Raw genomic sequence first — 225105 nt, 5'->3', positions numbered from 1 at the left:
TTCAGGCCCGTCTGCAGCGGCTGGTGCACCGACTTGCGCTGGACGACGGTGGGCGCCTGCAGCTCGAGCGCGCGGCGCTCGTCGCTGGCGATCTCGCCGAGGCCGTCGATGGGGGTGCCGAGCGGGTCGACAACGCGGCCGAGGAAGCTGTCGCCGACGGGGACCGAGAGGACCTCGCCCGTGCGCTTGACCTCCTGGCCCTCCTCGATGGCGCTGAAGTCACCGAGGATGACGACGCCGATCTCGTGGACGTCGAGGTTCAGGGCGAGGCCCAGCGTGCCGTCCTCGAACTCGAGCAGCTCGTTGGTCATCGCCGAGGGCAGCCCCTCGACGTGCGCGATACCGTCACCCGCGTCCGTGACGCGGCCGACCTCCTCGCGCGCGGCGACGCCGGGCTCGTAGGACCGCACGTAGCTGTCCAGCGCGTCCCGGATCTCGTCCGGACGGATCGAGAGCTCCGTCATGTCTGATCTTCTCCTCGGTCACCGGCCCCTCGTGGGGCCGAAGTTCGGTGTGGGTGGTGCGGATGCAGTTGTGGGTGGTCGCGGGCGACCGGTCAGCCCCCGGCGATGTGCCGTCGGGCCTCGTCGAGGCGGCGGAGCACGGTGCCGTCGACGACCTCGTCGGCGACCTGCACCCGGATGCCGCCCATGACCGTGGGGTCCTGGACGACCTGGAGCGTGACGGCCTTGCCGTAGTGCGCCTCGAGGGCGCTGCGCAGGCGGGCCTGCTGCTGCTCGTCGAGCGGAGCGGCGACCGTGACGAGCGCCGTCAGCTCGTCCCGACGACGCGACGCGAGGGCGAGGTACGCCTCCATGACGCGGTCGAGCCGGCGACCGCGGGGCACGCGGACCGCCTGCTCGGCGAGCCGGACCGTCTCGGGGGCGGTCTTGCCGTCGAGCAGCGAGCGGACGAGGCCCGCCTTGCCGTCGGTGTCGGTGTTGCGGCTCGAGAGCGTGTCGCGCAGGGCGGGGTCGCCCGCGACGATCCGCTCGAAGCGGAACAGCTCGTCCTCGACGCGGTCGATGCGGCCGGTGCCCTCGGCGTTGGCGAGCAGCGCCTGGACGGCGAGGCTCTCGAGGGTGTCGCCGAGGTCGCGCTCGGCGGCCCAGCGCTGGCCGACGACGACCGCGACGAGGTCGAGCGCCGCGTCGCCGACCTTGCCGCCGAAGAGCGAGCGGGCCAGACCGGCCTTCGCGTCGTTCTCCCGCGACGGGTCGGCGAGCGCGCGCCGCAGCGAGGCGGTGCCCTCGACGACGCCGGTCACCGCGAACAGGTCCTCGGCGAGGGTGGTGCCGTCCGGGCTCGCGGCCAGGGCGGCCTCGAAGGCCTCCTGGGACGCGCGGGCGGCACCGCGGGACGATCCACGCATCAGACGTCCTGCCCGGCCGGGGTGACCTTCTCGGGCGTGATGTCGCCGGCCTCGAGCTCGCTGAGGAAGCGGTCGACGATGCCCTTCTGGCGCACCTCGTCCTCGAGGGACTCGCCGACGATCTTGCTCGCGAGAGCGGTCGACAGGGCGCCGACCTCCTGCCGGAGCTGGACGACGGCCTGCTGCCGCTCGGCCTCGACCTGACGCTTGGCCGACTCGGTGATGCGGGCGGCCTCGGCTTGGGCCTGGGCCCGCATCTCCGCGACGATCTGAGCGCCCTGCTCGCGAGCGGACTCGCGCAGCTCGTTGGACTCGGCGCGAGCCTCGGCGAGCTGGGCCGTGTACTTCTCGAGGGCCTCGCGGGCCTCGGCCTGGGCCTGCTCGGCCTGCTGCATGCCACCTTCGATGGCGGCGGCCCGCTCCTCGTAGAGCTCCTCGAGGCGCGGCACGACCTTCGTCTTGTACAGCCAGTAGAGGATGCCGAAGGCGATGAGGCCGATGACCATCTCGGCCGGGTGCGGCAGCAGCGGGAAACCGGACGGGAAGCCGGTGGTCTCGCCTGCGGCGGCCAGGGAAGCGATGTACACGTCGCGTCCTATCTGTCGATGCTCGGACTAGGGCAGGAGACGGTCTGCGTCAGCCCTGGAAGACGAAGGCGAAGACGAGACCGAGGATCGCGAGGGCCTCGGTGATCGCCATGCCGGTGAAGGCGATGGTCTGGAGCATGCCGCGAGCCTCGGGCTGGCGCGCGACGCCGTTGATGTAGGCGGCGAAGATCAGACCGACACCGATGCCGGGGCCGATCGCGGCGAGGCCGTAGCCGAGGTACGCGATGTCACCCGTGACCTCGGCGGCAACGATGCTGTTCATGCTGACTGTTCCTTTCGGTGGCGCCGGGCCGGTCCCGGCGTCGGGGTGTTCTGGGTCGTGCTACCGGACGGTGCCGGGGGTCAGTGGTGCTCGCTCACGGCGTCGCTGATGTACAGGGCCGCGAGGAGCGTGAAGATGAAGGCCTGGAGGAACTCGATGAGGAGCTCGAAAAAGGTCATCGCGATCGAGAACGCGAACGCCAGGACTCCGGAGAACTGGAGGAAGATGTTGCCCCCGTGGAGCAGCAGGTACTCGCCGCCGAGGATGAAGACGAGCAGCATGAGGTGCCCGGCGAGCATGTTGCCGAAGAGTCGCAGCGCGAGCGTCAGCGGCCGGATGATGAAGTACGTGAGGAACTCGAGCACGAAGAGGATCGGCTTGAGCCAGCCCGGCAGGCCCGGCGGGATGAGGGACTTGAAGTACGGCAGGACGCCGTGCTTCCGGCGGATCGCGACGGTGTGGTACGTGATGTACACGATGAGCGTGAGGACGATCGGGATGCCGACCCGGCTCATCGTCGGGAACTGGATGAACGGCACGATCCCGAACAGGTTGTTCACGAGGATCAGCGTGAACAGGGTGAGCAGCAGCGGGACGAACTGGAGGAAGTCCTTGCTCCCGATGATGTCGCGGCCGATCGTGTTGCGCACGAAGTTGTACGAGCCCTCGACGAGGAACTGGTTCTTGCTCGGCACGACCGTGAGCTTGCGGGTGGCGCCGACGTAGAACCACGCGAGGAGCGCGACCGAGATGAGGAGGACGATCGCGGGACGGGTGATGGTCCAGGGACCCTCGCCGTCGAGCGGGATGATCGGCCACCAGAAGCTCGAGACACCGGGGGTGACGAAGCCTTCCTCACCGCCTGCGGCGGTCGCGACGGTGGCAGGCAGCCAGCTAGCGGAGACCACGCTCGGGCTCACACCTTCTCCTCGGGGATGTCACGGGCGCCGACGACGGGCGCTCGGGTGGACGCGACGTACGCTACCCGACCCTCACGGGTGGGTGCGACGCCGGGACCAGCGGCCGGGACCGGGCTCACCGCGGATCCGCGGAGTTGTCGGCCGGCTGGTCGTAGATGGGCAGCCGGGCCGCTCGCAGCGCCCGGAAGGCGAAGGCCTGCCAGGCGAGGGTGACGCTCAGGGCCGTGACGCCCAGGGCCAAGCCGTCGACCCAGGAGGCCCCGCGGAAGATGTAGATGAACAGCAACAGGACGATGACCTGGCCGAGGTAGACCGTCATCGCGACCGCGAAGAAGGCGTGCGGGCTGGCGCTGCGGACGAGCCGGCTCAGCAGGAACATGCCGGAGGCGAAGAAGAGGACGGCGACCACCACACCGAGCAGCCCGCCGGCCACCGCGTCACTCCCCCGCACCAGTGCCAGGACTGCGACCGCCAGGAGGCCTGCGCCGCTGGCCGGGACCAGGGCCCCGCGCAGCATGACCGCGAACGGCGCACCGGGTGCGGTGGCGGGGGGCGTGCTGGGGTCGGTCATCGACGATCGGCCTCTTCGGGGGGTCGTGGCGGAGGAGCTCCGGACGGCTTGTGAAAGTTATCACAAGCCCTCGGGGGCGGCAACGTCGCAGGTCAGACCCTGCGGGCCAGCACCACCCAGATGGTGCGGGCGATGATCTCGAGGTCGAGGATGGGCGACCAGTTGACGAGGTACTGCAGGTCGTAGCCCAGCTTGTACTCGGCGTCGGTGTGGTACCGGCCGTGGATCTGGGCGAGCCCGGTGAGCCCCGGTGGCACCTCGTGCCGGCGGGTGTAGCCCGCGATCTCCTTCTCGAAGCCCGCGGTGAGCTCCGGACGCTCCGGGCGCGGCCCCACGACGGACATCCGCCCGGTGAGGATGTGCAGGAGCTGGGGCATCTCGTCGGCCCGGGTCGCGCGCACCCACCGGCAGGCCGGGATGACCCGGGGGTCCCCCGACCCCGACAGCTGGGCGCCTCCGACGGCCTCGGCGTCGACGCGCATCGTGCGGAACTTGATCATCTCGAACGTCGTGCCGCCGGCCCCGACGCGGGTCTGCCGGTAGAGCAGCGGTCGTCCGGCGACGATGAGCTGGTGCAGCGCCACCCCGGCCAGCAGCTGGATCCAGATCGGGGCGGTGAGCACCACGAGCGAGAGGTCGAGGAGGCGCTTGAAGTGCCGTTGCGACGGCGCCATGGTCTGGGGCATGAGGAGGACGAACGGCAGGCCCGCCACCTCGCGGAGCCGGGACAGCCCGAACAGCGTCTCGCGGCCCCCGACCCGGAGCAGGACGGTCACGTCCTGCCGGTCGAGCCGGCCGATGGTGCGCGGGTACCAGAGGTCGAGCCACGCGGCGGAGAGCAGGAGGACGTCGGTGGCGTCGGTGCGTTCGACGACGTCGACGACGGCATGCGGGTCGTCGACCTCGGCGACGACCCGCAGGTCGGAGCCGTTGACCGCGACGTGCTGGCGGGCGAGCTCGATGTCCTGGGCGGTCCCGGCGAGCACCACCCGCGGTGGCCCCTCCCGCCGGGTCCGCAGCGCGTGCACGATCGCGCGGTTGATCGCGACCGCGATCCCCGCAAGGACGATGACGGCGATGAGGTTGGGGATGGGGAACGGCAGGGCACGCCCGATGAGCGAGCCACGCTGGCGGAGCAGCCCGCTGAGGGCGAGGTTGAGGAGGGCGACGAAGCTGCCCGCGGCGAGCGAGAGCCGGGCCGCCCGCGGCAGCACCGCCGAGCCCCCGAGCCGGGGCTCACGCTCGTACAGCCCACCGAAGTAGTAGGCGAACAGGAAGATGAGCGAGGAGACCCCGAAGGAGACGAGGTAGGCCACGAGCGGGTAGGTGGGCCACGGCGGCGCTCCGTAGCGCCACACCATCGTGAGCACCGAGAGCCCGAAGACGGCGATGCCGTCGAGGAGCATGACGAGCCGGAAGCCCCGCCGGTTGAGCCGGGTGAGCAGTCGCGGCTCCGGCTCGGGCGGGGGTGTCGGGTCGGTCACGGGTGGCAGGCTCCGGCGCGGCCTCAGGCGGGCCGCGGGTAGGCGGGGAAGGCGCCGACGAGCTCGGTCACCTGGGCCCGCACCTCGCGCGAGACCTCGTGCTCGGGGTCGGCGTCACCGTCGACCACGGCCCGCGCGATGAGGCCCGCGACCGTGCGCATCTGGTCCTCGCCCATCCCCTGCGTCGTGACGCACGGCGTGCCCACCCGGATGCCCGAGGCGATGCCCGGCTTCTGCGGGTCGAAGGGGATCGCGTTCTTGTTCAGGGTGATCCCGGCGGCGTCGCAGCGCGCCTCGGCGTCGACCCCCGTGACGTGCACGCCCTGGAGGTCGTGCAGCGACAGGTGGGTGTCGGTGCCGCCGGTGGTCGGCCGGATGCCCGCCTCGCCGAGGGACTCCGCGAGGACCTTCGCGTTGGCGATCACCTGGCGGGTGTAGGCGGCGTACTCCGGCGTGGCGCACTCCTTGAAGTTGACCGCCTTCGCGGCGATCGAGTGCATCTGCGGCCCGCCCTGCATCATCGGGAAGACGGCCTTGTCGATGGCGGTGCGGAACTCCTCGCGGCACACGATGGCCCCGGAGCGCGGCCCGCGCAGCACCTTGTGCGTCGTGAACGACACGACGTCGGCGTGCGGCACCGGGCTGGGGATGGCCCCACCGGCGACGAGGCCGATGAAGTGGGCCGCGTCGACCCAGAAGACCGCTCCGACCTCGTCGGCGATGGCGCGGAACCGCGCGAAGTCGATGAGACGCGGGATGGCCGACCCGCCGGCGAGCAGGACCTTGGGCCGGTGCTCCTTGGCGAGCCGCTCGACCTCGTCGTAGTCGATGTCCTCGGTGTCCTTGTCGACGCCGTAGTGCACGGCGTCGAACCACTTGCCGGAGAACGAGACCTTCGAGCCGTGGGTGAGGTGGCCGCCGTGCGGCAGGCTCATCGCGAGCAGGGTCTCGCCCGGCTTGAGGAACGCGCCGTAGACGGCCTGGTTGGCGCTGGCGCCGGAGTGCGGCTGGACGTTGGCGTGGTCGGCACCGAAGAGGGCCTTGCACCGGTCGATGGCGAGGTTCTCGGCGATGTCGACCTCGGCGCAGCCGCCGTAGTAGCGACGGCCGGGGTAGCCCTCGGCGTACTTGTTCGACAGCGTCGAGCCGAGCGCGGTGAGGACCTCCGGGCTCGACAGGTTCTCGCTGGCGATGAGCTGGAGGCCGCCCCGCAGCCTCGCGAGCTCGCCGGTGAGCACCCCCGCGACCTCGGGGTCGAACGCCTGCAGGGCGTCGAAGTCGGACCCGTAGAACGTCTCAGTCATCGTCGGTGCTCTCCCGCGGTTCGCTCTCGGTGGGCGCGTCGGTCTCGGCGCCCGGTTCGCTCTCGTGGCCCGCCAACTCTAGGGCGTCGGCGCGGGAGCGCTCGACGACGGCCATCACCTGCTCCTCGGACAGCGCCCCGAGGCGCAGGATGACCGGCTCCTCGCGGGTGCAGTCGACGATCGTGGAGGCCAGGCCTCCGGTGACGGGCCCGCCGTCGAGGTAGTACTCGACCGTGGCCCCCAGCTGGCTGGCGGCCTCGACGACGGTGCGGCTGGCCGGATGGCCGGTGCGGTTGGCGCTGCTGACGGCCAGCGGGCCCACCTCGGTGAGGAGCGCGAGCGCGACCTCGTCATCGGGCATCCGGAGGGCGACGGTGCCGCCGGTGTCGCCGAGGTCCCACGCCAGGGAGGGCTGCGCCTGGAGGACCACGGTGAGCGGGCCGGGCCAGAACTCCCGGATGAGGGCGCGGGCGTACTCGGGCACGCTCGTCGCGAGCCCCTCGACCGTCCGCGGCTCGGGCACGAGCACCGGCGGCGGCATGTCCGAGCCGCGGCCCTTGGCGGCGAGCAGCTCGCGCACCGCCTCCGGGGAGAACGCGTCGGCGCCGATGCCGTAGAGGGTGTCGGTGGGCAGGACGACGAGGCGCCCGTGGCGCACGCCCTCGGCGGCCTTGGGGATCGCGTCGGCGCGGCCCTGCGGGGTCGTGCAGTCGAAGACCGGACTCATGGGCTCAGCCTAGGTGCACGGGATTCGTCGGCATCGGAGGCCGCGAGGGGCGGTCCGTGCCCCTAGGGTCATGACACCCCGGTGGGCGACCGATCGCCCGCCACGGACGGAAGTAGAGGTGACACCCATGCGTGGTTCCGGTCTGATCTGGACGATCGTCGGAGTGCTGCTCATCATCGCGCTGCTGATCTTCATCCTCGGCCGCGCCTGACGGGTCCGCCCGACGGGTCCGGTCGAGAAGTGGCCGGCCTCGTTGCGGCACCGCATCAGTCCGTGCGCGTGGTCCGGACCGCCGTCGTGGCACGCGGCCGGCCCGCGAGGTCCTCGTGGTCGCGCACGTCCGTCCACCCCCCGGCCGCCTCGAGCGCGGCCGGGAGAGTGCTCCCCTGGGTGTCGGCGTGCTCCATGACGAGCACTCCGCCCGGCCGCAGGAGCACCGCGGCACGCGCCGCCACCGCGAGGGGCACGGCCAGCCCGTCGGCCGAGCGGCCGTAGAGCGCCACCTCCGGGTCGTGGTCGCGCACCTCGGGGTCCACCGGCACCGCCCCGTCCGGGATGTACGGCGGGTTGCTCACGACGACGTCGACCTCGCCCGCGAGGTCCGCGAAGGCGGTCCGCGCGTCACCGAGCCGGATCTCGACGTCGAGCCCGAGCCGGTCCCGGTTCGCCACGGCCCAGCCGTGCGCGAGGTCCGACAGCTCCACCGCGTGGACGCGGGCGGCCGGGACCTCGTCCTTGACGGCGAGCGCGATCGCCCCCGACCCGGTGCACAGGTCGACGACGAGCGGGGCCTCCCCCGCCGCCACGGCCGCCTCGACGGCCAGCCCGGCGGCCACCTCGGTCTCCGGGCGCGGCACGAAGACCCCCGGCCCCACCGCGAGGGTGAGCCGGCGGAAGAACGCACGGCCGGTGAGGTGCTGCAGCGGAACGCGGGCGAGCCGCTCCCCGACGAGGGCGTCGTAGGTGTCGAGGAAGCGCGGGTCCACCGGGTCGCGCAGCACCATCCGGCGGCGCACGTCCGCCGCGTCCGACCCGAGCGCGAAGGCGGCGAGCTCCACGGCGTCGGCCTCGGGCGAGGCGATGCCCTCGTCCACGAACGCCGCACGCGCGTGCGTCACCGCCGCGTGGAGCGTCGCCCGCGGGCTGGTCATCGGTCCGCGATGGCCGCGAGCCGGGCCGCCTCGTCGGCGTCGACGGCCGACCGGATCACCGGGTCGAGGTCGCCGTCGAGGACCGCGTCGAGGTTGTGCGACTTGTAGCCGGTGCGGTGGTCGCTGATCCGGTTCTCGGGGAAGTTGTAGGTCCGGATCCGCTCGGAGCGGTCCACGGTGCGCACCTGCACGGCGCGGGCGTCGGCGTCGGCGGCGTGCCGCTCGTCCATCGCGATCTGGTGGAGCCGAGCCCGCAGCACCCGCAGCGCCGCCTCGCGGTTCTGCAGCTGGCTCTTCTCGTTCTGGCAGGAGACGACGAGGCCGCTCGGCAGGTGCGTGATCCGGACGGCCGAGTCGGTCGTGTTGACGCTCTGCCCGCCCGGCCCGCTGGACCGGAACACGTCGATCCGCAGGTCGTTGGGGTCGATGGTGACCTCGACCTCCTCGGCCTCGGGCATGACCCAGACCCCGGCGGCGGAGGTGTGGATGCGGCCCTGGCTCTCGGTGACGGGCACCCGCTGCACCCGGTGGACCCCGCCCTCGTACTTGAGCAGCGCCCAGGGCGCCTCGCCGGGCTGCGGGGTGCCGCGCGACTTCACCGCGACCTTGACGTCCTTGTAGCCCCCGAGGTCGGACTCGGTGGCGTCGAGCACCTCGGTGCGCCAGCCGCGACGCTCGGCGAAGCGCAGGTACATCCGCAGCAGGTCCCCGGCGAACAGGGCCGACTCCTCGCCGCCCTCCCCCGCCTTGACCTCGACGATGACGTCCCGGTCGTCGTCGGGGTCGCGGGGCACGAGCAGCCGCCGGAGCCGGGCCTCGGCGTCGGCCAGGGCGGCCTCGAGCGCGGGGACCTCGGCGGCGAAGCCCTCGTCCTCGCGCGCCAGCTCGCGGGCGGCCTGGAGGTCGTCCCGGGCCGCGACGTAGGCGTGGTGGGCGGCGACGGTGGGGCCGAGCGCCGCGTACCGCTGGTTGAGCCGGCGGAGCAGCCCGGGGTCGGTCGCGACGGCCGGGTCGCCCATCTCGCGCTCGAGCGCGGCGTGCTCGGCGACAAGAGCCTCGGCGGACTCGAGCATCACGACCTCCTCACCCTTCTCGACATGTCGGGGTCACCCGTAGACACGAGTGCGCCGGCCCGTCCCGAAGGACGGACCGGCGCATCGGTGAAGCTACTTGCCGGCCTTCTTGCCGTAGCGCGCCTCGAACCGGGCCACGCGGCCACCGGTGTCGAGGATCTTCTGCTTGCCCGTGTAGAACGGGTGGCAGTTGCTGCAGACATCGGCGTGGATGACGCCGTCGGCCGCGGTGCTGCGCGTGGTGAACGTGTTCCCGCAGGTGCAGGAGACGGTGGTCTCCACGTAGTTCGGGTGAATGTCCTTCTTCACGATTTCTCCTAGGAGGTCTCCGGGTCGGCAGGCCCAGCACTCTGCTGCAAGCCCGTGGCGCCCCGCCTGCGACCCTCGTGGGGAGGTCGCTCAGGAAACGCGTCTGTGCCGTGAACCGGTCCAGCGGTCAAGTGTGCCAGAGCAGGCACACGGTGACCTAAACGACGGCGAGGAGGCCGGCATTCCGCGGCGCGTCGTCCGCGGCGGGCTCGTGCTGCGGCGTGGGCCACCACAGTTGCACCGAGGTCCCGACGCCGTCGACGCGGGCGACGGTCAGGCGGCCGCCGCAGGACTCGAGCAGGTCTCGCGCGACGAGGGGGTCGACCGACGCACCGGCCCCCGGGCCGGTGTCGGTGACGTCGACCGCGACGCCGTCCGCCTCACGGTGGACGTCGACGGCGACGATGGCGCCCGCCTGGCACGTCGACACCGCCTGCCCGATGACGTCGAGCAGTGCGTCGTCCACGTCGTGCCAGCCGCCGGGGACCACGAGGGGCCCGGACTCCACGTCGACCGACAGCAGGACCCGGCGGGTGCGGGCGACGGCCTGGGCGGAGGCGGCGACCCGGAGCAGGACCGGGGCGAGGTCGACCGCGGTCAGGGAGGCGGTCGGAACGGCGTGGACGGACATGGCTGGTCCTCTCGGGGCTGATGCGGGTGCATCGGGTTCGGGCCCAACCTAGGGACGTGGCCGACCCTGCCGGACCGGGATCGACTCGCGGTGTGGCCGAACAGCCGAGCGGCGCATCACCCGGTTTCCGGGTGGCATCGGCCGTCGGGCGAGGGCGCACCTCGGGCGGGTCCGCGTCTGTAGCGTGCTGGGGATGAGGTACGGAGCCGTCATCCCGTTCGCGTCCGAGCCCGAGTTCGTCGAGCTGGCGCGCGTCGCCGAGCAGGCCGGCTGGGACATGGTCTTCACCTGGGAGGCCGTCTGGGGGAAGGACGCCTGGGCCACGCTGGCCGCGGCGGCGGTCGCCACCGAGCGCATCCGGCTCGGCACGCTGATCACCCCCGCGTCCCGGTACCGGCCCTGGGACCTCGCGTCGCGGGTCGGTTCGGTCGACCGGCTCTCCGGGGGGCGGGTGACGCTCGGGGTGGGGCTCGGGGCGCTGCACGACAACTGGCTCGCGTTCGAGCCCGACGAGAGCCGGGCGGTGCGGGCGGCCAAGCTCGACGAGGGGCTGGCGGTCTACGCCGGCCTCCTCGGTGACCAGCCGTTCGAGTTCCGCGGCGAGCACTGGGCGGCGCGGCCCGTCGAGATGCTGGTGCCGCCTCCTCCGGTGCAGCGTCCGCACCCGCCCGTCTGGTGCGTGGGCGCCCTCGTGCCGGGGCGCGAGCGGCAGCGCTCGCTCGAGCGGGCGGCCCGCTGGCAGGGAGTCCTCCCCACCGTCACCGGCTCCACCCTGGACGACCCAGGGGCTCGGCTCGACCCGCGGAGCCTGCGCGAGATCGTCGACCGCATCCGCACCCTGCGGGACGGGGCGGGGCTGACGATGGACGGCTACGACGTCGTCGTCGAGGGCGACAGCCACGGGAACTTCGGCCACATCCGGCCGCCCGTCGAGCCCTGGCGGGAGGCCGGTGCCACGTGGTGGGTCGAGTCGTGGTGGGACCTCCCCGACTCCGCGCAGGGCGCGGCCGAGACGCGCCGCCGCCTCGAGCTGGGGCCCCCGCGATGACGGGGGCACGGATCCGGCGCGCCACCCGCGCGGACGCCGACGCGCTCGTCGCCCTGCGGGCGCTGATGTTCGAGGCGATGGGGACCGACGCCGCCGCGCTCGCGGCGCCGACGTGGCGGCTCGCCGCCCGCGACTGGTTCTTGGACGCCGTCGACGTGGCGGCGGTGTGGGTCGTCGTCGCCGAGGTCGACGGCGAGGTCGTCGCCGCGGCGGTCGGGGAGGTCACGGCCCTCATCCCCGGGCCCGGCTGCCCCAACGGCTCGGTGGGGCTCATCTCCAACGTCGCGACCCTGCCCGAGCACCGGGGCCGGGGGTTCGCGGCCGCCTGCACCGACGAGCTGCTCGCGTGGTTCCGGGAGCGCACCGACGTCACCCGCGTCGACCTGTTCGCCACCCCGGCGGGGGCGCGCATCTACGGCCCGCGCGGGTTCGTGGCCAACGGCTTCCCGGCGATGCGCTGGAGCCTCCCCCGCTGAGGCACGGGTCGACCGACGAGAACATGCCGTGCCCCCGGGAGGGAGCACGGCATGTTCTCGTCGGTCGACAGGCGGGTGACGTCAGACGTCGTCGTCGTCGAGCTTGATCGAGCTCGTCTGCTGGATCTGGGTGAGGAACTCGAAGTTGTTCTTCGTCTTCTTGATCCGGTCCAGGAGCAGCTCGATGCCCTGCTGGGAGTCGAGCGCGGCCAGGACGCGGCGCAGCTTCCACATGATCTTCAGCTCGTCGGGCGCGAGGAGGATCTCCTCGCGACGCGTGCCCGAGTTGTTGACGTCGACCGCGGGGAAGATGCGGCGGTTGGCGAGCTGCCGGTCGAGCTTGAGCTCCATGTTGCCGGTGCCCTTGAACTCCTCGAAGATCACCTCGTCCATCCGCGAGCCGGTCTCGACCAGAGCCGTCGCGAGGATGGTCAGCGACCCGCCGTTCTCGATGTTGCGCGCAGCACCGAAGAACTTCTTCGGCGGGTAGAGCGCGGCCGAGTCGACACCACCGGAGAGGATGCGCCCGCTCGCCGGTGCGGCGAGGTTGTAGGCGCGCCCCAGCTTGGTGATCGAGTCGAGGAGCACGACGACGTCGTGGCCCATCTCGACGAGGCGCTTGGCGCGCTCGATCGCGAGCTCGGCGACCGTCGTGTGGTCGTCGGCCGGGCGGTCGAAGGTCGAGGAGATGACCTCGCCCTTGACGGCCCGCTGCATGTCGGTGACCTCCTCGGGACGCTCGTCGACGAGGACGACCATGAGGTGGCACTCGGGGTTGTTCGTCGTGATGGCGTTCGCGAGGGCCTGCATGACCATCGTCTTGCCGGCCTTGGCCGGGGCGACGATGAGCCCGCGCTGGCCCTTGCCGATGGGCGCGACGAGGTCGATGATCCGGGTCGTCACGATGCTCTGCTCGGTCTCGAGCCGCAGCCGGTCCTGCGGGTAGAGCGGGGTGAGCTTGCCGAACTCGGGACGCCGGCGGGCGTCGTCGGGCGTCATCGCGTTGACGGTGTCGAGCCGCGCCAGCGGGGTGTACTTCTGCCGGTTGTTGCGCGAGCCGACGGTCTGCTGCTGCGGCTCCTCGCCCTCCCGGGTGGCCTTGATGGCTCCGGTGACGGCGTCGCCCTTGCGCAGGCCGTACCGCTTGACCATCTGCATCGGGACGTAGATGTCGCTGCTGCCCGGCAGGTAGCCCGTCGTCCGGACGAAGGCGTAGCTGTCGAGGATGTCGAGGATGCCGGCCACCGGGACGAGCACGTCGTCCTCGGCGATCTGCAGCTCGCCGTCGGCCTGCTGGCCGCCGCCGCCCGGCTGGTCCTGACCGCGGCGCTTGTCGCGGTTGCGGCCCCGGTTGCGCCGGCGCCGACCCCGGCCGCTGCCGTCGTCGTCGTCGAACGAGCGGTTCTGGTTCCCCTGGTTCTGGTTCCCCTGGTTCTGGCCCCCGCTCTGCTGGTCGCCGCGCTCGCGACGGTCGCGGTTCTGCTGACCGTCCCGGTTCTGCTGGTCGCGGTTCTGCTGACCGTCACGGTTCTGCTGGTCGCGGCCCTGCTGGCCGTCCCGGTCCTGCTGGCCGTCGCGAGCGCGCTCGCCCCGGTCCTGCCGGTCGCGCTCGGCGCGCGGAGCCTCGGCCGGCGGGGCGTCGGCGGTGCGGCGCTCCTCGCGGGCCTCCTGCTCGCGAGCCGGTCGGGCCTGCGACGCGGGGCCGCTCTCGCCGTTCTGGCGGGCCCGGATGGCGGCGACGAGGTCGCCCTTGCGCATCTTGGCGGTGCCGCCGATGCCCATGCTCGAGGCCAGGCCCTGCAGCTCGGCCAGTCGCATCGCGGAGAGTGCTCCGGAGCGGCGCTGCCCGGCAGGTGCCGAGGCCTCGACGGTGGTGTCTGTCACGAAGGATCCTTCCCCTCGCTCGTGGACCGGCTCGATACGCCGGTCTGGTGGAAGAGTTCACGTCGGGCGCGCAGCCGCTACGGCCGCATGTCTCTGCCCATCAGGACGTGGTGAGCGTTCCGCGGCATGGAGCGGGTCGTGGTGACCCGGCATCGGCTGCGGACGCATCTCCACAGTACCACCGCATCGTCGCCGGACCCGCGTGGTCCGCCGAACAGCCCCGTCAGCGCGTCGCGAGGACGGTGACGCAGGCCCCGGTGTCGGGGATCCCCGGCGTGTGCACGCGCCACCCGGCGGGGGCGTGCCCCAGGACCTCCGGCACCCGGTCGCGGAGCGCGAGGACGAGCACGGACGGCCCGGCCCCGGAGATGGCCGCGGCGTGGCCGTCGGCCCGCAGGGCGTCGACGAGGGCCATCGACTCGGGGTAGGAGGGGCGGCGAGCCTCTTGGTGCAGCCAGTCGCGGGTCGCCTCGACGAGGTGCTCCGGCGCCGAGCCGACGGCATGCGCGAGCAGGGCCGCGCGCGCCGAGTTGGCGGCGGCGTCGGCGAGCCGCACCTGCTGCGGCAGCACCGACCGGGCCCGGGCCGTGGACAGCTGGGCCTCGGGGGCGAAGACGACCGGCTCGACCTGCGGGTGCACCGGCAGGCGCACCGTGGTCGTCGCGTCGTCCGGCGAGGTCCACGACAGGGTGACCCCGCCGTAGATGCTCGCCGACGCGTTGTCGGGGTGCCCCTCGAGCCGCGCCGCCAGGGAGTTGGCGGCGTCGAGGTCGACGACGCCGTCGGCCTCGCCCGCGGAGGCCCGCACGAGCGCCAGCGCGGCGACGATGCCGGTGACGATGGCCGTCGCGGACGACCCCATGCCCCGCCCGTGCGGCACGGCGTTGCGGCACCGCAGGCTCAGGCCCGGCGCGGGCTCCACCCCGGCCTCGGCCCAGGCGGTGCGCATCGCACGGTGGACGAGGTGGGACTCGTCGAGCGGGACCGCCCCGGCCCCTTCGCCCTCGACCTCGATGACGAGCCCGGGCCCGGCGGTGACCGTCGCGGTGCACTCGTCCCACACCCCGAGGGCGCAGCCCACGGAGTCGAAGCCCGGCCCGAGGTTGGCGCTGCTCGCCGGCACCCGCACCCGCACCGACGCCCCCGGGCGGAGCACCTCGCTCACCCGTCGAGCCCCAGGGCGGCCGCGACCGAGTACGCGTCGACCGGGACCCGCACCGGCTCGACGTCGGAGCCGTCGGCGGTGCGCAGCGCCCACTGGGGGTCCTTGAGCCCGTGCCCGGTGACGGTGCACACGATCGTCACGCCCTCGGGGACCCGGCCGGCGCGGTGCATCTTCAGCAGGCCGGCGATGCTCGCTGCCGAGCCGGGCTCGACGAACACGCCCTCGGTGGAGGACAGCAGCCGGTGCGCGGCGAGGATCTCGTCGTCGCTCACCATGTCGATGAGGCCGCCGGACTCGTCGCGCGCGGCCTCGGCCTGGCGCCACGACGCGGGGTTGCCGATCCGGATCGCGGTCGCGACGGTCTCGGGCTCGTCCACCGGGTGACCGAGGACGATCGGTGCCGCGCCCGCGGCCTGGAAGCCCCACATCTGCGGCCGGTGGTTGGCGACCGGCTCGAGGAGCTCGCCGCTCAGACCCGGTGTGGGAGAGGCGTACTCGGAGTACCCACGCCAGTAGGCGGTGATGTTGCCGGCGTTGCCGACGGGCAGGACGTGGATGTCGGGGGCGTCGCCGAGCGCGTCGACGACCTCGAACGCGGCCGTCTTCTGACCCTCGATGCGCGCCGGGTTGACGGAGTTGACGAGCTCGACCGGGTAGGACTCGGCGAGCTTGCGGGCCACGGTGAGGCAGTCGTCGAAGTTGCCCTCGACCTGGATGAGGGTGGCGCCGTGGGCGATTGCCTGGCTCAGCTTGCCCATCGCGATCTTGCCGTCGGGGACGAGCACGGCGCAGGTCATCCCGGCCTTGACGGCGTACGCCGCCGCGCTCGCGGAGGTGTTGCCCGTGCTGGCGCAGATGACGGCCTTGGCGCCGGAGAGCTTGGCCGCCGAGATGGCCGCGGTCATCCCGCGGTCCTTGAAGGAGGCCGTCGGGTTCAGACCCTCGTACTTGACGTAGACGTTGGCCCCGGTGAGCTCGGAGAGCCCCTCGCACGGGATGAGCGGCGTCCCGCCCTCCAGGAGGGTCACCACGGGCGCGCCGGCGAGGCTGGGCAGCCGCTCGGCGTACTCGCGCAGGACCCCGCGCCACTGGTGGGCCATCGTCAGGCTCCTTCCACGCGCATGACGGAGGCGACGTCGTCGACGGCGTCGAGCGCCGCGAGCGCGTCGACGGTCGCCGCCAGGGATGCGTCGCTGGCCCGGTGCGTGACGATGATGAGCTTCGCCCGGCCCTGCTCGCCGGGGGCCGCCTGCTGGCGGACGGTCTCGATGGACACGCCGTGCTCCGCGAAGGCCGCGGCGACCTGCGCGAGCACTCCAGGGCGGTCGGCCACGTCGAGGCTGATGTGGTACCTCGTGACCGCCCGGCCCATGTCGACGACGGGCAGGTCGGCGTAGGCGGACTCCCCCGGCCCGCGGCCGCCGGCCACCCGGTGGCGGGCGACGGCGACGACGTCGCCGAGGACGGCGGAGGCGGTGGGGTCGCCACCGGCGCCGCGGCCGTAGAACATCAGCTCGCCCGCGGCCTCGGCCTCGACGAAGACGGCGTTGAACGCCTCGCGGACGCTGGCGAGGGGGTGCGAGCGCGGGACCATCGCCGGGTGCACGCGCACGCTGACGGCGTCGGCGCCGTCGGCGGTGACCCGCTCGCAGATGGCGAGCAGCTTGACGACGCAGTCGTTCTCGCGGGCGGCGCGGATGTCGGCCGCCGTCACCTCGGTGATGCCCTCGCGGTGCACGTCCGCGGCCGAGACCCGGGTGTGGAAGGCCATGCTCGCGAGGATGGCGGCCTTCGCGGCGGCGTCGAACCCCTCGACGTCGGCGGTGGGGTCGGCCTCGGCGTACCCGAGCGCCTGGGCCTCCTCGACGGTCTCGGCGAACCCGGCGCCGGACACGTCCATCTTGTCGAGGACGAAGTTCGTCGTGCCGTTGACGATGCCCATGATCTTGCGGACGTGGTCGCCGGCGAGCGACTCCTGGACCGGGCGCAGGATGGGGATGGCGCCGGCGACGGCGGCCTCGTAGTAGACGTCGACACCGTACCGTGCGGCGGCCTCGAAGAGCGTCGGGCCGTCCTCGGCGAACAGGGCCTTGTTCGCCGAGACCACCGAGGCGCCGTGCTCCATGGCCCGCAGGATCAGCCCGCGGGCGGGGTCGATGCCGCCGATGACCTCGATGACGACGTCGGCCCGGGCCACGAGGTCCTCGGCGTCGGCGGTGAAGAGCGCGGGGTCCACGGGGACGTCCGGGTGGGGCCGCTGCGGGCGCCGGACCGCGATGCCGACGAGCTCGAGGGGGGCCCCGCACCGGGCCGCGAGGTCGTCCGCCTGCTCGGTGAGCATCCGGGCGACCGAGGACCCGACGACGCCGCAGCCGAGCAGGGCGACGCGCAGGGGGGCACCGGGTTCGTGCGCCATGGTGGGTGGGGTCTCCTCGGTCTCGGGGCTCACGCGTCCGCCACGTCGAGGGCGAGCAGGTCCTCGATCGTCTCACGGCGGACGACGACCCGGCTGCGGCCGCCACGCACCGCGACGACGGGCGGGCGGGGGGTGTGGTTGTACTGGCTCGACAGGCTGCGGCAGTAGGCGCCGGTGCCGGGGACGGCGATGAGGTCACCGGGGCCGACGTCGGCCGGCAGGTACTCGTCGAGGACGACGATGTCGCCGCTCTCGCAGTGCCGGCCGACGACCCGGGCCAGCACCGGGGGCGCCTCGGACCTGCGGTTGGCCAGCGTGCACGAGTAGTCGGCCTCGTAGAGCGCCGGGCGCGCGTTGTCGCTCATCCCGCCGTCGACGGCGACGTAGGTGCGGGCGTGGCCGCCGCCGAGCTCGACCCGCTTGACGGTGCCCACCTCGTAGAGGGTGAAGGTGCTCGGGCCGACGATGGCGCGCCCCGGCTCGACCGAGACGCGCGGCACCCGGGTGTTGTCGCCGTCGCCGAGGGCCTTGAACTCGCGCTCGACGATGCCGGCCAGCTCGGCCGCGAGCACGTCGGGCGGCAGGGGCGTGTGCTGCGAGGTGTACGCGACGCCGTAGCCGCCGCCGAGGTCGATCTCGGGCATCGCGACCCCGTGCTCGGCCTCGACCGCCGCGTGCAGCCCGACGAGCCGGTGCGCGGCCGCCTCGAAGCCGCTGGTGTCGAAGATCTGGCTGCCGATGTGGCTGTGCAGCCCGCACACCTCGACCGCGTCGGGGTGCTCGAGCAGGCGGGTGACGGCCGCCATCGCCTCGCCGCCCGCGAGGCTGAACCCGAACTTCTGGTCCTCGTGCCCGGTGGCGATGAACTCGTGGGTGTGCGCCTCGACCCCGACCGTGACCCGGACCATGACGCGCGCGCGCACCCCGAGCTCGCGGGACAGCGTGACGACCCGCTCGATCTCGTGGAAGGAGTCGACGACGATCCGCCCGACGCCGTACTCGAGGGCGTCGCGCAGCTCGGCGACGCTCTTGTTGTTGCCGTGGAAGGCGATCCGCTCGGGCGGGAACGCCACGCGGGTGGCCACCGCCAGCTCGCCCCCGGTGCACACGTCGAGGTGCAGCCCTTCGTCGCGGACCCACTGGGCGACGGCGGTGCACAGGAAGGCCTTGCCGGCGTAGTAGACGTCGGCGCCGCCGAAGCGCTCGAACGCTGCGGCGAAGCCGTCGCGGAAGGCCCGTGCCCGGATGCGGAAGTCGTCCTCGTCCATGACGTAGGCCGCGGTGCCGTGCCGCTCGGCGAGGGTGACGACGTCGACGCCGGCGACGGTCAGCCGCCCCTCGGCGTCCCGGGCCACCGACGAGGCCCACAGCTGCGGCAGCAGCTCCATGACGTCGCCGGGGTACGGGAGGTACAGCGGGGGGCCGCCGTAGCCCTCCGCGTGCAGGGCACCGGCCTCGTGCGCGCGCATCGGTCAGCCCCTCACATCCGGTCGGGGGCGCTGACGCCGAGGAGGTCGAGGCCGTTGGCGAGGACCCGGCCCGTCGCGTCGTTGAGCCACAGCCGGGTCCGGTGCAGGTCGGTGATCTCCTCGTCGGCGTTCTGCGGCCGGACGCGGCACGTGTCGTACCACTTGTGGAAGCGCGCGGCGAGCTCCTCGAGGTACCGGGCGACGCGGTGCGGCTCGCGCAGGTGCGCCGCCTGGGCCACGACCCGGGGGAAGTCGCCGAGCGCGGCGAGCAGGGTCGCCTCGGTGGGGTCGGTGAGCAAGGCGGCGTCGAAGCCGTCGGCGCGGTGCACGCCGTCGTCGGCGGCGAGCCGAGACACGTTGGCCGTCCGGGCGTGGGCGTACTGGACGTAGAAGACCGGGTTGTCGTTGGTCTGCTTGCGCAGCTCCTCGCCGTCGAGCGAGAGCGGGCTGTCGGCGGGGTACCGGGCGAGCGAGTAGCGGATGGCGTCGGTGCCGATCCAGCCGATGAGGTCGCGCAGCTCGATGATGTTGCCGGCCCGCTTCGACAGCTTCGCGCCGCCGAGGTTGACGAGCTGGCCGATGCGGACCTCGATGTTGTGCTCGGGGTCGTCGCCCGCGCAGGCGACGATGGCCTTGAGCCGGTTGATGTACCCGTGGTGGTCCGCCCCGAGCAGGTAGACCTTCTCGTCGAAGCCGCGGTCCTTCTTGCTGAGGTAGTACGCGGCGTCGGCGGCGAAGTACGTGGGCTCGCCGTCGGCGCGGATGAGCACCCGGTCCTTGTCGTCGCCGAAGTCGCTGGTGCGCAACCACACCGCGCCACCGTCGTCGTACACGTGGCCCTGCTCGCGGAGCCGCGCGACGGCCTGCTCCACGGCTCCCCCGTCGTGCAGCGCCTTCTCGGAGAACCAGACGTCGAAGTGGACCCCGAAGTCGGCGAGGGTGTCCTTGATGTCCTGGAGCTGGGCGGCGTAGCCGAGGTCGCGGGCGTGCGCGAGGGCCTCGGCGGGTGGGAGTGCGCACAGGTCCGGACGGGCCGCGAGGGCGGTGCGCGCGAGCTCCTCGACGTACTCCCCCGGGTACCCGCCCTCGGGGGTCGGCTCCCCCACGGCGGCCGCGAGGACCGACGCGGCGAACTTGTCCATCTGGGCGCCGGCGTCGTTGATGTAGTACTCGGTCGCGACCGTCGCTCCCGAGGCCTTGAGCAGCCGGGCCATCGCGTCACCGAGTGCCGCCCACCGGGTGTGCCCGAGGTGCAGCGGACCTGTGGGGTTGGCCGAGATGAACTCGACGTTGATGACGTGGCCCGCCTCGGAGTCGTTGCGGCCGTAGGCCTCTCCCGCCTCGACGATGCTGCGGGCGAGCTCGCCGGCGGAGGCGGCGTCGAGGGTGATGTTGAGGAAGCCCGGCCCGGCGACGTCGACGGCCTTGACCCCCTCGAGGGCCGCGACCCGGGCGGCGAGCACCTGGGCGAGCTCGCGGGGCGGCACGCCGGCGCCCTTGGCGAGCTGGAGGGCGATGTTCGTGGACCAGTCCCCGTGGTCGCGGTTCCGCGGACGCTCCACCCGCACCTCGTCGGGCACCGGGACGGCGAGGTCCCCGGAGTCGACGGCGGACTGGAGGGCACCGCGGATGGCGGCTGCGAGCTGTTCGGGGGTCACCCGCCCGAGTTTATCGGCGGCGCCGGTGGGGCCGACCGCCCGCCACCAGCCGTGAGACGGTCTCGATGACCTCGTCCGGGTCGAACGGCTTGGAGAGGAAGGCGTCGAACCCGGCGCCGGCGACCTCGGGCAGCTCGGTCTCTGAGGTCGCGGCGGTGAGGAGGACGACCGGGACGTCGTCGAGCCGCGGGTGGGACCGGATGGCGGCGATGGCCCACCAGCCGTCGTGCGGCGACATCTGCTGGTCGAGCAGGATCAGGGCGGGGATGGGGTTGACGGGGTCGATGAGGCGCGCCATCGCCTCGCGGCCGTCGGTCGCCTCCTCGACGGCGAAGCCGGCGAGCTCGAGGTTGATCCGCAGGAGTCGACGGATCGCCTCGGTGTCGTCGCAGACGAGGACCAGCGGCGCCGCTCCGGGGTCCTCCTGCCCGGATTGCATGAACCCCAGCCTAGGCTGCTAACCTCGCCGAGCGCCGAGAGTTCGCTGGAGGCGCTTTTGCCCGCCCCCGTAGCTCAGGGGATAGAGCACCGCCCTCCGGAGGCGGGAGCGCAGGTTCGAATCCTGCCGGGGGCACCAAGCCGCAGGTCTCTGACCTGCGGCTTTGCCTTTTCCCGTGCCGGCGCCCCGCCCCCTCAGGGCGAGAGCGGCCCGCCCAGCCCGGCCCACACGAGCCCCGCCAGCAGGCCCAGGACGACCGACGCCGCCGACGCGGACGCGGCCACCCCTGCCGACCAGCGTCGCGGGGCCGCGAGGTCGTCGTCCGGGTCGTCACGGCGCAAGGCCGGTGCCACCCATCGGAGGTAGTAGAAGAGCGACGCGAGGCTGTTGACGAGGACCGCGACCGTCAGCCACGGCATCCCCCCGTCCCAGGCCGCGGTCGCCGTCGTGAGCTTGCCGACGAACACCGCGGTCGGCGGGGTCCCCACCAGGCCGAGCAGCACGGCGACGAGGCCGACGGCCAGCCCGGGCCGCGCGCGCACGAGCCCGGCGTACCCGCCGAGGTCGCGGACCGACGGGAACGCCGTCGTCACCGCGAAGGCCGCGATGTTCGTCACCGCGTACGCCCCGAGGTAGAGCAGCATCGACGGCAGGGCGAGATCGCTGCGTCCGGCCACGGCGACGGGCACGAGCAGGTAGCCGACCTGGCTCACGGTGGACCAGCCGAGCAGCCGCCGCGGGTCGTCCTGCCCGTAGGCGGCCAGGTTGCCCAGCGTCATGCTCGCCACCGCGAGCACCCCGACGAGCAGCCCCCAGTCGAGGGGCCCGGGGAGCGCGACGACGAGCCGGTACAGCGCGACGACCGCCCCGACCTTCGGCACGGTCGTCACGAAGGCGGCGGTCAGCCCGGTCGACCCCTGCGCGGCGTCCGGGACCCAGAAGTGCGCCGGAACGCTGCCCGCCTTGAACGCGAGCCCGGCGAGCACGCCGACGAACCCCGCGCCGACGACCGCCACCGGAGCCTGCGCCAGGGCTCCCGCGAGCTCCGGGTAGGACGTGGTCCCGCCGACCCCGTACAGCAGGGTCACCCCGAGCATCATGAGGATCCCGAAGAGCGCGCCGACGAGGTAGGTCTTCAGCGCCGCCTCGGCCGACCGCGCGGTACGGCCCAGCCCGACGAGCGCGTAGAGCGGGATGCTCGCGAGGAAGAAGCCGACGAGGAGCACGAGCAGGTCGCGGGCGCCCGCGAGGACCAGCGCCCCCGTCGTGGCGAACAGGAGGAGGGCGTAGGTCTCGCTCTCGCGGTCATCGCCTGCGACCTCGTCGGCGGCGAGCGCCAGGACGAGGAGCGTGGCCACGGCGCCGACCACCCGCGCCGTCGTCGTCGCGACGTCGACCGCGAACGCCCCCTCGAAGGCCGTGCCCCCCGCGGAGGCCCCGGCGAGCGCCGCCACGACCGCCGCGACGAGCGCGGCCGCAGCGACGACGCGCAGCGTCCACTGCCGGCGCCGGGGGGTGAACGAGCCGCCGAGCAGGCACACGAGCCCGCCGACGAACAGGAGGATCTCCGGCAGCATCGCGAGCGGCCGCATCGCCATCGAGGAGCCCACGGCGGCTACCGGCCGAGGACGGCGACGACGGTGGTGGCCGCGGGCTCGATGACGTCCAGCAGCGGCCGGGGCACGAGCCCGATGGCGAGCGAGAGCGCGAGCAGGGGCGCGACGGCCCACAGCTCGTGCGCCCGCATGTCGGTGAAGCCGCCCGACCGGCCACGCGTCTCGCCGGTGAAGATCCGCTGGAGGGTCCACAACAGCACCCCCGCGATGACGAGGATCCCGAGCAGGGCGAGCGCGCTGGCCGGGACGGCCGCGATGCTGCCCGTGAAGATCTGGAACTCCGCGATGAACCCCGACAGGCCGGGCAGGCCGAGGGAGGCGAAGGCGGCGACGGCGAAGAGCACCGTCGTGCGAGGCGCGCGGGCGGCGAGCCCGCCGAACTCCGCGATCTCGTACGTTCCCGCGCGGTCGAGGAAGAGCCCCGCGAGCAGGAACAGCGCGGCCGTGACGAGGCCGTGGCTCACCATCTGGGTCACGGCTCCGGTGACGGCGACGCCCCGAGCCTGAGCGGTGTCGGCGGCGACCATCCCCGCGGCACCGACGGCGAGGACGACGTACCCCATGTGGTTGACCGAGGTGTAGGCGATCATCCGCTTGAGGTCGCGCTGCGCGAGCGCGACGAGGGCCCCCCAGAGGACCGAGACGATGCCGACGACGAGGACGACCCAGGCCCACGAGCGCCAGGCGTCCGGGAGCAGGGCCATCCCGAGGCGGACGAAGCCGTACGTGCCGAGCTTGAGGAGCACCCCGGCGAGCACGGCGGAGCCGACCGCGGGGGCGTCGGTGTGGGCCGGGGGCAGCCAGGTGTGGAACGGCACCGTGGGGGTCTTGACGGCGAGCCCGAGGAGGATCGCGCCGAGGACGACGACACCGGCCGTGCCCCTGCCCGCGAAGGGGTCCTGCCGGGCGAGCTCGAGCATGTCGAAGGTGTGCGGGTCGGCGGCGAGGTAGAGCCCGATGAACCCGGCGAGGAGCGCCAGCGAGCCGAGGAAGGTGTAGAGGAAGAAGGTCAGCGCCGAGCGGGCCCGGTCGCCGTGGCCCCAGCCCGCGATGATGACGTACATGCCGACGATCGAGAGGTCGAAGAAGACGAAGAACAGGATGAGGTCGGCGGCGGCGAACAGGCCGAGGCAGACCGCTTCGAGCGCGAGGAACAGGGCCGCCTGGGTCCGCGGCCGGTCGTCGTCGCGGAGCGAGTAGACCGCGCAGGCGAGGAAGACGACCGCCGTCATCGCGACGAGCGGCAGCGAGAGCCCGTCGAGCCCCACGTGGTAGCTGCTGTCGACCCCGGGGATCCACGGGACCTGCTCGTCGAAGGCGAGCGACCCCTCTGCGGGCGTCTCGTACACCCACCACAGCCCCGCGACGAGGGCCACCTCGACGGCCGAGGCCACCACCCACCACCAGCGGGCTGCGGTGGGGCCGACCCCCGGGACGAGCAGCAGGAGCCCGGCGGCAAGGGGGAAGAAGATGGTCAGCGAGAGCACGGTCACCTCACGACGACGAGGAGGACGACACCGACGGCGACGAGCGCGACGGCCTGGACGTAGTACTGGTGGAGCTGCCCGGTCTGCGGGCGGCGGGCGAGCGCACCGGCGCGCCGCACCCGGCGGGCGAGCGCGAGCACCGAGCCGTGCACCCAGCGGTCGTCGGCCCCGGCGGCGCCGCGGCCGAGCATCCCGGTGCCGCGGGCGGCCCGGGTGACGGCGCCCCCGAGGACCGCGTCGTCGGTGGCCGCGGCGCCTCCCGCCACGGCCACGACGCCGCGGGCGATGCCGCCGACACCGCGGGTGATGCGGCCGTCCACGCGGTCGAGGACCCCGGCCACGGCGATCGTGGGCCGGACGAGGACGGCCTGCGCCGCCGCCTCCAGGCCCAGCCAGGAGCGTGCCCAGGCGGGCTGCGGGAGCGGCCGGCGCCACACCGCCGCGGCGACGACGAGGACGAGGGCCGCGGAGCCGGCGAGCTCGAGCCCGCTGGGGTGCGCGACCTCTCCCCCGACGGTCCCGGCGAGGGCCCCCGCCACGGCCGGAACCGCGACGGCTCCGAGAGTCGTGGCCCCGACGGCGAGGACGACGACGGCCGCGGTGAGCGCACCGGGGACCACAGCCCGTGGGGTCTCCTCCTCGCCGCGGTGGGCACGGGCCCGCCGCCGGTCGGCGGTGTCCACCGGAGCCCAGAGCACACGCAGCACGGAGCCGGCGTAGGCCGCGGCCGCGGCCGCACCGAGGAGGCCGACGGCGTAGAGCGCGGGCGACTGCTGCAACGCCGCCGCGAGGACGAGGTCCTTGGTCGCCCACAGCGACAGCGGCGGGGCCCCGGCGAGCGCGAGCAGCGCGACGGTCGCGGCGACCCGCAGGACCGGCCAGCCCCCCACCGTGCCGCGCAGGCCGGCGAGCTGCTTGGTCCCGAGCGCGGCCAGCCAGGCTCCGGCGGCGAGGAAGAGCGCGGCCTTGGTGGCGGCGTGCGCGACGAGGTGCGCGGTACCGGCCGGGACCGAGCCGAGCCCGCCCGCCATGACGACGTACCCCAGCTGGGCGGACGTCGAGGCGGCGAGGAGCTGCTTGAGGTCCCGCTGGCCGACCGCGACCACCCCGAGGGCCACCGTCGTCAGCGCCCCCGCCCAGGCCGCCGCCGGGCCGGCCCAGGACGTCGCCTGCAGCAGCGGGGAGAGCCGGAGCAGGAGGTAGCCGCCCATCGCGACCATCGCCGCGGAGTGCAGCAGCGCGCTGACCGGGCTCGGGCCGTCCATCGCCCGGGACAGCCAGAAGGCGAGGACGAGCTGGGCCGCCTTGCCGAGGGCGGCGACGAGCACCCCCGCAGCGAGGACGTCCCGCCATCCCGGCGCGGCCGACGCGAGGGCGTCGAGGCCGAGCCCGGCACCGCCGGCCAGGGCCGCCGCCGCCGCGACGTAGAGCCCCAGGTCCGCGGCGCGGGTCGTGACGAAGGCGGTGAGCCCCGACCCCACGCGGCGGTCGTCCCGCCAGGCGAAGCCGATGAGGGCGTAGGAGGTCGCCCCCATCACCTCCCAGGCGAGCAGCAGGGCGGGCAGCGTCGTCGCCGTGACGGTGAGCAGCGCCGCCGAGACGAACACGAGCATGAAGCCGTGGAAGCGGGCGCGGGACTCCCCCACGTCGGCCGCGCCCGCGAGCAGCACGAGCGCCGCGACGACGGCCACCGTCGGGGCGACCACGGCGGCGAGGCCGTCGACACCCAGCCCGAGGTCCGCACCGGCGACGAACGGCACGGCCACCGACGGCCGCGCGAGGGCCACGACGACCGCGAGCACCGCGGCCAGCGCCGCCGTCCCGACGCCGAGCACCGGGGCGAGGCGCTCCGTGCGCCCGCGTGGCCCGAGCAGCAGCGCGGCCCCGACGACGGCGGGGGCCACGACGAGGGCCCAGAGGCTCGCCTGTGCGCCCGTCATCGGGCGAGGTCCGTCGCGGAGTCGGTCATGTCGCTGTTGCGGTGCCGGTGCACGAGGGTGGCGACGGCGAACCCCATCGCCATCTCGACCGTCATCGCGGCCAGGACGACGAGCAGCAGCACCTGCCCGGTGGGGTCGGGGGCGAGGAACCACCACATGGCACCCGCGGCGAGGATCACGGCGTTGACCATGACCTCCAGGCCCATCATCACCATGACGACGACCTGCTGCGAGATCGCGCCGTACAGGCCGACGGCGAAGAGCGCCGCCGCCACGAGGAGGACCGTCTCGAGCGTCATCGGCCGACCCCGCCGCGCTGGGGGTCGCGGGCCGGCCGCCGGCGCAGGTCGTCGCCGAACCTGTCGTAGCGGGTCCGGTGGGCGGCGAGGACGACACCACCGACGATCGTCGCGACCATGACCGGGCTGATGACCACCATGACGAGCATCTGGCGGCCCATCAGTGCCTCGCCGAGTGCCGCGGTGACGTCCGGCGCGGGGACCCCCCGGCGGACCGGCCAGTCGACGAGCAGCGCACCGGCCCCGAGGACGACGAAGGCGGCCCCCGAGACGGCGAGCGCGGCCCGCTTGCCGTGGACCATCGACATCGGCATCAGCGCCGGGTTCATGCCCATGTACATGACCATGTAGACGGCCATGACCGCCATCTCCATGAGCATCATGAGGACCGTGACCACCCCGACGTAGTTCTGCTGGAGCAGCACGAGCGCGAAACCGACGGCGACGAACGAGACCGCGAGCGCGTACGTGGCGCGCGCCATCGAGTCGACGACGAAGACGAGCACCGCCGAGGCGACCGCCAGCACCGCGAGGACCCAGAACCCGATGTCGACGAGCATCCGATCACCCCCTCCAGGCGACGACGACGGCCACGGCGAGGTCCTGCAGCAACACCGCGGGCAGGAGGACGACCCAGCCGACCTCCATGACGAGGTCCGGCCTCGCAGAGGGGAGCCGACGCCGCAGCCAGACGAGAGCGGCGAGCAGGACGGCGCTCTTGAGGACCACCCAGGCCCACCCCGGCAGCAGGGGCCCGGACCCGCCGCCGAGGAACATCGGGACGGCGAACGCGGCGCCTGCCGCGAGCAGCGCGTACCGGCCGGCCTGGACGAGGAGCCGGTCGACCCCGCTCAGCTCGGACAGGACCCCGCCCGCGACGTCGGACCCGGCCGGCGGCGTGAACGGCCCCCACACCGAGAAGGCCACGACCCCGAGGCAGTAGACCGCGAACGCGACCGGCATCCAGACCACGAACCACAGCGATCCCTGCGCGGCCGCGATCTCGCGCACGTCGAGGCTGGCGGCCCCGACCGCGGGAGCGACGAGCGCGAACATCAGCGGCAGCTCGTAGGCGAGCGCGAGGGCGAGGAACCGGTAGCCGCCGACGAGCGAGTGCACGGAGTTGGCGCCCCACCCCGTGAGCCAGACCAGAGCCCACACCGCGACGTCCATCGTGTTGAACCACACGACGCCGACGTCGAGGTCGGCGATCACCCACTCCCCCAGCGGGACGACGGCGACCATGAGCAGGGCCGCCACCCCGAGGCCCCCGCCGCCGATGCGCCACAGCAGCGTGTCGGCCGACAGGGGCGCCCGGCGACGCTGGCGGAGCAGACGGGCCACCTCGTCGACCGGCCGGGTGAGCGCCGGCCGCGACGACCTGCCCTCGGACCGGGCCCCGAGCACCCCGTCGAGGACGACGGCCGCCGTCGCCAGGGCGGCCAGGAGGGCGGCCGCCACGGCCACCGACCCGAGGAGCCCCGGGGTCACCGCCTCACCCATGGGCGCCCACCTCCGCCGGGGTCAGCGGCGTGCCGAGGGACGCGACGACGAGCCGCGCGACCGCGAGGTCGTACCCCGTCACGAGCGGGCCGAGCGCCTGCACCGGAACGCCGGCGGCGTCGTCGACGTCGGCCGGGTCGACGGGCGTCGCCGACCCCAGGCCGCCGTAGACGCGTGCGGTCGCGATGGTCCGGTCCACGAGTGCCAGCACCCGGTCGTGGCAGTCGCCGACCGCGCGCTCCGGCAGGCCGTGCCGCGCCGCGAGCGGGGCCGACACGACCCCGACCCCGCCGAGGGACCAGCGCAGTGTGCGCGACCGCGCCACTCGGTAGCGCAGGTCGAGCAGGGTGTCGCGGGCGTCGCCGCCGTGCCGCTCGAGCAGGGTGTCGCGGGCCGCGCGGGCGAGCGCCGCACCGCCGTCCCAGCCGGCGAGGGCGAGGACGGCCACGACGTCGTCGCAGTGCCGCGCGGCGAGGACGGCCGGGTCGGGGGCGGCAGGGAGGTCCTCGGCGCCCGCCCCCAGGAAGCGGGCGGCCCCCCCGGTCACGAGGTCACCGTGCAGCGTCACGTCGAGGACGAGACCCGCGGGCCAGTGCGGCAGGACCGGGCCGAGCCGCACCGGCAGCGCGTCCATCTCGAGCCCGTCGCGGTCGTCCTCGGTCCCCCCGGCGAGCGGGATCCCGTCGGGGGCCATCTCCATGTCCCCGTGGTCCATCCCCTCGTGGCTCCCATGGCCCATCCCCTCGTGGCCCCCATGGTCCATCCCCTCGTGGTCCATGCCGTGGTGCTCGGTCCCGTCGCCGCCCAGGTCGGGCTGCGCCCGACCGCCGGCGTCCTCGGCCTGCGCGGACGTGTCGAGCAGCGACGCGACAGCCGTGTCGAGCGCGGGCTCGGGGTCGGCACCGACCGCCAGGTCGACCCGGGCCCGGGGTCCGGGCATCGCGTCCCACAGCCCTGCCACCACCTCGACCAGCTCGGCGCCGGGCTCCCCGACGACGAGCAGGACGTCGGCGCTCGCGGGTGACTCCGCCAGGCGCCAGCCCCGTGCTCGCACCGCATGCTCGGCGTCCACCCGGTCGCGCCACGCCCCCGGGCACTCGACGACGAGCACCCGCGACGCCCGGACGGCCCGCCGCGCCAGCCATCGCCTCACACCCATCGCAGGGCTCCTTCGCGCCATGCCCACGCGACGGCCACCATGAGGGCCCCGAGGAAGACGAACATCTCGGTGACGGCGCTCGCCCCGAGGTCGGCGACGACGACGGCCCACGGGTACATGAACAGCATCTCGACGTCGAAGGCGAGGAAGAGGAGCGTCGCGAGGTACCACCGCACGTGGTACCGCGACAGGGCGTGGGTCTCGGGCACCCAGCCGGACTGGTACGGCACCGTCCGCACGACCGAGCGCCAGGGCACGAGGAGCCAGTGCGCGGCGTACAGCAGGGCGACGCCGGACACGGCGAACGCCCCCGTCACGAGGAGCCCGGTCACGAGCGCCTCCCCGGCGGCATGGGCAACCGGACCTCGAAGGTCGCGCCCTGACCCGGTCCGGCACTGTGGGCCGTCAGGGACCCCCCGTGCGAGTCGACGATCGCCCGGCTGATCGTCAGCCCGATGCCCGACCCGCGGTCCTTGCGGTCGCGCGCCGAGTCGCCCCGGTAGAACCGCTCGAAGACGTGCGGAAGCTGCTCGGCCGGGATCCCGTCACCGTCGTCCTGGACCTCGACGACGACCTCGTCGCCGTCCACCCGTGGGGCGAGTCGGACCGTCCCGCCGGCGGGGGTGTGCCGCAGCGCGTTGTCGAGGAGGTTCGCGAAGACCTGGCCGACCCGCTGTGCGTCCGCCCAGACCTCCGCGTCGCCCTCCTCCCCCACGTCGAGGACGAGACCGACCCCCCGTTCCGCGAACCGGGGACGGGCGGTGCCCACGGCCGTCTCGACGAGCCGCCCGACCGGCACCGCCCGCGGCTCCAGCGCCAGGCGGCCCTCCTCGGCGCGGCTCACGTCGTCGATGTCGGCCGCGAGGCGCGAGAGGCGCGCCACCTGCTGCCCCAGCACCGCGCTCGTCTCGGGTCCCCAGTGCGCGATGTCGTCGTCGAGCGCCTCGAGGTAGGCGGTGCACGTCGCGAGCGGGGTCCGCATCTCGTGCGCCAGGTCGGTGAGCAGTCGACGCCGCGTGTCCTCGGTGGCCTCGAGGCGGGTCGCCATGACGTTGAAGGAGTCGGCGAACTCGTCGAGCTCGGCGCCCGCGCCGGTGGGCGCGACGCGGCGGTCGTACCGGCCCAGGGCGATCGCTCGTGCGGCCGACGACAGCTCGGTGAGCGGCCGGCGCAGGCGACGGGCGAGGTACCACGTCACGAGGCTCGCGCTCGCGATGGCGATGGCGAGCGCGACGCCGAGGGACAGCAGGCTCGCGTCGAGGTAGGCCCGTTCGGCGTGCAGCACCTGGTCGTCGTTGAGCGTGCCGCGGGCCCGCAGCAGGTGGTCGTGGAACAGCCGCGGACCGACGAGGGCCGCGACGACGGCCGCGGTGACCACGCTGGCGAGCAGCACGCCGAGCTGGGCGACCATGAGCCGGGTCGCGAAGCCGTCGAGCCGACGAGCGGTGCGGGCGCTCATCCGGACCCCATCCGGTACCCCACGCCCCGCACCGTCTCGACGTAGCGGGGCGCCACGGGGTCGTCCCCGAGCTTGCGGCGCAGATGGGCGACGTGGACGTCGACGAGGTGCTCGTCGCCGACCCAGTCGCGGTCCCAGACCTCGTCGATGAGCTGCCTTCGCGCCCAGGCGAACCGTGGCCGAGCGGACAGGGCCGCGAGGAGGTCGAACTCGGTCCGGGTGAGGTCGACGTCCCGTCCCGCCACGCTGACGAGACGCGGACCGGGCTCGATGCGCAGGTCGCCGAACACCCGGGGTGGCAACTCCTCGGGGGCGGGCACGGCGCGCCCCGTCCGCGGTCGGCGGAGCATCACCTGCACCCGCGCGACGAGCTCGCGCGGGCTGAACGGCTTGGTCACGTAGTCGTCGGCTCCCACCGACAGCCCGATGAGGCGGTCGGTCTCCTCGGTCCTGGCGGTGAGCATCACGACGTAGCAGTCCGAGAAAGTCCGCACCTGACGGCACACCTCGACCCCGTCCATCCCGGGCAGACCGAGGTCGAGGACGATGACGTCGGGGGCGGCGTCGCGGGCGAGCCGGAGCGCCTCCGGTCCGGTCTCGGCGCGCAACGTCGCGTACCCGGCGCGCTCGAGGTAGGTGCACACCAGGCCCGCGAGCGCCGCCTCGTCGTCGACGACGAGGACCGTCGCCGGGACCGCTGGCTCGGAGGCTGACACCCGGGCAGTCTGGCCGATCGGCGGGCGGCCAGTCGAGGCGATCCGGCGCCCGGCGCGATCCTTCGTCGTTTCTTCATGGAACGACGACCGGTCCCTGACCTGCGTCGCCTTCGATGGAGATGTGGCCGGGGTCGGCCACCGATGCGGAGGAGATGGTCACGATGGGACCAGGCGGATGGATGGCAGCCGGGCACGGCTGGGGCATGCTGATCGCGGCACTCGCCCTGCTCGTCCTCTGGGGCGGTGTCATCGCGGCGGTCGTCGCCGCCTTCGGGACGCGGCCGCGGGCGACGCCCGGGCCGACCGCGCTGCAGGTGCTCGACGAGCGACTCGCCCGTGGCGACATCGGCGTCGAGGAGTACAGCGCGCGCCGCCGGCAGATCGTGGACGGGCACTGACGTGGCCGCCCGCCCGCCGGCTCCGGCGCGAGGCCCGCTGCCGACCCGGCGATCCCTGGTCCTCGGCGGCCTCGCGGTCGCTGCCACCGGGCTGACGGGGTGCTCGGCCGCCATCGGCCCCGACCGGGCGGCCGCGCTGCCCGTGCCCACGCCGCAGACCCCGTCACCCGGGGGCCGGGTCGTGACGGCCCGGCTCACCGCCCGGCCGGCCACCATCGACCTCGGCGGCCCGGTGGTCCGGACGTGGGCGTACGGCGACACCGTGCCGGGGCCCCTGCTGCGCGCCACCGCGGGGGATGTCATGCGGGTCGCCGTCGAGAACCGGCTCCCGGCCGAGACGACGGTGCACTGGCACGGCATCCGTCTCCAGAACGCGGCGGACGGCGTGCCGGGCGTCACCCAGGCACCGATCGCGGCGGGGTCCGCCTACGACTACGAGTTCCGCGTCCCGGACCCCGGCACGTACTTCTTCCACCCGCACGTCGGCGTCCAGCTCGACCGCGGCCTCTACGCCCCCCTCGTCGTCGACGACCCGGACGAGCCGGGCGCGTACGACGACGAGTGGGTCGTCGTCCTCGACGACTGGGTCGACGGGACCGGCCGCACCCCGGACGACGTGCTCGCCGGACTCGTCGCGGACGGCGGGGGCGACCGGGGCGACCACATGGGCATGGGGATGGGCGGGATGGACCACGGCATGGGCGGAGGGTCCGAGCGCGGGTCGGCCGGAGACGTCGACTACCCCCACTACCTCGTCAACGGGCGCGTGCCCGCCGCGCCCGAGACCTTCCGGGCCCGGCCGGGCGACCGGGTCCGGATCCGGATCGTCAACGCCGCCGCCGACACCCTGTTCACCGTCGCCCTCGGGGGCCACCGGATGACGGTCACGCACACCGACGGCTTCCCCGTCGAGCCGCTGGAGGTCGCCGCCCTCCCGATCGCGATGGGCGAACGCTACGACGTCGTCGTCACCCTCGGTGACGGGGTGTTCCCCCTCGCCGCTCGGCCGGACAGCAAGTCCGGCGAGGCGCTGGCCCTCGTGCGCACCGGTTCGGGGTCCGCTCCCTCCGCGGGCACGACCGTCCCTGAGCTGGACCGCGCCGAGGTGCTGACCACGCGCCTGGTCCCCACCGAGGCGGCACGGTTGCCGGAGGCCCGTCCCGAGCAGACGCGGCCGCTGACCCTCAACGGCTCGATGTCGCCGTTCCGCTGGGGGATCAACGGGGCGCCGTACGGGGAGAACGACTCCCTCCGTGTCGACGCCGGGGGGCGGGTGCGGCTCGAGGTCATGAACATGACGACAATGAGTCACCCCATCCACGTGCACGGCCACACCTTCGCCGTCGCGCGGACCGGACTGCGAAAGGACACCGTGCTCGTCCCGCCGATGGGCGGGCTCGCGCTCGACCTCGACACCGACAACCCCGGGCGCTGGATGACCCACTGCCACAACATCTACCACGCGGAAGCCGGCATGATGACGATCCTGGAGTACACCCCGTGACCCTGCCCCACACCACCCCTTCCCGATCCGTGCGACGCCTGCTCACCGCCCTCGTCGCGACGGGCAGCGCCCTCCTCCTCGCGGCGTGTGGCACGGACCCGACGGCCGCCTCCGCGGGCGCCGACGGGGGGCCGGACCGCCCGATGGGCCACATCCACGGGATCGCCGTCGACCCGGATGCGGGTCACGTCGTCGTCGCGGCGCACGGTGGCCTCTACGTCGTCGGCGACGACGGGCCCACCCCCGTCGGCCCGAGCATCGACCTCATGGGGTTCACGATCGGTGCCGACGGCGCCTACCTGGCGAGCGGTCACCCAGGGCCCGGGACCGACCTCGACCAGCCCGTCGGCCTCGTCCGCTCCACCGACGGTGGCCGGACCTGGGCCGCGGTGTCCCGCGGTGGGGAGTCCGACTTCCACGGGCTCACGGCCGCGGAGGGCCTGGTCGCCGGGTTCGACGGTGAGCTCAGGGTCAGTGCGGACGGCCGGGAGTGGGAGACCCGAGCGGTCCCCTCGGCTCCACACGTCCTCGCCGCAGCACCCTCGGGCGCGCGTCTGCTCGCCACGACGGCGGACGGGCTGCTCGCGACCGACGACCGCGGCGCCTCGTGGCGGACGGTGGACACCCCCGAGCTGCTCGTCGCCGTCGACTGGGCCGACGACGACACCGTCGTCGGCGTCGGCCTCACCGGCCGGATCGTCGTCAGCGAGGACGCCGGCGCCACGTGGGCGTCCGGCCCACGCGAGCTCGGCGAGCTCTCGGCCGTCCACGCGCACCGGGACGGGACCTCCCTCGTCGTGCTGGTCGTGGCCGACGAGGGTGTCCTGCGCACGACCGACCAGGGCGCCACCTCGACCAGGCTCTGGTGAGCCGGCCGGCGCCCGTCAGCGCTGGGAGGCGTCCGAGACCTCGCCGACGAGCTCCTCGATGACGTCCTCCAGGAAGACGACCCCGACGACGAGGCCGTCGTCGGCGACGACCCGCGCGAGGTGGGACCCGCTGTGCTGCATCGTCTGGAGCACCGACTCGACCTCGTCGGTGCGGCGGACGGTGGCCATCCGTCGGACCCGCTTGGCGGGGACCGGCTCGTGCCGCTCGTGGTCCGCGGCGTAGAACACGTCCTTGAGGTGGAGGTAGCCCGCGAGGTCGCCGGAGGCGTCACGGACGGGGTACCGCGAGAAGCCGTGCTTGGCGACGAGCCGCTCGATGTCGCTGGGCGTGGCCTCGGCCGTGACGGTGACGAGGGCGGACAGCCCGACGCCGACGTCGGCGGCGTTCTTGTCCGAGAACTCCAGGGCGGCGCCGAGCCGCTCGTAGTCGTCGTCCCCGACGAGGCCCTCGTGGCGGGACTCGTCGAGGATGTGGGCAACCTCCTCGGCGGTGAACGTCGCGGAGATCTCGTCCTTCGGCTCGACCCCGAAGAGCCGGATCGCCGCCTTGGAGACCCGGTCCATCGCGTGGATGACCGGGGCCACGACGCGCGAGACCGCGACGAGCGGCGGCACGAGGATCACGGCGGCTCGCTCGGGCTTGGCGATCGAGATGTTCTTGGGGATCATCTCGCCGTAGACGACGTGGAGGAACACCACGATCGTCAGGGCGATGGCGAGCGCGACGACGTCGGCGACGACCTCGGACAGCCCGAGGTCCACGATGACGGGCTCGAGCGCGTGGTGCAGGGCGGCCTCCGAGACCGCGCCGAGGAGCACCGAGCAGACGGTGATGCCGAGCTGGGCCGTGGCGAGCAGGATGCCGGTGCGCTGGAGCGCGTCGAGCGCCGTGCGGGCCCCCTTGCTCCCCGCCTCGGCCAGTGGCTCGAGCTGGCTACGGCGCGCCGACATCGCGGCGAACTCGGCCCCGACGAAGAACGCGTTCGCGGCGAGGAGGACGACGGTGACGAGGACGGTCGTCATGAGCCCGGCTCCTCGTCCGAGGACACCGAGTCCGAGGTGGACACCCCGTCAGGCAGCAGGCGCAGACGGTCGACCCGGTGGCCCTCCATGTGGACGACGCGGACCGTCCAGCCCTCGATGGGGACCTCGTCGCCGACGACCGGCACCCGCCCGAGGGCGGCCATGAGCCAGCCGCCGATGGTCTCGTAGGCCGGGCCGTCCGGGACGTCGGCGCCGATGCGGGCACGGACCTCGTCGGGACGCCACAGCCCGGGCACGGTCCAGGACCCGTCGGACAGCCGGCGTCCGGTGGTCTCACCGCGGTCGTGCTCGTCGTTCACCTCGCCGACGATCTCCTCGACGAGGTCCTCGAGCGTCACGACGCCGGAGGTGCCGCCGTACTCGTCGACGACGATGGCGAGCTGCATGCCGCTACTGCGGAGCCGGACGAGCAGCGGGTCGAGGCGCAGCGTCTCGGGGACGAAGACGGCGCGGGTCATCAGCGCCGACACGGGGACGTCGCCGCGCCGCTCGAAGGGGACGGCGATGGCCTTCTTCACGTGGACGATCCCGTCGACGTCGTCCCAGTCGGACCCGACGACCGGGAAGCGCGAGTGGCCGGTGTGCCGCGCCAGCGCCACGAGGTCGGCGGCGGTGTCGGTGCGCTCGATCGAGGTGGCGCGCGAGCGCGGGGTCATGACGTCGGCGGCGGTCTGGTCGGCGAACCCCAGGGACGCGGTGACGAGACGTGCGGTGCCCCGGTCGAGGGTCCCTGCCTCGGCGGAGGTCCGCACGAGCGAGGCGAGCTCGGCGGGGCTGCGGGCGGCCGACAGCTCCTCCTGCGGCTCGATGCCGAGGGCCCGCAGGGTGCGGTTGGCGACGCCGTTGAGCACCGCGATGAGCGGCTTGGCCGCGACGCCGAACCAGTACACCGGGATCGCCGACACCTTCGCGGTGGCGAGCGGCAGCGAGACCGCGAGGGTCTTGGGGATCATCTCGCCGACGATCATCGAGAAGAGGGTGGCGAGGAGGAACGCCAGGCCGGAGGCCACCGACGACGCGGCGCCGGTGGAGAGCCCGAGGGCGCTGATCGGCCCGGTGAGGAGCACCCCCACCGAGGGGGCGGCGATGAAGCCGAGGACGAGCGTGGTGAGCGTGATGCCCACCTGGCACGCGGACAGCTCGGTGGACAGCTGGCGGTGTGAGCGCAGCACCGAGCGGGCTCCGGGCTCGCCGGCGTCGACGGCGCGCTGCACCGCGGGGCGGTCCAGGGCCACGAGCGAGAACTCGGCGGCGACGAAGAAGGCAGTGCCGATGGTGAGGACCACCCCGGTCAGCAGCAGGATCCAGGGAGTCATCGGGCCAGGGGTCTAGGAGGGTGCATGACCGGACCAGCGTACGGCCACCCGTCCAGGTTCCGCCCGTCGCTCCGTCGCGAGGCGGACTCGGAGGTCCACCGGGGGGTTGACCCCGGCGCGGGGTGCGGCTGCGAGGATCGGTGCATGACCCCAGGGGCGAGCACATGACGACGACGGCGACCCCTGCGGGGCGCATCGAGATCCGCGGGCTGACCAAGCGCTTCGGCGGCTTCACCGCCGTCGACGACCTGAGCTTCACCGTCGACCCGGGCCGCATCACCGGCTTCCTCGGCCCCAACGGTGCGGGGAAGACGACGACGCTGCGCATGCTGCTCGGCCTCGTCCGGCCCACCGGCGGCACGGCGACGATCGGCGGGCAGGCGTACCACGACCTCCCCCGGCCGCTCCAGACCGTCGGGGCCGCCCTGGAGGCGACGAGCTTCCACCCCGGCCGCAGCGGCCGGGACCACCTGCGGGTGCTCGCCGACGCCGGGTCGGTGCCGCTGTCCAGGGTCGACGAGCTCCTCGAGCTCACCGGGATCCCGGCCGCCGCCCGCAAGCGCGCCGGCGCCTACAGCATGGGGATGCGCCAGCGCCTCGGCCTCGCCGCCGCGCTGCTCGGTGACCCGCAGGTCCTGGTGCTCGACGAGCCGGCCAACGGGCTGGACCCCGAGGGCATCCGTTGGCTCCGCGGCTTCCTGCGGCACCTGTCGACCGACCAGGGCAAGACTGTGCTCATCTCGAGCCACCTGCTCCAGGAGGTCGAGCAGACCGTCGACGACGTCGTCATCATCGCCAACGGCCGCCTCGTCAAGGCGGGGACGATGGCCGAGATCAAGGGCCGGCCGGGCGCGCTGGTGCGCACGACCGACGCCGACGCCCTCGCCGGCGCCCTCCGGGTCGCCGACGTCACGAGCACCGTCGGGGAGGACGGCGCCCTCGTCGCCGACACCACCGACCTGCGGCTCGTCGGCGACGTCGCGCTGCGGGCCGGCCTGCCCATCCATCGCCTCGAGCCCCGCCGGGCCGACCTCGAGGCGCTGTTCTTCGCGCTCACCGAGGGCACCAACCGCAACCTCGGCGACACCGAAGGAGAGACGCTGTGATCCCCGCCGTCCGGTCCGAGCTGCGCAAGTTCTTCACGACCCGCCTGTGGTGGGGCATGGCGATCGCCGTCGTCGTCTCGGCGGCCGCCTTCGCCGTCCTGTTCGGGTTCGTCGTCGACTCCGGCGGCGGTGCCGGCCCGGGAGGCGGCCAGCTGATCGGCGACGACACCCAGGTCGCCAACACCATCTACACCGCGGGCATCAGCGTCGGCTACCTGCTGCTGCTGACCATCGGGATCCTCACGGTGGGCGCCGAGTTCCGGCACCAGACCATCAGCGCCACCTTCCTCGCGACGCCCGTCCGGCTCCGGGCGATGCTCGCCAAGGTCGCTGCCCTCGTGCTCATCGGCGGCTTCTACGGGCTGCTGAGCCTCGTGGCCTCGGTCGGCGTGGGGACGGTCGTGCTGCGCGTCATCGACCGCCCGGCGTTCCCGTCCTCGGACGTCGTGCGCACCCTGGCGCTGAGCCTGCTCGTGCTCGCCTTGTGGGCGCTCATCGGGCTGGGCCTGGGCATCCTCATCCCGAACCAGGTCGCCGCGCTGTTCATCGGGGTGGCGGTGGCCTGGATCGTCGAGCCGCTGCTCGGGCTGCTGCTCGGCATCTGGGACTTCAGCCGCGAGAACATCGCGCCCTTCATGCCGACGGGGGCCACGAACGCGACGCTGAACTCGATCAGCCAGAGCGCCGAGGAGGTCCGGCTCGAGTGGTGGGGAGGCGCGCTCACGCTGGGCGCGTACGCCGTCCTGCTCACCGCCGTCGGCATCTGGCGCCTCTCCCGCAAGGACATCGCCTGAGCCGGCACGCATCGCTCGGCCCGGGGCGGCGCGCCCCGGACCCAGGAGTAATAGGCTGGCGGGTGACACCACGACCGCCCCCGAGACCAGCCGACGAAAGAGGCGCATAGCCCGTGGCCGAGCAGTCCCCGTCCAGCGACCCCCTGACAGCCTTCGGACCCAACGAGTGGCTCGTCGACGAGCTGTACGAGCAGTACCAGGAGGACAAGCACAACGTCGACAAGGCGTGGTGGGAGTTCTTCGAGGACTACGTGCCCGGCGAGAGCCACTTCGCGCCGACCCCGGAGGACACCCGCTCCGCGAACGGGTCCCCCGCCGCGCCGGCCGAGCAGCGACCCGCGAAGACGGCGGACGAGAAGCCGGCCGACGGCAAGAAGGCGGACGCCGAGAAGGCCGACGAGAAGCCGGCCGACGCCAAGAAGGCCGACGAGAAGCCGGCCGACGCCAAGAAGGCCGACGACGCCAAGGCCCCGGCGCCCACGCCGCGCGAGCCGCAGGCCCCGAAGCAGGCCGGCCCCCTCGAGGAGGCTCGCTTCCAGCCCATCCGCGGCGCCGGCGCGCGGGTCGTCGCCAACATGGAGACCTCCCTCCAGGTGCCCACCGCCACCTCGGTGCGCGGGGTGCCCGCGAAGCTCCTCGTGGACAACCGCATCGTCATCAACAACCACCTCACCCGCAGCCGGGGCGGCAAGGTCAGCTTCACCCACATCATCGGCTACGCGCTCGTCAAGGCGCTCGGGGTGATGCCGGAGATGAACAACGGCTTCGGGCACGACGAGAAGGGCAAGCCGGTGCTCGTCGCGCCGGCCCACGTCAACCTCGGGATCGCCATCGACCTCCCGAAGTCCGACGGCACCCGCCAGCTGCTCGTGCCGTCGATCAAGGCCGCCGAGACGATGGACTTCGCCCACTTCTGGACCGCCTACGAGGAGGTCGTGAAGAAGGCCCGGGCCGGGAAGCTCACCGTCGAGGACTTCCAGGGCACGACGATCTCGCTCACCAACCCCGGCACCATCGGCACCGTCCACTCGGTGCCCCGGCTCATGAGCGGGCAGGGCGCCATCATCGGCGTCGGCGCGATGGACTACCCCGCCGAGTGGCAGGGTGCGAGCAGCGAGACGCTCGACCGCAACGCCGTGAGCAAGACCCTCACCCTCACGAGCACCTACGACCACCGGATCATCCAGGGCGCGCAGTCCGGCGACTTCCTGCGGATCGTGCACGGGCTGCTGCTCGGCGACGACGGCTTCTACGACGAGATCTTCGAGAGCCTGCGCATTCCCTACGAGCCCATCCGCTGGGTGCAGGACGTCTCGGCCACGCACGACGAGGACATCAACAAGGTCGCGCGGGTCCAGGAGCTCATCCATGCCTACCGGGTGCGCGGCCACCTCATGGCCGACACCGACCCGCTGGAGTACAAGCAGCGGCGCCACCCCGACCTCGACATCACGAACCACGGGCTCACCCTGTGGGACCTGGACCGGTTCTTCGCCACCGGCGGCTTCGGCGGCGAGCCGTTCCTCAAGCTGCGCAAGATCCTCGGCATCCTGCGCGACTCGTACTGCCGCACCGTCGGCGTCGAGTACATGCACATCCAGGACCCCGAGCAGCGCCAGTGGATCCAGGACAAGGTCGAGGTCCCCTACAGCAAGACCACGCGCGAGGAGCAGCTGCGCATCGTGCGCCGGCTCAACGCGGCGGAGGCCTTCGAGACCTTCCTCCAGACCAAGTTCGTCGGCCAGAAGCGGTTCTCGCTCGAGGGCGGCGAGTCCGTCATCGCCCTCATGGACCGGATCCTCTCGCGGGCCGCGGAGGACGAGCTCGACGAGGTCTGCATCGGCATGCCGCACCGCGGCCGGCTCAACGTGCTCGCGAACATCGCCGGCAAGTCCTACGGCCAGATCTTCCGCGAGTTCGAGGGCAAGCAGGACCCCAAGTCGGTGCAGGGCTCCGGCGACGTCAAGTACCACCTCGGCACCGAGGGCGAGTTCACCGCGGAGTCCGGCGCGACGACCAAGGTCTACCTCGCCGCCAACCCCTCGCACCTCGAGGCGGTCAACCCCGTCCTCGAGGGCATCGTCCGGGCCAAGCAGGACCGTCTCAACCTCGCGGGTGAGGACTTCACCGTCCTGCCGGTGCTCCTGCACGGCGACGCGGCCTTCGCGGGCCAGGGAGTCGTGGCCGAGACCCTCAACCTGTCCCAGCTGCGCGGCTACCGCACCGGCGGCACCGTCCACGTCGTCATCAACAACCAGGTCGGCTTCACGACCTCGCCCAGCAGCTCGCGCAGCTCGACGTACTCCACCGACGTCGCCCGGATGATCCAGGCGCCGATCTTCCACGTCAACGGCGACGACCCCGAGGCCTGCGTCCGGGTCGCCGAGCTGGCGTACGAGTTCCGCAAGGAGTTCCACAAGGACGTCGTCATCGACCTCGTGTGCTACCGCCGCCGCGGGCACAATGAGGGCGACGACCCGTCGATGACGCAGCCGCTCATGTACAACCTCATCGAGGCCAAGCGCAGCGTCCGCAAGCTCTACACCGAGGCGCTCATCGGCCGCGGCGACATCACGGTCGAGGACGCCGAGGCCGCGCTGCGCGACTACCAGCAGCAGCTCGAGCGGGTCTTCGTCGAGACCAAGGAGGCGCTCAAGGAGGCCGACACCGCCAGCCAGGGTCTCGAGCCGCCGGCCGCCCAGTCCCCCGAGGCCGACGCGACGACGCACTCCTCGGACGAGACCGCGATCAGCACCGAGGTGCTCGAGCACATCGGCGACACCTTCACCTCCCCGCCGGCGGGCTTCACCGTGCACCCGAAGCTGCAGCAGATGCTCGAGAAGCGCGCGGCCAGCACCCGCGAGGGCGGCATCGACTGGGGCACCGCCGAGCTCATCGCGCTCGGCTCGCTCCTCATCGACGGCACCCCGGTGCGGCTGGCCGGCCAGGACAGCCGTCGCGGCACCTTCGTGCAGCGGCACGCGGTGCTCATCGACAAGGAGAACGCCTCCGAGTGGACCCCCCTGCTGTACCTCGGGCAGGGCCAGGCGAAGTTCTGGATCTACGACTCGCTGCTCTCGGAGTTCGCGGCGATGGGCTTCGAGTACGGCTACTCCGTCGAGCGCCCGGACGCCCTCGTCATCTGGGAGGCGCAGTTCGGCGACTTCTTCAACGGCGCCCAGACGATCATCGACGAGTTCATCTCCAGCGGCGAGCAGAAGTGGGGCCAGCGCTCGTCGGTGGTCCTCCTGCTCCCCCACGGCTACGAGGGGCAGGGGCCCGACCACTCCTCCGGCCGGATCGAGCGGTTCCTCACGATGTGCGCCGAGGGCAACATGACCGTCGCCTACCCCTCGACCCCCGCGTCGTACTTCCACCTGCTGCGCCGTCAGGCCTACGCCCGGCCGCGCCGTCCGCTCATCGTCTTCACCCCGAAGTCGATGCTCCGCCTCAAGGCCGCCGCGAGCTCCCCCGAGGACTTCACGACCGGCGGCTTCCGCCCGGTCATCCCCGACCACGAGGACGCGACCCAGGGCCGGGTCACCCGCGTGCTCCTCGCGGCCGGCAAGGTCGTCTACGACCTCCTCGCCGAGCGGGCCAAGCGCGAGGACACCTCCACGGCGATCCTGCGGCTCGAGCAGTACTACCCGGTCGCCGGCAAGGAGCTCGCCGACGCCCTCTCGCGGTACCCCCACGCCGAGGTCGTCGTCGTGCAGGACGAGCCGCAGAACATGGGCGCCTGGCCGTTCCTGGCGCTCAACCTGCCCGACGCCCTCGCCGCACACGACGAGACCCGCCCCATCCGGGTCGTGTCCCGCGCCAAGTCGGCCTCGCCGGCGGCAGGCTCCACCAAGCAGCACCAGGCGGAGCAGGCCGACCTCATCGCTCGCGCCTTCGACAGGTGACGCCGGCGCGCCGGTAGGCTCACCGGCGTGTACTTCACCGACCGCGGGATCGAAGAGCTCCAGACGCGGCGGGGGGACGAGGAGGTCACCCTCGACTGGCTCGCCGAGCAGCTGAGGACGTTCGTCGACCAGTTCCCCGAGTTCGAGGTACCCGTGGAGCGGCTCGCCACCTGGCTGGCCCGCCTGGACGACGAGGACGAGTGAGAGAGGCCATGGCCGACGAGCAGGCCGGCGACGGTGGGTCCGCCCCCATCGAGTTCCGCCCCAGTCCGGAGGCGGTCGTCGTCCCCGACGGCCCGCGCGACGTCGCGCTCGTGTTCCTCGGCGCCTCCCTCGTGGCGGGGGTCGGCGACCCCAAGGGCCAGGGGTGGGTCACCCGGGTCGTCGGTCGCACCCAGCACCCCGACCTCGAGCTGACCGCCTACAACCTCGGGGTGCGCGGCGACACCACGGCCGACCTGCTCGACCGCTGGACCACGGAGGTGCCGCGCCGGTGGGCCGGCCGCACCGAGCGGCGCATCGTCGTCTCGGTCGGCACCGACGACATCCTGACGGGGGTGTCGCTGGCGCGGCACCGCCTCAACCTCGCGAACCTCCTCGACGACGCCGCGAGCCAGGGGGTCGGCACCTTCGTCGTCAGCCCACCCCCGAGCGACGACGACGACGTCAACGGTCGTCTCGAGGTCCTCGTCGACGCCCAGGCCGACGTGTGCTCACGCCGCGGCATCCCGTTCGTCGACTGCTTCGGCCCGCTGCGCCAGCACGACCAGTGGCGCACCGACCTCGCGGCCTCGCGCGTCCAACACCACCCGGGTCAGGCGGGCTACGGGCTCATCGCCTGGCTCGTCCTGCACAACGGCTGGACCGACTGGCTACAGATCTCCTGACCCGCTCACGCGTGGCCTCGGGCCACGCCGCAGGACCTGCCGTCAGGACCGCACGACGAACTCACGGACCAGGGCCGCGAACCGGTCGGGGTCGTCGAGGTGCGGGAAGTGCCCCGCCCCGTGGAAGAGCTCGACCTGACACCCCTCGATCGACGTCGCCGCCGACGCGGCGTGCCATGCGGGGATCATCCGGTCCCGGGTGCCCCACACGACGAGGGTCGGCAGGGGGCTCGTCTCGGGAAGGTAGTCGTGGGCCGTGACGCTCTGGCCTCCCGGGTCGATGACCGCGCGCGTCGTCGCGAGGAAGGCCCGGCGCGTGTCGGCGTCCCCCAACGAGGTGAAGCCGCGCCAGACCTCGGACAGGTCCGAGCCGGGCCGCAGCCCGAGGCCGCCCAGCATCCGACCGGTCGAGGAGAGGCGGTCCCGGACCCAGCCGGAGGCGATGACGGGCAGCACCCACTCGGCGCCCGGGAGGGTCGCGGACCGCAGCAGCGGGCTCACCTCGCGGCCCAGCCCGCCGCTCGACACCAGGACCAGCCGGTCGACGCGCTCGGGGAACAGGTATGCGAAGACCATGGCGATGCCCCCACCGAGCGAGTGCCCCACGAGGGTCACCCGCTGCACGCCGAGCCGGTCGAGCAGGTCCCGCAGGGTGGCTGCGTGGGCGCCGAGCGAGTAGTCGCCGACCGGCTTGTCGGACCGGCCGTGACCGAACAGGTCCGGCACGAGGACGCGGTGGTCGTCGTCGAGCAGGTCCACCAGGTGGGCCCACTGGCGCTGGGACCCGAGGATCCCGTGGATGAAGAGCAGGGTCGGGCCGCTGCCGCTGTCGGTGAACGAGAAGCTGTGACCGTGCAGGGTCACCGTGTGCTCGGTGGACGTCGCGCTCACGAGCGCTCCTCGGGTGGCCGGACGGGGTTCCCCCATGTTACCGCCGGGTAACGCCGACCGGCTCCGTCCTGTGGCGGCCTCCACACCGTCTCAGACGGTGAAGACCACCTTGCCGGTCACCTGACCCTCGACCATCCGGGCGAAGCCCTCGCGCGCGTCGGCCAGCGGCATCGTGGAGTCCACGAGGGGCTCGATGCCGGCCCCGACGACGAAGCGGGCGAGGCTCTCGAGCTCGTCACGGCTGCCCATCGTCGAGCCGATGACCCGCAGCTGCTTGAAGTAGATCTTCGTCAGCTCCGCCTTGGCCGGGGCGTCCCCCGAGGTGGCGCCCGAGATGACGATGCTGCCGCCGGGGCGGAGGCTGTTGATGCTGTGCGACCAGGTGGCGGCGCCGACGGTCTCCATGACGGCGTCCACCCGCTCGGGCATCCGCTCGCCGGAGCCGAACGCCCGGTCCGCCCCCAGCGCCACGGCCTGCTCGCCCCGCGCCGGGTCACGGCTGGTCACCCACATCCTGATGCCGGCGGCCGACCCGAGCTGGACGAGTGCGGTCGCCACCCCGCCGGCCGCACCCTGGACCAGGACGGTCGAGCCGGGGCGCACGCCCGCGTTGCTGAAGAGCATCCGGTACGCGGTGAGCCAGGCGGTCGGCAGGCACGCCGCGTGCTCCCAGGACAGGCCCTCGGGCTTGCGGACGAGGTTCGCCGTCGGGACGGTGACGACCTCCGCGAGGGTGCCGTCGTGGACCTCCGAGAGCAGGCTGCGCCTGGGGTCCAGGGTCTCGTCGCCGCTCCACCCGGGAGACGCCACGACCGCGTGGACGATGACGTCGTCGCCGTCCGCGCTGACCCCGGCGCCGTCGCAGCCGAGGATCATCGGCAGCCGGTCGGCCGGCAGCCCCACCCCGCGCAGCGACCACACGTCGTGGTGGTTGAGCGCGGCGGTGCGCAGCCGCACGGTGGTCCAGCCGTCGGGAACCAGGGGGTCGGGGCGCTCGGCGACCTCCAGGCCGCTCAGCGGGTCGTCGGCGGACTGGGACCGGGCGAAGGCGGCGAGCATGCGCCCGACCCTACCCAGCGCCGCCCGGAAAGAGCAGGGGCGCAGCCCGGTGGAGTGCGTCACGCCAGTCGGGCAGCGGGGCGAGCCCGTGCTCGTGCCACATCGCGTGCGACAGGACGCTGTAGGCGGGCCGGGGCGCGGGCAGCGGGTAGTCCGCCGTCGCGATCGGCCGCACCCGGTCCGGGTCGAGCCCCAGCTCCTCGAGCACGGCCCGCGCCAGGCCGTACCAGGACGTCTCGCCGGCGTTCGTCGCGTGCCAGACGCCGTACGGGGCGCCCGCCTCGACGACCCTCAGGATGCCCGCGGCGAGGTCGACGGTCCAGGTCGGCTGCCCCACCTGGTCGGCGACGAAGCCGAAGGTCTCCCGGTCGGCGGCCAGCCGTGCGACGGTCGAGGGGATACCCGCCCCGTGCGCCCCGTAGAGCCACGCCGTGCGCACGACCCAGGTGCGCCGGCACTCGGCGCGCGCGGCCCACTCCCCCGCGGCCTTGGTGCGCCCGTAGGCCGAGGCGGGCGCGACCGGCGCGTCGGCCGGGTACGGCGTGGAGCCGTCGCCGGCGACGACGTAGTCGGTGGACACCTGGACGAGCGAGGCTCCGGCGCCGGCGGCTGCCCGTGCGAGGTTCGCGGCGCCGACGGCGTTGACGGCGAAGGCCCGCGCCTCGTCGGACTCCGCCGCGTCGACCGCGGTGTACGCCGCACAGTTGACGACGACGTCGTGCCCGGCCGCCCACCGCTCGCACGAGGCGGGGTCGAGGATGTCGAGGCCCGGCAGGTCCGCCCGCGTGACGGCGTGCCCGGCCGTCTCGAGGGTGGCGGCGAGGTCGGTGCCGAGCATCCCGGCCGCACCCGCGACGAGCCAGCGCGCCATCAGCGGGTGAGCACCTGCTGGGTGCGGGCGTACTTCGCCTCGGTGGCCTCCTTCACCGGACGCCACCACGCCTCGTGCGAGCGGTACCAGTCGATCGTCGCGGCGAGGCCGTCGCGGAAGGCGCCGTACCGCGGCGTCCAGCCCAGCTCCTGGCGCAGCCGGCCCGCGTCGATGGCGTACCGGCGGTCGTGCCCTGCCCGGTCGGTGACGTGGTCGTAGTCGTCGGGGTCGCGGCCCATGAGTTCGAGGACCATCCGCACGACCTCGCGGTTGTCGACCTCGCCGTCGGCGCCGATGAGGTAGGTGTGCCCGATCCGGCCCCGGTCCAGGATGGCCCACAGGGCGTCGTTGTGGTCGTCGACGTGGATCCAGTCGCGCACGTTGCGCCCGTCGCCGTACAGCTTCGCCCGCTGCCCCACGAGGACGTTGGTGATCTGCCGGGGGATGAACTTCTCGACGTGCTGGCGCGGCCCGTAGTTGTTCGAGCAGTTCGACAGGGTCGCCCGCAGCCCGAACGAGCGGACCCACGCCCGCACGAGGTGGTCCGAGCCCGCCTTGGTCGCCGAGTACGGCGAGGACGGCGCGTACGGGGTGTCCTCGGTGAACCGCGTCGGGTCGTCGAGGTCGAGGTCGCCGTAGACCTCGTCGGTGGAGATGTGGTGGTAGCGCACGTCGTGGCGGCGGGCCGCCTCGAGAAGGGTGAACGTCCCGACGAGGTTGGTCCGCACGAACGGCGAGGGGTCGGCGAGGGAGTTGTCGTTGTGCGACTCGGCGGCGAAGTGCACGACGACGTCCGCGTCGGCGACGAGCGGGTCGACGGCCGCGGCGTCGGCGACGTCGCCCTCGACGAAGCGGATGCGGTCCAGGACCCCCTCGAGCGAGGACGTCGACCCGGCGTACGTCAGGGCGTCCAGGACCGTGACCTCGGCCTCCGGACGCGTCCGGAGCGTCCGGTGCACGAAGTTGCTGCCGATGAATCCCGCCCCACCGGTCACTAGCACCTTCATGCGGGTCAGGCTACTTGCCCGCCGCGCCCCGCACCGACGGTTAGGCTCGCGAGCCATGAAGGGCATCGTCCTCGCCGGCGGATCGGGAACCCGGCTGCACCCCATCACCCTCGGGGTGTCCAAGCAGCTCATGCCGATCTACGACAAGCCGATGGTCTACTACCCGCTGTCGACGCTGATGATGGCCGGCATCCGCGAGATCCTCGTCATCACGACCCCCGAGGACGCCGACCAGTTCCGGCGCCTCCTCGGCGACGGGTCGCGCTGGGGCATCGAGCTCTCCTACGCCGTCCAGCCCCGGCCCGAGGGGCTCGCCCAGGCCTTCGTCATCGGGGCGGACTTCATCGGCGACGACAGCGTGGCGCTCGTCCTCGGCGACAACATCTTCTACGGCACCGGGCTCGGCACCGCGCTGCGCCGCCTCACCGACGTCCGCGGCGGCCACATCTTCGCCTACCACGTGGGCCACCCCTCGGCCTACGGCGTCGTCGAGTTCGCCGACGACGGCACGGTGCTCAGCATCGAGGAGAAGCCCGAGCGTCCCCGCTCGGACTTCGCCGTCCCCGGGCTCTACTTCTACGACAACGACGTCGTCGACATCGCCCGCTCGCTCACCCCGAGCGGCCGCGGCGAGCTCGAGATCACCGCGGTCAACGACGCCTACCTCCGGCGTGGCGACCTCGCGGTCACCGTCCTCCCCCGCGGCACGGCCTGGCTCGACACCGGCACCTTCGAGGGGCTCATGGACGCCAGCCAGTTCGTCCACGTCGTCGAGGCGCGGCAGGGGCAGAAGGTCGGCTGCGTCGAGGAGATCGCGTGGCGGGCCGGCTGGATCGACGACGACGCGCTGCGGGCCCTCGGCGCGGACCTCGCGAAGTCCGGCTACGGCGACTACCTCCTCTCCTGTCTCGCGCGGGGGCGGACCCGCTGATGGAGGTCCGCCCGCTCGCCATCCCCGGGGCCTTCGTCGTCACCCCGCGCCAGCACGCCGACGCCCGGGGGGTCTTCCTCGAGTCCTTCCGCGGCGACGTCCTGGCCGGCCACCTCGGGCATCGCCCCGACATCGTCCAGACCAACGTGTCGGTGTCCGCGCGCGGCACGGTGCGCGGCGTGCACCTCGCCGACGTGCCCCCCGGCCAGGCGAAGTACGTCACCGCCGTGGCCGGCAGCCTCCTCGACGTCGTCGTCGACCTGCGCACCGGGTCGCCGACGTTCGGGCGGTGGGAGGGCGTCCGGCTCGACACCACCGACCGCCGGGCGGTGTACCTCACCGAGGGGCTCGGGCACGCGCTGTGCGCCCTGGAGGACGGGGCCACGGCGCTCTACCTGTGCACGTCGACGTACGACCCCGCGGCGGAGCACGGCGTGCACCCCCTCGACCCGGACCTGGCCATCGAGTGGCCGGTGGACGAGCCGCTCCTGTCGGCCAAGGACGCGGCGGCCCCGAGCCTGGCGGAGGCGGTGGCGTCAGGTCGTCTCCCCACCTGGGACGCCTGCCGGGCCCACGCGCAGGCCCTGGCTCAGCGGGGGAACTGAGCCTCCCAGTAGGTGATCGTGCGCACGGCGTCGTCGAGCTGGCCGGCCATCCGGGCGAACGCGTCAGGGCCGCGCCCGTAGGGGTCCTCGACCTCCGTGACCTGCTGGGGCATGGCGCCGAGGGCCAGCAGCAGCTCGGGCAGGACGCGCCACCGGCCGCGCACCTCCTTGGCGCCGGAGTCGGCGAGCAGGTGCGGCCACGAGTACCGCTCGGCGACCGAGGTGAGGGCCTGGGCGAGGTCGACGATGCCGACGGTGCGGCGGTGCACCGACGGGCACTCCTCGAGGACGAGCTCGCGGTGGCGACCGCTCATGACGAGGACGAACGCCTGCTGGGCGACGACGGTGCCGACGACGAGGCGGGCGGGCGCCCCGGTGCGCGTGACGCCCAGGTCGTCGAGGATGCTCCGCGACCCGGGGTCCATGGGGCGGCCCACGAGCGCGTGGGTGCCGGCGCTCGTGACCTCGAAGGCCCCCGGACGAGCCCACTCGAGCCCGTCCTGGAGGAGCACGGCGGCGTACGGCGAGCGGCAGATGTTGCCGGTGCACACGGTGAGCAGGCGGACCGGCTCGGCCTCGGCGGAGGTGGGGGCGTCGCTCATGGTCCGGTCAGCCTAGGTCACCCTCCGGCCGGCCGGCCCGGACGCGCCCGGACCGGGGCCAGGCCGCGGACGGCCTCGGCCACCGCCTCGGCGACCCCGGGGTCGAACACCGACGGCACGATGCGCTCCGCGGTGGGGGCCTCGACGATGTCGGCGATGGCCCGGGCCGCGGCGAGCTTCATCGCCTCGGTGATCCGCGAGGCCCCGGCGTCGAGCGCGCCCCGGAAGATGCCCGGGAACGCGAGGACGTTGTTGATCTGGTTCGGGAAGTCCGAGCGCCCGGTCGCGACGACCGCCGCGTGCCGGTGGGCGAGGTCGGGGTGCACCTCGGGCGTCGGGTTGGCCAGGGCGAAGACGATCCCTCCGGGTGCCATCGAGGCGACCTCGGCCTCGGGCACCGTGCCTCCGGACACCCCGATGTAGCAGTCGGCTCCGGCGAGGGCCACCCCGAGCGGGCCGGTGAGCCCCCGCGGGTTCGTCGACACGGCGAGGCGCTGCTTGTGCTCCCCGAGGTCGGGCCGGGCCGGGTGGACGATGCCTCGCGAGTCGCACACGACGACGTCGCGGACACCGGCGCGCTGCAGGAGCCGGGTGACGGCGACCCCCGCGGCCCCGGCACCCGCGACGACGACCCGGAGGTCGGCGAGCTGGCGACCGAGCACCCGGACGGCGTTGTGCAGGCCCGCGAGGACGACGATGGCGGTCCCGTGCTGGTCGTCGTGGAAGACCGGGATGTCGAGCCGCTCCTTGAGCTGCTCCTCGATCTCGAAGCACCGCGGCGCCGAGATGTCCTCGAGGTTGATGCCGCCGTACGAGGGTGCGATGCGGGCGATGGCCTCGACGAGCTCCTCGACCGTCCCGGTCTCCATGACGACCGGCACGGCGTCGATCCCCGCGAAGTGCTTGAACAGCACCGCCTTGCCCTCCATCACGGGCATGGCCCCGAGCGGGCCGATGTCGCCGAGACCGAGCACCGCGGTCCCGTCGCTGATGACCGCGACCGTGTTGCCGCGGGCGGTGTAGCGGGCCGCGAGGGTCGGGTCCGCGGCGATCGCGAGCGAGACCTCCGCCACCCCCGGGGTGTAGAGCAGCGACAGGTCCTCACGTCCGCGCAGCGGCTGGGTGGCGTGTACACCCAGCTTGCCGCCCTCGTGGGCCCGGAAGACCGGGCTCTCCGGGTCGAAGGACGGCAGCACGGGGGACGCGGACACGGGAGTCTCCTCGGGGGGACGACGAGCGGCACCACGCTGCGCGCGCGATGCGGCGGAGGGGAGTCTGGGTGCGGCCCGAGGGAGGGTGCGTCTCGGTCGTCGCGGGGCGGGGGTGGCCGCCGGAGGCCCTCATTCTGGCACAGCGCCCTCGCGGGCCGCCGACCTCGTGGTGTGACGCACGTCGCGCCGATGGCAGGATCGCTGCCATGCCCGGACGCCGCGCCCTCGTGCTCGTCCGGGTCCGGGGCCGCTCGATGCTGCCGACCTATCGCGACGGTGACGTGCTCCTCGTCCTGCGGGGAGGCCGGCCACGCCCCGGCCGCGCCCACGTGGTCCGGCTGCCCCCGGGCACCGACGGCAGCCCCGGACCACTGGCGGTCAAGCGCATCACGGGCCCGGCGCCCGGCGCCCCCGAGCACTGGTGGATGGACTCGGACAACGCCGCGGAGGGCGTCACCTCCTTCGATGTGGGACCCCTCGCCGGCGGTCGGATCGAGGGGACGGTCATCGGATTGGTGTGGCGGCCGCTGGGGTAGGTTGAGGAACGACCGAAGGTCCCCCGACAGAGTAGGAGCGACACATGCTGTCCCCGTTCCGCATCACCGAGGTCTCTGCTCACTGCGACCTCCCGTGCGGCGTCTACGACCCCGCCCAGGCCCGCATCGAGGCCGAGTCCGTCAAGGCGATCATCGCCAAGGTCGCGGACAACGACGACCCCGACTTCCGGGTCCGCGCGATGATCATCAAGGAGCAGCGCTCCGAGCTCGTCAAGCACCACCTCTGGGTGCTCTGGACCGACTACTTCAAGCCGCCGCACTTCGAGAAGTACCCGCAGCTGCACACGCTCTTCAACGAGGCGACCAAGCTCGCGGGGGCCGCCGGCACCAAGGGCGAGCTCGACGCCGCGAAGGCCGACGAGCTGCTCGCCAAGATCGACGAGATCGCCGCGATCTTCGCCGAGACCAAGCAGGGCTGAGGCCCCACCGCACGACCGACGGCGGGCGTCCCCACGGGGGGCGCCCGCCGTCGTCGTCGGGTCAGCCGGAACCGAGATCGGGGACCGCGACGACGTAGACCTCACCGTCGCCGTCGAGCCGCACGGCGCCCTCACCGGCGGGCAGGAAGGCGGACTCGGCGTCGCCGAGGTCCAGGCTCCGCGACGCGGAGGTCAGCGTGATCCCGCCGCGCAGGCAGAAGACGATCCGCGGGCCGACGCCCGGAACATCGCGCCCGGGCGTGACCCGGTGGAGCAGGAAGCGGTCGGACGCGGAGTCGAACACCTCGACCCCCTCGGCGACGACCCGCCCGTGCCCCGCGACGCCGCCCGCCCGGGGGTCCACGATCCGCAGCAGCTCGGGGACGTTGACCTCCTTCGAGGTGAGGCCGGCCCGCACGACGTTGTCGGAGTTCGCGAGCACCTCGACGCCGAGCCCGCGCACGTAGGAGTGCAGCACCCCGGCCGCGACGTCGATGTACTCCCCCGGCGCGAGCACCCGGTGGTGCATGAGGAGGAGGACGACGAGCCCGATGTCGTCGGGGTGCATCTCGGCGACCTCGACGACCGTCGCGGCCGCGACCCCGATCTCGTCGGCACGACCCGAGAGCCGGACACACGCGGCCACGACCTCGCGGACGAAGCCCGCGACCTCGGCCTCGGGGGTGGCGAGCACCGCGCTCAGGACGGCGTGCGCGGGGTCGTCGGCGTCCTGCCCGGCGGCGACCGCCGCGCTGAACGCGGGCACCGCGAGCCGCCGCCCGATCTCGGCGACGACGGCCGGCTCCCGCATCCCGACGAAGACCTCGAAGGGGGCGATGGCGAGTAGCAGCTCGGGCTTGGCGGAGTCGTCGACGTACACCGCGTCGCCGGTCGTGGCCCGCACCTCGCGGGCCTGCTCGGCGCTGGGATGCACCTGGATCGAGATGGCCCGGCCGGGGGCGAGCACCTTGAGGAGGAACGGGAGCCGGTGACCGTGCCGGGCCACGCACTCCTGGCCGAGCTCGCGGGCGGGGTCCTGCGCGACGACCGCGGCGAGGTGCGGTGAGCCCTCGCGGTCGGTGCCGGAGGGGCCGCTCTCGTGCGCGCCCATCCACAGCTCGGACTCCGGCTCCGCGGTGGGGGCGGCGCGACCCTGCAGGCTCGCGATGGCGACGCGCGATCCCCACGCGTCGTGGAAGACGACTGGGGTGAGACGGTCCACGGGTCCCCTCGTGCTCGCGGCGGTCGGCTACGGCACTCTAGCGTGCGAGCAGCGGCTCCTCGGCGAGGCGGCCGACGGAGGAGTGCTCGACCACCCGCGACAGCGCGTCGACGACGTCGGGGTCGTACTCGTAGCCCAGGCCCAGGTGGATGCGCTCCAAGGCGGCGGTGACCCGAGCCGGGTCGGACGAGCCCTGGGTGAGGTCGTCGAAGGCGTTCGCGCACTTGATGATGCGGCTCCCGATCGGCACCGGCTCCCCGAGCTCACGGACGAGCCGGTAGGGCGTGGTCTGGGCCTCGACGTACGCGGCGACGACGTCGAGGGTCTCGGCGCGGCGGATGATCCGCGCCCCCTCAGCGGCGATGTCCCGCTGGTCCGCCGGCGCGGCGAGCACGGTCGCGCCGTCGGGGATCGGGTCCCGCAGCGAGATCTGGCCGAGGTCGTGCAGCAACGCGGCGTACTCGATGTCCCGCAGCTCCCGGTCCCCCAGACCCAGCACCCGGCCCACGCGGACCGCGAGCCCGGAGACCCGCTCGGCGTGCAGCCGCCGGGTGTACCCGCCTTCCTCGGTGAGGACGGACAGGGTGGCGATGAGCTGCCTGTTGGTGGCCCGGTTGCGGGCGAACTGCCCCACCGCGGCGTACGCCATGACCAGGGGCACCAGGGCTGCCGGGAGCGCGACCAGCCCGAGCACCGGGGCCATGAGCGCCACCATCGGCCCGGTGACGACGACCGCGAGCGTCAGCGGGGCCGCCTCGGTCAGCTCGTCGCGCACCGCCGCGGTCCACGGGCTGCGCTGCCGCTCGGCGCGGATGGCGGAGACGAGCACCAGCTCGACGACGATGGCGACGAGGGCGACGCCGACCAGCCCCACGGCGACGAGACCTCGCGCGTACCCCTCGAGCGCCTGGTCGTCCCACAGCGTCGCCCCCTCGGGCCCGACCTCACGGGCCAGGACGGCAGCGAGCCCGACCCCGAGCAGTCGGGCGGCCAGCTGCGGGACGCCGGGTGAGCGGTGCTGGGCCCGGTGCACTGCCGCCGCCAGCGCCAGCGCGACGGTGACGACGAGGGCCACGAGCCCGGGGTCGATGTCGAAGACGGCCTCCCCGTTGATGGTCCCGACGAACGCGACGGCCAGAGCGGAGGCCGAGGCCAAGGGCGCCGTCTCGCGGCCGCTCGGCATCCGCAGCCGGAAGAGGTCGCCGACGGCGATCACCCCGACGAAGACGACCAGGGCGGGTGCGTGTGTGGCGATCAGGGTCCCGAGGCGGCTGCCGGACCCGGCGAGGCCGAGGCCGAGGCCGACGAGTCCGAGGCCGAGCACCGTGGTTGCGACCGGCCTGCTGGGAAGCCGGAACACCGAGGTCACCGGCTGACCTCCTCGCCGATCCGCCGGGCCAGGGAGGCCTCGAGCGCCTGCAGGAGCTCGGCGTCGACGTGCGGGCGCCCCCGGAGGATCTCGATGGCCTCGTCCCGACGCAGGACGAGACCGTCGGGGGTGCCCACCTCGGTCAGCAGGTCGTAGGCGTCGGCGACCCCGACGATCCGGGCGGGCAGGGCGGGGTGGTCGTCGGCGTCGAGGGCGGTGTGGTGGCCCTCGATCGCCGGCAGCGCCCCCGCGAGGAAGCTGAGGCCGCGCAGCAGGTCCGCGCCGCGGGCGGGGTAGGTGCTGAACGAGTCGGCGGCGGGGTCGCCGCTGCGCACCAGCGCGGTAGGCAGGCTCGTCTGGCCGAGGTCGTGGAGCATGCCGGCCACCCGGGTGTCGCTGACCATCTGAGGGCGCAGGCCGAGGTGCTGGGCCATGTGGCCGCTGAGCTCGGCGACCCGGGTGCTGTGCCCGGTGAGGTGCGGGGCCTTGGCCTCGACCGCCGCGACGAGCACCTGCAGGGCCCGGCCCTGCCCGGTGAGCTCCTCGGCGTGCTGGCGGTAGGCCCACTGGGCGACGAGCAGCGGCCCGAGCACGAGGAGGACGGCGACGGGGCCGAGCTCGGCGGGACGCCAGAGGACGACGAGGAGGAAGGCGATGATCCCGTAGCCGATGTACGCGGCACCGGTGCTCCCCACGAGCGTGCGGACCTGGACCGACACGGGGACACCCTGCGCCACCCGCACCACGCCGGCGAGCAGCAGGACGTTGGCGAGGAACTGGACGATGTCGGCGAGCAGCAGCGGCAGCGCCAGCCGGAACACGATGTCGCTGGTGTCCTGCAGCTGGGCGGGGTCGGCCGTCCCCCCGGCGACGAGGAACGCGAGTCCGCCGAGCCCGCTGAAGATCGCGACCTCGGCGGCGTTGAAGACCCGGGCGCGCAGGGGGACGGACCGCCCCTCGAAGGCCCCCATGCCGAGACCGAGCAGCCCGGCGCCCGCCGGGCCGAGGATCGCCTGCCCGGCGAGCAGCACGATGCTGGAGAACGAGAGGACGACGCGTCGCTCGACGACGACGTCGCCGGCCAGCAGCTGCCCGACGGCCAGGACGGCGAAGACGGCGAACTCCCACGTCGGGAAGACGCCGTACCGGCCGATGAGGAAGGCGAGGAGGCCGACCGCCAGGGCGACGACGACTCCGATGTACCCGAGCACGGGCACATCGGGACGTACGGCTCGTCGCCCCGGGGCCGACCTCCTCGACCTCAGCCTGATGGGGCTCAGCCCTGCCAGGTGTAGCCGCCCTGCCAGGTGTAGCCGCCCTGCCAGGTGTAGCCGCCCTGCCAGGTGTACCCCGTGGACGGCTTGGCGGAGGCGGAGGACGGCGCGGCGATCCCCACGACGACGAGAGCGAGAACGGCGAGAGTGGTGCGGAAGATGCGCATGTGCGTTTCCTTTCAGAGGTGAGGCTCCATCACCTACGTGCTCCGGGGCGGTGAGGAGTTGGGCACAGCATCCCACGCAGGGGGATGTGCGACAATTACAGGGACCACATCTGTTTTGGTGTCGGTCGGTTCCAGCACCGTCGGAGAGGTTCCCATGAGCAAGCGCGCCCGCAAGCGCCGCTCGCGCAAGGGCAGCAAGGCCAACCACGGCCGCCGCCCCAACGCCTGAGCGGCCTCAGACGCACGAGGACCCGGTGTGCCGCGCACACCGGGTCCTGTCGTGTCCGGAGGTGCTCAGCCGTCGAGGTCGGTCCTCGTGACCGTCGTGATCCGCTGGACGATCCGCAGCCGGAGCGTCGCGGGTGCGGTCTCCTCGTGGCAGGACCGCTTGACGACCTGCTTGACCGCGGCGTCGAGGTCGTGCTCGGCGAGGCACGGCCGGCACTCCGCCAGGTGGGTCGCCACCCGCTTGACGTCGGCCGGGCTCATCTCGCCGTCGAGGTACTCGTAGATGTGGTGCAGGACCTCGGAGCAGTCGCTGTGGCCCTCGTGCTCGGTGTGACCCATCAGACCTCCTCCGCCCCGACGAGTCCCCGGTCCCGGGCGTACTCGGTGAGCATCGACCTCAGCTGTCGGCGCCCGCGGTGCAGCCGGGACATCACCGTCCCGATCGGGGTGCCCATAATCTCGGCGATCTCCTTGTAGGCGAAGCCCTCGACGTCGGCGAGGTAGACCGCCATCCTGAAGTCCTCGGGGAGCTCCTGCAGGGCCCGCGTCACCTCGGTGTCGGGCAGGTGCTCCAGCGCCTGCGCCTCGGCGGACTTCAGCCCGGCGGAGGTGTGCGACTCGGCACGTGCCAGCTGGTAGTCCTCGACGTCGGAGCTGTCCGACTGCTGGGGCTCCCGCTGCTTCTTGCGGTACGTGTTGATGTAGGTGTTCGTGAGGATCCGGTACATCCAGGCCCGCAGGTTGGTGCCGGGCTTGTACTGGTGGAAGGCCGCGTAGGCCTTGGCGTAGGTCTCCTGGAGCAGGTCCTCGGCGTCCGCGGGGTTGCGCGTCGTGCGCATGGCCGCCGCGTACAGCTGGTCCAGCAGCGGGAGCGCCTCGCGTTCGAAGCGAGCCTGACGCTCGGCGGTCGTCTCGGTGGCGACGTCGACCTCGGCCGGGGTCTCCTCGAGCGGGGTGTGGGAGGTACTCATCGCCTCCCACCCTAGCCCCGACCGCCGTGGGGCCGAGGTGTCGAGCACGAACACGGGCGGACCTTCCCTCGGAAGCTGCGATGACGAGGATGGAACGTCCGCGTCCCCCGGGTCATTCCGTGACCGAGCGCTCCCACCGGCGGCCGATCTCGGTCAGCACTGCAGCCGCGACGTCGTCGGCCCGGCGCTCCAGCGAGTGGGTGCCGTCGACCTCGCTGAGGCCGGCCCCCGGCGGCAGCACCCGGCGCACCTCCTCCGGGGTGCCGAACGGGTCGCTGCGGCCCTGGACGACATGCACGGGGATGCCGCGACGACCCGGTCGGGCCAGCTCGTCGGCCCGCGACCGCTCGGGCCGCCGGGGCGGGTGGAGCGGGAAGGACAGCGCGACGACGAGGTCCGCGCCGACCTCGCCCGCGCAGCGACAGGCGACCCGGGCCCCGGCGCTGCGCCCGGCGACGACGAGTGGACCGACGCGCGGCACCGTGGCGAGGACCGCGAGCCAGGCCGGGTCCAGCGCGGCCGGGCCCGGGCCGACGCGCCTGCCCGCCAGCCGCCAGGGCTGGTCGACCAGGACCACCCGCCAGCCGTGGCGGACCGCGGCGTCGCGCACGGCGGTCACGTCGTCGGTCCAGCGCAGCCCGCCCGCACCGTGGCCGACGACGAGCGTGCCCACCGGCGGGCCGGCCGGGTCCGACGTCGTCGCTCGGGCGGGCCCGGCCGGCGTCGGGACCAGCCGCTCGCTCACCCGGGGCCCCCGAGCACCTCGCCCGTCATCGGGTCGACCACCCCCACCAGCTCCTCCGGCGGGAGCGGCTCGAGGAGCTGCGGGCCGTTGGACCGGCTGCTGCTGACCGCCCGGGACACGGGATAGGCCGTGAACCGGCCGGGCTCGTGCGGGGCCAGCAGCGCGACGGCGTCGGCGGCCCCGGTGGCGGGGTCCAACCACTGCGCCCACTCCCCCGGCTCGAGCACCATCGGCTGCCGGTCGTGGATGCGGTCGAGGCCGGGCTCGGCCGGCCCGGTGACGATCGTGAACGACGTGAGCCACGCGTCGGGGTCGTCGCGGTCGGGGACGGCCGGGTCGCGCCAGAACTCGTAGAGCCCCGCCATCGCGACGCTGGCCCCGTCGGCGCGGGTCGTGAAGAACGGCTGCTTGCGGGGCTTGCCCTTGGCGTCGACGGCCGTGGGCGACGCCTGCCACTCGTACCACCCGCGCGCCGGCACGAGGCAGCGCCGGGCGGCGAGGGCGCGCGCGAAGGCCGGCTTGTCGGCCACCGACTCGACCCGGGCGTTGATCATCCGCGCCCCGACCCGGGTGTCCTTCGCCCAGCTCGGCACGAGACCCCAGGTGAGCAGCCGCAGCTGCCGGGTGGGGTCGACGGAGGTGTCGTCGCGGCGGGCCCGGGTCAGCACGACGGGCGCCTGCTTCGTCGGGGCCATGTTGTGGTCCGGCCGTCCCGGCGCGGGCTGCTGGGGGTTGACGAGCACACTGCGGGACGGCTCGGCGGTGCGGTCCTGGTCGACCTCGAACTCCAGGACCAGCTCGTCCGGGTTGGCCGTCGCGGCGTAGCGCCCACACATGGTGCTCAGGCTACGCAGCGACACCCGGAGCAACTACGGTAGGGAAGGAAGTCCCGACCAGGAGAACCGACCCGGAGGTAGCGGATGTCCGTCGTGCGCCGCGTGGCCCGACCCTTGCTCGCGTCGATGTTCGTCGTCGGCGGTGTCGACCGGCTCAAGCACCCGTCGGTCCGCGCCGACGCGGCCCGGCCCGTCGTCGAGAAGCTCGCTCCGCTCCTCCGGCTCCCCCAGGACACCGAGCTCCTCGTGCGCGCCAACGGCGTCGTCATGGTCGGGGCCGGCACGATGCTCGCGCTCGGCAGGTTCCCGCGTACCTCGGCCGCGGTGCTCGCCGCCACGCTCGTCCCCACCACCGTCGCCGAGCACCGGTTCTGGGCCGAGGACGACCCGCAGGTGCGCGCCGAGCAGCGTACCCAGCTCCTGAAGAACCTCGGGCTGCTCGGTGGGCTCCTCCTCGCGGCCGTCGACACCGAGGGCCGGCCCGGTCTCGCGTACCGGGCGCACCTCGCCGGCGAGAGCGTGCAGCGGGCGGCGCGCCAGACCCGCCGCGAGGCGCGGCACCTCGCGAAGACCGCCACCACCGAGGCGCGGCTCAAGGCCGCCCAGGCGCAGCATGCCTTCGGCTGACTGGGAGGCACCCGCCGTCACGGACCCGGTCGATGCCCGCGTCCTCCTGCCCGGCAGCAAGTCCCTGACCAACCGGTACCTCGTGCTCGCCGCACTGGCCTCGGAGTCGTCCCGCCTGCGGGCCCCGCTCCGCTCTCGGGACACCCACCTCATGGCCCAGGCGCTGCGGACGCTCGGCGCCCACGTGCAGGACGTCGACGACGGCGACTGGCTCGTGACGCCGGCGCCCATCCGCGGCGGCGGGTCGGTCGACTGCGGCCTCGCGGGCAACGTCATGCGCTTCGTCCCCCCCGTTGCGGGCCTCGCCCACGGGCCGGTCTCCTTCGACGGCGACGACGCCGCCCGGCACCGCCCGATGGCGCCGGTGCTGCACGCCCTGCGCACCATCGGGGTCCGGGTCGAGGACGACGGCCGCGGCGGGCTGCCGTTCACCGTGCACGGCACCGGCTCGGTGCGAGGCGGGGCGGTCACCATCGACGCCTCGGCGTCCTCGCAGTTCGTCTCCGGGCTCCTCCTGTCGGCAGCCCGCTTCGACGAGGGGATCACCGTCCGCCACGAGGGCCGGGCCCTGCCGAGCCTGCCGCACATCGAGATGACCGTCGAGACGCTGCGCGACGCCGGGGTCGTCGTCGACGACGCCGACCCGCACACCTGGCGGGTCGAACCGAGCGAGGTCAACGCGCTCGACGTCCAGGTCGAGCCGGACCTGTCCAACGCCGCCCAGTTCCTCGCCGCGGCGCTGGTCACCGGGGGCCGCGTGCACGTCCCGGGGTGGCCGCAGTACACGACCCAGGGCGGCGACTTCATCCGCGAGGTCGTCGACATGATGGGGGCCGAGGTCGTCCTCGACCGCTCCGGCCTCACCGTCACCGGCGGCGACGGCATCGGCGGGATCGACGTCGACCTCCACGACTCCAGCGAGCTGACCCCCGTCGTCGCCGCCCTCGCGGCCCTGGCCGACGGGCCGAGCGTCATCCGCGGCGTCGCGCACATCCGCGGCCACGAGACCGACCGGCTCGCCGCCCTCCACGCCGAGCTGGCCGGCCTCGGCTGCGGCGTCGACGAGACCGCGGACGGCCTGCGCATCACCCCGCGGCCGCTGCACGGCGGGGTCTGGCACACCTACGCCGACCACCGCATGGTCATGGCGGGCGCGGTCCTCGGGCTCGCCGTCCCCGGGGTCCTGGTCCAGGACGTCGGCACGGTCGCCAAGACGATGCCCGAGTTCACGACGCTGTGGGACCGCATGCTCCACGAGCGGGTCGCAGCGGACGCCTGATGGCGAGGTCCTCGCGGGACTACGACGAGTCCGACGTCCGGATCCGGCCAAACCGCCGCGGCTCCCGGCCGCGCACCAAGGAGCGCCCTGCCCACGCCGACGCCGTCCCCGGCCGCGTCCTGGCCGTCGACCGGGGCCGCTACACGACCCTGGTCGGCCAGGGCCCCGACGCGCACGTCGTGCTCGCGATGCGCGCCCGCGAGCTCGGCCGCAAGGGCATCGTCGTCGGTGACGAGGCGCACCTCGTCGGCGACACCTCCGGCGCCGACGGCAGCCTCGCCCGGATCGTGCGCATCTCACCGCGGGCGACGCTGCTGCGCCGGACCGCCGACGACACCGACCCGGTCGAGCGGGTCATCGTCGCCAACGCCGACCAGCTCGTCGTGGTCAGCGCGCTCGCCAACCCCGAGCCCCGCCCCCGGCTCATCGACCGGTGCCTCGTCGCCGCGTACGACGCCGGGATGGAGCCGGTCCTCGTGCTCACCAAGGCCGACCTCACCGACCCGACCCCGTTCCTCGATCAGTACGCGCCGCTGTCGGTGCGGCACGTCGTCACCTCCCGCGGCCCCGACGGCACCACCGGCCTCGACGAGCTGCGCGAGGTCCTCGCCGGCCGGGTGAGCGTCCTCGTCGGACACTCCGGGGTCGGCAAGTCGACCCTCGTCAACGCCCTCGTCCCGGACGCCGCGCGCACGACGGGCGTGGTCAACGTCGTCACCGGGCGGGGTCGGCACACCTCGACCTCGGCCGTGGCGCTGGCCCTGCCCGACGACGACGGCTGGGTCATCGACACCCCCGGAATCCGCTCGTTCGGGCTGGCCCACGTCGACCCGGCGCGCATCATCCAGCACTTCCCGGACCTCGAGCCGGGCACCGCCGGCTGCCCCCGAGGGTGCACCCACGACGAGGAGGAGTGCGCCCTCGACGCGTGGGTAGAGAGCGGCTCCGCGGGCCCGGCCGGCCGCTCCCGTCTCGACTCGCTCCGCCGGCTCCTGCGCACGCGAACGGCCGCCGGCGAGGACTGAGCCCCACCGGCGGCCGTGCGGCACGGTCGCCGCGTCAGCGCGGTCGGTCGGTCGGGTCCTCGACGACGCGGGTGGTGTCCTGCGGCTGCTCGGCGGTGGGGTCCATCGCCTCGGCGCGCGCCGGCGTCGAGCGGTCGTCGGGCACCGGCGTGTCCCCGGCCTCCGAGAGCTCCTCGACCTTCGTCGTGGCGAACCGGGCGTCGTGCTGGAGGTTGCTGACGTCCTTGGTCTCGACGATGGCGCGGGGCTCGGCGAAGTGGCAGGCCGACTGGTGCTCGCCCGCACCGTCGGGCCGCGGCTGGAGGTCGGGCTCGTCGGTGGTACAGACGTCCTGCGCCTTCCAGCACCGGGTGTGGAAGCGGCATCCGGACGGCGGGTTCGCCGGGGACGGCACGTCGCCCTCGAGGACGATCTGCTCCCGCTTGCCGCGCAGCGTCGGGTCGGGCACCGGCACCGCGGACAGCAGGGCCTGCGTGTACGGGTGCGTCGGCCGGGAGTAGATCTCGTCCTCCTCGCCGATCTCGGCGAGCCGGCCGAGGTACATGACCCCGACCCGGTCGGAGATGTGCCGGACGACCGACAGGTCGTGGGCGATGAAGACGTACGCCAGCCCCAGCTCGTCCTGGAGCTTCTCCATGAGGTTGATGACCTGCGCCTGCACCGACACGTCCAGAGCCGACACCGGCTCGTCGCAGATGAGCACCTTCGGGTTGAGCGCGATGCCGCGAGCGATGCCGATGCGCTGCCGCTGGCCACCGGAGAACTGGTGGGGGTAGCGGTTGATGTGCTCGGGGTTGAGCCCGACGAGGTCGAGCAGCTCCTGGACCCGCTGCCGCCGCCCGCCCTTGGGCACGACGTCGGAGTGGATCTCGAAGGGCTCCCCGACGATGTCGCCGACGGTCATCCGCGGGTTGAGCGAGGTGTAGGGGTCCTGGAAGACGATCTGGATGTTGCGGCGCAGCCGGCGGGTGTCGCGGGCCGAGGCCCCCGAGAAGTCCTGGCCCTCGAACGCCACGGAGCCCGACGTGGGCTCCTCGAGACGCATGAGGAGGCGGCCGAGGGTGGACTTGCCACACCCCGACTCCCCGACGATGCCGAGGGTCTCGCCCTTGTGCAGGTCGAAGGTCACCCCGTCGACGGCCTTGACGTGCCCGACGGTGCGGCGCAGCACACCCTTCTTGATCGGGTAGTGCTTGACCAGGTTCTGCGCGCTGAGGACGACCTCAGGCATCGATGACCTCCTCGGCGAAGTGGCAGGCGGACAGCCGGCCGGGGGCGACCTCGCGCAGCGGTGGCAGGTCCGTCCGGCAGACGTCCTGCGCCATCCGGCAGCGGGGGTTGAACGGACAGCCCGGCGGGATCCGCATGAGGTTGGGCGGCAGCCCACCGATGGCCGCGAGCGTCTGGCCCTTCTGGTCCAGGCGCGGGATCGACTCCAGCAGGCCGCGGGTGTACGGGTGCGCCGGGTTCGCGTAGAGGTCGGTGACCTCCGCCTTCTCGACGAGCCGGCCCGCGTACATGACCGCGATGCGGTCCGCGACGTCGGCGACGACACCCAGGTCGTGGGTGATGAGGATGAGCCCCATCTGGCGCTCCTCCTGCAGCTCCTCGAGCAGCGCCATGATCTGGGCCTGGACGGTGACGTCCAGGGCGGTCGTCGGCTCGTCCGCGATGAGCACCGCGGGGTCGAGGGCGATCGCGACCGCGATCATGATGCGCTGGCGCATGCCGCCGGAGAACTGGTGCGGATAGGCCTTGACCCGGTCCCGGGCGCCGGGGATCTGCACCCGTTCCATGAGCCGGACGGCCTGCTCCAGCGCGTCGGACTTGTTCATGCCCCGGTGGGTGCGGAACATCTCGGCGATCTGCCAGCCGACCGGGAAGACCGGGTTCAGCGCCGAGAGCGCGTCCTGGAAGATCATCGAGACCTCCGGGCCACGCGTCTTGCGACGCTGCTCGGGGTCCATGGTCAGCAGGTCCTGGCCGCAGTACCGGATGTGGCCCTGCGGGATGACCGCCGGCGGCATGTCGAGGATGCCCATGATGGCCTGGGCCGTCACGGACTTGCCCGACCCGGACTCCCCGAGGATCGCGAGCGACTCGCCCTGGTTGAGCTCGAACGAGACGCCGTTGATGGCCGTAGCGACCCCGTCGGCGGTGTGGAACTCGACGTAGAGGTCCTCCACCTCCAGCAGCCTGCCGTCCTCGGGGGTGTACGTGAACTCCCCCTGGGACCTGGTCTTCGTGCTCTGCGTCGTCATGGTCGTCACCGGTTCTTCGGGTCGAGGGCGTCACGCACGGCATCACCGAGCATGATGAACGCCAGGACGGCCAGGGACAGGAACAGGCTCGGGAAGAACAGCATGTGCGGCGTGGTCCGCAGGCCGACGATCGCCGAGCTGATGTCGATGCCCCAGGAGATCGCCGGAGCCTGGAGGCCGATCCCGAGGAAGGACAGGGTCGCCTCGGCCGCGATGTAGGCACCGAGGTTGATCGTCGCGACGACGATCATCGGGGCGAGCGCGTTCGGGAGGATGTGCGAGCCGATGACGCGCAGCGGGCTCGCGCCCAGCGCGCGGGCGGCCTGCACGTAGTCGTTCGGCTTCACCTGGATGACGCTGCTCCGCATGAGCCGGGCCAGGCTGGGCCAGCCGAGGACGACGAGCGCCACCACGACCTTGAGCACGACGAGCAGGTAGTTGTTGTTGAAGAACTCCGGCAGCGAGACGAGGAAGATGATCGCGCCGAGCAGCAGCGGGATCGCGAAGAAGACGTCCCCGATCCGCGAGAGCAGCGAGTCGACCCAGCCGCCCATGTAGCCGGCGATGATCCCGATCGTGCCGCCGACCAGCACCGTGCCGGTGGTCGTGAAGAGACCGACGAGGATGGACGCGCGAGCCCCGTAGATGCAGCGCGCGTAGATGTCGTAGCCCTGCAGGTCGCGGCCGAACCACGTGCCCTCACCGGGCTTGGAGCGCGACTCGGCCAGGACGGCGAAGTTGGGGTCGGTGCGGGTGAACAGGCTCGGGAACGCCGCCATGAGGACGAACACGAGGATCATCGCCGCCGACACCCAGAACAGCGGGTTGTGGCGCATGGCACGCCACGCGTCGGAGGCGAGTGAACGGACCTCACCCTCGTCGCTGGTGTCGTGCGGGTCGGAGGGCGCGGTGGTCTCCGCGACGGTTGCCTCAGTCATGGCTGATCCTCGGGTCGAGCAGGCCGTAGAGAAGGTCGACGATGAGGTTGACGACGAGGTAGACGAGCACGAGCACCGTCACCGCGCCGACGACCGACGCACCGTCACGCGAGCGGATGGAGCGGAAGATGTAGCCGCCCACGCCCGGGATGTTGAAGATGCTCTCGGTGACGATCGCGCCACCGAGCAGAGCACCGAAGTCGAAACCGATGAAGGTGATGACGGGGATGAGCGAGTTGCGCAGGGCGTGCAGGCCGATCGCGCGGCGCTTGGTCAGGCCCTTCGCGATCGCGGTGCGCACGTAGTCGGACCGGAGGTTCTCGACGAGGTTGGTCCTCGTGAGCCGGGCGACGTAGGCCACCGAGAGCGAGCCGAGGACGATCGCGGGCAGCAGCAGCTGGTAGACGGTGGCCTCACCGGAGGTGACGGTGACCGGGAAAAGGCCCCACTTCACCCCGAGGAAGTACTGCGCGAGACCGCCGATGACGAAGATCGGGATCGAGATGACGACGAGCGTCGAGACGAGGACCAGGTTGTCGAGGAACCCGCCCTTCCTGATCCCGGTGAGGACGCCGGCGATGATGCCGATGATCGTCTCGATGAGGATCGCCATCAACGCGAGCTTCGCCGTGACCGGGTAGCGCTCCTTGAGCTGCTCGGAGACCTTGATCCCGTTGTAGGTCTCGCCGAAGTCGCCCTGGGCGAGGTTGCCGATGTACTTGCCGTACTGGATCGGCAGCGGGTCGTTGAGGTTGTACTTCTCCTCGAACGCGGCCGCGTAGGCCGCGGGGCACGGGCGCTCGCCGCACTTGCCGGCCAGCGGGTCGCCCGGGAGGGCGAAGACCATCGCGAAGATGAGGAACGTCGCGCCGAGCAGGACCGGGATCATCTGGAGAACCCGTCTGAGGATGTAGGTGCCCACGTCACCTCCTGAGTTCTCTGGCCACCAGCGTCTACGGCGGCGGGGACGGATGTACCGGTGATGAACCTAAACCATGCGGGGCCGTGCGGTGCACCGGGGCGCGCCCGATGCGTCCTCCACGGCCCGGGCACGGCCGTCGGCCTGCCAGCGGATGGCTGACAGGCCGACGGCTCGTGCGTGGGCGGGGAACCTGTCGGTCCCCCTACCTCACTTGAGGGAGACCTGCGTGTAGTCGACCGTCCCGAAGGCGGTGATCTTCACACCGGTGACCTTGTCCGACCAACCCATGGTGGTCTTGCCGTAGTACATGGGGATCTGCGGCATGTCCGCCGCGAGGAGAGCCTCAGCCTGCTGGTACAGGGAGTTGGCCTCGGCCTCGTCGGTGGCCGCAGCGGCCTGGTCGAGCAGCTTGTCGAACTCCGGGTTCGAGTAGTTGCCGTCGTTCGAGGACGCGCCCGTCTTGAGGAGCGGAGCGAGGAAGTTCTCGATCGACGGGTAGTCCATCTGCCAGCCGGTACGGAACATGCCCTTCATCTTCTCGTCGCCGATCTGGGCGCGGAAGGTGGCGAAGTCGACGACACCGGTCGCGACGCAGTCGACACCGAGAGCCTGCTTGATGCTGTTGCAGGTGGCCTCGGTCCACTCCTTGTGGCCGCCGTCCGCGTTGTAGGACAGCGTGATCTTGTCACCCTTGAAGCCGCCGGCCTCGTCGAGCAGGGCCTTGGCCTTCTCGGGGTCGTAGACGCAGTTCTCGCCACACTGGTCGGCCTTGTAGCCGTCGACCACCGGGGAGACCCAGCCCGTCGCGGGGACGCGGGTGTTGTTGAAGATCTGCTGGTTGATCGTCTCGCGGTCGATCGCCATCGAGATCGCTGCGCGGACCTTGGGGTCGGCGTAGTTCGGGTCGACCTTGGTCGGCGCGAAGGTGATCGTCTGGATGACGCCGGTCTCCTTCTGGGCGTTGCGCTCAGGGAGGTCCGACTTGTACTTGTCGTCGATCAGGGCGCTGGCCGGGATCGAGGTGACGATGTCCAGGTTGTTGGCGAGGACGTCGTTGTACGCCGGGTCGACCTCCTGGTAGATCTTGAAGGTGATCTTGTCGACCTTGCCGGCCCAGTCGCCCGCGTAGTCGGCGTTCTTCGAGAGAACGATCGACTGCTCCTTGTTCCAGGCGTCCAGCTTGTAGGGGCCGGTGCCGATCGGCTTGTCGCCGAAGGCCTCGGGGTCGGCGAAGAAGGCGTCGGGCAGCGCCGCGAAGGCGGTGTAGCCGAGCCGGACCGGGAGGTTCGAGACCTTCTCGGTGGTCTTCACGGTGAAGGTGTAGTCGTCGACCACGGCCAGACCGGTGAGCGTCTCGGCCGAGGGCTTGCCGTCGCCCGCGCACGGGTCGTCGCCGTCACCGGTGCACTGGAGGTCGCCGAAGCCCTCGACGGGCTCGAAGAAGTAGCCGTTGTACATGCCGTTGGGGCCGTACGCGGCGTAGTTCCAGGCGTCGACGAAGTTCTTCGCCTTGAGCTCGGTCCCGTCGTGGAACTTGATGCCCTGCTTCACCTTGATGGTGAAGTTCTGGTTGTCCTCGGTCTCGATCGACTCCGCCTGGTCGTTCTCCGGCTTGGCCGTGTCGGCGTCGTAGTGGACGAGCTTCGAGAAGACCTGGTCGAGCACGTCGCCGCCACAGGTCTCACCCGTGTTCTGCGGAACGAGCGGGTTCTGCGGGTTGCAGCCGAAGACGGTGATCTCGCCGCCGGCCTGGCCCTCCGCGGGCGTGGTGTTGTCGTCGCTGCTGCCCCCGCCGCACCCGGCGGCGAGAAGAGCAACGGCAGACATGGCCGCGACGGCGACCGTGCGAGTGGTTCCTCGCATGGATGTCCTCCTACGTGAATGTGGTCATGCCATCCGTTGTCGGATGGCCATCTCCATGAGGTGCCCCCGATCGGGTGCAACCCGGCGCGACGCCACAGTGGGCGTGCTCGGTCCACCTAAGCCCACGCGACGGCTCCAGGGAAGTTCCTCGGCGCGCCGAGACCCGATTGTGACCGAAGCGCGACCGGATCGACGCCGGGGCCGCAAGATCTTCGGCCGCAGCCGGTACGGTGAGGCGCGTGCCCGGCTACGACGACGACCTCCGCTTGGCCCACGTCCTCGCCGACGCGGTCGAGCGGGTCACGATCGGGCGCTTCCGCGCCGAGGACCTGCGCGTCGAGACCAAGCCCGACCTCACCCTCGTCAGCGACGCCGACCGCGACGCCGAGGAGCTCGTCCGCTCCCAGCTCAAGCGCACCCGTCCCCGCGACGCGGTCATCGGCGAGGAGATGCCGAACACCGGCTCCGGCAGCCGCCAGTGGGTCATCGACCCCATCGACGGCACCCACAACTTCGTCCGCGGCGTCCCGGTCTGGGGCACCCTCATCGCACTCGTCGACGACGGGGCCCCGGTCATCGGGCTCGTCGCGGCACCGGCCCTCGGCCGGCGGTGGTGGGCGGCCCTGGGGTCCGGGGCCTGGGCCGGGCGCAGCCTCACGAGCGCCAAGCAGATCCACGTCTCGGGGGTCTCCCGGCTCGCCGACGCGTCGATGTCCATCTCCAGCATGACCTCGTGGGACGCGGTCGGCCGGCTCGACGCCGTCCTCGACCTCGCGCGGGCGTGCTGGCGCGAGCGCGCGTACGGCGACTTCTGGTCCTACATGCTCCTCGCCGAGGGCGCGCTCGACATCGCCGCCGAGCCCGAGCTGGCCCTGCACGACATGGCGGCCCTGGTCCCCATCGTCACCGAGGCGGGAGGCCGCTTCACCTCGCTCGACGGCCGCGACGGGCCGTTCGGCGGGAACGCGGTGGCCACCAACGGGCTCCTGCACGACGAGGTCCTGGCGCGCCTCGGCGGCTAGAAGAGCGCGTCCTGGTCCGCTGCGGTCGCCACGTGCTCGAGGCGAAGCAGCGTCGCCTTGCGGTCGAGGCCCCCCGCGTACCCGGTGAGGGTGCCGTCACTGCCCACGACCCGGTGGCACGGCAGGACGACCGGGATCGGGTTGGCCCCGTTGGCGGCCCCGACGGCGCGCGACGCCCCGGGCGGGAGTCCGAGCCGTGCGGCGATCGCGCCGTAGGTGGTCGTGGTGCCCCACGGGATGGTGGCGAGCTCGGCCCACACCCGCTGCCGGAAGGCGGTGCCGGCGGGTCGGAGCGGGAGGTCGAAGCCCCGGCGCCGGCCGGCGAAGTACTCGGCGAGCTGGGCCACGGCCGCACCCAGCACCGGGTCAGCGGACGGACCGGCCGTCCCGGGAGCGGTCGCGTCGAACCGGATGGCGACGACGGCGCCGGACTCCACGACGACCTCCAGGTCGCCGATCGGGGAGCCGACGACGGCGGCCTCGCGCGGCACGGCGCGCTCAGACGGCAACCGTCGTCACCGGCCCGGGCAGTCGGCGCTCCAGCTCGGGGACGACGGTGGCGGCGTCCCCGACGACGACGACGCTCCACTCCCCCGTCACCGTCCGCCGGTACGCGGCATCGAGGTCCTCCCTGGTGAGCGCGCGGACCCCGTCGAGGTTGCGGGTCGTGAAGTCGAGCGGCAGCCCTTCGAGCGCGAGTGCCGCGGTCTCGTCGGCCACCGCGTCGGCCGTCGCGTAGCGCCCCGGGGCGGTCTTGGCGACGTAGTCGACGCCGGTGCGCAGCTCCTCGGCGCTGAAGCCGTCGCGGGCACCGTCGAGGATGCCGAGGAGCAGCTCCACCGACTCGCCCGTGACCTCGGTGCGCACCGACCCGGACGTGAGGAACAGCCCGCCGGCCACCCGCGGCCGGAACGAGGACCGGATCCCGTAGGTGTAGCCCTTCTCCTCCCGAAGGACGGCGTCGATGCGGGCGTTCGGGGAGCCGCCCACGAGGAAGGACAGGACCGGGTGGGGCGCCCACCCGTGCGGGGTGTTCCGGTCGGGGCCGGGGCATCCGACGATGATCTCGGACTGCACGGACCCCGGCCGGTCGACGACGACGACCCGGACGCGGTCCGCCGCGGGGGTCGGGGCCGCGGCGGGAGCGGGCGCGACGTGCGTGGAGGCGCGCCAGGAGCCCAGCGACTCGGTGACGACCTCGAGGGCCGGGACCCCCGCGAGGTCACCGGCCAGGACGACGGTGGCACCGTGCGGCCCGATGGCTCGGGCGTGGTGGGCGACGATGTCGTCCCGGGTGAGCCCCGTGATCGAGGCGACGCTGCCCGCGGCGGGGCGCGACGCGCGGTCCGCCGGGTCCCACATCGTCCGCGCCAGCTCGCGGGCGGCCCGGTGGGCGGCGGAGGCGCGCTCCTGCTCGATCTCGGCGACCCGGGTGCGCAGGATCCGGCGCACCTCGGCCTCCGGGAACACCGGCTCGGCGAGCGCCTCGAGGACGAGGTGGGCGGCGGTGGCCAGGTGGGCCTGGGGCACGTCGAGGTCGACGAGCAGCCCACCGTCGGACACGCCCGCGCCGAGGGCCATGCCGTGCCGCTCCATGAGCTCGGCGAACTCCTCGGCGCCGTGCCGGGCGGTGCCCTCGTCGAGGAGGCGCGCCGTCATCGCGGACACGCCCTCCTTGCCGTCGGCCTCCCCCGCCAGCGGCGCCGGGACGACGATGCGCATCGACAGCACGTACTGGCCCGGCAGGTCGTGCAGCAGGACGCGCAGCCCGTTCGCCAGCAGGTGCTCCTCCGGTGCGGGGAACGCCCAGACGGGCGGCGGCGCGACCGCGGGACGGGTGGTCATGCGACGGCCTCGTCCCTGACCTGGTCGGCCGAGAGGTAGGCGACGACCGCGCGCGCGTCGGGGGTGAGCCAGCGGCGGGTCACATCGACGACCCGCTCGGCGGTCACCGCGCGCACCCGGTCGAGGTAGGTGTTGACGATGTCGGGGTCGTCGTGCAGGCAGGTGTACCTGCTGAGCAGGTCGGCCCGGTCCTCCTGGCTGGCCAGCGCCGAGAGCCAGGCGCGCTCGGACTGTGCGAGCGAGGCCTCGAGCTCGGCCGCGGTGGGGCCCTCCTCCGCGAGCCGGGTGAGCTCCTCGAGGAGCGCGGACTCGAGGAGGTCGGGGTCCGCCCCGGGCGCCACGTCGAGGACGACGAACCCGAGCGAGACCCCGTCGATGAAGCCCCAGGCGGTGGCGTGCGCGCCGACGGCGGTCTGCTCGCGGCGCACCAGGCGCCGGACGAGCCGCGAGCTCGACAGCCCGCCGAGGCAGTCCAGCGCCACGGTCGCGGCGACGAGCTCGTCGGACCCGTCGGGCGGCAGCCGGAAGCCGATGTGGAGCCGGTCGTTGGGGACGGGGTCGCGCCGCTCGACCCGCACCGGCGCCTCGAGCGGCGGCAGGGCGGGCACCGGTGGGCGCGGCGCCTGGGCCCGGGCGTCGAGGTCGCCGAAGTACCGCTCGACGAGGGCGAACCCGGCGTCGGGCTCGATGTCGCCGCACAGGGTGAGGACGGTGTTGTCGGGGGCGTAGTACCGGCGGTAGAAGGCGTGGACGTCCTCGAGGCTCGCGGCGTCGAGGTCCTCCATCGACCCGATGGTCGGGTGGTGGTACGGGTGGCCCGCGGGGAACACCGCGGCGTACAGGTCGGTCAGCGCGTTGCCGTACGGCTGGTTGTCGTACCGCTGGCGCTTCTCCTCCTTGACGACGTCGCGCTGGTTGTCGAGGTTCTCCTGGGTCACGGCGTCGAGGAGGTGGCCGTGCCGGTCGGCCTCGAGCCACAGGGCGAGCTCGAGGGCACCGGTGGGGACGGTGTCGAAGTAGTTGGTGCGGTCGAACCACGTGGTGGCGTTGAGCCGGCCGCCCTCGGCCATGAGCGCCTCGAAGTGCTCGCCGCTGCGGACCGCCCGCGACCCCTGGAACATGAGGTGCTCGAAGAGGTGCGCGAAGCCGGTGCGCCCGGCCTGCTCGTGGCGGGAGCCCACGCCCACCCAGATGTTCACCGTGACGTTCGGGACGGTGTGGTCGGGCGAGACGACGACCCGGAGCCCGTTGGGCAGCGTGCGTCGATGGATGGGGTAGTCCAGCGGCATGGGCGTCACCCTACGGTCCGGCGGCGAGCGATGTCCCGGGTCGGACAGGTCCGGCCAGGTCAGGATGCGTCGCGCCCGCCCGGGCGGACCTCGTCGCCGACCTGCCGGAGCGCGCGCCGCGCGAAGACCTGCTGCTCCGTGGCGACCCGCTCGGCCCGGCCGCGCCCGAGGAAGCTGACCACCCAGTGGAGCAGGGTGGTGACCCGGCTCTTGAACCCGATGATGTAGACGAGGTGCACGGCGAGCCACAGCACCCACGCGATGAAGCCGTGGAAGCGCAGGCGTCCGATGGAGGCGACCGCGCTGAACCGCGACACCGTGGCCATCGACCCCTTGTCGAAGTACTCGAACGGCCCCTGGGACGGCTTGCCGTCGAGGCGGTTCGTCACCTCCTTCGCCGCGAACCGGGCGCCCTGGATCGCGACCTGGGCGACCCCGGGCAGGTCGTCGAGGGCGATCATGTCGCCGACGACGAAGACCTCCGGACGGCCCGGCAGGGTGAGGTCGGGGTTGACCTTGACCCGTCCGGCGCGGTCGAGCTCGGCATCGGACTGGTCCGCGAGCTGCCGGCCGAGGGGGCTCGCCTGCACCCCGGCCGCCCACACCTTGGTGAGAGCCTCGATCCGGGTCGTCCCGCCGTTCCGGTCCTTGACCTCGATGCCGGAGCCGTCGACGCCGGTGACCATGGTGCCGGTGCGCACGTCGACGCCCATCTCGGTGAGGCGACGGCGGGCGGCGCCCCCGAGCCGCTCGCCGAAGGTGGGCAGCACCGTGTCGGCCGCGTCGACGAGGATCACGTGCGCCTGGGTGGGGTCGATCCTGCGGAAGTCGTGCTTGAGGGTCCGCCGGGCGAGCTCGGCGATCTGGCCGGCCATCTCGACCCCGGTCGGGCCGGCACCGACGACGACGAAGGTCAGGGCGCGCCGGGCGTCCTCCTCGGTCGTCGCGAGCTCGGCCAGCTCGAACGCGCCGAAGATCCGGCCCCGCAGCTCGAGCGCGTCGTCGATCGACTTCATGCCGGGCGCGTACTCGGCGAACTCGTCGTTCCCGAAGTACGACTGGCCCGCCCCGGCGGCGACGAGGAGGGTGTCGTACGGCGTCACGGTCTCGGTGCCGAGGACCTCGGAGGTGACGGTGCGGCGGTCGAGGTCGATGCGGGTCACGTCGCCGAGGATGACCCGGGCGTTCTTCTGCCGGGCGAGGACCTCGCGGGTGCTCGGGGCGACCTCCCCCTCGGAGAGGATCCCCGTCGCCACCTGGTAGAGCAGCGGCTGGAAGAGATGTTGGGCGGTCCGCGCGACGAGCGTGATCTCGACGTCGCCGCGGCGCTTGAGCGCCTGCGTGCCGAACAGCCCTCCGAAGCCGGATCCGATGACGACGATGCGGTGCTTGCGGCCGGTGTCGGTAGTCACGCGTGGTGCAACGAAGAGCGGCCGCTCGATAATCCGCGCCGGCGGGTCAGGGTGCCGCCGTGCTCCGCTCGATGACCTCCACGAGCTCGTCACGGCTCGGGCCGGTGGCGAGCGGAGGGCGCCATCCGGTCTCGTAGACGGCACGGGCCAGCGGCTCGGCCGGGCGGAGCGTGGCCGGGAGCCCGGTCATGGCGAAGTAGTCGCCGGCGTAGCGCCCGATCGACGGCTCCGCCTGCACCGCGTCGGCGATCAGGTTCGAGGTGAGCGGGCGGGTGAGATCGATGTCGTGTCCCTGCCAGCGCTTCACCATGCCGCCGTCGATGTCGACGTGATCGGCCACCCAGGGCTCGATGTTCGTCTCGCACCACGTGTCGAAGGGCTCCGCCACGGTGAGCGGGTCGGCACCTTCGTCAAGGAGCCGGAGCAGCGCCTCGATCTGCATGCAGGCCATCGCCACGCCTCGGCCGCGTGTCGGGGTCGTCGTGGCCACCGCGTCGCCGACGGTGACGAGCCCGGGGGTCGTGCTCTGGCTGCGGTAGACGTTGCGCAGCGCGCCGCCCACGAGGACCTCGGAGGTCGGGACGGCCCGTCCGGGGTCGGTCCACTCGGCCAGGACCGGGATGGCGGCGCAGGCGGCCTCGTACGCGGCGGGCACGCGCAGCATCGAGAGTGCGGCATCTGCCGTGGGCCGGACCAGGACCACGGAGAAATGCCCGCGCTCGTGGAGGAAGACGAGGCACTGGTAACCGTCGAACTCACCCAGAAAGCCGAGCGGGGTGTTCATGGGCCCCGGTTCCGCCCCCGGCGTGAGCCGGTAGGTCCGGTCGATGTACGCCAGCCCACAGTCGCCGTCGAGCCGCGTGGCGCCGCCGTCGCCGCCGCGGCGGGACACCACCCGGCTCGCCCGCCCGGACGCGTTGACCACGAGGTCGGCGGTCACCCGCGAGCCGTCCACGACGACCCCGCGGACCCGGCCGCCCTCGATGAGCAGGCCGTCGACGTGGCCCGTGCGCAGCTCGAGCCCGGGGTGCTCGCGGGCAGCCGTCCGGAGCGCGCGCTCGAGGGTCGATCTGCGGGAGAGCACCGCCTGGTCGACGGGCGTCGCGCCGAGCGCCAGCCACGCGTCATAGGCGGTCGGCCACTCCGCGTACAGGAGCTTGCCCACCTGAGGGCGGAAGTTGTGCGCGTGCAGGAACTGCATGACTCCCCGGCGTCGCCAGCCCGCGGACGTGGGGCCGGGGTCACGGTCGACGGCGATGACGTGATGACCGCGACCGGTGAGCGCCGCGCCGAGTGCGAGCCCGGCCGGACCGGAGCCGACGACGAGGACGGTCACGGTGGTCCTCCTGATACTGTAAGGAAACCTGTCGTATTATGGAAGGTTCCCTTACAGATGTCAAGCCGCGTCGCCCCCCGGTCGCACGAGACCCCGTTGATGGTGCTCATCCACCGCGCCAACCGCGAGCTGCAGTCCGACGTGGTGCGTCAGGCCCGGGACGCGGGTTACGACGGGGCGAAGCCGGCGCACAACGCGCTCTTCGCCACCCTCCCGCTCGCCGGCGCGCGGACGGCCGATCTCGCCGAACGAGCGGGCGTGACCCGGCAGTCGATGGGTGAGGTCGTCCGCGAGCTCGTCGACCAGGGAGTGCTGGAGATGAGGCCCGACCCACACGACCGCCGGGCCAAGCTGATCACCTACACCGAGGCAGGGCTCGCGCAGGTACGCACCGGCCGGGCGCACATTCTCGGCATCGACGAGCTCATGGTCGCCGAGCTGGGCGTCGACGGGTACGAGTGCCTGCGCCACGGACTCGACACCCTCGTGGAGGTCCTCCGGGCGCGGGACGCATGACCGCGACCCGCGACCCGCGAGCCAGGTAGCGACGAGGTCAGCCGCTCCACGCGGTCGTCTGGAAGTCGAGCGAGGCGACGCCACCGTTCCAGAAGGTGCCGTCGACGAACGCCCTGGTGTCGCGGTTCATCGTGGCGGTGGGCTTGGAGGTGAAGTCACGGCCGCTGTCGACGGTCTTCACCCCGTGCTTGACGCCGTCGCGGGTCTGGATGCCGAGCTTGACGCCGAAGGCCGAGTTGCCCTCCGAGAAGTGCACGTGCGCCCAGTTCCGCAGCTCGGAGTTGCACCAGCCCCAGTACTGGGTCAGCGTGCCGACGCGCCACGACGACGAGCCGACGCCGTACATGATGGCCTTGCGGTTCACCTCGTGGGGCGTGCCGCAGCCGGCGGGCGAGGTCGCCGCGTGTGCGGGTGCGGCCAGCACCGCGGAGCCGGTGAGTGCCAGCGCGGCGACGGCGGTGGCGCCGGCGAAGGTGCGGATGGTCGAACGCATGGTCGTGCGCATTGTGCTTCCCCCAGTTCTCGTGGTGCAGATGCACCGGTCCGTGCCGGTACCCCCCGGCGCGGCCACGGTAGCGCGGCCGGGTCGGCGCCGCATTCCGGGGGAACGACCGGCGCCGCCTCGGCCGCCCGCCACCGCGAGAAGGGCCCTGCCGGCAGCTGCCGGCAGGGCCCTTCTCGTTCAGTAGCGGGGGCAGGATTTGAACCTGCGACCTCCGGGTTATGAGCCCGGCGAGCTACCGAGCTGCTCCACCCCGCGTCGTGGTGAGTCACGGCCTGACGGCCGCGCTCGGTATGTCCTGAACCCTACGCGAGGACGGGCCCAGGACTCAAATCGGCTACCCCGAGCCCGCTGTCGCCGTCGGCGACGGCGCCGGCGACGGGGTGGCCGGCACCGGGGCCCCGAGCTGGGCCGCGAGCTGGTTGGCCCTCTCGATCGCCGCGGCGAGCTGCTGCTGGGCCTGGCCGTAGGCCGCGAAGTCGCTCTTGCTCAGGGCCGTCTGCCCCGCCGCGTAGGCGGCCTGGATCTCGGCGATCGTCTGCGCCAGCTGCTGCTCCAGCGTGCCGCTGGGGTCCGTGGGCTCGCCCGGCGGGGTCTCGCCACCGTCCCCTCCGCCGTCGTCCGCGCCCTCGCCGAACAGCCCGGTGATGGCCTGCTCCAGGGTGTCGCCCCACGCGACCCGGCTGCCGTAGACGGCGGCCGTCACCTTGTTCTGGGGGAAGGACCCGGAGCCGCCCGACGCCTGGACGTAGATCGGCTGGACGTAGAACGTGCGCCCCTGCAGTGGGAAGGTCAGCAGGTTGCCGAAGGTCAGCGTCTTGCCCTGACCGGAGTTGTTGGTGATGTACTGCGCCAGGCTCAGCTGCTCCGCCGGGTTCTGCGAGCGGATCGTCGCGTTCTGGATCTGGTTGCGGATCTGGCCGGGACCGGACGGCGCCTGGTTCGAGGAGTACTCGACGAGCCGGAGCCTGCCGAAGTTCTCCGCCGGCTTCCCGGCCGTCGACCCCGCCTCGGCGTCCACGGCGAGCAGCCCGCGCAGGATCTCGCGGCCGCCCTCGTTGTTGCTCGCGGGCACGAACGGTGAGGTGATGGAGAAGGACGCCTGGTCCTCCCCCGGGAGCGCGATCGACTGGAACACGACGGGGATGTCCTGGGTGGACAGCGACGGGTCGCGCGGGACGCGCCAGCGGTCGTTGCCGGTGTACAGGTCGTCGGCGGTCGTCACGTGGTACTCGTTGAGCAGGTCGCGCTGGACCTTGAGGAAGTCCTGCGGGTAGCGGATGTGCGACATCAGCTCACCGGAGATCTCCGAGATCGGTCGGACCGACCCGGGGAAGGCCTTGCTCCACGCTTCGAGCAGCGGGTCGCTCGTGTCCCAGCCGTAGAGGTTGACGCTGCCGTCGTACGCGTCGACGGTCGCCTTGACGGCGTTGCGGATGTAGTTGACCTCTCCGGTCCGCACCTGGACGACGTTGGAGCGCTGGGCCACCGAGTCCGACGTCGCGCTGGCGAGGTCCAGCAGTCGGCTGTTCGGGTAGGAGGCCGACGTGGTGAACCCGTCGACGATCCACTGGACCCTGCCGTCGACGACCGCCGGGTAGACGTTGCCGTCGAGCTGGAGCCACGGCGCGACCCGCTCGACGCGCTCCTTCGGGCTGCGGTGGTCCAGGATCCGCGACTCCGAGTTGACCGCGTCGGACAGGAGGAAGTTGGCCTCGCGGTACTTGAGCCCGTAGGCCACGCGCCGCAGGAAGGACCCGACCGCCACCCCGCCGCCGCCGCCGTAGGTGTTGTTGAGCGAGGCGCCCTCGGTGCTGCCGGGCCGGTCGAACTCACGGGCCTCGGCGCCGTCGGGGGCCCCGACGACGGAGTACTGCGGCGAGAGCTCGCCGAAGTAGACCCGGGGCTCGTACTCCCCCAGGAGGTTGCGGGTGCCGCCCTCGAAGAACACCGGGTCGCCCTCGGCGGTGCGCCGGTTGCCGTAGGCGGCGTAGAAGCCGTACCCGTGGGTGTAGACGGTGTGCTCGTTGATCCAGTTGCGCTGGCTGTCGGGCAGACCGTCGAGGTTCATCTCGCGCACGGCCACGACGGCGTCGTTGACCCGGCCGTCGATGGTGTAGCGGTCGACGTCCAGGGTGTCGGGGAAGGCGTAGAAGTCACGCTCGCCCTCGAGCTGGCGGAAGGTCGGGGCCACGACGTTGGGGTCGATGATGCGCACCCCGGGGATGCCCTCGGCGTCGGCGCGCAGCGAGTCCTCGCTCGGCTGCTCCTCGGGCACCGTGTTCTGGATCCGCTCGACGCGGTCGAGCCCGAACGCCGCGTTGGTGGCCTTCATGTTGCGCCCGATGTACTCGGCCTCCAGGGACCGCTCCGACGGGCGGACCCGCAGGGCCTGGATGAGCGCCGGGTAGGCGGTGCCGACGAGGATCGCGGTGACGACGAGGAGCGCTACGCCGGTGATGGGCAGACGCCAGCTGCGGCTCCAGATGGCGGCGAGGAAGAAGCCCGCGCACATGACGGCCGCGACCGCGAGGATCGCCTTCGTGGGCAGGACCGCGTTGGCGTCGGTGTAGGTGATGCCCGTGATCAGGCTGCCCTTCTCGGTCGACAGCGAGTAGCGGTCGAGCCAGTAGGAGCCCGCCCGGGTCAGGGCGATGAGCGCGCCGAGCACCCCGAGATGCACGTACGCCGCCCGGGTCGAGGGCCCGCGCCCCGGCAGCTGGAGCCCGCCGTACACGTAGTGCGTGAAGGCGCCGGCGAGGAAGGCCAGGACGAGCACGACGGTGATGAAGCTGACGAGGAACCGCAGCCACGGCAGGGTGAAGACGAAGAAGCCCACGTCCAGACCGAACTGCGGGTCCTCGACGCCGAAGCTGCCGCCGTTGATCCACAACAGGTAGGTGCTCCAGGAGCCCATCGCCCCCGACCCGGCGAGCAGCCCCAGGACGACCGGGATGGCGATGACCCCGAGACGGCGGAGCGGCTCGATGGCCTGCCGGTACTGCTCGAGGACCTGCTGGGCCGGGGTGACCGGCACGTAGATGGGGCGGGTGCGGTAGGCGATGACGAGGCTCGCGGCGACCGCGCCCCCGGTGAGCAGGCCCGCGACCAGGAAGATGACGACCTTGACGCTCAACTGGGTGAGGAACACCCCGCGGAACCCCACCGAGTCGTACCACCACACGTCGGTGACGAGGTCGGCGATGATCCCCGAGACGATCGCCAGACCACCGAGCACGAGCAGGGTCGGCAGCAGGGGGCCACGTCGGCGGCGCACGAGGGTCGGGGGCCGACCCCCACTGCGACCGTCGTCGCCCTCGGCGCCGGGGCCGTCGGCGCCGGGGCCGTCGCCACCGGGCCCCTGGGGTCCGTTGGGGCCGTCGAACCATTCCGAGCGACTCACAGCTCTCCTCGTCCCGATGATGCGGGGTCGTCATGCGGCAGGACCGTCAACCTACCTCGCACACCTGAACGCCTGAACGGGGGCGAAGGTTCGGTCGGGCACCATGGGGCCTGTGAGTGAGAACCCCACCCCGGTCACCGACCCTCTGACCCTGGCCGCCCTCGACACCGAACGGCACGTCGCCCGCGCCGGCTGGGACCAGCCGGTGCGGCTCTTCGCGCTCGTGCCGACGGCCGAGCTGCTCGTCCACGAGCCGCAGCTGGCCGGCGGGCTCGCGACGCACGACGCCGCCGCCGGCGCGCTGTCGGCGGTCGAGCAGGACGAGCTGCCGGAGGCCGACGGCGTCGAGGACCTCCTCGGCCGCATCGCCTGGCCGCCGGAGGTCGCGGGGTGCGCGCTGGCCGTCGAACGGATCGTGGTGCCGCCGGCGGCCGAGCGGGACCTGCCCGAGGACCCCGAAGCCGCGCTCGAGTCCATCGCGGCCCACCCCGACCGGGCCGACGTGCGGCTCGTCGTCGCCGTGACCCGCGACGGCGCCGCGCGCTGCCTGCTGCGTCAGCGGGCCCACGACAGCGACGACCGGGTCGCCCTCGGCGACGACATCGCGCCGGGGCTGGTCCACGCGCTGCGCGCCACGCTCGACTGACGTCGGGGCGGCGGGCTCAGTCGCACTGCGGCAGGTCCGCGGTGTCCCCGTCGGCGATGGCCTCGACCGAGGTGCGGGCGTCCTCGAAGGTCGTGACCTTGACCAGGGTCATCCCCTCGGGGACGTGACCGACGGCGTCGGCGCAGTCGTCGGCCGGGGACAGGAACCACTCGGCACCGGCCTCGCGCGCGCCGACGAGCTTCTGCCGGATGCCGCTGATCGGCCCGACGCTGCCGTCGTCCTCGATCGTGCCGGTGCCCGCGATCTGTTTGCCGCCGGTCAGGGCCCCCGGCGTCAGGACGTCGTAGATCGCGAGGCTGAACATGAGCCCCGCGGACGGCCCGCCGACGCGGCCGGTGTTGATCGTCACCTCGATGGGCAGGTCGTACTCGGTGCGCAGGAGCACCCCGATGACGGCCCGGCCCTCCGCGTCACCGGCGCGGACCGTGACGGTGCGCTCCTGCCCGTCCCGGCGGAGCCGCACCTGCACGTCCTCGCCCGGCTCGTGGGCGAGGACCGCCGCGCGGACCGCGGCGGGGTCGGCCGCCTCGGTGCCGTCGACGGCGAGGATGACGTCGCCCTTCTCGATGATCCCGTCGGCCGGGCCGTCGGCGGGGACCCCGGCGATGCCGACCGCCATCGGCACCTCGCGGCCGAGGGCCCGCAGCGCCGTCGCGGCGGCGATGACCTGGGACTCGTTCATCAGCTCGGCGTTCTCGGCCTCGACGTCGTCCTCGGAGACGTCGGGCGGGAAGTAGTACTCCTGCGGGGCGGCGTCGACGTCGTCGCGCAGCCACGCCTCGAGCAGGTCGTAGACCGTGACGCGCCGCCCCGGGCCGCCGTCGAACGCGACGGTGGTGAACTCGAGGGCGCCCTCGGTGGGGTATGTCCGGGCCCCGTCGACGCCGATGAGGGGCTTGCCGTCGACCTCGCCGAGGATGTTCGTCGCCGGACCCGGCGAGAGGATGACGTAGGGCAGCCCGACGAACGTCAGGCCGGCGGCGAGGATGACGAGGACGAAGGTCGCGGTGAGCGCCGCGGCGGCCGCCCGGCCGGCGCGGTGGGGGCGTCGGCGTCCGGCAGCCGGTTCGCCGGATTCGACGTCGCCGTCCAGGCGCAGGTCCCCCCGGGGTAGACCGCTCACGGCATCCCCACCCACTCGGCCGAGCCGTCACCGAGCTGCTGGTGCTTCCAGATGGGGGTCCGCGCCTTGAGGGTGTCGATGACCGCGCGGCACGCGTCGAACGCCTGGCCCCGGTGCGGCGCGGCCGCGGCGACGACGACGGCGATGTCGCCGACCGCGAGGGTCCCGGTGCGGTGGACGGCGGCCACCCGCACGGCGTCCGAGGACGCGAGGACCTCGTCGCAGACCTCCCGCATCGTCGCCTCGGCCGTCGGGTGCGCGGCATAGTCGAGACCCGTCACGACGTCGCCGTGGTCGTGGTCGCGGACCAGCCCGACGAACAGCGCGACCCCGCCGCAGGCCGGGTGCCGGACGGCGCTCAGCGCCTCGTCGACGGACAGCGGCTCGGCGCGGACGGCGACGAGGCCGACACCGGCGTCATCGGTGGACATGGAGCTCCTCGGGGGCGGCCGCCGGAACGATTCACGCGCGGCCGTGGTTGGGTACAGACGAAGCACATCATCGCACCCGACGCGCAGGAGACCGGCCGTGACCGACCACGCCGACGACGACGAGACCCCCGACCTGCCCCCCGAGCTCGAGCAGATGCTGCGCGGCCTCACCGGCGGCGGCGAGATCGACCCCCAGCTGGCGGCGATGGTCCGCGGCATGGGCCTGGACCAGGTCGACCCCCAGATGCTCCAGATGGTCATGGGCCAGGTGCAGGCGATGTTCGCCGCCCCGGCCGGCGACTCCGCCGTCGACACGACCCTCGGCACCGACATCGCCCGCAAGACGGTCGCCGCCGCGGGTGACGTCCTCGCGACCGACGCCGACCGGCGGGACGCCGGCGAGGCGGTCCACGTGGCCGGCCTGTGGCTCGACGAGGCCACCGACCTCGCCGCGTCCGCGCTGCGGGGCACCGCGTGGAGCCGCGCCGAATGGGTCGAGGCGACGATGCCGGTGTGGGCCGACCTCGTCGAGCCCGTCGCCGAGGGCGTCACCGACGCCGTGACCGCCTCGATGCAGCGCCAGCTGGGCGACCTGCCCGAGGGCGCCCTCCCGCCGGGGATGGAGGGCATGCTCGACCAGGCCGGGCCGATGCTGCGGCGCATGCACGGGTCGATGTTCTCGATGCAGCTCGGCCAGGGGGTCGGGACGCTGGCCGGCGAGGTGCTCACCGGGTGCGAGGTGTCGCTGCCGCTCGTCGCCCCGCCGGACGTCGCCCTCATGCCGCAGGCCGTCCGCGAGCTCGCCGAGGGCCTCGAGGTCGACGAGCCCCAGACCCGGCTCTACCTCGCCGTCCGCGAGGTCGCGCGGGTCCGGCTGTTCGAGGCCGTCCCGTGGCTGGCCCCGGGGCTGCTCGCGGCGGTGCGCGACTACGCGGCCGACATCACGATCGACACCGCCGCCATCGAGGAGGCCGTGCGCTCCATCGACCCCTCGGACGCGCAGGCTGTCCAGGAGGCACTGCAGGGGCGGATGTTCGCCCCCCAGCCCTCGGCCGCCCAGCAGTCCGCGCTCGGCCGGCTCGAGACCCTGCTCGCCCTCGTCGAGGGCTGGGTCGACGTCGTCACCGAGCAGGCGGTCGCCGACCACCTCCCCGCCGCGGCGGCCCTCGGTGAGGCCGTGCGCCGGCGCCGGGCCTCCGGCGGGCCGGCCGAGAAGGCGTTCGAGGCGCTCGTCGGGCTCGAGCTGCGGCCTCGCCGGCTCCGCGACGCGGCCAACCTGTTCCGTGCCCTCGCCGACTCCGGCGGCCCCGCGGCGCGCGACGCCGTGTGGCGCCACCCCGACCTGGCGCCGTCGGCCGCGGACCTCAACGACCCGCTCGGCTACGTGGAACGCTCGTCGGCGCCGGCGCGCGACGACCTCGACGCCGAGCTCGACGCCCTGCTGCGCGGCGACACCGAGACGTGACCGAGGTCCTCGACGTCGCGGGCTCCTTCAAGCACCTGCGGGGCGACGCGGCGCGGGTCCTGCGCGGGTGGCGGGCCCCCGACGCGGGCCAGGAGGCGCTGCGCAGCGCCTACCTCGACTTCCTCGTCGCGCACCCCGACGGCGTCGCGAAGGCCGGGCCGCCGGCCCACCTGACCGCCTCGTGCCTCGTCCTGGACGCCGACGCCGAGCGGGTCCTCCTGACCCATCACCGCCGGGCCCGCGCCTGGTTCCAGTTCGGGGGTCACCTCGAGGTGGGCGACGCGTCACTGTGGGCCGCCGCCCGCCGCGAGGCCCGCGAGGAGTCGGGCATCGCCTCGCTCGAGCCGCTCCCCCACCCGGTGCAGCTCGACCGGCACGTCCTCGTCGGGGACTTCGCGCACTGCCGTGAGCACCTCGACGTGCGGTTCGTCGCGGTCGCCGAGACCGGGGCGGAGCCGCAGGTCAGCGCGGAGTCGCTGGACGTGCGGTGGTGGCCGGTGGACGCGCTGCCGGCCGGGACCCGGGCCGAGCTGTCACCCCTGGTCGACCTCGCCCGGCGCGTCGTCGACATCGTCTGACGGCGGCAGCCCGGCGGCATGGGCGAGGCCGTCGAGGAAGCCGCGCGCCCGGTCGGTCTTGGGGTAGGAGCCGACGAGCCGCCAGAACGCCGGGCCGTGACCCGCGACGAGCAGGTGCGCCAGCTCGTGCAGGAGCACGTAGTCCAGGACGTGGTCGGGCACGTCCTGCAGGCGGTCCGACACCCGGATGGCCCCGGTCGACGGCGTGCACGAGGCCCAGCGCCGGTCCATCGTCGACACCCAGCGCACCGACCGGGGCCGGGCGTGGCCGCCGAGGTAGCGGGCCGACAGCCGGGCCGCGCGGGCCGCGAGCCGGTCGTCGCTGGGGGCGCGGCGCTCGTCGCCCCGGGCGAGGCGGGTGAGCATCCGGTCGACCCAGTGCGCCTCCTCGGCCGCGCTGAACGAGGCGGGGATGAGCACGACGGTGCGGCCGCCGTCGCGGTACGCGCTGACCGTCTGGCGGCGTCGCCGACTGCGGCGGACCTCGACGTCCGGAGTCGCCACAGGCCGGATCCTACGCGCCCCGAGGTGGCTGATGTGGGCCTTGTGGCCCACGGGGCCCCTGTGGCGCCACCGGGCCGCGAGGCCGTCCGCGCGGCGGGTCGTTCCGCGGCGACCCGCCGTTAGTGTGGGCAGGTCCACGCCGCACCAGCGGCAGATCACCCGGTGAGGGCGGGGCCAGCACCGGCGACAAGGAGTGTTCGATGGCTGATGAGACCTACAAGGGCGAGTTCTACTGCGTGAAGTGCAAGGAGAAGCGCGAGGCCGAGGGCAGGGTCGTCATCTCCGAGAACGGCCGCCGGATGGCCAAGGGCGAGTGCCCCGTGTGCGGGACGAACCTCAACCGCATCCTCGGCAAGGCCTGAACCACCCGAACCACGACGAGGCCCCGGACCCGCTGGTCCGGGGCCTCGTCGCTGCCGGGGGCTGTGGATGAGCGGCCCGCCGCGCCGACCGGGACGGCAGGATGGGGCGCGGTCGACGAGCCGCAGGGGGTCCGATGCGCACGGAGCACGACGTCGTCGTCGACGGCTGGGGACGGGTGGCGGACGAGACCGTGGCCCAGCTGCGTCGGATGCGGGTCACCGTCCGGTGCGGCGCCCACGCGGCGGATGCCGCAGAGCTCGAGATGGCCGGCGGCGGGGCGGCGCCCGCGCTCGTCGTCCTCGTCGCCGACCACGCCACCGACGCGCCCGCACCCTGGGTCCGTGCCCCCTCGATGGCCGCCCCCTGGCATGCACACCGCGTCCCCCAGCTGCCGCTCGTCGCGGGGTGCGGCCATCTCACCGTCGGCCCCCTGGTCGTCCCACGCCGGTCCGCGTGCCTGGCCTGCGTGACCCGTCCCGACGCCGGCGAGGCGGGCGGGACCGAGCCGGTGACGCCCGGAGCGGTGGTGCTCGCCGCCGCCGTCGTCACCGTCACCACCCTCGCCGTGCTCCGTGGCGACACCTCGCCGGCTGGCATCTCCACCGAGATCGGCGCCGGCGGCTTGGACGTGGCGCACCGCGTCTGGGGCTCTCGTCCCGGCTGCGGGTGCGCGTCAGCGAGAATGGTGGGGTGAGCGAGCGCGAGAAGGAGATCCCCGGGTCGTCCTTCGCGCGGGCGGCGCGGCTCGCCGGCCTCCCCCTCGGGCACGCCGGCCGGGCCGCCCTCGGCGTCGGCAAGCGCGTCGGCGGCCGTCCGGCCGAGGCGGTCGCCGCCGAGCTGCAGGCCCGCACCGCCGCGCAGATGTTCGCGGTCCTCGGCGAGCTCAAGGGTGGCGCGATGAAGTTCGGCCAGGCCCTGTCGGTGCTGGAGGCCGCGATGCCCGAGGACCTCGCGGGTCCCTACCGCGCGACCCTGACCAAGCTCCAGGAGTCCGGGCCGCCGATGAGTGCCGACCGGGTGCACCGGATCCTCGCCGAGGAGCTCGGCCCCCGCTGGGCCTCCACCAAGCTCGTCGAGTTCGACGACGTCCCCGCAGCCGCCGCCTCGATCGGTCAGGTGCACCGCGGGGTGTGGCGCGACGGCCGCGAGGTGGCCGTCAAGATCCAGTACCCCGGCGCCGGCAAGGCGCTGCTGTCCGACCTCAACCAGATCTCGCGGGTGGCCCGGGTCACGGCCTCCTGGGTCCCGGGCATCGACGTCAAGCCGATCATGGACGAGCTGCGGGCCCGGATGGCCGAGGAGCTCGACTACGCGCTCGAGGCCAAGAACCAGCGGCACTTCGCCCGGGCGTTCCGGGACGACGACAGCGTCTTCGTCCCGGACGTCCTCGTCGAGTCCCCGCAGGTGCTCGTGACCGAGTGGGTCGAGGGCACCCCCCTGGCGCGGGTCATCACCGACGGCACCCCCGAGGAGCGTGACGAGGCGGCCACCCTGTACCTCGAGTTCCAGCTGCGCGCCCCCAACCGCGCCCGGCTGCTCCACGCGGACCCGCACCCGGGCAACTTCCGGATCACCCCCGACGGGCGCCTGGGCGTGCTCGACTTCGGCGCCGTCAACCGGCTGCCCGAGGGCCTGCCGCCCGAGATGGGGGCCATCCTCACCGCCGCCCTCTCCGGCGACGGCGAAGGCCTCGTCGACGTGCTGCGCCACGAGGGCTTCATCAAGCGGGGCATCGACATCGACCCGCAGGGTCTCGTCGAGTACCTCGACCCGCTCGTCGAGCCGATCCTGCACGAGCAGTTCACCCCCACCCGGGAGTGGCTGCGGGGGGCAGCCGCCAAGATCCAGGACCCGCGCCGGCCGCAGTTCCTCGTGGGGCTCAAGCTCAACCTGCCTCCCGAGTACCTCCTCATCCATCGGGTCTGGCTCGGCGGCATCGGGGTGCTCAGCCAGATCGGCGGCACCGTGCCGCTGCGCGAGCTGGTCTGCGCCCACCTGCCGGGCGTCGACGAGTCGCGGCTCCCCCCGGACCCCAGCACCTCCTGAGCACCGACCCGCCCGGCTCGCCGGTCACCACCAGGTGGGGTCGAGCTTGCCCTCGATGCTGCGCAGGTGGCGGCGGCTGCAGTCCGGGCAGGTCCACACCTCGCGACCGCTCTCGGTGCCGCGGGACCAGGTGATCCGGGCCAGCGCCGCCTCGTCGGCGGGCGGGACAGCGCCGCACGTGGCGCACACCGGGGCGGGCTCGTCCTCCTGTGGCGCGCCCATCGTCAGGCCTTCGCCTTGGCCGCTGCTTTCGCCGCCTTCTTGGTGTTCCGGACCTTCTGCAGCGAGTCGGCGTCGACGACGTCGGCGACCGAGCGGTACGCCCCGGGCTCGGCGTACGCCCCGCAGGCCTCCGCCCAGCCCTCCGGCCGGACGCCGAGCTGCTTGCCGAGCAGCGCCGCGAAGATCCGGGCCTTCTGGTCGCCGAACCCGGGCAGCGCCTTGAGCCGCGCGACGAGCTCCTGCCCGGAGCCCGCCGTGCTCCACAGCGTGCTGGCGTCGCCGTCGTAGTCGTCGCGGACGACCACCGCGAGGGCCTGGATGCGGCCGGCCATCGACCGGCCGTAGCGGTGCACGGCCGGCGGGGTCGCACAGAGGTCGGCGAAGGCCTCGGGCTCGGCGGCCGCGACGGCGCCCGGCTCGAGGGTGCCGAACCGCTCGAGGATCTTCGCGGGCCCGGCGAAGGCCCGCTCCATCGGGAACTGCTGGTCGAGCAGCATGCCGACGAGCAGCGCGAACGGGTCCTCCGAGAGCACGGCGTCGGCGGCGGGGTCCTGGGCGATCGTCAGCGCGGCCATGGGGTCAGCGTATCCAGCGCGGCCGAGACGACGGCCCGCCAGAAGTCGCGGGCCCGCAGGACGGGGACCGCGGTGGGCCCCGACGCGGGCACCGCCCCCGACGCGGCGTCGGGGGCGGTGCGGTCGCGGGGTCCCCCACTCATCGGACGATGGTGTGGACGACCGCGCGCATCTGCTCGCGGTTCGCCTGCTCCTGCTGCCGGCGCTGCGTCTCGTGGACGCGACGCTGGTGCAGAGCGCGGCGGACCTGCTGCATCCGTCGGTGGTACATGTCGTTCTCCTTGTCGATCAGGTCTGGTCGGTCGTCGCCGCGGTCACGCGGCGACGTCGGACTTGCGGGGGCGGCCCCGGGGCCGCTTGCGCGCCACGGTGACGCCCTGGACGAACAGCTCGCCGCCCCAGACGCCCCACGGCTCACGCCGGTCGAGGGCCCCCGAGAGGCACGTCTGGCGGACCGGGCAGGTCCGGCAGAGGGCCTTGGCAAACTCGACGCCGTCCGGGGTGTCGGCGAACCACAGCTCGGCGTCGTTCTCACGGCACGGAATGGCCTCGCCGCGGGTCGCGGACCCGTGGTGCAGGTCGAGAAGCTCGGTCAGCTGCATCGGGGTGTCACCTCCTTGCTCGGCGCGCCGGGTGTGGCGCTCGTCGGTTCCGTCGCGCCCGGTGGGGCGCGGGGTATGGGGTGGGCGGTCGCGGTCGGTCCGCTCGCTCCTGGTTCTCATCGCTGTGGTCCTCGCGTGCTGGGTGCTGGTCTGTGGTCTGTGGTCTGTGCGGTGGGGCGCCTCGGACAACGAAAGAGGCCGCGGATCCCGGTGGGGATCCGCGGCCTCGAGGTGGGCGACCTGTGCGCTAGACAGGTGGCCCCTCGAGGCGGGGGTACACGGATCCCTGGGTCGGGGCGTCGATGCCGGCGACGACGACGCCGACCTGGTCGGCGCGGTCACGCGCGGTGGTGCCGAATGCGGACACACCACGCCCCTGGACCTGACCGAGATCGCCCGAGTGAGCGGTGTTGGCGCCGATCCAGACGGCGTCGCACGTCACGTGGGCAGCGGTCATCGCCGCGGCGGTCTTCGTGGTCGTCTCCATCAGGCCAACCCTCCTCACGGGTCTCGGTCGAACACATGCCCGGGCGGGCACGCGAGGTGCTGGGAAGCACTGTAGAACCGACGGCCGACGGGCGGCAACGGGTTTTTTGCGGGAGTTTCGGGAGAGCCCCGGCCCGCACCGTGGTTCCGTTGCGGCTCAGTCGGATTCAGCGTCAGAGAATTCTTTCACGATGGTGAGGACTGCGTCCCCGAAGCGCTCGAGCTTGGCCGGCCCGACCCCCGTGATCCGCGACAGCTCCCGGCTGTCGGCGGGGACCCGCTCGGCGATCGCCGTGAGCGTCGCGTCGGTGAAGACCACGAAGGCCGGGACGTCGGCCTCCTTGGCGGTCGCGAGCCGCCACTCCCGCAGTGCCTCGAACAGCTGCTCGTCCATCGACGGCGGGCACGCCGTGCAGCGCCCGATCGTCCGCTCCTTGGCCGTCGCCAGGGCGCCGCCGCACACCCGGCAGGTGGTCCGCACCGCGGGGCGCTCGGCCGCGACCTTGCGGCGCCGCTTGGGCAGGCTGCGGGCCGCCGCCCCCAGGACCGCCTCGGTGCCGTCGAGGAAGCGCGACGGCCGCCGGGTGCCCTTGGCGCCGGGGGTGCGGGCGCGCGCGTAGGACAACACGAGGCGGTCACGGGCCCGGGTGACCCCGACGTACAGCAGGCGGCGCTCCTCCTCGATCTCCTCGGGGGTCTCGGCCATCGAGATCGGGATGAGGCCGTCGGAGCAGCCGGTGAGGAAGACGGTGTCCCACTCCAGGCCCTTGGCCGCGTGCAGGGAGGCGAGCGTGACCCCCTGCACGGTGGGGGCGTGCTGCGCTGCGGAGCGCTCGTCGAGCTCGCGGACGAAGGCGGGCAGCCGGGCCTCGGGGTCGGTGGCGGCGAGGTCGTCGGAGAGTGCGGCGAGCGCCGCCAGCGACTCCCACCGCTCGCGGGCGGCACCCCCCGACGTCGGGGGCTCGCGGGTCCAGCCGGCACCGAGCAGCACGTCCCGGACGAGCTCGGGCAGCGGGACCTCGCCGTCGTCGGAGCGGGCGCCGCCGCGCAGCAGCAGTACGGCGTCGCGCACCTCCTTGCGGGAGAAGAAGCGCTCACCCCCGCGCACGAGGTAGGGGATGCCGCGCTCGGCCAGCGCGGTCTCGATGCCCTCGCTCTGCCCGTTGGTGCGGAAGAGCACGGCGATCTCGGAGGGCGCGTGGCCCTGCTCGACGAGACCCGCGATGCGGCTCGCGATCTGCTCGGCCTCGGCGGGGTCGTCGTCGGCGACGACGAGCTCGGGCGCCACGCCGTCGGGACGCTGCGCCCGCAGCTCGACCGAGCCCGAGCGGCGGCCCCCACCGGGCGAGCGGAGCACGAGGTTGGCCAGCCCGACGACCTGCGGGGTGGAGCGGTAGTTGCGGACGAGTTCGACGACGCGGGTGTCGGGGTACCGCGACCGGAAGCCGAGGAGGTGCTGGGGCGAGGCGCCGGTGAACGAGTAGATGGTCTGGGCGGGGTCACCGACGACACACACGTCGTTCCGGCCGCCGAGCCACTGGTCGAGCAGGGTCTGCTGGAGCCGGTTGACGTCCTGGTACTCGTCGACGACGAAGTGCCGGTACTGGCCGCGGACGGTGCGCGCGATCTGGTCGTGCTCGCCGAGGATGCCCGCGAGCAGGAGCAGGACGTCCTCGAAGTCGATGACGCCGCGGTCGGAGGTGACCTCCTGGTACGTCGCGATGACCCGGGCCATCGCGGTGTGGTCGAGCCCGGCGGGCGGCTCCCGCTTCTGGGTGCGGGCGGCCGCGGGGTAGGTGTCGGCGGTGAGCATCGAGACCTTCGACCACTCGATCTCGGCGGCGACGTCGCGGATGGCCGGGGAGTCCAGGCGGAGCCGGAGGCGCCCCCCGGCCTCCGCGACGGCACTGGCCTTGTGCGGCATGACCTCGGGGGCGGCACCGCCGATGGCCTGCGGCCAGAAGTAGTGCAGCTGCCGCAGGGCCGCGGCGTGGAACGTGCGGGCCTGCACGCCGCCGACGCCGAGGTCGCGCAGCCGGGTGCGCATCTCGCCGGCGGCCCGGGCGGTGAAGGTGACGGCGAGGACCCGCTGCGGCTGGTAGGTGCCCGACAGCACGCCGTAGGCGATGCGATGGGTGATGGCACGGGTCTTGCCGGTGCCGGCCCCCGCGAGCACGCACATCGGGCCGAGCGGGTGCGCCGCCACCTCGCGCTGCTCGGGGTCGAGGGCGTCGAGGACCGCGTCGGCGCCGGGGTGCACGGGGAGGCTGGTCATCGCCCACCGATCCTAGGTCGCGGGTCCGACGCCGGGTCGGGCGGGAAGGATCGGCGGCCTCGTCGTGTTCCACACGCCATGAATCTCTCGCTTCCTTCCGCCGGCACGGTGACGATGTACACGACCGCGTGGTGTGGCTTCTGCCGCCGCCTGAAGTCCCAGCTCGACCGTGCGGGCGTCGACTACACGGAGGTCGACATCGAGCGCCGCCCCGACGCCGCGGAGTACGTCATGTCCGTCAACGGGGGCGACCGCACGGTGCCCACCGTCGTGTTCCCGGACGGCTCCGCCGCCACCAACCCCTCGGCCCGCGAGGTCCGCAACCGCCTCGGCTGACCGCGGCTCCCCCGCCGCTCAGCGCAGCGACACGACCTCGGGGGCCTGCACCGGCCCGCCGTACCAGTGCTCGAGCAGCCGCCGGGCGATCGACAGCGGCCCCGGGATGTGCAGCGAGCCGTCGGCGATGGCCGCGACGAGCTCGTCACGGGAGAACCAGCGCGCCGCCGCGATCTCGTCGTCCTGCAGGCGCAGCTCCGTGGAGTGCGCCCGCGCGGTGAAGCCGACCATGAGCGAGCTCGGGAACGGCCACGGCTGGTCGCCGAGGTACGTGACGTCGTCGACCTCGATCCCGACCTCCTCGTAGACCTCGCGCGCCACGGCCGCGGCCAGCGTCTCGCCCGGCTCGACGAAGCCGGCGAGCACCGACATCCCCCCGCGGCGGAAGTCCCGGCCGGTCGCGAGCAGCAGCCGGTCGTCGTCGTCGACGACCGACATGATGACCGCGGGGTCGGTGCGCGGGTAGTGCTCGCTGCCGTCGACCGTGCACCGGCGCAGCCAGCCGGCGAGCACCGCCGTCGTGGGGCTGCCGCACCGCGAGCAGAAGCCGTGGGTCCGATGCCAGTTGGCGAGCGCGAGGGTCGTCGCGAACAGCGTCGCGTCGGTCGCCCCGAGGTGGGCACCGACCTGGCGCAGGGTGCGCAGGGCGGGGTCCGAGCCGGTCGGCGGGTCGTCGACGACACCGAGATGGGCGACCCCGCCGGCCTCCCCCAGGTAGACGACGAGCCGCAGCGCATCGCCCGGCTCGGGGGGCCCGAGCACGAGCCGGGAGCCGTCGTCACCCTCCCGCACGGCGACGGAGTCGCCGTGGAGCCGGAGCACCCGCGAGCCGGGGTCGGCGAGGAGGCGCGGGACGAGAGCGGCGTCAGACCGGAGCTCGGAGCGGCGCTCGAGCGCCGCGGTGCCGAGGGGGACCGGGGGAAGACTTCGCTCGGCACGGGCCACGGGTCCCAGCGTACGTGGCTCCGGCGGCATACCGTGGGGTCGTGGACCGCAGCCCCGCCTTCCTCGCGGCGCTCGCCAGTGCCGCCGTTCCCGGTCTCGACCCGGTGAGCGTCGAGGCCCTGCCGAGCGTCCCCGGCCAGTCCTTCGACGTCGCCTTCGTCCAGGACGTCGAGCACCGCCGGTGGGTCGTGCGGGCGCCCCGCACCGACGTCGCCGGCGCCGAGATGGACCGCGCCGTCGCCGTCCTCGGCCTGCTCGCCAGGCGGCTGCCCTTCGGGGTGCCGGCCCCCCGGGGTTTCGTGGCTCTCGAGGAGGGCGGCCGCGCCGCCGTCTACCCCTACCTGCCCGGGCACCCGCTCGACCTGGCCGAGCTGCCGCCCGGGCGCGGGCTCGCCGTCGAGCTCGGCAAGGCGCTGGCCGCCCTGCACAACACCGCTCCCGGGCTCTACGAGGAGGCCGGGCTCCCCGCGTACGACGCCGACGCCTACCGCACCCGCCGCCTCGTCGAGCTGGACCGGGCGGCGGCGACGGGTCGGGTCCCGACCACGCTGCTGACCCGCTGGGAGACGGCCCTCGAGGACGTCACGCTGTGGCGTTTCGCGGCGACCCCGGTGCACGGCAACCTCACAGGCGACCACGTCCTGGCCGTCTTCGCCGACGAGCGCGACTCCACGACGGGCTCCATCAAGGCGATGACGGGCTGGGAGGCCGCGAAGGTGGCCGACCCGGCGGACGACTTCGCCGCGCTCGTCGCCGAGGCGCCGGCCGCGGCGGTCGAGACCGTGCTCGAGGCGTACGCCCACCACCGGGTCGAACGGCCCGACGTCAACCTCCTCGTCCGGGCGCGGCTCGGGTCCGAGCTGGGGCTGCTGGCCCGGCTCATGGACGCCCTCGCCCGCAAGGACGTCGGGGCGGTCGAGGTGCTCGCCACCCAGCTGCGCCGGCTCGACGACGAGGTGCACGTGCCGGACGACGGCAGCGACGACTACCGCCACCTCTCGCTGGCCCCCGTGACGGTCCGCGACCGGCCGATGCCGCCCCCGCAGCTCGTCGTCGACGACGATGACGACGACGCGTTGCCGGAGGTCGACGTCAGCGCGGACGAGCCGCAGCGAGGACTCGGCTGATCTCATCGAGCCCCGGCAGCTCGGGGCGCACGGTCTCGCCGGTCGCGGCGTGGAAGAACGCAGCACCGACCCGCTCGGGGTCCACCCCGCGCAGCCGCGCCCACGCCAGCCGGTAGGCCGCGAGCTGGAGCACCCGGGCCCGCGCCTTCGCGCCGGTCGCCGGGGGGCCGGTCTTCCAGTCGACGACCGTCCACACCGGCTGCCCGTCGGCGCCGGTCTCCTCGAACACGGCGTCGACGCGCCCGCGCACGGCGATGCCGTCGACGACGGTCTCGATGCTCGTCTCGACCTCGGCGGGCTCGCGGTCGGCCCACTCGCTGGCGAGGAACGCGGCGCGCAGCCGCCCGAGGTCGGTGTCGGCGGCGTCGTCGTCGGCCGACCCGGGGAGGGCGTCGATGTCGACCATCGCGGCCCGCGCGTAGTGCTCCTCGACCCAGGCGTGGAAGGCCGTGCCACGCCGCGCGGCCAGGGCGGGCGGCTGCGGCATCGGGCGCCGGAGCCGGGCCGTGAACGACTCCGGGTCCTCGGCGAGCGCGACGAGCGAGGACGTCGAGAGGTGCGGCGGCAGCTCGACGACGACGTCGCGGCCACGGCGGCGGGACGCGCGTTCGGCGAGCAGGAGGCGGGCCTCGTCGTCCCAGCGCGTCCGGGCGGCCTCGGCGTCCTGCCCCGAGCGCAGCGCCCGGGCGGCCTCGGCGACGGCCTCGGCGGGGCCGACGAGCCGGGCGTGCCTTTCGGGACGGGTCGTGGCGGGCCACTCGTACGACACCGGCTCGGCGGTGCGCGGGTTCTGCGGCTTGGGCTCGTCGGGGGGTGGCATCGGGGCCCAGGGCCGCTCCAGGTGCGCCAGGCCCGCCTCGCGGACCTCCCGCAGGAAGCGGGAGGTGACCCGCGGGGTGCTCTGCCCGCCCCAGACGTGGGCGGACAGGAGCAGGTCGGTGCGCGCGCGCGTCGCGGCGACGTAGGCGAGCCGCCGCTCCTCGGTGACCGCGTGCTCGGCCCCGGCCAGGACGAACCGGTCGTACCCGGCGGCGAGGTCGTCCCAGTCCGCCGCCTCCCGCCACGGCAGCCGGGGCAGGCCGTCGACGTCGCCGCGCAGGTCGTAGGGCAGGGAGTCGAGCCCGACGAGCCAGCCCTTGTCCTTGGGGTCGCCGTGGGTCCACTCGCCGTCGACGGGCTTGGTGGGGCTGCACGTGTGGGTGGGGAAGGAGGCCTCGACGAGCCCGGGGACCGCGACGAGGTCCCACTCGAGGCCCTTGGCGGCGTGGACGGTCATCACCTGGACCGCGTCGGGCCGGGCCTCGACCCAGCCGAGGTCGAGGCCGCGCTCCTCGTCGACGGCGGCGTCGAGCCACGCGAGGAAGCCGCCGAGCGACGTGCGGTCGGCGCTGGCCGAGAACGACGCCGCGACGTCGCCGAAGGCGTCGAGGTGGGCCCGCGCGGCGCCGGGCGACCACTCGGGCCGGGCGAGCACCTCGACGTCGAGGCCGAGGACCGCCTCGGCCTCGGCTGCGAGCTCGGCCAGCCCCAGCCCGGTCATCGACCGGAGCCGCCGGACCGCCGCGGCGAGGCCCGTGAGCCGCTCGAGCGCGGCCGGCGAGATGCGCTGCCCCTGCTCGCCCACCCACCGCGGCGGCGGGAGGTCGTCGAGGGCCTCGACGATGCTGGCGCGCTCGCTGGCGTCGGGCGCGAGGTCGCGGCGCTGGTCGGGGTCGGCCGCCCGGGCGGCCCGCTGGCGGACCCGGGCCCACTCCCCCAGCCCGTCGAGGTCGGCCGCGCCGAGACGGCACGTGGGGCCGGTGAGCAGCCGCATCAGGTGGTCGCCGCGGGTGGGGTCCTGGACGACCCAGAGCATCGCGACGAGGTCGGCGACCTCCGGGGTGTGCAGCAGCCCGCCGAGCCCGACGACCTCGTAGGGCGTGCCGCGCGCCTCGAGCGCGTCGACGACCGGCTGGAACTGGGACCGCTTGCGGCACAGGACCGCCGCGGTGACTCCGCCCCGCCCGGCGCCGCGCTCGGCCAGCCAGCCGGCGACGTGGGCCGCCTCGTCCTCGACGGTGTGCAGCCGCGCGATGGCCACCCGCCCCGGCCCGGCCCCGGAGCGCGCGACGAGCGGCTCGACCGGGACGGTGGCCCGGGCCCGCAGGGGTGCGGCGACGTGGTTGGCGACGGCGAGCACGGCCTCGTCGTTGCGCCAGCTCGTCGACAGCTGCCGGACCGCGGCCGGCTCGTCGTCGGCGAAGTCGGTGCGGAACTGGGTGAGCGTGGTCGAGCTGGCGCCGCGCCACCCGTAGATCGACTGGTTGGGGTCGCCGACGGCCGTGACCGGCACCGGCTCGCCGGTGGCGACGAACAGGCTGCGGAGCAGCTGCAGCTGGGCCTCGGACGTGTCCTGGAACTCGTCGAGCAGGACGGCCCGGTAGCGCGCCCGCTCGGCCCGGCCCACGTCGGGGACGGCCCGGGCGATGCGGGCCGCGAGGGCCATCTGGTCGGCGAAGTCCATCGCGTCGCGGGCCCGCTTGAGCTCGGCGTAGCGGGCGACGAGCGGCAGCACCGCGCGCCGCTCCCGGAGCACGGCCAGCGCGTCCCGCACCGAGGCGGGGTACGCCGTGCGCCTGGACTCGCCCCGGGGCACGGCCTCGAGGGTCGCGATGACGTCGTCGAGGTGGGCGGCGACCTCGTCGACGTCACGCAGGTGCTCGGCCATCTCGCCCGCGAGGTCGACGAGCGCGGTCGTGACGGTCGACTCCGCCTTCTCGACGCCCGCGACCTCCCCGTCCCACGACGTGACCGCCTCGTGGGCGAACTGCCACGCCGCGGCCTCGCTGAGCAGGCGGCTCTCGGACTCGACCCCGAGCCGGACGCCGTGCTCGCGCACGATGCCGGCGGCGTAGGCGTGGTACGTCGACACCGTGGGCCCGTCGTCGAGGACGGGGGCGCCGTCCTCGGCGTCGGGGGTCCACAGGCCGGTCTCGCGCAGCGTCGTGAGGCGGGCGGCGAGGCGCTCGCCCAGCTCACCGGCGGCTTTGCGGGTGAAGGTGAGCCCGAGCACCTCGTCGGGCCGGACGAGCCCGTTGGCGACGAGCCAGACGACCCGGGCGGCCATCGTCTCGGTCTTGCCCGAGCCGGCCCCCGCGACGACGAGGAGCGGCCGCTGCAGCGGCGCCTCGATGACTGCGGCCTGCTCGGCGGTGGGGGCGTACGACTGGCCGAGGGCCTTCGCGAGGGCGACGGCGGACCACCGCAGGCCGGTGCTCGTGGCGGTCACAGCCGCCTCCCCTCCTCGCGGGCCGGGCACGACGACTGCAGCTGGCAGGAGCCGCACCAGTCGCCGGGGGTGGCCCGGAAGGTCGCGGCGCCCATCGCGTCGGCGGTGGCCGCGACGAGGTCGGCCGCCCACCCGGGCTCGGGGTCCTCGGCCAGCGGGGCCTGGGTCTGCAGCGTCGTCGCCTTGTTCGCGGCCCGGCCCAGCTGCAGCAGCGCCGCACCGCCGGAGACCTGCCCGATCTCGGCGAGCGCGCCGGTCTCGACGGCCAGCTGGTAGGCCCCGAGCTGCCCGTGCCGGCGGACGTCGTCGGCGCTCGGCTTGCTCGACCCGGTCTTGAGGTCGACGACCCGCACCCGCCCGTGCGGGTCGACCTCGATCCGGTCGACCCGGCCGGCGACGACGGCCCGGCCGAGCGCGGCCCGGATGGCGGCCTCCGAGCCGGCCCGGCGCCACCCCTGCGCGTCGGACTCCCGGACGTACGTGGCGAGCCGGGCCGTCATCTGCTGGGCCCGGGCGAGGTCGCGGCGCGACAGCCAGCCGGGACCCATCCCGAGCCGCCCCCAGCGCCGCTCCAGCTCGGCCGCGTAGGCGGCGGCGTCGGTGTCGCCGAGGTCGTGGGCGACCTCGTGGACGAGGGTGCCGATGTCGGCGGCGCCGATGGACGGGCCCTCACCCCCGGCGGCGCGCAGCGCCCACTGGAGCCCGCACTTGCCGAACCGGTCGAGGGCCGACGGCGAGACGGTGACCTCGGCGTCCGGGGCCCGGCGTGGCCGGTCGTCGGTGAGGCCGCGCAGCGCCCACCACTGGCCGGGGTCCGCGCCGGGGACGTCGGCGGCGGCGAGCCGGGCGAGGGCGGTGACGGCGCCGGCGCGGACCCGCGGGTCGGGGCCGACGAGCTCGCGGCGGAGCTCTGCGACGAGGCCGGGGAGGGTGAGCGGGCGCGGGACGTCGGTGAAGGGCCGGGCCTCGGTGCGCGGGTCGAGGACGTCGAGATACGGGGAGGGCTGCTCGTCCTCGCTGCGGACGGCCGTGACGACGAGCCGCCGGCGGGCCCGGGTGACGGCCACGTGGAAGAGCCGGGTCTCGTCGTGCCGGACCTGCGCGCGGGCCGACCGCACGTCGGTGGTGCGTCCCGCGACGACGTCGACGAGCTCGCTGGAGCGCAGCAGCGAGCCGCGCAGCCGCAGGTCGGGCCAGGACCCCTCCTGCACCCCGGCGACGACGACGAGGTCCCACTCGCGCCCCGCGGACGCCGCCGGCGTCAGCAGTGCGACGGACTCGCCGACCGGGGCGCGGGCGACGAGGCTGTCACCGGCGACGTCCTGGGAGAGCAGGTGGTCGAGGAACTCGCGGGGCGGCGCCGCGGGCAGCCGCTCGACGAAGCGCTCGGCGGCGTCGAACAGCCCGAGGACCGCGTCGAGGTCGCGGTCGGCCCGCCGACCTGCGGCCCCGCCGGCCAGGGCGGCGTCGTGCCACGGCTCGGCGAGCCCGCCGGCGCGCCACATCGCCCAGAGCACGGCCTCGACCCCGGCCCCGTCGTGCAGGGCGGTGACCGCGGCTCCGAGGACCCGGGCGACCCGCCGGGCGGGGGTGGCCTCGGGCCCGAGGTGGTCGAGGGCGGCCGGGGTGAGGATCGCCTCGACGAGCAGCGCGTCGCTGGGCCGGCCCCCGCCGGAGTCGAGCTCGAGCCGACGCAGGGCTCGCCGCAGCCGGCGGAGCACCACCGCGTCGGCGCCCCCGACGGGCGAGCTGAGCACGTCGACGACGACGTCGGGGTCGAGGGTGTCGGCGCCGGCGGCGACGTCGATCGCGCAGCGGAGCAGGGCGAGGAAGGGCCGCACCGCGGGCTCGTCGCGCACGGGCAGGTCGGCCGTGGCGGTGCTCACCGGGACGCCGGAGCCCTGGAGGACGCGCCGCAGGGTGGCCGTGCGCGCTCCCCCGCGCACGAGCACCGCCATCGACGACCACGGGACACCGTCGTGCAGGTGCGCGCGGCGGAGCATGCCGGCGACGAGCGCGGCCTCCTGGGCGGCGGTGCGCACGAGGTGGACGGCGACGCTGCCCCCGTCGGCGGACGGCCGCACGCGCCGGTGCGTCGCGACGCCGACGACGCCGATGTGCGCGGCGACCCGGTCGGCGGCCTCCTGGACGGTGCTCGGGCAACGGTGGCCCCGAGCCAGGGTGAGCGTGGGCGCGTCGGGCCAGGCCGAGAGGAACAGCCGCGGGTCGGCGCCGCGGAAGGTCTGGGTGGCGGCGTCGGGGTCGCCGAGCAGCACGAGCTCGACCGCACCGTCGCCGACGACGGTGCGCAGCAGCCGCAGCCCGGCCGGGGTGAGGTCCTGGGCGTCGTCGACGACGACGAGCCGCACCAGGCTGCGCAGCCGGTGGAGCGCGGCAGGGTCGTCCTCGAGGTGGTCGGCGGCGGCTCCGAGCACCCACGCTGGGTCGAACGCACCGGGCGCCGACAGGGCCGTCACCTCGTCGTACTCGCGGAGCACGGCGGCTGCGGCGACCCACTCGGGCCGGGCGTGCCGATGCCCGAGGCCGGCGAGGTCGTCGGGGTCGAGGCCGAGCTCGACGGCGCGCATGAGGATGTCGCGCAGCTCGCCGCGGAAGGTGCGGGTGGGCAGGGCGAGCTCGAGGGAGGCCGGCCACGGCGGGGCCGGCGAGTCGCCGACGGCGTGCCCGCGCAGCAGCTCGGCGAGCACGACGTCCTGCTCGGGGCCGGAGAGGAGACGTGGCGTGGGCTCCCCCGCGAGGGCCGCCGCCTCGCGCAGGATGCCGAACCCGAACGACTGGTGGGTGCGGGCGAGCGGGGTGGTGGTCGTGCCGCCGACCCGGGCCGTCAGCGCGTCGCGCAGCCGGGCGGCGGCGAGACGGGTGGGGGCCAGGAGGAGGCAGGCGTCGGCCCGCAGCCCCTCGGCCCGGACCCGTTCGGCGACGACCTCGACCGCGGTGCTCGACCGGCCGGTGCCCGGAGCACCGACGACGCGCAGCACCGGGCCGCGGTGGTCGACGACGGCCCGCTGCGAGGGGTCGAGGACCACCGGCCCTGCGACGGGGGCGGCCGGACGGGTGAGGACGAGCACGCCTGCGATTCCACCACGCCGCCCCGACATCCCCGACCGGTCGGCTCGCACACCGCTCTGACCGAGCCGGCCGCCCCGCAGCGCTCTGGTGATGGAAAAGCCCTGTTGGATGGTCGTATGACGAATCCTGACAAGGGCGTCTCGCAGGCCGGCGCGCACGCACCAATGCTGTTGGTGGTCTCAGGGCGCGCCGGGACCGGCAAGACCACCCTCGCCAAGGCACTCTGCCAACGCTGGAAGACGTGCTATCTCCGTGTCGACGCCGCGGAGGCGGCGCTGGGCCCCACGGGACTTCGGGCGGGGACCGAGGGCTATGCGGTGATTCACGAGCTCGCTGTCTCCAACCTTCTTCTCGGCCTCGACGTCGTCGTGGACGCCGTCAACCCGGTTCCGGCGGCACGGTCCGGGTGGCGTGAGGCGTCAGACCGCGCGGGGGCCCGACTCGTCCACGTCGAGACCTCACTCGCCGACGGTGCCGAGCATCGTCGACGGGTGGAGGGGCGTCGTGCTGACATCCCGGGACACGTGGCGCCCTCGTGGGATGACGTCATCGGCGACGGGTGGGTCCCGTGGGACGAGGCCCGGGACGGCGTGCGGGTTCTGGTCGACACGAGGAACGCCCTCGACGCCTTCGACGCCGTGCGGAACCTCCGCGACGTCAAGCCGCCGCCGCTGACGTCGTCCGGGACGGGCGGCTCACAGTAGTGACGGGGCCGCCACGGGGGCGGTCCCCGGCTGCGTGCCGGGCAGGGCGCGGTGGGCTGGTTCGGTGACGCGGGTGCGGCCGTCGCGGCCGTGCCACGTGAGGGTGCCGTCCTGGGACAGGGACGGTCGCCAGATGCCGAGCTGTTTCATCCGGTGATGTCGCCGGCACAACGCGACGAGGTTGGCCGGGGTGGTGGGTCCGGTGGGCCACGGCCTGACGTGGTCGAGGTCGCACCGTTCGGCGGGGCGGGCGCAGCCCCACATCCGGCAGGTCCCGTCACGGGCGGTGACGAACCGGGCGACCTTCGTGGGGACCGTGTAGGCGGTGCTGGTGTGGTCGATCTGGGTGCCGGTGGCGGCGTCGAGGACCGCGCGGGCGACGTCGACCGGCAGGGTCTGCAGGATCCCGGCGACGGTGCCGGCCTCGACCCAGCCGAGTCCGGCCAGCTGGGTCCCGGAGACCGCGACCCCGGGCGTGACCTGCGCCATCGGCGCCCCGAACGCCGACGGGTCGTCGTGCAGGTCGCGCTCGTACCAGGACAGCTCCGCCTGCGTCTCGGGCGGGAGGTCGCCGATGCGGACCCACTCGCCGGTGACGGCGTCGACGATGGTCTCGTCCGGGTCGCGCGGCACGACGTCCGTCACGGTCTGAGCGGGTGCCGGGTCGGCGACGCCGGTCACGACCGGGACCCCGAGGGTGACCTGCGCGGTCACGGTGACGTTGCGCAGGACGAGGTCGGTGAAGGCGTCGGCGCGGGACTCCGGCACCGACAGCGTCCCGTCGACCTGGCGGTACTGCCCGGCGAGGGACTCCACCGCCGACAGCATCGCCGCCGACGTCGCCGTCGGCAGGAGCGCGGACCACTCCGTCAACCCGTCGTCCCCGGCCCGAACCTCCACACACCGGCTGCGCGCGGCCTTCGCGTCGCGGGCGGCGACCTGGTCGGCCGCGACCCGTGCTGCGATGCGGCGCGCCTCCGACATGACCCGAGCCGGGTCGAGAGACGGGAGCCGGGGTGCGAGCTCGGCATCGACCCGGCCGCAGGCGTCGACGTCGAGGCCGGTCGTCGCGTCGAGGACCTTGTGCGCACTGCTCGCCGGCACGGCACCCTCCACGAGGAGGTCGAGGACGCGCGGGAAGCGTTCGGACAGGTCCGCCCCGAGCCGGACCTTGCGCCCGGCCAGGCCCTCGGTCACCCCGGCCTCCATCGCGACCATCGACGGGGACATCGGGTCGACGAACCCGAGTGGATGCACCCGCTCCACCGGGCCCGGCCCGCCCAGCCGGACCTCGACCCGCGCACCCAGAGCGGCCGCGACCGCCTGTGCCCCCTCGGCCGCATTGACCAGTCCCTGCAGCTCACCCGCGACCTCGAACGCCTCGTCGGCGGCCAGCCCCCGGCCCCCGTCGGCCAGCTCGCGACCCACCGCGGCGCACTCCACCCGGAGTGCCGCGATGCGGCTGCTGAGCCTCCCCCTGTCCATGCCTCATCGTACTCGAACACGCGTACGAGGGCAAGCATCCATCCACAGGGATCTGGCTCCGGGAGAACCGAAGTGCGCTGATCCGAGCCGGTGCCCGGAGCGCCTCACCCGCCGACGAGCCGCACCGTCCGGTGGTCCTCCAGGCCGCTGAAGTACTGGTCCAGGACCTCCCGGAACGGCTCGTCACCGGACTCCCCGGCGGCGAGCGCGAAGAGCGTCATCGAGGACCGGAGCTTCACCGCGTCGATGTCGCCGAGGACCGCGACCGGGTCGTGCCCGTCGAGGTCCAGGAGGGCTTCGACGCAGGCGAACAGCCGCGGCCCGAGGACCGGGTGGTCGAGGTAGGCCCGGGCCTCCTCGAGACCGGTGATCCCGTACATCTGCGACGTGGGGCTCATCCCGAGCCCGGCGATCTGCGGGAACACGAACCACATCCAGTGCCCCCGCTTGCGGCCGGCCCGCAGCTCCGCGAGCGCCGCGTCGTACGTGCCGCCGGAGTCCTGGGCGGCGACGAACCTCGTCAGGTCGTGACCCATCCCCCCATCGTGCCTGCGCCGGCGTCTCAGTACGTCGGGACGGACGGGTCGACCTCGCGCGACCACGCGAGGATGCCGCCCACGACGTCGACGGCGTCCACCCCGCGGGCCCGCAGCAGGTCGACGGCCTCGGCCGAGCGGATCCCCGACTTGCAGAACACGTACACCCGCCCGGGCGCCGGCGGCTGCTCCCCCGCCCGCACCCGCGCCATCGGCATCGCCTCGGACCCCGGGATCGCGGCGACGTCGCGCTCCCCGGGCTCACGGACGTCGAGGAGCACGAAGTCCTCGCTCCCGGCGGCGCGGTCACGCAGCAGGGTGGCGAGCGCCGCGACGTCGACCCCGGGTCGGTCCGCGGGGGCGGCCGACCCGGCGCCGGGGCTCGGGTCCGCGGGTGTCGTCGCCCACCCCAACGGCCGGGCCGCGTCGGCCCCGGCACCGCACACCCGGCACCCCGGGTCGCGCCGCACCGGCAGCGCGTCCCAGGTCTGGCGCAGTGCGTCGTGGACGAGGAGGCGGCCGACCAGGGCCTCCCCGGTCCCGGTGACGAGCTTGACCGCCTCGGTCGCCATGACCGACCCGACCGAGGCGCACACCGCCCCGAGCACCCCGCCGACCGCGCACGACGGCACGGCGTCGGGAGCCGGCTGCTGCGGGAAGACGCAGGCGTAGCAGGGCCCCTCGCCCGCCCACCACACCGAGACCTGGCCGTCGAAGCGGTACACCGACCCCCATACGTGCGGGATGCCGAGTCGGGCGCAGGCGTCGCCGACGAGGTAGCGGGTCGGGAAGTTGTCGGCACCGTCGAGGACGAGGTCGTAGTCGGCGAGCACGTCCATCGCCGTCAGCGCGTCGAGGCGGGCGTGGTGGCGGACGACCCGGGTGTCGGGCGAGATCGCCCTCACCGCCTCGGCGGCGGAGTCGACCTTGGGGCGCCCCACGTCGGCGACCCCGTGGACGACCTGACGCTGGAGGTTGGTGGACTCCACGACGTCGTCGTCGACGACCCCGATGGTCCCCACCCCGGCGGCCGCCAGGTACAGCAGCGCCGGCGACCCCAGGCCTCCCGCCCCGACGACGAGCACCCGGGCGGCGCGGAGCCGCCGCTGTCCGTCGACGCCGAGGTCGGGCAGCAGCAGGTGCCGGGCGAAGCGGGTCCGCTCCGCCGCGGTGAGCTCGGGACCGAGCGGCACCAGCGGGGGTCGCGCCATGCCCGGAACGTAACACCCACCGCCGCGTCGGGGTCGCGCCGGAGCTACCCGTCCGTAGGATGACGGGGCACTGCCGCCACGGCCGGAGGACCCATGACGAGCTCGACCCCCACCCGCAGCACCCGGATGCCCCGGAGCGAGCGGCGCGCCCAGCTGCTCGAGGCCGCTCAGGCGGTGTTCGTCCAGTCCGGCTACCACGCTGCCGCGATGGACGAGATCGCCGAGCGGGCCGGTGTCTCCAAGCCCGTGCTCTACCAGCACTTCCCCGGCAAGCTCGACCTGTACCTCGCGCTACTCGACACCCACTGCGAGACCCTCGAGCAGCTCGTCCGGCACGCCCTCGAGACCACCGACGGCGACAACGAGGTCCGGGTGCGGGCCACCGTCGCCGCGTACTTCGACTTCGTGACCCGCGAGGACGCCTCCTTCCGGATGGTCTTCGAGTCCGACCTCACGAGCGTCCCCCAGGTGCGGGCGCGCCTGGACTCCCTCGAGATGACGTGCGCCGAGGCCATCTCCGACGTCATCGCCGAGGACACCGGGGCCGACGAGGAGCGGGCGCTGCTCCTCGGCTCCGCGCTGGCCGGGATGGCCCAGGTCGCGGCCCGGCACTGGCTGGCCCAGGACAGCGGGATCCCGGAGCCGGAGGCGGCCTCGATCATCAGCATGCTCGCCTGGCGGGGACTCGGCTCCTTCCCCAAGGTGGGCGACTGAGCCGGCCCTCCCGGGCGCGGGTTAGCCTGAGCACGATCCGGGCGCGGGACCCCGCGCCCACCCCCGATCCAGCGAAAGGTCGTGCCCCGTGGAGGTCACCATCGGTGTCCAGAACGTCTCTCGTGAGCTCACCGTCGAGACCGACGCCGCGCCCGCCGAGGTCGCCAAGGCCGTCGACGCCGCGCTCGCCGCGCCCGATGGCATCCTCCGCCTCGTCGACAGCAAGGGCCGCACGGTGCTCGTCCCCGGTCGCGCCGTCGGCTGGGTCCAGGTGGGCGAGTCCGAGAAGGGCAAGGTCGGCTTCGCGGCGCAGTGACGCGCGGCGACGACCCCGTCGGCCGACCAGCGCCGACGCCGCCGCAAACTGGTCTGCACGCGACGCCGTGATGCCCGCGTCGACCCTCTAAAGTCGTCGTCGTGGGGCCGGGACATCCGGCCCTATTCGTCCGCCTCGGAAGGAGAACCGTGTCCATCATCGGTTCGATCATCGCCGGCATCATCGTCGGCATCATCGCCCGCCTCGTCCTGCCCGGCCGTCAGGCCATCGGGTGGGTCATGACCATCGTCCTGGGCATCCTCGGCGCGATCATCGGGTGGTTCCTCGCCGGAGCACTCGGTGTCGAGAGCACGAGCGGTGTCGACTGGATCCGCTGGATCCTCTCGGTCATCGTCGCCGCCATCCTCATCGTCGGTTACGAGCGTTTCACCGCCCGCAAGGGCGTGTCCCACTGACGTCGGGCAACCCCCGACGCTGACCTTTCGAAGGTCGAGCGCGCGAGGGCCCCCGCCTGCTGGCGGGGGCCCTCGTGTGTCCGGGGGGTCGGGCTCAGGCCTCCAGGCCCATCCGGCTCATCCGCCTCTGGTGGTTGTCGGTGAGCCGGGTGAACATCCGCCCGACCTCACCGAGGTCGACCCCGCCTCCGACGAGCAGCGCCGACATCGCGTCCCGTTCGACGGCCACCGCCTGCGCCTGGGACAGGGCCTCCCCCAGGAGCCGCCGCCCCCACAGGGCCAGCCGGCCGGCCAGCGTGCGGTCGGTGTGGATCGAGTCCCGCACGATCTGGACGACGAACTCGGCATGCCCCTCGTCGTCGAGCGCGCTCTGCATGACGGTGCGGGTGTCCTCGTCGACGTACGCCGACATCTCGCGGTAGAAGTCCTTCGCGATGCCCTCGCCGACGTACGCCTTGACGAGCCCCTCGAGCCACCCCTTGGGCTTGGTCCGCTCGTGGTACACCGCGATCGGCGCGACGAACGGGGCCATCGCGGCCTCGGGGTCCATCCCGCGCGAGCGCATGTGCTCGACGAGGGTCTTGTAGTTGGCGTAGTCGGTGGCGGCCAGCTGACCCATCGCGGACTTCAGCGCGAGGGTCGGGGCGAGGTCGCAGTCGACCGCCATCCGGATGAACGCGGTGAGCTCGCCGTAGGCGAGCACGCCGAGCAGGTCGACGACCGCCGCCTGGTACTGGGGCTCGGCCTCGGTCTCCGGCACCTGCTCCTGCGGGCTGTCGTCCATGACGAACGAGCCTAACCGGTACCCTGGGTCCGTCCACGGTGCCCGGTCGGCACGAACGTGAGTGAACGTCATTGGGCGGTGCCGGAGTCCACGGAGTCCGAGCCCGCCCCCGAAGACCCCCGATCGGCCCGCAGCCACTGCGCTGGCGCACCTGCGCGCCTGCCGACCGGAAAGAAGTCCATGACCGACGTCACCGACGCCCCGATCGAGACCACCGACGCCCCCGTCGCCCCCGCACCCGAGCCGACCTTCGCCGACTTCGCCGTCCACCCGGACATCGTCGCGGCGCTGGCCGAGGCCGGGATCATCACCCCGTTCCCCATCCAGTCGATGACGATGCCGGTGGCCCTCGGCGGCCACGACATCATCGGCCAGGCCAAGACCGGCACGGGCAAGACCCTCGGGTTCGGCATCCCGATCCTCAACCGCGTCATCGCCCCCGGCGACGACGCCTTCGCCGACCTGCACGCCGCGGGCCAGCCGCAGGCCCTCGCCGTCGCCCCGACCCGCGAGCTCGCGGTCCAGGTGGCCGGCGACCTCGAGCGCGCCGGCAAGAAGCGCGGCATCCGCGTCCTCACCGTCTACGGCGGCCGCGCGTACGAGCCGCAGATCGAGGCGCTGCGCCGCGGCGTCGAGGTCGTCGTCGGCACCCCGGGCCGGCTCATCGACCTGGCCCAGCAGGGCCACCTCAAGCTCGGCAACGCGCGCATCGTCGTCCTCGACGAGGCCGACGAGATGCTCGACCTCGGCTTCCTGCCCGACGTCGAGAAGATCCTCGCGATGACCCCCGCGGGCCGCCAGACGATGCTCTTCTCGGCGACCATGCCGGGCGCCGTCGTCACCCTGGCCCGCCGCTACATGAACCAGCCGACCCACATCCGCGCGATGGGCGACGACCAGGAGAACGCGCACACGGTCAAGGCAGTCGAGCAGTTCGTCTACCGCGCCCACGCGATGGACAAGGTCGAGATGCTCGCCCGGATGCTCCAGGCGAAGGACCGCGGCCTGACGATCGTCTTCAGCCGCACCAAGCGCACCGCCGCCAAGGTGGCCGACGACCTCGCCGAGCGCGGCTTCGCCGCCGCCGCCATCCACGGCGACCTCGGCCAGGGCGCCCGCGAGCAGGCGCTGCGGGCCTTCCGCAACGGCAAGGTCGACATCCTCGTCGCCACCGACGTCGCGGCCCGCGGCATCGACGTCGACAACGTCACCCACGTCATCAACTACCAGTGCCCCGAGGACGAGAAGACCTACCTGCACCGCATCGGGCGCACCGCCCGCGCGGGCAACACCGGCATCGCGGTGACCTTCGTCGACTGGGACGACCTGCACCGCTGGGCCATGATCAACAAGGTCCTCGACCTCGGCATCCCCGAGCCGCTCGAGACCTACTCGTCCTCGCCGCACCTGTACTCCGACCTCGAGATCCCCGAGGGCGCCAAGGGTCGGCTGCCGAGGTCGGCGCGGACCCGTGAGGGCCTGGACGCCGAGCGTCTCGAGGACCTCGGCGAGACCGGCAAGTCCGCCGCGCGCGGCGGCGGCGGCGGTGGGCGCGGCGGCGACCGCGGCGGCGACCGCGGCGGACGCGGCACCGGCGGCGGTCGTGGCGACCGGGGCGGCCGCAGTGACGCCGGCCCCGGTCGCGGCGAGCGGACCGAGAACCGTGGCGGCGGCGGCGAGCGGGCCGAGGGCGACCGCCCTCGCCGGCGCCGCAACCGGCGCCGCACCCACGGCGGCGAGCCGACCGGCAGCCAGCCCCAGGGCTGACCCGGCGGGGTCTTTCCCGAAAGCGGCACGCCCGGATCCGGGACGTGCCACGCTGGACACGAGCGACGGCCGCCGGCCCCTACAGAGGGAGACCGACGGCCGTTCGCCGTGTCCGGGCCCGGTCAGCCGGCCGGGGTGATGGTGCTCGTGTCGATGACGTACCGGTAGCGCACCTTGGAGCCCACGACGTCGTCGTAGGCGCGGTCCACGTCGTCGGCCGAGATGACTTCGACGGTGGCGCCGATGCCGTGCTCGGCGCAGAAGTCGAGCATCTCCTGGGTGCCCTTGATCCCGCCGATGTTCGAGCCGGCGATGATCCGGTCGCCGCCGACGAGCGCGCCGAAGGACACCGACTGCGGGTTCTCGGGAAGACCGACGTTGACGAAGGCCCCGAACGGCTTGAGGAGGGCGAGGTAGCTGTCGACGGGGAGGTCCGCCGACACGGTGCAGATGATGACGTCGAAGGAGCCTTTCAGCTCGCTCCACGTCGAGTCCTCGCTCGTCGCGCGGTAGTCGGAGGCGCCGAAGGCCCGGCCGTCCTGCTCCTTGGACGTCGTCTGGGACAGCACCGTCACGTCGGCGCCCATCGCCGCGGCGAGCTTGACGGCCATGTGGCCGAGCCCGCCCATCCCGACGACGGCGACCTTCGTGCCGGGCCCGGCACCCCAGCGGCGGAGCGGGGTGTAGACGGTGATGCCGGCGCACAGCAGAGGCGCGGCCTCGTCCAGGGCGATCCCGTCGGGGATGCGGCACGTGAAGCGCTCGCTGACGACGGTCTCGCGGCTGTAGCCGCCGTAGGCCACCTCGCCGTCGGGGAACCTGTCGTTGTAGGTCCACACGGTCTTCTTCTCGCAGAAGTTCTCGTGGTCGGTCCGGCACATCTCGCACTCGCCGCAGGAGTCGACCATGCAGCCGACGCCGACGCGGTCGCCGACGGCGTAGCGGGTGACCTCGGGTCCGACCTCGGTCACGGTGCCGGCGATCTCGTGGCCGGGGACCATCGGGAAGAGCGCCGAGCCCCACTCCTCGCGGGCCTGGTGGATGTCGCTGTGGCAGATGCCCGCGTAGGCGATCTCGATACGGACGTCGTCGGGGCGCAGGTCGCGTCGCTCGATGGTGCCCTGGCGGAACGCGCCCTTGGCCTCGTCGACGAGAATGGCGGAGGTGGTCGTGGTCATACTCCGACTCTAGGCAGCAGATCCCCGCGCGACCCAGCCCGTCCGCGCCGCGCGGCGGTGAACAGTCTCACCGCCTGCCACGGAATACGTTCAGAGCCGCTCCAGCAGGCTCGCGGCGACCTCGCGGTAGGCCTTCGCGCCCTTGGACGTGCGGGCGGTGGCCAGGATCGAGCGGCCCACCGCCGGCGCCTCGGCGAAGCGCACCGTCTTCGGGATCGGCGGGCTGAGCACGGGCATCCCGTAGCGCTGCCCGACGTCCTCGAGCACCTCGCGGGAGTGGGTGCTGCGGCCGTCGTAGAGGGTCGGCAGGATGCCGATGACCTTGAGCTTCTTGTTGAGGATGCGCTTGACGTCGGCGACGGTGTCGAGCAGCTGGCCGACCCCGCGGTGGCTGAGCATCTCGCACGGCATCGGGACGATGAGGCCCTGCGCGGCGGTGAGCGCGTTGAGGGTGAGGACCCCCAGGCTCGGTGAGCAGTCGAGGATGATGACGTCGTAGCTGCGGCGCACGGGGTCCAGGGCGCTCTGCAGGACGTACTCGCGGGCCGGGCGCCCGAGCAGGACCGCCTCGGCGCCCGCCAGCTCGATCGAGCTGGGGACGAGGTCGACGCCGTCCTCGCAGGTCTGGACGACGTCGGCGAGCTCCGCCCCGCCCAGGAGGACGTCGTGGATCGAGGCGTCGACGGTGTCGGGGTCGACGCCGAGGCTGAAGGTCAGGCAGGCCTGGGGGTCGAGGTCGACGAGGAGTACCCGCTTGCCCGCCTCGGCGAACGCGGCGCCGAGCGAGGCCACCGACGTCGTCTTGGCGACCCCGCCCTTCTGGTTGGCCAGGGCGATGATCGTGGCCTTGCGCGAGGGCGGCATCGAGCGAGCCTTTCGGAGGGGAGGGCGGGGACGGACCGATTCTGTCACCCGGGCCGGTACGAGCCCGACCCGAGGATGAAACGCCGGAACGCCTCGGCCGATGGCAGCAGCGGCCGTCGCTCCAGCCAGGCGAGCCCGACCTCCCGCTCGGCGCCCGCGTCGGTGAGCGGGACGAGCCGGGCGCGGGCGAACGTCGTCGGCCCGCGCAGCCCCTGCGCCGGGACGACGGCGACCCCGAGACCGGCTGCGACGAAGCCCCGGATGGTGGGCAGGTCCTCGGCCTCGATGGCGACCTGCGGTTCGAACCCGGCGGCCCGGCACAGCTCGCGGACCTGCTCGCGCATCCCCGAGGGTGCGGCCCGCATGACGAACGGCTCGTCGGCGACCTCGGCCAGGCCGACCCGGTCCCGCCTCGCGAGCGGGTGGCCCAGCGCCACGGCGAGGACGAGCGGCTCGACGAGCACGGACTGCCAGGTGACCCCCTGGCCGGCCACCCGGTGCGCGGTGAGCTCGAGGTCGGCCCGGCGGGTGGCGAGCTCGGTGGAGATCCGGCCGTGCTCGCCGACCGACGTCCGTTCCAGCGCGACCCCGACCCGGGGGTGCCGGCGCCGGAACTCGCCGACGAGCCCAGGGACGAGCCAGCTACCGAGGCTCAGCGGGAAGGCGAGGGTGACGACGCCGCTCTCGGGGTCGACGAGCTCGGTGACGGCGGCGAGCCCGTCGTCGAGGTCGTTGACGAGCGCGTCGACGTGCCGTTTGAAGGCGGCACCCGCGTGCGTCATCCGCAGCACGCGGCCCTGTCGGTGCAGCAGCGGGGTCCCGACCTCCTGCTCGAGGCGGCGCAGCGCCCGCGAGACGCCGGGCTGGCTCACCCCGAAGACGTCACTGACCTCGGTGACCGTGTAGCCGTCGGCGACGAGCTGGAACCAGCGCAGCGCATCGGTCTCCATTCCATGACGATATCGCATACGACGTATGTTCGGCATTCATTGGACGCATGGTTTCGAACGACGCAAACTAGTGGACATGACGAAGAACACCGCCCTCTGGACCACTGTCAAGGACGACCTCCGCGAGCGCCGCGCCCAGCGCGCTGCTGCCCGCCAGCTGCGTTCCGACCTGTCCGCCTACCGCACCCCGGCCGAGATCGAGGACCTCCTCGCGATGGTCGACACCCAGGAGGCCGCCGGCCGCAGCATCGCCGAGGCTCCGGTCATCCGCAGCATCCTCAGCGAGAACCTCCAGGAGTTCTACCGCTCCCAGACGCCCGTGCGTCGCGCCGCCGGCTTCTGAGCCGACCGGCTCAGCCGCGCGGCGTCGGGTCGGTGCCCGGGACCACCCTGCGCCCGATCGGGCCAGGGTTCCACGCCACCTCCCAGCGCACGCCGTCGGGGTCGGCGAAGTAGCCGGTGTAGCCGCCCCACTCCCTGTCGGTCGCCCGACCGACCTCAGCCCCCGCACGCGCGGCGAGTGACAGCACCTCGTCGACCTGTGCGGGGGTCTCGACGTTGTGCGCGAGGGTGAACGGCAGCAGTCCCTGGCCCTGGACGGCCCGCCCGCCCACCTCCGCCTCGAAGGCGGCCCGGTCCCACAGCGCGAACACCAGGCGGGGCCCCGCGTCGAACATCACGACCTCCGGGTCGTCGAGCTCGGGCTCCCACCCCAGACCACCGACGTAGAAGCGCCGTGAGGTCGCGAGGTCAGCGACGGCAAGGGTGACGAACGAGATCCGCTGGTCCATCTGCCGAGCATCGCAGCCGGGCCGGACACCGGCGCTGGCGCCGTCACCCTGCCGCGTCCTACGCTGGGCCCTCTCTGGTGCGTATGACGAGACAGGTTGCCCCATGAGCAACGAGCTGCCGACCGTCGCGCTCGCCCGGCTCCTCGACGGCGCGCGGTACGAGGTGATGCCCACGCCCGCGATCGTCGAGTCCGTGGCCCGCCACGTCCCCCGCTCCGTCCCGGTCACCGTCACCGCCGCGCCCGGCAAGGGCCTCGAGGCCACCCTCGCGGTGGCGACCGACCTGGCCGGCGCCGGGTACCGGGTGGTCCCCCACCTCGCGGCGCGGATGGTGAGCGGGCGGTCCGAGCTCACCGAGATCGTGACCCGGCTCGGCGCCGCGGGCATCACCGACGTGTTCGTCCCCGGTGGCGATGCCGACCCCCCGGTGGGTGACTACGCCGCGGCCCTCGACCTGCTGCGCGACCTCGCCGAGTCGGAGCACCCCTTCACCCAGGTCGGCATCACCGGCTACCCCGAGTCGCACCCGACGATCGCGGACGACGTGACGATCCAGTCGATGTGGGACAAGCGCCGCTACGCGACCCACATCGTCTCGAACATGACCTTCGACGACGAGCACGTCGGCGCGTGGTGCGAGCGGATGCGGCGCCGCGGGGTCACCCTGCCCCTCCTCGTGGGGGTCCCCGGCCCCGTCGAGCGGGCCAAGCTGCTCGGCATGGCCGGCAAGATCGGTGTCGGCGAGTCACTGCGCTTCCTGCGCAAGCAGCGCTCGGTGTTCGCCCGGATCGCCTCCCCCGGGTTCTCCACCGACCGGTTCGTGCACCGGGTCGCCGCTCTCGCCGCGAACCCCTCGCTCGGCATCGAGGGCCTGCACGTCTTCACGTTCAACCAGGTCGAGGTCATCGAGGCCTGGCGCCGGCGGATGCTCGAGGAGGCGCTGGCGGCCGGCCGTCGCCGGTGACGAGCGCCGCGAGCGCACGGTCCAGGCCGCCCGGGCCCGTCGTCCGCACCTCCAGCGGCAGCCCGATCCGCTCGGCGGCCGCCTGTGCGAGCGTGCGCAGCTCGGTCCGCTCGGCCGGGTCGGTGGTCTGCACGAGCCAGACGACGCGGGTGTAGTGACGGAAGTAGTCGTCGCGCAGCTCGGGGTGGCGGTCGAGGCCGAGCTCGTGGACCACGGTGCGCGCGAACGACCTCACGAGGAAGTCGGTGAGCAGGTAGGTGCCCGGCTCCCGGGCGGTGAGGTCCTCCACGACGGTCGGGCCCGCGTACAGGTCGTAGCAGTGCAGCCCGGGCAGGCGCTGCACCCCCAGCCGCGCGCAGACCTCGTCCAGCGCCCCGTAGGTACCGCAGTCCGCGTACCCCACGGCGACCCGCGCGTACCGGCCGCGGAGGGACTGCACGAGGGCCTCGACCTCCCCGGCGATGCGCTCGGGGCGGTTGTGCAGCAGCGGCGGCAGCGGGTGCACGTCGAGCGGCCACCCGTGCCGGGCGGCGGCCTCGGCCGCGGGCTGGGCCAGCGCGCCACACGCCACGAGGGCGACCCGGTCGCCGGTGCCTGTCCCGTCAGCCGGGGAAGGCGAGCTGGTCGACGAACCGGTCGTTGAAGTCCGGGCGGTCGGAGAGCTCGACATAGCGCACCTCCTCGAGCAGCGCGTCGGCGCCGGCCCGCTCGCGAGCCGACAGCAGCACCATCTTCGCGCCCTCCCCAGCGACGTTGCCGGCGGAGACGATGCGCAGCACCGGCAGCCTCGGCACCAGCCCGATCCGCACCGCCGACGCGGGCGACAGGTAGGAGCCGAAGGAGCCGGCGAGCAGCACCTGCTGGATGTCCGAGGCGTCGATCCCCAGCTCCTCGAGCAGCAGCGACCACCCGGTCGAGATCGCTGCCTTGGCGAACTGGAGCTCGCGCACGTCACGCTGGGACAGGTACACGGACTCGGCGGCCGGGGCGTCGGGCTCGGGCCGGTGCAGCACGAAGACCCGCTCCCCGTCGCGCACCGTCGTGAGCCGGCCGGCGAGGGCGGGGGCGATCGTGGCAGCAGCCTCCTCGGGCACGAACCGGCCCGAGGCGTCGAGCAGACCGACCCGCACGAGCTCGGCGACGGCGTCGACGAGCCCGGACCCGCACAGACCCCGCGGCTCGACGTCCCCGATGACGCCGAGCACGACGGCGGCGTCGGGGTCGGTGGCGTCCGGCTCGAGCCGGATCACCTCGATCGCGCCGTCGGAGGCGCGCATGCCGCAGCGGATCGCCCCGCCCTCGAACGCCGGCCCGGCCGGGGCTGCGGTCGTGACGATGCGCTCGCCGTCGGTCAGGGCGATCTCGCAGTTCGTGCCGACGTCGATGAAGACCCGCACCCGCTTGTCGCGGTCGAGGCCGCTCGCGAGCATCCCGGCGACGATGTCGCCGCCGACGTACGCCCCGAGTGAGGGGAACACGACGACCCGGGCCCCGGGGTGCAGGGTGAGCCCGATGTCGTCGGCCCGCAGCACCGGCCACCGCGCGGCGACCTGGACGAAGGGCGCCACCCCGATCGACTCCGGGTCGACCCCGAGCAGCAGGGCGGTCATCGTCGCGTTGCCCGCGACGGCCACCTCGTAGACGCCGGCCGGGTCGACCTGGCCCTCGGCGCACACCTCGGCGGCGAGCTCGGCCAGCGTCTCGCGGGCCAGCGCCGAGAGCTTCCCCAGCGCCTCCGGGTCCATCATCGTGGCGCTGATCCGGGTGATGACGTCCCCGCCGAAGGGCTGCTGCCGGTTGAGCACCGACGACACGGCCACGGGGGTCCCCGTCTCGAGGTCGAGCAGGGTCGCGACGACGGTCGTCGTGCCGAGGTCGTAGGCGATCGCGTACCGACTACCCGTGGTGTCTCCAGGCTCGACGTCGATGAGGGTCTCGTCGACGACGACGGCGGTGACCTTGAAGTCGCTCTGCCGCAGGACCGTCGGCATCCGCCGCAGGGCGTACAGGTCGGGTTCGAGGGTGAGGTCGTCGACGGCGTCGCGGAGCCGGGCCAGGTCGGTGCGCTGGTCGGCGAGGGTCGGCTCGGTGAGCTCGACGTAGCGCTTCTGCACGGCGGGACGCAGGATCACCTGGCGCCCCACCCCCACCGTCGAGGCCTTGGGCCGGGTGACGAGCGGGGGCACCTCGACCCCGAGGTCGTGCCCCGCCCGGACGAGGCACGCGAGCCGCCAGCCGCCCTCGAGCTGCTCATCGGTGAAGGTGCGGCGGTCGTGACGGGTCACCGCGGCGGTGCCCGCCGTGAGCCGGACGCGGCACTTGCGGCACGTGCCGTGCCCGCCGCACGTCGAGTCGATGGCGATGCCGTTCCACGACGCGGCGTCGAACACCGAGACCCCCGGCGGCACCCGCACGGTGCGGTCGGCCGGGGCGAACGTCAGCGTGACCCGGCCGGTCCCGGCGGGCGCGTCCTCCGGCTCGCCGTCGAGCTGCGGCGGGCGTTCGAGCAGTCCCTCGCGCCGCAGGCCCTCGACGACGTCCTCGAACGGCGTCCCGGGTCCCCGGTCCCCGCTCACGGGCCGCCGGCGGCGGCCTCCGCCGCCTGCCGCGCCCGGTGCGCCGCGATCCAAGACATCCCCCACTCGTCGTTGCCGAGCAGGAGGTCGGCGGCCCGGACGGCGTCCACCACCTGCGGGGTGCGGGCGTCCATGATCGCGCTCGTCATCCCGGCCGACATCGCCAGCGGGAGCCAGGCGGCGTTGATCGCGTGTCGGTGCGGCATGCCGAAGCTGACGTTCGAGGCGCCGCACGTCGTGTTGAGCCCCCACCGTTCGCGGATGCCACGGATCGTCGCGAGCGTCTCGCGCCCGACGGTGGAGTCGGCGCCGATGGGCATGGCCAGCGGGTCGATGACGATGTCCTCGATCGCGATGCCGTACTCCTCGGTCGCGACCCGCACGATCTTCTCGGTGAGCACGAGCCGCTTCTCGGCCTCCATCGGAATCTCGTCCTCGTCGTTGGGGAGCGCGACGACGGCGGCGTCGTACTTCTTGACGAGCGGGAGGATCGCGGCGAGCCGGTCGTCCTCGGCGGTCACGGAGTTGACCAGGGCCCGGCCCTGGTAGGCGGCGAGCCCGGCCTCGAGCGCTTCGACGACCGAGGAGTCGATGCAGATCGGCAGGTCGGTGAGCCCCTGGACCATCGTGATCGCCTTGACGAGCAGCTCGGCCTCGTCGGTCAGCGGCACGCCCATGTTGATGTCGAGCACGTCGGCGCCCCCGGCGACCTGTGACGCGACGTCCTTGGCGATGATCGACAGGTCGCCCTCGCGCAGCGCCGCCTGGAGCACGGGACGGCCGGTGGGGTTGATCCGCTCGCCGATGACGCAGAACGGCCGGTCGGCGCCGAGGACGACCTCCTTGGTCGCCGAGCGCAGGACGGTGTGCCGCAACGGTGCAGTCATGCGGACACCCGGGCGCGGCGCTCGTGCAGCAGGGCCTTGGCGCGCTTGACCGTGGCGGAGGCGTCCGAGGCGTAGCCGTCGGCGCCCACGGCGTCCGCGTACTCCTGGGTGACCGGCGCACCGCCGACCATGACGATGACCGACTCGCGCAGCCCGGCCTTCTCGAGGGCGTTCATGTTCGCCTTGAACATCGGCATCGTCGTCGTGAGGAAGGCCGAGAAGCCGACGATGTCCGGCTGGTGCTCCTCGATGGCCGCGACGAACTTCTCCGGCGCCACCTGGACGCCGAGGTCGATCACCTCGAAGCCGGCGCCCTCGAGCATGATGTTGACGAGGTTCTTGCCGATGTCGTGCACGTCGCCCTTGACGGTGCCCATGAGGAACCGGCCGATGGTCTGGACGCCGGTGTCGGCGAGCAGGGGCCGCAGCACCTCCATCGACCCGGCCATGGCGCGGCCGGCGATGAGCATCTCGGGCACGAAGAAGTCGCCGCGCTCGAAACGCGCCCCCACCTCCTCGAGGGCCGGGATGAGCGCCTCGAACAGCAGGTCGCCCGGCATCATGTCCATGGCGAGCGCCTGGTGGGTGAGGTCGAGCACCGCAGGGGCGTTGCCGACGAGGGTCTCGTCGTACAGCCCCTTGAGGATGTCGTCGGGGGTCATGCGGCACCTTCCTGTGGGTGGTCCTCGAGCCGGGCCGAGAGGGCCGCGGCGTGGGTGGCGACGAGGGAGCCGGTGGCCGCGAGGCCGTCGGCGAGACGCGAGGTGGGGCCGGAGATGCCGAGGGCGGCGACGACGACGCCGCGCAGCCGGACCGGGGCCGCGATGCCAGTGAGCCCGGGCTCCAGCTCGTCGACGGTGGCGGCGAAGCCGGCCCGCCGGATGCCGGCCAGCTGCGCCGCCAGCGCGGCACCCGAGGTGAGGGCGGCTGTGGTGGGCCCGTCGAGGTGGCCGGACGGCACCGGCAGGGCCCCGTAGGCGTACAGGACCTTGCCCAGGGCCGAGCAGTGGGCGGGCACGTCGGTGCCCACCCAGTCGCGGGAGCCGAGGTAGTAGGCGGCGTCCACCTGCGCGACCTGGACGACGGTGCCGCGCCGGGGCACCCCGAGGTTGACCGTCTCCCCCGTCTGCTCGCCGAGCGCGCGCATCGTCGGGCCCGCCACCTCGGCGATGACGCGGTCGCCGGACCGGCGGGTGGCGTACAGGTCGAAGAGCGGACCGGGGGCCCAGGCGCCGGCGTCGTCGCGGGCGAGCAGCTCGGCGCGCTCGAGGGCCGCGAGCAACCGCGAGGTCGTGGAGCGGGCCAGGCCGGCGGCGTCCGCGAGCGCGGCGGCGGTGACCGGGTCGTCGCCACGGACGACGCGCGCGATGAGGTCGGCGGCCCGGTCGATGGACTGGGTGCCGGTGCTCGGGGTCGACGCCGTCACGCTGGGGATCCTCCTCGGGGGCCCGCTCGGGACCGGTTGCTGCTCATCATGTGGAACCAATGGCACCACATGATGAGGCTAGGATGTGACCCGGCTCACCGTCAACGACGTCCCGCTCCCCGGAGGCCGCATGTTCACCAACCGGATGCCGCGCTACGAGATCCTCTCGGCCGATGCGATGGCCCAGCTCGACACGGCCTGGCGCCGGCTCGTCAGCGAGATCGGCGTGGAGTTCATGAGCGACCGCGCCCTCGACCTGTTCCGGGCGGCCGGGCAGCGGGTCGAGGACAACACCGTCTTCCTCGACCCCGACTTCCTCCTCGAGCAGGCGGCCAAGGCCCCGCGCGAGTTCGACGTGCAGGCCCGCAACCCCGAGCGCAGCATCCACATCGGCGGGGACTCGATGGCGTTCGGCGCCGTGTACGGGCCGCCGTTCGTGCGTGACGGCGAGACCCGGCGCGACGGCACGATGGAGGACTACCGCAACTTCGCGAGGCTGTCGCAGTCGTTCTCGGTGCTCGACTCCGCCGGCGGCGTCGTGTGCGAGCCGAACGACGCCCCGCTGGACTCGCGCCACCTCGACATGACGCTGGCGCTGATGACCCTCACCGACAAGGTGTTCATGGGCAACGTCGTGTCCGGCGAGAACGCCCGTGACGTCATCGCGATGTCCGAGATGCTCTTCGGCGGGCGCGCGGCGATCGAGGCCACCCCGGCGTCGATCAGCCTCATCAACTGCAACTCGCCGCTGCGCTGGGACGACCGGATGCTCGACGCGCTCTTCGAGTACGCCGGGGCCGCGCAGCCGGTGGTGCTGACCCCGTTCATCCTCATGGGCGCCATGTCGCCGGTCACCATCCCCGCCGCGCTCGTCCAGCAGATCGCCGAGGCGCTCTCCGGCATCGCGCTCGCGCAGCTGATCCGGCCCGGGTGCCCGGTGATCTTCGGGTCGTTCCTCTCCAACATCGACATGCAGTCGGGCTCACCGACGTTCGGCACCCCCGAGTCGGGCATCGGGCTGCTGTGCACGGGCCAGATCGCCCGGCACTTCGGCCTGCCGTTCCGCACCGGGGGCGGGCTGACCTCCTCGCAGGTCCCGGACGCCCAGGCGGGCTACGAGGCCCTGATGACGCTGATGCCCACGTTCCTCGCGGGCGCCAACTGGGTGATGCACAGCGCCGGCTGGCTCGAGGGCGGCCTCGTCGCCGGCTTCGAGAAGTTCGTCATCGACTGCCAGATCGTCGAGATGCTGCAGCACGAGTTCACCCCGCTCGAGATCGACGAGGGCTCGCTCGCGTTCGACGCCCACCAGGAGGTCGGGCACGGCGGGCACTTCCTCGGGTCGATGCACACGATGGAGCGGTTCCGGACGTGCTTCTACCGGCCGTTCCTCAACTCCAGCGACAACTACGAGCGGTGGATGCGCAACGGCGCCCAGGACACCGCGACCCGTGCGGCGGCCATCTGGCGGCAGAGGCTCGAGGAGTACGAGCAGCCGCCGCTCGACGACGCCGTGCGCGCCGAGCTCGAGGAGTTCGTCGTGCGGCGCCGCCGCGAGCTCGGCGACTGACCGGCCCTACCAGGCCGCAGCGGCCTGCGGCAGGCTGGAGGCGTCATGTGGTTCCGCCTCGTCGCCGACGCCGCCATGGTGGCGCACTTCGCGTTCCTGGCCTACCTCACGGTGGGCGGGTTCGTCGCGTGGCGGTGGCCCCGGACGATCTGGGTGCACGCGGCGGTCGCCCTGTACGGGCTCTTCAACGTGCTCGTCGGCTGGGCCTGCCCGCTGACCCACGTCGAGAACTGGGGTCGGGCGCGGGCGGGCGACTCGACCCTGGTCGCCACCGGCTTCATCGACCACTACCTCGCCGGGGTCATCTACCCGCAGGAGCACGAGACCCTGGTCCAGGCGCTCGTGGCCGCCGTCGTCCTCACCTCGTGGGTCGGCTTCGCCCTGCGCCGCCGCCGGGCGCGAGCGAACTGAGGCTGCCTCGCCGGCTCCGGTTGCCGTCACCCCGACCAGTCGGTACGAAGGCACCCATGACCCCTGCGACTGACCATGCCCGAGCGACGGACGGCGACTACGACGGCTTCGCGGAGGCCTACTCGGCCGAGAACGAGTCCAACCTCTTCAACCGCTACTACGAGCGCCCCGCGATGCTCCGGCTCGCCGGTGATGTCGCCGGCCTCCGGGTCCTCGACGCGGGCTGCGGGTCCGGGCCGTTGTCCGAAGCGCTGCAGGCCCGAGGAGCCGTCGTCACCGGCTTCGACCGGAGCGTGGCGATGGTCGATCTGGCACGCCGGCGGCTGGGTGCGGATGCCCGGGTGTGCGTGGCGGACCTCGCCGAGCCGCTGCCGTACGAGGACGACGAGTTCGACGTCGTGACCGCCTCCCTCGTGCTGCACTACCTCGAGGACTGGACCGGCCCTCTCGCCGAGCTGCGGCGGGTGCTCAAGCCCGGGGGCCGCCTCATCGTGTCGGTGATCCACCCCGCCGTCTACGCGATCGTGTACCCCGACGCGGACTACTTCGCCCTCACCCGGTACTCCGAGGACTACGAGATGGCCGGCCGGCGCGTCGTCCTGACCTACTGGCACCGACCCCTGCACGCCATCACCGACGCGTTCGCCACCGCGGGCTTCCGCATCGTGACCCTCAGCGAGCCTCCCCCGGCGCCGGACACCCCCGGTGACCTCCTGCCGCCAGGCACCGATGGCCGGCCGTTCATCTGCTTCCTCTTCTTCGATCTGAGGTCCGCCTAGCCGCCGGCCAGGTCCCGCGCGCGTTGCTGGAGGCCCATCTCCCCGTAGGGGTAGTCGGCGGCCCCGAGGTCGCTGGCATCGTCGAGCAGGGCGTACTCCTCGGTCGTCAGCTCGACCCCGGCGGCCCGCAGGTTGGTCCGCAGCTGCTCCGTCGTGCGGGCACCGATGATCGTGGACACGACGGCCGGGCGGTTGTTGACCCAGGCGAGCGCGACCTCGGCCATCGAGAGCCCACGGCTCGTGGCGACCTGGTCCACGGCGTCGATCACCCGCCAGGTCCGCTCGCTCCCCCGCCGGTCGTACGCCTCCATGCCCCGGCCCGGGTCCTCCCCGAGCCGGGTGTCCCCCGTGGGCCGCTGGTCGCGCCGGTACTTGCCGGAGAGCCAGCCGCCCCCGAGCGGGCTCCACGGCAGCAGGCCCATGCCGACATCGCGCGCGGCCGGCACGACCTCCCACTCGATCTCGCGGACGATGAGGCTGTACTGCGGCTGCAGCGTCACCGGCTCGCGCAGGCCCAGCGCCCGCGCGGTCAGCACCGCCTTGGTCAGCTGCCAGCCGGTGAAGTTCGACAGACCGTAGTAGCGGATCTTCCCGGCCTGGACGAACCCGTCGAGCGTGCGCAGCGTCTCCTCCATCGGCGTGTGCGGGTCGAACGCGTGCACCTGGTACAGGTCGATGTCGTCGGTCCCGAGCCGGTGCAGCGAGGCGTCGAGGGCACGGGTCAGGTGCCGTGCCGACAGGCCGTTGCCGTTCGGGCCGGGGTCGGTCGCGAACCTGCCCTTGGTCGCGACGACCACCCGTTCGGTCACCTCAGGCGGGCGCGCCGCCAGCCACCGGCCGATGATCTCCTCGGAGCTGCCCGCGGAGTACACGTCGGCGGTGTCGACGAGCGTGCCGCCCGCGTCGACGAACACATCCAGCTGGTCGTGCGCGCCGGCCTCGTCGGTCTCGGCCCCGAACGTCATGGTGCCGAGGCACAGCTCGGAGACGGCACAGCCGCTGCGGCCCAGCAGTCGATAGCGCATGCAGACGAACCTAGCCCGCGTTCCCCCGGCGGGGCCTCGGGGGAAGCCGACGAAGGTCGTCCGGACGCGGGCCGAAGGTCACTGTCCGGGGTGGCGAAGGAGTCGTAGCGTCGTCGGTGAAGGAGGTCGTCATGGTCCAGGAACAGATGTCCGGCGACAGTGCCCTGCGTGAGCGGGCGATCAAGGAGCTCAAGAAGCGGCGGGAGTTCCAGAGCCACCTGCTCATCTACGTCCTGGTGAACAGCCTGCTCGTCGGGATCTGGGCGATCAGCAGCCCGGGAGCGTTCTTCTGGCCGCTCTTCCCGATCGCCGGGTGGGGCATCGGGGTGGCCCTGCACGGGTGGGACGTGTACTTCGCGAGCGAACCCGACGAGGCACAGATCCGGCGCATGATGGAGACGCTCCAGCGCAGGAGCTGACCCGGCCGGGCCCGCCCCGGGCGAGTCGATCGAGGCCCGGCCGTCTACCGGGTCTCGTCGGTGCGCACGCCGAGCGCGTGCGAGAGCAGCACGCGCCGGTTCCTCGTTCCCGTCTTGGTGAAGACCGCCTTGAGGTGGTCCTGCACGGTGTGCGAGGACACCGACATGCGTGCCGCGGCCTCGGCCGTGTCGGCGCCCTGGGCGAGCAGCTCCACGAGCTCACGCTCCCGGTCCGAGAGACCGTGGGCGCGGGCGAACACGTCGAGCCGGTCGCCCGGGGCCGTCGGCTCGATCGCCACGGCGACCAGGTCGCCGGGGTCCAGGCGCGACGCCCGCAAGGTCACCCACAGGCCGTCCGTCAGGTGGATCCGGGCCATCGGCTCGTGGTCGTCCACCCCGTTCTCGCCCGCGAGGAGCTGGGCGGCGACGTTGTACGCACCCGCCGGGATCGGGCGGACACCGTCGGGTTGCGGAAGCATCATGCGCAACCACTCCTGCGCCGCGTCGGTCTGACCCAGGAGGGACAGGTCGTCTCGCAGCAGGAGCACGGCCGGGCCGGGGAGTGACCGTCCGGTGCGAGCGGGGACGACGCCGAAGGTGCGCGACTGCCGCACCCGCAGCGCCGCCGTCAGCCCGGGCGCCAGCTGACGCAGCAGCTCGACGTCGTCGGCGCCGTACCCGCGCGTGGACCACAGGTCGAGGAAGCCCCAGCATCCGAAGCGGTCGCGGAACACGACCGAGGCAACGTCCACCACCCGGTAGCGGCGCTGGACCTCCCGCCAGAGCGGGCTCTCCGCGGCCTGTCCGCCCAACAGCGCGGCGTCGCCGAGCGTCGTCCACCGGTTGACCGCCGTCAGGTACTTCAGCCGGATCACCGTCGGCAGCACGGCGAGGTCGGGCAGGTGCGCGAGCGGGTCGACGCCCACGGTCGTCCCCGGGTCCGTCACCACCCAGGCGAACCAGTCGAACCCCACCGCCCGTCGGAGGTGGTCCAGGACGGCGGCCCGGAACGCCCGCGAGTCGCTCTGCTTCGCCGCGAGGCGATCGACGGTGTCGCGGTTCAGCGCGCCAGCCCTGGCCCGAGCCATCCGGTCAGGCTAGCGGGCGGAAACACCCCAGACATCTGGGATGTCGCTCGGTCCACGTCGCGACCCATGCTCGGTGCATGAAGACCCTACGCATCGAGCACAAGATCACCGACTACACCGTCTGGAAGGGGGCGTTCGACCGGTTCGCCGACATGCGCGCCGCGGCCGGGGCCCGTGGCTACCTCATCAGGCGTCCCGTCGACGACGCGCAGTACGTCATCGTGGACCTCGACTTCGACTCCGGCGAGGAGGCCCAGGCCTTCCTCGAGATGCTGCGGACCCGGGTGTGGTCGACGCCCGCGAACAGCCCCGCGCTGGCCGGAGCCCCGATCACACGCATCCTCGTCACCGAGGAGGCGCGGCGTCTGAGCGCCGACGAGCTGCCGGCGTAGCGACGCGCTGCGGGGGGTGCGGTAAAGACCTTGCCAGGGACCCGAACCCCTGCGACCTTGAGCACGTCGGACAACTGCGGACGTCAGGGGAACACGATGAAGACGCTCGTCGTGATCGTGGCTTCGGTCCTGGCCCTCGGAGCGTGTTCTTCAGGTCCCGAGCCGACACCGCCTGGCGATCCGGATCCATCGACGTCGGGCCCACCGATGTCGCCCAGCCGGAGCGGCTCCGGCGCTGCGGCACCTGACGGCTCGATCACGGGCACCTTCTCCGTCGGAGCCCGTCGGCTCAACCTCGAGTGCACGGGCACAGGGTCTCCCACCGTCGTCCTCGAGGCCGGGGACGGAGTTCCCTCGTCGGAGATGGGCGAGGTCGTCGAGAGCGAGTTCTCCGATCGAGTGCGCGTCTGCTCCTACGACCGCGCCAACACCGGGGGGAGCGACTCGGGAGCGCCGCTGCCGCGACGCCACCCTGACGTGGTGACGGACCTGCACGGCCTCCTCGCCGCGGCGAAGGTGCCGGCGCCGTACGTCCTGGTCGGGAGCTCCGCCGGTGGGATGCTCGTCCAGGCGTACGCCAAGACCCACCCCGCGGACGTCGCCGGAGTCGTCGCGCTGAACCCGGTCCCACCCTGGGACGAATGGGCCGAACGCGCATTCCCCGAGATGACGGCGTCGGAGCGGGACGACGAGACCGCGTACTTCGGCGGCACCGGAAGCAGCGAGGCCTTCGACTTCCGTCAGATCAGCCAGCAGATCGCGTCGACGCCCGCACCCGATGGGGTCCCGTTCCACATGGTGGTGTCCAGCAGCAAGCAGTGTGAGAGCCCCGACGACATCTGCGGCCGTACCTACCCTGCGTACGTCGAGATCACCAAGTCCCTCAGCGAAGGCTGGCCGCAAGGCTCGTTCACCCAGGCCGGAGCGGGACACGAGCTGTACCTGAGCGACCCCGGCGTCGTGGTCGATGCGATCAACGACGTCCTCGAGCGCTGAACGACGCTACCGAGGGCTCCACCACCGGCAGCGGACGCTGCGGCTCCCGGTTGCGCTCTTCGCTACCGTTGCGTCATGCGCACCACGGGTCCGGAGGGCGGCAGCACGGTCCAGTCCGTCGACCGGGCCGTGACGATCCTCGAGCTGCTGGCCCTGCACGGGCAGGCCGGCATCACGCAGCTGGCCCAGGAGCTCGGCGTCCACAAGTCCACCGCCAGCCGGCTGGTGGCGGCGCTCGAACGCCGGCGCCTCGTCGAGCAGGTCGAGGAGCGCGGGCGGTACCGGCTGGGCGTGGGCATCCTCAAGCTCGCGGGGGCCACGAGCGCCCGGCCCGACCTCGTGCAGGAGGCCCGGCCCGTCGTCCGCCGCCTCGCCTCGCAGACCGGCGAGACCGTCAACCTCGCCGTGCTCGCCGGCGGAGCGGCGCTCTACGTCGACCAGGTCTCGGGCGCCTCGAACCTGTCGTCGTACAACTGGGTCGGGCAGCACATCCCGCTGCACGCCACGAGCAACGGCAAGGTCCTCGTCAGCGAGCTGACGGACCCCGAGCTCGGCCGGGTGCTCGGCGACCTCACCGGGTACACGCCCGCGACGCTCACCGACCGCGCCGCCCTCGACGCCCAGCTCGCCGAGGTCCGCGAGCGCGGCTGGGCGATCGCCGTCGACGAGCTCGACGTGGGACTCACGGCCGTGGCCGCGCCGGTGCGCGACGCCCGCGGCGACATCGTCGCGTCGGTCAGCGTCTCGGGCCCCACCTTCCGGTTCGACCGGGCCCGGGTGGCGGAGGTCGCGACGGCCGTCTGCGCCGCGGCCGCCGAGGTCTCCGGGCGGCTCTCCCCCGGCCCCGCCGGCCGCTGAGCCCGGGCCCTGCGACCCCTGTCCCCCAGGGTGGACAGGTCCTTGGCATGCCCAGCTCGCTCTGCCATGCTGGACCCTCGTGTTGCACGATGAGCGTCGCGTTGCGTATTACGCACCGCGACGAGTGCCAGGAAGGACCCGCCCATGGCCCCCCTCCCCTCCTCCGCCCGCTGCGTCGTCATCGGTGCGGGCATCGTCGGGAACTCCCTCGTCCACCACCTCGCCGAGCTCGGCTGGACCGACATCGTCCAGCTCGACAAGGGGCCGCTGCCCAACCCCGGCGGCTCCACCGGCCACGCGAGCAACTTCATCTTCCCGGTCGACCACTCCCGCGAGTTCGCCGACATCACCCTCGACTCGGTGCGCCAGTACGAGGAGCTCGGGGTGTTCACCCAGTCCGGCGGCTACGAGGTGGCCCGCACCGAGGAGCGGATGGAGGAGCTGCGCCGCCGGATGAGCAGCGCCAAGGCGTGGGGCATCCCCGCCGAGCTGGTCACCCCCGAGCAGGTCGCCGAGAAGGTCCCCTTCCTCGACCCGAGCGTCATCATCGGCGCCGCCTGGTTCCCGACCGTCGGGGTGGTCGACAGCCTCCGAGCCGGCACGATCTTCCGCGAGCGGGCCGTCGAGCGCGGCGCGCTGACGACCGTCCCGAACGTCGAGGTCACCGGGATGGAGGTCGTCGACGGCCGGATCCGCGCGGTCGAGACGAACCAGGGCCGGATCGAGGCCGACACCGTCGTCGTCGCCTGCGGGGTGTGGAGCCCGCGGATCGCCCGGATGGCCGGCGCGCACATCCCGCTCACCCCGGCGGTGCACCAGATGATCTCGGTCGGCCCGTGCGAGGTCCTCGCGGAGCGACCGGGCGAGATCAGCTACCCGATCGTGCGCGACATGGACACCTTCTGCTACGAGCGCCAGCACGGCTCCGACATGGAGGTCGGCTCGTACGCCCACCGCCCGATCCTCTGGGACCCCGACGACATCCCCTCGATCGAGCAGGCCAAGCTCTCCCCGACCGAGATGCCGTTCACCGAGGACGACTTCGACCCCCAGCTCGAGCAGGCCCTCGAGCTGATGCCCGAGCTGCTCGGCGACGAGCGCGCCGAGATCCGCTACGCCATCAACGGGCTGCTCTCGCTGACGCCCGACGGCTACCCGATCCTCGGCGAGACCCCCGAGGTCAAGGGCCTGTGGTCGGCCGCCGCCGTCTGGATCAAGGAGGGCCCCGGCACCGCCCGCGCCGTCGCCGAGTGGATGACCCACGGCAACCCCGAGATCGACCTCGGGCACAGCGACATCGCCCGCTTCCACCCGCACCAGCGCACCCGCGCCCACGTCAGGGCGCGCACCTCCGAGGCGTTCAACAAGACCTACGGCATCGTCCACCCGGGCGAGCAGTGGTCGAGCAACCGCAACGTCCGGCTGGCGCCGATGCACGCCTCCCAGCGGGACCTCGGCGCCGTGTTCTTCGAGACCGCCGGCTGGGAGCGCCCGCACTGGTACGAGTCCAACGCCGGTCTCGTCGAGGAGTACGGCGACGCCTGCATGCCGCGCGAGCACGAGTGGGACGCCCGCTGGTGGAGCCCGGTCATCAACGCCGAGCACCTGCGGATGCGCGAGGCCGCCGGGCTCGTCGACCTCTCGGCGTTCGCGATCTTCGACGTCGTCGGGCCGCGCGCCCTCGAGGCCGTCCAGCGGATCATCGTCGCCCAGGCCGACGTGCGCGTCGGGCGCGTCGTCTACACCCCCGTCCTCGACGAGCGCGGCGGCTTCCGGTCCGACCTCACCGTCATGCGGCTGGCGCACGACCGGTTCCGGGTCGTCACCGGCGGCGCGCACGGCATGGCCGACAAGAAGTGGTTCGCCGACCGGATGCCCGAGGACGGCGGCGCGGTCGTCGTCGACCTCACCTCGAGCTGGACGACCATCGGCCTGTGGGGCCCGCGGGCCCTCGACATCGTCTCGTCGGTCACCGACGCAGACCTCTCGCCGTCGGGCCTCGGCTTCGGCAGCTGCCGGGAGATCGAGGTCGGCGGCCTGCACGTCCTCGCCTCCCGCATCTCCTACGTCGGGGAGTTCGGCTGGGAGCTCTACACCCCGATGGAGGCCGGGGCCGCGCTGTGGGCCCGGCTGCTCGAGGCCGGGACGCCGCACGGGATGGTCCCGGTCGGCATCGGCGTCTACGGCACCACCGGCCGCCTCGAGAAGGGCTACCGCGCCTACGGCACCGAGCTCGACACCGAGCGCACGCTCATGGAGACCGGCATGTCCCGGGCGAAGTGGAAGGACCAGGACTTCCTCGGCAAGGACGCCGTGCTCGCCCAGGCCGGCGAGCCCCCGAAGACGGTGCTCTGCTCCCTGACCGTCGACGACCACACCTCCGCGAGCGGGAGAAAGCGCTACATGCTCGGCGGCGAGCCGATCCTCACCCGGGACGGCGGCACCCTCACCGACGGCCACGGCCGGCACCCCTACGTCACGACCGCCGGGTCCGCCCCGAGCCTCGGCAAGCACGTGCTCATGGCGTTCCTGCCACCCGACGCGGCGGTGCTCGGCAACGAGCTCGCGGTCTCGTACATGGAGGAGCTGTACCCGGTGACGGTGGCCGCCGTGGACGCCACCCCGCTGTTCGACCCCGGGAACGAGCGGATCCGGGGGCTGGCGTGAGCAACGTCCTCGTCTGCGTCAAGCGCGTGCCCGACCCCACCGGCGAGGTCGTCCTGACCCCCGACGGGATGCGCGTCGACGGCCGGTTCGCCGGCTACACGACGAGCCCGCACGAGGAGGCCGCCGTCGCCCTGGCCGTCGCCGTCGCCGAGGCCAGCGAGGGGACGGTCACCGTGCTGTCGGTCGGCCCGCCGGAGAGCATCGAGCAGATCCGCGCCGCGCTGGCCGTCGGCGGCACCGACGGCATCCTCGTCGAGGCCGACTCCGACCTGCTCGGGCCGGCCGACGTGGCGGCGGCGATCGCCGAGGCGGTTCAGGCCCGGCAGGCCGCCGGCACGACGTACGACCTCGTCCTGCTCGGCAACGACGCCGCCGACACCGGCGACTTCCAGGTGGGGGTGCGGCTCTCGTACCTGCTCGACCGCCCGGTCGTGGCGGGCATCCAGACCGTCGAGGTCGACGGCGACGTCGCGACCCTGCGCGGCGAGGGTCCCGAGGGCACCGAGGTGTACGAGGTGACCCTGCCCGCCGTCGCCACGGTCCTCGAGGGTGGCGTCACCCCGCGGTACCCCAGCGTCATGGGCCGGATGCGGGCGAAGAAGGCCGAGGTCGAGACCCGCACGTGGTCCGGCAGCCCGGCGGGGTCGGGCCGCGAGGCGCTCGTCGTCCCCGAGCCGCCGCCCAGCCAGGTCACCGTCCTCGGCGAGGGCGCCGCCGCCGCGCCGGCCCTCGTCGCGGTGCTCCGCGAGCTCAAGGTGGTGCAGCGATGAGCGTGCTCGTGCTCGTCGAGGTCGAGGAGGGCCGCACCTCGCTCGTGTCTCGTGAGGCGCTGACCTTCGCGCGCGCCCTCGGCGCCGGCGACGTGCACGCGGTCGTCGTCGGGGCGGCCTCCGCCGCGACCGTCGCCGACTGCCGGGATGCCGGGGTCGCCGTGGTCCACGAAGCGGTCGACCCGGCGCTCGACCGGTACGCGGCGGCGGCCTGGGCCGCGGTCGTCGAGGCCGCCGGCCGGGCCGCCCGGGCCGACCTCGTCGTCGCCCCGGGCACCGGGCGGGGCAACGAGGTGCTCGCCCACGTCGCCGCCCGCCGGGGCCTGCAGATGGCCGCCAACGTCGTGTCCGTGACCTCGCTCGCCCCGCTGGTCGTCGAGCGCCAGGTGGTCGGCGGCGCCGCGCTCGAACGGGCCACCGTCTCGAGCCGGGTCCGGCTCCTGACGATGGCCGGCCACGCGGTCGAGCCCTCCCCTGCGGCGACTCCGGGCGAGGCGCGGGTCTCGCCGCTCGCCGTTCCCGTGGACCCCCGCGACATGCGGGCCCAGGTGGTGCGGGTCGAGCGGCGCGAGAAGGGCGACAGCGCCGGGCTCGCCGGCGCACGGGTGGTCGTCGGCGCCGGGCGTGGGGCCGGCGGCCCGGACGGCTTCGCCGCGGTCGACGCCCTCGCGGAGCGGCTCGGCGGCGCGGTGGGGGTCTCGCGCGTCGTCACCTCGCTCGGCTGGCGGCCGCACCACGAGCAGGTGGGGCAGACCGGCTCCCGGATCGCGCCCGACCTCTATCTCGCGTGCGGCATCTCCGGCTCCATCCAGCACTGGGCCGGGTGCGCGTCGAGCCGGACGATCATCGCCGTCAACACCGACGCCGAGGCGCCGATGGTGACCAAGGCCGACTACGCCGTGATCGGCGACATGCACGAGGTGCTGCCGGCCGTGCTCGACGAGCTGGGCTGACCCTCGGCCCCGCGACTGTCCGCGGTCAGTCGTCGTCGAGCGCGGCCCAGTCGGACTTCTCGGGCCCGGCGGCCTGCCCCTCGGGGCAGTGGGCGCGCAGGTCGCACCACCCGCACAGCGGCCCGGTGACCGCGGGGAACATCGTCGACTCCACCCCGTTGCGCGCGTAGTCGGCGTCGGCGCGGCGGGCGTCCCGCATGATCGAGCGGGCCCGCTCGACGTGCCGGCCGATGGACTCCCCCGTGTGCTCGTGGGCCGCGATGGTGCCCGACGGCACGTGGTGCAGCTCGACGCGGCGCACCGGGCGCCGGAACATCTTCCACACCGCAGCGGCGTACAGCGCCATCGGCAGGGAGGTGCGCGCCTCGTCCTCGGTGGAGACCTGCCGGGAGGTCTTGTAGTCGACGACGACGAGCTCGCCGTCACGGTCGTCGAGCCGGTCGATGCGGCCCTGGATGCGCAGGTCGTCGCTGACGAACGAGACGGTGCGCTCGATGCCGATGGGCCGGGGGGTCGGGCCGGCGGCCTCGAGGTAGGCGGTGACGGCCTCGCGCATCCGCGCCTTGAACCGCCGGGACTGGTCGCCGTCGCGGAAGCCGACGTCGATCCAGGCCTTGTCGACGAGGCGCCCGCCGGACTGCGGGGACCGGTCGGGCTGGTCCCAGATGTCGCGCAGGGCGTTGTGCACGGCGATGCCGAGCGAGGTGTGCGCCCGCTGCGGCCGCGCCGGGGGCCGCGGCCGGTCGAGGTAGGCCATCCGGTAGCGGCGCGGGCAGTCGAGGAAGGTGAGCAGCTTGCTCGGGCTGCCGCCCCACAGCGGCTCGGGCATGCCGGGGAACGCCGCCTGCTGCGGCCCGGCCTGCTCCCCCGTCGTCGTCACGTCCTCGACGGTAGCGGCTGGCTCCGACGCGGCCGTTCACCCGTCCCCAGGGCGCGCCGCGGGGTGGCACACTGGCCCCGCCATGGCCATCTCATCGTTCGACCTCTTCTCCGTGGGCATCGGGCCCTCCAGCTCGCACACCGTCGGCCCGATGCGGGCCGCGCACACCTTCGTCGCGGGGTTGCGGACCGACGGGCTGCTCGAGCGCGTCGGCCGGGTGCGGGGTGAGCTGTTCGGCTCGCTCGGCGCCACCGGCCACGGGCACGGCTCGGTCAAGGCCGTGCTGCTCGGCCTCGAGGGCGAGGCGCCCGAGTCCACCGACCCGCGCGCCGCCGAGGGGCGCGTCGACGACGTGCGCGCCTCCCGCGTGCTGCACCTCGGCGGTACCCACGACATCGCCTGCGACCCCGACACCGACGTGGTCCTGCACCGCCGAGCCTCCCTGCCGTTCCACAGCAACGGGATGCGGTTCACGGCGTGGGCCTCCGCCGAGCCCACCGACGGCGAGGAGCCCCTGCGCACCCGCGAGTACTACTCCGTCGGCGGCGGCTTCGTCCTCGACGAGGACGAGGTCGGACAGGGCGAGATCGTGCCCGACCACACCCCCGTCCGGTACCCCTTCACCACCGGCGACCAGCTGCTCGCCCGGTGCGAGGAGAGCGGGCTGCCGGTCAGCGGCGTCATGCTCGCCAACGAGACCTCGTGGCGCACCGAGCAGGAGGTGCGCGACGGCCTGCTGCACCTGTGGTCGGTGATGCAGGAGTGCGTCGTCGCGGGCTGCGCCACCGACGGCGTGCTGCCCGGTGGGCTCAAGGTCCAGCGCCGCGCACCCCGGCTCGCGCGCCAGCTGCGCCAGGAGCACCCCGGCGACCCGCTCGCGGCGATGGACTGGGTCACCCTGTACGCCCTCGCCGTCAACGAGGAGAACGCCAGCGGCGGGCGCATCGTCACGGCCCCGACCAACGGCGCCGCCGGCATCATCCCGGCGGTCCTGCACTACTACCGGCGCTTCGTGCCCGGCGCCGACGACGAGGGCGTCGTCCGCTTCCTCCTCACCGCAGCCGCCATCGGCACCCTGTACAAGGAGAACGCCTCGATCTCCGGCGCCGAGGTCGGCTGCCAGGGCGAGGTCGGCTCGGCGTGCTCGATGGCCGCCGGCGCGCTCACCGAGGTGCTCGGCGGCACCCCGAAGCAGGTCGAGAACGCCGCCGAGATCGGCATCGAGCACAACCTGGGCCTGACGTGCGACCCGGTGGGCGGGCTCGTCCAGATCCCGTGCATCGAGCGCAACGCGGTCGCCTCGGTCAAGGCCATCACCGCCGCGCGGATCGCGCTGCGCGGCGACGGACGCAACATTGTCAGCCTCGACAAGGCCATCAAGACGATGCGCGACACGGGCCGCGACATGAAGGTCAAGTACAAGGAGACCGCGCGCGGCGGCCTCGCCGTCAACGTCATCGAGTGCTGACCGCCGCTCGTCGCTCCGCGAGGACCGGGTTGTCGGCGCGGGACGCGGGTGTTTCCCGGTCCGCCGCCGACAACCCCGTCGACGCGGCTCAGCCGCACGAGTGCCGCGTCAGCCGCTGAGCCGCTCGTCCAGCAGCCTGCGGATCGGCCAGGCGCCCTCGGACCAGTTGGAGACGACGGTGTACGTGACGGCTGCCGAGGGCTGGTGCAGGCTGGCGAACGAGACGCCCGCGTCGTGGCCCTCGAGCCACACCGCATCCCCGGCCGGGTGCAGATGGAAGCCGAGACCGAAGCGCTCAGCCGCCGCCGGCCACTCGCTGCGGGGTCGCACCGCCTCGGCGACCAGCTCGGGCGAGACGATCTGGCCGGCGAAGAACGAGTCCCAGAACGCGCTGAGGTCGGCAGCGGTCGAGTAGACGCCACCGTCGCCGCTGCCGAGCACCGGGAGGTGGAGCACGTTCGTGCGCAGACCGTCGGCGCGCAGGTAGCCGCGGGCGGCCCGCCCGGGAAGCTCGTCGGACCGCAGGAACGCGGTGTCGACCATGCCGGCCGGCTCACACACCAGCGTGCGGACCAGCTCGTGGAAGCCGACCCCGCTGGCCCGCTCGGCGAGCAGGGCGAGGACCACGTAGCCGCCGTTGTTGTACGCGAAGCGCTCCCCCGCGGCGAACACGGTGCCGTGCCCGTCGAGCACCGGCAGGAAGCTCTCGGTCGTGTCCAGCTCGTGCACCGGAACCGGCATGAGGTGGTCGGCGATGTCCTCGATGGCGTCCTCGTCGAGGTAGTCGCCGATCCCGGACCGGTGCGCCAGCAGGTGCTCCACCGTCACGTCGTCGGCGACCAGCCGCAGGTCGTCGCCGAGCAGCGAGCGTGCTGTCGTCCCGAGCGCCAGCACCCCCTGCTCGACCAGGCTGAGGACGGCGAGCGCCGTCAGACCCTTGGAGCCGCTCGCGGTCGCGAACTGCGTCTCGACGGTGTTGCGGACCCCGTGTGCCCGGTCGGCGAGCCCGTAGGCCGCGCACAGCTCCGTGACTCCCCCGCGGTCGAGCCGGACGACACCGGAGAACCCCGTGCGCTCCGCAACGCCGTCGACCGTCTCCTCCAGCGTCCCCATCGTCCTGACGATAGCGACCGGGTGGCTGCGGGGTCAGGGGTCGGTCAGCACGTCCTTGACCGCGTCGACGACCTTCGCCACGGCGGGCCGGTCGTCGCCGCCGCTGGCCCACACCGGGTCCTGCGGGAGCGGCCCCATCGGGTCGGCGTCCTCGGGCTGCGTGGCACGCTCGGCCAGCGAGCGGCGGATGGCCTCGGCCAGCCCGACGAGGCGGTACCCCTCGGGCAGGAGGTGGCGCCGGAAGTCGTCGTCCGCGGCGACCATGTCGTGGCGCAGGCTCTCGACGAGCGCCTCGACCGTGGGCCGGGGCACATCGGTGAGGCTGCCGACCAGGGTCCCGACGAGCGAGGTGGGCAACAGGGGCACGGCGACCTGCGGCCGGTCGAGCCCCGCGTACTCGGTGTACGCGTCGAGCAGCTCGTCGTACGGCAGCCGGTCCGGGCCGCCCACGTCGAAGTGGCGCGACGGGCCCTCGTAGTCCAGCGCTCCGACCAGCGCCTCGAGCACGTCGACGACGGCGATCGGCTGCACCAGCGAGCCCATCCAGGTCGGGACGGTGTGCACCGGCATGCGCTGGCTGACCTGCCGGATGATCTCGAAGGACGTGGACCCGCTCCCCATCAGCACCGCGGCGCGCAGCACGACCACCGTCGCGGGACTCGCGCCGAGGATGCGCTCGACCTCGCGACGCGACGTGATGTGCTCCGAGAGCTCGTCGTCCGCGACGTCCGGCACGATGCCCGACAGGTAGACGACCCGGCCGACGCCCCGCGCCCGCACGGCGTCCGCGACGTTGGTCGCCGCCTGGCGGTCGGTGCGGGCGAAGTCGTCGCCGCCCATGCCGTGGATCAGGTAGTAGACGGCGTCCATGCCCTCGCAGGCGGCCGCGACCTGGGCGGCGTCGAGCGCGTCCATGACCACCGTCTCGACACGCTCACCCCACCAGGGCTGCTCCCGGCCGAGGTCGCTCGTGGTGCTGCGCACCTCGTGGCCGCGCTCGAGCAGGACGGGCACCAGCCGGCTCCCCACGTAGCCCGTCGCCCCCGTCACGAGAATGCGCGCCATGCCCACCTCTTCCGGGGTCGTCGGCCTGGAGATCAGGCACGTCGACTGTAGCCGCCACGGACGCCCGCCGGCCCCGGGGTGCTCGGCACTCTCCGACCCTTGACGGCTGTGCCGCGATGCGGCCAAGGTGGAGCACTTGCCCTGACCGACAACGGGAAGGACCGCGATGGACGACCTCTACATCGACGGCATCTGGGGCGGAGCCGCGGCAGGCGGCCGGCGCACCATCGTCTGCCCAGCGGACGGCACCGTCGTCGGGGACGTCGACGAGGCGGACGAGACCGACACCCTGCGCGCGATCGACGCCGCCCGGCGGGCCGCCGACGACGGCCGGTGGCGCGACACCCCACCCACCGAGCGTGCCGCGGCCGTCGGACGTATCGCCGAGATCCTCGAGCGGCACACCGACGAGATCGCGCGCGCCGAGGCACTCGACACCGGCAAGCGCTTCGCCGAGGCGAAGCTGGACGTCGCCGACGTCGTCAGTGTCTTCCGGCACTACGCCGGCAAGGGCGAGGACGTCGAGCGCTCGCGCACCGTCGACCCCGGGCAGCCGGGCGTCGTCAGCCGCGTCGACCGCGAGCCCATCGGGGTCTGCTCGCTCATCACGCCGTGGAACTACCCTCTGCTGCAGGCGAGCTGGAAGGTCGCCCCGTGCCTCCTGGCCGGCAACACCTTCGTGCTCAAGCCGAGCGAGATCACGCCGCACTCGACGATCCTCATGGTCCGCGCCATCGAGGAGGCCGGCGTCCCCGCCGGCGTCGCCAACCTCGTCCTCGGCACCGGGCCCGGTTGCGCCGCACCGCTGTCCACCGACCCCCGGGTCGACATGGTCTCGTTCACCGGCAGCCTCGCCGTCGGCAAGCACCTCATGACCGAGGCGGCCAAGACGGTCAAGCGCGTCGCCCTCGAGCTCGGCGGCAAGAACCCGAACATCGTCTTCGCCGACGCTCCCCGCGACGCCGCGATCGACAACGCGATGACCGCGGTGTTCCTGCACTCCGGCCAGGTCTGCTCCGCGGGCGCCCGGCTGCTCGTCGAGGAGTCCTGTGCCGAGGAGGTCGTCGACACCATCGTCGAGCGCGCCAGGACCATCCGGATGGGCCCGCCCTTCGACGAGGATGCCCAGACCGGCTCATTGACCAGCGCCGAGCACCTCAAGAAGGTGGAGGACTACGTCGCCACGGGGGTCGCGGAGGGCGCCCGGCTCCGGTGCGGCGGAGCCCGACCCGACGACCCGGCCCTCGCGGACGGCTACTACTACCTCCCGACCGTGCTCGACCGGTGCAGCGTCGACATGCACGTCGTCCAGGAGGAGTCGTTCGGGCCGGTGCTCACCGTCGAGACCTTCCGCACCGAGGACGAGGCGGTCGCCCTGGCCAACGGCACCATCTACGGGCTCGCCGGCGCGGTGTGGACCTCCGATGCAGAGCGGGCCCAGCGCGTCGCCCGGCGCCTGCGCCTCGGCACCGTCTGGATCAACGACTACCACCCGTACGTCGCCCCCGCCGAGTGGGGCGGTCACAAGCAGTCCGGCATCGGCCGCGAGCTCGGTGAGCTCGGCCTCGAGGAGTACCAGGAGCTGAAGCACGTGTGGGAGAACACCGACCCGGCGCCCACGGGGTGGTTCTCGTGAGCCGCCTCGCCCAGGCCGCCGAGCGTGCCGCCGACGTCGCGGCCCGGCTGCGCGACCGGACGACGCTGGCCGAGGTCCCCGACCGGGTCGACGTCGTCGTCGTCGGCGGCGGCAGCGCCGGCTCCGTCATCGCCAACCGGCTCTCCGCCGACCCCGGCACCTCGGTGCTCGTCCTCGAGGCGGGCCGCTCGGACTACCGGATCGACCCGTTCATCCACATGCCCGCTGCTCTGCCGTTCCCCATCGGCAGCCGCTTCTACGACTGGCAGTACGAGTCCGAGCCCGAGCCGCACATGAACGGGCGCAAGGTCTACCACGCCCGTGGCAAGGTGCTCGGCGGCTCCAGCTCGATCAACGGGATGATCTTCCAGCGTGGCAACCCCCGCGACTACGAGCGCTGGGGCGCCGACGAGGGCATGGCGGACTGGGACTACGCGCACTGCCTGCCCTACTTCAAGCGGATGGAGACCTGCGTCGCCGGCGCCGACGAGTGGCGCGGCGGCGACGGGCCGCTGCGGATGGAGCGTGGCCCCGCCACGAACCCGCTGTTCGGCGCGTTCTTCGCGGCGGCCGAGCAGGCCGGGTACCCCCGCACCACCGACGTCAACGGCTACCGGCAGGAGGGCTTCGCGCCGTTCGACCGCAACGTCTCCCGGGGCCGGCGGCTGTCGGCCTCCCGCGCCTACCTCCACCCCGTGATCGACCGTCCCAACCTGCACGTGCGCACGCTGGCGCTCACGACCCGCGTCCTCTTCGAGGGCACCCGCGCCGTCGGGGTCGAGTGTTCGGCCCTCGGCCGGAAGCACACGGTGCGGGCCGGCGAGGTCATCCTCTGCGGCGGCGCCATCAACACCCCGCAGCTGCTCCAGCTGTCCGGCGTCGGCGCCCCCGAGCTGCTCCGGCCGCTCGGCATCGACGTCGTCTCGGGCCTACGCGGTGTCGGCGAGAACCTCCAGGACCACCTCGAGGTCTACATCCAGCACGCATGCACCCAGCCGGTGTCGATCGCCCCCGGGCTCGCGTACAGAAACCGGCCCAAGCTGGCCGCCGACTGGCTGTTCTTCCGCAAGGGCCTCGGTGCGACGAACCACTTCGAGGGCGGCGGCTTCGTCCGCAGCAACGACGACGTCGACTACCCCAACCTCATGTTCCACTTCCTGCCGATCGCGATCCGCTACGACGGGTCGAGCCCCATCGAGGGGCACGGCTACCAGGTGCACATCGGCCCGATGTACTCCGACGCCCGCGGTACGTGCCGCATCCGCAGCGCGGACCCCCGGCAGAAGCCGGCCCTGCTGTTCAACTACCTCTCGACCGACCAGGACCGGCGCGAGTGGGTCGAGGCCATCCGGGTCACCCGCGAGATCATGCGCCAGCCGGCGCTCGCGCCGTACGACGGTGGCGAGATCTCGCCCGGGCCCCAGGTCGAGACCGACGAGCAGATCCTCGACTGGGTGCGCGACGACGCCGAGACCGCGCTGCACCCCAGCTGCACGGCCCGGATGGGCGTCGACGACCTGTCCGTCCTCGACCCCACGACGATGGGGGTCTACGGCACCGAGGGCCTGCGCGTCGTCGACGCCTCGGCGATGCCGTACGTGACGAACGGCAACATCTACGCCCCCGTGATGATGCTCGCCGAGAAGGCGTCGGACCTCATCACCGGCGCCACGCCGCTCCCGCCGTCGGACGCGCCCTGGTACGACCTGCGTGCCGGCAGCCCGCTCGACCCGCCCACCCGACACTGACCGACCGCCGCACCGTCGCCGAGGAGAGCCCATGACCACCACCGACGCCCCCGCCGCCGACCACCGGACCCCTCCGCCGGTCGGCCCCGGCTTCCTCGGCGGCGCGCCGGTGCGGATGCCGGTGTTCATCGCCTCCCTCGCCGGCGTCCTGCTCATGGCGACGTGGGCCCTGGTCAGCCCCACCTCCGCCGAGAGCGGGCTGGGCACGGTGACGGGCTGGGTCACCGAGTGGTTCGGGTGGTTCTACGTCCTGCTCGCGACGGCCGTCCTCGTCTTCGTCATCGGCCTCGGCCTGTCCCGGTACGGCCACGTCCGGCTCGGGCCCGACCACTCCCGGCCCGAGTTCTCGACCTTCGCGTGGGCCTCGATGCTCTTCGCCGCCGGCATCGGCACCGACGTGATGTTCTTCTCCGTCGTCGAGCCGGCGACGCAGTACATGGCCCCGCCGGCCGGCGCCGCGGCCCCCGAGTCGGTCGAGGCCGCGCGTGAGGCGACGGTCTGGACCCTGTTCCACTACGGCATCAGCGGCTGGGGCATGTACGCGCTCATGGGTCTCGCCCTCGGGTACTTCTGCTACCGGCGCAACCTGCCGCTCGCCGTGCGCTCGGCGCTGGCCCCCGTGCTCGGGAAGCGGATCGACGGCCCGCTCGGCCACGCCGTCGACACCGCCGCCGTCCTCGGCACGATCTTCGGGGTCGCCACCTCGCTCGGCATCGGTGTCGTCTTCCTCAACGTGGGGCTCAACGTGCTGTTCGGCGTGGGCGTCGGCACGGGCGCCCAGGTGGCCCTCGCCGTGCTCGCCGTCGTCATGGCCGCGATCTCGGCGACGACCGGGGTCGACAAGGGCATCCGCTTCCTGTCCCAGCTCAACGTCATCCTCGCGCTGGGGCTCGCCGCCTGGGTCCTCGTGACCGGCAAGACGAGCATGCTGCTCAACGCCACGGTCGCGAACGTCGGCGACTTCCTGCGCACCTTCCCCGCGAAGACGATGGAGACGTTCCCGTTCGTCGACAACGTCGAGTGGATGGGCTACTGGACCCTGTTCTTCTGGGCCTGGTGGGTGGCGTGGGCCTCGTTCGTCGGCCTGTTCCTCGCCCGGATCTCGCGCGGGCGCACCATCCGGCAGTTCGTCGCCGGCACGCTCATCATCCCGTTCCTCTACATCGTCATGTGGATCTCGATCTTCGGGAACGCGGCCATCGACCGGATCCGCGGCGGGGACACCGCGTTCGCGGAGACCGCCCAGGACTTCACCGGCATCGGCTTCTACGAGCTGCTGTCCGGCTACCCGGCCGGGCAGGCCGCGATCGGGCTCGCGTTCTTCGTCGGCCTGCTCTTCTACGTCACCTCGGCCGACTCCGGGGCCCTCGTCATGGCGAACCTGACGAGCCGGCTCGGCTCGATCACCGAGGACGGCGCGCCGTGGCTCCGCATCACCTGGGCCGCGGCCACGGGCCTGCTGACCATCGCGATGCTGCTCGTCGGCGGGATCGTGGCCCTCCAGTACGCGACGATCATCTTCGGGCTGCCCTTCGCCGTCGTGCTCGTCCTCGTCATGGTGGGGCTGCTGCGCGCCCTGCGGGTCGAGGGCCGACGCGTCGACAGCCGCGACCACACGATGCACGCGCTGATCTCGGCCCGCAGCGCCTCGCCCAAGGAGGACCGGGCCGCGACGTGGAAGGGCCGCCTGGCGCGGGCCACGAACTTCGTCGACCGCGAGGACGCCCTCGAGCACCTGCGCGACGTCGTGGCCCCAGCGCTGGCGGAGGTCGCCGAGGAGCTGTGCCGCCACGACGTGGTCACGACGTGCGCGGTCGACCTCGAGGGCGAGACCCCGACGGTGACGCTGAGCACCCCGCAGGAGGACCCGGTGTTCGTCTACCGCGTCGCGATCGAGATGTCACCGGTGCCGACCTACGGCGGCCGGATGATCCAGAGCCGCGACACCTACGCCCGGCTCGAGGTGCATCTGGCCGACGGCGGCCAGGGCTACGACATCATGGGCTACGGCCACGCCCAGGTGATCCACGACTGCCTCGACCACTACGAGCGGCACCTGGAGTTCCTGCGGCTGGCGGAGTCGAAGCGGTCCTGACCCGCGGCCCGAAGCGGCTCACGAGGCGAGGTCGCCGACCGCGCCCAGCGGCTCCGGGAAGGCACGCACGGTGGCCGGGGTCGCGAGGTAGGCACCGACCAGCCGGGCGCCGCCGGCCCGGCAGGCCTCGATGACCGTCTCGTGCCACGCCCGGTCGGCATCGGTGAGCAGCACCGACCCGTCGCGGCCGCGCGCGAAGACGACGGCACCCCCGTCGCCGGCGACCATCCGCGCGAGCTCGGTGAGGAACGCTGCCAGCTGCCCGGGATCGGCATCGGCGGGGACGTCGCCGATGACGCAGGGCTGGCGGAGCCGGAGCGCGTCGTCGAGCAGCAGGAGGCACACCGCGCCGCCGAGCCGGTCGTCGTGGCCGACGAAGAGGTCGACGACGTCGGCCGCCAGGGCGGGGTCGTCGAGCGGCAGGTCGTCGAAGGACTCGGGGAGGTTCGCGAAGCTCATGGCCCGAGCCTGCCCCGGACGGCGCATCGGGCCGCGAGGTTTTCCACAGGGCCGGCGCGACGGTCGCTCCGCCACCGCCACGGGCCCCCGCCGTCCTAGCGTTGGCGCATGGCCCTCGACGACGCCCACGCCCGCCCCGCCGCCACGTCCGACGCCACCGTCGCCGCCCTCGGCAAGCTGTCCGAGGCGCTCGAGGTCGTCGAGGAGGCGCGCGGCCATCTGTACGCGTTCCACCGGCGCTGCGGCACCGCCGACCTCACCCTCGGGGAGGCCGTCGACCAGCTCCGCGAGGCCGGTCACGGCGACCTCGCCGACCGCATCGCGACCGACCTCGTCGGGCGCAACGTCCTGGCCGGCCGGTGGTCGTTCCAGGTCGTCGAGGAGTACGACGACGGCTACTACACCGCGTTCCGCGAGCACGAGCGAGCCGCGCGCGACGCGCTCATGGAGGGTCGCCGGCACGTCTTCGAGGCCGAGATGAAGGACGACCGGCGCACCCACGGGCGGCCCGGCCACGCCGCGACGCCGCAGGACAGCGGCCTCGGCTGATCCGGCCGCCCCGGCGAGGTATCACCGGGGGTGCAGGTCTGCTCCTGCCCCCATGAAGATGATCACGCCCGGTATCGCCCAAGCCCTCACCCTCCGCGAGTGGGAGCCCCGCCGTCCGCCGCGCCGCGAGCGCGCGCCAAGGACGGTCACCCTCCGCGTGCCGCGACTGCACCTGCCGCGGCCGCACCTGCCACACGTCGCGCTGCCGCACCTACACCACCGGTCGCGGGCGCAGTGACCCGGCTCAGCTGAAGACGACCGTCCGGGTGCCGTTGACGAGGATCCGCGACTCGCAGTGCCAGCGGACCGCCCGCGCCAGCACCCGCGACTCGACCTCCTCGCCGGCGCGCACCAGCTCCTCCGGGGTCATCCGGTGGTCGGCGCGCACGACGTCCTGCTCGATGATCGGCCCCTCGTCGAGCGCCGGCGTCACGTAGTGCGCCGTCGCCCCGATGATCTTCACCCCGCGCTCGAACGCCTGGTGGTAGGGCTTGGCGCCCTTGAACGAGGGCAGGAACGAGTGGTGGATGTTGATGACGCGCCCGGCGAGGTCGGCGGCGAGGTCGTCCGAGAGCACCTGCATGTAGCGGGCGAGCACCACGAGGTCGACGTCGTGCTCGGCGACGATGCCGCGCAGCGCCATCTCCGCCTCGGCCTTGGTCGCCGCGGTGACGGGCACGTGGTGGTACGCGATCCCGTAGGACCGCACGAGCGGCTCGAGGTCGGCGTGGTTCGACACGACGGCCGGGATCTCGAGGTTGAGGGCGCCGGAGCGCCACCGGAAGAGCAGGTCGTTGAGGCAGTGCCCGAACCGGCTCACCATGAGCACCGCCCGGTAGGGCTGGGCCGCGTCCCGGATCGTCCACTCCATCGCGTACTCGGCCGCGACCGGGGCGAAGAGGTCACGCCAGCCGTCGACGCCCGGGTCGGCGTCCTCGACGGAGTAGCGGATCCGCATGAAGAACTGGTCGGTGCGCACGTCGTCGAACTGCTGGCTCTCCTCGATGTTCGCGCCGCGCTCGAAGAGGAGGGCCGTGACGGTCGCGACGATGCCGCGGCGGTCGGGGCAGGACAGGAGCAGCACGTACTCGGACACGCGCCCACCGTACGGACCGCCGGGCCGGCCGCGCCGGGGCGTCCGCTCAGTGTCCGGGGGTGCCCTCGCCGTTCGCGAAGGCGATGACCGCGTTGGCGACCATCTGGACCGCGATCGCCGACAGGAGCAGCCCCGCGATCCGGGTCAGCAGGACGATGCCGCTGTCCTTGAGGAAGCGGGCGAGCGGTGAGGCGAACCGGAAGACGAGGTAGACGACGAGCAGCGCCGCCGTGAGCGCCGCCGCCACGGCCGCGAGCCCGCCCGGGCCGTCGGCTCGCTGCACCGCGAGCATCGTCGCGACGATCGCGCCCGGGCCGGCGAGCAGCGGGGTCCCGAGCGGCACGAGCGCGACGTTGACGCCGGCATCGGCGAGCGACTCCGACTCCGAGCCGGTCAGCAGCTGGAGCGCGACGACGAGCAGCAGCAGGCCGCCGGCCGCCTGGAGTGCCGGCAGGGTGATGCCCAGGTAGTCGAGGATCCGCTGGCCGAAGACCGCGAACGAGGCGATGACCCCCAGGGCCACCAGGCTCGCGCGGCGCGCCGCGGAGGCCTTCTGCTTCGCCGTGAGCGGCCCGGTGAGGGCGAGGAAGATCGGGATGGCGCCGGGCGGGTCGAGGATGACGACGAGCGTGACGAAGGTCGTCATGAAGACCGAGACGTCGAACCAGCTCACGGGCGGACCACCCGGGTCCCGGTGGCCAGGTCCTCGATCGCGGCGAGCACCTCGGGGGTGGTCGTGTACTCGCCGAGGCGGTTCAGCTTGCCCTCCCCGTGGTAGTCGCTCGAGCCGGTGACGAGCAGGTCGAGGGCCCCGGCGAGGTCGGTCAGCTCGTGCACCGCCCTCTCGTCGTGGTCGCGGTGGTACACCTCGAGGCCGGCCAGCCCCGCGGCGGCCATCTCCTCGATCAGCTCGACGGCGACGACCCCGGTCCGGGTGCGGGAGTGCGGATGCGCCACGACCGGGACTCCCCCGGCGGCCCGGACCACCTCGACGGCACGCACCGGGTCCGGAGCGTAGTGCGCGACGTAGTAGGGGCTCGCGTCGCCGAGCCAGCGGTCGAACGCCTCGTCCCGGTGCTCGACGACCCCGGCCCGTACGAGCGCGTCGGCGATGTGCGGCCGGCCCGGCGTGGCACCGTCCTCGACCTCGGCGCGCACCGCGTCGACGCTGACCGGCACCCCGTCGGCCTCCATCCGCTCGACCATGGCGTCGAGCCGGGTCGCCCGGCTCGCCCGCGCCTCACCGAGCTCGGCGAGGAGGTCGGGGTGCTGCGGGTCGGGCAGGTACGCGAGCAGGTGGACCGATCGGTGGTCCCGGGCGCAGGACACCTCGATGCCGGGGACGAGCGTCATCCCCGTCCGCCGCGCGGCGCGGGCGGCCTCGTCCCAGCCGCGGGTCGTGTCGTGGTCGGTGAGGGCGAGGGCGTCGAGCCCGGCCGCCACCGCCGCCGCCACGAGCGCGGCCGGCGGCTGGGTGCCGTCACTCGCGCTCGAGTGGGTGTGCAGGTCGATCACACGCGAAATCGTAGTGGCGCCGAAGTCGTCGTCCGCGCGCGGCAATCCTTCGGTCCGCGCCGCCGGAGGAGACGGTCTGCCAGCGGCCCTGACCGGCGGGCGAGGTCAGGCGCCGGAGGGCGCCGGCCCGGGCCAGTGCTTGTCGGGCACCGGGGTCGGCCGGCCGGGCTGCTCGCCGCCGCGGGCCTGGAGGTAGTTCGCCTTGGGCACCATGACCTTGCGGCGGAAGACGCAGACGACGGTGCCGTCCTGGTTGTAGCCGATGGTCTCGACGTGGACGACACCCCGGTCGTCCTTGCTCGCGCTCTCGCGCTTGTCCAGGACGGTCGTCTCGCCGTAGAGGGTGTCGCCGTGGAAGGTCGGCGCGACGTGCCGCAGGCTCTCGACCTCGAGGTTGGCGATGGCCTTGCCGCTGATGTCGGGCACCGACATCCCGAGCAGGATCGAGTACACGTAGTTGCCGACGACGACGTTCTTCCCGAACTGCGTGGTCTCCTGCGCGTAGTTGCTGTCGAGGTGCAACGGGTGGTGGTTCATCGTCAGCAGGCAGAACAGGTGGTCGTCGTACTCGGTCACCGTCTTGCCGGGCCAGTGCTTGTACGTCGCCCCGACCTCGAACTCCTCGTAGCTGCGCCCGAACTGCACGTCGTCTCCTCCGGAGGTGGTCGCGGCGGACGGCCCGCCGCGGTGCGCCCATCCTGCCGCGCCGCCCGCACCCGCCCAACCGTTGCGTCGCGTGCCCTTGCCCACACCCCCTCGCGGACGGGGTTGTCGGCTCAGGACGCGGACAGACGCCCGTCCGTCGCCGACAACCCTGTCAGGGCACGCCGGACCAGCGCCACGACCGCCCCCGGGCGCTCGAGGTCGGCCCACGTGACCCGCACGACGAGGTACCCCAGCGCACGGAGGGCGTCCTCCCGCCGCTTCTCGCGGACCAGCGCCTCGCGGCCCTCGGCCCCGGCGTACTTGACGGCCCCGTCGAACTCGACGACGACGCGGTCCCCGACGAGCAGGTCGACCCGGCCCACGAACCGGCCCGCGGGGTCCCGCACCTCCACCTGCGAGCGGACGGGGAGACCGGCGTCGACGAGCGCGAGCCGGGTCAGGGTCTCCCCCACCGACTCCGAGGCCCCGTCCGCGAGCCGGAGGAGCGCGTCCCGCCGGGCCCGGAGCCGAGCGGTGGTGGCGCGCTCGTCCAGAGCGGAACGCACCTCACCCGGGCTGCACCGGTGACGGTGCAGAGCGGCGTCGAGCGGGACGAGGCCGGCCATCAGGCCGTCGCGCATCGTCACCTGCGCGATGGCCACCGCGACCGGCACGCACCGGTACCCGTCGGCGACGACGTGCTCGCCGCCGGGGCGGGAGGGGTGGGTGCGCAGGCCCGCAGCGAGGCGGACCCTGCGCGTCCTGGTGAGGACGTCGACGGTGACGAGGTCCACGCCGTACAGCGGCAGCCCCTGCATCGCGAGCGCGGCCTGGTGGGACGCCACGTCCGCGCCGCGGGTGGCGAGGATCGCCCGGGTCCGCAGGGCCAGCCGCTGCTCGGGCGTGGCCGCGGCCCAGGCCTCGCCGAGGACATAGGCGTCGCGCCGCACCCGCACGAGCTCGCCGGCTCTCCGCAGCCGGCGCAGCGCCGACTCGTCGACATCGAGGGCGCCGGCCTGGGCGCTCGTGACGACGGAGCCGCGCGCCGAGGCGAACGTGTGGAGTCTGCGATCCATCGCCCGATCGTCCTCCGATCGGTCCCGGCACCCTTGGAGATATCCACATCCCACCATGCGGACCGGGAAGTCGGCGCGGGGCGGGGCAGTTGGCCGGTCCGGCACCGACAACCCCGTCCGGGCCGTGCGCCATGCTCGCGGGCGCGCCAGTCGGCGGGGTCCTAGGCTCGGCTCATGGCGGACTTCATCGGCGCGGTCGACCAGGGCACGACGAGCACCCGGTTCATGGTGTTCGACCACGACGGTCGGGAGGTGGCGCGGCACCAGCTCGAGCACGAGCAGGTCCTCCCGCGCGCCGGCTGGGTCGAGCACAACCCGCTCGAGATCTGGGACCGCACCCAGACCGTCATCGGCTCCGCGCTGACGCGGGCGGGCATCAGCACCTCCGACCTCGACGCCGTCGGGGTCACGAACCAGCGCGAGTCCGCGTTCGTCTGGGACCGCCGCACCGGCCGCCCCTTCCACAACGCCATCGTCTGGCAGGACACCCGCACCGCCGCCATCGCCCGCGCCCTGGACGCCGACGGCCGCGGCGACGTCATCCGCGAGCGCGCCGGCCTGCCCCCGGCCACGTACTTCTCGGCGGGCAAGGTGCAGTGGATGCTCGAGAACGTCGACGGCCTGCGCGAGGCCGCCGAGCGCGGCGACGCGATCTTCGGCACGTCCGACACCTGGGTCATCTGGAACCTCACCGGCGGCACCGACGGCGGGCTCCACGTCACCGACGTGACGAACGCGAGCCGGACGATGCTCATGGACCTCACGACCCTCGACTGGGACGACGAGCTGCTCGGCTTCTTCGGGATCCCCCGCTCGATGCTGCCGACGATCCACCCGAGCAGCCACGCCGAGGCGTTCGGCGTCACGGCCGGTCAGCGCGGCACGAGCCCGGTCCCGATCACCGGCGTCCTCGGCGACCAGCAGGCGGCCACCGTCGGGCAGGTGTGCTTCGAGCCGGGCGAGGCGAAGAACACCTACGGCACCGGCAACTTCCTCCTGCTCAACACCGGCGAGGACCTCGTCCGCTCCGAGAACGGCCTGCTGACGACGGTCGCCTACCAGTTCGGCGACGCCAGGCCCGTCTACGCGCTCGAGGGCTCGATCGCGGTCACCGGCAGCGCCGTGCAGTGGCTGCGCGACCAGCTGGGCATCATCAGCGGCGCGAGCGAGGTCGAGCGGCTCGCCGCGCAGGTCGAGGACACCGGCGGGGTGTACTTCGTCCCCGCCTTCAGCGGCCTCTTCGCCCCGTACTGGCGCAGCGACGCCCGCGGCGCCATCGTCGGGCTGTCCCGCTTCAACACGAACGCGCACCTGGCCCGGGCGACGCTCGAGGCCATCTGCTACCAGTCCCGCGACGTCGCGGACGCGATGACGGCAGACTCCGGCGTCGAGATCACCACCCTCAAGGTCGACGGCGGCGTGACCCAGAACTCGCTGTGCATGCAGCTGCAGGCGGACATCCTCGGGGTCCCGGTGTCCCGCCCGGTCGTCGCGGAGACCACGGCCCTGGGGGCGGCGTACGCGGCGGGCCTGGCCTCGGGGTTCTGGGCCGGCACCGACGAGCTGCGGGCGAACTGGGCCGAGGACCGCCGCTGGGAGCCGACCTGGTCCGAGGAGCAGCGCCGGGACGGCTACGCGGGCTGGAAGAAGGCCGTCGAGCGCACCCTGGACTGGGCCGAGGACTGACCCGCGCTCACCGCCCGGTGAGCTCCACGGGCGGTCCGTGGTGGGCGCAGGTGCCGAGCACCTCGCCGTCCAGTTCGATCTGCTGGTGCGGCGGCGCGGCGGCGGGGGCGGCCCCGCCCACACCCCACGGGGCCTCCATCGCGACGTGGGCCAGGGGCATCCGGGCCCGGGCCGCGTCGATCGCCGCCGTCATCTCGCGGGTCTCCTCGGGCGGCCAGTACATCCGGGTCACCGAGTGCCACACGACGGTCAGCACGTCGTCGGCCACGGGCTCGGCCAGCTGCCGCTCGACCCACTCCGCGGCCCGCGCCCGGTCGACGACCACGGGCTCCTCGCGCAGGGTGGCCAGCGCTCCGTCGAGCCGGCCGTGCCGCTCGAGCATCCAGGGCCACACGAACGAGCGCAGGTACGTGGCGCCGTCCTCGGACGAGGCGTCGACGGGGGCCACGTCACAGCCGCGACGCCAGACCACCTCGAACGGCTCGGGGACGAACCCGGCGGCGCCGCACCCGTCGACGACGAGCGCGGCGTTACCGGGCCCGGCGCTCCAGCCGTCTCCCACGAACCGGTACCGGTCGACGAGCAGCCCCAGGCCCGCCGAGGCCCCGGGCTCGAGCAGCCGGACCCGCCGTAGCCCGGTGCGCCGGACGGCCTCGGACACCCCGACGAGCAGGGCGACCGTCCTGGCGGGCTCGTTGGTCTGCGGCGCCTCGGCCAACGCCTCGCGGAGCTCGTCGACGTGGGCGGCGATGAGGGGACGGACCGCGGCCCAGGCCTCCTCGGGGTCGGCGTCGCCGCCGATCGAGGCGTAGAAGGGGGCGAGCTGCGGGGCGTCCCCGCGCAGGAGGATGCGGAAGAGCCCGGCGAGGGCCCGCAGCTGGGGCACCTGACGCGGCTCGGCGTCCTCCCAGCCCTCGAACAGCTCACGGGTGACCCCGCCGCCGTCCCAGTCGTCGGCCATCTCCGCCAGCAGCACCCCGTACAGGTGGTCGCGGTGCCCGAAGTGGGCCCGCAGCCGGTCGGAGAGCGTCGCGCTCACGGCACGAGGTGCGTGACGGTTCCGGTGAGGATGTCGAGGAGGCTGCCGCCGTCGGACGGGGTGGGCGTCGGGGTGGGGGTGGCGCTCGGCGGGCCGCTGGGCGACGGCGTCGGCTTGGGGGTCGCCTTCGGCGAGGCCTTGCCGTTCGGCGTCGGCTTCTCGGAGCGGCGCGGGCTCGGGGTCTGGGTAGGGGTCGGGTCGGCCGAGCCGGACGTGGTCGACTCCGGGGCGGCCGGCGTGCCGGGCGCAGCGGGCCGGGGGTCCGGCGTGGAGCGGTCCTGCGCCCGGGAGGCCCGGTCGGTGTCGGTGCTGCGGGTCGCCGTCGGCGCTGCCGTCGTCGGGGTGGCGGTGCGCGTCTGCGTGCTGCTGGCCGGCGCGGCTGCCTGCGCCGGCAGGTCCCGGGAGGAGTCGACGACGGACGTGGCCAGGGCCCCGGTGACGAGCACCGCCGCGGCTCCGGCGGTGACGGTCACGGGCCCACGACGGCGTGCCGGACTGTGTTTACCCATCCGGCCAGTTTCGCAAGGGCACGGCGCGGCTGGCAAACCGGGCGGGGTCTCCCGTGGCCGATGTCACGTCCGGCCCGTGGCAGCATGGACGGGTGAGCGAGGAACAGAAGCAGGCAGACAACCGCGCCCGGGCGACGACCGAGGAGCTGCGCGCCTTCATCCGGGAAGGCTGGGCGCCGCGCCGCCCGACGGTGACCGCGCCGTCCCCCGCCGCCACCCACGCGGCCGCCCGCCGCGCCGTGCTGAGCGCCGCCTACCCCAAGCAGCGCCTCGTCGTCCCGGCCGGTGGCCTCAAGGTGCGCAGCAACGACAGCGACTACGTGTTCCGTCCGCACACCGCCTTCGCCTACCTCACCGGTCTCGGCGCGGACCGTGAGCCCGACGCGGTGCTCGTCCTGGAGCCGCTGGAGCAGGGTGGCCACGAGTCGGTCCTGTACTTCCGTCCGCTCGGCGAGCGCGACAACGACGAGTTCTTCTCGGACAGCCGGTACGGCGAGTTCTGGGTCGGCGCCCGGCCGACGCTCGAGGACGTCGAGCTCGAGCTGGGGCTCACCGCGCGGCACGTCGAGGGCCTCGTCGACGCCGTCGCGAAGGACGCCGGGCACCTCACCGTCCGGGTCGTCCGCGACGCCGACCACGAGCTGACCGCCCGCCTGGACGCCGCCCGGGTCGAGAACGGTGCCGCCGAGGAGTCGCTCGCCGAGTCCGACGACGCCCTCGCCCACACCATCTCGCACGCGCGGATGGTCAAGGACGACTACGAGATCGAGCAGATGCGCGCCGCCGTCGCCGCGACCCACGAGGGCTTCGACGCGATGATCGCCGCCCTCCCCGACGCCGCCGCGAAGGGGCGCGGGGAGCGCTGGCTCGAGGGCACCTTCGGGCTCACTGCGCGCCACCGCGGCAACGGCGTCGGCTACGACGCCATCTGCGCCGCGGGCGACCACGCGAACACCCTGCACTGGATCAAGAACACCGGTGACGTGCGCGAGGGCGAGCTGGTCCTCATCGACGCCGGGGTCGAGGTCGACAGTCTCTACACCGCCGACATCACCCGCACCCTGCCCGTCGACGGCACCTTCACCGACGCCCAGCGCGAGATCTACGACGCCGTGTACGCCGCCCAGGAGGCGGGGATCGCCGCGGTGAAGCCGGGCAACAAGTTCTCGGACGTGCACGCCGCCGCGATCCGGGTCATCGCCGAGCACCTGCACGCCTGGGGGCTGCTGCCCGACGGCGTCTCGGTCGAGGACACCCTCGACAAGGAGCACGGCCAGTACCACCGCCGGTGGATGGTCCACGGCACCTCGCACCACCTCGGCCTCGACGTGCACGACTGTGCCCTGGCGACCCGCGAGGAGTACATGGACGGGGAGCTGAAGCCCGGCATGGTGCTCACCGTCGAGCCCGGGCTGTACTTCAAGGCCGACGACCTCCTGGCCCCCGAGCGGTTCCGCGGCATCGGGGTCCGGATCGAGGACGACGTGCTCGTCACGGCGGACGGCTGCGAGAACCTCTCGGACGCCATGCCGCGGGCGGCGGGTGAGGTCGAGGCCTGGATGGCCCGGGTCCAGGGGCGCTGACGGCGAGCCTGCTCAGCGGCGGTCGAACAGGACCTCGAGCGTGAGGGCCTTGTCGACCCCGGCGGCCTCGCCGCCACCGCCGAGGATCATCGTCAGCAGCTCGCGCGGGGCCGGGAAGTCGCTGGGCAGCGCCGCGTTGTACTCGGCGTGCGCCTCCAGGGAGTGCACGGAGGCCTCGAAGTGCTCCCCGGTGACGTCGACGTAGTGCGTCGGGGTGGGTGACCCCGCCGCGGCGAGGACCTTGACGCCGGCCCAGGGCTCGAGCCCCTCGTCGAGCAGGTCCCGGTGGAGCCACCGGTTGCCGGCGTCGGCGACGGCGTCGAGGGTCGCGAGCCCCACCGCTCGATGGTCGGCCTGGTTGAGCATCCCGGGCCCGAACCGGTCGGCCCAGTTCTGGCCGATCACGACGTCGGGGGTGTGGCGCCTGATGGCCGCGGCGATCTCACGCCGTAGCGGCACCCCCGACTCGATGCTGCCGTCGGCCCACCCGGCGAACTCGACCGTCTCGACCCCGACCCGGCGGGCGCTCTCACGCTCCTCCTCCTCGCGGACGACGGCGGCGCGCTCGGGCTCCATCGTGTCGATGCCGGCCTCGCCGCGGGTGAGGAGGAAGTACGCGGCCGTCGCGCCCTCCTGCACCCACCGGTGGACGGCGGCGGCCGCCCCGTACTCGATGTCGTCGGGGTGCGCCACGACGCACAGGATCGAGGAGAACGGCCCCTCGAGGGGGCGCAGGGCGGGACGCTCGTCAGCCATGACGCGACGATACGCCCCGGTCAGGTCTGCGGTCGCTGCTGCTGCTCGGCGGCGAGGCGCGCCCGCTCCTGCTCCTGGGCGAGCCGCACCTGCTCGGCGGCGGCGCGCATCGGGTCCATCTCGGCGAGCAGGTCGCGGCCCCGCTGCACGTGCTTGTGCTCGCACAGCACCTCGTACTTGGCGGCGACGACCTGGCTGACCGAGGTGAAGTCGCGCTGGCCCCGGGTGAGCCGGTAGCCCACCGTGGCCCAGACGGTGCCGAAGACGGCACCGAAGGCGACGGTGGCGGCGATGTTCGCGAGGTTGACGCCGCTGGGGTCGAACACCGCGAAGATCGTGCCGACGAACAGACCGAGCCACATGCCCGACAGGGCGCCGGCCCCGATGACCCGTCCCTGGGTGAGCCGGCCGGTGACCCGCTCCAGCTGCTTGAGGTCGGTGCCGACGATGAGGACGTCCTCCACCGGGAACTCGTGGTCGGACAGGTAGTCGACGGCCTTCTGCGCCTCCTCGTAGGAGTCGTGGACCCCGAGTGACATCGGGTACTCCAGCGACAGGGCGGCGCGCAGGCCCGGGCGCATCGGCTGGCTGGTCATGGGGCCCATTCTCCCACCGCAGGCTGGACGATGGCTGGGGCGGGGGCTGGGTGGCGGGTGAGGCACTCAGCGCGCCTTGTAGTCCTCGAGCAGGCGGCGCCCGATGATCATCTTCTGGATCTCGGCGGTGCCCTCGCCGATGAGGAGCATCGGCGCCTCCCGGTACAGGCGCTCGATCTCGTACTCCTTGGAGTACCCGTAGCCGCCGTGGATCCGGAAGGACTGCTCGACGACGTCGGCGCAGTTCTCGGACGCGAGGTACTTGGCCATGCCGGCCTCGAGGTCGTTGCGCCGGCCGGCGTCCTTGAGCCGCGCGGCCATGACCATCATCTGGTGGCTCGCCTCGACCTTGGTCGCCATGTCGGCGAGCCGGAAGAGGATGCCCTGGTGCTCGGCGATCTTCTTGCCGAACGTCTCACGCTGCTGGGAGTAGGCGATCCCCAGCTCGAACGCGCGGCGGGACAGGCCACAGGCCCGGGCGGCGACGTTGACGCGGCCCACCTCGACCCCGTCCATCATCTGGTAGAAGCCCTGGCCCGGGACGCCGCCGAGGATCTGGGCGTCGGTGGTGCGGTGGCCGTCGAAGATCAGCTCGGTGGTGTCGACGCCCTTGTAGCCCATCTTGTCGATCTTGCCGGGCACGGTCACGCCCTGGGCCGTCTCGCCGAAGCCCGACTCCTTCTCGACGAGGAAGGTCGTCATGTTCTTGTACGGGCTGTCGGACTCCCCGAGGTCGGTGCGGACCAGGACCGCGACGAGGTTGGCGGAGCCGCCGTTGGTGAGCCACATCTTCTGGCCGTTGATCGTCCAGTCCTCGCCGTCCTTGACCGCCTTGGTGCGGATGGCCGCGACGTCGGAGCCCAGGCCGGGCTCGGACATCGAGAACGCACCGCGCACCTCGCCGGTGGCCATCCGGGGCAGGTAGCGCTGCTTCTGCTCGTCGGTGCCGTGCTGGAGGATCAGGTAGGCCACGATGAAGTGGGTGTTGATGATGCCGCTGACGCTCATCCAGCCGCGGGCGATCTCCTCCACGACGAGCGCGTAGGTCAGCAGCGACTCCCCGAGCCCGCCGTACTCCTCGGGGATCATCAGGCCGAAGATCCCCATCTCCTTCATGCCCTCGACGATGTCGGTCGGGTACTCGTCCTTGTGCTCCAGCTCGGTGGCGACCGGCAGGATCTGCTCCTCGACGAACTCGCGGACGAGCTTGACGAGCTCGTGCTGCTCCTCGGTGAGACCGTCCGTGGTCTGGAGTCGGGACATGCGTCGCCGCCTTCGTCGTCGGGGGTGGGACTGGTTTCCCGAGTATGCCTGGGGCGGTGGAGCGTCGGAACGCGGAGCCGATGTGAGTCCCCACACCCCGCCGGTCGGGGCCGCCGGCCCGTCGACACCCGGGCCGGACCGGTGGATCATGGACGGGTGACCTCCGTCACCGAGGCCCGGACGGCCCCGCGCGACCCCCTGCCGGTCGTCGGGGGCCGGTTCGCCCCGGCCCTGGGCTTCCGGCGCAACGCGGTCGCGTACGCCGCCGCGATGTGGCGCGCGCACGGCGACATCGTCCGGCACGTCATCGGCCCACCCGGCATGGACCGCGAGATGTGGCTGGTGCACCACCCGGACGGGGCGACCCGGCTGCTGTCGGCCAGCACCTCGCACGCCTACGCCAAACGCGACCAGGTGCACGACGAGATCTCGACGTGGCTCGGCCCCGGCCTGCTCACCGCCGAGGGCGAGGAGTGGACGCGGCAGCGGCGCTACCTCCAGCCGGTGTTCACCCGGGCGGCCGTCGCGGGGTACGCAGACCTGATGGTCGACGAGATCGAGGACGTCGTGGCCGAGTGGGACGTCTCGCACGCGCCCACGGTGGACCTGTCGGTGCTGATGCAGCGGCTCACCCTGCGCGTCGTCGTCCGCACCCTGTTCGGGGACTCGGCCGAGGGCGTCGTGACGCACGTCCGCAGCTCCTTCCCCACGGTGTCGGACACGATCATCCGCCGTGCGTTCGTCCCGGTCCGCCTCCCGGCCTGGGTGCCGACCGCCCGGGCGCGGCGGGGGCGCGCGGCCGCCGCCGACCTCTTCGCGGTGTGCGACGCCATCGTCGAGTCGCGTCGGGGTGGCCGCACCGCCGGTCGGACCGACCTCCTCGGCCGGCTCGAGGCGGTCCGGGACAGCGGTGAGCACCTCACCGACGACGAGCTGCGCGGGCAGGTGCTGACGTTCCTCCTCGCGGGGCACGAGACGACGTCGATCGCCCTCACCTTCGCCCTGCACCTGCTCGGCCGGCACCAGGACGTCCAGGACCGGGTCCGCGACGAGGTGCGCGGGGTCGTGGGGGACGGCCGGCCGACCGCGGCGAGCGCCGCCCACCTTCCGGAGACGACGGCGGTGCTCAAGGAGGCGATGCGGCTGTACCCCTCGGCGCCGTTCATCGGGCGGATGGCCGCCGTCGACGACGAGATGCTCGGGCACCCCGTCGCGGCCGGGACGACGGTCGTCGTCGTGCCGTGGACGATCCACCGCCACCCGGGGGTGTGGGCCGACCCGCTGGTCTTCGACCCGTCCCGGTTCAGCGGCACCGGCGCCCGGCCCGAGCCCGCGCACCGGTACGCCTGGATGCCCTTCGGCGGCGGCCCGCGGGGGTGCATCGGCCAGCACTTCTCGATGGTGGAGGCGGTGCTCGCGCTCGCCGTCCTGCTGCGCGACCACCGGGTCACGGCGCTGGCCGGCACCGACCATCTGCCGGTGACCTCACTCATCACGCTGGCTCCGGTGGACCCCGTCCTGGCTCGGCTCGAACGCATCGGCTGACCCCCGGGCACGGCGGCATTCTCGGGTCACCCGAGAAACCTGCGCTCTGCCCCGGAACACTTCCCGGGGGAAGTGCAGGCGTATCGGGTCACCCGAGAAAACCGCTGGCGCGGGGGCGGGGACACGGGCACGCTGGGGGTGCGCGGCGGAGTGCCGCGCCCGCGAGCGAAGGAGGAGGCCGACATGTCGATGACCGTCCCGGGCCGTCCCACGGCCCCGATCCCCTTCCTCGACCAGGAGCACTCCGTTGGCACACATGCCGTTCCACCTTCCCGAGAAGCAGGCTGCCTTCTCCGTCGACACCTCCCCTGACGCCCCACCCGAGGGCGAGCGCTGGTCCAGCTGGGACGGCGCCACCCACGGCCCGACCCCCCGTCCGTCCTGGGTCGTCACCGACCTCGGCGCCGTCGACGCCGACCTCGGCGTGCTCAAGACCGGCAAGGAGGCCGACGTCCACGTGCTGCGGCGGTGGGTCCCCGGCCGCGAGCACGTCGTGACGATGGCGGCCAAGCGGTACCGCAACGGCGACCACCGCCTCTTCCACCGCGACGCCGGCTACCTCGAGGGCCGCCGGGTCCGCAAGAGCCGCGAGATGCGCGCCATGGCCCGGCGCACCGACTTCGGCAAGCAGATGATCGCCGGGCAGTGGGCGGCGGCCGAGTTCGACGCCCTCGGCCGGCTCTGGGAGCTGGGCCTGCCCGTCCCCTACCCGGTCCAGCTCGACGAGGCCGAGATGCTCATGGAGTTCGTCGGCACGACCGACGGCGAGGCCCCGGTGGCTGCGCCGCGGCTCGTACAGACCCGGCCGCACCCCGAGCTGCTCGCCGACCTGTTCGAGCAGCTGCGCAGCGCGATGCTCACCCTCGCCCGGCACGGCTGGACCCACGGCGACCTCAGCCCGTACAACGCCCTCGTCCACGAGCAGCGTCTCGTCCTCATCGACTGGCCCCAGGTGGTCGACATCATCGGCAACCCGCAGGGCTTCGACTTCCTCGAGCGGGACGCGACGACGATGGCGACGTGGTTCCGGCGCCGGGGGCTCGAGGTCGACGCGGGGGTGCTCATGGCGGACCTCGTGGCCGAGGCGACGTCCGGGTTCTGAGCCGTAGGGTCGGGGCATGCCCTCGCCGCTTCGCCTCGCCGCGCACACCGTCCCCGACCCGATGGACGCGCCGCCGCTGCGGTGGGGCGTCGTCGGGCCCGGTGGGATCGCGAACACCTTCGCCGGCGCCGTGCGCTCGGGCACCCGCTCGCAGGTCGTGGCGGTCGGCTCGCGCTCGGCCGAGCGGGCGAGCGCGTTCGCCCGGCGCCACGGCGTCGCCCGCAGCCACGGCTCGTACGAGGCCCTCGTGGCCGACGACGGCATCGACGCCGTCTACATCGCGACCCCGCACAGCGAGCATCGTGAGCACGCTCTGCTCGCCCTGGCGGCCGGCAAGCCGGTGCTCGTCGAGAAGGCCTTCACCCGCAGCCTCGCCGAGGCCGAGGAGGTCCTCGACGCCGCCCGCGACGCCGGGCTGCTCGTCGCCGAGGCGATGTGGAGCCGCTACCTGCCCCAGTACGACGTGGTCCGGCAGACCGTCGCGTCCGGCGCGCTCGGCGACCTGGCGCTGGTCCAGGCCGACCACGGCCAGCGGCTCTGGCCGGACGGGCCGCAGCGCCTCTCGGACCCGGCCCTGGCCGGGGGCTCGCTGCTGGACCTCGGCGTCTACCCGATCTCCTTCGTCGACCACCTGCTCGGGGACCTCGACGACGTCGCGGCCCGGGGGACGCTGAGCGACCTCGGCGTCGACGTCAGCGTCGGCGTCACCGCTCGCGTCGGTGACACCCTCGCCCGGATGACCTCCACGATGGCCGCCGCCACCCCGTGCAGCGCGTTCGTCGCGGGCTCGGCGGGCCGGGTCGAGCTGGCCGGGCCGGGCGCCTTCTACGGGGCCGCCACCACGGTGCGCCTCTACGCCCCGGACGGGTCGCTCCTCGACACCTGGGAGCCCGACGGCGCCGAGCACGGCTTCCGGTTCGAGGCGGCCGAGGTCGCGCGCGCCCTCGCCGACGGGCGGACCGAGACATGGTCGATGCCGTGGGCGGCCACCCGGCGGGTCATGACCGTCATGGACGAGGTCCGGCGTCAGGTCGGGGTCGGCTACCCGGGAGAATGACCCGCATGTCATCACTGCACCTCTGGATGCGCCACGAGACGCGTCCCACCGAGCGCCGAGCCCCCCTCGTCCCGCACGACGCCGCCCGCCTCGTCGCCGCCGGCGCCCGCGTCACCGTCGAGGAGTCCCCACAGCGGGTGTTCGGCATCGAGGCCTACCGGACCGGCGGGTGCGAGGTGGCCCCGGCCGGGTCCTGGCCGCAGGCCCCCGACGACGCGCACGTCCTCGGCATCAAGGAGCTGCCGGACGAGCCCGTCGAGCTGCGTCACACGCACATCTTCTTCGGGCACTCCTACAAGGGCCAGGACGGTGCCGAGACGCTGCTCGCCCGCTTCTCGGCGGGCGGCGGGGACCTGCTCGACCTCGAGTACCTGACGGCGGACGGCCGCCGGGTCATCGCCTTCGGCTACTGGGCCGGGTACGTCGGCGCCGCGCTGGGCGTGCTCGCCGCCCGGGGCCGGCTGGCGCCGCTGCACCCGATGGAGCGGGCCGAGCTCGACGACCTGACCCGCGGCGCGGACGCCGGGGGTCTGCCGGCGCTGGTCATCGGGGCGCGGGGACGCAGCGGCCGGGGCGCCGTCGACGCGCTGGGTGTCGCGGGGGCCGCCACGACCGGGTGGGACCGCACCGAGACCGCGGTGCTCGACCGGGAGGCGCTGCGGGCCCGCGAGCTGCTCGTCAACTGCGTGCACTCCACCGTGCCGCAGGCGCCGTTCGTCGGGCCCGAGGACCTCACTGCCGCGCGGGCGCTGCGGGTCGTGGCGGACGTGACGTGCGACGTCACGTCCGAGCACAACCTCGTGCCGGTGAACACCGCGGTGACGACGTGGGCCGACCCGGCACGCCGGGTGGCCGCGGACCCGCCCCTGGACGTCATCGCCGTCGACAACCTGCCGTCGCTGCTCCCCCGCGAGGCGAGCATGGCGTTCTCGGCCGACCTCGTGGGCCTGATGCCTCAGCTCCTCGGGCGTCGCGGCCCGTGGCAGGAGGCACGGCGCGCCTTCGAGGACGCCCAGCGCGCCCGCGCCTGATCCCGGGTCGGCGGTCAGCGCACGCGGACCGTCGCCCCGATCGGCATGAGCCCCTCGGCCCACATCATGTTCATCGCGGCGTTGCTGACCCGGGCGCAGCCGTGTGAGGCGGGGTAGGGCGGGATGCTCGGCGACCCGTGCACGGCCCAGCCGCGGTAGAAGTACTTCGGGCGCCACAGCTCGCCGAGGGCGCTGTCGTCCTGGCCGTCGACCTGGCGGAACACCGCGAAGGTGCCGCGCGGGGTGATGGCCCGGGCGGGGTTGCCGGCCGTGGAGATGTACGGCTCGCCGTTGCCGGTCGAGGTGTTGAGGATGAGCGCCGGCCTGCCACCTCGCACGACCATGAGGATCTGGCGGTCGAGGTCGATCTCGATGCCGTTGCCCGTCAGCGTCGTGGTGGGCCGCACCCCGCGCTCGAGGGCCTGGGCGGTCTTGGGGCCGACGACGCCGTCGCGCTGTAGCCCGGCCGACTTCTGGAGGGCGAAGACCGCCTGCTGGGTCAGCGGGCCGAAGCTGCCGTCGCGGTGGCCGAGCCAGTAGCCGAGCTCGACGAGGCGGTGCTGCAGGTCCCGGACCTTCGTGCCGCTGTCGCCGTACCGCAGCGAGGTGCGCGCCGGGGGCGGCGGGGGCTTCGGGCTGGGCTCGGGCGTGGCGGTGGGCTTCGGGCTGGGCGTCGTGGTCGGGGTCGCCGTGGGTGTCGTGGTGGGGCTGGGCGATGGCGTGCTCGACGGGGTGGGAGCGGGACTCGTCGGCGTCGCGGGGCGCGGCGCCGTCGGGCTCCAGGTGGGGGTGGCGCTCGGGCGCGCGATCGTCGGGCTGGGGCTCGTCGTCGGGGGTGCTGCGCCTGGCTGCGGCGCGTCGGCACCGGTCCACTGCTCGATCCGGGCACACCCCGCGAGCGCCGTCGTCGCGGCGACGGCGAGCACCACAGCGGTGGTGGCGCGGGCGGTGGGCGTGCGCATCCGGATCCTGGGTCCCTGCGTCGGGGTCGAGTGGCCGAACCCCCATCGGACGACACGGCAGGACACCGGCGCAACCGACACGCGCCCCCGTGACCGCATCGTTGCGGTCCGGTCGGTCAGGACCGGGCGCGGATCGCCTCGTCGGTGGCGAGGACCCGGCGGGCCACGTCGACGTGGAGGTTCTCGACCATCCGCCCGTTGTAGGTGACGACACCGCGGCCGGCGCCGGCCTCCCAGGCCTCGAGCAGGCCGCGGGCGTCGTCGACCTCGTCCGGGGACGGTGCGAAGGCCTCGTTGCACGGCGTGATCTGGCCGGGGTGGATCAGGGTCTTCCCGTCGAACCCCCAGTCGCGGCCCTGGCGGCACTCCGCCTCGAATCCCTCGAGGTCCCGGACGTCGTTGTAGACACCGTCGAGGACGGCCACGCCGGCGTCGCGTGCCGCGAGCACGACCGTCGAGAGGGCGGTGAGCAGCGGAGCCCGGCCGGGCACGAAGCGGGCCTGGAGCTCCTTGACGAGATCGTTGGTCCCGAGGACGAGGACGGCGAGCCGGTCCGAGGCGGCCGCGATGGCGCGGGCGTCGAGGACGGCGCCGGGGGTCTCGACCATCGCCCACAGCCGGGTGCGGGCGGGCGCCCCGTGCCGCTCCATCGCGTCGACGAGCGCCCGCACCTCCTCGGCCGAGCCGACCTTGGGCACGACGATCCCGTCGGGGCCGGCGGCGCAGGCTGCCTCGAGGTCGGCGTCGTGCCACTGCGTGCCGAGCCCGTTGACCCGGATCGTCACCTCGCGGTGCCCGTACTCCCCCGATCGGGTCGCAGCGCAGGCGTTCTCGCGCGCGGCATCCTTGTCGTCGGGCCCGACGGCGTCCTCGAGGTCGAGGATCAGGCCGTCGACCACCAGGGTCTTGGCCTTCTCGAGCGCCCGCTCGTTGCTGGCGGGCATGTAGAGGACCGAGCGGCGCGGGCGGTACTGCTCGCTCACGCGCCCGCCTCCCCCGCGCTCGGGGCGTACAGCTCGGCGAGCTCGGGGTCGTTCGCCGCGAGCCGGTCTGCGAGCTCGAGGATGACGAGGCACTGCTTGAGGCTCGCGTCGTCCTCCATCTTCCCGTCCAGCATGACGGCGCCGGTGCCGTCACCCATCGCCTCCTTGACGCGGCGCGCGTGCGCGACGTCCTCGGCGGAGGGGCTGAACACCTTCTTCGCGACGGCGATCTGGACGGGGTGCAGGGTCCAGGTGCCGACGCAGCCGAGGAGGAAGGCGTTGCGGAACTGGTCCTCGCACGCGACGACGTCCTTGATGTCACCGAACGGGCCGTAGTACGGGAAGATCCCGTGCATCGCGCAGGCGTCGACCATGCGCGCGATCGTGTAGTGCCAGAGGTCCTGCTGGTAGGTGTGCCGGTGGCCCTCGATGTCGCCGTCCTTCGGGTCCTGGCGCACGAGGTAGCCCGGGTGGCCACCGCCGACCCGGGTCGTCTTCATCCGGCGGTCGGCGGCCAGGTCGGCTGGGCCGAGGCTGACGCCCTGCATGCGCGGGCTGGCCCCGGCGATCTCCTCGACGTTGGCCATCCCGCGGGCGGTCTCGAGGATGGCGTGCACGAGGATCGGCCGGGTCACCCCGGCCTTCGCCTCGAGCTGGGCGAGCAAACGGTCGACGTAGTGGATGTCCTCCGGTCCCTGGACCTTGGGGACCATGACGACGTCGAGCCGGTCGCCGATCTCGGTGACGAGCGTCGTGAGGTCGTCGAGCGCCCACGGGCTGTCGAGGGCGTTGACGCGGGTCCACAGCTGGGTGTGCTCGCCGAAGTCGGTGGCCCTGGCGATGTCGACCAGGCCCTGGCGGGCGGCCTCCTTGTTCTCGGCCTTCACGGCGTCCTCGAGGTTGCCGAGCAGGACGTCGACGCTGCCCACCATCTCCGGCACCTTGGCCGCCATCTTCGGGTTGCTCGGGTCGAAGAAGTGGATCATCCGGGACGGGCGGGCCGGCACCTCGCGGATCGGGTCGGGCGCCCCCACGGCGAGGGGCGTGAAGAAGTCCTTGGCGCTGCGCATCGACGGGCCTTCCGAGGCGGGTGCAGGGTCGGGTCGGACGCTAGCAGCGGCATGGCCCCACCGCGCATGAGCCACATCACGGTGTGACCGGATCCGCCCGGGCCTGCGTAGTGTCGTCCGGGTGACCGAGCAACAGCCGTACGAGCTGGTCGAGCGGTACTCCGGGTTCGAGCTGCGGCGCTACCCCTCCCACGTCGTCGCGGAGGTGTCCGTCCGTGGGTCCTTCGAGGAGGCGGGCAGCCGGGCGTTCCGGGCCCTGTTCGGCTACATCTCCGGGCAGAACGAGTCCGCGCGTTCCGTCGCCATGACCGCGCCCGTCGTCCAGGAAGTGGCCGGGTCCGAGAGGGTGGCCATGACGGCACCGGTGGTCCAGACCGAGACTGCGGAGGGCGAGTACCTCATCGCCTTCGTGCTCCCCGCGACGCTGACGGCTGAGACTGCGCCCGTCCCCTCCAACCCCCTGGTGCGGGTTCGGGCGCTGCCGGCGCGCCTGGCGGCGGCCAGGCGTTTCTCCGGCCGATGGACCGAGTCCGCCTACCGCCGCCACCTCGCCGACCTCGAGTCCGAGATCGCCCAGGCGGGGCTGCAGCCGATCGGCCGGCCGAGGTTCGCCAGCTTCGACCCGCCGTACATGCCGTGGTTCCTGCGGCGCAACGAGGTCGTCCAGGACGTGAGATGCCCGGAGCGCGCCTGAACCGCGGGCAGCGGTCCTGGTGACGTCCTGGCCTCCGTAGCCCGGCCACCCGGCGTCGTGCCGACGCCGCCGTGAAGCGGGCCCTACGGTGCGCCTGCGGGGGAAGCCGCGGGGATCAGCGGTGCTGCCCACCGGTGCCATGACCCCGACTCACCGCACCGGTGAGGCGTCCAGTCCCGCGGCTGTCCGGGAGGCGGGTCAGGCGGGGTGCCGGACCGCGTGGCGGACGTAGACCACACCGTTGTCGAACCGTCGCTCGTCGAGCAGCTCGAGGTCGAGCCGCACGCCTCGAGGCAGCGCAGGCGTGCCCCCGCCGACGAGGACCGGGCACAACAGCAGCACGCACTCGTCGACCAGCCCGTGCCGGAAGGCCTCGGCAGCGATGGTCGCGCCTCCGATGCTCAGGTCCGACCCGGAGGTCTCCTTGAGCCGTCGGACCGCCTCGGGCTCGAACTGCCGCTCGATCCTCGTGCGCGCGGTGGAGGCGTCGGTGAGTGAGGTCGAGTAGACGACCTTGTCGGTGTCACGCCAGATGTCGGCGTACTCACGGACCACCGACGGCTGGTTCGTGAGCCAGTCGTCGGTCTCCCAGACGCGCATCGTCTCGTACATGCGTCGGCCGTAGAGCGAGGTGCCGATGTGCCGCTCGTGCTCGTTCCAGAACTCGTGCACCTGCTCGTCCGGCACCGACCAGCCGAACGAACCCGTCTCGTCCTCGAGGAATCCGTCGAGCGAGATGTTGGCCGCGTAGATCAGCTTCCCCATGACACCCCTTCCGCCCCCGACGACTGCACCAGCGTGCGACGTCGTCGGGGCACAGTCAACCGGAACGGCCGGCGGCCCGTCCTGTCGCGCGACTGCCGCCTACGGAGTGCTGTCCGAGCCCGCCCGACTGGGGTCGCAGTCCTCGTCGGCTGCCGTGACGACGCAGACCCCGGCACCGATCGCGATGCGTTGTCGTTGCTCGCGCCCATCCATCACGTACTCGACCACCAGGGAGTCCGATGACCAGGACCCCACGGAGTCACCCTGCACCACGACGGCCACCCCGAGCGGTTGTTCAGCACTGACCACGGCGCCGTCGGGCGACGTCAGCTGCCAGCCGCCGTTGCCATCCACTCCCGCCAGGTCAGCCGCCGTGATCGCGCCGATCCCCCCACTGTCGGTGATCCGGTACACCTTCACCCCGAGAACCCGCCCCGCCGTGGCAGCAACCTGCTCGCCCTGGACGTCCAGTGACGTCAGCGTCGCTGTCGTGTCCGGGTCGGCGAGCCGCAACCTGCCCAGACCGACGACAGCGGTCTCTCCAGGCGCGACGGAGATCCCGGACCGGGCGAAACCCTCCGGGGCCAGGAACGCGTGGCCGGCCTCCCCGCCGGAGCAACCGACAACCAGCACCGCCACGGCCGGCACGGCTACACGCCACATCCCTCTGCGCACAGACCCGATCATGCGGCCTCAGCACTCCCCTGGGCATGCCGAACGCACGCAATCCGCGTCGACCGTGCGGCGGACCGGCCCCAGCCGCCCGTCAGAAGGGTGGGGCCTCCTCGGCGGCGAGGGTCGGCAGGGCACGATGCGCCGGCTCGGTGGTACGGGTGGTGCCGGACCGGTCGACCCAGGTGACGGTGCCGGTGTCGTCGACGCGGTAGCGCCAGCGGCCGTGCTGTTTCATCCGATGGTGCCGGCGGCAGAGGGCGACGAGGTTGGCCGGCGTGGTGTCGCCGGTGGGCCAGGGTCTGGTGTGGTCGAGGTCGCAGGACTCCGCGGGTCGGGCACATCCCCACATTCGGCAGGTCCCGTCTCTGGCGGTCACGAACTCCCGCATGCCCGTCGGCGGGCGGTAGGCACCGGTGGTGTGCGCGGCGAGGGTGCCCGTCTCGGCGTCGAGGACCGCGCGGGCGACGTCGAGCGGCAGGGTCCTCAGCAGTCCGGCGACGGTGCCGGCGTCGACCCACCCGAGCCCGGCGAGCTGGGTGCCGGAGACCGCGAACCCGGCCGCGACCGGAGCCATCGTCGTCGCGAAGTCCCCGACGTCCTCGACGGTGAGCTCGCGCCACGAGAGGGCTTTGCGTGACTCGGGGGCCAGGTCGGCGAAGCGGGTCTCCTGCCCGGTGACGCAGTCGACGACGGTCTCGTCGTCGTCCCACGTCACGTGGACCGACTCGGTGGCGACGGGTTCCGGCGCCGCCGCCCCGGTGACGACGGGCACCCCGAGGGTGACCTGGGCCGACACCCGGACGTTGCGGAGCAGAAGGTCGCCGAACGCGTCGGCGCGTGCCTCGGCCAGGGTCAGGGAGTCGTCGAGCTGCCGGTACTCGTCGGCGAGCGAGTTCACCGCCGACCATGCCGCCGCCGAGGTGGCGGTCGGCAGGAGGGCGTACCAGTCGGTGAGGCCGTCCTCCCCCGGCCGGACACCCACCGTGCGACCCCGCGTGGTCCGCTCGGCCTGGGCGGCGACCTGGTCGGCAGCGACCCGCGCCGCCACCCGGCGGGTCTCGGCGGCGACCCGCGCCGGGTCCATCAGGGGGAGCCGCCCGGCCAGCTGGGCGTCGACCCGTTCGCAGGCGTCGACGTCGAGTCCCGCGCAGGCGTCGACGACCTTCTGCGCCGACGCCACCGGGAGGTCACCGGCGAGGACGAGGCCCTGCGTCATCGGGAACCGCTGCGACAGGGCCGCCGCGAGGGCCACCTTGCGCCCGGCGAGCCCTTCGGTGAGGCCGGTGGCCAGGGACACCTCCGCCGGGGCCATCGCGTCGACGAAGCCGACCGGGTGGGTGCGCTCCCACGGGCCCGACTCCGTCATCGTGGTCTCCACCCGGGCCCCGAACGCGGCCACGACGCCCTGGGCCCCCTGGGCGGCGGTCACCACCCCCTGGAGCTCGCCCGCGACCTCCAAGCACTCCTCCGGCTGCCACCCCCGCGCCCCCTCGGCCAGCTCACGACCCAGTGCCGCGACCTCCGTGCGGAGGGCCGCGATGCGGCGGCTGGCCTGCTCCCTGTCCATGCCCTGATTCTACCCGAACACACGTACGAGTGAAAGGCTTTGTTCACAGATGTTCGCCTCCAGCAGAGCCGAATTCGTCGCTCCGCGCGACCGGACCATACCGGCGACCCGGCATCGCCCCGCCGAGCAGGACGGTCGGAATCGTGCGACGATGGGCCGGTCGACGTCGACGCGAGGGAGCACACCATGGCCATCACCCGGATCCCACGATCCGACGTCCCCCGCGGGTCGGTGACCGGCTCCGGGGACTACGCCGTCGGGAACAACGGCGACTACTTCGCCGTCGGGCGCAAGTGCCGGCACCTGCGAGCCGACCTCGCGGAGGGCAGCATCGACGAGGACGGCTGCCTCGTCTGCCCGTGGCACCAGGCCAAGTACGACGTGACCACCGGCGAGATGACGCGCGGGCCCCAGGGCGTCTTCGCGAAGATCCCCGGCCTCGATGCGGCCTTCGTCGCGCTCACCAAGGTGTGGCCGCTGCGCCGCGGCAGCGTCATCGTCGAGGGCGACGAGCTCCGCGTCGAGTAGGCCGGGACGCCGCGAGCCGCGATGTGGGAAGGTGCCGACGTGACCGATGCGGCAGCGGAGCAGCCACCGCGGACCGAGGCGCTGCCCACGCAGGCCCCGCCCGCGGTCGACGTCACCCGCCTCATCCACGAGGCCGCGAGCAAGTCGGGCCTGCTGTGGGTCCGGGTCCCCGGCGGGGCCAGCCACCCGGTGTGGCACGCGTGGCACGACGACGGGGACGAGCGCGGCCCGGGCCCGGCCGCCTACGTGGTTTCCGGCCCCGGTGAGCAGCACCTGCCGTGGCTCCCCGACGAGGTCGAGCTGATCCTGCGCAGCAAGGACACCGGCGGCCGGCTCCTCACCCTGCAGGCCACCACGCGGCGCCTCGAGCCCGGCACCGACGCCTGGGACGCCGCCGTCGAGGTCCTGCGCCCCGAACGCCTCAACGCCACCGGCGACGTCGCCGCCCGCTGGCGCGACGACAACACGATCCACGTCATCACCCCCCACGGTCGCCCGCTCGAGGCACCCGGTCGGTACGACGACGGCTCCGGCGCCGCCCCGGTCCGTCCCGCGGCCCCGGCGACGGCCCGTTGGCGGCCCTGGCACTGGCGCGGGCGCGCCGGAGCGAGGCGCAACACGACCCCGTGAGGCACCGGCCGGGCGGCTCGCGGCGGCTAGCCTGTCGGACGTGAGCACGCCGACCCGCGCCTTCGTCGGCCGACTGTCCGAGCTGGACGTCTTCGACCCGCTCGGTGACCGTGTCGGGCGGGTGCGTGACGTCGTCGTCACCTTCAGCGCCAGCCGTGCCCGCCCCCGCGCGATCGGCCTCGTCGTCGAGGTCGCCGGCCGTCGCCGGGTGTTCGTCCCGATGACCCGGGTCACCTCCGTCGAGGGCGGCCAGGTCATCACGACCGGGCTGGTCAACATGCGCCGCTTCGAGCAGCGTCCCAACGAGACCCTCGTCGTGGCCGAGCTGTTCGACCGGCAGGTCCAGGTGAGCGTCGAGGGCGGCGAGGTCGTCTCGGCCACGATCCAGGACGTCGGCATCGACCAGATGGGCACCCGGGGCTGGGCGGTCTCACGGGTGGCCGTCCGGCTCGGCGCCTCCCGCCCCAGCCGGCTCGGCCGCCTCGGCCGCAGCCGGGGCGAGACCTTCGTCGCCCCGATCGAAGACGTGCGCGGCCTGCGGGACGCGAACGAGGGCCAGGGCGCCGCCAAGCTGCTCGAGGCGTACGAGGACCTCAAGCCCGCCGACCTCGCGGAGGTGATCCACGACCTGAGCCCGCAGCGCCGCGCCGAGGTCGCGGCCGCCCTGAGCGACGAGCGCCTCGCCGACGTCATCGAGGAGCTCCCCGGCGACGACCAGATCGAGATCCTCACCGGGCTCGAGGTCTCCCGGGCCGCCGACGTCCTCGAGGCCATGGAGCCCGACGACGCGGCCGACCTCCTGGCCGAGCTGCCGGTCGAGCGTCAGGAGGAGCTGCTCCAGAAGATGCAGCCCGACGAGGCGGCCGACCTGCGCCGCCTCCTCACCTACGACGAGAACACCGCCGGCGGCCTCATGACCACCGAACCGGTCATCCTGGGCCCGGAGGCCTCGATCGCCGAGGCGCTGGCGGTCGTCCGCCGCCAGGAGCTCTCGACGGCGCTCGCCTGCACCGTCTTCGTCTGCCGCCCCCCGCTGGAGACCCCCACGGGCAAGTTCCTCGGCCTCGTCCACATCCAGCGATTGCTCCGCGAGCCGCCGCACAACCCGGTGGGCGGGATCATCGACCGGGACGTCGAGCCGCTGCCCCCCACGGCCAGCCTCGGCCAGGTGACCCGGATGCTCGCGACCTACGACCTCGTGGGCATGCCCATCGTCGACGAGGCCGGGCACCTCCTCGGCGCCGTGACCGTCGACGACGTGCTCGACCACATCCTCCCCGAGGACTGGCGCGAGGAGCGTCACGACGTCGTCACGCACACGGAGGTCTCCAGTGGCTGAGCGCGAGCGGCGGCCCCGCATCGACCAGCCCCGCGAGGTGCGGCGCCGACGGCTGAGCCTGCCCGCCGCGTTCTCGCAGGAGGCCTTCGGCGTCCTGGCCGAGCAGTTCGCCCGGTACATGGGGACCGCGTTCTTCCTCATCGGGATGACGTTCTTCGTCGCGGTGTGGCTGCTGTGGAACACCCTGGCCCCCGGGGACCTGCGCTTCGACCCCTACGCCTTCATCTTCCTCACCCTCATGCTCAGCCTCCAGGCCTCGTACGCCGCGCCGCTGATCCTGCTCGCGCAGAACCGGCAGGCCGACCGCGACCGGGTGGCCCTGGAGCAGGACCGCTCCCGCGACGAGCGCAACCTCGCCGACACCGAGTTCCTCACCCGCGAGGTCGCGGCCCTGCGCATCGCCATCCGCGACAACGCGACGCGCGACTTCGTGCGCAGCGAGCTGCGCGACTTCCTCGACGAGATGGAGGTGCGCGGCCTCGTCGTCGCGCGCAAGGAGGACGTCGTCAGGGGCGAGGATTCCGAGCGTCCCGACCCGACCTAGACTCGAGGGCATGCCGCAGGTCAGCCAAGACGCCCTCCACGCCGCTCTCGAGACGGTCATCGACCCCGAGATCCGGCGCCCCGTCACCGAGCTCGGGATGGTCGGTGACCTCACCTGCGACGACGACGGCCGGGTCGCGGTCACCATCCTGCTCACCGTCGCCGCCTGCCCGCTCAAGGAGACCCTCACCAAGGACACCATCGCGGCCCTGAGCAAGGTCGAGGGCGTCACCGACGTCGCGGTCACCCTCGGGGTGATGACCGACGAGCAGCGGGCCGACCTCAAGACGATGCTGCGCGGCGGCACCGCCGAGCGCGAGGTGCCGTTCGCCAAGCCCGGCTCGCTCACCCGCGTCTACGCCGTCGCGTCGGGCAAGGGCGGGGTCGGCAAGTCCTCGGTCACCGCCAACCTCGCGGCCGCCCTCGCCGAGCAGGGTCTCGCGGTCGGCGTCGTCGACGCCGACATCTACGGCTTCTCGATCCCCCGCATGCTCGGTGTCGAGCGCCGGCCCACCCAGGTCGACGACATGATCATGCCGCCGGTCAGCCACGACGTGAAGGTCATCTCGATCGGGATGTTCGTCCCGGGCAACCAGCCCGTCGTCTGGCGCGGCCCGATGCTGCACCGCGCGCTCCAGCAGTTCCTCGCCGACGTCTTCTGGGGCGACCTCGACGTCCTGCTCCTCGACCTGCCGCCCGGCACCGGCGACATCGCCATCTCGGTCGCCCAGCTCATCCCCGGCGCCGAGATCCTCGTCGTCACCACGCCGCAGCAGGCGGCCGCCGAGGTCGCCGAGCGCGCCGGGTCGATCGCCCTCCAGACCCACCAGCGGCTCGCCGGCGTCATCGAGAACATGTCGTGGCTCGAGCTGCCCGACGGCTCCCGCGAGGAGATCTTCGGCTCCGGCGGCGGCCAGGACGTCGCGGACTCCCTGAGCAAGGCCATCGGCGCAGACGTGCCGCTGCTGGGTCAGATCCCGATCGACACCCGCCTGCGGATCGGCGCCGACCAGGGCATGCCCGTCGTCCTCGGTGAGCCGGACTCCCCCGCGGCCGTCGCGCTGCGCGGCATCGCCAAGGGCCTCGCGTCACGCTCCCGCGGCCTCGCCGGGCGCTCGCTGGGCCTGTCGCCCGTCGGCCGCTGACCGGCGGCCGCCGGCTCGCTCAGGTGGCCTCGACGTCGTAGGGCACCGGGCGGGCCGCGTCGAACGCCTGCGGGCTCGTGCGTGCCGCCAGCGCGGTGTCCCCGTCGACCCCGCCGGACGGCCGGAGGGAGCCCAGGGACGCTGCCGCCGCCACCGCTGCCCCGGCCCCGGCCGGCTCGGCCACGGCCACCGGATGGCCGGCGTCGTCCGCCGGCTCGGCCCCGGCCGTCTCGCCGCCGCGGAGCGTGGCGGCGGAGCGGACCGACGAGATCTCGTCGCGCACCGGCGCGACGGCGTCGTCGAGGGGCTCGATGAGCGCTTCTCGCACGATCCGGCGCGGGTCGTACTGCCGGGGGTCGTACTGGCGCCAGTTGATGTCCTCGTACTCGGGCCCGAGCTGGTCGCGCAGCTGGTCCTTGGCGCCCTCGGCCATCACCCGCAGCTTGCGGATGCCGCGGGCCAGCTTGGCGGCGTACTCCGGCAGCCGGTCGGGCCCGAGGATGAAGACCGCGATGAGGGCGAGCAGGATGAACTCCCACCCGTTGATGCCGGCCACCGCGTCACTCCTCTTCTGTGGACCGTGCGAGAGCCCGGGTCAGTCCGAGCCCTCGAGCACCATGGTGACATCCCGCTCGTCGCCGTTGCGACGGATGGTCAGGGTGACCGAGTCGCCCACCCGGCGCGCCCGGATCTTCACGACGAGCTCGCCGTCGTCGGTGACCGGGTTCCCCTCGAACGCGACGATGACGTCGCCGGCCTCCAGGCCGGCCTTGTCGGCGGGGCCTCCGGGGTTGACGGCGGGCTCCCCGCCCGGGCCGTCCTCGGCGATCCGGACGCCCTCGCCGTCGTAGGTGCTGTCGAGGTACACCCCGATCACCGGGTGCTGCGCCGTCCCGGTGGCGATGAGCTGCTCGACGGTCGTGGCGACCTGGTCGCTGGGGATCGCGAAGCCGACCCCGATGTTGCCCGACGGGCCGCCGATCGAGCTGCCGGGCACCTGGGCGATGGCGGAGTTGACCCCGATGACGTTGCCGGACATGTCGAGAAGGGGGCCGCCGGAGTTGCCCGGGTTGATGGCCGCGTCGGTCTGGATGGCGTTGATGAAGGACTGGTCGTCCTCGCCGCCGGGGGTGACCGGGCGGTCGAGCGCGCTGACGATGCCGGTCGTGACCGTCGAGTCCAGCCCGAGCGGCGCTCCGACGGCGATGACCTGGTCACCGACGACGACGTCGGCGGAGCGGCCGAGCGGCAGCGGCGCGAGGTCCGCGCCCGTGACCTCGACGACCGCGAGGTCGTAGGAGGCGTCGGTGCCGACGACCGTGCCCTCGACCTGCTTGCCGTTGGCAAGCACGACGGTGACCGCCTTGTCGCTGCCCACACCCGAGACGACGTGGTTGTTCGTCACGACGTGACCGGCGTCGTCGTAGACCCACCCCGACCCCGTCGCGCCACCGCGGGACCCACCCCCGATGCGCAGCGTGACCACGCTGGGCAGGGCGTTCGCGGCGATGTTGGCGATCGAGCCCTCGGGGCGCGTCGTGGCGCCGGCACCGGGCTGGGGGGCCGCGGCCGACGGACCGGTGCGGGTGGTCGTGCCGTTGCCGTCGGCGAGGTAGCCCCCGACGACGCCCCCCGTGGTCCCGGCGATGAGCCCGGCGGCGACGGTGGCCCCGACGAGCGCTCCCCAGCCGGGGCCGCGGCGGCGACGCTCGGCCGGCGGGTCGCCCTGGGGCGGGGTGGGGGGCGGGCCCCCGGGAACCGCGGCCCACGAGCCGCTGATCGGCTGGTACGGCTGGGTCGACTCGGTCCGCGGCACGGGCCGGGTCTGCGCCCAGGTCGGCTCCGCCGGCGGCTCGGCGTCGGCGTGCTCGGGGGCGGCGTGCTCGGGGGCGGGCTCGGGCGCGTCCTGCGGCCGGCCCTGGTCCCAGGGATGCCACTGGTCGGACCCCGGCTGCCGCTCGCTCATGGGGTCGATTCTGCCTGGCGCGTCGCCGGCTGTGACACGGAGGTACCGCTCATCCACCGGACGGACACGAGTGACGCCGTCGTCGCGGGCGGCGCCGAGCGCGTCGGGCCGACCGGGGAGGCGGCGGGGGACGGCGACCCGGACACGACGGCGACCCGGGTGGCCGGGGCCCCGATGACGGTGAGGCTCCAGGCCGCGGCCGCGGACACCCCGACCGCGGCGGCAGCCACGACGGTGGCCCGCAGCGGGCTGCGGTGGCAGGGCCGGTCCCCGGGCGAGAGCAGGGCCAGGGGCTCCCGGAAGCCGACCGGGCCCGGGTCGAGGTCGCGGCCCATCGCGATGAGGGTCGTGCGCAGGTCGCCCGGCATCGACGGGCCGCCGGCGAGGGCCTCCCGCAGCCGGCGTTCCGCACCGACGGCGCGCCGGCACATCTCGCACGCGACGAGATGCCGGTCCCAGGCGAGCGAGCGGGTGTCGTCGAGCCGCCCGGCGGCGTACTCGGACAGCTCGTCGTCGAGGCAGCGGACGTGGTGCGGGCTGGTCATACGGCTCCCGCTGCGGGCCGGCGGACGATGGGGCCCCGGCGGGCCGGCAGGGCCGCCCGGGTACGCGGCTCGGGGGCACGGTGGGCGAGCGCCTCGCGCAGCTGCGAGCGGCCGCGGTGGATGCGCGAGCGGACGGTCCCCAGCTTGATCCCGAGCGTCGCGGCGACCTCCTCGTAGGACAGCCCCTCGATGTCGCACAGCACGACCGCGGCGCGGAAGTCCGGGGACAGGGCGTCCAGGGCCCGCTGGACGTCGTCGTCGAGGTGGGTCTCGGCGAACGCCTGCTCGGGGCCGCGGTCCCGGCTCGGCAGCCGCGCGGCGGACTCGTCGGACAGCGCGTCGAAGCGGATCCGCTGCTTGCGCCGCATCTTGTCGAGGAACACGTTCGTCGTGATCCGGTGCAGCCAGCCCTCGAAGGTCCCCGGCCGGTACGTGTGCAGCGACCGGAACACCCTGACGAACACGTCCTGGGTGAGGTCCTCGGCGTCGTGCACGTTGCCGGTGAGGCGGTACGCGAGGCGGTACACCCGCGCGGAGTGCTGCTCGACGACCTCCTCCCACGTCGGAGGGGCCCAGGCCGCGTCGGTGCCCGCGGTGTCCTGCGTCGTCATCGGCTCGTCCCCTACCAGGCTGTCCATGTACCCATCGATACGCGTCGTGTCCGTGAATTGTTCCCGGGGAACCTGAGTGTCCGCTGGGAGCCGCCGGGCGCGCCCGGGTACCCGAGCGCGCCGTAGGGTGTGTCGCATGAGCGGGATGAAGCCGGCCAGCTGGTCGTACGCCGAGGAGTTCGTGCCCGAGCCGGAGGTCGTGGAGGCCGCCCGGCGACGCGGTGTCGAGCTGGGGACGGCGCCCCCGGTCGGCGCCGGCGCCGGCGCCGTCCTCCGCCTGCTCGCGGCCGCGGTGGGCGCCCGGCACGTCGTGGAGGTCGGCACGGGAGCGGGCACCTCGGGGCTCTGGCTGCTCGCCGGCATGCCCGAGGACGGCGTGCTCACGACCATCGACGTCTCGGCCGAGAACCAGCGCGCGGCCCGGCAGGCGTACACGGCGGCGGGCTACCCGCACCAGCGCACCCGGGTCATCACCGGCGCCGCGGCCGACGTGCTGCCCCGGATGACCGACGGCGCGTACGACATGGTGCTCGTCGACGCCGACAAGGAGACCTACCCCACCTACGTCGAGCACGCGGTGCGCCTGCTGCGCCCCGGCGGGGTGCTGGCGGTCGACAACATGCTCTGGCACGACCAGGTGGCGGACCCGGCCGCGCGCGACGAGACGACGTCCACCCTTCGCGAGCTCGGGAAGGAGCTGCGAGACCACGACGACCTCGTGACCGCCCTGCTTCCCGTCAGCGACGGCCTGCTCGTGGCGGTGCGTCGCTGACCGGGCTCAGCTGACCGCGGGCCCCGCGCCGCGGCGGAAGCTGGCGGGGCCCTCGGCGATGGCCACGACCTCCCACTCCTCGATGAGCGTCGGCGACGAGCCGATCATCTCGCTGCCCGGCGCCTCGGCCGCCCCCGGCTCGAAGTCGGCCCGGAAGCCGCGGCGCTCCTCCTCGCTGTCGAAGACGTAGGTGCCCTCGAACCACTCCCCCTCGCGCATCCGCCACACCTTGAAGGCCAGGCCGTCGAGGAACATGAAGCGCGCGATCGAGGTGCCGACGACGTACTCACGCAGCTGCTCGGCGACCCCCTCGGGGGCGCCCTCGAGCGACCAGCGGACGGTCAGTCCGTACCCGGCGTTCATCGTGTCTCCTCCAGCCACCGCAGCAGCAACCTCGTCCCGAACCCGGTGCCCCCCTTGGCGTTGACACCGGCGTCGACGTCCGAGCGCCCGGTGCCCGCGATGTCGAGATGCGCCCAGCGGCGCTGCCCGACGAACTCGCGGAGGAAGAGCGCCGCCGTGACGGCACCGCCACCGACCCCGTCCGCGATGTGGGTGAGGTCGGCGACGTCGGAGTCGAGTGCCCGACGGTAGGCGTCGGCCAGGGGCATCCGCCACACCGTCTCACCGCTGGACTCCCCCGCCCGGACGAGCGCGTCGGCGAGGGCGTCGTCGGTCGCGAACAGCGGGGCCATGACCCGGGCCAGGGCGATGCGGGCCGCCCCGGTGAGGGTGGCGATGTCGAGCAGGACGTCGGGGTCCAGCTGCTCGTCCGCGTAGGCGAGGGCGTCGGCCATGACGATGCGCCCCTCGGCGTCGGTGTTGCCGATCTCGACCGTCGTGCCGCCGTACTGGGTGACGACGTCGCCGGGCCGGTACGAGGCGCCGTCGACGGCGTTCTCGGCGAGGGCGAGCAGGGCCGTGACGCGGACCGGGACGTCGAGCTCGGCACAGGCCGCGACGACCGCCAGCACGATGGCCGAGCCGGACATGTCGGTCTTCATCGCGAGCATGCCGTCGCTCGGCTTGATCTGCAGCCCGCCGGTGTCGAAGGTGATGCCCTTGCCGACGAGGACGACGCGCGGCGTCGTCGGGACGGCGCTCGGCGGGGTGTGGTCGACCCGCACGAGGCGGGGTGGGCTGGCCGACCCGGCGCCGACGGCGAGCAGGCCGCCGAAGCCCTCGCTCGCGAGCGCCTTCTCGTCCCAGACCGTGACGTCGAGCCCATGCCGATCGGCGAGGGTGCGGGCCTGCGCGGCCATCCAGGCGGGGTTCTTGATGTTCGCCGGGGTGACCGCCAGCCCGCGGGCGACCAGCTGGGCCCTGCTGACGACGACGGCGCGCCGGACGAGGTCGTCGGCCTCGTCGGTGTCGGCGACGACGACCGCGGAGCCGACCGGGTCGACGCCGGCGACCGGTCCGTCCTTGGTCCAGCGCGGCGAGGTCCACCCGCCGAGGACACAGCCCTCGACCCAGGCGGCGAGCACGTCGGCGGCCGGGCTGCCGAGGGCGTGCACCGCGGCGGCCAGGCCGCGGGTGGCCCGGCCCACCTCGGCGCCGGCGCTGCGCCACGCGTCGAGTGTGCCGTCGCCCACCCCGACGAGGAGCAGGCGCCGGGCGGGGTGCGCGCCGGGGCGCAGGGAAACCCGGGTGACCGCTCCGGCGGTCCGCTCGGGTTCATGGGTGTCCAGGACGTCCGCCGGGTCGAGGCCGGCCGCGGTCAGCGCGGCGGCCTCCTCGGCGGTTGCCCCAGCGGACAACGGCACGACGAGCACGCGGTCCTCGGCGGGGTCGGCCAGGACCGCGGCGAGGTCGGAACCCGTGGTCCAGGCGGAGACGGGCGGGTCGAGGATGACGTCTGCAGGCACCCGCCCGACCCTACCGACCGGCAGACGACGGGGCCCCCACCGCATCGGTGGGGGCCCCGTCGTCGAGGTCAGGCCGGACTCAGCGCAGACCCTCGCAGTTGTCGATGGCCTCGCCGAGCGCGCGCACCTCGTCGGGCGTCATCTCGACGACGAGGCGGCCCCCACCCTCGAGGGGCATGCGCAGCACGATGCCGCGTCCCTCCTTGACGACCTCCAGGTCGCCGTCGCCCGTCCTGGGCTTCATTGCCGCCATTGGCTCATATCCCTTCCTCACCGCGGCTGCGCATGTCGCGCCGCGTGCGTCGCCCGGCGCCGGACCGTCGGACAAGCGCCTATTATCCCGTAGTCCCGCGACGTGACGAAATCCACTCCCCCAGGTCAGGGCGGGAACGAGCCCCACGGCGTGTACGTGAGCAGGCTCGTCGTCCACCAGGCGATCCCCACGACGAGGAGCGCGACGACCACGCCGACCCGGCGCCGCCAGTGCGGCACGACCCGCTGGCCGTTGGCGGTGCGCATCGCGACGGACGCCACGAGCGCCGCCAACGGGATGTCGAGGAGCAGGAACCGCCACATCGAGGTGATCGGCCGGACGACGGCGAAGAGGAAGAACGGGTACGCGAGCGCCCAGGCCCGCATCTCGATGCTGAGCCACCGTCCGTGCCGGCCGAGCACGAGGGCGACGTAGGTGGCCGCGAGCGCGACGAGGACGACGACCCCGAAGAGGCCCTTGGCGTCCCACGCCCACTCGAACCAGAGCACGAAGGGCCCCTCGGCCGGCTTCTGGCCCCAGGCCGCCTGGACGTCGAAGAACGCCGTCGGGACCCCCGTCGCGAGTCCGGCGACGGCCGGCCAGGCGACGGCGCTGACCGCGAGCGCGCCGAGCATGACGACGACCTTCGGCCACTGCCCCGCGAGCGGGCGCACCCCGACCGCACGCTCCTCGCGCCAGCGGACGACGAGGTGGATGAGGACGGCGAACCCGACGGCCGGGGCCACCCCCCGGGTGAAGCCCAGGGGCACCGCGACGGCGGCGACGAGGAGGTAGTGCCGCCGGACGAGGAACAGCAGCGCGAGGGCGACGAGCGTGACCGCGAGCGCCTCGGTGTACGGCTTGAGCAGAACGGCGGTCGTCGGGTAGAAGCACCAGAGGCAGGCGGCGACCAGGGCCAGCCGCTCCCGCTGCGGCTGGCGGCCCGCGTGGTACGTCGAGCGCAGCAGGGTGTGGATGAGGACCGCCGCCACTGCGCCGAGTACGAGGTTGACCGCGACGCCGGCGGCCTCGAAGGGCAGACCGGTGACCATGACGGCCTTCACGAGGTACGGGTAGAGCGGGTAGAAGGCCCAGGCGCTGTAGGTGATGCGGCCGTTGTCGGCGTCCACCGGCAGCGGCACGGGGTAGCCGTCCTCGACGATCCGGCGGTACCAGACGCTGTCCCAGAGCCCCACCAGGTCGCCGACGGAGGGGTCTGCGTGGCCGACACCCGCCGGGTTCTGGAACCACACGGCCGCCACCCAGAGCGCGAGGAACGCGACGACCCTCGACAGCGCGTAGACGGCGAGGATGGTGCGGACCGGGTGCCGCAGCGCGTGCCCCGCCAGCTCGTGCCGGCCGGCCGACGTCAGCGCCTTGCGCAGCAGGCCGGCCCGCGGCTCGGCGGCCCGTGGCTCACCGGGCGCCGTGGAGACCTCAGCCCGCGCCATCGGTCACCTCCCGCACGTCCCAGACGTAGACCCCGCCGACCTCGTCGGGCTGCCCGAACACCCCCGAGGCGGAGGCCAGAAGCGCATCGGCCGACGGCCGGTCGACGGGCAGCACGAGGGCGTCGACCCGGCCGGCGCGCAGGTCGTCCTCGAACCGGGCGACCTGGCCACGGTCGGCCGGGGCGGCCACCCCCGACTCCGCGATCTCGGCGAGCCAGACGGTGAGCGAGGTGGGTGTCGCGCCGTACTGGCCGACCCGCTCGGGCGTGCCGCCCGGGCCGACGAAGTAGCCCGCGACGACCGGGAACCCCCAGCGGGCCTCCGCCTGCCACTCCAGGGCACGGGTGTCGGCGACGTTGGGCGGGGGCACCGCGAGGACCGAGCCCCCGTCGTCGACGTACTCGCGCCAGGTGCCGTTGCCGAAGAACGCCGGCACCGGGTCCCGCGGGTCGACGGTGAGCGGCGTGGGCACGACGGGGAGCAGCGCGACGGCGGCCGCTGCCGCCCCGAGGGCCATCCCCGGCCCGCGCACGTCCTCGAGGGCGGCGTCGACGACGCGCCGCACCACGTCGGCCCCGAGGGCCAGGAGGACGCCCAGCGCCGGCAGCGCCACGAGGGCGAACCGCGTGGGCAGGACGTTCTCGACGACGGGCACGTGCTCCAGGAGGGCCCACGGCCCGGGGATGCCGAGCGGGGTGCCGTGCAGGGTGACCTCCTCCCCGAGCGAGAGCCAGCACGCCACGACGACGACGACGGCCAGGGCCCGGGCGAGCGCCCGGCGCCACAGGACCGCGACGGTCGCGGCGGCGGCCACCCACAGGGGGATCCCGAAGAACGAGTTCTCCTCGGTGCGGTTCATCGACAGCGCGGCCGAGGCCCACGGGTCGGCCCCGACGGTGCGCGTCGCCCGGCTCCACAGCTGGGCGAGGTCGTTGCCCGCGGGCGGGTGCCAGATCGACGCGTAGCTCTGTGGCCCGAAGAACTGCCACCACAGCGGGACGGCGGTGATCGCGAGGGCGACGCCGAGCCCCGTGCCCAGCCCGCGGGCCGCGGACCGCGCCGGGCGGCGCCCGTGCGCGAGCAGGACGAGCCCGAACAAGGCCACCCCGACCGCGGTGAGGAGCAGGACCTCCTCCCCGATGAAGACCTGCCAGGCGGCGAGCAGGCCGAGCACGACCCCGTCGCGCACCGGGCGGGCCGACCCCTCGGCGAGCCGCAGGAGCCGGTCGACGATGAGCGGGACGAGCGCCTGGACGACGAAGTTCGGGTGCCCGTTGGCGTGTGACACCAGACCCGGGCCGAAGCCGGCGAGCAGGGCCCCCAGGAACGCCGCGACGCGGTGGACCGGCAGCCGGCGCCGCACGAGCCAGTACCAGGCGGACGCGGTGAGGGCCAGGCCGAGCAGCTCGACGAGCACGAACGTCACCTGGGGGCCGGCGAGCAGCGTCAGCGGCGCCAGCGGCACCCCGAGGCCGAGGACCGACGCGTTGGCCATGAGGTTGACCCCGGCCGGGAAGTTCTGCAGGTCGCTCGACAGCGGGTTCGACAGGGTGACGAGGTTGTGCGCGGTCGCCCCGAAATACCACTCGAACGCCTGCTGGTCCCGCACCCCCTGGGACAGGAAGCCGGTGTGCACGGCGGTGAGGAGGTTGAGCAGCACGTACCCGGCGACGAGGAGGTAGACGGCCGGGGCGACGAGGTCGGCGCGCGACCACGGGGCCGGGGTCCCCGCGGTGAGGTCGGGGGCGGCCGGCCGTCGTGCCACCGGCCGGGCGGCGGGTGGCGGGGGCGCGTCGACCGGCGGGGTCCCCGCGTCCGCATCGGCCGCGGCGTCGGCGTCGCCGTCACCGGTCCGCAGCGCGGCGATCTCGCGGTCGCGGGTGGCGACCCGCGCCTCGAGCCGGTCGAGCACCTCGTCGACCTGGTCCATCCGGTACCCGCGGAACGTCAGGCCGAGCCGGCCGGCGAGCATCGCACCCGCGTCGGCGCCGCCCGCGGCCCGCTCGCGGCCCAGCCACCACGCGCCGCCGAACACCACGAGCAGCGCGGCTCCCCCCGCGAGCAGCGACCACCCCATCAGGTGGCTCCGGTGCCCGGCCCTCGGGCCTCCGCGGCCGTGACGAGCGCCTCGACGACGCCGGTGAACAGGCGCGGGCCCAGGAGGTCCCCCACCGGGGTCGTGAGGCGGCGCAGCCCGGGGAGCCACAGTTCCTCCGTCCACTCGACCACCGACCCGTGGGCCGCGTCGACGACGCGGATGTCGGCCCAGCCCCGGAGGAACCACCCGGTCTTGACGAGCCGCAGCCGATGCCCCGGCTCGAGCGCGGTGACGAGCATGCGGTCGGCCCCGGCGAGCGGGCCCAGCCGGGTGACGGCCGCGACCTCCGCCCCGAGGGCGAGGCCGCCGGCGGGCACGCTGACCTCGGTGAGCGGTACGTGGCGGGTGTGCTCGGGCAGATCGGTGACGGCGGCCCAGGCGACCTCGCGCGGGAGGGTCGTGACCCGCCGGATGGTGAAGGCCATCAGTCCTCCCGGGAGCGCAGGTCGGCCAGCTCGCGCTCGCGCGCCGCCATGGTGTCGCGCAGCTGCTGGAGCCGCTCGTCGACGTCCGCCATCCGGTACCCGCGGGCGGCGGTGTCGAAGCGGACCCCGTCGACGTCGGCGGCCGTGGGCTCGGCGGGCAGGCCGTGGTCGGGGGTGCTGCGGACGGGGGCGGCGAGCCCGTCGACGGTGATCCGTCCGCTCGCCACCGCGAGCACGACGACGACGAGCGCCACCGCGACGAGGACGAGGAGCAGGACCGGGACCACGGCCCGATCCTACGGTCCCGGGACGGCCGGCTACTCGGGGTGCACCGCGCCCCGGCGGTACCCGCGCCCCGCGACCTGGTCGGCCTCGACGATGACCCGGACGGCCTCCTGGGGGTCGTCGGTGAGGGTGAGCAGCGACAGGTCCTTCTCGTTGACCGTCCCGGACCGGGCGGCGGTGTCGCGTAGCCAGTCGAGCAGGCCGCCCCAGTACTCGGAGCCGACCAGGACGATCGGGAAGCTCGTGACCTTCTGGGTCTGCACGAGGGTCACCGCCTCGAACAGCTCGTCGAGGGTGCCGAAGCCGCCGGGCAGGACGATGAAGCCGCACGCGTACTTGACGAACATCGTCTTGCGGGCGAAGAAGTAGCGGAAGTTGACCCCGAGGTCGACGTGCGGGTTGAGCCCGGCCTCGAAGGGCAGCTCGATGCCGAGCCCGACACTCGTGCCGCCGGCCTCGAGCGCGCCCTTGTTCGCACCCTCCATGGCGCCCGGCCCGCCGCCGGTGATGACGGCGTACCCGGCCGCGACGAGGGCGCTGCCGACCTCCGCGGCGAGCCGGTACTCGGGCGAGTCGGCGGCACTGCGCGCCGAGCCGAAGACGCTGACGGCCGGCCCGAGCTCGGCCAGCGCACCGAACCCGTTGACGAACTCGGACTGGATGCGCATGACGCGCCACGGGTCGGTGTGGAGCCAGTCGGCGGACCCCCGGGAGTCCAGGAGCCGCTGGTCGGTGGTCGACCCCGGCACCTTCGAGCGCCGCATGACGACGGGGCCCTGGTAGTAGTCGCGGTCCTGCGGGCGCGGCGTCTCGGTGCTCACGTCGGTCACCCTAGTCATCGTCGGGGTCGGGTCAGCTGAGCCAGCGCAGCAACGCGTGCTCGCAGCGGCGGTACTGCTCGACGGCGCAGCGCTCGTCGTCGTGGTGCGCGAGGTTGGGGTCGCCGGGGCCGAAGTTGACCGCGGGGATGCCCATCGCGGCGAAGCGGGCGACGTCGGTCCAGCCCTGCTTCGCGACGACCGTCAGCCCGAGCGCGTCCACGAAGTCACGGGCCGCCGGCAGGTCGAGGCCGGGGCGGGCGCCTCCGGCGTTGTCGACGACGGTGACGACGAAGCCCGCGAACAGCTCGCGGACGTGCGCCTCGGCCTCCTCCGGGGTGACCGACGGGGCGTACCGGTAGTTGACCGTCACCTCGCAGCGGTCGGGGATGACGTTGCCCGCGATCCCCCCGGTCACCGACACGGCGTTCATCGCCTCGTGGAACTCGAGCCCGTCGACGGCGCGGGTCACGGGTTCGTAGGCGACGAGCCGGGAGAGCACCTCGGCCGCCGCGTGGATGGCGTTGTGCCCGTTCCAGGGCCGCGCCGAGTGCGCGGCGATGCCCTTGGTCGTCACGACCGCGCGCAGCGTCCCCTTGCAGCCCCCCTCGACGACCCCGTTCGTGGGCTCGAGCAGGACGGCGAAGTCGGCGTCCGCGATGAGGTGCGGCTGCTCCTCCTGGACCCGGAGCAGGCCGTTGAACCGCTCGTCGATCTCCTCACCGTCGTAGAAGACGTAGGTGAGGTCGTGCGGCGGCTCCGCGACCTCTTGGGCGATCCGGAGCATCACCGCCACCCCGCCCTTCATGTCGACGGTGCCCCGGCCGCGGAGCACCTCGCCGGCGGGGCCGTCCTCCCGGCGGACCGGCAGGTTCGGCGGGTCGACGGTCAGCGGCACGGTGTCGAGGTGCCCGGCGAGGACGACCCGCTCCGGCCGTCCGAGCGCGGTCCGCGCGACCACCGTGTTCCCGATCCTCGTGACCTCGAGGCGACCGAGGGCCCGCAGGGCGGCCTCCACCGCATCGGCGAGCGCGGCCTCGCCGAGGCTCACGGACTCGATGTCGCACACCGCCGCAGTGAGGCTCGCAACGTCCATCGTCAGGTCGAGAGAGAGGATCCGGGAGTCCATGCGGACCACCCTAGTGACGGCTGGGACGCACTGCGGGCGGTTCCCGAGGTCGCCCGTAGGCTTGCGTCCATGACGCGCAGCGCCTGGGGCCACGGCCTCGTCACCGTCCACGACTCCGGATCCGTCCTCGACGTCTGGTACCCCGCCCCCGCCCTCGGCGAGCCCGGGGGTGCCGGTGAGCTGGAGGCCCCACCCGGGCTCGAGGCGCTCGTCGGCACCGCGGAAGCCCGGCAGGTGCGGCGCGAGCTGCGGCTCGTCACCGTCGACCTCGACGTGCCGCCCGCCGACGCCGTCGACGCCTACCTGCGCCTGCATCTCCTCTCGCACCGCCTCGTCGCCCCGAACACCGTCGACCTCGACGGCATCTTCGGGGTGCTCACGAACGTCGTGTGGACCACCCAGGGGCCGTGCGCCGTCGACGGCTTCGAGCTGACCCGGGCCCGGTTGCGGGCGCGCGGGCCGGTGCAGGTGCTCGGTGTCGACAAGTTCCCGCGGATGGTCGACTACGTCGTACCCACGGGGGTCCGCATCGGCGACGCCGACCGGGTCCGGCTCGGGGCTCACCTGGCGGCGGGGACCACCGTCATGCACGAGGGGTTCGTCAACTACAACGCGGGGACCCTCGGCGGCTCGATGGTCGAGGGCCGGATCAGCCAGGGCGTCGTCGTCGGCGACGGCTCGGACATCGGCGGCGGCGCCTCCACCATGGGCACCCTCTCGGGGGGCGGCACGGAACGGGTGAGCATCGGCGCACGTTGTCTGCTCGGAGCCCAGGCCGGGCTCGGCATCGCGCTCGGGGACGACTGCGTCGTCGAGGCCGGGCTGTACCTCACCGCCGGGACCAAGGTCTCCCTCCCCGACGGCACCGTCGCCAAGGCCCGCGAGCTCTCCGGCCAGAGCAACCTGTTGTTCCTGCGGAACTCGGTGACGGGCACGGTGGAGGCGCGGCCGCGGGACGGGCATGGCATCGTCCTGAACTCCGCGCTCCACGCGAACGACTGACCGACCACCGACCGGAGGACCACCGACGATGCCGCGTACCACCCGGGGCGGGCTGACCCTCGCCGAGGAGCGCCCGCGCAGCCGCGCTCGGCGCCGCGTCACCGGGCTGCTCCTCGTCGTCGCGCTCGCGGTCGTCGCCGCCGCCGGGTACGTCGGGATCGACCGCATCATCCACACCGTGTCGGGTGAGAAGTGCGAGGTGACCGCCACCGGCTCGACGTACGGCTGGGCGCCGGACCAGGCCAGCAACACCGCGGCCATCACCGCCATCGCGATCAAGCGCGGCCTCCCCGCACGGGCGGCCTCGATCGCGATCGCGACGGCGATGCAGGAGTCGAAGGTCCGCAACGTCCGCTTCGGCGACCGCGACTCCCTCGGGCTCTTCCAGCAGCGGCCGTCGCAGGGCTGGGGCACCGCCGAGCAGATCCTCGACCCGGAGTACGCGACGAACACCTTCTACGACGCCCTCGAGAAGGTGGACGGCTACGCCGACATGGACATCGCGGTCGCGGCCCAGGAGGTCCAGCGCTCCGCGGCCGGCTCGGCCTACGCGCAGCACGAGGACAAGGCCCGCGCGACGGCGTCGGTGCTGTCGGGGCAGACCCACGCCGGCATCGGGTGCGCGCTGCGCGACCCCGACTCCTCCGGTGACGGTGAGGCGGTGGCGGCGCTCATCGAGAAGGACTTCGGCCTCGACTCCACGGTCGAGGGCACCACGGTGAGGCTGACCCCCGACTCCGACGACCTCGCCTGGGCGGTCGCCTCGTGGGCCGTGGCCCGGGCCACCGACACCGGCGCCGTGCGGGTGAGCGTCGACCGCCGCCAGTGGGTGCGGGGCATGAACGACGCCGCGCTGCGCTGGGACCCGATCGAGTACGGGCCCGCCGAGGACGCCCCCGACCCCCGCCTCGTCACCATCCACCTCGCCTGACCCCCTCCCCCGCTCTTTCCCGACTTTTCAGGCCGGCGTCCGCCCGACACCCCGGTCAGGCGGCCTCCTGCGCGGACGTGGGCATGAAAAGTGCGGGGGCGCAGCGGCAGTCCTCGAGCCCCGCACCGCAGACGCCGCAGCTGAGCTCGGCCCGACACGGTCCGGTCGGGCGGGCTGCGCGCACCCGGGCGCTCAGGACGCCCGGCGCCCGCAGGTCGCTCGCGCCCCAGCGAACGACCCCGAGGCCGAGGTCGCGGAGCCGGTCGGCCCGGATGGAGGCTGCGATCAGCCGGTCCGTGACGGCCTGCTCGGAGGGGTCGGCTCCGTCTAGCCCGCGGTACTTGGCCACGCCGTCGGCCTCACCCACGACCCGGAGGCCGCGCCAGAAGTTGTCGACGCGCGCGATGAACAGGCCACTCGCGCGGTCACGGACCTCGACCTGCGGCACGGGCAGCGGGAGCCACCCGTCGAGGACCGCGACCGAGGCGGACTCGAGCCACGACTCCCGTCGCCCGTCGACCACCCCGATCCCCCAGCGCGCGGTCCGCGCACCCGGCCAGCGGGCCTGGGCCTGCCGGACGGCGACGAGCTCGCCCGGCACGACGCCGCCGCGGACCACGGCGTCGGCAACGGCGAGCCCGTCCATCCGCGGCAGGACCCGGAGGCAGTCGACCGCGGTGCGGGCGAGCGAGGTGACGCGCACCCCGTCGACCTCGGTCGTCAGCCGGTCGGGCAGGCGGGAGCGCTGCAGCCGCACCCACGCGGCGTCGTCGCCGACCGGATGCTCCTTGTCACCGGTGAGCACGACCGCGTCGTCGAGGAACCGCGGGCTCGGGAGGCGGTGCAGGAGCGCCGCCGACGCATGACTGACGACGGCTCCGCCGTACCTCGCCTCCGCTTGGCGGGCGAGAGCCCGGTGCCGCTCGTCGCGGCCGGCGAGGTGCCAGGACACGGCGTCGGCGAAGAGCCGCGGTGCCACCTCGACGACGTCGGGGGCGGCCACCCGCCGATGGAACTGGTGGCGCGTCCACCCGGCGCGCATCGCGTCGCGTCGGTCGAACGCGAGCGGCAACGGGTCGAGGGAGAGCACTCCCGGACCCTGACACCGCGGTGTGCGGCCGGAGCGGCGTGGACGTCAGGTTGTGGACGACCGAGCGCCGGGCGCGGGCCTGTGGACGACGCGCGTGACGCACCGCCCGCTCCCCCACTTCTCATGCCGGCGTCCGCGTCGACAGCGCCGGAACCGGCGTGTCGCGCGGACGCGAGCATGAGAAGTCGGGAAGCGCGGGGGTGGAGGGGTGGAGGGGTGGGTCAGCGCTGGTCGAGGGAGAGGTAGTCGCGCTCGCCCTCACCGGTGTAGACCTGGCGCGGGCGGCCGATCTTCGTCGTCGGGTCCTCGATCATCTCGCGCCACTGGGCGATCCAGCCGGGGAGCCGGCCGAGGGCGAACAGGACGGTGAACATCCGCGTCGGGAAGCCCATCGACTTGTAGATGATGCCGGTGTAGAAGTCGACGTTGGGGTACAGCTTGCGCTCGACGAAGTAGTCGTCGGCCAGGGCGATCTCCTCGAGGCGCATCGCGATCTCGAGCAGCTCGTCACCACCGGAGGTCTTGGCGAGGATGTCGTGCGCGGTGTCCTTGATGATCGCGGCGCGCGGGTCGTAGTTCTTGTACACCCGGTGCCCGAAGCCCATGAGCCGGACGCCGTCCTCCTTGTTCTTCACCTTGGCCATGAACTCGTCGGTGGAGTACTCGGAGTTCTGGATGCTCTCGAGCATCTCGAGGACGGCCTGGTTGGCGCCGCCGTGCAGCGGGCCGAACAGGGCGTTGATGCCGGCAGACACCGACGCGAAGAGGTTGGCCTGCGAGGAGCCGACGAGCCGCACGGTGGACGTGGAGCAGTTCTGCTCGTGGTCGGCGTGCAGGATGAGCAGCAGCTCGACGGCCTTGACGATGTCGGGGTCGACCTCGTAGTCGGTGGCCGGGACCCCGAAGGTCATCCGCAGGAAGTTCTCGACGAGCGAGAGGTCGTTGTCGGGGTAGAGCAGCGGCTGCCCGATCGACTTCTTGTACGCGTACGCCGCGATGGTCGGCAGCTTCGCGAGGAGCCGGATCGTCGAGATCTCGACCTGCTCGGAGTCGAAGGGGTCAAGGCTGTCCTGGTAGAAGGTCGAGAGCGCCGAGACCGCCGAGGACAGCACCGGCATGGGGTGCGCGTCGCGCGGGAAGCCGCGGAAGAACCCCTTGAGGTCCTCGTGGAGCATCGTGTGCTGGCTCACCCGGGACTCGAACGAGGCGAGCTCGGCGGCCGTCGGCAGGTTGCCGTAGATCAGCAGGTACGAGGTCTCGAGGAACGTCGAGCTCTTCGCGAGCTGCTCGATGGGGTACCCGCGGTAGCGCAGGATGCCGGCGTCGCCGTCGATGTAGGTGATGGCGCTCGTGCAGCTGGCGGTGTTGGTGAAGCCGCCGTCGAGGGTGACGTTCCCGGTCTCCGCGAGGAGCTTCGAGATGTCGTAACCGCCGTTGCCCTCCGTCGCGGGGACGAGGGAAAGGTCGAGCTGCTTGCCCGCAGCGTGGAGGGTTGCTCCGTCGGTCATGTCGCGATCCTTGGGGGGTTTCGTCGGGGGTCGGACGTCCTTTCGACCCTACCCGCCCGTAGGCACACCGTGAAATGGGGGCATTCCCGCAGCCGGCCCGCTCCCCCTCAGACCAGGCGGGCGGCCGCCGCCTCCACGCGCTCGTCGGTGGCGGTCAGGGCGATCCGGACGTGGTTCCGCCCGGCCGCCCCGTAGAAGTCGCCGGGAGCCACGAGGATGCCCCGGCCGGCCAGCCGGTCGGCCGTGACGCGGCCCGGCTCGTCGGCGCTCGCCCACAGGTAGAGCCCGGCCTCGGAGTCGTCGACGCGCAGCCCGAAGGCCTCCACGGCCGGGCGCAGCACCGCACGGCGCGCCGCGTACCGGCCCTTCTGCTGCTCCACGTGCGCGGCGTCGCCGAGAGCGGCGAGCATCGCGCGCTGGACCGGCCAGGGCACGATCATCCCGGCGTGCTTGCGCACCTCGAGGAGCCGGCCGACCAGGGCGGCGTCCCCGGCGACGAACGCGGCCCGGTACCCCGCGAGGTTCGACTGCTTCGAGAGCGAGTACACGGCGAGCAGGCCGTCGTGCGAGCCGCCGCACACCCGGGGGTCCAGGATCGACGGGGTCGACGGCGGCTCGGTCGACCCGTCGCGGCGGGGCCGCCAGTCGAGCTCCGCGTAGCACTCGTCGGAGGCCACGACCACCCCGTGCTCACGGGCCCAGCCGACCACCTTCGCCAGATGCTCCACGCCGAGCACCTTGCCCGTGGGGTTGCCAGGAGTATTGAGCCACAACAGTTTCGGCGTCGTCGCGCGCGTGAGAGGCCCGAGCGCAGTGAGCGAGTCGACGGCCATCGGCTCCGCCCGGGCGAGCCGGGCCCCCACGTCGTACGTCGGGTACGCGACCCGCGGGAAGGCGACGACATCGCCGGGGCCGAGGCCCATCAGCGTCGGCAGCCAGGCGACGAGCTCCTTGGACCCGATCGTCGGCAGCACCCCGGCGGGGTCGAGGTCGGGGACCCCACGGCGCGCCGCGAACCACACCGCGACCGCCTCGCGGAGGTCGGCGGTGCCGTGGGTCTGGGGGTAGCCCGGGGCGTCGGCGGCAGCAGCGAGCGCCGCGCGCACGACGTCGGGGGTGGGGTCGACGGGGGTCCCGACCGAGAGGTCGACCAGGCCGTGGCCGGCAGCGCCCGGGAGGTCGGGGTCGGCGAAGGCACTCGCCCGCTCCTTGACCGCCGCGAGCGAGTCCCACGGGAAGTCGGGGAGGGTCAGCACCCGCTCACTCGTCGTGCTCCTGGGGTGGCAGGTCGGCGATGATCGGGTGGTCCTTGGGGATGACCCCGAGCTTCGCGGCACCGCCGGGGCTGCCGAGGTCGTCGAAGAACTCGACGTTCGCCTTGTAGTAGTCGGCCCACTGCTCGGGGACGTCGTCCTCGTAGTAGATCGCCTCGACCGGGCAGACCGGCTCGCACGCCCCGCAGTCGACGCACTCGTCGGGGTGGATGTAGAGGCTGCGCTCACCCTCGTAGATGCAGTCGACGGGGCACTCCTCGATGCAGGCCTTGTCCTTCAGGTCCACACAGGGCTGCGCGATCACGTACGTCATGCCACTCATACTATTCACCGCATGGAGGCGTCGGAGCAGGGGCTCGCGGGGCTTCCACCCGTCGGGTCGAGGGTCGTCGTCCGGCACCGGCTCCCCGCCCCCGACCCGCGCACCGGCGCCACGCTCACCGACGTGGTCGGCGACCTCGTCCACGCCGACCGGGACCGGCTCGTCGTGCTGACCCGCCGAGGTGAGGTGACGGTCGCCCCGCACACCGTGACCGCCGTCAAGGAGATCCCGCCCGCGCCGGCCCGCCGCGGCGCGCCGCATCGCGCCCTGTCGGCCGCGGACCTCCAGCGCGTCATGGTCGGCGCCTGGCCAGCGGCGGAGTCCGAGCAGCTCGGCGGGTGGGTGCTCCGGGCGTCCGGCGGCTTCACCCAGCGCGCCAACTCGGTGATGACGGCCGGCGACCCCGGCCTGCCGCTGGCCCGGGCCGTCGACGCGGTCGAGCGCTGGTACGACGCCCGCGGCCTGCCCCCCGCACTCACCGTGGCCGGGCCCGTCGGCAGCGACGTCGCCGCGGACCCCCTGGGCGCCCTCCTCCTCGACCGTGGCTACGCGCGCCGGGTGCCGACGACGACGATGACGGCCGCCGTCGACGCGGTTCTCGCCTCGACCGCCGCGAGCGACCCGCCGGAGGTGAGGTGCTCCCCCGCCTTGGACGAGGCCTGGCTCGCCGCCTTCACGCAGTACCGGCACGCACCCCTCGGCCCCGCGCGGGCCGTGCTCACCGGGTCGCCCGAGCAGGTGTTCGCGTCGGTCGAGCAGGCCGACGGCGCGGTGCTCGCGGTGGGCCGCCTCGGCGTGGCCTCCGCGTGGGGCGGGGTGGCGGCGATGTGGGTGGCGCCGGCCGCCCGCCGCCGCGGGCTCGCCACCGCCGTTCTCGGGGCGCTGGCCGCGCAGGCTCGCCGCCGCCGGGTGCGCTCGCTGCACCTGCAGACCGACACCGACAACGCGGCGGCCCAGGCCCTGTACCGGCGGCACGGCTTCACCCCGCACCACGACTACGTGACGCTCCGCCGCGCCTGACCGTTCGGGCCGCTCAGCCCGCCGAGCCGCTGGACCGGCAGGTGATGTCGTCGGCGGGGTCGTAGCGGGTCGTGAACGACTGCGTCTTGACGACCTTGCCCTGCTGGCGGAAGATCCGGCCGATGTCCACCTTGAACCCGTCGACGGGGTTCTGGGGCTTGCACGACTCGCTGTCGTCGACGACCTTCTTCGGCTTGACGATGTCGTAGCGCTTGCTCTTGGTCGCCTCGACGTCGTACTTCTTCGTGCCGTAGTACGTGACGGTGATGGAGGTGTCGGTCGTCGTGGCCTGCACGAGGATCCCGCCGTCGAGGGTGTTGGTCCACTTGTTGTGCAGGTCGGGCCAGGAGATGGTGGCCTCACGGCCCTCGGGGTAGCGCGAGATGTAGAACGAGTGGGCCTGCCAGGCGTCCAGCTGGACCCCGGCGAAGAACGAGGCGTTGAAGATCGTCGTCGACACCTGCGAGATGCCGCCGCCGTAGCTCTCGGCGAGGCGGCCGTACCGGATGATCCCCGCCTGCTTGTAGCCCTTCTCCGGGGTGCGCTCGCCGAGCACGGCGTTCATGCTGAACTGCTCGCCGGGCGGGACGTAGGTGCCGTTGATGGTCCGCGCCGCGAGCTTGATGTTGTGCACGCGCGCGCCCCCGGCGTCGAAGTAGGTCGTGAAGCTCGAGATCGTCTCCTTCGGCAGCGTGGCCTTGGCGATCTTCGTCGTGAACTCGGGCTGGACCGTCTTCGTCGTCACGGTCGCGGTGCGCTCGGTGGAGGAGATCGCGGCCCACACCGCCGCCGAGATCGAGGCGTCGTCGAGCCGGACGCCGACGACCGACGGCTTGACGCTCGGGGTGCGACCCTTGAACGTCACGACCGCGTCGCGCGCCGCCACCTCCGCCTCGGCCTCCTTGGCGGCCGCGTGGACGATCTTGCGCAGTGCGGTGTCGTTGGCCTTCGGGGTGATCGTGCCGTCGTCGGCCGGGGTGAGGTCGATCGCGGGGGCGAAGTCGGCCGGGGCGATCTCGAAGTCGACACCGTTGGCCTCCACCGTGACCGGCCCCGACATCGCGACGTCGGCGAACTCGCGCCGCACCCGCTGCAGCTCCGCGGCGGTGACCGTGGGGAAGACCTCGGTGGCGACGACCTCCACGGACTGCTGGCCCGGCCACCAGCGGCGGACGACGTCGGCGGTGGCGGCCGCGTCGGTGTCGGTGCCGCGCACCGGCGCGGTGTAGGCGACCGTGCCCCCGTCGACCGACAGGGAGCCCTCCTCGGGCTCGGCGTCGAGGGTCTTGCGGGCGGCGTCGACGGCCTTGGCGAACGCGGCGTCGTCGATGACGACCGTCGCGGGCTCGGCGGAGCCGCCGGCGACGTGCGCCCAGACGTCCTGGGGCGCCAGGCTGAAGCCGGTGAGCTCGCGCACGGTCGCCTCGACGTCCACCGTGACCCCCGCCTCGGCGGGGTCCAGCTCGGCCTCGCCGGCGCTGGAGGTGAGGACGATCGGCTGCTCGGCCCGGGCCGCGAGCTCGCGGGTGAGCGTGGCCTCGGCCGCGGCGGCGCTCTGGCCACCGACGGCGACCCCTGCCACGGTCGTGCCGCGCGGGACCCGCTCACCGAACCACCAGGCCGCCCCGGCGTAGAGGACACCGAGCAGGGCCAGGCCGCCGAGGAGCACCCACGGCCAGCGGCGCGGCCCGGGCACGCGGTCCTCCCAGCTGGGCTCCTCCCAGCGGGCGTGTTCGAGCAGGTCGGTCATGCGATGCTCCCGTAGCGGCCCCGGTAGTGGACGAGGGCTGGCCCGACGGTGTCGGGGATGTCCAGGCCGAGGACCTCACCGACCACGATGACATGGTCACCTGCCGGATGGGTGGAGGTCGTCCGCACCTCGAGGTGGGTCAGCGCGCCGTCGAGCAGGGCGACCCCCGTGTGCTCGCCTCGCCGGAACGGGGCGCGGTCGAGCTGGCCGTGCAGGGGGCGTCCCCGGGTGGCGAACCACTCCGACAGTGGCCGCTGGTCGGCGCTCAGCACGCTGACGCCCCACACGCCGCACTCGATGACGGCGTCGTGGAAGCGGCTCTCGGTCTCGACGCAGGCGAGCACGAGCAGCGGCTCGAGCGACACGGAGGTGACGGTGTCGGCGGTCATCGCGTGGTCGTGCCCGTCGCAGGTCGTCGTCAGCACGCTGACGCCGGCGACGAGTCGCCCCATGGCCTGCCGGAACCGCGCCGGGTCGAGGTCGACGTCGTGCTCGCTCACGGTGCTCCTTCTGGGATCGGCCGCCCCGTGACGGGGTCGAGCCGGGCGTAGCCCTCCCGGCCCGAGAGCCGGAAGACGACATGGTTCGAGAGGGCGTACCACCCGTCGCCGACCACCACCTGCGTCTCGTGCACCCGCAGCGCCCGCTCCTGGGCGGGCACCGCCTCGGCATCGACGACGGCATGGGTGACGACCTCGTCGGGCACGACGCCGGACTGGTACGGGCTGTCGGGCCCGGGGACGACCCAGCCGGCGTCGGCGGGCACGTGCGCGGCCAGCCACCGCCGGTCCTCGGTGGCCCAGGTCAGGGGGGTGTGGGTGCCGTACAGCACCGGACGGGCCGCGGCGGGACGGGCCGCGACCGCGGCCCGGGTGGCCGCGTGGGTCCGGACATGGTCGGGGTGCCCGTAGCCGCCCCCGGCGTCGTAGGTGACGACGACGTCGGGCCGGACACGCTCGAGCACATCGCCGACGGCGGCGGCCGCGGTGGCCAGGGCGACGCCGGCGAACGCCCGCGGATGCGTGGCGGCGGGCGTCCCGGCCATCCCCGAGTCCCGGAACGCGGGCTCGCCGTCGGGCCCGGCCGCGCCGAGCAGGTGGAGCGTCGCGCCCAGCGCGGCGACGGCCCGGGCCAGCTCGTCGCGCCGGTGCGCGGCCAGCGGGTCGCCCGGCGCGCCCTCGAGGTGCGCGAGGTGGCCGGGGATGACCTCGCCCTCCTCGCCGAGGGTGCACGTGAGGACGTGCACGTCGTCCCCGCGGGCCGCGTGGTGGGCGAGCGCCACCCCGGTCGTCAGCGTCTCGTCGTCGGGGTGCGCGTGGACGAACAGGAGCCGGGGCCGCTCCCCGACGACCCGCACGCCGTCGAGGAGTCCCCTCACTGCGTCACCGCGATGTCGGCGAACTCGACGACCCCGCCGAGCACGGCGTTCGCGGAGAGGTTCCGCACGTCCGACCCCGCGATGTACAGGGCCCGCCGCTCGGCGAGGCCGATGTAGGCGCCCTGCTCCAGGAGCTGCCGGTCGATGTCCGCCCACGCCTTCTCGCGCTCCGCGCGGTCGACGATCGCAGCCGTCTTGCCCATCTGCTCGTCGAGGTCGCTGTCGGCGAAGTACCCGTAGTCGCGGCCCGGGCCCGCGTCGGTGAGGTTGATCGTGCTGTCGAACAGCGGCGGCAGCACGGTGGAGGCCGACGCCCACGCCGGGGCCCAGTTCGACCAGAAGACGTCGATCTCCTCCGCCGCGTCGGGGTCGGCGATCGTCGAGAAGTAGTCGTCGGCGATCGGCCGCGTCTCGGGCTCGAAGCCGGCCTGCTGCCACCCGGCCACCAGGGCGGCCACCGCCTTGTCGGACGTGGGGTCCGACCGGTACGCGATGGTGAACTTCACGGGGGCGTCGACCCCGGCCTCCGCGAGGATGGCCTTCGCCCGCTCCGGGTCGCCCCGCATCCCGGTGCCCACGGGGTCGGCGTCGTGCGACGCGGGCAGCGCGTGCGGCAGCACCGAGAGCGACGGGTCGGCCGCCGACGTGCCGCCGATGGCCGTCACGTAGGCATCCCGGTTGGTGGCCGCGGCCAGGGCGCGCCGGACCTCTGGGTCCTTGAACACCGGGCTCTTGGTGTTGGGCGCGAGGTAGTCGACGATGCCGGTGCGCGGGTTGACCGAGCGCTCCTCGAGGCTCGGCACGGCGGTGATGTGCTGCTGGATGGCCGGCGGCGCCGACCCCAGCGAGACGGACTGGCGGCCCGTGTCGTTGTCGGCCATCACCTGCTGCGCGACCGTCTGGGTCTCCAGCCCCTCCTGGTAGACGATCTCGTCGGGGTAGGCCTTGCGGACCGGGTCCGCCGCGGCATCCCAGTGCGGGTTGCGGACGAACGTCCCCCCGCGGCCGGGCTCCCACGCGTCGCGGAGCATGTACGGGCCGGCCGAGAAGACGTCGTACGCGCTCTCGGCGCCGCGGTCGGCGGACTCCTTGACGGGGCCGAACGCGGGCTGGGTGAGCATCTCGTCGAAGTCCCCGATCGGGGTGCTCAGGCTGAAGGTGAGCTTCTGGCCGTCGCAGGCCACGGCCTTGTCGAAGGCCTCCTGCCCCTTCTCGGCCGCCGAGCCGGTGGCGTAGGGACCCGTGTAGGTGCTCGTGCCGTCGCTGTTGCGGGGGATGGAGAGCACCGCGAGGGCGTCCGTCGGGCCGCCCGTGATGTCCGCGGTCGCGAACGTGCGCGAGATGCCGTAGGCCACGTCCTCGCAGGTCACCGGCGTGCCGTCCTGCCAGCGGACGTCGTCGCGAAGGGTGAAGGTCCACGAGCGGAGGTCGTCGCTGGGCGAGCCGGTGTCGGTCGCGAGGTCACCGACGAGGCGTGCCTGGTCCTGCGGGTCGGTGCTCGGTGCGTACGCGGTGAGCGTCCGGGCGAACACCCGGCCGGCGAAGGCCATGTCGCTGCGGGAAGCGAGACGCTGAGGGTCCCAGGTGGTCACCGGGCCCAGCGACAGGGCGTGCACCACCCCGCCGCGGGTGTCGACCCGGTCCCCGACGACCGACGTCGGCATGGTCTCGGGGGACGTCGGCGCCTCGCGCTGGTTCAGCGCCACCCCGGCCGCGGTCCCGACCCCCGCGACGACGAGCCCGGCGATGATGCCGACGCGCCACGGCCGGCGTCGGCGGACGGACCGCCGGCGCTGGGAGCGGGTCGGGGTCGGGGTCGGGTCCTGGTGCGCGGGGGGCACGCCGGGTCAGCTCCTCCTGGCGCGCGCCGCCGCCCGGGCGCGCAGGGTCTGGTCCAGCTCCACCTTCCGGATGCGGACGGCCTCCGGGGTCACCTCGACGCACTCGTCCTCGCGGCAGAACTCGAGGGACTGCTCGAGCGAGAGCGCCCGCGGCGGCGCGAGCCGCTCGAGGACGTCGGCGCCGGCCGAGCGCACGTTGGTGAGCTTCTTCTCCTTGGTGATGTTCACGTCCATGTCGTCGACGCGGGAGTTCTCGCCGACGATCATGCCCTCGTACACCTCGGTGGTGGGGGCGATGAACAGGGTGCCCCGCTCCTGGAGGTTCGCCATCGCGTAGCCGGTGGCGACCCCGGACCGGTCCGAGACGAGGCTGCCGCTGATCCGGGTCGAGATGTCGCCGAGCCACGGCTCGTAGCCCTCGAACACGTGGTTCGCGATGCCGGTGCCGCGGGTGTCGGTGAGGAACTGGGTGCGGAAGCCGATGAGCCCACGGGACGGCACGAGGTACTCCATCCGGACCCAGCCGGTGCCGTGGTTGGTCATCTGCTCCATGCGTCCCTTGCGGGAGGCGAGCAGCTGCGTGATCGCGCCGAGGTACTCCTCGGGGGTGTCGATGGTGACCCGCTCGACGGGCTCGTGCACCTTGCCGTCGACCTCGCGGGTCACGACGACCGGCTTGCCGACGGTCAGCTCGTAGCCCTCGCGGCGCATCTGCTCGACGAGGATGGCCAGGGCGAGCTCGCCGCGGCCCTGCACCTCCCAGGCGTCGGGGCGCTCGGTGGGCAGCACGCGCATCGAGACGTTGCCGATGAGCTCGCGGTCGAGGCGGTCCTTGACGAGACGCGCGGTGACCTTGGCGCCCTTGACCCGGCCGGCCATCGGGCTGGTGTTGATCCCGATCGTCATCGAGATGGCGGGCTCGTCGACGGTGATGAGCGGCAGCGGGCGCGGGTCGTCGGCGTCGGCGAGGGTCTCGCCGATCGTGATCTCCGGGATCCCGGCGACGGCGACGATGTCGCCGGGGCCGGCCTCGTCGGCGGGCTTGCGCTCGAGTGCCTCGGTCATGAGCAGCTCGGTGATCTTGACCGTCGAGATCGACCCGTCGCGGCGGCACCACGCCACCTGCTGGCCCTTGCGGATGGTGCCGTTCTTGACCCGGAGCAGGGCGAGGCGGCCGAGGAAGTTCGAGGCGTCTAGGTTGGTGACGTGCGCCTGGAGCGGGGCCTCCGGGTCGTACGACGGCGCCGGGATCGTCTCGATGATGGTGCGGAACAGCGGCTCGAGGTCGTCGCCCTCGGGCAGGGCGCCGTCGGCCGGGCGGGTCAGCGACGCGATGCCGGCCTTGGCCGACGCGTAGACCACCGGGAAGTCGAGCTGGTCCTGGTGGTGCTCGGCGTCGACGAGCAGGTCCATGAAGAGCTCGTAGACCTCGTCGACGACCTCGGCGATACGCGCGTCGGGCCGGTCGACCTTGTTGACGCACAGCACGACGGGCATCTGCGCCGCGAGCGCCTTGCGCAGCACGAAGCGGGTCTGCGGCAGCGGGCCCTCGCTGGCGTCGACGAGGAGGACGACGCCGTCGACCATCGACAGGCCGCGCTCGACCTCGCCCCCGAAGTCGGCGTGGCCGGGGGTGTCGATGATGTTGATCGTCATGCCGTCGGCGAGGCCGGCGTCGGTCGCGGCCTTCCCGGCGTAGTGCACAGCGGTGTTCTTCGCGAGGATCGTGATGCCCTTCTCGCGCTCGAGGTCACCGGAGTCCATGGCACGGTCGGCGATGTGGTCGTGCTCGCCGAAGGCTCCGGACTGCCACAGCATCTTGTCGACGAGCGTGGTCTTTCCGTGGTCGACGTGCGCGACGATGGCGACGTTACGGATGTCGTCGCGGCGGGAGGCAGACATACCCGCCAGTCTCTCAGGGATCGGGCTCCGGACCGAATCGGCCGCCGGACGGCCCGGAAGGGCACGGGAGGCGCACCTTTCGGTCTCACTTGGGTAACCACTTCCGACCTTCCGGTGCAGCGGCCCGTTTTGAGGCTATCGTCCTGCGCATCCACGCAGCGGGGCGGTTCTTTGGCCTCGTCGCGGTCTACTCGAGCGTCCGACCCGGACGGATCGAGCGTTCGCACACCCAAGCGAGGTTCATAGAGATGACACTCAAGCGCACGGCGCCCCTCGTCCTCCTGACGGCGGCCGCCCTGAGCATCTCGGCGTGCGCCGAGTCCCAGCGCGACGACAGCGGCACCGGGGGGAACGGCAGCTCCGACGTCAAGGACACCATCACGTTCGGAGCGGCCGGCGCACCCGAGCTGTTCGACCCGCTGTACGCCACGGACGGCGAGACCTTCCGGGTCACCCGCCAGATCCACTCGGGGCTCCTCGGCATCAAGCCGGGCACCGCCGACGTCGAGCCCGAGCTCGCCGAGAGCTGGGAGCCGTCCGAGGACGGCCTGAGCTGGACGTTCAAGCTCCGCCAGGGAGTCACGTTCTCCGACGGGGAGCCGTTCAACGCCGAGGCGGTCTGCTACAACCTGGACCGGATGTACAACCAGGAGGGCGCCGGCCAGACCGCCGCCGAGTACTGGACGTACTTCTTCGGCTCGTTCAGCGACGACCCCGAGGGCTCGCTGTACAAGTCGTGTGAGGCCCAGGACGAGAGCACCGCGGTCATCAACGTCACCCGCACCACCTCGAGCTTCCCGACGATCCTCACGCTCGACTCGTTCTCGATCCAGTCGCCGAAGGCGCTCGAGGAGGGCGACGCGAACAACGTCCAGGCCGAGGGTGAGGGCTTCACCTACCCCGAGTACTCCAAGAACCCCGTCGGCATCGGGCCCTACAAGCTCGAGAGCTACGACGAGGCCAACAAGACGGTCACGCTCGTCGCCAACGAGTCCTACTACGGCGAGCAGCCGAAGACCGCCAAGCTCGTCTTCAAGATCATCCCCGACGAGAGCACCCGTCGCCAGGAGCTGCAGGCCGGCTCGATCGACGGCTACGACCTCCCCAACCCCGTCGACTGGCAGGGTCTCGAGGACGCCGGCAACAAGGTCGAGGTCCGTCCCGCGTTCAACATCCTCTACATGGGCCTGAACCCGGAGCGGAACCCCAAGCTCCAGGACCTCAAGGTGCGCCAGGCCATCGCCCACGCCCTGAACCGTGAGCAGATGGTGCAGAGCCAGCTGCCCGAGGGCGCCACGGTGGCCTCGCAGTTCATGCCGGAGGCCGTCTCGGGCTACGACGAGTCGCTCGAGCCGTACCCGTACGACCCCGAGAAGGCCAAGTCGCTCCTCAAGGAGGCGGGCGCCGAGGGCATGACCCTGAAGTTCGCCTTCCCCACCGAGGTCTCGCGGCCGTACATGCCGGACCCGCAGAAGATCCACGCGGCCTTCGTCAAGGACCTCGAGGCCGCCGGCTTCACGGTCGAGCAGGTCAGCAAGCCGTGGAACGGTGGCTACCTCGACGACGTGTCCGCCAACGGCGCGTACGACGCGTGGCTGCTCGGCTGGACCGGCGACTACAACGCCGCGGACAACTTCCTCGGCACGTTCTTCAGCAACCTCAAGAGCAACGACTTCCACACCAGCGTCATGCCGTGGGGCAAGACGCTGGCGGAGGACCTGAAGAAGGCCGACGCGGTCGTCGACGAGGACGAGCGCGCCACCACCTACCAGGACATCAACCGGCGGATCGCCGAGGAGTACCTCCCCGGTATCCCGATCAGCCACTCCCCGCCGGCCCTCGTGACCAGCGGCAAGGTCGACGGTCTCGTCGCCAGCCCGCTGACCGCCGAGGAGTTCGACACCGTCACGGTCGGCAAGTGAGGTCCCAGGCATCGCCTGACTGACCCTCATCTGTACGGTGGCCGTCCCGAACCACTAGGTTCGGGGCGGCCATCGTCGTCCGACCCGCTAGACCAGGAGCCCCGCGTTGGCGAGATTCATCATCAGACGCCTCCTCCAGATGGTGGGAGTCGTCTTCATCCTCTCCCTGCTCCTGTTCCTCTGGCTGCGGTCGCTGCCCGGGGGAACGGTGTCCGCCATCCTCGGTGAGCGCGCCACGCCCGAGACCCGCGAGGCCCTCACCCGGGCGCTCGGCCTCGACGAGCCGATCTGGGTGCAGTACTTCAAGTTCCTCCAGCGCGCCGCCGAGGGCAACTTCGGCGCCTCGACGCGGGTGCTTCCGGGCGCCGACGCCCTCGACATCTTCCTCACCCGGCTGCCGGCGACGATCGAGCTCAGCTTCTTCGCCCTCGCCCTCGCCGTCGCTATCGCCATCCCGCTCGGCTACATCTCGGCCAAGCGCGCGAACTCGCCGGTCGACAGCGGCCTCGTCATCCTCTCCCTCGTGGGCGTGGCGGTCCCGGTCTTCTTCCTCGCGTTCTTCCTCCAGTACCAGTTCGCCGTCGAGCACAACTGGCTCCCGGTCTCCGGCCGGCAGGACTCCCTCGGCTGCACCCGCGTGACCAACTTCTTCGTCCTCGACGGGCTCCTCACCCGCGAGCTCGACTGCACGGCCAGCGCGCTCAAACATCTCGTCCTGCCCTCGCTGGCCCTCGCGACCATCCCGTTCGCCGTCATCTACCGGATCACCCGGGCGTCGGTCCTCGAGGTGCTCAGCGAGGACTACGTGCGCACCGCCGAGGCGAAGGGGCTCACGGCCCGGGTCGTGCGCGGCCGCCACGTCATGCGCAACGCGCTGCTGCCGGTCGTCACGACCATCGGTCTGCAGACCGGCGGCCTGCTCGCCGGGGCCGTGTTGACGGAGAAGGTGTTCAACTGGGGCGGGATCGGCAACGCCCTGGCCGACGCCTTCCAGTACCGGGACTACTCGGTGCTCCAGGTGCTCATCCTCGCGGCCGCCATGATCTACGTCGTCATCAATTTGCTCGTCGACATCTCCTACGCCGTCATCGACCCGAGGGTGAGGACCCGATGACCCCCGCCAACCCGATGAAGCGCCGCAAGGACCGCATCGACGCCCTCGCCGAGACCTCTGCCGCGGGGGGTGGCACGACGGTGCTCGAGGCGGGGAGCATCGACGACAAGCCGGGGGTCTCGCTCATCGCGAGCGCCTGGCAGCGGCTGCGGCGCAACCCGGTCTTCCTCCTCGGCGCCTCGATCACCCTCGTGTTCGTCGTGCTCGCGCTCATCTCACCGTTCATCGCGCCGCACGACCCGGCGGCGAACCTGCTCATCGACCAGGTGCGGCCGCAGTCCAACCCGGTGCCTGGGCCGCAGCCCGGCTTCCCGCTGGGTGCCGACGACGCGGGCCGCGACCTGCTCTCCAGGCTCCTCGTCGGCAGCCAGCAGACGCTCATCGTCGGGGTGTTCGCGACGCTCTTCGGCCTCGCGGGCGGGCTGACGCTCGGCATCACCGCGGGCGCGTTCGGCGGCTGGGTCGACGCCCTCGTCATGCGCATCGTCGACGTCCTTCTCTCGATCCCCTCGCTGCTGCTCGCGTTCTCCATCGCGGCGATCGCGGCACGACCGAGCCAGATCACGGTCATCATCGCCGTGGCCGCCGTCCAGGTCCCGGTCTTCGCCCGGCTGCTGCGCGGCTCGATGCTCGCCCAGCGCGGCAGCGACCACGTCCTGGCGGCCCGGGCGCTCGGGGTCAACCAGCGGGCCATCGTCTTCCGGCACATGATCCCGAACTCGCTGGGACCGGTCATCGTCCAGTCGACCCTGGTCCTCGCGATCTCGATCATCGACGCGGCGGCCCTGTCCTTCCTCGGGCTCGGCAACCCCAACGACCGTCAGCCCGAGTGGGGCCAGATGCTCGGGCGGGCCCAGAAGTACATCTACGACAACCCGCAGCTCGCGGTGTACCCCGCGCTCTGCATCATCGTCGTCGCCCTCGGCTTCACCCTCATGGGGGAGTCGCTGCGCGAGGCGCTCGACCCCAAGAGCAGGAGGTGACCGCCCGATGACCGCCACCGCGACCACGCCCGGGACGTCCCGCCACGGCGACGAGCCGCTGCTGTCCGTGCGCGACCTCACCGTCACGTTCCGCCGCCAGGGCGAGGCGCCCTTCACCGCCGTCGACGGCGTCAGCTTCGACGTGCGCCCCGGCCAGACCGTCGGCCTCGTCGGCGAGTCCGGCTGCGGCAAGTCGGTCACGTCGCTGGCGATCATGGGGCTGCTGCCCGAGCGCGGCAACACCGTCGAGGGCAGCGCCATGTTCGACGGCACGGACCTGCTCCGGCTGCCCGTCGACCAGATGCGCGACCGCCGCGGTCGCGACATCGCGATGATCTTCCAGGACCCGCTGTCCTCGCTCAACCCGGTCATCTCGGTCGGGCGGCAGGTCACCGAGGTGCTGGAGCGGCACCGCGGGATGTCCCGCAAGGCCGCGACCCCGCTGGCGCGTGACCTGATCGACCGGGTCGGCATCCCCGACCCCGACCGGCGGCTCACCGACTACCCGCACCAGATGAGCGGTGGGATGCGCCAGCGCGCCCTCATCGCGATGGCCCTGGCGTGCGAGCCCCGGCTCCTCATCGCCGACGAGCCGACCACCGCCCTCGACGTGACGATCCAGGCCCAGATCCTCAGCCTGCTCAAGGACCTCGTCCAGGAGACCGGCACCGCGCTCGTCATGATCACCCACGACCTCGGCGTCGTCGCCGGGCTGTGCGACGAGGTCAACGTGCTCTACGGCGGCCGCATCGTCGAGCGCGGGTCGCGGCACGAGCTGTTCGCGCAGCCGCGCCACCCGTACACCAACGGGCTGCTCGCCTCCATCCCCCGCCTCGACGGGGCCCGGGGCGCCCCCCTCACCCCGATCCCCGGGTCGGTGTCGGACAACCTCCCCTGGGAGCACGCGTGCGCCTTCGCCCCGCGCTGCTCCCAGCCCATCGACATCTGCACGCGCACCACCCCGGTCCTCGAGGAGTCCGCGGGCCGGGCCCTGCGCTGCCACAACCCCGTGAGGTGACCCGATGACGACGACGACAGAGACCCCCGACCCGGCTCCCGTGTTCGACGACGACGACCTCCTCGTCGACGCCCGTGGGGTCAAGGTGCACTTCCCCATCAAGCGCGGCGTCATCTTCGACAAGGTCGTCGGCCACGTGTACGCGGTCGACGGCGTCGACCTCAAGATCCGTCGTGGCGAGACGTACGGCCTCGTCGGCGAGTCCGGCTGCGGCAAGTCCACCCTCGGCAAGGCGATCCTCAACCTCGAGCCGCCCACCGAGGGCTCGGTCCTCGTCGACGGCACCGACATCGCCTCGCTCAAGGGTGAGGCGCTGCGCCGGCGCCGCAAGGACTTCCAGATGGTGTTCCAGGACCCGATGAGCAGCCTGGACCCGCGCCAGTCCGTCGAGTCCCTGCTCGTCGAGGGCATGAAGGCACACGGCCTGGCCAGCGACGACAAGGCCACAGCGGCACGGCTGCGCGAGCTGCTGGCGGCGGTCGGCCTGCCCGCGGCGGCCCTGCGCAAGTACCCGCACGAGTTCTCGGGCGGCCAGCGTCAGCGCATCGGCATCGCCCGGGCCCTGGCGGTCGAGCCCAAGCTCATCGTCGCCGACGAGCCGGTCAGCGCCCTCGACGTGTCGGTGCAGGCGCAGGTCATCAACCTCCTCGAGCAGCTGCAGGACGAGTTCGACCTCACCTACCTCGTCGTCGCACACGACCTGGCCGTCGTGCGGCACATCAGCGACCGGATCGGGGTCATGTACCTCGGCGGCCTCGTCGAGGAGGCCGACGCCGAGGACCTGTACTCCACCCCGCTGCACCCCTACACGCGGGCCCTGCTGTCCGCCGTGCCCGTCCCGGACCCGGTGGCCGAGGACTCCCGAGAGCAGATCCTGCTCGTCGGCGACCTCCCCTCCCCGTCCAGCCCCCCGCCCGGCTGCCGGTTCCACACCCGCTGTCCGTGGCGGCAGGAGACCCGCTGCGACGAGGAGCGGCCGCAGCTGCGGGTGGTCCAGATCGAGGGGACGCCCGCGTCCCACCGGGTGGCGTGCCACTGGGCGGAGCAGATCGCCAGCGGCGAGATCCAGCCGCACCAGGTCGCCGCGACCGCAACGGTCCAGGAGGACTACTCCCCCGACGACGGCGACGCCATCGGGCCCCAGTCGATCGGGGAGGCGACGGGCCACTGACGGGTGAGGCCCGCCTCACCTGCCCCGCCACGGGGCGGTGGAGCAGAATGGCGGCATGAGCCGACTCCTCACCGACGACGAGGTCACCCGCCAGCTCGCCGACCTGCCCGGGTGGGCGCGCGAGGGCGACGCCATCGTCGCGACCATCGAGGCCCCCGACTTCCCGGCCGCCATCCGCATCGTCGCGGCCGCGGCCGACGAGGCCGAGCAGATGAACCACCACCCGGACATCGACATCCGGTGGCGCACCACGCGGTGGCTGCTCTCGACCCACGACGCGGGCGGGCTGACCCAGCTCGACATCGAGCTCGCGCACCGGATCTCCCAGGCGGCCCGGTCCGAGGGCGCGGTCCTCAATGGCTGACGGTCCCTCCCGTCCGGTCGACCGCGAGGTGGCCGCCGCAGCGCTCGCGGACCACGACGAGGCGCACGACGGGTCCTTCGCGACGCGGCTCAACTGGCTGCGCGCTGCGGTCCTCGGGGCCAACGACGGCATCGTGTCCACCGCGGGGCTCGTCATCGGCGTCGCCGCGGCGACGACGGACCGGGGCATCGTCCTCACCGCCGGCCTCGCCGGGCTCGCCGCCGGGGCGATGAGCATGGGTGTCGGCGAGTTCGTCTCGGTGAGCACCCAGCGCGACACCGAGCGGTCCCTCATCGCCAAGGAGATCCGCGAGCTGCGGGAGGAGCCCGAGGCCGAGCTCGCCGAGCTCGCCGGCATCTACCAGGGCAAGGGCCTCTCCCCCGACCTCGCGCACCGGGTGGCCGTCGAGCTCACCGCGCACGACGCGCTCGGCGCGCACGCGGAGGCCGAGCTGGGGATCGACCCCGACAACCTGACCAACCCCTGGCACGCCGCCTGGGCCTCGATGGTCGCGTTCACCGTCGGTGCGCTGCTGCCGCTGATCGCGATCGTCCTCCCGTCGGTGTCGTGGCGGGTGCCGGTGACGGTCATGGCCGTCGTCGTCGCCCTGGCCGGCACCGGGGTCATCAGCGCGCGGCTCGGCGACTCCGACGCCCGGCGTGCGACGCTGCGGGTGGTCGTCGGCGGTTTGCTCGCGATGGCCGTGACCTTCGCCATCGGCTCGCTCGTCGGCACCCAGGTGGGCTGATGAGCGGGCGGCTCCTCGTCGTCCAGCACGAACCCGACGCTCCCGCCGGCTGGCTCGGCGAGTGGTGGGAGGCCGCCGGGCTGACCCTCGTCATCGTCCGCGGCGACCTCGGGGAGCCGGTGCCCGCCCGGCTCGGCGACGTCGCGGCCGACGGGCTCGTCGTCCTCGGCGGCGCGATGGGCGCCGGCGACGACGCCGAGCACCCGTGGCTCACGCCCACCAAGGACCTGGTGCGCGACACCGTGCGGGCCGGGGCGCCGGTGCTCGGGGTCTGCCTCGGCCACCAGCTGGCGTCGGTGGCGCTCGGCGGGACCGTGGCCCGCAACCCGCGGGGGCGCACCATCGGGCTCGAGCCGGTCGCACTGACGCCGCACGGCGCGGACGACCCGCTGCTGGCCGGGTTCGACGGGTCACCGGCGGTGCACTTCAACGACGACGTCGTGACCACGACCCCACCGGGCGCCACCGTGCTCGCCCGGCTCCCCGACGGCTCCCCGCAGGCGCTGCGGCTCGGCCTGCAGGCGTGGAGCGTGCAGTTCCACCCCGAGACCTCGCCCGAGATCTTCGAGGACTGGGTGCGCTCGGAGCGCCCCGACGGCCTGGACGACGAGGCGGACCGTGTCGTCGCCGAGGTGGCGGCCGCGCGGGTGTCGCTACGCACCACCTGGCAGCCGTTCGCCGCCCGCTTCGCCGCCCTCCTCCCCTGACCCGCTGCTTCCCGGGGAAGTCAGGGGGTGCGGAGGGCCTCGAAGAGCGCGTCGGCCAGGGGGGACTCCCGGATGTCGTCGAGGTCCACCCGCTCGCCGTCCGGGCCGGCCAGCGGGAGCCGCCAGTTGGGGTACTCGTCGCTGGTCCCCGGCTGGTTGATGGCCCGCCGGTCGCCGACGAGGTCCGGCAGCGCCACCGCGAGCATCCGGCTCGGGGTGGCCGCGAGCCAGCGGTGCAGCGCGACGACGGTCTCGTCGAGGTCGGCGCCCTTCGGCAGCAGCCCGCGCTCCGCCAGCGCCGCCTCGACCCGCCCGATCGCGGCACGTTCGACGTCGCGCTCCTCCTCGACCGGCCGGGTGAGCAGCCCCAGCTGCTCGCGCACGGCCACGTGCTCGAGCGTCAGGTACCCCGCGGTCGGCGGCAGGTCGTGCACCGTCACCGTCGACAGGCAGAGGTCCCGGTACGCCTCCGGCGGCCGCACGGTGTCGTCGTCCCACTCGAACCACAGGATCGACGTGCCGAGCAGCCCCCGCTCGACGAGGACGTCCCGGACGTTCGGCGCGACCACCCCGAGGTCCTCGCCGATGACGACCGCCCCGGCGCGCTGGGCCTCCAGGACGAGGATGCCGATGAGCGCCTCGTGGTCGTAGTAGACGTAGGTGCCGTCGGCGGGCGTGCCGCCGGCGGGGATCCACCACAGCCGGAACAGCCCGAGGATGTGGTCGACCCGGATCCCGCCGGAGTCCCGCAGCACCGTGCGGACCATCTCGCGGAACGGGGCGTACCCGAGGTCGGCGAGGCGGTCCGGGCGCCAGGGCGGCTGGCTCCAGTTCTGGCCGAGCTGGTTGAACGGGTCCGGCGGCGCCCCCACGGTCACCCCGCGGGCCAGGGCGTCGCCGAGCCCCCAGGCGTCGGCGCCGACCGGGTGGACCCCGACCGCGAGGTCGTGGACCACCCCCAGCGACATCCCGGCCATCCGGGCCTCACGCTGCACCGACGCCAGCTGCTGCTCCAGGAGCCACTGGAGCCAGCGGTGGAAGTCGACGGTGTCGGACTCGGCCTCCTGGAACGCGTGCACCTCGGGGCCGTCCGGGTCCTGCAGGTGCGCCGGCCACTCGGTGAACGGCAGCCCCCGACGCTCGGCGATGGCGCACCACGTCGCGTACCGCAGCAGGCCCTCACCCTCGCGGGCGCAGAACTCCGCGAACGCCGCCGCCCGCGCGGGACCGAGCCCGGCGTCGTACACGAGGTGCAGGGCCTGCGACTTCAGCGCCCAGGCACCGTCCCGGTCGATGCGGTCGCCCGCGCTCAGGGCCCGACCGGCGGCCGCGAGGTCGAGCATCCGCCGCTGCGCACTCGCATCGAGCGAGACGACCTCGGGGATGTCCTCGACCCGCAGGTACAGCGGGTTGACGAAGCGGCGCGTCGTCGGCAGGTACGGCGAGGGCTCCATCGGCGCGACGGGCTCCGCGGCGTGCAGAGGGTTGACGAGGACGAAGTCGGCGTCGTGCGCGGCCGCGGCCCAGGTGGCGAGGTCGGCGAGGTCCCGCAGGTCCCCCACGCCCCACGACCCCGACGACCGCACCTGGTACAGCTGCGCCATGAGCCCGACGACCCGTTGGGACGCCACCGGCTCGGGCAGCTCGAGACGCTCGGGCGTCACGACAAGGGTGGCGCGGGCCGAGGTGGCCTCCAGGGCCGGGGCGTCGATGTGGGCGACGAGGGCGTGCCAGCCGAGCGGCAGGTCGCCCGGCAGCTCGAAGGTCGCCTCCCCCAGCGGCGTCCCGTCGACGACGCGGTCCGGGACCCAGCGGTCGACCTGCGGCACGTCCCGCACGGACCCGTCCTCGAGCTCGACGACGAGGCGCACGCCGGAGCCGGCCAGGACGTGCGTGTGCACCTGGTGCGGGCGCCCGGCGCGTGCGACGACGGTCGCCGGCAGGGTGCGCCGCCACGGAGCGTCCACCACGTCTTCCAGCGAGGCCTCCACCTGCGCGTCGTCCTCGGCTGCGACCCCGAGCGCGGCCAGGACCGCCCGGATCGTGTCGCTCGCGACGGTGACGTGCCGCCCGACCCAGTCCCAGTACTCCGTCGCGACGCCGTGCGCCTGGGCGAGCTCGACGAGCCGGGCGGGCGGGGCGGACTGCATGCGCCCATCCTGCCAAGAGTTCCGGCGGCCGCGGACCACGGTCCGCGGCCGCCGGTCCGTGCCGGTCAGGGGCTGGGGGCCTCCTGGTGGATCGGCTCGAGGACCTTCTGCACCCGCGGGTCGCCCTCGTCGGCGAAGTAGTCGCCGCGGATCGTCTCGTCGACACCCTCCGGCGCCTTGAGCGCGCGCAGGGCGAATGTGCCCCCGACGGCGACGACGAGGTTGAGAACGAAGGCCGTCATCGCGATGTAGCCGAGCTCGCCGATGACCGGGATGAGGTCGAGCGAGCCGCCGAAGTGCTCCACCCCGGAGCGCGGGTTCGCCACCCCGTACGCCTGCCACGTGCCGTAGACCATCCCGACCGCCCAGCCGACGGTCAGGGCCCAGCGGTGCAGCCAGCGGGTGTACAGCCCGAGGACCACGGCCGGGAACGTCTGGAGGATCCAGATGCCCCCGAGGAGCTGGAAGTTGATGGCGTTCTGCTTGTCGAGCGCCAGCACGAAGACCAGGGCGAACGCCTTGACGACGAGCGAGACGAGCTTGGAGACCTTGGCCTCCTGCTGCGGCGTGGCGTCCGGCTTCAGCCACTCCTTGTAGATGTTGCGGGTGAACGTGTTCGCCGCGGCGATCGACATGATGGCCGCCGGCACCAGCGCGCCGATGGCGATGGCCGCGAACGCGACGCCCGCGAACCAGTCGGGGAACATGTCCTCGAACAGCTGCGGCACGACGAGCTGGGCGTTGGGCTTGCCGTCGAGCCCGATCGGCTGGGTGCCGGCGGCGATCGCGACCCAGCCGAGCAGCGCGAGGAGCCCGAGGACGAAGCTGTACGCGGGCAGGATCGAGGCGTTGCGCCGGATCGTGTTGCGGGACTTCGCCGACAGGCTCGCCGTGATCGAGTGCGGGTACATGAACAGCGCGAGCGCCGAGCCGAGCGCCAGGGTGGCGTAGGCCCAGTGCTGCGAGGCCGCCGGGATGAAGGCGCCGGTCGGCTTCCCGTCGGCGGCGGGCGTGGCCATCTTCTCCTCGGCCGCGGTGAACACGGCGTCCCAGCCGCCGACCTTCGCGGGCAGGTAGAGGATCGCGACGATGATGACGAGGTAGATCAGGGTGTCCTTGACGAACGCGATGACCGCCGGGGCCCGCAGCCCGCTCGAGTACGTGTACGCCGCGAGCAGCGCGAACGCGATGAACAGGGGCAGGTCCTTGGCGATGATGTTGCCGCCGCCGCCGAGCCCGGCCACCTCGAGGACGGCCTGGATGCCGACCAGCTGGAGGGCGATGTAGGGCATCGTCGCGAGGAACCCGGTGACGGCGACCGCGAGCGAGAGCCCGCGTGAGCCGAACCGGCCCCGGACGAAGTCGGCCGTCGTGACGTAGCCGTGCCGGTGGCTCACCGACCACAGCCGCGCCATGAAGACGAAGATGATCGGGTAGAGCACGATCGTGTAGGGCACCGCGAAGAACCCGGCCACCGAGCCGAGCGCGAACATCGCCGCGGGCACGGCGACGAACGTGTACGCCGTGTACAGGTCGCCACCGAGCAGGAACCAGGTGATCCAGGTGCCGAACGAGCGGCCCCCGAGGCCCCACTCGTCGAGCGACTCCATCGAGGTCGGCCGGCGCCAGCGGGTGGCCCAGAACCCCATGCCGGTGACGAGGGCGAACAGCGCGATGAGGACGGCGAGCGCGACGCCGTTGACCCCGCTCATTCCCCGTCCTCCGGCTCACTCATCGGCCGGTGCGGGCGCGCGACGAGCACGATGCGGTACGCCGTGTACGTGAGCACCGAGCACAGGAACACCCAGAGGAACTGGTACCAGACGAAGAACGGGAAGGCCCCGAGGCGGGGCTCGACGCGGTCGTAGCTGCCGACCCACATGAGCGCCACGATCGGGAGGAGGAGCAGCACCCCCGCGACGACGAGCAGCCCGGTCCGGGCCGGTGGGTCGGTGTCGTGGTCGACCGGGTCCCGACGGTGTTCGTCGGGGCCGGTCCTCTCTGTCGTTGTCACAGAACCCTCCTGAGTTTCCCGCGCGAGCATGACCGGGGGCCCCCGGACCGAGAGGAACTGTAGGTACGCGGTGGCCCGCGCGGGGCTTTGCGTGCGGTCCGGCAGGATGTGGCCGTGTCCACGATCGTCTTCCTCCACGCCCACCCCGACGACGAGGCCTCGCAGACCTCCGGCACCATGGCCCGGGCGGTCGACGAGGGGCACCGCGTCGTCCTCGTCGTCGCCACCGACGGCGACCACGGCACGGCACCCGAGGACCTGGCCGACGGCGAGACCGTCGTCCATCGGCGTCGCCGTGAGCTGGACGAGTCGGCGCGGGCCATCGGGCTGCACCGCGTCGAACGGCTCGGGTACGCGGACTCCGGGATGTCCGGCTGGGAGCAGAACGAGGCCACGGGCGCCTTCGTGGCGGCCGACCTCGACGAGGCGGCGGCGCGCGTGGCCGGGGTCCTCGACGAGGAGGACGCCGACGTCGTCGTCGGGTACGACTGGCACGGTGGCTACGGGCACCCCGACCACGTCAAGGTCCACCACGTGCTCCACCGGGCGGCCGACCTGGCGGCCCGGCGGCCGCGCGTCCTGGAGTCGACGATGAACCGCGACGCGATGCGCGAGCTGACGCAGCGCGCGCGAGCGGCCGGCGTCGACGCGGGCGACTGGGACCCGGACCGCCCGATGGACGACGGCAACCCGATGGGCACGCCCGAGGTCGAGCTGCACTGGCGCGTCGACGTGCGCGACCTCCTCGACCGCAAGCGGGCCGCGCTCGCCAGCCATGCGAGCCAGACGAGCGACGTGGGGATGATGCTCGCGATGCCGGCGGAGGCCTTCGAAGCGGTCTTCGGCTACGAGCACTACCTCGAACCGGGCCGTGCCCCCGGCATGGTGACCGGCTGGCCGTTCACCCGGCCCTGACCGCGGGGCGCACCGAGCCGCCGAGGATGGTCCGGTCTAGCCATGGCGGGCCGCGGACATCTCCGCCACGCTGGGCAGGGCCAACCCGCCCGTACCCGCTGGGTCAGCAAGGCGTGCACCACGGCCACGGCGACCAATGCGACGGAGCGATCCGCCACAGGGCCGGCCGCCGTGACCGCGCCCGGGTCTGATGCCGGGCCGACCGGAAGCGAGCGGGGGTGTGGCGCCCGGCACCGGTCGGGGTGGAGCAACGATCCCACCTCGGCCGGAGCCACGGGACTCTCTTGGTAAAGATTTCTTAAAGTGTTAAGGCCGGGCGCGGCCCTGCGCTCGGGTTGCGGACCGGCCCTCCGGAGGTGACGGTGAGGGCCCGGGGCGGGGCGCTCGACCGCCCGCGACCCCGCACGAAGGAGTGCCCGTTGCCCGTCCGTTCCCGCTCCCGGTCCCTCGCCGCCGCTGCGGCCCTCCTCTGCACCCTCGCCCTCGCGGCGGCACCGGCGGCGGTCGCGGCCGAGCCGGACGAGTACGTCGCGCTCGGCGACTCCTACGCGGCCGGCAACGGCACCGGCTGGCCGGACCTCAGCCTGTCCTGCTACCGCAGCAGCCTCGCGTACGCGCCGCTCATCGCGAAGGCCAGGCCCAACACGAGCCTGCGGTTCCGCGCGTGCTCCGGCGCCGAGACCGGCGACGTGACCGGCGGGCAGACCGCGGCGCTCTCCGCGGGGACCGACTTCGTCACGGTCAGCATCGGCGGCAACGACGTCGGCTTCGCCGACCTCATCCTGTCCTGTGTCAACACCTGGGACGAGCCGCTGTGCCGCTCGACGGTCGCCAAGGTCGACGCCCGCATCGACGGCCAGCTCCCCGCCAGGCTGGACGCCACCTACGCCGACATCCGCGCTCGCGCACCGCAGGCGACGGTCATGGTCATCGGCTACCCGAAGCCGTTCGGCACGAACGTCTCGTGCGGCCAGGCCTCCGGGGTCAACTCCCGGGAGGCCCCGCTGCTCAACGGGGTCGCCGCACACCTGGACGCGGTGGTCAGGGACCGCGCGACCGCTGCGGGCTTCACGTACCTCGACCCGGTCCCGTCGTTCACCGGCCACGACGTGTGCGCCGCGACCCCCTTCGTGTGGGGCAAGAAGGCCGGCGTGCTCGACATCTACCACCCGACCCGGGCCGGCTACCGCGACGGGTTCCTGCCCCTCGTCCGGGCGGTCATGGGCTGACTCAGCGGATGACGGCGACGGGGGTCTTCGCCTGTTGGACGACCGTCCGGCTCACACTGCCCAGGAGGAGCCCGGCGAACCCGCCCCGGCCCCGGCTGCCAAGGACCACCAGGTCGGCTCCGATCTCGTCGGCGACACCGAGCAGGGTGTCGGCGGCGCGTCCCCGGCGCACGACCACCTCGACCGGCACCTCGGGGTGCTGGGCCTGGGCAGCCTCCCGGGCGGCCCGGGTCGACTCCAACAGTCGTTCCTCGACGCGCTGCGCCCGCGGCCCCGGCTCGGTCACGACGATCCCGTCGTCCACCTCGACGGTCCAGGCGGTGACGACGGTGACGGTCCCACCGGCCGCCGCGGCCTCGGCCACGGCGTACGCCAGGGCCCGGGCACCCGGCTCGCTCCCGTCGGCTCCGACGACGACGCGATGCGGCTGCACCGGCGGCATCGCCTCGGGGACGACGACGACGGTCCCGTGCGAGTGGGCCACGACCGCGAGGGCGGTCGACCCCAGCACGAGCCGGTGGAGGCGGCTCTGGGACACGGCACCGAGGACGACGGTGGCGTGCTCGGACATCGCGACCAGGACGGCCGGCGGCGAGCCGACCGGGGTGTGGATCTCGACCTCGAGCCCGTCGTACCGGTCGCGGACCTGAGCGGCGACCGCGCCGAGGCGGTCGCGGGCCGCGGCCTCCAGCTGCTCGCCGAACCGGGGCGCCTCGGAGACGAGCATGTCGTACGACGTGAGTGAGACGCCGACCTCGACGACGTGGACGAGGTCCAGCCGGACGCCGTGCCGGGCCGCGGCGGCCGCGGCCCAGGCCACGACCGCGTCCTCGTGTGCCGAGCCGTCGAGTGCGGCCACCACCGCGGGCGGGCCCGTGTCGGGGACGAGGGGCTGCGGGGCTGGTGTGGTCACGTCGTCGTCCATGACCCCAGTGTCCTCCGCCGCACGAGGGGGCGCCGTCTCTTGGCTCACATCCACGCCGCCGGGGCCCCGACCCGGGCAGCAGCCCGCCGGCGCTCGGGTCAGCCGAAGGTCAGCCCGTACCGCTCGATGATCGGCCGGGTCGCCTCCTCGTCGCCCTCGCAACCGTAGGGCTCGACGAGCGGGCCGAGGTCGACGTCGTCGCCGGCGGTCCCGATGAGGCGGAAGGCCTCCTCGAGGCCTCCGGGTGAGATCAGCTCCAGCACCCGCGCCGGCTGGTCCGCGGCGTTCCAGAAGGTGTGCCACTCGCCGCGGGGCTTGACCACGAAGTCGCCCACCTCGGCGACGTGCTCCTCGCCGCCCCCGTGGTACCAGACCCGGCCCTCGAGGATCAGGCCGAACTCGTCCTCCCGGGTGTGCCGGTGCATCGGGGCCGCGATCGACCGAGGCGCCAGCAGGTGCTCGACCACCGCCAGCCGGCCACCCCAGTCCTTGGAGTCCACGAGGAACCGGTCGCGGCAGCCGGCGACCGCCCCGAGCACCTGCCCCTGTCCTTTTCTGATGATCGTCGCCATGGCTGCAGCATCACCCACCCGTCCTCGCCCGAGAACTCCCGAAATCTGGTACTCCTGCAGGATGGTCGACCACGCGGCCCTGCTGGACCGGCTCGAGCGCGCCTGCCGTGCGAGCGCGGACCTGGTGACGCTGTGGCGCGCGAGCACCGGCCTGCTCGCGACCGCCGTACCGCACTTCGAGGCGCCCTGTTTCTTCACCGTGGACCCCGAGTCGCGGCTCGTCACCAGTCATTTCCAGGAGGGCCTGCCCGAGATCCCGGCCGCCTGGCTGGGCCGCGAGTACGCCGAGCGTGACTACAACTCGATGACCGAGGTGCTCGTGTCGCCCGAAGGCTTCGGCACCCTCCACGACGCGACGGGAGGCAGGCCCGAGCTCGCCCGCAAGTACCACGAGGAGATGCAGCCCAACGGGTGCGAGCAGGAGCTGGTCGTCGCCCTGCGGACCCGGCACGGGGAGCCGTGGGGTGCCATCGGCCTCTACCGCGAGAAGGGGCGGCCGTTGTTCGAGCGCCGCGAGATCGACTTCGTGCGCGCGGCCGCCCCGGCCCTCGCCGAGGCCGCCCGCCGGACCCTGCTCGCTGCCCAGGCCGAGGAGCCCGACCTGCCCGCCGCCCCTGGCCTGGTCGTGCTCGACGACGCCCTCGCCCTGGTGTCGGCGTCCCCGACGGCCGCATCGTGGCTGCGCGAGCTCGGTGGTGACGTGCAGGCCCTGCCGGCGCCCTTCATGGCCGTGGCGGGGAGCGCGCTCGGCCCCGACCCGGCGTCGGCGGTCGTCCGCGTCGTCGGGGCGAGCGGCACGTGGCTCACGGTGCACGGCACCCGGCTCGACGGGCCGGCGGGGCGCCAGGTGGCCGTCGTCCTCGACGCGGCCCAGCCGGCCCACCTGGCCGCCGTCCTCATGCGGGTGTACGGACTGACGGCCCGCGAGCAGGAGGTGACCCGGCTCGTCATCCGGGGTGCCACGACGACGGTGGCGGCCCGCCGGCTCGCGATCGCCGAGGACACGGTGCAGAAGCACGTCCAGAGCGTGTTCGGCAAGACCGGCGCACGGAGCCGGGGCGAGCTGGTCAGCCTGCTCTTCCGGACCCACTACGAGCCGCGGGTCCGCGACAACGAGCGGCGAACGGCGACCGGGCGGCCCTCCCGGCACGGCCCGATGCCGGGCTGACGGGCGGCCCGAGGCCCTGCGGCGGGCACGGGTGGTTTGATCACGGCATGCGCATCTTCTTCACGGGCGGCAGCGGCAAGGCCGGCCGACACGTCGCGACCCACCTCGCCGATCTGGGGCACCACGTCACCAACGCCGATCTCGTGCCGCTGCGGCACCCGGCCGTCACGGACCTGCGGGTCGACCTCACCGACGTCGGCGAGACGTACTCGGCGCTGGCCGGGCTGGCGTCCTTCGGCGAGCTGGACCTGCCCGAGAAGCCCTCCTACGACGCCGTCGTGCACTTCGCGGCGGTGCCGGCGATCCTGCTGACGTCCGACGCCCGGACGTACGCCGCGAACGTGCTCAGCACCTACAACGTGCTGGAGGCCGCGACCCGGCTCGGTGTCCGCAAGGTCGTGTTCGCGTCCTCCGAGACGACCTACGGGATCTGCTTCGCCCAGGGCGAGCGCCGGCCGCAGTACCTGCCGGTGGACGAGGAGCACCCGACCGTGCCCGAGGACTCCTACGCGATGTCCAAGGTGGCGAACGAGGTGACCGCCCGCTCGTTCCAGGCGCGCACCGGGGCCGACATCTACGGGCTGCGGATCAACAACGTCATCGAGCCCCACGAGTACGCCGAGCTGTTCCCGGCGTTCCTCGCCGACCCGTCGCTGCGCCGCCGCAACATCTTCGCGTACATCGACACCCGGGACCTGTCCCGGCTGGTGCAGCGTTGCCTCGAGGTCGACGGGCTGGGCTACGAGGTCTTCAACGTGGCCAACGCCGACCTGTCCGTCGCGGCGACGACCGACGAGATCCGGGACCGGTTCTACGACGGGGTGGAGGTGCGCCAACCGATGGGGCGGGACGAGACGTTCTACTCCATCGACAAGGCCCGCGACCTCCTCGCCTACGCGCCCGAGCACTCGTGGCGCGACGTCCTGCCGGACCCGAGGGCGCCCGCCACCTAGATCCCAGCGGTCTCCGGGAGGTCCCGGATCTCCCGGACCTCGAGGGCCGGGTCCGGCGCGAGGACGGGCTCCCCCAGGGCGCCGCCGGTCTGCTCGAGCAGCGCCCGAGCGGCCGCGCGGCCTGCCGCGACCATGGGGTCCAGCTGATGGAACTCCAGGAGGCCGACCCCCATCGACGCCGGGCTCACGACCCACGCTCCACGCCTCCGGGCGGCCTCGACCGCGCCACCGCTGCCGATCATCATCGTCCGCATCAGCGTCTCCCCGAGGGCCGGGACCCGCTGGCGTCCGGCGCGCGGCCGGCCACTGCCGCCGGTGCCGATGCTCACGGCCACGACGGGCCCCTCGTCGCGCTGGACGAGGAGGTCGGTGGGGAGGTTGTCCAGGACGCCGCCGTCGACGAGCAGGCGGCCGTCGTCGGTGGGGATGGGCGCGAAGAGCACCGGCAGCCGGGCCGAGGCCAGGACCGCGTCGACGACGGACCCACGCTCGTGTACCTCGCGGGTGCGCGCCGCGAGGTCGACGCTCACGACGCGCAGCTGGCGCGGTAGTCCCTCGATGACGGTGTCGGCGCCCAGGGCGCGCACCAGGGCCTCCTGGACCCGGCGGCCCCTGGCGAGGGCGTGCACCGGCGCCTGCCAGTCGCTGAAGGGGCTGCGCCGGACGAACTCGGCGTAGCAGGCCGCCTCGAGCGCGTCGCCGTCGAGCCCGGTCGCGTGTCCGGCGGCGATGACGGCCCCGATGCTCGCCCCGCAGACCCGGTCGACGTGCAACCCCGCGTCCTCGAGCTCACGCAGGAAGCCGACGTGGGCGAACGCCCGCGCCCCGCCGCCCGCGAGCACCAGCCCGAGTGAGCGGCCCGCCAGCCGGTCCGCCAGCGCGCGGACCCCCACGGGAACACTGCCCTCCACGACGGTCACCTGCCACGCGTCGACCGAGCGGGACCAGGCGGCTAGGGCGACAGGCCCCGGGTCCGGGCCGACGAGGACGACCTCGGGTCGCCGGGACGGGACGACGGTCGGCGTGGTGGTGGGTGGTGCGTGGTCCGAGCGCGCGACGAGGACGACGGTGTCGGCCTGGCGGACGCACCCGTCCCGCCAAGCGACGTCGTCGGGCCCCGGGCCACCGGCGGCCACGAGGACGACCCGGGCGTGGTGCGCCTCGGCCCGGATCAGGCCGTCGGCGTCGACCCGCCCGGGCGCCACGACGTCGAGATGGGTCGCCATCCGCAGGGTGAGCGCGTCGGCAACCTCGGCCGCAGGAGCTCCGGCGTGGGCAGCGACGACGGACACGACCGTGGTCCGCTCCGGGCCGGGGGCGTCCGAGCGGCCCCCGGACGTCCGGAGCCGCTCCGCGACCTGGCGCAGCACGAACCGGGTGGCGTCGGCGTCGTTGTCGAGGACGGACTCGAATGCCGGGCGAGGCAGCTCCAGGAGTATGGAGTCGCGCAGGGCCCGTACGGTGGCCGAGCGCGGCTCATCGGTGAGGAGCGCGAGCTCACCGAGCACCTCACCCGGGCCGATCTCGCGGATCCGGCGGGTGCCGAGCAGCACCTCCAGTCGGCCGCGGCGCACGACGAAGGCGGAGCCGGCAGGGTCGCCCTCCCGGACGACGTCCACGCCGGCCGGCACCTCGAGAACCCGCGCTGCGTCCTCGAGGCGCCGGCGCGCAGCGCGCGGGAGCCCCGCGACCAGCGGGACGCTCGAGAGGTCGGTGGTGTTGCCGTTCGGCGGCGCGGCGGCCGTCCGGTCCTCCTGCGGGTCGGGGCGGTGGACGACGGGCGGGCGGTGGTCGTCCTCGGCCGCCTCGTCGACCGTCGAGGCCAGCCGCCCGAGCGGCAGGGCCACGACCGCGACGACGAGGAACGCGATGATCGACAGCACCCAGCCGTCGCGGAAGGCGTTGACCGCCGTCGCCGGCGTGGGGTCGCCGAGGATGACGACGAGGACGGCGATGCCCAGCACTCCGCCCAGCTGGCGGGCGCTGGAGCTGACGGCCGAGGCCGTCGCGTAGCGCCCGCCCGGAACGGCGGCGAGCGAGGCGCTCCCGAGCAGCGGCAGCGTGGCGCCGACACCGATCCCGCTGAGGACCTGGCCGGGCATCCACTCGGCCCAGAACGCGGGCTGCAGGCCCACCCGCTGGTGGTACCAGAGGTAGGCGGCGGCCCAGCACAGGGCACCGGGGACGACGAAGAAGCGGTAGCCGTAGCGGTCGGCGAGCGGCCCGAGCCGCGACGCCACGACGGCCGCGACGAGGGCTCCGGGGACCAGGGCCAGCCCGGCCCGCAGCACGTCGTAGCCCCAGACGTACTGGAGCCACAGGATGTTCGTCAGCAGGTAGGCGTAGAAGCCGAACCCCGCGACGACCGTGGCCGCCGTGCCGACGTTGAAGGAGCGGACCCGCAGGAGCAGCGGGTCGATGAGCGGGGACCGGTGGCGGCGCGAGCTGACGACGAAGCCGGCGAAGAGCGCGGAGGCCGCGAACGCCGACCCGAGCGTCGAGGTGCTGGCCCAGCCCCAGTCCGGGCCCTTGACGATCGCGAGGTTCAGCAGCGCCAGCGACGCAGCCAGCGTTGCGGCGCCGGCCAGGTCCGGGATCAGCCGCCGCCCGGGGGCGCGGCTCTCGACGAGCTGGCGACGGGCGATGAGGACCGCGGCCACGCCGAACGGCAGGTTGACCAGGAAGGCCCATCGCCAGCCGCCCAGCTCGGTGAGCGCGCCGCCGATCGGTGGCCCCAGCCCGGCCGCGACCGCGGCGGAGGCGCCCCAGAGCCCGATGGCGTGCGCGCGCCGGGGCCCGGGGAACGCCGCGATGACCAGGGCCAGTGAGGCGGGGACGAGGGCGGCGGCGCCGAGGGCCTGGAGGACCCGCGCCGCGACGAGGAGCGGGACGGACGGGGCCAGGCCACACAGGACGGAGGCCAGGGTGAAGACGACGACCCCGCCGATGAACGAGCGGCGGCGGCCGAGCAGGTCGGTGAGCCGCCCGAAGACGATGAGGAAGGCCGCGAAGACGATGTTGTACGCGTTGAGGACCCAGGACAGGCCCCCGATCGTCACCGTCGGGAAGTCTTCGCGGATCGAGGGGAACGCGACGTTGACGATCGTGGCGTCGAGGAAGGCCAGGAACGCGCCGAAGCACGCGACGAGGAGGATCCGGGCAGCGGGCACGCGCGTCGACGCCGTTGACGCCATCCGCCCCTCCTCGCTGAGCCCTCGGCCCCTGACGCTAGGGGCGGCTCCACGCGCGCGGAATAGCCCAGGAGGACTACCCGGGGATCGACGCGGTCACGAAGGGTCCGCACCGCATCCCGCCTCTACTTCTGGCGATCTGCGGTACTCCTGGTGCGGTGGCGCCAGGAGTACCGCAGATCACCAGGACCACGGGGCCGTCCTGGCTCCGCCGCCGGGCGACGTCGTCGGGGGTCAGCTGGCCACGACGGGGTCGGGAACGCGGCGAGTCAGACGTTGAAGCGGAACTCCACGACGTCGCCGTCCTGCATGACGTAGTCCTTGCCCTCGATGCGGACCTTGCCGGCGGACTTCGCGGCCGCCATCGAGCCGAGCTCGTCGAGGTCCTCGAAGCCGACGATCTCGGCCTTGATGAAGCCTCGCTGGAAGTCGGTGTGGATGACCCCGGCCGCCTGCGGCGCGGTCCAGCCCTGGCGGATCGTCCAGGCGCGGGACTCCTTCGGGCCGGCGGTGAGGTAGGTCTGCAGGCCGAGGGTGTGGAACCCGGTGCGGGCGAGCTGGTTGAGCCCGGACTCCTCGGCGCCGAAGCCCTGGAGCATCTCGAGCGCCTCGTCGGGCTCCATCTCGATGAGGTCCATCTCGAGCTTGGCGTTGAGGAAGACCGCGTCGGCCGGCGCGACGAGGGCCGCGAGGCGGGCGTGCAGGTCGGCGTCGGCCAGCTGGTCCTCGTCGAGGTTGAAGACGTAGATGAAGGGCTTGGTCGTGAGCAGGCCGAGCGCGGATGCCATCGCGAGGTCCACCCCGGCCGCGGCACCAGCGGCGTACAGGGTCCGGCCCTCCTCGAGCACCTTCTGGGCCGCGAGCGCGTTGTCCAGGAGCGGCTTGGACTCCTTCTTGATCCGCGCCTCCTTCTCGAGCCGGGTGACGGCCTTCTCGAGGGTCTGGAGGTCGGCGAGGACGAGCTCGGTGTGGATGGTCTCCATGTCGGACTCGGGCGAGACGGCACCGTCGACGTGGACGACGTCACCGTCCTCGAAGGCCCGCACGACCTGGCAGATGGCGTCGGCCTCGCGGATGTTCGCGAGGAACTTGTTGCCCAGGCCCTCCCCCTCGGAGGCGCCGCGGACGATGCCGGCGATGTCGACGAAGGACACGGTGGCGGGCAGGATCTTCTCGGACGAGAAGATCTCGGCCAGGCGCCCCAGGCGCGCGTCGGGCAGCGGGACGACACCGACGTTGGGGTCGATGGTCGCGAAGGGGTAGTTCGCCGCGAGGACGTTGTTCTTCGTCAGGGCGTTGAACATCGTGGACTTCCCGACGTTGGGAAGCCCGACGATTCCGATGGTGAGCGCCACTGCGCGTCCTCTCTGAGACCACGTGCGAGACGCCGGCTCCGAGCACGGCGCGACCACCCATCGTGCCGCACGGGTCGGGGGCGGACGAAATCAGCGACCGCGGCCGGGCCGGTCGGTCAGGCCGTGAGCGCCGCGACGACGATGTAGCCGAGGATGCCGAGGCTCACGAGGACGAGCGCCCCGAGAAGGACGAGCGCCAACCGGTGCTGGTCGTTCTTCACGCGGGGGTCTCGCTGTTCTCGAGGTAGAGGGTGGTGCCCGACGGGACGGCCGCGACCGCCTCGAGCATCCGGGCCGTGTACGGGGCCACGTGCTCGGCGGCGTCCTGCGGCCGCACCCAGTGGGCGCCGGCGATCTCGCGGCGGAGGAACTTCGAGGGGTCGAGGTCGCCCTCGAACACCCCGAGGTCGAAGAGGAACAGGTGGGCGTCGTCCCAGCCGCGCCACGGCGGCAGCCAGTTGACGACGACGAGCCCCCGGCTGACGACCTCGAGGCCGAGCTCCTCCTCGATCTCGCGGACGACGCAGACGGCGGGCGGCTCCCCCGGGTCGACGACCCCGCCCGGCAGGTCCCACTCCTGCTTGTACGACAGTTCGCACAGCAGCACCTCGCCGGCGGGGTTGCGCAACAGCCCCTGGGCGATGTTGCGCTTCTTCGGGAGTCGCGCGTTGAGGATCGCGATCCGGGTGCGGCGGTCCTGCTCGGACTCCTCACGACGCGCCATGCGAGCGAGGCTACCTGCCGCTGGCGTGCCCCAGCGCCTCGAGGAGTCCGAACGCCGCACGGTCCACCGACCGCGCCGTCGCGCTGACCAGGGCCACGCCGGTCCCGGCGCTCCGGTCGACGCAAACCATGCTCCGGAAGCCGCCGGTCCCCCCGTTGTGCCAGGTCACGGTGCGCTCGCGCAGCCGCAGGACCATCCACCCCGCACCGACCTGCAGGCGCTCCCCGCGCATCGTCGCGACCGGGTCGAGCGCCTCGATGCCTGGGGCGGAGCCGTCGAGGAGTGCGGTGACGAGCCGCTCGAGGTCCCGCGCCGTGCAGCGGACCCCGCCCGCCGGGCCGAGCGCTTCCCCGGTCCAGGCCTCGACCGGTCGCCCGCGCCGGGAGGTCCCCGTGGCGGCGTGCGGCCCGAGCTCGACCGGTCCCGAAGGGATGGTGGCGCCGTCCATCCCGAGCGGCTCGAGGACCCGAGCACGGAGCAGGTCACGGTAGGAGACGCCCTCGGCGGCGGCGAGCGCGTGCCCGAGCAGCATGAAGCCGAGGTTGGAGTACCGCGGCCTCGGTCGCCGTAGGGGGGTGCGGCGGGCGCTGTCGAGCAGCCCGGCGAGGTCCTCCCCGTACGGGTTGCGGCCATGGACCATCAGGCCCCACTGGCCCCGTAGGCCCACCCCGCGGGCGAGCCGCGGGAGCCCGGAGCAGTGGGTGGCGAGCGAGCCGAGCGGCACCGCCCCGATCGCGTCACCGACGTCGAGGAGCCCGCCCAATGGGGTCTCGTCGCTGACGACGCCTCGGCTCCGGGCGTCGGCGAACAGGAGTCCGGTCAGGCCCTTGGACACCGAGCCGATCTCGACGTCGGCGCCTGGGTCGAACCCCCGCACAGCCGTGCCCGCGACACCGTCCGACACCTCGACCGCGAGGAAGCGCGGGTGCCGCCGGCCGAGAGCCGCGGCAGCGCGGTCGACGAGGTTCCCGGGCATGGCCCGAGCGTAGGCCGCTCAGGCCGCGAGGGCCTTCTCGATGGCGCCGGTCAGCTTCTCCGGCTTCGTGCTCGAACCGAAGCGGGTGATGACCCGGCCGTCTCGGCCGACGAGGAACTTCGTGAAGTTCCACTTGATCTTCCGGCTGCCGAAGGCCCCGCGGGCCTCGGTGGCCAGCCACTCGAAGATCGGGTGTGCGTCGGGCCCGTTGACCTCGACCTTGTCGAACAGCGGGAACGTGACGCCGTGGTTGACCCGGCAGAACTCGCCGATGTCCTCGGCGTCGCCGGGCTCCTGCCCGCCGAACTGGTTGCACGGGAAGCCCAAGACGACGAGACCCTGGTCGCGGTACTCCTGCCACAGCGCCTCGAGCCCGTCGTACTGGGGCGTGTACCCGCACTGCGAGGCGGTGTTGACGACGAGCACGACCTGGCCGGCGTACTCGTCGAGGGTCTGCGGGGCTCCCGACAGGGTGGTGGCGGAGAAGTCCTGGAGCACGGGCACGGTGGCGTCCTTTCGATGGGCGCCACGGCAGGTCGCGGCGTCGGGAGTGGTTCGGACCCGCGGCGGAAGCGGATTGCCGGGCCCTGTCGGTGCCCGGTGGCACAGTCTGCAGGCATGGACGGATGGGTGTGGGCGCTGGTGGGTCTCGTCGTCGGGGCGGGGGCCGCGTGGTCGGTGGCGCGGCTCGTGCATGCGGCGCGGGCCGCGTCGGTCGAGACCGAGCGAGACCTGCTGCGCGAGCGCGTGCTCGACCTCGAGGCCTCGCTCGCCGAGGACATGGAGACCGCCGCGCTCCTTGCGCCGCTCAAGGATGCCCTCGTGCGGGTCGAGCAGCACGTCGGGGTCCTCGAGCGCGACCGGGTCCAGCAGTTCGGCTCGCTGCGCGCCCTGCTCGGGCGGGTCGAGGCCGAGACCCAGGGGCTCGGCAAGGCCACCGCCTCGCTCGCCGGGTCGCTGCGGTCCTCGTCGGTGCGGGGCGCCTGGGGCGAGGTCCAGCTGCGCCGCGTCCTCGAGGCGTCCGGGATGCTCGCGCGCTGCGACTTCGACGAGCAGGTCACGGCGGTGAGCGCGCACGAGCGCACCGTCCGCCCCGACGTCGTCGTCCGGCTGCCGGGGCGCAAGTCCCTCGTCGTCGACGCCAAGGCACCGATGACGCACTTCCTCGACGCCCAGGCCGAGGACCTCCCCGACGACGAGCGCACCGCCCTGCTCGGCCGGCACGCCGCCGCGCTGGCCGCCCACGTCGGGGCGCTGTCGGCCAAGGAGTACTGGTCCGCGTTCCGCGACGGCCCCGAGCTGGTCGTCTGCTTCGTCCCGAGCGACGCGATGCTCGCCGCGGCGATGGCGGCCCAGCCGGCGCTGCACGAGAAGGCCCTGACGCAGCGGGTCGTCCTCGTCGGGCCGGGCTCGCTCCTCGCCCTGCTCCGCACCGTCGCCTTCACCTGGCAGCAGGACGCGCTGTCACAGAGTGCCCGCGAGCTGCTCGACCTCGGCCGCGAGCTGCATGCCCGGCTCGGCACCCTGGGCGCGCACACCGCCAAGGTCGGCCGCAGCCTGCAGAGCAGCGTCGAGGCCTACAACGCGATGGTCGGCGCCCTCGAGTCGCGGGTGCTCGTCACCGCCCGGCGGATGCGCGACCTCGAGGTCGTCACCGACGACCTCGACGTCCTCGAGCCGGTCCGATCGGGCCCACGCCCGCTGACGGCCCAGGAGCTCATCGACGCCGTCACCGCCCCCGACGACCGCCCGCAGCTCGTCCTCGACGAGGGCGACGACGGGCCGGGCACCGCGGCGGGCGCCCGGGTCGGGTGACCCGGGCGCCCGCTGTGGCGCGCGTCAGACGAGGGGGGTGTCCGGCGGCGTGCTGCTGGCGGTGCCAGTGGTGCTGCCCGTCGAGGAGCCGCTGCTCGTCGACGTGCTGCTGCTCGTGGGCGGCTCCGGCGCGCGGCTGGCTGCCCGCTCCAGGTAGCGCCCGGCCACGTCCCGGCCACCCAGCCCGAAGGCCAGGGCCGCGGCGGCCGCGGTGCCGATGACGAGCGAGCCGAAGGCCAGCACGATGATCTCGGTCGCGATACCCATGAACGACAGGCCCATCGCGACGAAGAGGACGATCGTCGCCCACTTGATCACGAGCGCGGCCGTCCCGCTGAGGATCCGGCCCAGGAGGTTGGCGAGGAAGAACCCCGCGGCGATGACCGCGGCTCCGAAGAGCACCTTCCCGCCGAGCTCGAGCACCTGCTGGAGGAAGCGGGTGATGACCGGGAAGTTCAGCAGCTGGGCGGCCATGACCGCGAAGAACAGGACGATGGCGACCTGCACGACCCGGGTGATGACCGGAACCGCGCTCCGGCCCTCCGGCAGCACGTCCAGCTCGCGCAGCGCCCGGTCGGTGCCGACGCCGTCGAGGATGTCCCCGAGGATGCCGGCGGCGAACCGCGCGATGACGACACCGAGCGCCAGCATGATGCCCGCCGCGATGATGTTCGGGATGGCGTCGAAGATCGTCTGGAGCATCCGCTGCGCCGGGTCGGAGATCGAGGAGATCCCGAGGATCTGCAGCGCCGCGATCGCGACGACGATCATGATGAGCGCGTAGAGGATGAGCGCCAGGGTCCTGGCGATGTTCGTGTTGCCGGTCAGCTCCTCACCGCCGGCCCGGCCGAACCACTTCTGGAACGGCACGGCCTCAAGGGCGGTTTCGACGAGCTGGCGCACGATCTTGGCCAACAGCGCGCCGATGACGAAGACGACGATGGCCCCGATGAGGTTGGGCAGGAAGTTCATCACTCCGGTCAGCAGGGCCTGGATCGGCGAGAGCACCGAGCCGAGCTCGAAGACCTGGAGTACGGCGATGAGGCCGAACAGCCAGATGAGGAGCGAGGCGATACGGCCCAGGGTGGTCCCGAGCGACTGCCCCTCCGCCCCCTTCCCGCCCAGCGCTGGGACACGGGACGCGAGTCTGGAGAACGCCCAGACGACGGCTTTGGCAAGCAGCCAGGTGATGAGCAGGATGACGATCGCTGCTCCAACTTTGAGCAGGATCTGTCCCCAGTCGAGGTCGGCCAGAGCGTTCGAGTCGTTCATCGCAACATCCTTCGTTCGATGGCGTCGTCCCTCGACCGTATCGAGGTGTAGGGCAGACCGATACCCCGTCGGTCACATCCGTACACGCCGACGGACGCCGCAAACTCGGGCTGCTGGAGCCCGATCCGTGTCAGAGATCGATCTCGTAGTGGTAGGCCGTGGGTCCGTCGATGCCCTCCGTGGCGTGCAGCCCCTCGCTCTCGTAGAGCCGTCGGGCCTCGACGTCCTCCTCCGTCGTCGCGAGCCCCAGATAGTCGCAGCCTCTGTCCCGGGCCCGTTCGAGGCCGGCTCGCAGCAGGGCACGCCCCAGACCGCGGCGGCGGGCGGCGGGGTCCACCCACAGCTCGGCGAGGTACGCCTCGTCGGCGTCGCTCCAGAGCGAGGGCCGGTACTGCAGGACGCACACGCCCGCCTCCTCAGCGACCAGGACGTCGGTCGCGCCGGCAGCGACGAGGCCCGCCAGCCGGGCCGCGAGAGCACCCGGACCGGGCGAGGAGTCGTCGTAGGCGGTGTTGAACTCGTGCAACAGCCGGCCGGCCAGGGCTAGCGACTGCGGCGTGGTGGCGAGGGCGACACGTTCGTCCACGGTCGGCCCTCCTCGGTCCAACGGCTCAGTGCAGCGACCCGGCGTCGGCGAAGCTGGCGTCGTGGCGCATCTTGTCCGACATGCCCGCTGCCTTCAGCTCGCGGCGGATCTCGTTCGGGAGGGAGAAGATCAGGGACTCCTCGGCCGCCGTCACGGCCTGCACGTCCTCGAACCCGTGCCCGGCCAGGTAGTCGAGCACACCGCGCACGAGCAGCTCGGGCACCGACGCGCCTGAGGTCACCCCCACCGTGCGCACCCCCTCGAGCCACGACTCGTCGATCTCCTCGGCGTAGTCGACGAGGTACCCGGCGCGGGTGCCGTGCTCGAGCGCGACCTCGACGAGCCGGACGGAGTTCGAGGAGTTGCGCGAGCCCACGACGATCATGAGGTCGCAGTCGGCGGCCATCTGCTTGACCGCGAGCTGGCGGTTCTGCGTGGCGTAGCAGATGTCGTCGCTCGGCGGGTCCTGCAGGCTGGGGAACCGCTCGCGCAGCCGGCGGACGGTCTCCATCGTCTCGTCGACCGAGAGGGTCGTCTGGGACAGCCACACGACCTTGTCGGGGTCGCGGACGGTGACGTTGGCGACGTCGTCGGGGCCGTCGACGAGCTGGATGTGCTCGGGCGCCTCACCGGCGGTGCCGACGACCTCCTCGTGGCCCTCGTGGCCGATGAGGAGGATGTCGTAGTCGCTGTCGGCGAACCGGACGGCCTCGCGGTGCACCTTCGTGACGAGCGGGCAGGTGGCGTCGATGGTTCGCAGCGACAGCGCCTTGGCCTCCTCGTGGACCACCGGGGCCACCCCGTGGGCGCTGAAGACGACGGTGGCGCCCTCGGGCACCTCGTCGGTCTCGTCGACGAAGATCGCCCCACGCTTCTCGAGCGTGGTCACGACGTGCTTGTTGTGCACGATCTGCTTGCGGACGTACACCGGCGGCCCGTACAGGTCGAGGGCCTTCTCGACGGTGACGACGGCCCGGTCGACCCCCGCGCAGTAGCCGCGGGGGGCCGCGAGGAGCACGCGCTTGGAGGAGTCAGCCATACCTCCACTGTAGGTGGGGCGCGCCGCTCCCCCGAATCGCCGCCACTGCTGACGGTGCCGCTGCCTAGAGTTCCCCCATGACCACTCCGGCGAGGCCCCCGCTGCCCGAGAAGGCCGCCGACACCAGCGCCGAGCATCCCTGGCCGGTGCGCCTGCTCTCGATGAAGATCGGCGAGTACGTCGAGAAGATGTCGGTGCTCTGGGTCGAGGGTCAGGTGGTCCAGCTCAACCGGCGCCCGGGTGCCCGCACGGCGTTCATCACGCTGCGCGACCCGGACGTCGACATGAGCCTGTCGTGCAGCGTCCACGTCAACGCCCTCGACGCGATGCCGGGGCCCCTCGCCGAGGGCGCGCGGGTCGTGCTCCAGGCGAAGCCCTCGTTCTGGACCCAGCGGGGCTCGCTCGTGCTCGACGCCCGCCAGATCCGGCCCGTCGGGGTCGGCGAGCTCCTCGCCCGGCTCGAGTACCTCAAGCGGCACCTCGCCCAGGAGGGGCTGTTCGACCGGGACCGCAAGCGTCCCCTGCCGTTCCTCCCCCGCCGGATCGGCCTCGTCTGCGGGCGCGCGAGCGCGGCCGAGAAGGACGTCGTCGAGAACGCGCGCCGCCGCTGGCCGAGCGCCGTGTTCGAGATCCGGCCGGTCGCCGTGCAGGGGGCGAACGCCGTCGCCGAGGTCACCGCCGCCCTCGCCGAGCTCGACGCGCACCCCGAGGTCGACGTCATCGTCATCGCCCGCGGCGGCGGTGGCGTCGAGGACCTCCTCCCGTTCTCGAACGAGTCCCTGCTCCGCGCGGTGGCGGCGGCCACCACGCCGGTCGTCAGCGCGATCGGCCATGACGTCGACACCCCGCTGCTCGACCTCGTCGCCGACCACCGCGCCTCCACCCCCACCGATGCGGCGAAGGCCGTCGTGCCCGACGCCGACGCCGAGCGCCGGGGGCTCGAGGCGGCCGGCGCCCGCGCGCGTCGCGCTCTCGCGGGCCGGCTCCATCACGAGCGGCGCCGGCTCACCGAGCTCACGAGCCGCCCGGTGCTGGCCGACAAGGGGGCGTTCGTCCGGGTCCAGCGTGACGTCGTCACCGCCCTGCGGGGCCGGGCGCACCACCGCGTCGAGGCGCTCGTCCACCGCCAGCGCGACCAGGTGGCCCATCTGCGCGCACAGGCCCGGGCGCTCTCGCCGCAGTCCACCCTCGACCGGGGCTACGCCGTCGTCAGCACGGCCGCCGAGACCGTCGTCACCGACCCCGCCGACCTCACCCCCGACCAGATGCTGCACATCCGGGTTGCCCGCGGCGACTTCGGGGCCCGGGTCGTCGGGTCCGGCGCGTAGTCGGCACCGGCGCGTAGGCTCGCGACATGCCCAAGGACGCCGCACCCCCCGCGACCCCCGAGGCCACCGGCGCCGACGCCGACGTGGCCGACCTCGGCTACGAGCAGGCCCGCGACGAGCTCGTCGACATCGTCGCCCGTCTCGAGGGCGGGCAGGTCGGCCTCGAAGAGAGCATGCGGCTCTGGCAGCGCGGCGAGGCGCTGGCGGCACACTGCGGCCAGTGGCTCGACCAGGCCGAGGAGCGCATCACCGCCTCCGACGACTGACCCGTCGCCCCGGGCGTCAGCCCGCCCGCAGCGCGTAGGTGAGCAGCACGTTGCCGGCCGAGGTGGGCACGGCCTCGAGCAGCTCCAGACGCGTCACCGGCACCGAGTCGTCGAAGAGCCGCCGCCCGGCACCCACCACCGGGTGCACCGTCAGGGTGAGCCGGTCGACGACGCCCCCGAGGAACATCGTGCGGACGGTCTCGACGCCTCCGACCACCGCGATGTCGCCACCCTCGCCGGCCTTGAGGTCCCGCGCGAAGGCCACGGGGTCCCCGTCGATGCGCGCGCTGTTCCAGCCGAGGTCGCCGTCGAGGGTCGAGGTGACGACGTGCTTGCGCACCGGGTTGATCCACCCGGCGAAGGGGTCGTCGGCAGCCGCTGACGGCCAGTACTCCGACCACTCGCGCCAGAGCTTGCGGCCGATGACGACGTCGGTGACCGGCGCGATCGTCCGGCCCATCCGCTCACCCTCCTCGGGTCCGAACGCACCGAACTGCCACTGGTCGGGCGACTCGGCGACGCCGTTGACGGCGTGGAACAGATGGGCGGTGACGGTGCGTGCCATGACGACTTCCCCTCGATCCGAGCGCCTGCTTCCGCGGCGCCACGCTGGTGGAACAGCACTGTCCCACTCCATCCCGACATGGGCGACCGCGAGCAACCGCCCACCCCACGCTCGGCACGAGATGCCCTCCACCGGAGCCGAATCCCTGTGGACAAATGCTTGTCGTCGTACGGGTGTTCGAGTAGGATGAGGCATGGACAGGGGGCAGCTGAGCAGCCGGATCGCGGCACTGCGGGTGGAGTGCGCGGCGGTGGGCCGGGCACTGGCCGACGGGGGTCGCAGGCTGTCGGCGCAGGAGTGCTTCGAGGTCGCCGGTGAGCTGCAGGGGCTGGTCAACGCGGCCGAGGGGGCGCAGGCGGTGGCGGCGGCGTGGGGGGCTCGGGTCGAGACGACGATGCGGGAGTCGGGGCCGTGGGAGCGGGTGCACCCGGTGGGGTTCGTCGATGCGATGGCGGCGGCGGAGGTGTCGTTGGCGACCGGGGTCACCGAGGGGCTGGCGGGGCGCAAGGCCGCGCTCGGTGCGGCGCTGGGTGAGCGGTTCCCGCGGGTGCGGGAGCTGGTGCTCGCCGGTGACCTGCCGGTCTCGAGTGCGCACAAGGTCGTCGACGCGTGCGCCGGGCTGGACGTCGAGGCGTGTGGGCGGGTCGATGCCGAGCTCGGGCCGCGGCTGGCGGCGATGGACCCGGCCCGGGTGACGTCCGTGACGCGCTCGGTGGCGGCCCGGGTCGCGGCCGGTCAGGTCGCCGCGCACGCGGAGCGGGCCCGGCGCGGGCGCAGCGTGCAGGTCCGCCCGGGGGTCGACGGGCTGAGCGAGTGGTACGCGGCGCTGCCGACGGCCACCAGCGCTGCGGCGTGGTCGGCGGTCGACACCCTCGCCGCCGAGTACCGGGGGCTCGATCCGGGGCTGTCGGTGCCGGAGTCCCGCGCGGACGCGTTCGGGGACCTGCTGCTGCGCACCGTGCAGGTCACCGCCCAGGTCACCCTCGGGGTGCCCGTGGTCACCGGCGCCCCCGACCCGGACCCGGTCGCGACCGTCCGTGAGCGCATCGACCGCGACGACGACGACACGGTGATGGACGCGGTCACCGGTGAGCTGACCCGCTTCGCCGACCTCGATCCGGCCTCCCGCGAGGAGATGTCCTGGGTCGAGCTCGGCCCCCACCCCGACGGCGACATCGCGGCCGTCCTCGCCCCGGTCGGCCCCGGGGTCGCGGTCTCCGGCACCCAGCTGCCCGGGCTCGGCTGGGTCGACGCCACCACCGTCGCCGGGCTCCTGCGGACCCTCCCGTTGGACGTCGCCCGCGCCGTCCTCGACGCCGACACCGGCACCCAGGTCTCCCACACCACCGGCGCCTACCGGCCACCGAGGTCGATGCGCGACTTCGTCACCACCCGCGACGGCACCTGCCGGATGTGGGGCTGCACCCGAGCCGCCGACCACACCGACCTCGACCACACCCGACCCTGGCCCACCGGCACCACCACACCCGCCAACCTCGTCGCCCTGTGCCGGCGACACCACCGGATGAAACACCACGGCCGCTGGCGCCCCACCCTCACCGACGACGGCACCGTCACCTGGACCAGC

At 73.4% G+C, this 225105-nt stretch carries 223 protein-coding genes and 2 tRNA genes (1 of these 225 only partly in view); 82 read left to right on the top strand and 143 right to left on the bottom strand.

Annotated features, from left to right (window positions below; all coding sequences use genetic code 11):
* The 13 genes from atpA to Q0963_RS01065 form a co-directional block, all read right to left on the bottom strand.
* Window positions 1-464, bottom strand: the beginning of a protein-coding gene (gene atpA / locus Q0963_RS01125; protein ID WP_299441231.1) for a F0F1 ATP synthase subunit alpha. 1177 nt of this gene lie to the left of the window's left edge; the window shows 464 of its 1641 coding nt (coding positions 1-464); it begins with the start codon at window positions 462-464; its stop codon lies off the left edge, out of view.
* A 92-nt stretch (window positions 465-556) separates the two neighbouring features.
* Entirely contained in the window at window positions 557-1372 is an 816-nt protein-coding gene (locus tag Q0963_RS01120; protein WP_299441228.1) for a F0F1 ATP synthase subunit delta, read from the bottom strand.
* Entirely contained in the window at window positions 1372-1959 is a 588-nt protein-coding gene (locus Q0963_RS01115) for a F0F1 ATP synthase subunit B (RefSeq protein WP_299441225.1), read from the bottom strand. Before Q0963_RS01115 ends, Q0963_RS01120 begins: the two co-directional genes overlap by 1 nt.
* Window positions 1960-2008: 49 nt before the next feature.
* Window positions 2009-2242, bottom strand: coding sequence for an ATP synthase F0 subunit C (atpE, locus tag Q0963_RS01110; RefSeq protein WP_204135867.1), 234 nt, complete (start codon window positions 2240-2242; stop codon window positions 2009-2011).
* Between the two features lie 80 nt (window positions 2243-2322).
* Window positions 2323-3162: a F0F1 ATP synthase subunit A gene (gene atpB, locus Q0963_RS01105; protein ID WP_299441218.1), complete on the bottom strand. Its 840-nt coding sequence runs from the start codon at window positions 3160-3162 to the stop codon at window positions 2323-2325.
* Between the two features lie 115 nt (window positions 3163-3277).
* Window positions 3278-3733 (bottom strand): hypothetical protein, encoded by a 456-nt coding sequence (locus Q0963_RS01100; RefSeq protein ID WP_299441215.1) that lies wholly within the window; start codon window positions 3731-3733, stop codon window positions 3278-3280.
* 92 nt (window positions 3734-3825) lie between these two features.
* Window positions 3826-5217 carry a sugar transferase gene (locus Q0963_RS01095; RefSeq protein ID WP_299441212.1) on the bottom strand — a complete coding sequence of 464 codons (1392 nt, stop codon included), beginning with the start codon at window positions 5215-5217 and terminating at the stop codon, window positions 3826-3828.
* A gap of 23 nt (window positions 5218-5240) precedes the next feature.
* Window positions 5241-6521 carry a serine hydroxymethyltransferase gene (gene glyA, locus Q0963_RS01090; protein ID WP_299441209.1) on the bottom strand — a complete coding sequence of 427 codons (1281 nt, stop codon included), beginning with the start codon at window positions 6519-6521 and terminating at the stop codon, window positions 5241-5243.
* Window positions 6514-7248 carry an L-threonylcarbamoyladenylate synthase gene (locus tag Q0963_RS01085; RefSeq protein WP_299441206.1) on the bottom strand — a complete coding sequence of 245 codons (735 nt, stop codon included), beginning with the start codon at window positions 7246-7248 and terminating at the stop codon, window positions 6514-6516. The genes glyA and Q0963_RS01085 overlap by 8 nt, the downstream gene beginning before the upstream one ends.
* A 266-nt stretch (window positions 7249-7514) precedes the next feature.
* A complete protein-coding gene (prmC, locus tag Q0963_RS01080; RefSeq protein ID WP_299441203.1) occupies window positions 7515-8399 on the bottom strand; it encodes a peptide chain release factor N(5)-glutamine methyltransferase in 885 nt (294 codons plus the stop codon).
* Entirely contained in the window at window positions 8396-9472 is a 1077-nt protein-coding gene (gene prfA / locus Q0963_RS01075) for a peptide chain release factor 1 (protein ID WP_299441200.1), read from the bottom strand. Before prfA ends, prmC begins: the two co-directional genes overlap by 4 nt.
* Window positions 9473-9565: 93 nt before the next feature.
* Entirely contained in the window at window positions 9566-9781 is a 216-nt protein-coding gene (rpmE, locus tag Q0963_RS01070) for a 50S ribosomal protein L31 (protein WP_299441196.1), read from the bottom strand.
* A 157-nt stretch (window positions 9782-9938) separates the two neighbouring features.
* A complete protein-coding gene (locus Q0963_RS01065; protein ID WP_299441194.1) occupies window positions 9939-10412 on the bottom strand; it encodes a HAMP domain-containing sensor histidine kinase in 474 nt (157 codons plus the stop codon).
* A gap of 193 nt (window positions 10413-10605) precedes the next feature.
* Between Q0963_RS01065 and Q0963_RS01060 the strand changes: the two genes are divergently transcribed.
* Together Q0963_RS01060 and Q0963_RS01055 are read left to right on the top strand one after the other, a co-directional pair.
* Entirely contained in the window at window positions 10606-11460 is an 855-nt protein-coding gene (locus Q0963_RS01060) for an LLM class flavin-dependent oxidoreductase (RefSeq protein WP_299441191.1), read from the top strand.
* Window positions 11457-11936, top strand: coding sequence for a GNAT family N-acetyltransferase (locus Q0963_RS01055; RefSeq protein WP_299441188.1), 480 nt, complete (start codon window positions 11457-11459; stop codon window positions 11934-11936). The genes Q0963_RS01060 and Q0963_RS01055 overlap by 4 nt, the downstream gene beginning before the upstream one ends.
* A gap of 81 nt (window positions 11937-12017) precedes the next feature.
* On the opposite strand, the gene rho is transcribed toward Q0963_RS01055, so the two are convergent.
* The 7 genes from rho to Q0963_RS01020 form a co-directional block, all read right to left on the bottom strand.
* Window positions 12018-13820 (bottom strand): transcription termination factor Rho, encoded by a 1803-nt coding sequence (rho, locus tag Q0963_RS01050; protein ID WP_299441185.1) that lies wholly within the window; start codon window positions 13818-13820, stop codon window positions 12018-12020.
* Window positions 13821-14043: 223 nt separating this feature from the next.
* Window positions 14044-14985 (bottom strand): homoserine kinase, encoded by a 942-nt coding sequence (gene thrB / locus Q0963_RS01045; RefSeq protein WP_299441182.1) that lies wholly within the window; start codon window positions 14983-14985, stop codon window positions 14044-14046.
* Window positions 14982-16085, bottom strand: coding sequence for a threonine synthase (gene thrC, locus Q0963_RS01040; protein ID WP_299441179.1), 1104 nt, complete (start codon window positions 16083-16085; stop codon window positions 14982-14984). The genes thrB and thrC overlap by 4 nt, the downstream gene beginning before the upstream one ends.
* A 2-nt stretch (window positions 16086-16087) precedes the next feature.
* Entirely contained in the window at window positions 16088-17401 is a 1314-nt protein-coding gene (locus Q0963_RS01035) for a homoserine dehydrogenase (protein WP_299442416.1), read from the bottom strand.
* Window positions 17402-17430: 29 nt separating this feature from the next.
* Window positions 17431-18870: a diaminopimelate decarboxylase gene (gene lysA / locus Q0963_RS01030; protein WP_299441176.1), complete on the bottom strand. Its 1440-nt coding sequence runs from the start codon at window positions 18868-18870 to the stop codon at window positions 17431-17433.
* Window positions 18871-18881: 11 nt separating this feature from the next.
* The gene (gene argS / locus Q0963_RS01025) at window positions 18882-20528 is read right to left on the bottom strand and encodes an arginine--tRNA ligase (protein WP_299441173.1); all 1647 of its coding nucleotides are present in this window, start codon (window positions 20526-20528) and stop codon (window positions 18882-18884) included.
* 10 nt (window positions 20529-20538) lie between these two features.
* Window positions 20539-20967, bottom strand: coding sequence for a response regulator (locus Q0963_RS01020; RefSeq protein ID WP_299441170.1), 429 nt, complete (start codon window positions 20965-20967; stop codon window positions 20539-20541).
* Window positions 20968-21030: 63 nt separating this feature from the next.
* Here Q0963_RS01020 and Q0963_RS01015 point away from each other — a divergent pair.
* A tRNA-Arg gene (locus Q0963_RS01015) sits at window positions 21031-21105 on the top strand.
* A gap of 56 nt (window positions 21106-21161) precedes the next feature.
* Here the strand turns inward: Q0963_RS01015 and Q0963_RS01010 are convergent.
* Genes Q0963_RS01010 through Q0963_RS00965 form a run of 10 tightly spaced genes read right to left on the bottom strand, consistent with a single transcriptional unit; the run spans window position 21162 to window position 31146 of the window.
* Window positions 21162-22565, bottom strand: a complete 1404-nt coding sequence (locus Q0963_RS01010; RefSeq protein ID WP_299441167.1) for an NADH-quinone oxidoreductase subunit N — start codon at window positions 22563-22565, stop codon at window positions 21162-21164.
* Window positions 22566-22582: 17 nt separating this feature from the next.
* Window positions 22583-24070 (bottom strand): NuoM family protein, encoded by a 1488-nt coding sequence (locus Q0963_RS01005; protein WP_299441164.1) that lies wholly within the window; start codon window positions 24068-24070, stop codon window positions 22583-22585.
* A gap of 2 nt (window positions 24071-24072) precedes the next feature.
* Entirely contained in the window at window positions 24073-26010 is a 1938-nt protein-coding gene (locus Q0963_RS01000; RefSeq protein ID WP_299441161.1) for a proton-conducting transporter membrane subunit, read from the bottom strand.
* Entirely contained in the window at window positions 26007-26309 is a 303-nt protein-coding gene (locus Q0963_RS00995) for an NADH-quinone oxidoreductase subunit K (RefSeq protein ID WP_299441158.1), read from the bottom strand. The genes Q0963_RS01000 and Q0963_RS00995 overlap by 4 nt, the downstream gene beginning before the upstream one ends.
* The gene (locus Q0963_RS00990; RefSeq protein ID WP_299441155.1) at window positions 26306-26869 is read right to left on the bottom strand and encodes an NADH-quinone oxidoreductase subunit J; all 564 of its coding nucleotides are present in this window, start codon (window positions 26867-26869) and stop codon (window positions 26306-26308) included. Before Q0963_RS00990 ends, Q0963_RS00995 begins: the two co-directional genes overlap by 4 nt.
* A gap of 4 nt (window positions 26870-26873) precedes the next feature.
* Complete coding sequence (locus Q0963_RS00985; protein ID WP_299441152.1) at window positions 26874-27812, bottom strand: NADH-quinone oxidoreductase subunit H; 939 nt, start codon at window positions 27810-27812, stop codon at window positions 26874-26876.
* Window positions 27805-28971 (bottom strand): hypothetical protein, encoded by a 1167-nt coding sequence (locus tag Q0963_RS00980; RefSeq protein ID WP_299441150.1) that lies wholly within the window; start codon window positions 28969-28971, stop codon window positions 27805-27807. Before Q0963_RS00980 ends, Q0963_RS00985 begins: the two co-directional genes overlap by 8 nt.
* Window positions 28962-29303: an NADH-quinone oxidoreductase subunit A gene (locus Q0963_RS00975; RefSeq protein ID WP_299441147.1), complete on the bottom strand. Its 342-nt coding sequence runs from the start codon at window positions 29301-29303 to the stop codon at window positions 28962-28964. The genes Q0963_RS00980 and Q0963_RS00975 overlap by 10 nt, the downstream gene beginning before the upstream one ends.
* Window positions 29300-30430 (bottom strand): cell wall metabolism sensor histidine kinase WalK, encoded by a 1131-nt coding sequence (locus Q0963_RS00970; protein WP_299441144.1) that lies wholly within the window; start codon window positions 30428-30430, stop codon window positions 29300-29302. Before Q0963_RS00970 ends, Q0963_RS00975 begins: the two co-directional genes overlap by 4 nt.
* Complete coding sequence (locus Q0963_RS00965) at window positions 30427-31146, bottom strand: response regulator transcription factor (RefSeq protein ID WP_299441141.1); 720 nt, start codon at window positions 31144-31146, stop codon at window positions 30427-30429. Before Q0963_RS00965 ends, Q0963_RS00970 begins: the two co-directional genes overlap by 4 nt.
* 179 nt (window positions 31147-31325) lie before the next feature.
* Between Q0963_RS00965 and Q0963_RS00960 the strand changes: the two genes are divergently transcribed.
* From Q0963_RS00960 to Q0963_RS00950, 3 genes are read left to right on the top strand one after another with little or no spacing between them, the layout of a single operon-like run.
* On the top strand, window positions 31326-31544 hold the full coding sequence (locus tag Q0963_RS00960) for an SHOCT domain-containing protein (RefSeq protein ID WP_299441138.1): 219 nt from the start codon (window positions 31326-31328) through the stop codon (window positions 31542-31544).
* Between the two features lies 1 nt (window position 31545).
* Window positions 31546-33048 carry a multicopper oxidase family protein gene (locus Q0963_RS00955; protein WP_299441135.1) on the top strand — a complete coding sequence of 501 codons (1503 nt, stop codon included), beginning with the start codon at window positions 31546-31548 and terminating at the stop codon, window positions 33046-33048.
* Window positions 33049-33077: 29 nt separating this feature from the next.
* The gene (locus Q0963_RS00950) at window positions 33078-33917 is read left to right on the top strand and encodes a F510_1955 family glycosylhydrolase (protein ID WP_299441132.1); all 840 of its coding nucleotides are present in this window, start codon (window positions 33078-33080) and stop codon (window positions 33915-33917) included.
* A gap of 15 nt (window positions 33918-33932) precedes the next feature.
* On the opposite strand, the gene Q0963_RS00945 is transcribed toward Q0963_RS00950, so the two are convergent.
* Window positions 33933-34961 (bottom strand): hemolysin family protein, encoded by a 1029-nt coding sequence (locus tag Q0963_RS00945; protein ID WP_299441130.1) that lies wholly within the window; start codon window positions 34959-34961, stop codon window positions 33933-33935.
* Window positions 34958-36298 carry a hemolysin family protein gene (locus Q0963_RS00940; RefSeq protein WP_299441127.1) on the bottom strand — a complete coding sequence of 447 codons (1341 nt, stop codon included), beginning with the start codon at window positions 36296-36298 and terminating at the stop codon, window positions 34958-34960. The genes Q0963_RS00945 and Q0963_RS00940 overlap by 4 nt, the downstream gene beginning before the upstream one ends.
* A 164-nt stretch (window positions 36299-36462) precedes the next feature.
* On the opposite strand from Q0963_RS00940, the gene Q0963_RS00935 reads away from it, so the two are divergent.
* The 5 genes from Q0963_RS00935 to Q0963_RS00915 all read left to right on the top strand — a co-directional run bounded on the left by Q0963_RS00935 (window position 36463) and on the right by Q0963_RS00915 (window position 42990).
* Complete coding sequence (locus Q0963_RS00935) at window positions 36463-37404, top strand: ABC transporter ATP-binding protein (RefSeq protein ID WP_299441124.1); 942 nt, start codon at window positions 36463-36465, stop codon at window positions 37402-37404.
* Window positions 37401-38198: an ABC transporter permease gene (locus Q0963_RS00930; protein ID WP_299441121.1), complete on the top strand. Its 798-nt coding sequence runs from the start codon at window positions 37401-37403 to the stop codon at window positions 38196-38198. Before Q0963_RS00935 ends, Q0963_RS00930 begins: the two co-directional genes overlap by 4 nt.
* 113 nt (window positions 38199-38311) lie before the next feature.
* Window positions 38312-42103, top strand: a complete 3792-nt coding sequence (locus Q0963_RS00925) for a multifunctional oxoglutarate decarboxylase/oxoglutarate dehydrogenase thiamine pyrophosphate-binding subunit/dihydrolipoyllysine-residue succinyltransferase subunit (RefSeq protein ID WP_299441118.1) — start codon at window positions 38312-38314, stop codon at window positions 42101-42103.
* Between the two features lie 27 nt (window positions 42104-42130).
* Window positions 42131-42307 (top strand): DUF6104 family protein, encoded by a 177-nt coding sequence (locus Q0963_RS00920; RefSeq protein ID WP_299441114.1) that lies wholly within the window; start codon window positions 42131-42133, stop codon window positions 42305-42307.
* Between the two features lie 8 nt (window positions 42308-42315).
* Window positions 42316-42990: a GDSL-type esterase/lipase family protein gene (locus tag Q0963_RS00915; protein ID WP_299442413.1), complete on the top strand. Its 675-nt coding sequence runs from the start codon at window positions 42316-42318 to the stop codon at window positions 42988-42990.
* Between the two features lie 42 nt (window positions 42991-43032).
* Here Q0963_RS00915 and Q0963_RS00910 read toward each other — a convergent pair whose 3' ends face one another.
* The 4 genes from Q0963_RS00910 to rfbB form a co-directional block, all read right to left on the bottom strand.
* Entirely contained in the window at window positions 43033-43881 is an 849-nt protein-coding gene (locus tag Q0963_RS00910) for an alpha/beta fold hydrolase (protein WP_299441111.1), read from the bottom strand.
* 90 nt (window positions 43882-43971) lie between these two features.
* Entirely contained in the window at window positions 43972-44940 is a 969-nt protein-coding gene (locus tag Q0963_RS00905) for a zinc-binding dehydrogenase (RefSeq protein ID WP_299441108.1), read from the bottom strand.
* Between the two features lie 10 nt (window positions 44941-44950).
* Complete coding sequence (rfbD, locus tag Q0963_RS00900; protein ID WP_299441105.1) at window positions 44951-45811, bottom strand: dTDP-4-dehydrorhamnose reductase; 861 nt, start codon at window positions 45809-45811, stop codon at window positions 44951-44953.
* Entirely contained in the window at window positions 45811-46818 is a 1008-nt protein-coding gene (gene rfbB / locus Q0963_RS00895; RefSeq protein WP_299441102.1) for a dTDP-glucose 4,6-dehydratase, read from the bottom strand. The genes rfbD and rfbB overlap by 1 nt, the downstream gene beginning before the upstream one ends.
* Before the next feature lie 55 nt (window positions 46819-46873).
* Between rfbB and rfbA the strand changes: the two genes are divergently transcribed.
* Window positions 46874-47749 carry a glucose-1-phosphate thymidylyltransferase RfbA gene (gene rfbA, locus Q0963_RS00890; protein ID WP_299441099.1) on the top strand — a complete coding sequence of 292 codons (876 nt, stop codon included), beginning with the start codon at window positions 46874-46876 and terminating at the stop codon, window positions 47747-47749.
* On the top strand, window positions 47749-48354 hold the full coding sequence (locus tag Q0963_RS00885) for a dTDP-4-dehydrorhamnose 3,5-epimerase family protein (RefSeq protein WP_299441096.1): 606 nt from the start codon (window positions 47749-47751) through the stop codon (window positions 48352-48354). The genes rfbA and Q0963_RS00885 overlap by 1 nt, the downstream gene beginning before the upstream one ends.
* On the opposite strand, the gene Q0963_RS00880 is transcribed toward Q0963_RS00885, so the two are convergent.
* Window positions 48339-48956: a low molecular weight phosphatase family protein gene (locus tag Q0963_RS00880; RefSeq protein ID WP_299441094.1), complete on the bottom strand. Its 618-nt coding sequence runs from the start codon at window positions 48954-48956 to the stop codon at window positions 48339-48341. The genes Q0963_RS00885 and Q0963_RS00880 overlap by 16 nt on opposite strands.
* A 17-nt stretch (window positions 48957-48973) precedes the next feature.
* The gene (locus tag Q0963_RS00875) at window positions 48974-50167 is read right to left on the bottom strand and encodes an NADP-dependent malic enzyme (protein WP_299441091.1); all 1194 of its coding nucleotides are present in this window, start codon (window positions 50165-50167) and stop codon (window positions 48974-48976) included.
* Window positions 50168-50373: 206 nt separating this feature from the next.
* Here Q0963_RS00875 and Q0963_RS00870 point away from each other — a divergent pair, with 206 nt between their 5' ends.
* Together Q0963_RS00870 and sodN are read left to right on the top strand one after the other, a co-directional pair.
* Window positions 50374-50703 carry a S24 family peptidase gene (locus Q0963_RS00870; RefSeq protein WP_299441089.1) on the top strand — a complete coding sequence of 110 codons (330 nt, stop codon included), beginning with the start codon at window positions 50374-50376 and terminating at the stop codon, window positions 50701-50703.
* Window positions 50704-50747: 44 nt separating this feature from the next.
* The gene (gene sodN / locus Q0963_RS00865; protein WP_299441086.1) at window positions 50748-51143 is read left to right on the top strand and encodes a superoxide dismutase, Ni; all 396 of its coding nucleotides are present in this window, start codon (window positions 50748-50750) and stop codon (window positions 51141-51143) included.
* A 61-nt stretch (window positions 51144-51204) separates the two neighbouring features.
* On the opposite strand, the gene manA is transcribed toward sodN, so the two are convergent.
* From manA to Q0963_RS00825, 8 genes are all read right to left on the bottom strand, one after another.
* Window positions 51205-52365, bottom strand: coding sequence for a mannose-6-phosphate isomerase, class I (gene manA, locus Q0963_RS00860; RefSeq protein WP_299441083.1), 1161 nt, complete (start codon window positions 52363-52365; stop codon window positions 51205-51207).
* Between the two features lie 37 nt (window positions 52366-52402).
* Window positions 52403-53734 carry an HD-GYP domain-containing protein gene (locus Q0963_RS00855; protein WP_299441080.1) on the bottom strand — a complete coding sequence of 444 codons (1332 nt, stop codon included), beginning with the start codon at window positions 53732-53734 and terminating at the stop codon, window positions 52403-52405.
* Window positions 53731-54945, bottom strand: a complete 1215-nt coding sequence (locus tag Q0963_RS00850) for an HD-GYP domain-containing protein (RefSeq protein ID WP_299441077.1) — start codon at window positions 54943-54945, stop codon at window positions 53731-53733. Before Q0963_RS00850 ends, Q0963_RS00855 begins: the two co-directional genes overlap by 4 nt.
* A gap of 65 nt (window positions 54946-55010) precedes the next feature.
* Complete coding sequence (locus Q0963_RS00845; RefSeq protein ID WP_299441074.1) at window positions 55011-55175, bottom strand: hypothetical protein; 165 nt, start codon at window positions 55173-55175, stop codon at window positions 55011-55013.
* A 294-nt stretch (window positions 55176-55469) separates the two neighbouring features.
* Window positions 55470-55742 (bottom strand): mycothiol system anti-sigma-R factor, encoded by a 273-nt coding sequence (gene rsrA / locus Q0963_RS00840; protein WP_299441071.1) that lies wholly within the window; start codon window positions 55740-55742, stop codon window positions 55470-55472.
* Window positions 55742-56374 (bottom strand): sigma-70 family RNA polymerase sigma factor, encoded by a 633-nt coding sequence (locus Q0963_RS00835; RefSeq protein WP_299441068.1) that lies wholly within the window; start codon window positions 56372-56374, stop codon window positions 55742-55744. Before Q0963_RS00835 ends, rsrA begins: the two co-directional genes overlap by 1 nt.
* A gap of 112 nt (window positions 56375-56486) precedes the next feature.
* Window positions 56487-57119, bottom strand: coding sequence for an alpha/beta family hydrolase (locus Q0963_RS00830; protein WP_299441065.1), 633 nt, complete (start codon window positions 57117-57119; stop codon window positions 56487-56489).
* Window positions 57116-57955 (bottom strand): SOS response-associated peptidase, encoded by an 840-nt coding sequence (locus tag Q0963_RS00825; RefSeq protein ID WP_299441062.1) that lies wholly within the window; start codon window positions 57953-57955, stop codon window positions 57116-57118. Before Q0963_RS00825 ends, Q0963_RS00830 begins: the two co-directional genes overlap by 4 nt.
* An 84-nt stretch (window positions 57956-58039) precedes the next feature.
* Here Q0963_RS00825 and Q0963_RS00820 point away from each other — a divergent pair, with 84 nt between their 5' ends.
* From Q0963_RS00820 to rsgA, 3 genes are read left to right on the top strand one after another with little or no spacing between them, the layout of a single operon-like run.
* Window positions 58040-58582, top strand: coding sequence for a DoxX family protein (locus Q0963_RS00820; RefSeq protein ID WP_299441059.1), 543 nt, complete (start codon window positions 58040-58042; stop codon window positions 58580-58582).
* Window positions 58569-59861: a 3-phosphoshikimate 1-carboxyvinyltransferase gene (gene aroA / locus Q0963_RS00815; protein ID WP_299441056.1), complete on the top strand. Its 1293-nt coding sequence runs from the start codon at window positions 58569-58571 to the stop codon at window positions 59859-59861. Before Q0963_RS00820 ends, aroA begins: the two co-directional genes overlap by 14 nt.
* Window positions 59861-60886 (top strand): ribosome small subunit-dependent GTPase A, encoded by a 1026-nt coding sequence (gene rsgA, locus Q0963_RS00810; RefSeq protein ID WP_299441053.1) that lies wholly within the window; start codon window positions 59861-59863, stop codon window positions 60884-60886. Before aroA ends, rsgA begins: the two co-directional genes overlap by 1 nt.
* Before the next feature lie 34 nt (window positions 60887-60920).
* Here rsgA and Q0963_RS00805 read toward each other — a convergent pair whose 3' ends face one another.
* The 5 genes from Q0963_RS00805 to Q0963_RS00785 form a co-directional block, all read right to left on the bottom strand.
* Complete coding sequence (locus tag Q0963_RS00805) at window positions 60921-62117, bottom strand: ABC transporter ATP-binding protein (RefSeq protein WP_299441050.1); 1197 nt, start codon at window positions 62115-62117, stop codon at window positions 60921-60923.
* Window positions 62110-63147 (bottom strand): ABC transporter ATP-binding protein, encoded by a 1038-nt coding sequence (locus tag Q0963_RS00800; protein ID WP_299441047.1) that lies wholly within the window; start codon window positions 63145-63147, stop codon window positions 62110-62112. Before Q0963_RS00800 ends, Q0963_RS00805 begins: the two co-directional genes overlap by 8 nt.
* Before the next feature lie 5 nt (window positions 63148-63152).
* Complete coding sequence (locus Q0963_RS00795; RefSeq protein WP_299441043.1) at window positions 63153-64085, bottom strand: ABC transporter permease; 933 nt, start codon at window positions 64083-64085, stop codon at window positions 63153-63155.
* The gene (locus Q0963_RS00790; protein ID WP_299441040.1) at window positions 64078-65007 is read right to left on the bottom strand and encodes an ABC transporter permease; all 930 of its coding nucleotides are present in this window, start codon (window positions 65005-65007) and stop codon (window positions 64078-64080) included. The genes Q0963_RS00795 and Q0963_RS00790 overlap by 8 nt, the downstream gene beginning before the upstream one ends.
* Before the next feature lie 207 nt (window positions 65008-65214).
* Window positions 65215-66870 carry an ABC transporter substrate-binding protein gene (locus tag Q0963_RS00785; protein WP_299441035.1) on the bottom strand — a complete coding sequence of 552 codons (1656 nt, stop codon included), beginning with the start codon at window positions 66868-66870 and terminating at the stop codon, window positions 65215-65217.
* A 239-nt stretch (window positions 66871-67109) separates the two neighbouring features.
* Between Q0963_RS00785 and hisN the strand changes: the two genes are divergently transcribed.
* Window positions 67110-67892, top strand: a complete 783-nt coding sequence (hisN, locus tag Q0963_RS00780) for a histidinol-phosphatase (protein ID WP_299441032.1) — start codon at window positions 67110-67112, stop codon at window positions 67890-67892.
* Here hisN and Q0963_RS00775 read toward each other — a convergent pair.
* Genes Q0963_RS00775 through Q0963_RS00755 form a run of 5 tightly spaced genes read right to left on the bottom strand, consistent with a single transcriptional unit; the run spans window position 67889 to window position 73774 of the window.
* Window positions 67889-68383 (bottom strand): methylated-DNA--[protein]-cysteine S-methyltransferase, encoded by a 495-nt coding sequence (locus tag Q0963_RS00775; protein WP_299441029.1) that lies wholly within the window; start codon window positions 68381-68383, stop codon window positions 67889-67891. The two genes, hisN and Q0963_RS00775, sit on opposite strands and share 4 nt — an antisense overlap.
* A 7-nt stretch (window positions 68384-68390) precedes the next feature.
* The gene (locus tag Q0963_RS00770; RefSeq protein ID WP_299441026.1) at window positions 68391-69737 is read right to left on the bottom strand and encodes a pitrilysin family protein; all 1347 of its coding nucleotides are present in this window, start codon (window positions 69735-69737) and stop codon (window positions 68391-68393) included.
* On the bottom strand, window positions 69734-71026 hold the full coding sequence (locus Q0963_RS00765; RefSeq protein ID WP_299441024.1) for a pitrilysin family protein: 1293 nt from the start codon (window positions 71024-71026) through the stop codon (window positions 69734-69736). The genes Q0963_RS00770 and Q0963_RS00765 overlap by 4 nt, the downstream gene beginning before the upstream one ends.
* 59 nt (window positions 71027-71085) lie before the next feature.
* On the bottom strand, window positions 71086-72438 hold the full coding sequence (locus Q0963_RS00760; protein ID WP_299441021.1) for an NAD(P)/FAD-dependent oxidoreductase: 1353 nt from the start codon (window positions 72436-72438) through the stop codon (window positions 71086-71088).
* A 46-nt stretch (window positions 72439-72484) separates the two neighbouring features.
* The gene (locus Q0963_RS00755; RefSeq protein ID WP_299441018.1) at window positions 72485-73774 is read right to left on the bottom strand and encodes an FAD-dependent monooxygenase; all 1290 of its coding nucleotides are present in this window, start codon (window positions 73772-73774) and stop codon (window positions 72485-72487) included.
* Between the two features lie 57 nt (window positions 73775-73831).
* Here Q0963_RS00755 and Q0963_RS00750 point away from each other — a divergent pair, with 57 nt between their 5' ends.
* Entirely contained in the window at window positions 73832-74290 is a 459-nt protein-coding gene (locus Q0963_RS00750) for a MarR family winged helix-turn-helix transcriptional regulator (RefSeq protein ID WP_299441015.1), read from the top strand.
* A 37-nt stretch (window positions 74291-74327) separates the two neighbouring features.
* On the opposite strand, the gene Q0963_RS00745 is transcribed toward Q0963_RS00750, so the two are convergent.
* The 3 genes from Q0963_RS00745 to Q0963_RS00735 form a co-directional block, all read right to left on the bottom strand.
* Complete coding sequence (locus Q0963_RS00745; protein ID WP_299441012.1) at window positions 74328-74783, bottom strand: hypothetical protein; 456 nt, start codon at window positions 74781-74783, stop codon at window positions 74328-74330.
* 193 nt (window positions 74784-74976) lie between these two features.
* Window positions 74977-75050 (bottom strand) — tRNA-Met (locus Q0963_RS00740).
* 79 nt (window positions 75051-75129) lie between these two features.
* Window positions 75130-78195, bottom strand: a complete 3066-nt coding sequence (locus Q0963_RS00735; protein WP_299441008.1) for a UPF0182 family protein — start codon at window positions 78193-78195, stop codon at window positions 75130-75132.
* 103 nt (window positions 78196-78298) lie between these two features.
* Between Q0963_RS00735 and Q0963_RS00730 the strand changes: the two genes are divergently transcribed.
* On the top strand, window positions 78299-78841 hold the full coding sequence (locus Q0963_RS00730; RefSeq protein WP_299441005.1) for a PPA1309 family protein: 543 nt from the start codon (window positions 78299-78301) through the stop codon (window positions 78839-78841).
* Window positions 78842-78857: 16 nt separating this feature from the next.
* Here Q0963_RS00730 and Q0963_RS00725 read toward each other — a convergent pair whose 3' ends face one another.
* Window positions 78858-79985: a PDZ domain-containing protein gene (locus tag Q0963_RS00725; protein ID WP_299441002.1), complete on the bottom strand. Its 1128-nt coding sequence runs from the start codon at window positions 79983-79985 to the stop codon at window positions 78858-78860.
* The gene (locus tag Q0963_RS00720; protein ID WP_299440999.1) at window positions 79982-80416 is read right to left on the bottom strand and encodes a molybdenum cofactor biosynthesis protein MoaE; all 435 of its coding nucleotides are present in this window, start codon (window positions 80414-80416) and stop codon (window positions 79982-79984) included. Before Q0963_RS00720 ends, Q0963_RS00725 begins: the two co-directional genes overlap by 4 nt.
* A 97-nt stretch (window positions 80417-80513) precedes the next feature.
* On the opposite strand from Q0963_RS00720, the gene Q0963_RS00715 reads away from it, so the two are divergent.
* Both Q0963_RS00715 and Q0963_RS00710 read left to right on the top strand, forming a co-directional pair.
* Window positions 80514-81881 (top strand): zinc-dependent metalloprotease, encoded by a 1368-nt coding sequence (locus Q0963_RS00715; protein ID WP_299440995.1) that lies wholly within the window; start codon window positions 80514-80516, stop codon window positions 81879-81881.
* Window positions 81878-82459, top strand: coding sequence for an NUDIX hydrolase (locus tag Q0963_RS00710; protein WP_299440992.1), 582 nt, complete (start codon window positions 81878-81880; stop codon window positions 82457-82459). The genes Q0963_RS00715 and Q0963_RS00710 overlap by 4 nt, the downstream gene beginning before the upstream one ends.
* On the opposite strand, the gene Q0963_RS00705 is transcribed toward Q0963_RS00710, so the two are convergent.
* The gene (locus Q0963_RS00705; protein ID WP_299440990.1) at window positions 82415-82963 is read right to left on the bottom strand and encodes a M48 family metallopeptidase; all 549 of its coding nucleotides are present in this window, start codon (window positions 82961-82963) and stop codon (window positions 82415-82417) included. The genes Q0963_RS00710 and Q0963_RS00705 overlap by 45 nt on opposite strands.
* Before the next feature lie 200 nt (window positions 82964-83163).
* On the opposite strand from Q0963_RS00705, the gene Q0963_RS00700 reads away from it, so the two are divergent.
* The 3 genes from Q0963_RS00700 to Q0963_RS00690 all read left to right on the top strand — a co-directional run bounded on the left by Q0963_RS00700 (window position 83164) and on the right by Q0963_RS00690 (window position 85372).
* Window positions 83164-83325, top strand: a complete 162-nt coding sequence (locus Q0963_RS00700) for a DUF5679 domain-containing protein (protein ID WP_299440988.1) — start codon at window positions 83164-83166, stop codon at window positions 83323-83325.
* A gap of 134 nt (window positions 83326-83459) precedes the next feature.
* Window positions 83460-84020: a hypothetical protein gene (locus Q0963_RS00695; RefSeq protein WP_299440985.1), complete on the top strand. Its 561-nt coding sequence runs from the start codon at window positions 83460-83462 to the stop codon at window positions 84018-84020.
* Window positions 84017-85372 (top strand): AarF/ABC1/UbiB kinase family protein, encoded by a 1356-nt coding sequence (locus Q0963_RS00690; protein ID WP_299440982.1) that lies wholly within the window; start codon window positions 84017-84019, stop codon window positions 85370-85372. The genes Q0963_RS00695 and Q0963_RS00690 overlap by 4 nt, the downstream gene beginning before the upstream one ends.
* 24 nt (window positions 85373-85396) lie before the next feature.
* Here the strand turns inward: Q0963_RS00690 and Q0963_RS00685 are convergent, their stop codons facing one another.
* The 7 genes from Q0963_RS00685 to Q0963_RS00655 form a co-directional block, all read right to left on the bottom strand.
* Entirely contained in the window at window positions 85397-85594 is a 198-nt protein-coding gene (locus tag Q0963_RS00685; RefSeq protein WP_299440979.1) for a hypothetical protein, read from the bottom strand.
* A 2-nt stretch (window positions 85595-85596) separates the two neighbouring features.
* A complete protein-coding gene (locus Q0963_RS00680; protein ID WP_299440976.1) occupies window positions 85597-86169 on the bottom strand; it encodes an HhH-GPD-type base excision DNA repair protein in 573 nt (190 codons plus the stop codon).
* Window positions 86157-86312, bottom strand: coding sequence for a hypothetical protein (locus Q0963_RS00675; RefSeq protein WP_299440973.1), 156 nt, complete (start codon window positions 86310-86312; stop codon window positions 86157-86159). Before Q0963_RS00675 ends, Q0963_RS00680 begins: the two co-directional genes overlap by 13 nt.
* The gene (locus Q0963_RS00670; RefSeq protein ID WP_299440970.1) at window positions 86309-86440 is read right to left on the bottom strand and encodes a hypothetical protein; all 132 of its coding nucleotides are present in this window, start codon (window positions 86438-86440) and stop codon (window positions 86309-86311) included. Before Q0963_RS00670 ends, Q0963_RS00675 begins: the two co-directional genes overlap by 4 nt.
* Window positions 86441-86483: 43 nt before the next feature.
* Window positions 86484-86771, bottom strand: coding sequence for a WhiB family transcriptional regulator (locus tag Q0963_RS00665; protein ID WP_299442410.1), 288 nt, complete (start codon window positions 86769-86771; stop codon window positions 86484-86486).
* Window positions 86772-87018: 247 nt separating this feature from the next.
* Entirely contained in the window at window positions 87019-87258 is a 240-nt protein-coding gene (locus tag Q0963_RS00660) for a hypothetical protein (RefSeq protein WP_299440967.1), read from the bottom strand.
* A 156-nt stretch (window positions 87259-87414) separates the two neighbouring features.
* Entirely contained in the window at window positions 87415-89532 is a 2118-nt protein-coding gene (locus tag Q0963_RS00655; RefSeq protein ID WP_299440964.1) for an ATP-dependent DNA helicase UvrD2, read from the bottom strand.
* Window positions 89533-89646: 114 nt separating this feature from the next.
* Here Q0963_RS00655 and Q0963_RS00650 point away from each other — a divergent pair, with 114 nt between their 5' ends.
* Window positions 89647-89868: a mycoredoxin gene (locus Q0963_RS00650; RefSeq protein WP_299440961.1), complete on the top strand. Its 222-nt coding sequence runs from the start codon at window positions 89647-89649 to the stop codon at window positions 89866-89868.
* A gap of 18 nt (window positions 89869-89886) precedes the next feature.
* Here Q0963_RS00650 and nudC read toward each other — a convergent pair whose 3' ends face one another.
* A complete protein-coding gene (gene nudC, locus Q0963_RS00645) occupies window positions 89887-90813 on the bottom strand; it encodes an NAD(+) diphosphatase (protein WP_299440958.1) in 927 nt (308 codons plus the stop codon).
* Between the two features lie 41 nt (window positions 90814-90854).
* Between nudC and Q0963_RS00640 the strand changes: the two genes are divergently transcribed.
* On the top strand, window positions 90855-91940 hold the full coding sequence (locus Q0963_RS00640) for a phosphotransferase (RefSeq protein ID WP_299440954.1): 1086 nt from the start codon (window positions 90855-90857) through the stop codon (window positions 91938-91940).
* Here Q0963_RS00640 and Q0963_RS00635 read toward each other — a convergent pair.
* Window positions 91906-95208 carry an ATP-dependent DNA helicase gene (locus tag Q0963_RS00635; RefSeq protein ID WP_299440952.1) on the bottom strand — a complete coding sequence of 1101 codons (3303 nt, stop codon included), beginning with the start codon at window positions 95206-95208 and terminating at the stop codon, window positions 91906-91908. The genes Q0963_RS00640 and Q0963_RS00635 overlap by 35 nt on opposite strands.
* Entirely contained in the window at window positions 95205-98297 is a 3093-nt protein-coding gene (locus tag Q0963_RS00630; RefSeq protein WP_299440950.1) for an ATP-dependent DNA helicase, read from the bottom strand. The genes Q0963_RS00635 and Q0963_RS00630 overlap by 4 nt, the downstream gene beginning before the upstream one ends.
* Before the next feature lie 117 nt (window positions 98298-98414).
* Here Q0963_RS00630 and Q0963_RS00625 point away from each other — a divergent pair, with 117 nt between their 5' ends.
* Complete coding sequence (locus Q0963_RS00625; RefSeq protein WP_299440948.1) at window positions 98415-99002, top strand: AAA family ATPase; 588 nt, start codon at window positions 98415-98417, stop codon at window positions 99000-99002.
* Here the strand turns inward: Q0963_RS00625 and Q0963_RS00620 are convergent.
* From Q0963_RS00620 to moeB, 3 genes are all read right to left on the bottom strand, one after another.
* Window positions 98994-100487 carry an HNH endonuclease signature motif containing protein gene (locus Q0963_RS00620; RefSeq protein WP_299440945.1) on the bottom strand — a complete coding sequence of 498 codons (1494 nt, stop codon included), beginning with the start codon at window positions 100485-100487 and terminating at the stop codon, window positions 98994-98996. The genes Q0963_RS00625 and Q0963_RS00620 overlap by 9 nt on opposite strands.
* A 104-nt stretch (window positions 100488-100591) precedes the next feature.
* A complete protein-coding gene (locus Q0963_RS00615; RefSeq protein WP_299440942.1) occupies window positions 100592-101023 on the bottom strand; it encodes a DUF1810 domain-containing protein in 432 nt (143 codons plus the stop codon).
* Between the two features lie 26 nt (window positions 101024-101049).
* Complete coding sequence (gene moeB, locus Q0963_RS00610) at window positions 101050-102234, bottom strand: molybdopterin-synthase adenylyltransferase MoeB (RefSeq protein ID WP_299440939.1); 1185 nt, start codon at window positions 102232-102234, stop codon at window positions 101050-101052.
* 93 nt (window positions 102235-102327) lie between these two features.
* On the opposite strand from moeB, the gene Q0963_RS00605 reads away from it, so the two are divergent.
* The 3 genes from Q0963_RS00605 to Q0963_RS00595 all read left to right on the top strand — a co-directional run bounded on the left by Q0963_RS00605 (window position 102328) and on the right by Q0963_RS00595 (window position 103680).
* On the top strand, window positions 102328-102948 hold the full coding sequence (locus Q0963_RS00605; RefSeq protein WP_299440936.1) for a TetR/AcrR family transcriptional regulator: 621 nt from the start codon (window positions 102328-102330) through the stop codon (window positions 102946-102948).
* Window positions 102949-103036: 88 nt separating this feature from the next.
* The gene (locus Q0963_RS00600) at window positions 103037-103264 is read left to right on the top strand and encodes a DUF3107 domain-containing protein (RefSeq protein WP_299440931.1); all 228 of its coding nucleotides are present in this window, start codon (window positions 103037-103039) and stop codon (window positions 103262-103264) included.
* Between the two features lie 149 nt (window positions 103265-103413).
* Window positions 103414-103680: a GlsB/YeaQ/YmgE family stress response membrane protein gene (locus Q0963_RS00595; protein WP_299440929.1), complete on the top strand. Its 267-nt coding sequence runs from the start codon at window positions 103414-103416 to the stop codon at window positions 103678-103680.
* A 94-nt stretch (window positions 103681-103774) separates the two neighbouring features.
* On the opposite strand, the gene Q0963_RS00590 is transcribed toward Q0963_RS00595, so the two are convergent.
* Window positions 103775-104464 (bottom strand): ferritin-like fold-containing protein, encoded by a 690-nt coding sequence (locus tag Q0963_RS00590; protein WP_299440927.1) that lies wholly within the window; start codon window positions 104462-104464, stop codon window positions 103775-103777.
* A gap of 180 nt (window positions 104465-104644) precedes the next feature.
* On the opposite strand from Q0963_RS00590, the gene Q0963_RS00585 reads away from it, so the two are divergent.
* A complete protein-coding gene (locus Q0963_RS00585; RefSeq protein WP_299440924.1) occupies window positions 104645-106231 on the top strand; it encodes a DEAD/DEAH box helicase in 1587 nt (528 codons plus the stop codon).
* Between the two features lie 122 nt (window positions 106232-106353).
* On the opposite strand, the gene Q0963_RS00580 is transcribed toward Q0963_RS00585, so the two are convergent.
* The 3 genes from Q0963_RS00580 to Q0963_RS00570 all read right to left on the bottom strand — a co-directional run bounded on the left by Q0963_RS00580 (window position 106354) and on the right by Q0963_RS00570 (window position 109223).
* Complete coding sequence (locus Q0963_RS00580) at window positions 106354-107409, bottom strand: NAD(P)-dependent alcohol dehydrogenase (protein ID WP_299440921.1); 1056 nt, start codon at window positions 107407-107409, stop codon at window positions 106354-106356.
* Between the two features lie 90 nt (window positions 107410-107499).
* A complete protein-coding gene (locus tag Q0963_RS00575; protein WP_299440918.1) occupies window positions 107500-108273 on the bottom strand; it encodes a ParA family protein in 774 nt (257 codons plus the stop codon).
* A gap of 44 nt (window positions 108274-108317) precedes the next feature.
* A complete protein-coding gene (locus Q0963_RS00570) occupies window positions 108318-109223 on the bottom strand; it encodes a LysR family transcriptional regulator (protein WP_299440915.1) in 906 nt (301 codons plus the stop codon).
* A gap of 76 nt (window positions 109224-109299) precedes the next feature.
* Between Q0963_RS00570 and Q0963_RS00565 the strand changes: the two genes are divergently transcribed.
* A complete protein-coding gene (locus tag Q0963_RS00565) occupies window positions 109300-109566 on the top strand; it encodes a hypothetical protein (RefSeq protein WP_299440912.1) in 267 nt (88 codons plus the stop codon).
* Between the two features lie 10 nt (window positions 109567-109576).
* On the opposite strand, the gene Q0963_RS00560 is transcribed toward Q0963_RS00565, so the two are convergent.
* On the bottom strand, window positions 109577-110014 hold the full coding sequence (locus Q0963_RS00560; protein ID WP_299440909.1) for a VOC family protein: 438 nt from the start codon (window positions 110012-110014) through the stop codon (window positions 109577-109579).
* A 103-nt stretch (window positions 110015-110117) separates the two neighbouring features.
* Here Q0963_RS00560 and Q0963_RS00555 point away from each other — a divergent pair, with 103 nt between their 5' ends.
* On the top strand, window positions 110118-110978 hold the full coding sequence (locus tag Q0963_RS00555) for a methylenetetrahydrofolate reductase (protein ID WP_299440906.1): 861 nt from the start codon (window positions 110118-110120) through the stop codon (window positions 110976-110978).
* Here the strand turns inward: Q0963_RS00555 and Q0963_RS00550 are convergent.
* The 5 genes from Q0963_RS00550 to Q0963_RS00530 are packed head-to-tail and all read right to left on the bottom strand — an operon-like array spanning window position 110917 to window position 115867.
* Complete coding sequence (locus Q0963_RS00550) at window positions 110917-111549, bottom strand: DUF1638 domain-containing protein (RefSeq protein WP_299440903.1); 633 nt, start codon at window positions 111547-111549, stop codon at window positions 110917-110919. The two genes, Q0963_RS00555 and Q0963_RS00550, sit on opposite strands and share 62 nt — an antisense overlap.
* A gap of 31 nt (window positions 111550-111580) precedes the next feature.
* Window positions 111581-113554, bottom strand: coding sequence for an ASKHA domain-containing protein (locus Q0963_RS00545; protein ID WP_299440900.1), 1974 nt, complete (start codon window positions 113552-113554; stop codon window positions 111581-111583).
* Window positions 113551-114441 (bottom strand): dihydropteroate synthase, encoded by an 891-nt coding sequence (locus tag Q0963_RS00540; RefSeq protein WP_299440897.1) that lies wholly within the window; start codon window positions 114439-114441, stop codon window positions 113551-113553. Before Q0963_RS00540 ends, Q0963_RS00545 begins: the two co-directional genes overlap by 4 nt.
* Entirely contained in the window at window positions 114438-115103 is a 666-nt protein-coding gene (locus Q0963_RS00535) for a corrinoid protein (RefSeq protein ID WP_299440894.1), read from the bottom strand. Before Q0963_RS00535 ends, Q0963_RS00540 begins: the two co-directional genes overlap by 4 nt.
* Complete coding sequence (locus Q0963_RS00530; RefSeq protein ID WP_299440891.1) at window positions 115100-115867, bottom strand: IclR family transcriptional regulator; 768 nt, start codon at window positions 115865-115867, stop codon at window positions 115100-115102. Before Q0963_RS00530 ends, Q0963_RS00535 begins: the two co-directional genes overlap by 4 nt.
* Before the next feature lie 85 nt (window positions 115868-115952).
* Here Q0963_RS00530 and Q0963_RS00525 point away from each other — a divergent pair, with 85 nt between their 5' ends.
* Genes Q0963_RS00525 through Q0963_RS00515 form a run of 3 tightly spaced genes read left to right on the top strand, consistent with a single transcriptional unit; the run spans window position 115953 to window position 118627 of the window.
* On the top strand, window positions 115953-117437 hold the full coding sequence (locus Q0963_RS00525) for a trimethylamine methyltransferase family protein (protein WP_299440888.1): 1485 nt from the start codon (window positions 115953-115955) through the stop codon (window positions 117435-117437).
* Window positions 117438-117482: 45 nt separating this feature from the next.
* Entirely contained in the window at window positions 117483-117848 is a 366-nt protein-coding gene (locus Q0963_RS00520; protein ID WP_299440885.1) for a DUF2784 domain-containing protein, read from the top strand.
* 56 nt (window positions 117849-117904) lie between these two features.
* A complete protein-coding gene (locus Q0963_RS00515; protein WP_299440882.1) occupies window positions 117905-118627 on the top strand; it encodes a class I SAM-dependent methyltransferase in 723 nt (240 codons plus the stop codon).
* On the opposite strand, the gene Q0963_RS00510 is transcribed toward Q0963_RS00515, so the two are convergent.
* The gene (locus Q0963_RS00510; protein WP_299440879.1) at window positions 118624-119652 is read right to left on the bottom strand and encodes an aldo/keto reductase; all 1029 of its coding nucleotides are present in this window, start codon (window positions 119650-119652) and stop codon (window positions 118624-118626) included. The genes Q0963_RS00515 and Q0963_RS00510 overlap by 4 nt on opposite strands.
* A 131-nt stretch (window positions 119653-119783) precedes the next feature.
* Between Q0963_RS00510 and Q0963_RS00505 the strand changes: the two genes are divergently transcribed.
* Window positions 119784-120071: a 2TM domain-containing protein gene (locus Q0963_RS00505; RefSeq protein ID WP_299440876.1), complete on the top strand. Its 288-nt coding sequence runs from the start codon at window positions 119784-119786 to the stop codon at window positions 120069-120071.
* 44 nt (window positions 120072-120115) lie between these two features.
* On the opposite strand, the gene Q0963_RS00500 is transcribed toward Q0963_RS00505, so the two are convergent.
* Complete coding sequence (locus Q0963_RS00500) at window positions 120116-121159, bottom strand: LuxR family transcriptional regulator (RefSeq protein WP_299440874.1); 1044 nt, start codon at window positions 121157-121159, stop codon at window positions 120116-120118.
* 77 nt (window positions 121160-121236) lie between these two features.
* On the opposite strand from Q0963_RS00500, the gene Q0963_RS00495 reads away from it, so the two are divergent.
* The 6 genes from Q0963_RS00495 (at window position 121237) to Q0963_RS00470 (ending at window position 127795) form a co-directional block, all read left to right on the top strand.
* Window positions 121237-121551, top strand: coding sequence for a hypothetical protein (locus Q0963_RS00495; protein WP_299440871.1), 315 nt, complete (start codon window positions 121237-121239; stop codon window positions 121549-121551).
* A 207-nt stretch (window positions 121552-121758) separates the two neighbouring features.
* Window positions 121759-122547: an alpha/beta fold hydrolase gene (locus tag Q0963_RS00490; RefSeq protein ID WP_299440868.1), complete on the top strand. Its 789-nt coding sequence runs from the start codon at window positions 121759-121761 to the stop codon at window positions 122545-122547.
* A gap of 75 nt (window positions 122548-122622) precedes the next feature.
* Complete coding sequence (locus Q0963_RS00485) at window positions 122623-123405, top strand: IclR family transcriptional regulator (RefSeq protein WP_299440865.1); 783 nt, start codon at window positions 122623-122625, stop codon at window positions 123403-123405.
* Between the two features lie 144 nt (window positions 123406-123549).
* Window positions 123550-126072, top strand: a complete 2523-nt coding sequence (locus Q0963_RS00480; RefSeq protein ID WP_299440862.1) for an FAD-dependent oxidoreductase — start codon at window positions 123550-123552, stop codon at window positions 126070-126072.
* Window positions 126069-126842: an electron transfer flavoprotein subunit beta/FixA family protein gene (locus tag Q0963_RS00475; RefSeq protein ID WP_299440859.1), complete on the top strand. Its 774-nt coding sequence runs from the start codon at window positions 126069-126071 to the stop codon at window positions 126840-126842. The genes Q0963_RS00480 and Q0963_RS00475 overlap by 4 nt, the downstream gene beginning before the upstream one ends.
* Entirely contained in the window at window positions 126839-127795 is a 957-nt protein-coding gene (locus Q0963_RS00470; RefSeq protein ID WP_299440856.1) for an electron transfer flavoprotein subunit alpha/FixB family protein, read from the top strand. The genes Q0963_RS00475 and Q0963_RS00470 overlap by 4 nt, the downstream gene beginning before the upstream one ends.
* A 25-nt stretch (window positions 127796-127820) precedes the next feature.
* On the opposite strand, the gene Q0963_RS00465 is transcribed toward Q0963_RS00470, so the two are convergent.
* A complete protein-coding gene (locus Q0963_RS00465) occupies window positions 127821-128675 on the bottom strand; it encodes a PD-(D/E)XK nuclease family protein (RefSeq protein ID WP_299440853.1) in 855 nt (284 codons plus the stop codon).
* Between the two features lie 82 nt (window positions 128676-128757).
* Between Q0963_RS00465 and Q0963_RS00460 the strand changes: the two genes are divergently transcribed.
* A complete protein-coding gene (locus tag Q0963_RS00460) occupies window positions 128758-130143 on the top strand; it encodes an L-serine ammonia-lyase (protein WP_299440850.1) in 1386 nt (461 codons plus the stop codon).
* Window positions 130144-130251: 108 nt separating this feature from the next.
* Here Q0963_RS00460 and Q0963_RS00455 read toward each other — a convergent pair whose 3' ends face one another.
* Window positions 130252-131256 (bottom strand): serine hydrolase, encoded by a 1005-nt coding sequence (locus tag Q0963_RS00455; RefSeq protein WP_299440847.1) that lies wholly within the window; start codon window positions 131254-131256, stop codon window positions 130252-130254.
* A 33-nt stretch (window positions 131257-131289) separates the two neighbouring features.
* On the bottom strand, window positions 131290-132321 hold the full coding sequence (locus tag Q0963_RS00450) for an NAD(P)H-binding protein (RefSeq protein ID WP_299440844.1): 1032 nt from the start codon (window positions 132319-132321) through the stop codon (window positions 131290-131292).
* Between the two features lie 166 nt (window positions 132322-132487).
* Between Q0963_RS00450 and Q0963_RS00445 the strand changes: the two genes are divergently transcribed.
* The 3 genes from Q0963_RS00445 (at window position 132488) to betT (ending at window position 137800) form a co-directional block, all read left to right on the top strand.
* Window positions 132488-133957 (top strand): aldehyde dehydrogenase family protein, encoded by a 1470-nt coding sequence (locus Q0963_RS00445; RefSeq protein WP_299440841.1) that lies wholly within the window; start codon window positions 132488-132490, stop codon window positions 133955-133957.
* Between the two features lie 65 nt (window positions 133958-134022).
* Window positions 134023-135705, top strand: a complete 1683-nt coding sequence (gene betA, locus Q0963_RS00440; RefSeq protein ID WP_299442407.1) for a choline dehydrogenase — start codon at window positions 134023-134025, stop codon at window positions 135703-135705.
* Between the two features lie 31 nt (window positions 135706-135736).
* Window positions 135737-137800 carry a choline BCCT transporter BetT gene (betT, locus tag Q0963_RS00435; protein WP_299440838.1) on the top strand — a complete coding sequence of 688 codons (2064 nt, stop codon included), beginning with the start codon at window positions 135737-135739 and terminating at the stop codon, window positions 137798-137800.
* Between the two features lie 18 nt (window positions 137801-137818).
* Here the strand turns inward: betT and Q0963_RS00430 are convergent, their stop codons facing one another.
* Window positions 137819-138259 (bottom strand): hypothetical protein, encoded by a 441-nt coding sequence (locus Q0963_RS00430; RefSeq protein ID WP_299440835.1) that lies wholly within the window; start codon window positions 138257-138259, stop codon window positions 137819-137821.
* A 108-nt stretch (window positions 138260-138367) separates the two neighbouring features.
* Between Q0963_RS00430 and Q0963_RS00425 the strand changes: the two genes are divergently transcribed.
* Window positions 138368-138808, top strand: a complete 441-nt coding sequence (locus Q0963_RS00425; protein ID WP_299440832.1) for a hypothetical protein — start codon at window positions 138368-138370, stop codon at window positions 138806-138808.
* 244 nt (window positions 138809-139052) lie between these two features.
* Here Q0963_RS00425 and purU read toward each other — a convergent pair whose 3' ends face one another.
* The 5 genes from purU to Q0963_RS00400 all read right to left on the bottom strand — a co-directional run bounded on the left by purU (window position 139053) and on the right by Q0963_RS00400 (window position 143140).
* Window positions 139053-139904 carry a formyltetrahydrofolate deformylase gene (purU, locus tag Q0963_RS00420; protein ID WP_299440829.1) on the bottom strand — a complete coding sequence of 284 codons (852 nt, stop codon included), beginning with the start codon at window positions 139902-139904 and terminating at the stop codon, window positions 139053-139055.
* 46 nt (window positions 139905-139950) lie between these two features.
* Window positions 139951-140577: a MarC family protein gene (locus Q0963_RS00415; RefSeq protein ID WP_299440826.1), complete on the bottom strand. Its 627-nt coding sequence runs from the start codon at window positions 140575-140577 to the stop codon at window positions 139951-139953.
* Window positions 140574-141419 carry a PHP domain-containing protein gene (locus Q0963_RS00410; protein WP_299440823.1) on the bottom strand — a complete coding sequence of 282 codons (846 nt, stop codon included), beginning with the start codon at window positions 141417-141419 and terminating at the stop codon, window positions 140574-140576. Before Q0963_RS00410 ends, Q0963_RS00415 begins: the two co-directional genes overlap by 4 nt.
* A gap of 105 nt (window positions 141420-141524) precedes the next feature.
* Complete coding sequence (locus Q0963_RS00405) at window positions 141525-142064, bottom strand: MaoC family dehydratase (RefSeq protein WP_299440820.1); 540 nt, start codon at window positions 142062-142064, stop codon at window positions 141525-141527.
* 131 nt (window positions 142065-142195) lie between these two features.
* A complete protein-coding gene (locus Q0963_RS00400) occupies window positions 142196-143140 on the bottom strand; it encodes a type IV toxin-antitoxin system AbiEi family antitoxin domain-containing protein (RefSeq protein WP_299440817.1) in 945 nt (314 codons plus the stop codon).
* Between the two features lie 174 nt (window positions 143141-143314).
* On the opposite strand from Q0963_RS00400, the gene glpK reads away from it, so the two are divergent.
* Window positions 143315-144826: a glycerol kinase GlpK gene (gene glpK, locus Q0963_RS00395; protein WP_299440814.1), complete on the top strand. Its 1512-nt coding sequence runs from the start codon at window positions 143315-143317 to the stop codon at window positions 144824-144826.
* A gap of 7 nt (window positions 144827-144833) precedes the next feature.
* Here the strand turns inward: glpK and Q0963_RS00390 are convergent, their stop codons facing one another.
* Together Q0963_RS00390 and Q0963_RS00385 are read right to left on the bottom strand one after the other, a co-directional pair.
* Window positions 144834-145865, bottom strand: coding sequence for a DUF2332 domain-containing protein (locus Q0963_RS00390; RefSeq protein WP_299440812.1), 1032 nt, complete (start codon window positions 145863-145865; stop codon window positions 144834-144836).
* Entirely contained in the window at window positions 145862-146338 is a 477-nt protein-coding gene (locus Q0963_RS00385; protein WP_299440809.1) for a hypothetical protein, read from the bottom strand. The genes Q0963_RS00390 and Q0963_RS00385 overlap by 4 nt, the downstream gene beginning before the upstream one ends.
* A 128-nt stretch (window positions 146339-146466) precedes the next feature.
* Here Q0963_RS00385 and Q0963_RS00380 point away from each other — a divergent pair, with 128 nt between their 5' ends.
* Complete coding sequence (locus Q0963_RS00380) at window positions 146467-147957, top strand: aminopeptidase P family protein (protein WP_299440806.1); 1491 nt, start codon at window positions 146467-146469, stop codon at window positions 147955-147957.
* Window positions 147958-147969: 12 nt separating this feature from the next.
* Here Q0963_RS00380 and Q0963_RS00375 read toward each other — a convergent pair whose 3' ends face one another.
* The 3 genes from Q0963_RS00375 to Q0963_RS00365 all read right to left on the bottom strand — a co-directional run bounded on the left by Q0963_RS00375 (window position 147970) and on the right by Q0963_RS00365 (window position 150572).
* Window positions 147970-148713 (bottom strand): PIG-L deacetylase family protein, encoded by a 744-nt coding sequence (locus tag Q0963_RS00375; RefSeq protein ID WP_299440803.1) that lies wholly within the window; start codon window positions 148711-148713, stop codon window positions 147970-147972.
* A gap of 20 nt (window positions 148714-148733) precedes the next feature.
* On the bottom strand, window positions 148734-149309 hold the full coding sequence (locus Q0963_RS00370) for a general stress protein (RefSeq protein WP_299440800.1): 576 nt from the start codon (window positions 149307-149309) through the stop codon (window positions 148734-148736).
* Between the two features lie 66 nt (window positions 149310-149375).
* On the bottom strand, window positions 149376-150572 hold the full coding sequence (locus Q0963_RS00365; protein ID WP_299440797.1) for an acyl-CoA dehydrogenase family protein: 1197 nt from the start codon (window positions 150570-150572) through the stop codon (window positions 149376-149378).
* Window positions 150573-150728: 156 nt separating this feature from the next.
* On the opposite strand from Q0963_RS00365, the gene Q0963_RS00360 reads away from it, so the two are divergent.
* The 4 genes from Q0963_RS00360 to Q0963_RS00345 all read left to right on the top strand — a co-directional run bounded on the left by Q0963_RS00360 (window position 150729) and on the right by Q0963_RS00345 (window position 155307).
* Window positions 150729-152117, top strand: coding sequence for a cytochrome P450 (locus Q0963_RS00360; protein WP_299440794.1), 1389 nt, complete (start codon window positions 150729-150731; stop codon window positions 152115-152117).
* Window positions 152118-152373: 256 nt separating this feature from the next.
* Window positions 152374-153219: a serine protein kinase RIO gene (locus Q0963_RS00355; RefSeq protein ID WP_299442404.1), complete on the top strand. Its 846-nt coding sequence runs from the start codon at window positions 152374-152376 to the stop codon at window positions 153217-153219.
* A gap of 16 nt (window positions 153220-153235) precedes the next feature.
* A complete protein-coding gene (locus Q0963_RS00350) occupies window positions 153236-154276 on the top strand; it encodes a Gfo/Idh/MocA family protein (protein WP_299440791.1) in 1041 nt (346 codons plus the stop codon).
* A 5-nt stretch (window positions 154277-154281) separates the two neighbouring features.
* Window positions 154282-155307, top strand: a complete 1026-nt coding sequence (locus Q0963_RS00345) for a saccharopine dehydrogenase (RefSeq protein ID WP_299440787.1) — start codon at window positions 154282-154284, stop codon at window positions 155305-155307.
* Window positions 155308-155321: 14 nt separating this feature from the next.
* Here Q0963_RS00345 and Q0963_RS00340 read toward each other — a convergent pair whose 3' ends face one another.
* The 3 genes from Q0963_RS00340 to Q0963_RS00330 form a co-directional block, all read right to left on the bottom strand.
* Window positions 155322-156269: a L,D-transpeptidase family protein gene (locus tag Q0963_RS00340; RefSeq protein ID WP_299440784.1), complete on the bottom strand. Its 948-nt coding sequence runs from the start codon at window positions 156267-156269 to the stop codon at window positions 155322-155324.
* Between the two features lie 116 nt (window positions 156270-156385).
* On the bottom strand, window positions 156386-157252 hold the full coding sequence (locus Q0963_RS00335) for a CoA ester lyase (protein WP_299440781.1): 867 nt from the start codon (window positions 157250-157252) through the stop codon (window positions 156386-156388).
* On the bottom strand, window positions 157249-158322 hold the full coding sequence (locus Q0963_RS00330) for a CoA ester lyase (RefSeq protein ID WP_299440778.1): 1074 nt from the start codon (window positions 158320-158322) through the stop codon (window positions 157249-157251). The genes Q0963_RS00335 and Q0963_RS00330 overlap by 4 nt, the downstream gene beginning before the upstream one ends.
* A 121-nt stretch (window positions 158323-158443) precedes the next feature.
* Here Q0963_RS00330 and Q0963_RS00325 point away from each other — a divergent pair, with 121 nt between their 5' ends.
* A complete protein-coding gene (locus Q0963_RS00325; RefSeq protein ID WP_299440776.1) occupies window positions 158444-159016 on the top strand; it encodes a heme-binding protein in 573 nt (190 codons plus the stop codon).
* Between the two features lie 198 nt (window positions 159017-159214).
* Here Q0963_RS00325 and Q0963_RS00320 read toward each other — a convergent pair whose 3' ends face one another.
* The 3 genes from Q0963_RS00320 to Q0963_RS00310 form a co-directional block, all read right to left on the bottom strand.
* Entirely contained in the window at window positions 159215-159781 is a 567-nt protein-coding gene (locus Q0963_RS00320; RefSeq protein ID WP_299440774.1) for a dihydrofolate reductase family protein, read from the bottom strand.
* A gap of 99 nt (window positions 159782-159880) precedes the next feature.
* Window positions 159881-160429, bottom strand: a complete 549-nt coding sequence (locus Q0963_RS00315) for a hypothetical protein (RefSeq protein ID WP_299440771.1) — start codon at window positions 160427-160429, stop codon at window positions 159881-159883.
* Between the two features lie 118 nt (window positions 160430-160547).
* Window positions 160548-162023, bottom strand: a complete 1476-nt coding sequence (locus Q0963_RS00310; protein ID WP_299440768.1) for an HNH endonuclease signature motif containing protein — start codon at window positions 162021-162023, stop codon at window positions 160548-160550.
* A 186-nt stretch (window positions 162024-162209) separates the two neighbouring features.
* Between Q0963_RS00310 and Q0963_RS00305 the strand changes: the two genes are divergently transcribed.
* The 5 genes from Q0963_RS00305 to Q0963_RS00285 are packed head-to-tail and all read left to right on the top strand — an operon-like array spanning window position 162210 to window position 166208.
* Window positions 162210-162551 carry a Rieske (2Fe-2S) protein gene (locus tag Q0963_RS00305; RefSeq protein ID WP_299440765.1) on the top strand — a complete coding sequence of 114 codons (342 nt, stop codon included), beginning with the start codon at window positions 162210-162212 and terminating at the stop codon, window positions 162549-162551.
* Window positions 162552-162590: 39 nt separating this feature from the next.
* Window positions 162591-163181, top strand: coding sequence for a hypothetical protein (locus Q0963_RS00300; protein WP_299440762.1), 591 nt, complete (start codon window positions 162591-162593; stop codon window positions 163179-163181).
* 40 nt (window positions 163182-163221) lie between these two features.
* The gene (locus tag Q0963_RS00295) at window positions 163222-164520 is read left to right on the top strand and encodes a magnesium transporter MgtE N-terminal domain-containing protein (protein ID WP_299440759.1); all 1299 of its coding nucleotides are present in this window, start codon (window positions 163222-163224) and stop codon (window positions 164518-164520) included.
* Window positions 164513-165064 (top strand): DUF1003 domain-containing protein, encoded by a 552-nt coding sequence (locus tag Q0963_RS00290; protein ID WP_299440756.1) that lies wholly within the window; start codon window positions 164513-164515, stop codon window positions 165062-165064. Before Q0963_RS00295 ends, Q0963_RS00290 begins: the two co-directional genes overlap by 8 nt.
* A 10-nt stretch (window positions 165065-165074) precedes the next feature.
* A complete protein-coding gene (locus tag Q0963_RS00285) occupies window positions 165075-166208 on the top strand; it encodes an Mrp/NBP35 family ATP-binding protein (protein WP_299440753.1) in 1134 nt (377 codons plus the stop codon).
* 19 nt (window positions 166209-166227) lie between these two features.
* Here the strand turns inward: Q0963_RS00285 and Q0963_RS00280 are convergent, their stop codons facing one another.
* From Q0963_RS00280 to sigE, 4 genes are read right to left on the bottom strand one after another with little or no spacing between them, the layout of a single operon-like run.
* Complete coding sequence (locus tag Q0963_RS00280) at window positions 166228-166764, bottom strand: twin-arginine translocase TatA/TatE family subunit (protein WP_299440750.1); 537 nt, start codon at window positions 166762-166764, stop codon at window positions 166228-166230.
* Window positions 166765-166803: 39 nt separating this feature from the next.
* Window positions 166804-168174, bottom strand: a complete 1371-nt coding sequence (locus Q0963_RS00275) for a S1C family serine protease (protein WP_299440746.1) — start codon at window positions 168172-168174, stop codon at window positions 166804-166806.
* Complete coding sequence (locus tag Q0963_RS00270) at window positions 168171-168719, bottom strand: anti-sigma factor (protein WP_299440741.1); 549 nt, start codon at window positions 168717-168719, stop codon at window positions 168171-168173. Before Q0963_RS00270 ends, Q0963_RS00275 begins: the two co-directional genes overlap by 4 nt.
* Entirely contained in the window at window positions 168716-169330 is a 615-nt protein-coding gene (gene sigE / locus Q0963_RS00265) for an RNA polymerase sigma factor SigE (protein ID WP_299442401.1), read from the bottom strand. The genes Q0963_RS00270 and sigE overlap by 4 nt, the downstream gene beginning before the upstream one ends.
* Window positions 169331-169466: 136 nt before the next feature.
* On the opposite strand from sigE, the gene Q0963_RS00260 reads away from it, so the two are divergent.
* Window positions 169467-170102, top strand: coding sequence for an O-methyltransferase (locus tag Q0963_RS00260; RefSeq protein ID WP_299440738.1), 636 nt, complete (start codon window positions 169467-169469; stop codon window positions 170100-170102).
* A gap of 6 nt (window positions 170103-170108) precedes the next feature.
* Here the strand turns inward: Q0963_RS00260 and Q0963_RS00255 are convergent, their stop codons facing one another.
* From Q0963_RS00255 to dapE, 9 genes are all read right to left on the bottom strand, one after another.
* Window positions 170109-170465, bottom strand: a complete 357-nt coding sequence (locus tag Q0963_RS00255) for a hypothetical protein (protein ID WP_299440735.1) — start codon at window positions 170463-170465, stop codon at window positions 170109-170111.
* Window positions 170462-171970, bottom strand: coding sequence for a M17 family metallopeptidase (locus Q0963_RS00250; RefSeq protein ID WP_299440732.1), 1509 nt, complete (start codon window positions 171968-171970; stop codon window positions 170462-170464). The genes Q0963_RS00255 and Q0963_RS00250 overlap by 4 nt, the downstream gene beginning before the upstream one ends.
* A 79-nt stretch (window positions 171971-172049) precedes the next feature.
* Window positions 172050-172223 (bottom strand): DUF3117 domain-containing protein, encoded by a 174-nt coding sequence (locus Q0963_RS00245; protein ID WP_299440729.1) that lies wholly within the window; start codon window positions 172221-172223, stop codon window positions 172050-172052.
* 125 nt (window positions 172224-172348) lie between these two features.
* Window positions 172349-173674 carry a hypothetical protein gene (locus tag Q0963_RS00240; protein ID WP_299440726.1) on the bottom strand — a complete coding sequence of 442 codons (1326 nt, stop codon included), beginning with the start codon at window positions 173672-173674 and terminating at the stop codon, window positions 172349-172351.
* On the bottom strand, window positions 173661-175751 hold the full coding sequence (locus Q0963_RS00235) for a DivIVA domain-containing protein (protein WP_299440723.1): 2091 nt from the start codon (window positions 175749-175751) through the stop codon (window positions 173661-173663). Before Q0963_RS00235 ends, Q0963_RS00240 begins: the two co-directional genes overlap by 14 nt.
* The gene (locus tag Q0963_RS00230) at window positions 175751-176197 is read right to left on the bottom strand and encodes a hypothetical protein (RefSeq protein WP_299440720.1); all 447 of its coding nucleotides are present in this window, start codon (window positions 176195-176197) and stop codon (window positions 175751-175753) included. Before Q0963_RS00230 ends, Q0963_RS00235 begins: the two co-directional genes overlap by 1 nt.
* The gene (locus tag Q0963_RS00225) at window positions 176197-176484 is read right to left on the bottom strand and encodes a DivIVA domain-containing protein (RefSeq protein ID WP_299440717.1); all 288 of its coding nucleotides are present in this window, start codon (window positions 176482-176484) and stop codon (window positions 176197-176199) included. Before Q0963_RS00225 ends, Q0963_RS00230 begins: the two co-directional genes overlap by 1 nt.
* Window positions 176485-176514: 30 nt before the next feature.
* Window positions 176515-177321, bottom strand: coding sequence for a TIGR00730 family Rossman fold protein (locus Q0963_RS00220; RefSeq protein WP_299440714.1), 807 nt, complete (start codon window positions 177319-177321; stop codon window positions 176515-176517).
* 13 nt (window positions 177322-177334) lie between these two features.
* The gene (gene dapE / locus Q0963_RS00215; protein WP_299440711.1) at window positions 177335-178429 is read right to left on the bottom strand and encodes a succinyl-diaminopimelate desuccinylase; all 1095 of its coding nucleotides are present in this window, start codon (window positions 178427-178429) and stop codon (window positions 177335-177337) included.
* A gap of 69 nt (window positions 178430-178498) precedes the next feature.
* On the opposite strand from dapE, the gene dapD reads away from it, so the two are divergent.
* On the top strand, window positions 178499-179431 hold the full coding sequence (gene dapD, locus Q0963_RS00210; RefSeq protein ID WP_299440708.1) for a 2,3,4,5-tetrahydropyridine-2,6-dicarboxylate N-succinyltransferase: 933 nt from the start codon (window positions 178499-178501) through the stop codon (window positions 179429-179431).
* Window positions 179432-179459: 28 nt separating this feature from the next.
* Complete coding sequence (locus Q0963_RS00205; protein WP_299440705.1) at window positions 179460-180362, top strand: hypothetical protein; 903 nt, start codon at window positions 179460-179462, stop codon at window positions 180360-180362.
* Between the two features lie 55 nt (window positions 180363-180417).
* Here Q0963_RS00205 and Q0963_RS00200 read toward each other — a convergent pair whose 3' ends face one another.
* The 4 genes from Q0963_RS00200 to fdxA all read right to left on the bottom strand — a co-directional run bounded on the left by Q0963_RS00200 (window position 180418) and on the right by fdxA (window position 184547).
* The gene (locus Q0963_RS00200; protein WP_299440702.1) at window positions 180418-181452 is read right to left on the bottom strand and encodes a hypothetical protein; all 1035 of its coding nucleotides are present in this window, start codon (window positions 181450-181452) and stop codon (window positions 180418-180420) included.
* Window positions 181453-181673: 221 nt separating this feature from the next.
* Window positions 181674-182960, bottom strand: coding sequence for a citrate synthase (locus tag Q0963_RS00195; protein ID WP_299440699.1), 1287 nt, complete (start codon window positions 182958-182960; stop codon window positions 181674-181676).
* Window positions 182961-183067: 107 nt separating this feature from the next.
* On the bottom strand, window positions 183068-184216 hold the full coding sequence (dapC, locus tag Q0963_RS00190; RefSeq protein ID WP_299440697.1) for a succinyldiaminopimelate transaminase: 1149 nt from the start codon (window positions 184214-184216) through the stop codon (window positions 183068-183070).
* A gap of 4 nt (window positions 184217-184220) precedes the next feature.
* On the bottom strand, window positions 184221-184547 hold the full coding sequence (gene fdxA, locus Q0963_RS00185) for a ferredoxin (protein ID WP_299440694.1): 327 nt from the start codon (window positions 184545-184547) through the stop codon (window positions 184221-184223).
* Between the two features lie 21 nt (window positions 184548-184568).
* On the opposite strand from fdxA, the gene Q0963_RS00180 reads away from it, so the two are divergent.
* Window positions 184569-185576, top strand: a complete 1008-nt coding sequence (locus Q0963_RS00180) for a GNAT family N-acetyltransferase (protein ID WP_299440691.1) — start codon at window positions 184569-184571, stop codon at window positions 185574-185576.
* 13 nt (window positions 185577-185589) lie between these two features.
* On the opposite strand, the gene Q0963_RS00175 is transcribed toward Q0963_RS00180, so the two are convergent.
* The 5 genes from Q0963_RS00175 to typA are packed head-to-tail and all read right to left on the bottom strand — an operon-like array spanning window position 185590 to window position 192447.
* The gene (locus Q0963_RS00175) at window positions 185590-187326 is read right to left on the bottom strand and encodes a VanW family protein (protein WP_299440688.1); all 1737 of its coding nucleotides are present in this window, start codon (window positions 187324-187326) and stop codon (window positions 185590-185592) included.
* Window positions 187323-187826: a flavin reductase family protein gene (locus Q0963_RS00170; protein WP_299440686.1), complete on the bottom strand. Its 504-nt coding sequence runs from the start codon at window positions 187824-187826 to the stop codon at window positions 187323-187325. Before Q0963_RS00170 ends, Q0963_RS00175 begins: the two co-directional genes overlap by 4 nt.
* Entirely contained in the window at window positions 187823-188704 is an 882-nt protein-coding gene (locus Q0963_RS00165; protein WP_299440683.1) for a PIG-L family deacetylase, read from the bottom strand. Before Q0963_RS00165 ends, Q0963_RS00170 begins: the two co-directional genes overlap by 4 nt.
* Entirely contained in the window at window positions 188701-190545 is a 1845-nt protein-coding gene (locus Q0963_RS00160; protein WP_299440680.1) for an ABC transporter substrate-binding protein, read from the bottom strand. Before Q0963_RS00160 ends, Q0963_RS00165 begins: the two co-directional genes overlap by 4 nt.
* 6 nt (window positions 190546-190551) lie before the next feature.
* The gene (typA, locus tag Q0963_RS00155) at window positions 190552-192447 is read right to left on the bottom strand and encodes a translational GTPase TypA (RefSeq protein ID WP_299440677.1); all 1896 of its coding nucleotides are present in this window, start codon (window positions 192445-192447) and stop codon (window positions 190552-190554) included.
* Between the two features lie 248 nt (window positions 192448-192695).
* On the opposite strand from typA, the gene Q0963_RS00150 reads away from it, so the two are divergent.
* The 8 genes from Q0963_RS00150 to Q0963_RS00115 all read left to right on the top strand — a co-directional run bounded on the left by Q0963_RS00150 (window position 192696) and on the right by Q0963_RS00115 (window position 200474).
* Entirely contained in the window at window positions 192696-194369 is a 1674-nt protein-coding gene (locus Q0963_RS00150; RefSeq protein ID WP_299440674.1) for an ABC transporter substrate-binding protein, read from the top strand.
* 106 nt (window positions 194370-194475) lie between these two features.
* Window positions 194476-195483 carry an ABC transporter permease gene (locus Q0963_RS00145; protein ID WP_299440671.1) on the top strand — a complete coding sequence of 336 codons (1008 nt, stop codon included), beginning with the start codon at window positions 194476-194478 and terminating at the stop codon, window positions 195481-195483.
* Entirely contained in the window at window positions 195480-196466 is a 987-nt protein-coding gene (locus Q0963_RS00140) for an ABC transporter permease (RefSeq protein WP_299440668.1), read from the top strand. The genes Q0963_RS00145 and Q0963_RS00140 overlap by 4 nt, the downstream gene beginning before the upstream one ends.
* 7 nt (window positions 196467-196473) lie before the next feature.
* On the top strand, window positions 196474-197484 hold the full coding sequence (locus Q0963_RS00135; protein ID WP_299440663.1) for an ABC transporter ATP-binding protein: 1011 nt from the start codon (window positions 196474-196476) through the stop codon (window positions 197482-197484).
* Window positions 197485-197488: 4 nt separating this feature from the next.
* Complete coding sequence (locus Q0963_RS00130; RefSeq protein ID WP_299440659.1) at window positions 197489-198655, top strand: ABC transporter ATP-binding protein; 1167 nt, start codon at window positions 197489-197491, stop codon at window positions 198653-198655.
* Window positions 198656-198710: 55 nt separating this feature from the next.
* Entirely contained in the window at window positions 198711-199019 is a 309-nt protein-coding gene (locus Q0963_RS00125) for a 4a-hydroxytetrahydrobiopterin dehydratase (protein ID WP_299440655.1), read from the top strand.
* The gene (locus Q0963_RS00120) at window positions 199012-199767 is read left to right on the top strand and encodes a VIT family protein (RefSeq protein ID WP_299440648.1); all 756 of its coding nucleotides are present in this window, start codon (window positions 199012-199014) and stop codon (window positions 199765-199767) included. The genes Q0963_RS00125 and Q0963_RS00120 overlap by 8 nt, the downstream gene beginning before the upstream one ends.
* Complete coding sequence (locus Q0963_RS00115) at window positions 199767-200474, top strand: type 1 glutamine amidotransferase (protein WP_299440645.1); 708 nt, start codon at window positions 199767-199769, stop codon at window positions 200472-200474. Before Q0963_RS00120 ends, Q0963_RS00115 begins: the two co-directional genes overlap by 1 nt.
* Window positions 200475-200494: 20 nt before the next feature.
* On the opposite strand, the gene malQ is transcribed toward Q0963_RS00115, so the two are convergent.
* From malQ to Q0963_RS00100, 3 genes are all read right to left on the bottom strand, one after another.
* Complete coding sequence (malQ, locus tag Q0963_RS00110; RefSeq protein ID WP_299440642.1) at window positions 200495-202624, bottom strand: 4-alpha-glucanotransferase; 2130 nt, start codon at window positions 202622-202624, stop codon at window positions 200495-200497.
* 65 nt (window positions 202625-202689) lie between these two features.
* Window positions 202690-204336 carry a monocarboxylate uptake permease MctP gene (gene mctP / locus Q0963_RS00105; protein WP_299440639.1) on the bottom strand — a complete coding sequence of 549 codons (1647 nt, stop codon included), beginning with the start codon at window positions 204334-204336 and terminating at the stop codon, window positions 202690-202692.
* On the bottom strand, window positions 204333-204638 hold the full coding sequence (locus Q0963_RS00100) for a DUF3311 domain-containing protein (protein WP_299440636.1): 306 nt from the start codon (window positions 204636-204638) through the stop codon (window positions 204333-204335). Before Q0963_RS00100 ends, mctP begins: the two co-directional genes overlap by 4 nt.
* Window positions 204639-204752: 114 nt before the next feature.
* Between Q0963_RS00100 and Q0963_RS00095 the strand changes: the two genes are divergently transcribed.
* On the top strand, window positions 204753-205553 hold the full coding sequence (locus Q0963_RS00095; RefSeq protein WP_299440633.1) for a PIG-L family deacetylase: 801 nt from the start codon (window positions 204753-204755) through the stop codon (window positions 205551-205553).
* Window positions 205554-205972: 419 nt separating this feature from the next.
* A complete protein-coding gene (locus Q0963_RS00090) occupies window positions 205973-206782 on the top strand; it encodes an SGNH/GDSL hydrolase family protein (RefSeq protein WP_299440629.1) in 810 nt (269 codons plus the stop codon).
* A gap of 1 nt (window position 206783) precedes the next feature.
* Here the strand turns inward: Q0963_RS00090 and Q0963_RS00085 are convergent, their stop codons facing one another.
* Both Q0963_RS00085 and Q0963_RS00080 read right to left on the bottom strand, forming a co-directional pair.
* Window positions 206784-207707: a universal stress protein gene (locus Q0963_RS00085; RefSeq protein ID WP_299440626.1), complete on the bottom strand. Its 924-nt coding sequence runs from the start codon at window positions 207705-207707 to the stop codon at window positions 206784-206786.
* A gap of 98 nt (window positions 207708-207805) precedes the next feature.
* Window positions 207806-208279: a cupin domain-containing protein gene (locus Q0963_RS00080; protein ID WP_299440623.1), complete on the bottom strand. Its 474-nt coding sequence runs from the start codon at window positions 208277-208279 to the stop codon at window positions 207806-207808.
* Window positions 208280-208340: 61 nt separating this feature from the next.
* Between Q0963_RS00080 and Q0963_RS00075 the strand changes: the two genes are divergently transcribed.
* Together Q0963_RS00075 and Q0963_RS00070 are read left to right on the top strand one after the other, a co-directional pair.
* On the top strand, window positions 208341-209447 hold the full coding sequence (locus tag Q0963_RS00075; protein ID WP_299440620.1) for a LuxR C-terminal-related transcriptional regulator: 1107 nt from the start codon (window positions 208341-208343) through the stop codon (window positions 209445-209447).
* 47 nt (window positions 209448-209494) lie between these two features.
* Entirely contained in the window at window positions 209495-210400 is a 906-nt protein-coding gene (locus Q0963_RS00070) for an NAD(P)-dependent oxidoreductase (protein ID WP_299440617.1), read from the top strand.
* On the opposite strand, the gene Q0963_RS00065 is transcribed toward Q0963_RS00070, so the two are convergent.
* From Q0963_RS00065 to Q0963_RS00045, 5 genes are all read right to left on the bottom strand, one after another.
* Window positions 210397-213594 (bottom strand): DHA2 family efflux MFS transporter permease subunit, encoded by a 3198-nt coding sequence (locus tag Q0963_RS00065; RefSeq protein ID WP_299440614.1) that lies wholly within the window; start codon window positions 213592-213594, stop codon window positions 210397-210399. The genes Q0963_RS00070 and Q0963_RS00065 overlap by 4 nt on opposite strands.
* A 266-nt stretch (window positions 213595-213860) precedes the next feature.
* Window positions 213861-214946, bottom strand: a complete 1086-nt coding sequence (gene ychF, locus Q0963_RS00060; protein WP_299440610.1) for a redox-regulated ATPase YchF — start codon at window positions 214944-214946, stop codon at window positions 213861-213863.
* Window positions 214947-215163: 217 nt separating this feature from the next.
* Window positions 215164-215670, bottom strand: a complete 507-nt coding sequence (locus Q0963_RS00055) for an NUDIX hydrolase (protein ID WP_299440607.1) — start codon at window positions 215668-215670, stop codon at window positions 215164-215166.
* A gap of 10 nt (window positions 215671-215680) precedes the next feature.
* Window positions 215681-216646 (bottom strand): serine hydrolase, encoded by a 966-nt coding sequence (locus tag Q0963_RS00050; RefSeq protein ID WP_299440604.1) that lies wholly within the window; start codon window positions 216644-216646, stop codon window positions 215681-215683.
* Window positions 216647-216664: 18 nt separating this feature from the next.
* A complete protein-coding gene (locus Q0963_RS00045; protein ID WP_299440601.1) occupies window positions 216665-217150 on the bottom strand; it encodes a glutathione peroxidase in 486 nt (161 codons plus the stop codon).
* A gap of 114 nt (window positions 217151-217264) precedes the next feature.
* On the opposite strand from Q0963_RS00045, the gene Q0963_RS00040 reads away from it, so the two are divergent.
* The gene (locus tag Q0963_RS00040) at window positions 217265-218461 is read left to right on the top strand and encodes a DNA recombination protein RmuC (protein WP_299440598.1); all 1197 of its coding nucleotides are present in this window, start codon (window positions 217265-217267) and stop codon (window positions 218459-218461) included.
* A 24-nt stretch (window positions 218462-218485) separates the two neighbouring features.
* Here Q0963_RS00040 and Q0963_RS00035 read toward each other — a convergent pair whose 3' ends face one another.
* The 3 genes from Q0963_RS00035 to Q0963_RS00025 form a co-directional block, all read right to left on the bottom strand.
* The gene (locus Q0963_RS00035; protein ID WP_299440595.1) at window positions 218486-219733 is read right to left on the bottom strand and encodes a mechanosensitive ion channel; all 1248 of its coding nucleotides are present in this window, start codon (window positions 219731-219733) and stop codon (window positions 218486-218488) included.
* Between the two features lie 130 nt (window positions 219734-219863).
* Window positions 219864-220319: a GNAT family N-acetyltransferase gene (locus tag Q0963_RS00030; RefSeq protein ID WP_299440592.1), complete on the bottom strand. Its 456-nt coding sequence runs from the start codon at window positions 220317-220319 to the stop codon at window positions 219864-219866.
* Window positions 220320-220344: 25 nt separating this feature from the next.
* A complete protein-coding gene (locus Q0963_RS00025) occupies window positions 220345-221358 on the bottom strand; it encodes a 4-hydroxy-3-methylbut-2-enyl diphosphate reductase (RefSeq protein WP_299440589.1) in 1014 nt (337 codons plus the stop codon).
* A 77-nt stretch (window positions 221359-221435) separates the two neighbouring features.
* Between Q0963_RS00025 and xseA the strand changes: the two genes are divergently transcribed.
* A complete protein-coding gene (gene xseA / locus Q0963_RS00020) occupies window positions 221436-222686 on the top strand; it encodes an exodeoxyribonuclease VII large subunit (RefSeq protein WP_299440586.1) in 1251 nt (416 codons plus the stop codon).
* A 26-nt stretch (window positions 222687-222712) separates the two neighbouring features.
* Entirely contained in the window at window positions 222713-222952 is a 240-nt protein-coding gene (locus Q0963_RS00015; protein WP_299440583.1) for an exodeoxyribonuclease VII small subunit, read from the top strand.
* Window positions 222953-222968: 16 nt separating this feature from the next.
* On the opposite strand, the gene Q0963_RS00010 is transcribed toward Q0963_RS00015, so the two are convergent.
* Window positions 222969-223517, bottom strand: a complete 549-nt coding sequence (locus Q0963_RS00010; protein ID WP_299440580.1) for a dihydrofolate reductase family protein — start codon at window positions 223515-223517, stop codon at window positions 222969-222971.
* A 193-nt stretch (window positions 223518-223710) separates the two neighbouring features.
* Here Q0963_RS00010 and Q0963_RS00005 point away from each other — a divergent pair.
* The coding region (locus Q0963_RS00005; RefSeq protein WP_299440577.1) for an HNH endonuclease signature motif containing protein at window positions 223711-225105 on the top strand (1395 nt) is incomplete at its 3' end.

Source organism: uncultured Phycicoccus sp. (assembly GCF_947495705.1).
Classification (GTDB): Bacteria; Actinomycetota; Actinomycetes; order Actinomycetales; family Dermatophilaceae; genus Phycicoccus.
This window is presented reverse-complemented; position numbering and strand designations above follow the sequence as displayed.

Coding starts and splice junctions, on each gene's coding strand:
- Q0963_RS01120 (WP_299441228.1), bottom strand. CDS start 1,372: ATGCGTGGATCGTCCCGCGGTGCCGCCCGCGCGTCCCAGGAGGCCTTC.
- atpE (WP_204135867.1), bottom strand. CDS start 2,242: ATGAACAGCATCGTTGCCGCCGAGGTCACGGGTGACATCGCGTACCTC.
- Q0963_RS01100 (WP_299441215.1), bottom strand. CDS start 3,733: ATGACCGACCCCAGCACGCCCCCCGCCACCGCACCCGGTGCGCCGTTC.
- glyA (WP_299441209.1), bottom strand. CDS start 6,521: ATGACTGAGACGTTCTACGGGTCCGACTTCGACGCCCTGCAGGCGTTC.
- Q0963_RS01085 (WP_299441206.1), bottom strand. CDS start 7,248: ATGAGTCCGGTCTTCGACTGCACGACCCCGCAGGGCCGCGCCGACGCG.
- prmC (WP_299441203.1), bottom strand. CDS start 8,399: ATGACCAGCCCGCGGGCGACGCTCCACGCGGCGGTGACGCACGCGCGT.
- prfA (WP_299441200.1), bottom strand. CDS start 9,472: ATGCTCGAGTCCGCCGAGGCTCTTGTCGCCGAGCACGCCGCGCTCGAG.
- Q0963_RS01065 (WP_299441194.1), bottom strand. CDS start 10,412: ATGTCCGTCCACGCCGTTCCGACCGCCTCCCTGACCGCGGTCGACCTC.
- Q0963_RS01060 (WP_299441191.1), top strand. CDS start 10,606: ATGAGGTACGGAGCCGTCATCCCGTTCGCGTCCGAGCCCGAGTTCGTC.
- Q0963_RS01055 (WP_299441188.1), top strand. CDS start 11,457: ATGACGGGGGCACGGATCCGGCGCGCCACCCGCGCGGACGCCGACGCG.
- thrC (WP_299441179.1), bottom strand. CDS start 16,085: ATGGCCCACCAGTGGCGCGGGGTCCTGCGCGAGTACGCCGAGCGGCTG.
- Q0963_RS01035 (WP_299442416.1), bottom strand. CDS start 17,401: ATGGCGCACGAACCCGGTGCCCCCCTGCGCGTCGCCCTGCTCGGCTGC.
- lysA (WP_299441176.1), bottom strand. CDS start 18,870: ATGCGCGCGCACGAGGCCGGTGCCCTGCACGCGGAGGGCTACGGCGGC.
- Q0963_RS01020 (WP_299441170.1), bottom strand. CDS start 20,967: ATGCAATCCGGGCAGGAGGACCCCGGAGCGGCGCCGCTGGTCCTCGTC.
- Q0963_RS01010 (WP_299441167.1), bottom strand. CDS start 22,565: ATGGCGATGCGGCCGCTCGCGATGCTGCCGGAGATCCTCCTGTTCGTC.
- Q0963_RS01000 (WP_299441161.1), bottom strand. CDS start 26,010: ATGACGGGCGCACAGGCGAGCCTCTGGGCCCTCGTCGTGGCCCCCGCC.
- Q0963_RS00995 (WP_299441158.1), bottom strand. CDS start 26,309: ATGACGCTCGAGACGGTCCTCCTCGTGGCGGCGGCGCTCTTCGCCGTC.
- Q0963_RS00990 (WP_299441155.1), bottom strand. CDS start 26,869: ATGCTCGTCGACATCGGGTTCTGGGTCCTCGCGGTGCTGGCGGTCGCC.
- Q0963_RS00985 (WP_299441152.1), bottom strand. CDS start 27,812: ATGGGTGAGGCGGTGACCCCGGGGCTCCTCGGGTCGGTGGCCGTGGCG.
- Q0963_RS00980 (WP_299441150.1), bottom strand. CDS start 28,971: ATGGGTGTGAGGCGATGGCTGGCGCGGCGGGCCGTCCGGGCGTCGCGG.
- Q0963_RS00970 (WP_299441144.1), bottom strand. CDS start 30,430: ATGAGCGCCCGCACCGCTCGTCGGCTCGACGGCTTCGCGACCCGGCTC.
- Q0963_RS00960 (WP_299441138.1), top strand. CDS start 31,326: ATGGCAGCCGGGCACGGCTGGGGCATGCTGATCGCGGCACTCGCCCTG.
- Q0963_RS00945 (WP_299441130.1), bottom strand. CDS start 34,961: ATGACGACCGTCCTCGTCACCGTCGTCCTCCTCGCCGCGAACGCGTTC.
- Q0963_RS00940 (WP_299441127.1), bottom strand. CDS start 36,298: ATGACTCCCTGGATCCTGCTGCTGACCGGGGTGGTCCTCACCATCGGC.
- Q0963_RS00935 (WP_299441124.1), top strand. CDS start 36,463: ATGACGACGACGGCGACCCCTGCGGGGCGCATCGAGATCCGCGGGCTG.
- Q0963_RS00915 (WP_299442413.1), top strand. CDS start 42,316: ATGGCCGACGAGCAGGCCGGCGACGGTGGGTCCGCCCCCATCGAGTTC.
- Q0963_RS00905 (WP_299441108.1), bottom strand. CDS start 44,940: ATGCTCGCCGCCTTCGCCCGGTCCCAGTCCGCCGACGACCCGCTGAGC.
- rfbD (WP_299441105.1), bottom strand. CDS start 45,811: ATGGCGCGCTGGCTCGTCGCGGGTGCGGCCGGGATGCTCGGCACCGAC.
- rfbB (WP_299441102.1), bottom strand. CDS start 46,818: ATGAAGGTGCTAGTGACCGGTGGGGCGGGATTCATCGGCAGCAACTTC.
- rfbA (WP_299441099.1), top strand. CDS start 46,874: ATGAAGGGCATCGTCCTCGCCGGCGGATCGGGAACCCGGCTGCACCCC.
- Q0963_RS00885 (WP_299441096.1), top strand. CDS start 47,749: ATGGAGGTCCGCCCGCTCGCCATCCCCGGGGCCTTCGTCGTCACCCCG.
- Q0963_RS00880 (WP_299441094.1), bottom strand. CDS start 48,956: ATGAGCGACGCCCCCACCTCCGCCGAGGCCGAGCCGGTCCGCCTGCTC.
- Q0963_RS00870 (WP_299441089.1), top strand. CDS start 50,374: ATGCCCGGACGCCGCGCCCTCGTGCTCGTCCGGGTCCGGGGCCGCTCG.
- sodN (WP_299441086.1), top strand. CDS start 50,748: ATGCTGTCCCCGTTCCGCATCACCGAGGTCTCTGCTCACTGCGACCTC.
- Q0963_RS00845 (WP_299441074.1), bottom strand. CDS start 55,175: ATGCGCATCTTCCGCACCACTCTCGCCGTTCTCGCTCTCGTCGTCGTG.
- rsrA (WP_299441071.1), bottom strand. CDS start 55,742: ATGGGTCACACCGAGCACGAGGGCCACAGCGACTGCTCCGAGGTCCTG.
- Q0963_RS00835 (WP_299441068.1), bottom strand. CDS start 56,374: ATGAGTACCTCCCACACCCCGCTCGAGGAGACCCCGGCCGAGGTCGAC.
- Q0963_RS00825 (WP_299441062.1), bottom strand. CDS start 57,955: ATGTGTGGGCGCTACGCCGCGACGGCCAACCCGGACGAGCTGGTCCTG.
- Q0963_RS00820 (WP_299441059.1), top strand. CDS start 58,040: ATGTCCGTCGTGCGCCGCGTGGCCCGACCCTTGCTCGCGTCGATGTTC.
- aroA (WP_299441056.1), top strand. CDS start 58,569: ATGCCTTCGGCTGACTGGGAGGCACCCGCCGTCACGGACCCGGTCGAT.
- rsgA (WP_299441053.1), top strand. CDS start 59,861: ATGGCGAGGTCCTCGCGGGACTACGACGAGTCCGACGTCCGGATCCGG.
- Q0963_RS00805 (WP_299441050.1), bottom strand. CDS start 62,117: ATGCCTGAGGTCGTCCTCAGCGCGCAGAACCTGGTCAAGCACTACCCG.
- Q0963_RS00800 (WP_299441047.1), bottom strand. CDS start 63,147: ATGACGACGCAGAGCACGAAGACCAGGTCCCAGGGGGAGTTCACGTAC.
- Q0963_RS00795 (WP_299441043.1), bottom strand. CDS start 64,085: ATGACTGAGGCAACCGTCGCGGAGACCACCGCGCCCTCCGACCCGCAC.
- Q0963_RS00785 (WP_299441035.1), bottom strand. CDS start 66,870: ATGCGAGGAACCACTCGCACGGTCGCCGTCGCGGCCATGTCTGCCGTT.
- Q0963_RS00770 (WP_299441026.1), bottom strand. CDS start 69,737: ATGACCACCCGTCCCGCGGTCGCGCCGCCGCCCGTCTGGGCGTTCCCC.
- Q0963_RS00765 (WP_299441024.1), bottom strand. CDS start 71,026: ATGCCGCTGGACTACCCCATCCATCGACGCACGCTGCCCAACGGGCTC.
- Q0963_RS00750 (WP_299441015.1), top strand. CDS start 73,832: ATGTCAAGCCGCGTCGCCCCCCGGTCGCACGAGACCCCGTTGATGGTG.
- Q0963_RS00745 (WP_299441012.1), bottom strand. CDS start 74,783: ATGCGTTCGACCATCCGCACCTTCGCCGGCGCCACCGCCGTCGCCGCG.
- Q0963_RS00730 (WP_299441005.1), top strand. CDS start 78,299: ATGGGGCCTGTGAGTGAGAACCCCACCCCGGTCACCGACCCTCTGACC.
- Q0963_RS00720 (WP_299440999.1), bottom strand. CDS start 80,416: ATGTCCACCGATGACGCCGGTGTCGGCCTCGTCGCCGTCCGCGCCGAG.
- Q0963_RS00700 (WP_299440988.1), top strand. CDS start 83,164: ATGGCTGATGAGACCTACAAGGGCGAGTTCTACTGCGTGAAGTGCAAG.
- Q0963_RS00695 (WP_299440985.1), top strand. CDS start 83,460: ATGCGCACGGAGCACGACGTCGTCGTCGACGGCTGGGGACGGGTGGCG.
- Q0963_RS00685 (WP_299440979.1), bottom strand. CDS start 85,594: ATGGGCGCGCCACAGGAGGACGAGCCCGCCCCGGTGTGCGCCACGTGC.
- Q0963_RS00680 (WP_299440976.1), bottom strand. CDS start 86,169: ATGGCCGCGCTGACGATCGCCCAGGACCCCGCCGCCGACGCCGTGCTC.
- Q0963_RS00675 (WP_299440973.1), bottom strand. CDS start 86,312: ATGAGTGGGGGACCCCGCGACCGCACCGCCCCCGACGCCGCGTCGGGG.
- Q0963_RS00670 (WP_299440970.1), bottom strand. CDS start 86,440: ATGTACCACCGACGGATGCAGCAGGTCCGCCGCGCTCTGCACCAGCGT.
- Q0963_RS00665 (WP_299442410.1), bottom strand. CDS start 86,771: ATGCAGCTGACCGAGCTTCTCGACCTGCACCACGGGTCCGCGACCCGC.
- Q0963_RS00660 (WP_299440967.1), bottom strand. CDS start 87,258: ATGGAGACGACCACGAAGACCGCCGCGGCGATGACCGCTGCCCACGTG.
- Q0963_RS00655 (WP_299440964.1), bottom strand. CDS start 89,532: ATGACCAGCCTCCCCGTGCACCCCGGCGCCGACGCGGTCCTCGACGCC.
- Q0963_RS00650 (WP_299440961.1), top strand. CDS start 89,647: ATGTACACGACCGCGTGGTGTGGCTTCTGCCGCCGCCTGAAGTCCCAG.
- Q0963_RS00625 (WP_299440948.1), top strand. CDS start 98,415: ATGACGAATCCTGACAAGGGCGTCTCGCAGGCCGGCGCGCACGCACCA.
- Q0963_RS00620 (WP_299440945.1), bottom strand. CDS start 100,487: ATGGACAGGGGGAGGCTCAGCAGCCGCATCGCGGCACTCCGGGTGGAG.
- Q0963_RS00615 (WP_299440942.1), bottom strand. CDS start 101,023: ATGGGTCACGACCTGACGAGGTTCGTCGCCGCCCAGGACTCCGGCGGC.
- moeB (WP_299440939.1), bottom strand. CDS start 102,234: ATGGCGCGACCCCCGCTGGTGCCGCTCGGTCCCGAGCTCACCGCGGCG.
- Q0963_RS00605 (WP_299440936.1), top strand. CDS start 102,328: ATGACGAGCTCGACCCCCACCCGCAGCACCCGGATGCCCCGGAGCGAG.
- Q0963_RS00590 (WP_299440927.1), bottom strand. CDS start 104,464: ATGGACGACAGCCCGCAGGAGCAGGTGCCGGAGACCGAGGCCGAGCCC.
- Q0963_RS00585 (WP_299440924.1), top strand. CDS start 104,645: ATGACCGACGTCACCGACGCCCCGATCGAGACCACCGACGCCCCCGTC.
- Q0963_RS00580 (WP_299440921.1), bottom strand. CDS start 107,409: ATGACCACGACCACCTCCGCCATTCTCGTCGACGAGGCCAAGGGCGCG.
- Q0963_RS00575 (WP_299440918.1), bottom strand. CDS start 108,273: ATGCCGCCCTCGCGCAAGGCCACGATCATCGCCCTGGCCAACCAGAAG.
- Q0963_RS00570 (WP_299440915.1), bottom strand. CDS start 109,223: ATGGAGACCGATGCGCTGCGCTGGTTCCAGCTCGTCGCCGACGGCTAC.
- Q0963_RS00565 (WP_299440912.1), top strand. CDS start 109,300: ATGACGAAGAACACCGCCCTCTGGACCACTGTCAAGGACGACCTCCGC.
- Q0963_RS00560 (WP_299440909.1), bottom strand. CDS start 110,014: ATGGACCAGCGGATCTCGTTCGTCACCCTTGCCGTCGCTGACCTCGCG.
- Q0963_RS00555 (WP_299440906.1), top strand. CDS start 110,118: ATGAGCAACGAGCTGCCGACCGTCGCGCTCGCCCGGCTCCTCGACGGC.
- Q0963_RS00540 (WP_299440897.1), bottom strand. CDS start 114,441: ATGACTGCACCGTTGCGGCACACCGTCCTGCGCTCGGCGACCAAGGAG.
- Q0963_RS00535 (WP_299440894.1), bottom strand. CDS start 115,103: ATGACCCCCGACGACATCCTCAAGGGGCTGTACGACGAGACCCTCGTC.
- Q0963_RS00520 (WP_299440885.1), top strand. CDS start 117,483: ATGTGGTTCCGCCTCGTCGCCGACGCCGCCATGGTGGCGCACTTCGCG.
- Q0963_RS00515 (WP_299440882.1), top strand. CDS start 117,905: ATGACCCCTGCGACTGACCATGCCCGAGCGACGGACGGCGACTACGAC.
- Q0963_RS00510 (WP_299440879.1), bottom strand. CDS start 119,652: ATGCGCTATCGACTGCTGGGCCGCAGCGGCTGTGCCGTCTCCGAGCTG.
- Q0963_RS00505 (WP_299440876.1), top strand. CDS start 119,784: ATGGTCCAGGAACAGATGTCCGGCGACAGTGCCCTGCGTGAGCGGGCG.
- Q0963_RS00500 (WP_299440874.1), bottom strand. CDS start 121,159: ATGGCTCGGGCCAGGGCTGGCGCGCTGAACCGCGACACCGTCGATCGC.
- Q0963_RS00495 (WP_299440871.1), top strand. CDS start 121,237: ATGAAGACCCTACGCATCGAGCACAAGATCACCGACTACACCGTCTGG.
- Q0963_RS00490 (WP_299440868.1), top strand. CDS start 121,759: ATGTCGCCCAGCCGGAGCGGCTCCGGCGCTGCGGCACCTGACGGCTCG.
- Q0963_RS00485 (WP_299440865.1), top strand. CDS start 122,623: ATGCGCACCACGGGTCCGGAGGGCGGCAGCACGGTCCAGTCCGTCGAC.
- Q0963_RS00480 (WP_299440862.1), top strand. CDS start 123,550: ATGGCCCCCCTCCCCTCCTCCGCCCGCTGCGTCGTCATCGGTGCGGGC.
- Q0963_RS00470 (WP_299440856.1), top strand. CDS start 126,839: ATGAGCGTGCTCGTGCTCGTCGAGGTCGAGGAGGGCCGCACCTCGCTC.
- Q0963_RS00460 (WP_299440850.1), top strand. CDS start 128,758: ATGGCCATCTCATCGTTCGACCTCTTCTCCGTGGGCATCGGGCCCTCC.
- Q0963_RS00455 (WP_299440847.1), bottom strand. CDS start 131,256: ATGGGGACGCTGGAGGAGACGGTCGACGGCGTTGCGGAGCGCACGGGG.
- Q0963_RS00450 (WP_299440844.1), bottom strand. CDS start 132,321: ATGGCGCGCATTCTCGTGACGGGGGCGACGGGCTACGTGGGGAGCCGG.
- Q0963_RS00445 (WP_299440841.1), top strand. CDS start 132,488: ATGGACGACCTCTACATCGACGGCATCTGGGGCGGAGCCGCGGCAGGC.
- betT (WP_299440838.1), top strand. CDS start 135,737: ATGACCACCACCGACGCCCCCGCCGCCGACCACCGGACCCCTCCGCCG.
- Q0963_RS00430 (WP_299440835.1), bottom strand. CDS start 138,259: ATGAGCTTCGCGAACCTCCCCGAGTCCTTCGACGACCTGCCGCTCGAC.
- Q0963_RS00425 (WP_299440832.1), top strand. CDS start 138,368: ATGGCCCTCGACGACGCCCACGCCCGCCCCGCCGCCACGTCCGACGCC.
- Q0963_RS00400 (WP_299440817.1), bottom strand. CDS start 143,140: ATGGATCGCAGACTCCACACGTTCGCCTCGGCGCGCGGCTCCGTCGTC.
- glpK (WP_299440814.1), top strand. CDS start 143,315: ATGGCGGACTTCATCGGCGCGGTCGACCAGGGCACGACGAGCACCCGG.
- Q0963_RS00375 (WP_299440803.1), bottom strand. CDS start 148,713: ATGGCTGACGAGCGTCCCGCCCTGCGCCCCCTCGAGGGGCCGTTCTCC.
- Q0963_RS00370 (WP_299440800.1), bottom strand. CDS start 149,309: ATGACCAGCCAGCCGATGCGCCCGGGCCTGCGCGCCGCCCTGTCGCTG.
- Q0963_RS00365 (WP_299440797.1), bottom strand. CDS start 150,572: ATGTCCCGACTCCAGACCACGGACGGTCTCACCGAGGAGCAGCACGAG.
- Q0963_RS00355 (WP_299442404.1), top strand. CDS start 152,374: ATGCCGTTCCACCTTCCCGAGAAGCAGGCTGCCTTCTCCGTCGACACC.
- Q0963_RS00350 (WP_299440791.1), top strand. CDS start 153,236: ATGCCCTCGCCGCTTCGCCTCGCCGCGCACACCGTCCCCGACCCGATG.
- Q0963_RS00345 (WP_299440787.1), top strand. CDS start 154,282: ATGTCATCACTGCACCTCTGGATGCGCCACGAGACGCGTCCCACCGAG.
- Q0963_RS00340 (WP_299440784.1), bottom strand. CDS start 156,269: ATGCGCACGCCCACCGCCCGCGCCACCACCGCTGTGGTGCTCGCCGTC.
- Q0963_RS00330 (WP_299440778.1), bottom strand. CDS start 158,322: ATGCGCAGCGCCAAGGACTTCTTCACGCCCCTCGCCGTGGGGGCGCCC.
- Q0963_RS00320 (WP_299440774.1), bottom strand. CDS start 159,781: ATGGGGAAGCTGATCTACGCGGCCAACATCTCGCTCGACGGATTCCTC.
- Q0963_RS00310 (WP_299440768.1), bottom strand. CDS start 162,023: ATGGACAGGGAGCAGGCCAGCCGCCGCATCGCGGCCCTCCGCACGGAG.
- Q0963_RS00305 (WP_299440765.1), top strand. CDS start 162,210: ATGGCCATCACCCGGATCCCACGATCCGACGTCCCCCGCGGGTCGGTG.
- Q0963_RS00285 (WP_299440753.1), top strand. CDS start 165,075: ATGCCGCAGGTCAGCCAAGACGCCCTCCACGCCGCTCTCGAGACGGTC.
- Q0963_RS00275 (WP_299440746.1), bottom strand. CDS start 168,174: ATGAGCGAGCGGCAGCCGGGGTCCGACCAGTGGCATCCCTGGGACCAG.
- Q0963_RS00270 (WP_299440741.1), bottom strand. CDS start 168,719: ATGACCAGCCCGCACCACGTCCGCTGCCTCGACGACGAGCTGTCCGAG.
- sigE (WP_299442401.1), bottom strand. CDS start 169,330: ATGACGACGCAGGACACCGCGGGCACCGACGCGGCCTGGGCCCCTCCG.
- Q0963_RS00260 (WP_299440738.1), top strand. CDS start 169,467: ATGAGCGGGATGAAGCCGGCCAGCTGGTCGTACGCCGAGGAGTTCGTG.
- Q0963_RS00255 (WP_299440735.1), bottom strand. CDS start 170,465: ATGAACGCCGGGTACGGACTGACCGTCCGCTGGTCGCTCGAGGGCGCC.
- Q0963_RS00245 (WP_299440729.1), bottom strand. CDS start 172,223: ATGGCGGCAATGAAGCCCAGGACGGGCGACGGCGACCTGGAGGTCGTC.
- Q0963_RS00240 (WP_299440726.1), bottom strand. CDS start 173,674: ATGGCGCGGGCTGAGGTCTCCACGGCGCCCGGTGAGCCACGGGCCGCC.
- Q0963_RS00235 (WP_299440723.1), bottom strand. CDS start 175,751: ATGGGGTGGTCGCTGCTCGCGGGGGGAGCCGCGCTGCTCGTGGTGTTC.
- Q0963_RS00230 (WP_299440720.1), bottom strand. CDS start 176,197: ATGGCCTTCACCATCCGGCGGGTCACGACCCTCCCGCGCGAGGTCGCC.
- Q0963_RS00220 (WP_299440714.1), bottom strand. CDS start 177,321: ATGACTAGGGTGACCGACGTGAGCACCGAGACGCCGCGCCCGCAGGAC.
- dapE (WP_299440711.1), bottom strand. CDS start 178,429: ATGGACTCCCGGATCCTCTCTCTCGACCTGACGATGGACGTTGCGAGC.
- dapD (WP_299440708.1), top strand. CDS start 178,499: ATGACGCGCAGCGCCTGGGGCCACGGCCTCGTCACCGTCCACGACTCC.
- Q0963_RS00205 (WP_299440705.1), top strand. CDS start 179,460: ATGCCGCGTACCACCCGGGGCGGGCTGACCCTCGCCGAGGAGCGCCCG.
- Q0963_RS00195 (WP_299440699.1), bottom strand. CDS start 182,960: ATGACCGACGGAGCAACCCTCCACGCTGCGGGCAAGCAGCTCGACCTT.
- fdxA (WP_299440694.1), bottom strand. CDS start 184,547: ATGACGTACGTGATCGCGCAGCCCTGTGTGGACCTGAAGGACAAGGCC.
- Q0963_RS00180 (WP_299440691.1), top strand. CDS start 184,569: ATGGAGGCGTCGGAGCAGGGGCTCGCGGGGCTTCCACCCGTCGGGTCG.
- Q0963_RS00175 (WP_299440688.1), bottom strand. CDS start 187,326: ATGACCGACCTGCTCGAACACGCCCGCTGGGAGGAGCCCAGCTGGGAG.
- typA (WP_299440677.1), bottom strand. CDS start 192,447: ATGTCTGCCTCCCGCCGCGACGACATCCGTAACGTCGCCATCGTCGCG.
- Q0963_RS00150 (WP_299440674.1), top strand. CDS start 192,696: ATGACACTCAAGCGCACGGCGCCCCTCGTCCTCCTGACGGCGGCCGCC.
- Q0963_RS00140 (WP_299440668.1), top strand. CDS start 195,480: ATGACCCCCGCCAACCCGATGAAGCGCCGCAAGGACCGCATCGACGCC.
- Q0963_RS00135 (WP_299440663.1), top strand. CDS start 196,474: ATGACCGCCACCGCGACCACGCCCGGGACGTCCCGCCACGGCGACGAG.
- Q0963_RS00130 (WP_299440659.1), top strand. CDS start 197,489: ATGACGACGACGACAGAGACCCCCGACCCGGCTCCCGTGTTCGACGAC.
- Q0963_RS00125 (WP_299440655.1), top strand. CDS start 198,711: ATGAGCCGACTCCTCACCGACGACGAGGTCACCCGCCAGCTCGCCGAC.
- Q0963_RS00120 (WP_299440648.1), top strand. CDS start 199,012: ATGGCTGACGGTCCCTCCCGTCCGGTCGACCGCGAGGTGGCCGCCGCA.
- Q0963_RS00115 (WP_299440645.1), top strand. CDS start 199,767: ATGAGCGGGCGGCTCCTCGTCGTCCAGCACGAACCCGACGCTCCCGCC.
- malQ (WP_299440642.1), bottom strand. CDS start 202,624: ATGCAGTCCGCCCCGCCCGCCCGGCTCGTCGAGCTCGCCCAGGCGCAC.
- mctP (WP_299440639.1), bottom strand. CDS start 204,336: ATGAGCGGGGTCAACGGCGTCGCGCTCGCCGTCCTCATCGCGCTGTTC.
- Q0963_RS00085 (WP_299440626.1), bottom strand. CDS start 207,707: ATGGACGACGACGTGACCACACCAGCCCCGCAGCCCCTCGTCCCCGAC.
- Q0963_RS00080 (WP_299440623.1), bottom strand. CDS start 208,279: ATGGCGACGATCATCAGAAAAGGACAGGGGCAGGTGCTCGGGGCGGTC.
- Q0963_RS00075 (WP_299440620.1), top strand. CDS start 208,341: ATGGTCGACCACGCGGCCCTGCTGGACCGGCTCGAGCGCGCCTGCCGT.
- Q0963_RS00070 (WP_299440617.1), top strand. CDS start 209,495: ATGCGCATCTTCTTCACGGGCGGCAGCGGCAAGGCCGGCCGACACGTC.
- Q0963_RS00065 (WP_299440614.1), bottom strand. CDS start 213,594: ATGGCGTCAACGGCGTCGACGCGCGTGCCCGCTGCCCGGATCCTCCTC.
- Q0963_RS00055 (WP_299440607.1), bottom strand. CDS start 215,670: ATGGCGCGTCGTGAGGAGTCCGAGCAGGACCGCCGCACCCGGATCGCG.
- Q0963_RS00050 (WP_299440604.1), bottom strand. CDS start 216,646: ATGCCCGGGAACCTCGTCGACCGCGCTGCCGCGGCTCTCGGCCGGCGG.
- Q0963_RS00040 (WP_299440598.1), top strand. CDS start 217,265: ATGGACGGATGGGTGTGGGCGCTGGTGGGTCTCGTCGTCGGGGCGGGG.
- Q0963_RS00035 (WP_299440595.1), bottom strand. CDS start 219,733: ATGAACGACTCGAACGCTCTGGCCGACCTCGACTGGGGACAGATCCTG.
- Q0963_RS00025 (WP_299440589.1), bottom strand. CDS start 221,358: ATGGCTGACTCCTCCAAGCGCGTGCTCCTCGCGGCCCCCCGCGGCTAC.
- xseA (WP_299440586.1), top strand. CDS start 221,436: ATGACCACTCCGGCGAGGCCCCCGCTGCCCGAGAAGGCCGCCGACACC.
- Q0963_RS00015 (WP_299440583.1), top strand. CDS start 222,713: ATGCCCAAGGACGCCGCACCCCCCGCGACCCCCGAGGCCACCGGCGCC.
- Q0963_RS00010 (WP_299440580.1), bottom strand. CDS start 223,517: ATGGCACGCACCGTCACCGCCCATCTGTTCCACGCCGTCAACGGCGTC.